Source organism: Mesorhizobium sp. M0659, from assembly GCF_040320605.1.
Taxonomy (GTDB): Bacteria; Pseudomonadota; Alphaproteobacteria; order Rhizobiales; family Rhizobiaceae; genus Mesorhizobium.
This window is the reverse complement of record NZ_JAMYPY010000003.1, coordinates 1-185,000: the sequence shown is the minus strand read 5'-3', so window position 1 is coordinate 185,000 and position 185,000 is coordinate 1. Positions and strand designations below refer to the sequence as shown.

Genomic DNA, 185,000 nt, shown 5'->3' with positions numbered 1-185,000 from the left:
ATCGATAATAGGTAACTTATCCTGAATACATAGGGATAAAGTGGCGAACGCGGGGAACTGAAACATCTAAGTACCCGTAGGAAAGGACATCAACCGAGACTCCGGAAGTAGTGGCGAGCGAACCCGGACCAGGCCAGTGGCGATTGAGAGACAAGCGGAACCTTCTGGAAAGTAGGGCCATAGTGGGTGACAGCCCCGTACGCGTAATGCAATCAATCGTCCTCGAGTAAGGCGGGACACGTGAAATCCTGTCTGAAATTGGGAGGACCACCTTCCAAGCCTAAGTACTCGTGCATGACCGATAGCGAACTAGTACCGTGAGGGAAAGGTGAAAAGCACCCCGACAAGGGGAGTGAAAGAGTACCTGAAACCGATTGCCTACAAACAGTGGGAGCCCGCAAGGGTCACCACGTACCTTTTGTATAATGGGTCAGCGACTTAGTGTGACGAGCAAGCTTAAACCGCTAGGTGTAGGCGCAGCGAAAGCGAGTCTGAACAGGGCGTTCAGTTCGTCGCATTAGACCCGAAACCGAGTGATCTAGCCATGAGCAGGTTGAAGGTAAGGTAACACTTACTGGAGGACCGAACCCATAACTGTTGCAATAGTTCGGGATGACTTGTGGCTAGGGGTGAAAGGCCAATCAAACTCGGAAATAGCTGGTTCTCCGCGAAATCTATTTAGGTAGAGCGTCGACCGAATACCCCAGGGGGTAGAGCACTGGATGGGCTAGGGGTCCTCACCGGATTACCAAACCTAACCAAACTCCGAATACCTGGGAGTACTAGTCGGCAGACACACGGCGGGTGCTAACGTCCGTCGTGAAAAGGGAAACAACCCTGACCTACAGCTAAGGTCCCCAAGTTATGGCTAAGTGGGAAAGGATGTGAGGATCCCAAAACAACCAGGATGTTGGCTTAGAAGCAGCCATCATTTAAAGAAAGCGTAACAGCTCACTGGTCTAAATAAGGGTCTTTGCGCCGAAAATGTAACGGGGCTAAAGCCATACACCGAAGCTTAGGGTTTGGTCCGCAAGGGCCAAGCGGTAGCGGAGCGTTCTGTAAGCTGACGAAGCCGTACCCGTGAGGGGTGGTGGAGGTATCAGAAGTGCGAATGCTGACATGAGTAACGTAAGGGGAGTGAGAGACTCCCCCGCCGAAAGACCAAGGGTTCCTGCTTAAAGCTAATCTGAGCAGGGTTAGCCGGCCCCTAAGACGAGGCGGAAACGCGTAGTCGATGGGAACCACGTTAATATTCGTGGGCTTGGAGGTAGTGACGGATCGCACAAGTTGTCCAATCTTATCGGATTGAACGGGCAGCGGAGCGGTTCCAGGAAATAGCTCCTCCTTATAAACCGTACCCGAAACCGACACTGGTGGTCAGGTAGAGTATACCAAGGCGCTTGAGAGAACTATGCTGAAGGAACTCGGCAAATTGCACGCGTAACTTCGGAAGAAGCGTGACCCTTTTCTACGCAAGTAGAGGAGGGTGGCACAGACCAGGGGGTAGCGACTGTTTATCAAAAACACAGGGCTCTGCGAAGTCGCAAGACGACGTATAGGGTCTGACGCCTGCCCGGTGCTGGAAGGTTAAGAGGAGGGGTGCAAGCTCTGAATCGAAGCCCCAGTAAACGGCGGCCGTAACTATAACGGTCCTAAGGTAGCGAAATTCCTTGTCGGGTAAGTTCCGACCTGCACGAATGGCGTAACGACTTCCCCGCTGTCTCCAGCATAGACTCAGTGAAATTGAATTCCCCGTGAAGATGCGGGGTTCCTGCGGTTAGACGGAAAGACCCCGTGCACCTTTACTATAGCTTTACATTGGCATTCGTAGTGGCATGTGTAGGATAGGTGGTAGGCTTTGAAACCTGGGCGCCAGCTCAGGTGGAGCCACCCTTGAAATACCACCCTTATTACTATGGATGTCTAACCGCGGCCCGTTATCCGGGTCCGGGACAATGTATGGTGGGTAGTTTGACTGGGGCGGTCGCCTCCTAAAGAGTAACGGAGGCGCGCGATGGTGGGCTCAGAACGGTCGGAAATCGTTCGCTGAGTGCAATGGCATAAGCCTGCCTGACTGCGAGACTGACAAGTCGAGCAGAGACGAAAGTCGGTCATAGTGATCCGGTGGTCCCGCGTGGAAGGGCCATCGCTCAACGGATAAAAGGTACGCCGGGGATAACAGGCTGATGACCCCCAAGAGTCCATATCGACGGGGTTGTTTGGCACCTCGATGTCGACTCATCGCATCCTGGGGCTGGAGCAGGTCCCAAGGGTATGGCTGTTCGCCATTTAAAGCGGTACGTGAGTTGGGTTCAGAACGTCGTGAGACAGTTCGGTCCCTATCTGCCGTGGGTGTAGGAATATTGAAAGGATCTGTCCCTAGTACGAGAGGACCGGGATGGACGGATCTCTGGTGGACCTGTTGTGGCGCCAGCCGCATAGCAGGGTAGCTATATCCGGACGGGATAACCGCTGAAGGCATCTAAGCGGGAAACCCACCTTAAAACGAGTATTCCCTGAGAACCGTGGAAGACGACCACGTTGATAGGCCGGGTGTGGAAGAGCGGCAACGCTTGAAGCTTACCGGTACTAATAGTTCGATCGGCTTGATCGTTCTCATTCCTTATGCTCATCGTGAAACACGATGATCTGACCAGCGCTCACGCATGAGCGGCCCTTACAGGGCCTATGCTCCGCGAGGGCGCCGGAAAACCGGCGACGCGCAGTCGCGCTTGCGGGCTTACGCCCGTAAGCAAAACACAAACGTCGCCTTGGCACGAAAAAAGCAGCTTCTCGATATAACGTGCGTTTTGCCGACCTGGTGGTTATGGCGGAGCGGCTGCACCCGATCCCATTCCGAACTCGGCCGTGAAACGCTCCAGCGCTGATGGTACTTCGTCTCAAGACGCGGGAGAGTAGGTCGCTGCCAGGTCTGCAAAACGCACGTTGAACTCTCATCCGCAAACCGGATGAAACTGAAATCTTCTCTCTACGAAAAGGCCCGCCAAGGGATCACGGGCCGCGCAAGCGGCCCTTTCATTTGGTCAGCCATATACCTATCTGTAAGCCATCCTGTTCATAGGCCCAGGCTTACGTCCAGATAAGCAAGCAAACGCTTGCTTCAGATCCGGAGCAGGCAAGAGCTTGCCCTGGAGAGTCCGGAGCAAGCAAGAGCTTGCCCTGGAGGTGACGCGGGGTGGAGCAGCCCGGTAGCTCGTCAGGCTCATAACCTGAAGGTCACAGGTTCAAATCCTGTCCCCGCAACCAACAAAAAAAGCCCGCTTCACGCGGGCTTTTTGCGTTCGGACCGTGATCGATGGCCACGACCGGCTATTCAACGATTGAGGAGGGCAGCAAGGCTGGCGTGCTCGACTTTATTGACAGGTCCGCGAACCGGGGGGGGATGCCGCCTCGGCGCATTTCGGCGAGAGCTACACGTCGAGCATTGGGAGTTCGCCAGCCCGTCATGGCAAGCGATCTGCACGACAACAGCATGATTCGAGCGGCGGAGAGATCGTCGTGCGAAGGCGCGAACCGTTGATTTAAACAACCCGCGCCTTGCCGAAGCTTTTCGTCGCGGGCCGCTTCAGCCAACTCGCCGCAACGACGCCTGGAAGACCAGCGAGGTCCAGCTGTTGCTCGAGGCGAGATGGCAATAGAGCAGCGCAAGCGCGCCGGATTTCCTGAGATCGAGAAACGCCTCGTCGCTCAATTTGTTGAAGGCCGGCTCGTCGATCACCTGAAAGTCGGTGAGGTTGAGGGTCTCGCCGCCCTCCAGCGTCACCTTGCTCTGCCGCGGCGCGAACAGGCCGTGCGCGTCGATCTTGTCGATCATGGCGCGAGTCGCATTGAAGTCGGTCTGGAACTGGCTGCAGAAGGCGAGCGCCTGCTTCGAGGCCTCGGCCGGCTCGTTGCCGTCGAAGAAGGGCGCGATCTCGTCGCTGTCCTTGGATGAGGGCATCTGCTCGACGACGCGTTCGCTGGCGCGGTCGATGCACAACGTCAGGCGGCCGGTCGTTTTCGATTCATCGGCGAGGATGAAGGGGTACCGGCGGACATAGGCGGGAATGTAATGCGGCTCCGCCCATTTGCCGTCGGCGCCGACGAACAGGTTCTGGTCCTGGCGCAGGCCGGTGATGATGACAGGCGCCTTGGCGTCGCCGATGAAAACGATGGGGTAAGAGCGCATCGCCGCGGGCATTTCCGAGGCGACGACGGGGATGGCGTGCGCGGTGCGGGCAAAGGAGAAATCGGCACGCGCCGTAAGGCCGAGTGAGCCGTGCCGCAGCGGATTGAGCGCCTCGGGCTTTTTGTAGAACAGCGGCAGCGCATTGGCGGGCGTGCTTTCCGCCCCGTCCGTTTTCGCATCAGTCATCCCTGGCATTCTCCTCCTATGCGCTCCCGGTTTAGGCCAGCGGCGGCGAGGGCGCAACGCACTGACGACTGATCTACCCCGACATTAGCGGGATAAATCTACCTCGTTGTTCGATCGTGCTCTTTTCTACTTCTGGAGATCGAGCTCTATAGACAGCATGCCATCAAGCAGCGACATTGGCTGACGGGACAGACTCTCAAACACAAAACGTCTGAAGACAGACGAACCAGGGCAGGCGCATGGCATCGCTTTCGGATTTCGAGCAGGGGCAGAGCTTTTCCGTCGAAGCCGGCGGTCAGACGCTCACGCTGGAACTGAGCGCGGTGCAGCCCATTGCCAACAGCCCGCGCGACGGCGGTGGCTTCACGCTGCTGTTCAGGGGGCCGCGCGACGCGGCGCTGCCGCAAGCTATCTATCGGTTCAACGGCAAAAGCGGCGCCCATGAGATCTTCATCGTGCCGATCGCTGCCGATGCGGCGGGGCGACTTTACGAGGCGGTATTCAACTGATTTTTCGCGGTCCGATCGGCCAGGGGACGATCCGGTCATCAGGGTGATTGCCAGCGCGGCGGCTCGACATATGATCGACTATATCGAGATTGCGGACGTATTTGACGGAGCGGCGTGTAGCGCACTGTGCGCCGAATTCCGGGCGGCCGTGGGCCGTCCGGCCGGCCTGCTGGGGCGTGCCGACCAGAAGACGGCATGGATCCGCAAGACCGCGCGCGCCGAGGTTTCGCAGGCCACTGAAGCGCGAGTGAGTGCCCTGTTGGCGCAGCAGAAGGCGGCTCTCGAGCGGCATTTCGGGCGGCTGCTCGGCCAGGTCGAGGAACCTCAGTTCCTTCACTATCGGGAAGGCGATTTCTTTGTGCCGCATCAGGATGGCAACACGCCGCTCATTCACGACGAGTCGCGGTTCCGAAAGATCTCGGTGGTGATCTTTCTCAACCGTCAATCGGACAACCCTTCGCCAGAAAGCTATGCAGGCGGCTCGCTGGTCCTGCATGGGCCTTACAGCGGCCCGGACCTGCGCGTTGCCATGCCCGCATTGCCGGGCTCTCTCGTCGCCTTTCGTTCGGAAACGACGCATGAAGTCACCCCGGTCACGTGCAACGAACGTTTCACCATCGTATCCTGGTATCGCGGCGCGTGACGACCAACACGGCCCTTACGGCGAACGGATCATCAGGTCGTAGACGCCTTTGTCCTCGGCAACAGTGAAGCCGAGGCGTTTGTAGAGCCGCCGCGCTGGATTGTTCTTCTCGACATGGATCGAGACCGACTTGCCGGCGGCGGCGGCCTCATCGATGAGATCGGCGAGCAACGCACCGCCAGACCCCTTGCCGCGATGCGCCGGCAGGAAGGCGATATCTATGATGCAATGCTCGCTCGCCGAGCGCTCGATATACAGGCGACCGATATCTTGCCTTGCCTGCTCGATCACCAGCCAGTCGGCGTTGGGATAGTATTTCTGGTAATGCGCGTGCTGCGCTTGAAACTGCATGTCGAGGAACGCCGTTTTCTGCGCGTCGCTCCACGGCGTGACGGCAAGTTCTTCGGCGCGGGTCGAGGCGTAGAGCGCCGACAGGAACGGCAGATCGGCGTCCGCCATCGGGCGGAACGTCAGATCAATCCGCGCCGCGCGCACCCAGCAAAATATAACAGGCCCGTTGTCCACAGTCGGAAGCTGGATCATGGAGTGGCGCTTACGGACGCGCCGGATAGACGCCTTGCATGGCAATGATGAACGTCATCGCCAGATAGGGAGGCAGGTTGTTGTGAGGCAACGTACTGCCCGTTATGCTCAGTGCCTGGGGGTCCATCTGGACCAGATTTTGCGAAGTGTTGTTCTGATACAGCGTTCCGCCCCCCGACTTCCCCAGAACAACCGCATCGGTAAGAGTTCCCTGGGCGCCACTCTCGGTGGATATCGCGACAAAATGATTATGTTGCGGCATTTCCGTTTGCAGAAGGGTGACGGACGTTTCGCCACCCGTCTCGCCGAGAAACCGCTTCGACAAGCCATTGCCCTGTCCTTGCCCCATGGGCGCGGAGCCAGCCATATTCGGCAACGCGAAGGTCGACTTGCCGTCGCCGCCGTAAACTGTGCCCAGGAGCGAAAACAGCGCCGTATTCTGCGAGATTGGCAGGAGCTGGCCATCGCAGGTCGCCCACCCCGTCGGGGCGAAATCTCCGGCAAAAATTCGAATTTCGGCGACGAACGGATTGGTCATGGCAAGTCTCTAGCTTTGCTGGGGGAAGATGCCAAATAGCGAGATGATGAAACTGACGGCGAGGAACGGCACCATATTGTCGTGAGGCTGGCTGCCGCCGGCCGGCGAAATGGCTCCGGCGGCCATGTTGCCATCAGGTGCGATACCCACATAGGGCGTCAGCAGGCTCGATGTCGCCAGGACACCGCCGGACGGACCCGGATTCTTGGCGATATTCGACGAACCGGTCCAGGTATGGGAATGGTTCGGCATTTGTTGGGTTGAAACAGTGACGGATTCGACCCCGCCCAGTTCTCCGATGATATAGGTCTGGCTGACCAGCGGGCCCTTGCCAGCATGGACGGGGATGCGGGATGCGAGGTTGGGCAGGGCGAATGTTTCCTCCCCGTCGCCGCCATAGGTCGTACCGATCAGATTGAACAAGGTTTCGTTCTCGGAGATCGGCATCAGCTGGCCTTGGCAGAACGCCCAGCCATTCGGAGGGAAATTGCCACCGAACATCCTGATCTCGCCGACAAAAGGTTGGCTCATCGAAGCGTCCTCTTAATTTCGCGACGGGAATATGCCTTGCAGGGCAATGATGACATTCAAGACGAGATAGGGCGATCTGTTCTCATGCGGCTGGCCGCCACCGACGAAAGTGATGTTTTCCTTCGCCATAGCCACCGCGCTGCCAGGCGGCTGATAGATCGGGCTGGCGTTCGCCCCCAACAGCGCGCCGGATGGATTGTTGACGTTGCCGGCAGTGTTCGATGCGTTGACGAAATGGTTGTGTGTCGGCATTTCGCCGAGCGTGAGCGTGTGAAACTCTTCGCCGCCCTGGCCGCCGACAATTGCACCGATAGGGCCGCCCGTATGAACCGCCGCACGTCCCCTCATATCCGGAAGGGCAAAATTTGTCTGGCCGTTGCCGCCGTACCTGGTGCCTAGAAGTGAGAACAATGGCTGGTTCTGGTTAAGCGGCAACAACTGGCCGTTACAAAATGCCCAGCCGCGCGGTGCATAGTTCCAGGAAATGATCTTGACTTCACCTAAATAAGGCTCACTCATCCCCGTTCCCTCCGTTGCCGCTTACTGTCTGAATTCTTGTATTATGCCTAAGTAAGACAGCAAGTCGATATCAGATTCATAAAATATATTTCCTAGGACGAAATCCAAGGTTGCTGACTACGGTGTCGCGGCAGGCAGCAGTGGCAGCGGCTGGTTGAAGAACGTCCGGGTGTCCGTCAGTGCCGTTGCCCCGCCATTGACGGTTTCGATACCGGCCTCGCTCGCCTGCGGTACGTTGATCGTGCCGTCGGCGCCGCCGAGGCCGTCCGCGAGGAAGCGGATGGCATTGGCGTTGTTGACGTTGGTGATGGTGTTGGCATGAACGTCGGCATTGATGATAGCGCCGGCAAATGTGGCGGTGACCGTGATGCCGCGGCTGTCGGCATTGTCGCGAATGGTGTTGTTGGTGACCGTCGCGTGCACGGTGCCCGGCTGCACGAGCTGCGTGATCGAGACGCTGTCGCCACCGCCTATGCCGTTGACGCCGATGCTCTGAATAATGTTGTTGTCGATCAGCACCTTGGCGACGCCGAGGCTTTCATGCCCAACCCTGATGCCGTTGCCGGTTCGCGATCCCGAGGTTGCTACGCCTTGCGTACCGATGACGTTGTTGGCGATTGTGCCGTCAAGCGTCCGTGCGAGGTCGCCGCTGCTGAACAGGTTGATGGCCGTCGAGTCGCTGTTGGTGACGGTGTTGTTCCGGACGGTGAAATTCAGATTGCCGCCCGTGCCGGCGCCGGAATTGCTGCTCTGGGTGAGGTTGATGCCGTTGTTCAGATTGTTGAATAGATTTCCCGTGGTCTCGCCGATGTGAGCATTGACGGTGCCGTCATTGGCAATGACGAACAGACCGGTTCCAGGGATGACTCCCGGTCCGGGATAGGCGTTGTTGCCGGTGAAGGTTGCGCCGTCGACGGTCAGCGTCATCGTCGGCGCGCCGGCGACACCGGCGCCGTCCGCCTCGAAGATGAAGTCGCTGCCGGCATTGTTTGAGGCGCCGTTGTTCGAGAACGTGCCGCCGCTCACCACCAGGTTCGCCAACGTGCCGCCGGAATTGATGACCTGCACGTTATGGGTGAATGAGTTGGAGACCGTGAGGTTGGTGAACGTGGTGACGTGCGAGGCGTTGCCGGTAAGTTCGTTGAACAGGATTCCGGACTCGGTGTTGGCATCGGCATTGCTGTTCAGGGTCAGACCGTTGAGCACCACACCGTTGACGCGCAGGCCCTTTATGCCGTTGCCCGCATTGTCGCTGATAATCATGTTGCTCAGGCTGACATCCTGAGTGTCGGTCAGGCTGACGCCATCGCCGGTCGAGTTCTGGATCGTGCCGCCGCTGCCCCCCGTCGCGCCGGTGCCGGTCACCACCAGATTGCCGCTGGTGCCGGTGTTGTTGAGCACGATGCCGTTGGCTGCACCATTGGACGCAATGCTCCTGAACGTCACGTCGCCGGCGCCGATCGTCGTGTTGGCGACATTAAGGGCCGTGCCCGTGCCGGACACGATGGTGTTGCCGGTGCCCTGCACCGTCATCGTGCCGCCGGTGGTGGCTGCCGGACCGGGGCCGGTGGCGCTGAAACCGGCGCCGCTGGTCGTGGCGATGACCAGCCCGCCATTGGTGAAGTTGATCGTCGCGCCGGCATTGTCGCTCAGGCTGACGCCAGCCGCCGTGGTCGAGGTGATCGATTTCGACGCGCCGGAGAAGGTGATGATGCCGGCGACATTGTCGTCCAGCAGGATGCCGATCTGGCCCGCCGCATTATGCGTGATGTTGCCCGACAGGGTGATGTTGCCGGCGGTCAGGGCGCGATCCTGGATGTTGACCGCCTGGCCGGTGCTGCCGCTGGTGATCGCGCCGGCATAGGTGAAGGCCGCCGTGCCGCCGCTGTTGGCGGTGCCTAGGCCATCGCCGATACGGATCACGGCGCTTGTTCCGCCCACCAGCGCGCCGGTGCCGAGGTCGATCGCTCCCGAACCGGTGACGGTATCGAGGATGACGGCGCTGGTGCCGCCGGCGCCTTTGTTCGTGGAAGCGAAGGTCACGCCGCCCGCCGCGATGGCAACGCTGTCAAGGTTGACCGCGACGCCGCTGCCGGTCGAAATCGTGTTGCCCGAGCCGATAACGGTCACGGTGCCAGTACCGTTGCTCGTGGCGTTGAAGCCGGTGCCGGAGGTGGTGGTGATGGCTAGGCCGCCGCCGGTGAAGTTGACCGCGGTGTTGGTGTTCGCCGTCAGGTCGACGGCATTGTTGGCTCCGGTGGTCAGTATCTTGCTGGCGCCGGAGAAGTTGATCGTGCCGCCGGTGTTGGCGTTGACGAGGATGCCGTTGGCCACGCCGCCGGTGGCGCTGAGAGTGCCCGACAATGTCGTGGTGCCGGCGGTGCGGGTGGAGATGCTGACGACGTTTCCGGCCGTGGTCTTGGTGACCGAGCCGGCATAGCTGACATTGGCCGAGCCGCCGGTGACCAGGAAGGCCGCGCCGGTCGCGCCGCCGAGCGCACCGGAGCCCAGGCTGACAGTGCCGGCGCCGGTGACATTGGTCAGCGACACGTTGTTGGTGCCGCCGGTCGAATTGGTCGAGGTGAAATTGATGCCGGTGGTGGTGGCGATGCCGTTGAGGTTGACCGCCTGCGCGGAAGTGGAGCTCACCGTGCCGGTCGTCACATTGACCGTGCCGCCATTGCTGGCGCTGAATCCGGTGGTGCCGTTGGTGACGATGTCGAGGCTTGCGAAGCTGACGGTCGAGGCCGTGGCGCCGTTGTTGATTGCGACTGCGGTGCCGGTCATCGGCGTCGTGGTGCCGAGATCGACCGTACCGGTGAAGCTCACCGTATTGGCCGCCGTCGCGCCGGAAATGCTGATGCCGCTCGCAGCGCCGTTGGCGATCACCGAGCCGGCGAAGGTGAAGCTGCCGCCAGCGCGGGTCGAGATCGTGGCCGCCGCGCCCGACGTGCTGATGATGGAGCTGGCGCCGTCGAAGCTGATCACCGCGTTGCCGCCGGTCACCGAAAGGCCGCTGCCGCCCGATATGTCGACATTGATACCGGCAATCGTGCCGCCAGCGCCCGACGCGCCGCCGAAGGCGATGCCGGTGCCGGTCGCCGCCGTGGTGATGTTGACGTTGGTCAGCGTCGTCGTGCCGGTGGTGTTGTCGAGCCTGAAGGCAATGCCGGTGGCGCCGGTGCTGGTGACGTTGGTGATGGTGCTGTTGGACGCGTTCAGCCACACATCGCTGGCGTTGCCGGAGAAGGTAACGTTGTTGATCGTCGTGCTGTTTGACGGCGTGATCTCGATACCCTGCGTGGCAAAATTGCTGATAGTCATGTTGCTGATGACGGTATTCGCAGCGCCCGCGCCATTGTCCTTGATGCCGCGCGCGGCACCCGCCGGGCTGCCATTCAGGATGAAGCCGTCGATGATGTTGCCGCCGGCGCCGAGCGTGATGACATTGTTGCCGGCACTCGTGGTCAGCGTCGCGGCGCCATTGGGCGTCTGGTCGATGATCGAGATGTTGTTGCTGGCGAGCTGGATGGTGGAGGGCACCGTCAGCGCCAGGTTGATGTTGCCGTTGCCGAAGCCGCGCAGCTGCTCGCCGATGGCGAGCGCCAGCGTGTCGTTGCCATTGCTGCCTGCCGCGGTGATGACGCCGCCATCGTTGACGAGGACGAGAATGTCCGTCGAGACTGCTGCTGCTTCGGCGGTGGCCAGCGTCGCGAGATTGTTCTGGTCGCGACCGCTGCCGTCACCGGTCGCGGACGCGCCGACGAAATAGACTTTGCCGACTCCGAAGCCCAGGCCGGGAGCCGACTGGAAGTTCACATCCTGGAAATTGTAGGTGCCGGCAACCGGCGCACTGGATGCGTCGATGCCTACATTGGCGCCGATGGTCGAGAGCTGGTCGGTCGCCGATTCGCCGTCGCCATAGGTGAAAGCGAGGTTGGTGGCGCTGTTGAGGAACACGCCGGTGTTGACCCCGGCTATGCTCGAACTGGCGCCGCCGACCACGGCATCACCGAGGCGCACCGTCTGGCCGCCGATGGCGCCGCGCAGGTCGACGCCTATCGAGGTGCCGGCGGCGGCATTGGTGACATCGAAGTCATTGGCCGTCAGCGCCGCATTGATGGTGGCACCGTTGAGGTCGAAGGCCACGCCCGTGGTGCTGTTCAGGCCGATGTCGAGATCGTTGAAGGACAGCGCCGCGCCAAGCGTGCCGGAAACATCGACACCACGCGTGGTGATGCCTTGCAGGTTGACCGTGCCGAGAATGATGGCGCCGCCGCCGGACGAGGCGATATTGGTCAGCGAGATGCCGGTTGCGGCGGCAGTGGCCGAAACACTGTCGAAATTCATGCCCGCAGCGCCAATCGCAACGCCATTGAGGTTCAACGCGGTGCCGCCGGCCGTCGTGGTGATGCTGTTGTCGCTGAGGAGCGCGCCGACGCTGACCGTGCCACCGCCGCTGGCGTTGAAGCCCGTGCCGGAGGTGGTGGTAATCACCAGGCCACCCGTATCGAAGTTGATCGTCGCGCCGGTGTTGGTCGTCAAGTCGACCGCCGTATTGGCGCCAGTGGTCAGCGTCTTCGTGCCACCGCTGAGAGTGATGGTCCCGCCGGAGTTGCCGTGGACATAAATACCATTGTCGAAACCGCCGGTGGCGCTGAGCGCGCCGGACAGTGTGACCGTGCCGCCGGTGACGCCGGAGATGTCGACGATCTTGCCGGTGGTGGTCTTGGTGACCGTGCCGCCATAGCTGACGGTCGCAGCACTGCCATTGAGCAGGAATGCGACGCCCGAAGCGCCGCTCAATGCGCCGGATCCGAGGCTGACTGTTCCGGTGACATTGGCCAGGCCAACATTGTTGGTGCCGCCGCCCGACGAGGTCGAGTCGAGCGCGATGGTGGCGGCGACGCCGGAGAGGCTGATGGCCTGGCCGCTGGTCGAATTTACCGTCTGGGCTGCAGCGGAAGCGGTGATGCCCATCGTGCCGCCGGTCCCGACAATGCCGGTGCCGCTGGTGGTATCGATGGTCAGGCCGTTGAGGAAGTTCACCGTGCCGGCGCTTTGCGAGAAGCCGACGCCGCTGCTCGTGTCGATGTTGGCGAGGCCGGCGATGTTGAGGTTGCCGCTGACCCAGTTGATGCCGCCGCCGGTCGTCGCGACGTTGTTCACCGTCACCGTGTTGAAGGTGAACGTGCCGGTGTTGGCGCCGGTGACGTCGATGCCGAAGCTGCCGGTGCCGGTGATGCTGGTTGCGCCGGAGACATTCACCGCCCCGGTGACGCCGTTGAGGATGATGCCGCTGGTGGCGCCGCTCGAGGTGATGCTGTCGAAATTGACGCCGCCGGCGCCGAGTGTGCCTTGCAGCGACAGCGCGGTCTGGCCCGTGGCGTTGATCGTCGTGGAACCGGCATTGGCGACGGTGAGGCCATTCAGTCCCGAAAGGCTGAGGCCGGTGGCCAACGATGTCGTGATGTCGAGGCCGCCATTGAAGTTGACCGCAGCTGCCGCGCTGCCGCCCGAAATCGAAACGCCGTTGCCGCCGGTGATCGTCACCTGGTCGGTGAAGGTCACCGCGCCGCCGGTGCGGTTGGCGATATTGATGCCGCCACCGGTCAGCGTTCCCGGAGTGGCGCTGTTGGGCAGGATGCCGCGCGACACCGAAATGGTGCCGGTGCCGCCGTTGACGTCGAGCAGCGTGCCGGCAACGTTGATGTTGTTGTTGATGATCGACAGATTGCCGTTGAGGCCGGCGACCTGGATGGCCGTCTGACCAGCGGCGACGTTGCTGATCGTCACGCCTTCGATGGTGATGCCGCTGGCATTGCTGAAGCCGACCGCGCTCTGATCGATGAGGAAGGCGGCACCGGTCGCGCTGCTGAAGTCGAAAGCGGTGTGGCGCACGGCGTTGTCGCCGAGCAATTGCATCAGGTTGGCCGTCCCGCTGACCACGGCCTCGTCGCCGGTGATGTTGCCGCCGGTGGCGCCGAGATTGCCCTGGACGTTGGCCGGCTGGATCGTGCCGGTCGAAACCACATTGCTGTTGCCGAAGCCGGTGATCGTCTGGCCGGAATCGAGCGTGAAGGCGGTGGCGCCGAGATTGATCGTGCCGACGAAGGCGAAGTTCTGCGTGCCGGTCAGCGCATCGGCGGCGGCGAGCGAAATGGTGTTGACGCCCATGCTGAGATTGCCGGTCGTGCCGGCGGCGATGAAGCCGCCCGACTGCGAGACCAGCGTGATCGAACCGGGCGCGGTGGCGAGGTTGGCGCTGCCGGTGAAGAACACGTCGTCGAAATCGTAGTTGCCGAGCGTCGGATCGAGACCGACCGCGTTGACGGTGAAGCCGCCGGCGGCGGCGATGATGAAGGATTCCAGCCCGTCGGTCGAATCGCCGTCGCCGAAGGTGAAGTTGGCATTGGCGGAGGTCGCCGTGGTCTGGCCGGACGACAATTCGACGCCGATGCCGACATTGTCGATCTTCGAGCCCTGCAGGAAGGTGATGACCTTGTTGCCGGTGGTCGACGACAGGTCGATGCCGCGCGAGGTCAGGTCGCCCAGGCCGGTGATCGTCGTCAGGCCGAAATCGGCCGTCGTCGAGGAGCCGCTGAAGTCGATGCCGGTCTGGTTGGCGCCGACATCGTCGATGGTGGTCGTGCCGAAGCTGACATCGTTGTTGGTGCCGGCGAAGTTGATGCCGGCAGTGCCGCTCGTGGTGCCCAGCGTGACCTGGGTCGTGCCGAAGGTCACCGGGCCGGCATTGCCGACAATGTTGATGCCGATGCCGCCGGCGCCCGTCACGGTCACCGCCCCGAAGGTTGCCGATGCGGTGCTCGCGACACCGGAGACGGACAGGCCGGTGCCCAAGGCATTGGTGATCGATAGCGGGGTGGTAACATTCAACGTTGCGGTGCCGATCAGGCCACCGACCACCGCGCCGCCGCCACCGCTCGCCGACAGGGTCGGGCCGGTGAAGCTGAACGCACCGCCTGCCGGGGGCAATGTCGAGCCGATTGCGAACAGATTTCCGGTGCCGGTCGACGTGACGCTGCCGCTGAACTGGGCCGAGCCGCCGATGGTGCCGTCGATCTTGACCGCCGTGCCTGGTGCTGTTGCCGAGCTGGAGATGTTGGCCGAGACCGTGATCGCGGCGCTGCCGCCAAAAACCACGACGCCGTTGCCGGTGCCGGAACCGGTGATGGTGCCGCCGATGTTGATCGTGCCGGTGTTGTTGGTCAGGCTGACGTCGTCGCCCGAAACCAGCGTCGTCACCAGATTGTTGACATTGACCGTCGCGGCGCTGCCTTGCACCACGAAGCCGGGGCCACCGCCAACAACCGTGTCGATCGTCGTCGTGCCATTGAAGGTAACGGCGTTGGCCACGTTGGTGAGGCGGATGGCGTCGCCATTGACGCGATTGATGTCGACAGCGCCGAAGGTGACGCTGCCGCCGCTGGTGTTTTCGATGAGGATGCCGGTCTGCACGGCGCCGCCTGAGCCGTCGACGGTGACGCTGTCGAAAATGACGCCGCCTGCGCCGATGGTCAAACCGCCGGCGCCACCGAGATGGATGCCGTTTTCGACAGGGCCGAGCCCAGATGCGGTCGTGTTGGTGCCGGTGACGGTGAGCGTGCCGCCATTGATGGCGCTGAAGGCAAGGCCGCCATCGGTGGTGAGGTCGAGCCCGCCGGTGAAATTGATCGTGCCGCCGGCATTGCCGGTCAGGTCGATGGCGTTGGCCGCGCCGGTGCTGGCGGTGATTTGGCCGGCGAAGGTGGCGGAGCCGCCGGTCATGCCGCTGATCATGACCGCGCTCGCGGCACTCGTCTGATTGATGGTGCCGTTGTAGGTGAGGTTAGGCGTTGCTCCAAGAATGCTGAGCGCCGTGCCCGTCGTGCCGGCGATCGAACTCGCATTGTCGAAGGTCAGCGTGCCCGTGGAACCGCCCGTGACGCTGACGCCGATACCGGCGCCGGTGATATCCAAATTGTTGAAGGTGCCGGTGCCGCCGAAGTTGCTGGCCAGCAGGCCGGTGCCGCTGACGCCGCCCATCGTCGTGTTGGTGATGTTGATCGCACCCGTTGCGCCGGTCAGGTCGATGCCGGTTACGGCGCTGCTGATCGTCACCCCGGTGATGGTGGCCGCGTTTACATTCGATCCGTTGATCGCCGAGCCCGAACCCGCATTGCTGACGCTGAGGTCGGCGACGCGGTTGCCGTTGGCGAGATCGATGGTGCTGCCGGCCGAGTTGTTGAGGGTGGCGGCGCCATTGCCGAACGGATCGACCTGGGTGCCCGAAGTAACCACCTCGGCGCCGGTGACGTTGGCCGGCGGCCCGCCGAGAGCGACGGTGTTGCCGTTGGCGAAGGAGACGATCTGCTGGCCGTCGGCAAGCGTGAAGCCGTCGGCATCGGTGTTGATGGTTCCAGCGCCGCTGTTGACAAGGACGAAGATGGTGTTGGCGTCGGTCGTCAGACCGTCGGCGGCGTCGGCGTTGATAAGGTCGCCAACGCTCGCGCCGGAGCCGGTTCCGGTGTTTGCTGCGCCGACGAAGATGACGTTGGCGGTGTCGAACAGCTGCGGGCCGACCAAATGGGTGGCGTTGAAAGCATAGGTGCCGTTGCCGGCCAGCAGGCCGCGCATGTCGAGCGAGGCGGTGGTCCCCGTGATCGATGCGCCGCCGGCGGCACCGAACGAGAAGGTGGTGTTGGCGCTGGTCCCGGGCGCGCCGTGCGTGCCCATCTGGACGCCGGTGCCGGCGGAAATGACGCCGGTGCCGATCGTCACCGAGCCGCCGGTGGTGCCGGAAAGGTCGATGCCGGTCGAAGTGCCGGCGCCGGTGATGTCGAGCGAGGTGGCGGTGAAGGTCGACTGGCTGCCCGACAGGTCGAGCCCGGTCTTGCCGGTCGGCAGGCCGGTGATGTCGATGTTGGCGAAGCTGATCGTGCCGTTCGTACCGGAAATGTCGATCGCGTTTTGGCCCGGCTGGTCGATCGCGACATCGCCGAAAGTGATGGCACCGGAATTGGCAGCCAGTATGATACCAGAGCCAGAAGGAGCGGTGACCGTGACATTGCCGCCAAAGCCTACCGTTGCCGAGCTATTCTGGATGACAATGCCGTTTGCGACGTTCGAAATCGTCGTCGAGCCGGAGATATCGAAGCTGCCGGTGACGTTCGTGAGGCCGACACCGGTCCCGCCACTAATCTGGTTGAGGCTGGTCAGCGTGACATCGAGCCCAATCTGGGATGCGCTGAACCCGTTGCCGCCATTGCCGGAGATCGTTCCGCCAGTGGTCGTCAGCTTGCCGGCGCCCGTCGATGTGGCGTCGACGCCACTGCCGCCATTGACCTTGGCGTCAAGCGTCTCGAAGCCATAGGTACCGTTGCCGTTAATCAACAGGCCGTCGGTGCCGTTGTTCGACAGCGTCGTCGTGCCGTTGAACGAATAGGTTCCGTCGCCCTGGATCGACAAGCCGGCGCCGCCATTGTTGGTCGAGCTGAGGTTGGTGGCGGCAACGGTATTGGTGCCGTCGAACAGCAAGCCGTTCAGGTCGGCGCCGCTGACGGCTAGGCCCGTCATTGTGACATTGGTGACGGCGCTGCCGTGAACCGCGTTGCCGCCACCGGTATTGGACAGGTTGAAGTCGAGCAGCGAGGTATTGTTGGCGAGCGTCACCGTGTCGCCGGCACCGCTATTGGTCAGCGTGGCTGCGCCGCCGGCGTCGGAGACGGTGCTGCTGTGCACGACATTATCGCCCGTCACATTGATCGGGATGCCGCCGAGCGAGAACGTGCGGCCATTGCCGAACGAAGCCAGCGTCTGGCCGGCGCTCAGCGAGAAGCCGTCCGCATCGTCTATGTCCGTGCCGCGATTGACCAGCACGAAGATCGCGGTGCCGTCGGTATTGGCATCGGCCGTCGCGACCGTCGCCAGGTCGAGCAGCGAGGATCCGGTGCCCGAACCGGTCGCGGTCGCGCCGACGAAAATCACATTCTGCTGGTCGAACAGCTGCGGGCCGCTGAAGGTCGTCGAGCCGAAAGCATAGAGCCCGAGCGTCTGGTTGAGCCCCCGCGCGTCGAGCGAGGCGGTGATGCCGGCAATCGAGCCGCCGCCGAAACTGAATTGGGCATTGGCCGAATTGGCCAGCGAGCCGGAAATGCCGAAGCGCACGCCGGTATCGACATTGGCGATCGCGCCGCCATCGGTGATGACGATCGTCGCCCCGCCCGCGCTCGGCGAAGACAGATCGATGCCGATCGAGCCGGCGGCGCCTGTGCCAGTGATGTTGAGCGACTGCGCCCTGAAATTGGTCTGGCTGCCGGAGAAATCGAGGCCGACGCCGGAGCCGAGGCCAGCAATGACGATGTTGCCGGCAATTATCGATGTGTTGGCGCCCGCAAACACCATGCCGTCCGAGCCGGGATTGGTGATGTTGATGTCGCCGAAACGGATCGCCGCCGGCGATTCCGTGATCGCGATGGCGGGTCCGGTCGTGTTCGAGATCGTCGTCGCGCCGTTGACGGTGAAGTTGCCCGAGACATGATCGAGGACGACGCCCGATGCGCCGCCGGTCTGGGTGATCGAATCGAGCACGATATGGGCGGTGATCGGATCGATGAAGACACCGACGCCGTCGTCGCCGAGCGCCTTGTTGCCCGACACCTGGCCGCCGGTGATGGTGATCGAGCCGGCGACCCCGGTGCCCTTCACGGCAGTGCCGGCATCGTTGTTGTCGAGCGCGTTGAGGGTGGCGAAAGTGTAGGTGCCGTGGCCGGTTATATCCAGGCCGTCGTCGCCATTGCCCTGCAGCAGCGTCGTGCCGGTGAAATTGTAGGTGCCGTCGCCTTCTATGTGCAGGCCGTCGAGGCCGTTGCCCGTCGCGGTGAAATTCGAGCCGTTGACGCCGCTCGAGGTGCCGGTGAAGTCGGCGCCGTGGCCGGCCGTGCCGGTGACGGTGACATTGGTCAGCGTGGCGCCGGTAACGTTGTTGCCGAAGATGCCGTCCTTGCCGCCTGTGATGATGATGCCGCTCAGCGTGTTGCCGTTGGCGAGCGTCAGCACGTTGTTGGCGGGGTTGGTGCCTTGGATGGTGCCGTTCGAGCCGCCCAAATTGTAGGTGCCGATGCTGCCGTCGACGAGCCGCGCCTGGACGCTCCCGCCACCGCCGATGACGGTCTGTCCGTTGGCGAGCTTCACGCCGGCTGTCGTAATGTTGCCCTTGCCGCCCAGTGCGACGACAACGCCGTTAGCGCCGGCGCCGGCGACTGCATTGTCGAGCGTGGTCGGGTCGCCGATCGTGCCGAGGCCGAGCGCGTCGTTATCGCCATCGGCGAAGAAGAACTGGCCGAGTGCCGTGTTGGTGGCGGCATTGATCGCCACCCGCGTCGACGTGCCGGTGACTTTGTCCTGGCTCTCGATGCGAACGCCGATGTCGCCGCGCACGCGCTCGTTGACGCGTTTGCGCAGGCCGGGGCTGACCGGATAGACCGGCTCGGCGCCGTCATCGGCCGAAGACGAGCCCTTGTCGAAAGCGTTGAGCGGCACCGTCAGCCGGATGCTGCCGGCGAACTGGGTGTCATCGCGGTTGTCGTTGCGCACCTCGCCGGTGAAGGTCAGCGACGTGCCTTTGCCGACGACGTCGCCGATCGAATATTCCAGGCCGGCCTTGCCGCCGGTGATGCTGCCGTCGTCGCCGTCGGGATCGCCGAAATGATAGGCGCCGACATCGAAACGCAGTGAATGGTTCTCGGGCAGGTTGAGCGGCACCTGAACGCCGACCTCGCTCTCGATGCCCCAGGCCGCGTAATCGCGGTGGGCGATGGCCGATATCTGCTCGATCAGCTGATGACCGACCAGCGACAGGCTCGACTCTTGCCCGGCCGTGCTGCGGTCGCCACTGATCGGCAGATAGACGATTACGTGCGCATCGTATTTTGAGGTGATGGCCTCGAGGCCGAGCGTCGAGGCGACGAACTGGTGACTGTCGTGGTTCTGGATGTTGAGATAGGCGTAGCCGCCGATCATCAGATCCGGATTGACGATGCGGCGAACGCCGAGGCCGACGTCCTGGCCGAAGCCGTCGTCGAAATCGTATTTCGAGCGCACATCGAGAAAGAGAACGGATTCGAGATTCTGCTTCAGCGGCAGGAAACCCTCGATCGCCGTGGTGCCGCCATTGTTGTTGGCGCCGATGATGGCGCGGACCTGCGGCTGCCACAGTCCGCTGTCGCCGGCATGGGCGGCTATGCCGGAAAGGGCAAGTGCCAGAGTGGACAGCGCAGTCGTCTTCCAGAGATGTCTGGAAAAACCTGACCGGCGATACTTGGTATTCGCCCGGAACCTTCTTCCGTGCGTCGCCATGTCATTGATCTGCCGAGTTTTCTCGGTCGTCTCCATCCCTTGCGAACCCCGAGGAGTACACGCTCAGTCGATAATACTATCCGAATCCCAGTGTATAGCGAGCATCGATTGTTTGCTTTACACATCCAAGATTTCAAAGTTGTTTATTGTGGTAATCCAGCAACAGTAATTTAGCCGGCGCTCATGTACCGTATTGGCTTCCCCGCCAGGCTCGGCTGTTGTATCAACGCGCTCGGCGAAACCCTGACACGACGAGGATCGGGTGGCTTCATTGCTGAGAACCGTTTGTGGGCGGGCCGCCTGGGTCGGCGCGCTATGGCTGGTCGTGTCGGCAGGGTCGGCGCTTGCCGAAGAGCCGAAGTCAACCAAATCTGCCGAGACAAAGCCTGCAGAAGGCAATCCGTGGGCGCTAAACTGCGGATCAACCGGAACCGAGCTTCAATGCCAGGTTTCGCAAAACCTTACCGAGGCCAAGACGGGGCAGCGCGTTCTTACCGTTACGGTTCGCCGTGACAATGGCAATGGCAACCTCGCGATGCTGCTAGCCTTGCCGCACGGGCTGTTCCTGCCTTCCGGCGCCTCGTACCAGATCGACCAGGGGCAGAAGACGACCATTGCCATCCAGACCAGCGACCAGAACGGCGCCTATGCCGCGACCCCTTTGTCGGCGGACCTCGTCAAGGCGATGAAATCGGGAACCAACCTGAACATCGGCATGGAGTCGGTGACGCGCAAGCCGGTGACCATTCCGGTCTCGCTTGCCGGATTCACTGCCGCGATCGACAAGCTTCAAGCGTTGAAATAGCCGGCCTATCTCGGCAGATGCGTAAGCATCAGCTTACGTTGTGGACTGGCCGGGCTCACACGTGCTTGCGGCCGCCTGTCTCGCGGAACCAGCTGTCGGGGTAGGGGTACCACCAGTCCTGGATCGCCGGTCTGTGGTCGATGATGACCATCTTGGAGCGTCGGAAGGCGTCGAGTCCCTGGCGTCCCAGCTCGCGGCCAAGGCCTGATGCCTTCCAGCCGCCGAAGGGCAGGGCGTCATTGTCGATCAGCGGGTTGTTGACCCAGACCATGCCGGCCTCGAGCCGCTCGGCCGCTTCATGCGCCTCGGCGAGGTCGGTGGTGAACACCGAGGCGCCAAGCCCGAACGGGCTGTCATTGGCAAGCCGGATCGCTTCGTCGAAATCCTTTACGCGGCAGATGGCGGCGACCGGCCCGAAACACTCTTCGCGCACGATCGCCATATCGGGTGTAACCCCGGTCAGGATCGTAGGCTCGTAGAACCAGCCAGTGTTGTGCGCCGGCGGAATGCGCCCGCCGGCAACGGCTATAGCGCCGTTGCTGATGGCATCATCGACCAGCCGCATCACTTTCGCTCGCGCGGCCTCGCTGACCAGCGGGCCGATCTCGGTCTTGTCCATGCCATTGCCGATGCGCAGCGCCCGCGTCTTCTCGGCGAACAGCTCGACGAAGCGATCGTGAACCGAATCGACGACGAAGAAGCGCTCGGCCGAAGTGCACACCTGGCCGGTGAGGTGGAAGGCTGCGGTGACGCTGCCGGCAGCGGCCACCTCCAGCGGAGCGTACTCGCTGACAATCAGCGGATCGCTGCCGCCGGCTTCGATGACGCAAGGCTTCATGCGCTCGGCGCAGGCGACTGCCACGGCCTTGCTGGCGGCGACCGAGCCGGTGAAGGCGACAGCGTGGGTGCGCTCGGAGGCGATCAGCGCCTGCGCGGTGGCGGCCGTGCCAGGCAGGCAGGCGACCAGCCCTTCCGGCAGTGAACGGAACACCGTCATGTAGTCCAGCGTCGACAGCGTCGTCGCTTCGGCCGGCTTGATGACGCAGCCGTTGCCGGCGGCAAGCGAGGCCGCGACGGTCCAGCACATCAGCAGGATCGGGAAGTTGTAAGGCATGATGTGCACGGAGACGCCATACGGCTCGTAGCGCGCATACTGGAACGACCCGGCCTGCGTCGTACCGGCGATCTTGCCGGCGTCGTCGCGCGCCATCTCGGCATAGTAGCGGAAGATCGGCGCGCAATTCGCGATCTCGCCGATCGCTTCGGGATAGGGCTTGCCCATCTCGCGCACCATCAGCTCTGCGCAGCGCGTGAAGTCCGCCGCCTCGATGGCGTTGGCGACCGCATGCAGATGCTTTGCCCGGCTCTTGGCATCGAGTTTCTTCCAGGCGGCTTGTGCCGTGGTTGCGGCACACAGCACCGCATCGACCTCACCGTCCGTTGCGGCGGAGATCGAGCCGACGGTCTCCAGCGTCGCCGGATCGATCACCGGTTTTGCAGTGCCGGTCATCGGCCGGTAGTCCGGATTGACGAAGAAAGCCGGCCGTTCAGCGGAGAATTGCATGGTCGTCCTTTCAGGTCCGCTCAGCGGATCATGTAGACCTTCTTGATGGTCTCATGGACGGTGCAGACGCCTTTCCAGTCCTGCGGGAAGAACGCCGCCGTGTCCGGCTCGATCTCGATGACCTCGCCCGATTCGTGCACATAGGTGCAGCGGCCCTCGAGGAAGTGGCAGAACTCGTCGCGGGTGACATGGCAGTGCCATTTGCCGGGTGTGCAGACCCACAGGCCGCATTCGGAACGGCCCTCCGGCCCCTTGTAGAGCAGCTTGCCCGAGGTGTGGGATTGCCCCTCGATCATGGTCGGGATGACGCCCCAGTCGACGAGGTCGGTGATGGCAAGCGGGGATTGCATGATTGGCGTGGTCATGGCGATTTCCTTGAAAAAGTGCTCAGCGGCACATGAAGGCCTTGGTCAGTGTTTGCGTGATGGTGGAGGTGCCGGCCCAGCCGGCGGGGAAGAACACCAGCGTGCCGGCCCCGACCGGGGTCTCTTCGCCATCGTCGTGGACATAAGTCCCGCGACCCGACAGGAAATGGCAGAACTCGTCGGCGACAAAGGTGACTTTTCGCAAGCCGGGCGTGCACGACCACAGGCCGCATTCGCTCGATCCGTCCGGGTTCTGCGACAGGATTTGCCCGAGGCGCGCGGCGAGCCGGCAAGCGTGTTGCAGCCCGCGCCCCAATGCTCCAGTTCCACGGTCGAGGCTTTTGGCCAGTGCGGTGTCGGCATGTCCTGAAGCTCCACCACGCGGCGATGTCAGGCCAGCATGTAGACGTTGCGCATGGTCTCATGCACGGTGCATTCGCCTGTCCAGCCGGCAGGGAACATGACCACGGTCCCGGCTGCGACTTCTACCACCTCCCCGGCATCCGACCGGTACGTCGCGCGGCCGGCGACGAAATGGCACAATTCGTCGCGCGGAATCGAGAGCCGCCAGCGGCCGGGCGTGCAGACCCAGATGCCGGATTCCGGCTGGTTGTTGGGTCCTTTGTGGACAAGCCTGCCGGTCGAGTGCGACGCGCCGTCCAGCGCGTCGGACTGGGCGCCCCAGTCGACGAGGTCGGTGCGGGTGGAGGCTTGGTAGAGATGCGGGGCGGAGGAGGTCACAGCAGCGCCTCCAGCAGCCCGGCTGCCTTCTCAGGCCCGTTCTGGGCCTGCATCTGCGCCGAGGTCTTCGCCAGCCTGATCTTCATCTTGGGGTCAGTCAGGCAGGCTTCGATCCTGCTGATCAGCTGGGCGTCGCTCCAGTCGTAGCGCGGCATGCCGAAGCCGTGGCCGGTTTCCTGGACGCGGGTGGCGTTGTCGTGGCCGTCCCAGACATAGGGCATGATGATGGCCGGCTTGCCGAAATAGAGGCACTCTGTGAACGAGTTGTTGCCGCCATGGTGGATTACGGCATCGACCTGCGGGATGACTGAAGGCTGCGGAAACCAGCTCTCGACGATGACGTTGTCCGGCACATCCGTGTACTGGTCCTTGTAGCCGCCGACATTGACCAGCGCGCGGTAACGGGTCTTGCCCAGTGTTGCGATTATGCGCTTCAACAAATCGACATCGCCGGCGCCGAGGCTGCCGAAGGAGACATAGAGCAGCGGCCCGTCATTGTTCTCGGCGAAGGTCGGCACGGCGTATGGCTTTTCCTGCCGCACGCAGCCTTCGAGATACTGGAATTTCGTCGTATCAAGCGGATGGCGGCGTTTGAACTTTGCCGCTTCGGGATAGAGCAGCAGATTGAGATAGGGCGAGGTCTCGAAGAACTGACCGACCGGGTATGGCGCTTCATTGTTTGCGGTGAGGAAGGCGTTGAAGTCGTCGTGGATGGGCTTGATCACCGCATTGAAATGATCGCGATAGCGCTGGTGGCCCACATGGTCGTTCTCGCCGCAACCGGAGAGATGCGGCGGGATGTCCTCATCCTCGATCTCGTTTTCCGAGCAGGAGATGACGCGCACCCAAGGCTTGCCGAACTGTTTGATGGCCGGAAACAGGATGACATTGTCGACGCAAATGACATCAGGCTTGATGGCGGCCAGGACTCGCGGCAAATCCTTCTGCGCCCATTTGGCGCTGTCGACGATCGCGGTCCAGCAATCCTTCACGTAATTGTCGACCTGATCGTAGGGCGATTTGCGGAAGTTCGGGATGTGGCCGTTGATGAAGTCTTCCCAGAATTTCGCCATCTGCTCGGGCGGCATCGGCTCCGACAGGTTCACCGGATGCGCTTCGAAGCCGTAACCCTTGTAGACATCGACAAAGCCGGGGTCGGACAGGAACACTGCCTTATGGCCGCGCGCCTCGACCGCTTGCGCGATGCCGACCGAATTGAGCGCCGGGCCGTAGGCCGCTTCGGGAAAAAACGCGATCGTCTTCTGCGCCATCAAGCTCTCCTATTCCTGAAAAATTCTGACATCGGCGGCGTCCCAGCCGAGTTCGACCTGATCGCCCGACGAGACCGGCCGGCGGTCGGCGGCATCGGCGGTGACGCGCACCAGAAATGGTTTTGGCGACAGAGGCGTGCGGATATGCAACTGCAGGTCCAGCCCGTGATAGGCCAGCGCCTCGACCATGCCGGCGGTGCGGTTGGCGGTCTCGGGTGACGGGAACAGCCGGATGCGTTCGGGTCGCACCGAGGCCACGGCGGAAGCGCCGGGTGAAAGCGCGGCGGGAACCTTGCCGGCAATGCGCGCGCCGTTCGCGGCGATCACGCCATCCGCAGACACCTTGCCCGGTACGAAATTCATCACGCCGATGAAGTCGGCGACGAAACGGTCGGCGGGATGCTCGTAGATCGCATGCGGCGCGTCGCATTGCAGCAACTGGCCGTCCTTGAGCACCGCCATGCGGTCGGCCATGACGAGTGACTCTTCCTGGTCGTGGGTGACGATGACGAAGGTGATGCCGACTTCGTGCTGCAGGCGCTTCAGCTCCAACTGCATGGCGCCGCGCAGTTTCCTGTCGAGCGCCCCGAGCGGTTCGTCGAGCAGCAGCAACCGAGGCCGTTTGACCAGCGCGCGGGCGAGCGCGACGCGCTGCTTCTGGCCACCCGACAATTGCTCAGGCTTACGGTCGGCGAAGGGGACAAGCTCGGTGGTGGCCAGAATGGCCTCGACGCGGGAACGGATTTCAGCTTTCGGCAAGCGCTCCATCTCCAACCCGTAGGAGACATTGGCGCGCACGCTCATATGCGGGAACAGCGCGTAGGACTGGAACATCAGATTGACCGGCCGCTTGTTGGGCGGGGTCCGGGCGATGTCCTTGCCATCGAGCAGTATGCGGCCGTCGGTTGGCGTCTCGAAGCCGGCCAGCATGCGCAGCAGCGTGGTCTTGCCGCAGCCGGAGGGTCCAAGCAGCGCGAAGAACTCGTTTTCGCGGATGTCGAGCGAGATGCCGTCGACGGCGGTGACCCGGCCGAACTTCTTCGAAACGTTATCAATGGCCAGCAGCGTGCGCGGTTCGCTCATTGGCCGATGATCCCACGGTTGAGCCGCTGCGACAGGGTCAGCGCGGTGATGGATACCGCCATGACGATGGTCGCCAGCGCGTTGATCTCCGGCGTGATGCCGAAGCGGATCATGGCGTAGATCTGCATCGGCAGCGTCGTCGAGGCGCGGCCGGCACCGGCGGTGAAGAAGGCGATGATGAACTCGTCGACCGAGAGCGTGAAGGCAAGCAGAGCGCCGGCAATCACTGCCGGCGCGATGACCGGCAATGTCACACGCCGGAAGGTGGTCAGAGCCGAGGCGCCGAGGTCGGCGGAGGCCTCGACGATCGACCAGTCGAAACTCTTTAGCCTTGCGCGCACCACCGAGCAGACGAAGGCGAGGTTGAAGACGACATGGGCGAGGATGATGGTGTGCAGGCCCATGGTCAGGTTTAGCATGGAGAAGAACGACAGCAGAGCGATCGCCAGGACGATGTCGGGGATGATCATCGGTGCGAAGATCAGCGCCTCGAGACCCCTGCCGTATTGCCGGCGCATCTCGATGCCGATGGCCAGCAGCGTGCCGAGCAGCGTGGCGATGGCCGTGGAGACCAACGCCACGATCAGCGTGTTGAGCGCAGCGGAAAGGATTGCGGAATTGCCGGCCAGCGAGGCATACCATTTCAGCGAAAAGCCCGACCATGCCGTCGGCAATCCGCCTTCGTTGAAGGACAGCGCCACCAGCACGGCGATCGGGATGTAGAGGAAGGCGAAGACGAGGGTGAGGATCGTCCGCATGCCGAGCGTACGGGTGAAGGAATGGGTCATCGCCGGCCTCCGACAATTGGAGGGCAAGCGAACGACCAGAGTCCTTCTCCCTGTTCGCGGGTAGAAGCTACCGGCAGGCAGACGGGGGGCAGCGTTGAGCGTCGCAAAGGTTGACGCCGCCCCTCATCCGCCCCTTCGGGGCACCTTCTCCCGGTGAACGGGGAGAAGGCAAGAATTGCGCGGCGCTCAGCCATAGGCGTCACCCCTTGCCTCAGCCGCACGCCCCGCGGCGCGGTCGGCGGCGAGCGCCTGCGCCATCAGCACCAGAAGCATGATGGCGATCAGCGCCATCGCCAATGCCGCGCCAAACGGCCAGTCATTGGCGGTCAGGAACTGGTCGTAGACGAGGTTGCCGATCATCTGGAAGCGGCCGCCGCCAAGCAGCGCCGGGGTGACGAAATTGCCGATCGACAGCACAAAGACGAAGACAGCACCCGCAGCGATGCCGGGCACGGTCAGCGGCAGGATGACACGTCGGAAGGTGGTGGCAGCGGAGGCGCCGAGATCGCGTGAGGCCTCGGCCAGTTCCGGGTTGAGGCGTGACAGCGGCGCGTAGCAGGCGAGGATGACGAAGGGCAGATAGTTGTAGACGAGGCCTGCGATGACCGAGCCTTCGGTATAGAGCATCGAGGGCGGTTCGCCGGTGTAGCCGAACCAGCGCAAGAGCTGGGTGATCAGGCCTTCGCGGTTCAGCAGCACGATCCAGGCATAGGTGCGGATCAGGTAGTTGGACCAGAACGGCAGCACGGCGAAAAACAGGAACACCGGCTGCCACCGGCGCGGGGCGGCCGCGATCGCATAGGCGGCGGCATAGCCGATCACCACCGCGATCAGGGTCGCGGTGCCGGCGATACGCGCCGATTTGAGTAAGATGCCGGCATAGAGCGGGTCGAACACCAACCCGAAATTTTCCAGCGTCAAAGTGTAGTCGATGCCGCCATAGACGCCGCGCCGGAAGAAGGCGAGCGCCAGCACCAGGGCGCATGGGATAACCATCAGCGCGGTCAGCCAGACCAGCGCCGGGGCCATCAGCAGAGAGGAACGAAGTCGGGTCTGGGACAATTTCTCGGGTACCGCTCAGGGCCGGCGGCAGAAGTGCTGCCGGCCGTGAAGTCTGCGCCGCTTACTGCGCGGCCTTGATCTCGCTGACGATCTTGGAATAGTCGCGCTGGGCTTCGCCGACGTCACGCAACTGCTCGAACTTGACGAGATCGGCCACCGGCATCGCCATGTTGGGGAATTTGGCCAGGAAGTCGGCCGGCAGGCTTTCCATCGCCGGCTTGTTCGGCACCTTGTAGTCGATGTTCTGCGCCGCCCAGGCGTGGTTCTTGGCGTCGAGCATGAAGTTGATGAACTTGAAGGCGTCGTCCTTGTGCTCGGACGCCTTCATCACCACCATCGTGTCGACCCACAGGTCCGAACCTTCTTTAGGGATGACGTATTTGATCTCCGGCTTGTCGGCGATGCCGTAATTGCACCAGCCGTCCCAGGCCTGCACCATCAGCGCCTCGCCGGAAACCAGCTTGGAATAGAAGGTGGTGTCGTCATAGGCGAGCAGGGTCTTCTTGGCGGAGATCAGGAGGTCCTTGACCTCGGCCATCTTGGCCGGGTCGGTCTCGTTGACCGAATAGCCCTTGTCGAGCTGCCCGGCGGCCAGCAGCCAGCGATCGGTCGCCAGCATGGTGGTCTTGCCCTTCATCTCGTCGGAAGGGGCGAGCAGGTCGCTCCAGCTCGTGGGCGCCGTCTTGACAAGGTCAGAGCGGTAGCAGAGGCCCGTCGTGCCCCAGGTGTAAGGCACGGAGAAAGCGTTGCCGGCATCGTGCGGCAGCTTGGTCGCTTCGGGATAGAGGTTGGCGAGGTTGGGGATCTTGGCATGGTCGATCGGCTCGGTCAGGCCAAGCTTGTTTAATACTTCGGCGAAGGGCGAGGAGACGAAGACCACGTCATAGCCCTTGCCGCCGGCGGCAATCAGCTTGCCCATGATCTCTTCATTGGTGGCGTGCACCACCACTTCGCCGGCAATGCCGGTGGCGGTCTTGAAAGCGGCCATGGCGTCGGGTGCCATGTACCCATCCCAGTTCGAAATAACGAGGTCGGCTGCGGCGGCCGGCCCCGAGAGCGTCAGGGCGAGACCGAGAGCGATTGAGGATGTATTGAGCGCACGGCGCCGCAGGCTGGTAGCGGTCATGGCAGTCTCCCATTCGGTTTGATCGTCGAAATCATTTGCCGGACCAAGGCCGGCGACGCGCGCGCCTGCCTCGATCCTGTTCCCTCGGTCTTTTCTCGCCGATTGTGCCGACAGTACTATTGCAGAAAAAAGTACGTCAATCCATAATCTGTCAACCGACGGAGGAATTTGGCCGATTGTCCCTGTTCCGGCGATCAGCCAGACCAATGCGCCACATTCGCATTCGAGAAAAGTCATGCAAGCCGTAGCCAGACGACCTCGCACCAACCATCTCGATCTGGCGCAGCGCATCCTGGATGTGGCGCGGCAGCGTGGCTTCGAGCCTGGCGCCCGCCTGCCCGAACAGCAGATCGCCTCGCTGTGCAATGTCTCGCGCACGCCCGTACGCGCCGCACTCGGCCTGCTCGCGGAACGGGGCGTGGTGCGCTGGGAGGCCGACAGCGGTTATCATCTGACGGTCGACCTCGCCGCCCAGCCCGCCGTTGCCGCCGAACTACCTAGTGCGGAGGAAGACGAGCTCGCCGAAGCCATCCTGCGCGACCGCTCGGCGCGACGGTTGGACCAGACGGTGACCATCGCGGGGCTGATGCGACGCTACGACGCTGATCGCAAGACGGTACTAAAAGCACTTAACAAACTGACCGACGAGAATCTTCTGGATCGTGCGCCTGGGCAATCCTGGTTGTTTCGCCGCGCGCCGGACGATCCGGAGGCGCAAGGCGAAAGCTACGAGTTCCGCCTGGTGCTGGAGCCGGCGGCCATCCTGACGCCAGGCTTTCGGCTGGACGGGGCGCGGGCAGCAATGTTGCGGCAAGGCATGGAAGCGCTTGCAGCGCTGCCGGACGAGACATTCGACACGCGCGAGTTCCAGCGGCTGGACATGGATTTTCATGGCATGATCGCCGAGGGCTGCGCCAACCGTTTTGTGTCGGATGCATTGGCCGATCATCTCCGCCTGCGCCGGCTGCCGGGCATCTATTCCGGCGTCAACGTGTTTCGGCTGCGGCAATCGTTGCGCGAACACTCGGGCATACTCGACTATCTTGAAAGCCGGCAGTATGAGGTGGCTGCCGATCTGCTTCGCATCCACCTGCGGCTCTCCCGCAGCCAGCGACCGCAAGCAGCCAGCCGCGGAGCTCCCGCACTGTTCGGCATGATCAGCCGGCCGGATTGAAGAGGAATAATTGACGCGTAAAGCCAGCCCGACCATCGCGCTGTTTCCCGAAGCCAGTTTCGGCGCCGCGTTGAATTGCGTCGGTATCGCACAGGCATTGCGCGCACGGGGCGCTCGCCCCGTCTTCATCTGCCATGCCGGCTTCTCCGGCGTCTTTACCGACTATGGCTTCCAGGAATACCATCTGCCGACGGATGAGCCGCTGAGCGACAGCGAGCGGCAGAGCTATTGGCAGGCCTTCGTGCGCCGGCACCTGCCGCATTTCCGGCTGAGCCCGATCGACCAGCTCGAGACCTATGTCGCGCCGACCTGGCAAGCGATCGTCGACACCGCCGTCAACGCCGAGGCGCCGCTGCGCCAATTGCTGGCGCGGCTGAAGCCGGATGTGGTGGTGCTCGACAACGTCATCATGTTCCCGGCGATCGCCGCCGCCGGCTGCCCGTGGGTGCGCGTCGTCTCCTGTGCCGAGACGGAACTGCCGGATGCCGAGGTGCCGCCCTATCTCTCGGGGATGGGTGCCGACGACCCGCAACGTGCGGCGTTCGAAGCGCGCTATCTCGCGGCCTCCGCACCCGCGCATGAGCGCTTCAACCGTTTTCGCGCGGATGCCGGCCTGGCGCCGTTGCCCAAGGGCCTGTTCCTCGAGACATCACCCGACCTCAATCTGCTGCTGACGCCAGCGATCGTACGGCGTGAGCGGGCCGAGCCGCTCGACCCCAAACGCTTCGTTTATCTCGAAGGCTGCGTGCGCTCGGAAGGGCCGTTCGAGGTGCCGGTGTTTCCGCGCAATGGCGGGCCGCTGGTCTATGTCAGCTTCGGCAGTCTCGGCGCGATGGATGTCGGGCTGATCGAACGCATGCTCGCCGTCTTCGACCGGCTGCCGGCGCGCTTCATCGTCAATGCCGGCGGCCTGCGCGACGCCTATCGCGCGGTGCCGGACAATGTCTATCTCGACGCCTGGTTTCCGCAGCCTTCGGTGGTGGCGAAGTCGGACCTGTTCATCCACCATGGCGGCAACAACAGCTTTTGCGAGGCGCTGCGCTTCGGCGTGCCGTCGCTGATCATGCCCTATTGCTGGGACGGTCACGACAATGCGCAACGCGCGGGAGAGACAGGTGTCGGCGACCATATCGGCCGCGACGCCTGGACGGAAGGGGGATTGGAGAGAGCCATTCTCGGCCTGCTGGCCGACGATGCGATGCGCGCCCGCCTCAGGGACAATGCTGCCAAGATGGCGCTGACCCCTGGAACGGATGTGGCCGCGCAAGCCATACTCTCTCTCATAGGTACGTGAACCAAAATGCAGGACAAAAATACCAACACCGCTCTCTTCACCGGCAACGATCCCAAGGCCTGGCTCGCCCAGCACGGCATCACGGAGGTCGAGTGCCTGGTGCCCGACATGAATGGCGTGCTGCGCGGCAAGGCGCTGCCGACGGTGAAATTCCTCAAGGCGCTGGAAGACCGCGCACTCTACCTGCCGAGCAGCGCTTTCCTGGTCAGCATCGATGGCCGCTACTCCGGTTCCATCGACGAAGGCTTTGCCTATCAAGACCCGGATATGCGCATGGTGCCTGATATGTCGACGCTGTGCCTGGCGCCGGGCGGTGGCGTCGGCAAAGCCTATGTCTTCGCCGACGCCTTCCACATGCAAGGCAAGCCCTGGATGGCCTCGCCACGACATGTGCTGCGCGCCGTGCTCGATCTCTACCGGAAGCGCGGTTGGCGCGCGGTGGTGGCGCCGGAAATCGAATTCTATCTGACCGCGCCCAATCCGAATCCCGACCAGCCGCTGACGGCACCGGTTGGCGCCAATGGCCGCGCCGAGGGCTCGCAGCATCCCTATGACATGGTGGCGCTGGAAGAATTCGAGCCGGTGATAAGGCGCGTCTATGATTATGCCGCAGCCGCCGGCCTGCCGCTCGACACGCTGATCCATGAGTCCGGCACCGCGCAGCTGGAGATCAATCTCTTGCACGGCGACGCGGTGCCGCTCGCCGACCAGGTGCTGCTGTTCAAGCGGCTGACTCGCCAGGCGGCGCAGCAGAGCGGCATGCACGCGACCTTCATGGCCAAGCCGATCGCGGCGCAGGCGGGAAGCTCGATGCATCTGCACATGTCTGTCGTCGATGAAACGACAGGCGCCGCGCTGTTTGCCGACAGAGATGATGCAGACACCGAAATGTTCGGCCATTTCATCGGCGGCCTGCAGAGATATGTGCCCGAGATCATGCCGCTGTTCGCACCCAACGTGAACTCGTTCCGCCGCATCCGGCCGAACCACAGCGCACCGGCCAACATCGAATGGTCGCATGACAACCGCTCTTGCGGCCTGCGCGTGCCGGCAGGTGGCCGCGCCGCCCGGCGGGTAGAGAACCGCTTGCCGGGAGCGGATTGCAATCCCTATCTGGCGATCGCCGGTTCGCTGCTTGCCGGCTATCTCGGCGTCGAGCAGAAGCTGGCGCGCTCGGCTGAGGCCTCGGGCAATGCCTACAGGATCAAAAGCACGCTGCCGAAAACGATGGAGGAGGCGCTTGATCGTTTCATTGCTTGCGAGCCGGTGCGGGCATTGCTCGGCGAGGATTTTTTCCAGACCTATCTGCGCGTCAAGAGCGTCGAACTCGACCTGTTCCAGAGCGTGGTGACGAGCTGGGAACGCGACCATTTGCTGCTGAAGGTGTGATCATGGCCTCCGGCTCAACAGGTTTCAATTCGAGCCTCGATATCGGCAATTCCTATTATGTCGCCACCGCCAATCCGGCGCCGGACCATCCGGCGCTGGTGGGAGATGTCGGCGCCGATCTGGTGGTGGTCGGCGGCGGCTGCACCGGCCTGTCGGCCGCCCTTCATGCCGCCGAGCGCGGCCTGAAGGTGGTGCTGCTCGAAGGCGGCAAGATCGGCTGGGGCGCGTCGGGCCGCAATGGCGGCCAGATGATCCCTGGCCTGCGCAAAGGCGCCAAGGGGTTGGTCAAGCTTTACGGCCCCGAGCGGGCGAAGGCGCTGTTCGACCTCGCCTTCGAGGCGCGGGGCCTGGTGCTCGACATCATCGAGCGCCACGCCATCGATTGCGATCTGCGGCTGACCGGCCATCTCGTCGGTGCCGTTAATGGCTCCGACCTCAGGGATCTCGAAGACGAGGCCAAATGCCTCGAGAGCGTGATGAAGTTCCGCGACGTCGAGATCCTGTCGGCGGCGCAGGCACGCGGCAAGGTGGACACGCCCTATCATGGCGCGATGTATGAGCCGCTTGGCGGCCATATGCATCCGCTGAACTACACGCTCGGCCTTGCCCGTGCCGCCGTGGCGGCCGGTGTCGTCATCCATGAAAATTCCGTCGCGGTAAAGCTGGAGCGCGAGCCTTCGATCCGGGTCTCGACGGCGCAGGGGTCGGTAAGGGCCAAACATGTCGTGCTGGCCGGCGACGCGTTGCTGCATGGGCTGGAGCCGCGCGTCAACAGCCGCATCATGCCGGTCGGCAACTACATCGTCGCCACCGAACCGCTGGAGGGCAAACACAATGTCATCCCGGCCAATGTCGCGGTGTCCGACACGCGCTTCGTCGTCAACTACTACCGCATGTCGGCGGACGGTCGGCTGCTGTTCGGCGGCGGCGAGCGCTACACGCCATCGCCGCCGGCCGACATCGCCGGCTTCGTGCGGCCGCACATGGAGGCCACCTTCCCGCAACTGAAGGGCTGCCGCATCGATCATGCCTGGGGCGGTCTGGTGTCGGTGACCACGTCGCGGCTGCCGCATGTCGGGCACTATGGCGAGGTCTATTTCGCGCATGGCTATTCCGGCAAGGGCGTCATCCTGTCAACGCTGTCGGGCAAGCTCTTGGCCGAAGCGATTACGGGCGACGCCTCGCGGCTGGACCTGTTCTCGACGCTGACGCCGATGCCGTTCCCGGGCGGTACAGCGCTGCGGGGCCCGCTCTATGTGCTGGGGATGTTGTGGTACGCCATGCGCGACCGCATCAAGCATTGAAGGCTGCGGCCGGCGGGCGCGAAATCATTGGAGGCGATTGCATGCGTGATTTTCAGTTCCCCGGCCGCTCGCCAGTTCGCGCGACAGAAGCGATGGCGGCGACATCGCATCCGCTGGCGACGCTGGCCGCCATCGACATGCTGCGCTCCGGCGGCAATGCCATGGATGCCGCTGTCTGCGCTGCGGCGGTGCAAGGCGTCGTCGAGCCGCAATCGACCGGCATCGGCGGCGACTGTTTTGTGCTCTACAGTCCCAAAGGCGAGGGCGATGTTCTCGCTTTCAACGGCTCGGGGCGTTCGCCCGCTGCGGCAACCGCCGAATGGTATCTGGAGCGGGGGCATAGCGAACTGCCTGCGGCCGGACCGCATGCCGTCACCATACCAGGCGCCATCGATGCATGGTGCCGGCTACTCGAGGACCACGGAAAAAAGGGCATCGACGCCGCGCTGGCGCCAGCCATTCGCTATGCCGAACAAGGCTGTGTCGTTTATGATCGCGTCGCCTTCGACTGGGCCGACGAGGTCGCCCTGCTCTCAGCCGATGAACACGCCGCGCGCATATTCCTGCCCGAGGGAAGGGCGCCGCAAGCCGGCGATGTGCATCGGCAGCCGCACTTGGCGGACACCTTGCGCATCATCGCCAACGGAGGCCGTGCAGGGTTTTATGAAGGTGAGGTCGCGGACGATCTGGTGGAACGTCTTCGCGCGCTGGGCGGGCTGCATGCATTGGAGGATTTCGCCGAGACCCAAGGCGACTACGTTACGTCGGTGAATACGTCCTATCGCGGCTACGATATCCATCAGATGCCACCGAACAATCAGGGCATGACGGCGCTGATCATGCTGAATGTGCTTTCGGGCTTCAGCCTTGGTTCGTTGGAGCCGAACAGTGCCCAGCGGCTGCATCTCGAGATCGAAGCCGGCCGGCTTGCCTACCAGGACCGCGATACTTTCATCGGCGACCAGGATTTCGTCCAGGTCCCCGTCGAACAACTGCTGTCGGCAGCCCATGCGGAGCGGCTGCGCGCCGCCATCGATCCGGCCCTCGCCATGACGCATCTGCCGCGGCTTGAGCTGTCGCGCAGCGACACCGTCTATATCTCCGTGGTCGACCGCGACCGCAATTCGGTCAGCTTCATCAACTCGACCTTCGGTTCCTTCGGCAGCGGCGTCGTCGGTCCCAAGACAGGCGTCGTGCTGCAGAATCGCGGCAGCAGTTTTCGCCTCACGGAAGGCCATCCAAATCGTATCGCGCCGCGAAAGCGACCGATGCACACCATCATGCCTGGCATGGCGACGCGAGGGGGTAAGGTGGTGATGCCGTTCGGGGTGATGGGCGGCGGCTACCAGCCGTTCGGCCATGTCCATCTGCTGACCAACATGATCGATTTCGGGATGGACCCGCAGCAGGCACTGGATGCGCCACGGGTGTTCTACAAGGACAATGCCGTGCTGGCCGAGCGCGGGATTCCGGCTGAGGCGATCGCCGGCCTGCGTCAGCGCGGCCATCAGGTTTCGATCGCCGAGGAGCCGCATGGCGGCGGCCAGTTGGTGCTGATCGATTGGGAAAAGGGCACGCTCACCGGTGCCTCCGATCCGCGCAAGGACGGTTGTGCGCTGGGCTACTGATCTGCGTTGCTGGAATGCGCATTCAGAACCAGATCAGCCAGACAAGCTGCAGGATTACCAGTGCAATGGCGTCCCAGAAGATGAGTTCGCCCATCGAGAACCAGCGCCGCGACCGGTTGAAGCTGTAGAACAGCCACCCGACCAAGGCTGCGGCGGCCAGCGGCACCAAAGCGAGCAGCGTGCTCACGGCAGTCGCGCTCCCGACACCGCATCGAATGTGTGCAGCGCCGCCGGCGGAAAGTGTAGATAAAGCGGCTGGCCGGGATCGAAAGCGCGATCGACATTCACGGTCCTGACGATCAGCGCGTTGGCCTCGCTCGTGGCGAAGATCAGCACGTCCGGCTCGACCGGTTCGACGACGTCGACGGCAAACAGGATGGCATAGCCGGCAGTCGCGTCGACAAGCTGGATCTGCTCGGGGCGAATGCCGAGCACGATGGGACCATCAGGCTTTCCCGGAAGCGGGCAAGTGAAACCGCTGGCGTGGAAGACGCCGGCGCGGACATCGCCATCGAACGTGTTCATCGCTGGACGGCCGATGAATTCAGCGATGAAGCGATTGGCAGGCCGCCGATAAATCTCGCGCGGGTCGTCGTACTGGATCAGTGCGCCTTCGCGCAACACCGCGACCCTGGTCGCCAGCGTCATCGCCTCTTCCTGGTCGTGTGTGACGAAGACGAAGGTCTTTTTCAGCTCGCGATGCAGACGCTTCAGCTCGGTGCGCATGTGGAGCCGCAACAAGGCGTCGAGATTGGACAGCGGCTCATCCATCAGACAGAGGCTAGGTTGCCAGACCAGGGCGCGGGCCACGGCGACGCGCTGCGCCTGGCCGCCCGACAATTGCGAAGGGCGGCGGTCGAGGTAACGGGTGATTTCGAGCAGCTCGGCCATGGCGCGGACGCAGCGGTCGAGCTCGGCAGCCGGCATCTTTCGGATGCGCAAGGGATAGGCGATGTTCTCGTAGACGCTCTTATGGCTGTAGAGCGCATAGTTCTGGAACACCATGCCCATGCCGCGCAGGCGCGGCGGCAGGTCGGTGACATCGCGACCCTCGACCATGATGCGCCCGGCGGTCGGCCGCTCCAGCCCGGCGAGCAGCCGGCAGGCTGTCGTCTTGCCCGAGCCGGAGGGCCCGAGCAGCACGAGGAATTCACCGGGCTCGAAAGCAAGGTCGAGCGCCTGCAGCGCCACCGTCCCATCGGGGAAAGCCTTGGTGACGCCGTCGAAAACAATTGCCATGCGAGATCCCTTCAACCCTTGACCGCGCCGAAGGTGAGGCCGCGGACGAGCTGTTTCTGGACAAGGAAAGTGAAAAGCACGATCGGCAGCGTCGCCACGATGGCGACCGCCGCGACTTGGCCCCATAGCGTGCCATGCGGCGTCACCAGCCCCGGTATGCCGACGGTCAGCGGCCGCCCGTCGAAGGCGACGAGGATGAAGGCGTAGAGGAACTCGTTCCATGACAGGATGAAGCAGAGCACGGCCGTCGCGCCGATGCCGGGCGCGGCCAGCGGCGCGACGACGAAGAAGAAGGCGCCGAGCCGCGAGCGGCCGTCCATCATCGCGGCCTCGTCGATCTCCCTGGGGATTTCGGCGAAGAAGCCGCGCATCATCCAGACGACGAGCGACAGGTTGAAGGAGGTGTGGGCGATCACAACGGCGTAGATGGTGTCGATCAGGCCCAGCGAGGTGAAGAACAGGAACAGCGGCACGGCGATTGAGATCGGCGGCGCCATGCGCGTGGTCAGGAAGAAGAAGAACAGGTCTTCCTTGCCGGGAAAATCCGAGCGGGCAAAGCCATAGGCCGCTGGCGCGCCGATGACGATGCAAAGTATGGTCGACGACACCGAGATCAGCACCGAATTGATCGCCAGCGGCCAGTATTCCTTGTCGATGAAGACCGCCGGATAGTTGGAGAACGTCGGCGTAAAAGCCCATTTTGGCACCGAGGACAACAGGTCGACGCGGTTCTTGAACGAGGCCAGCACCATCCAGACGTAGGGCGTCAAGGCCACCACGACAGCGACCAGCAGCACGGCCCAGGCAAAACTGCTCCAGGCGCGGTTGGTGGATTGATCGATCATCGCAGCGCCCTCAAAACGACGCCGCCTGCTTGCGGCTCGACCAGTAGACGGCCTTGTAAAAGACGGAGCACAGGATCAGCACGACGAGATAGATCATGAAGGCGACCGCGGCGCCGTAGCCGAGGTCCCAGTTGCGGAAGTTGACGCGGTAGGCGTAGATCGACACCAGTTCGGTCAGCGTTCCCGGACCGCCGCCGGTCATCAGGAAAACCTTGTCGAACTCCTTGAACGCGTCGATGCCGCGCAGCAATAGCACCAGCGCGATGACGGGCCGCAGCAGCGGCAGCATGACATCGCAAAAGATCTGAAACGGTTTTGCGCCATCCATCATCGCCGCCTCGAACGGCGCGCGCGGCAGGCTCATCATCCCGGCGAGCATGATCAGGGTGACGAAAGGCGTCCACTGCCAGACATCGATGGCGACGATGGTCGGAAACACCAGGTCGGGTGCCGAAAGCACCGCCGAATTCTGCGCAAGCAGGCCGACCTTGCGCATGTAGAAGGTGAGCATGCCGAAATCGCCCTGCAACAGCAGCCGCCAGATCAGCCCGACGGCGACCGGCGCGATCATCATCGGGATGAGCAGGAGTGTGGTGAGAAGCCGCTGGCTGGCGACGAAGCGGAAGATCAGGAAGGCCAGCGCAAAGCCGAGCAGGAATTCCAGGCCGACGGCGATGATGACGAATTTCAGCGTCAGCAGGAACGATGCCCAGAAGAATGGGTCGTTGCGCATCAGCTTGCGGAAATTGTCGAAACCGACGAAGGCGCCCGCATGGCTGGCGTCGGCGAAGCTGAGGTCGGTCAGCGCGGTGTAGACCATGTAGTAGAACGGGCCGACCAGGAAGACGACGACGAGCAGCGTCGCCGGCAGCATCAAGAGCGGCCCCACCCCACGGTCGAGAAGCGGCATTCCGCGCGGCGATGGAGTGCGGTTCGTCACGGGCGTTTCCTGCGGACAAGAACGGCTACCCGCTTGTGCGGGTAGCCTCTGCGCGACATCTCAAGGCCTATCGTGCCGGATAGGTCATGGGTGCGCAAGAACCGAGCAGTGTCGAGATGTCGGTGGCGGCGGTGTCGAGGGCGGCCTGCGCCTCCTTTTCGCCGGCGAGGTAGGATGACAGTTCGCGCACCAGTATGTCGGTCATCTCGGCCGATTGCGGCAGCGTCGCCTTCGGCACCGCATGCTCGTTGGCCTCCATCGACGCCTTGGCGTAGGGCAGTTTCTGCACCTCCGCCGAGGCATAGACATCGGGCCGGCCCGAGGCGCCGCCATTGAGATGCTGCTCGAGCTGGCGGTCATAGCCCATCATCCACTGGACGAAGAGGAAGGCGGCCTGCTGGTTCTTCGAATAGACCGGGATCAGATAGGTCCAGCCCTCGACCTGGCCGATCTTGCCGCCGTCGCCTTGCGGCACGAGATCGAAGCCAACCTTGCCGACCACGGTGGAGGCCGTGGTGTCGACCGATACGGCATAGGTTGCGTCGTTCCACATGATCAGCTCGGTGACCTTGGCTTGCTGCATCAGCGCCATGACATCATCCCAGAAATAGTTGAGGCTGTCCGGCGGCGAGAATTGCAGCAGGCTCTTGTAATATTCGAGCGAGGCGACGGCCTTGGGGCTGTTGACGATGACCGGGCCGCAGGCCGAGCCGCTCTTCACGTCGAGCACGTCGCCGCCGAAGGAATAAAGGAAGTTGAGCCACTCATACCACAGCGCCTCGTGGCGCTTGCCCTGCAGGGCGGTGCCGTAAAAGCCCTGGTCGGGGCGATAGAACCATTCGGCGATATCGCGATATTGCTTCCAGTCCTTGGCGGGAGCGAGGTCGTAGCCATACTTGGCCTTGAAGCCTGCCTGCTCCTTGGGATCGGCGAGCAGGTCCGAGCGATACCACATGAACATGTTGAGCACTGTGAAGGGGAAGCCGTACTCCTTGCCGTCATACCAGGAGATTTCGTGCCAGGCGGTCTGGTAGAGCTGCTTCTCCGGCTCGAAGCTCGGATCGCGCAAAGCCGGGTCGGCCATCATCTTGGCGATTTCGACCAGATGGTTGTTGGTGGCGAACTTGCCGAGTTCGCGATGCGGCTGGATGATGACGTCGTAGCGGCCGCGGTGCGAGTTGAGATCGAGCTGCACCTTGTTGACGGCTTCCGAGTGCTCGTACATCTCGACTTCGACATGGATGCCGGTCTGTTTTTCAAACTCCGGCGCCATCTTCTTCAGCGCTTCGAGCGGCGGCAGCGCCTCGCCGACCATGCGGATGGTCTGGCCGCTATAGGGTTTCGACGCCTCTTTCAGATCCCACGCGGCCGCTTGTGTCACTTGCCACGTCAGGGGCCACACAAATACGGCTGCGACGAGCAGTCTGGACGCAGTACGTCTCAGCGGCTTGAGCATTCTTCCCTCTCCCTAGAAGTCGTGCCTGGCGGGCTGGCGCCCGTTCTGTCATAAAATGTGTGGTACTGCAAATCAAAATGTGGCACCTTGCAACAAATGGTTGGGAGGTGTTAACAGACCGGCAGCAAACCGGCTTTCCCGACCAGGCGAGGGACCTTTCGGATGGACTTCATCTTCATGCTGACGCGCCACGATCGCACGGTCGAGGACTGTCTCGACCTGGTCGATTTGATTGAGCCGGTCGGCCTGAAGCATGTCGGCTTCAAGGATATTGGCGTCGCGCCGGATGTGCTGCGCAAGCTCGCTGTCGCCATTGGCCGGACAGGCGCCACCACTTACATGGAAGTTGTCTCGACGACGGCTGAGGCCTGCCTTAATTCCGCGCGCATCGCCAGGGATCTCGGCATCCAGCGCCTGCTCGGTGGTACCCAGGTCGACGAGATCATGGCGTTGCTGGAGGGGAGCGGCACCGAATACTATCCTTTTCCCGGGCGGCCGGTCGGCCATCCGACCAAGCTCGGCGGTTCGGCCGAGGATGTCGAGGCCGACTGCCGCGCCTTCGCCGAGAAGGGTTGTGCGGGATGCGACATCCTCGCCTATCGCGCCACCGAGGCCGACCCGGCCGAACTGGTGCGCGCAGCCCGGCGCGGGCTTGGTCCGTCGCGGCATCTGATCGTCGCCGGCGCTGTGGCATCAGCCGATCGGATCAAGGCAATCAAGCTGGCCGGCGCCAACGCTTTTACCATTGGCACAGCGGTTTTCGATGGCTCCTATTCGCCGACGAAAGGTTCTATCCTCTCGCAACTGCGGGATGTCCTCGCGGATTGCGAGCGCGTCTAATGCCAGTCATCGGCATCGATCTCGGCACACAAAGCCTGAAGGCGATCGTTGTCGATGACGAATTGCGGCTGCGTGGCGAGGCCGCTGTGTTGTACCAGCCGGCCTTCCCGGCGCCCGGCTGGGCCGAACAGAATCCGGCGCTGTGGCTGGCGGCGCTCAAGCCGGCCATTGCCGGCGCGCTCGACAAGGCTGGGCTTGCGCCGTCCGACATCAAGGGCATTGCCATTGCCGGCCAGCTCGACGGCTGCGTCGCGGTCGATGGCAATGGTGAGGCGCTGGCTCCGTGCATCATCTGGATGGACCGGCGGGCGGCAGGAGAGATCGCCGGCATCGATCCGGACTTCATCCGTGAGCGCACCGGTCTCGTTCTGGACGCCACTCATATGGCGGCGAAAATCCGCTGGGCCGCGCGCAACCTGCCCGAAGCGCGCCGGGTGGCGCTCTGGCATCAACCGGTATCGTTCGTGGTCGCGGCGCTGTGCGGTCGTGCCGTCATCGATCACGCGCTGGCCTCGACGACCATGCTCTATGGGCTGAAGGAGCACAACTATGCCGGCGATCTGCTGGCGGCCTTCGACATCGATGCAGATAAATTGCCCGGCATCGACGATGCATCTGAGATCGCCGGCGCCTTGACCCACGCCGGCGCCGAGCTCACCGGTCTGCCTGTGGGCACGCCGCTGGCGGTCGGCACCGGCGATGATTTTTCGGCCGCCATAGGCGCCGGGGTTGTCGTGCGCGGTGTCGTCGCCTGCAATCTCGGCACGGCCGAAGTGGTCGGCGCGGTGTCCGGCACGCTTCGCCTCGACCCCGGCGGCCTGGTCGAGACCCATGGCTTTCTCGGCAACGGCTATTTCATCTCCAATCCCGGATGGCTCTCGGGCGGCGCGGTGACGTGGTTTCTAACAACCTTCGGCGTCGATTCGCCGGCGGCGATGTCGGAACTGGCGGCGACGGTGGTTGCCGGCAGCGACGATTTGCTGTTCCTGCCGGCCTTGTCCGGTGCCATGGCGCCGCGCTGGATCGCCGAAGCGCGTGCCGCTTTCTACGGCCTGACATCCTTCCACGGCAAAGCGGCCTGCGCTCGCGCAGTGCTGGAAGGCTGCGCCTTCGCCATGCGCGACGTTGTCGACCGGCTGGACGAGCTCGGCATAACAACCGGGCGCATCCGGCTCTCAGGCGGTGGCGCGCGCAGCCGGGTGTGGGGGCAAATCCGGGCCGATGTCAGCGGCAGGCCGGTCGAGATCGCGGATGCGGCCGATGCCTCGCCGATCGGTGCGGCAATCCTTGCCGCCGCGGCCGTCGGCCTTACCTCCTCAGTGCAGCAGGCGGCTGAAAGGCTGGCCGGCCACGTCGAGACGATCGACCCTGATCCTTCCGCCAAGGCCGCCTACGACAGAAGTTACCGCCGGTATCGCACCTTGTTCGATGCCCTGACCCCGCTTCATGCTGACTGACCGGACTGCATCCTATGTCCAGACAAATGCTCGATCGCCTTATTGCCGGCACGCTGCCTGACCCGGACAGCCAGGGAATGCTGTCGGTGCCGCTGAAGACCATCGTCATAGGGCGCGGTCTCGGCGACGAGGCCGATGCGCTGGTCAAGCCGCTGCCGCTCGGCCGCAAGCTCGCCGTGGTCATGGATCCCGACACAGGGCTGGCGCTGGGTGAGAGGGTGTCGATCGCACTGCGTGGCAGCAGCGATGTCGACAAGATCATCCTGCCGCGCCATCCGCATCCGGACATGGACGCGGTGCGATCGGTGATCGCACGCACGAAAGACGCCAGCGGCCTAGTCGCGGTCGGATCTGGCTCGATCAACGACATCACCAAATATGCTGCCCATCTCACCCAAAAACCTTATGCGGTGTTCGGCACCGCGCCATCGATGAACGGCTACACCTCGGTGTCGGCGGCAATCACCGAGGACGGCCTCAAGAAATCGCTGACGGCCAGCCTGCCGGTCGGCGTCTTCCTCGATCTCGATGTCATGGCGCGGGCGCCGCACCGGCTGATCGCTGCCGGCTTCGGCGATTCGATGGCGCGGCCGACCGCGCAGACCGATTGGCTGATGGCGCATCTGTTGCTCGGCACGCCCTACAGGCAGGCGCCGTTCATGCTTCTGGCCGAGGACGAGAAGGCGCTCATCGCCAATGCCGGCGAACTCGGGACCGGCGACCTTGAGGCGATGGAAGTGCTGGTGCGCACGCTGGTCATGTCCGGTCTCGGCATGACGCTGTGCGGCGGCTCTTATCCGGCCAGCCAGGGCGAACATCTGATCGCCCACTATATCGACATGCGGGGCCAGGGATTGCCTGAGGCGCATCACGGCGAACACATAGCGGTGACGACGTTGACGATGGCGCGGCTGCAGGAGCGCGTGCTGGCACTGCCGGAGCTGCAGCTCGCGCCGTCCGCGGATACGCCAGAACGCTTCATCGAGATCTTCGGCGAAACGCTCGGACGTTCCTGCTGGGCGGCATTCAAGCCCAAGCTGCTGGACCGCGAACGGGCAAACGCCATCAACACCATGCTGGCCAAGCAATGGCGCTCGCATCGTGAAAGGCTGGTGCGGGTGGCACGCCCGGCGCGCGAGATCGCGGCAGCACTGCGCGCCGCCGGCGCGCCGACCACGCCGCAGGAGGTTGCCATACCGGCTGGCTTCTACGACGAGGCGGTCGCCAATGCCCGGCTGATCCGCGACAGGTTCACCATGCTCGACGTCGCGGCTGCCTCGCTCGAAACGGTTGCGGCGGGAGCCTGAGCGGGTGCTGCGTCCGCTTGCCGACTTCACCGCGCTGGACCGGCGCAACATCGCCGTCGTTCTGACCGATATCGACGACACCTTGACCGACAAGGGACGGCTGCCGGCAAAAGCCTATGCGGCGCTCGAGCGGCTGAAGCAGGCCGGCTTTCTTGTCGCGCCGGTGACCGGCCGCCCTGCCGGCTGGTGCGACCTGATCGCGCGGCAATGGCCGGTCGATGGCGTGATCGGCGAGAACGGCGCTTTCTATTTCCGCTATGACGGCACTGCCAAGCGCATCGTTCGTCACTATGCCAGGAGTGCCGGGGAAAGGCAGGCTGACGCGGCGCGCCTGCGCGAGATCGAACGCGCCGTGCTCGCGGAAATTCCGGGTGCGGCGGTCGCCGCTGACCAGGCCTATCGCGAAGCCGATTTGGCGATCGATTTTCGCGAGGATGTCGCGCCGCTGCCCAAATCTGAAGTGCTGAAGATCGTCGCTATCTTTCAGCGCTATGGAGCGGCGGCGAAAATCTCGTCCATCCATGTCAATGGCTGGTTCGGCAAATACGACAAACTGTCAACAAGCCGGCTATTCTTGCGCGACTGTTTTGGTATAGACATAGACCACGACAAGGACAGCATTGTCTTCGTCGGCGATAGTCCAAACGATGCGCCAATGTTCGGCTTCTTCCCCAACAGCGTCGGTGTCGCTAATGTGCTGGACTTCGCCGGCGAACTTCCGGCATCTCCTGCCTTCGTCACAAGCGGGCGCGGCGCGCAAGGGTTTGCCGAGCTTGCCGACGCACTGATTGCTGCAAAGGGAATGGAATAATCATGGATCAGGGCCGACTGACGAAGAAGGAGCGGCACGCGCTTATCCTTTCGGAAGTGCGCCGGTCGGCGTCCATCCGCATCTCCAAACTTGCACGGCGCATCGGCGTCGCCGGCGAGACCATCCGCCGCGATCTCATCGAACTCGGCGATGCCGGGCTGATCAACCGCACCTATGGCGGTGCGACGATCTCGCTGGTGACATCAGAGCCGGTGATTTCGGAGCGCGGCCTGACCCTGGTCGAGGAGCGCGCCCGCATCGGCCGCGGCGCAGCGGGCCTGGTCCAGAAGGGCCAGATCGTGATGATCGATGGCGGTTCGACCACTTATGAGGTGGCGCGCAACCTTTCGCAGCTGAAGCGCGACCTGACCATCATCACCAATTCCACCGGCGTGGCCTCGGTGGCCGGCGCCAATCCGACCTTCCGCGTGCTGCTTTGCCCCGGGACCTATGACAGCCGCGAAGGCAGCGTGCTTGGCGAAGACACCGTCGAGTTCCTGCGCCGCTACAATGCCGACGTCGCCATTATCGGGGCATCGGGGATAAGCGCCGATGGTCCGAGCGACATGATCTCGGGCGCCGCAGCCGTTAAACGCGCAATGATATCGCGTTCACTGTCGACGGTGCTGGTGGTGACCCACGACAAGTTTGGCCGCAGCAGTCTGGAACGCATCTGCGGGCTCGATGACATTGCCGATATCGTCACCGACAGCGAACCGAAGGCCGACCTGCGCACTGCTGCCGAACAGGCGGGCACGGAGCTGCATGTGTTTGCCGCCGACTGATCAGCATTGGCTATCCGGCGGCATCCCTGTTGGTCAGCGCGATGTGGCAGCAGCCGGGGCCGTGGCCCGGCGTCCAGGTGACATTGTCGAAGCGCACGCCCGTTGCCTCGAACAGACCACGGTCGAAAGCGCCGGCGATGCGGCAGAGCGTGGCGAGTTTTTCATCACCGACACCGGCCTCGACCCAGGCGTCCTTCAGCGGACAACGCTTCACCTTGAAGGCGATGTGGTCCGGCCCGCGCTCGACATCGGTCGGATACATCAGGCCGCCATCCGGGCTGACGGCCAAAAATGCCTCGCCGATGGCCGGCGCGTCGTTAGGTCCGAAACGGGCGAAGGCGGCCGCCGCCACCTCCTTGCCGCGCTGCTCGATGGTGCGGATCATGATCGCCTCGGCCTTTTCCGCGCCGAGTTCGCCGGTCAGCTCGTCGAGAAACAGACGGTAGAGATCGGCGCGGTTGCGGAAGGCGGAATCGAGTTCGCGCGAGAGTTTTTCGGCTCTGGCTTCTGGTTCGGTCATGGTACTTGCCTGCTGCTTCTGTCCAATCTTGGCGCCGCCGCAACCAGCGCCTTGCCGATTGCCGATTGCGGCGCGTCGACTACGTTGCGGGGGTCGCCGCTCTCGGCGATCCGCCCGGCGTTGAGAAGAACGACGCGGTGGGCGATGGCCCGTACGACGCCGAGATCATGCGAAATGAAGAGATAGGCGATCCGTTCCCTGGCTTGCAGGTCGAGCAGCAACTCAAGGATCTGTCCGCGGACCGAAACGTCGAGCGCCGACACCGCCTCGTCGAGCACGATCAGCGACGGTTTGGTCGCGATGGCTCGGGCGATGGCGACGCGCTGGCGCTGGCCGCCGGAGATTTCGTGAATGGCGCGCGGGGCGAGATCGGCTGCCAGCCCGACGCGATCCAGCAAGGCAGCAATGCGGGCCGGCCTCTCGGCGCGGGAAGCGATGGCATGGATGCGCAAGGGATCGTCAAGCACGCGAGCCACCGTGGCGCGCGGGTTGAACGCGGCGAGCGGATCCTGGAACACCATTTGCAGGCGCGCGCGCTTGGTGCGCAGGGCCGCACCCTTCAAGAGCAGAAAGTCATCGCCTTCGAATTGGACGGTGCCGGCGTCGGGCTCGATCAACCTAAGCACCAGCCGCGCGATCGTCGACTTGCCGCTGCCGGAGGGCCCGGCCAGCGCCAGCGTCTCGCCGGGTTCGATGGCGAAGGAGACACCGTCGACGGCCGCGATGGCCTTGCCGCCACGACGGTATCGCTTGGTAAGACCGGAGACGGTGAGCAAGTTCATGCCGGCGCCCGTCGTAGCAGCGGATCGGCGTCGAGGCCGAGATGGGCGTTGAGCAGCGTTCGCGTATAGGCATGGCGCGGGGCGTTTATGATTTGCTCCGTCGGGCCGAGTTCGATCAGTTCGGCGTTCCGGAATACAGCGATACGCTCTGCGAGTTCGGCGGCCAGCGCGATGTCGTGGCTGATGAACAGCAGCGTCATGCCGTCCTCCGCCACCAGTTGCCGAATGAGGCTGACGATTTCGGCTTGCACAATGGTGTCCAGCGCGCTGGTCGCCTCATCGGCGATCAGCAGTTTCGGACCGGCTGCAATGGCCGCGGCAACAGCAACGCGCTGCTTCTGGCCGCCGGAGAGCTGGTGCGGGAAAGCACGCATGGCGGTTTGTGGGTCGGGCAGCCGGACACGTTGGAGCAGGGTTTTGGCTTTGGCGTAAGCTTGTGGCCAGTCGAGGCCGAGGTGGGTGCGGGCGACTTCGGCGATCTGTTTGCCGACGGTCATGACGGGGTCGAGGCTGGCGGAGGGGTCCTGGAAGACGAAACCAATGTCGCGACCGGGAAGGGGGAGCGTGCTGGGCTCGGTTAATTTGAGAGGTCGGCGTTCCGTCACACCCCCCTCTGTCCTGCCGGACATCTCCCCCGCAAGGGGGGAGATTGCTCTCTCATCTCCGCCTTCGCCAACCACGAACGTTGCAGAAGGGAAGCCGTCGGCAAAGCTGCTGATCTCCCCCCTTGCGGGGGAGATGTCCGGCAGGACAGAGGGGGGTGGGAAGGATCGCGGCGCCTGAAATTGCCACTTGACATGCCCTTCAATCTTGGCGCTCGCCGGCAGCAGTCCAGCCACCGCCAGCGCCAGCGTGCTCTTGCCCGAACCGCTTTCGCCAATGATCGCCAGCCGCTCGCCGGCAATAACATCCAGGCTGACCCCCTTCAGCGCCGTCACCTCGCTGCCATCTCGCCGATAGCGCACTGACAGATCGCGTATCTCAGCCAGTGCGGTCACGACAGGCTCCTCCGCACCGCCGTCGTTTCGACCACGCCTTCGCCGGTGAGATAGACGCCAAGCACGGTCAGCACCAAGGCGATGCCCGGAACGATCGACAGAAAGGGCGCGGTGCGCAGCACAGTGCGGCCCTCGGCGATCATGCCGCCCCAAGTGACGCGATTGGGGTCGCCGAGACCAAGGAAGGACAGCGCCGCCTCGGTGAGGATCGCGGCGGCCACGATCACCGAGGACAAGGCCAGCACCGGCGGCAACGCGTTGGGCAACACCTCGCGAAAAGCGATCTCAAGCGGATGCATGCCGATGACGCGAGCGCCGGCGACGTAATCGCGCTCGCGGATCGACAGCACTTCGGCGCGCGCTACACGCGCCGGTCCGGTCCAGGCGCCAAGCGCTATTGCCGTGACGACGACGCCGAGCGACGGCCCGACGACGCTGACGAAGGCCAGCGCCAGGAGAAAACTCGGCACGGTCTGGAAGGCATCGGTGATGCGCATCAGCCCCTCGTCCACAAGGCCGCCGGCAAAGCCGGCCAGCGTGCCGACGACCGCGCCGATGAAGAGTGCCGCCGCTGCCGCCGCCAGGCCGACCGCCAGCGAGGTGCGGGCGCCGTGGAACAGTTCGGCCAGCACGTCACGGCCGAGCCGGTCGGTGCCGAGCGGCAGCGACCAGTCCTGGAAGGGCGGCAGCAGTGCTGGTCCGGCAATGGCCTGCGGGTCGCCGGGGAAGAGCAGCGACGCAAACAGCGCCATGGCGAACAGAAGCGCCAGGATGATCGCGCCGGCGACCGCTTCCGGCCGGCGCAGGAACCGCGGCAGCGCGCTCACGCGCTGGCCTCGCCGGCGCCGACGCGCGGGTCGAGGAAGGCGTAGGCGATGTCGACTGCAAGGTTGATGGCAATGACGAGGACGGCGCTGGTGAGGATGATGCCGAGCAGCAGCGGCGTGTCGCGCGAAGCGACCGCTTCCTGCGCCAGCCGGCCGAGCCCGGGCACGGCAAAGACGCTTTCGATGACGACGCTGCCGCCCAGCATCTGCGCCGATTGCAGGCCGAGCATGGTGACCAGCGGCAAGAGCGCGTTGCGGGCGACATGGGCGAGCACGATGCGGCGGCGTGACAGCCCCCTGGCGCGGGCGGCGAGTACAAAATCCTGCCGCCACGCCTCGGCCATGCCGGCGCGCATCATGCGCAGATAGAGCGCGAGATAGATGAAGCCGAGCGCGGAAACCGGCAGGACGAGGTGGACGGCGATGTCGGTGGCGCGGTCAAAACCGGTCTTGTCCGAGGCCAGGCTCTCGATGCCGCCGATCGGCAGCCAGCGCAGGTCAACGGCAAAGACGACGATCAGCACCAGGCCAAGCCAGAAACCCGGCACGGCATAAAGCGCCAGCGAGCCGATCGACAGGAAGCGGTCGCGAAAGCTGCCGGGTCTGGCGCCGGCGTAGATGCCGAGCGCCGAGCCCAAACCGAAGGAGAGCGCGGTGGCGGTCACCATCAGGAGCAGTGTCGTCGGCAGGCGTTCCAGGATGACATCGCGAGTTGGCCGCGAGAAGGTAACGGACTGGCCGAGGTCGAAATGCAGCAGCGCCCAGAGATAGTTCGCGAGCCGTGTCAGCTCGGACTGGTCGAGGCCCCAGCGATGACGCAGCAATTCGATCATGCCGGCGTCGCCGCCGGTCGAGACGATGTAGGCGTCGACCGCGTCACCGGGGGCGGCTTCCAGGAGGAGGAATGTGCCGATGATGACGATCAGCAGCACGAAGATGCTGCCGGCGAGGCGACGGCGGGTGAGGGTGAGGGCGCGGGTCATGGGGGACGCATGGCGGCGCGCCAGTCGGGAGAGGTGCGGTGTCTAGGCACCCCCCTCTGTCCTGCCGGACATCTCCCCCGCAAGGGGGGAGATTGGATGTCGCCTCTGCCTTCGCCAATCTTCGATGCCGAATGTACGCGACAGCGAAGCTGCTGATCTCCCCCCTTGCGGGGGAGATGTCCGGCAGGACAGAGGGGGGTGTGACGAAACGAGGCCCTACGCCATGCCTTCACACCAATTTCTTTGCGAACTTTCATCCGCGCAAATGTGTCACGATTCCAGATAGGTGTCCGCCCAGTTCGACACCGCCCATCGCGGGTTGTTGGCGATGTTGCCCACGGTATCGCGCGCGACGCTGATGAAGCTCCATTCGGCGACGTTGATCAGCGGCAGGTCCGCCGCGACCTGTTTCTGGAATTCCTTGTAGAGGTCGGTGCGCGCTGACGTATCCAGCGTCTCCGAAGCCTTGGCGATCAGCGCGTCGAGCGCGGCGTTCTTGTAGCCGCCCTGGTTGGAGAACGGCACGCCGTCGGGAATGCCGCTCTGGACCAGGATGGTGGTCGAGATCGCCGGGTCGCCGCGGAACACCGGCGGGCCGACGGCGAGGTCGAAGGCGTGGTCGGTGTAGACGGCCTTGATGTGCGCGGCCGAGTCGTTGTTGACGATCACGGCGTCGATGCCGATTGCCGCCAGCGCCTGGCGCAGATAGTCGCCGAACTGCTTGGTCTCGTTGAAATAGGGTGCCGGCAGGAGTTTCAGCGCAAAACGCTTGCCGTCATCGGCGCGCTTGTACCCCGCGTCGTCGAGCAAGGTGTTGGCCTTGGCGACGTCGAATGGATAGATCGGCACGTCGGCAGTGTAGAATTGCGGATCGTTCTTCGGCACCGGGCCGGTGGCGGTGGCGGCATAGCCGAGGAACACCGTCTTGACGACGAAGTCCTTGTCGATGGCATGCGCGATCGCCTGGCGGACCTTCACGTCGGCCAGTTCCTTGCGGCGATGGTTGATCTCGACGACGAGCTGATAGGTCAGCCCCTCATAGCCCTTGGAGATCACCTTCAGGCCCGGCACCTTGGAGATGCGGTCGAGGTCGGCCAGCGGCACGGCGGAGAAGGCGGCGAGCTGGATCTCTTCCGCCTCGAGCGCCGCTGCAGCCGACGTGCGGTCGGGTAGCACCTGGTAGATGATCTCGTCGAGATACGGCTCGTCCTTGGCCCAGTAATCCGCATTCCTGGTCAGCTTGTAATACTGGCCGGCCTTGTATTCGCCGAACTTGAACGGCCCGGTGCCGATGGGTGCATTGTTGGCCGGGTTTTCCTCGATCTTGCCGACCTCGTAGATGTGCTTCGGAACCACGCTTGACAGCGCCGGCAAGGCGTTGCGGATCAGCTGGAACGGCGTCGGCTTGGCGAATTTGAACACGGCGGTCAGATCGTCAGGGGTGTCGACGCTGGCCAGATCCTTGAACACGGTGCGGCCGAGATTTTGCAGCGGTTTCCAGATCTGCAGCGCCGAGAAGGCGACGTCGGCCGAGGTGAACGGCTTGCCGTCATGCCATTTGACGCCCTCGCGTAGTTTGAACGTCACCGACAGGCCGTCGGCCGCGCCCTCCCAGCTGAGTGCCAGCCGCGGCTGGAGCCCGTCCTTGCCGTCGAAGGAGGCCTCGGCCAGCGTTTCGACGATCTTGCTGGAGATGAAGAAGACGCCGTTGGAGGCGACGATCGCAGGATTGAGATTGCGCGGTTCGGAATCGGCGGCGAGCACCAGCCGCCCGCCCTTCTTCGGCGTCTGCGCCCAGCTGAATGTGGGCATGGCGGTGGAGGCCAGCAGCAAAGCTGAGCCGCCTAGCAGCGTGCGTCTGGAAATATCCGACATGATCAAACTCCGTCCTCTCCGCGACCAGATGGGCGCACCCCTCGGAGCTGGCGGCACCCGCCAGCATCCTCACGGCGATTATGGCCCTTGCCAAGGGTTTCGCCAGAGACGGAATTGGCGCATCCTTGCTTGGCTTTGAAATTTTCGTCCGCTGGACCAGTTTAGAGGTAGCCCTTTCATTCTGATATTCTGGTAGGACCAGATTGCCTAAATGTGCAGCAATGACGACTTGGTGACAGCCTGCCGAACCATCTAACCTGTTTCTGGCTAGACCAGAGTGGACGAAATGGTGCAGATTTGATCGAAGCCAAGGGATTGGACGCAGTACGGCCGGCGATCCCACTGATATCAGGGAGAGAAAGATGAACATTGCCCCGGGCAAGAGCGCCGTCAGCAATATCCCGTTCGACCAGGCGAGGGTCGACCGGCTGATGGAAGAGGCCGGCATCGATGTTCTGCTCGCGACGTCCAAGCACAACACGCAGTATCTGCTCGGCGGCTACAAGTTCATCTTCTTTGCCGCCATGGATGCGATCGGCCATAGCCGTTACCTCCCCGTCGTCGTCTATGAAAAGGGTGGGCCCGATCATGCCGCCTATATCGGCAACCGCATGGAAGGCGCCGAGCATCAGAACAACCCGTTCTGGACGCCGACGCTGCATGCCGCCTGCTGGGGCACGCTCGATGCTGCCAATCTTGCGGTCGAGCACATCAGCAAGATCGGCAAGGCCGGCGCCCGCATCGGCATCGAGCCGGCCTTCCTGCCGTCGGACGCCTATGCGCTGATCCGCAGGGCGTTACCGGATGCCAGGCTGATCGACGCGACCGGCATGCTGGAGAGCATGCGCGCCATCAAGACGGACGCCGAGCTGGAAAAGCTGCGTATTGCCTCCGAGCTGATCACGGATTCCATGCTGGCGACCATCCAGTGGGCGCATGAAGGCACGACCAAGGCGGAGATCATCGAGCATCTGCGGCGCGAAGAAACCAATCGCGGCGCGCATTTCGAATATTGCCTGCTGACGTTGGGCGCCAGCCACAACCGCGCGGCGTCACCGCAGGCTTGGAAAAAGGGCGACGTGCTGTCGATCGATTCCGGCGGCAATTATCACGGCTATATTGGCGACCTCTGCCGCATGGGCATTCTGGGCGAACCGGATGCCGAACTGGAAGATCTGTTGGCCGAGGTCGAGACGGTGCAGCAGGCGGCGTTCTCGAAGGTGAGGGCAGGCACCGTCGGCGGCGATATGATTTCGCATGCCGAGGGCGTGCTGAAGGCCTCCGAGGTCGCGCCCTACACGGATTTCTTCGCCCACGGCATGGGGCTGATCACGCATGAGGCTCCGTTCCTGATGACCAACCATCCGGTGACCTATGAAGGCACCTATGCCGCCAAGCCGCTGGAGACAAACATGGTGCTGTCGGTGGAGACGACCATGCTTCACCCCACGCGGGGGTTCATCAAGTTGGAGGACACGTTGGCGGTGACGGATACGGGATATGTGATGTTTGGGGATCGGGCGCGGGGCTGGAATAGAGGTGGGGCTTTATAGAACGAAGGCCGGCGCCGCCCCTCATCCGCCTGCCGGCACCTTCTCCCCGTAGAACGGGGAGAAGAAGGCAGCTCGGGCGATTGGCGAAATCGCCGATGAAAGCATCTTTCTCCCCGTCACTATACGGGGAGAAATGTCCGGCAAGACAATGAGGGGCGGCGCTACCCCTGGACGAAATCAACATTTCCCCGCCGGGATCAACCTGAAATCCGGCAACTCCCGCAGCACCAGTTCGGGTCCGGCCGGCGAATAGACCACGAAGAGCTGCATCGGCCCATCGCCCGTGTTCAGTGTCGAATGGAAACGGCTTTCCGGCACATAGATGGTGCAGCCGGGGCCGACCTTGGCGACGACCGGATTGCCGTTCTCGTCCTCGACCATCTGCTCGCCATTGCCTGAGATGACGAAGATGATTTCTTCCGCGCCGGGGTGGTTGTGGCGGGTGTGGCCCTTGCCTGAGGGCAGGTCGACGACGCCGCCGGAAAAGCGCTCAGCGCCATTCACTTCAGGCGCGACCGTCAGCGACAGCTTGCCCCAGTCAAAGCCGAAGGCGCTCACGTCCTTCGGGCATACGAATACCTTGCTCTTGTCGGTCATGATCTCATCCCTTCTTTTTCTTCTGGTCGTGCAGCGTGACGGCCTTGAAATCCGCCGTCTGCCTGGCGATCGCGGCTTCAGCCGGCAGCCGTTCCATCGAACTCGCGCCATAAAAGCCATGCAGGCCCTTGCAGCGGTCGAGAATGTATCTCGCGTCGTCCGGCATCGAGATCGGCCCGCCATGGCAAAGCAGGATGACATCCTTGCGCACCGAGCGCGCCGCGTTGGCGATGACGTCGATCTCGACCACGCAGTCGTCGAGCGACTTGGCCGACGTGGCTCCGATCGAGCCGCCGGTCGTCACCCCCATATGGGCAACGACGATGTCGGCGCCGGCTTTTGTCATGGCGCGCGCCTCGTCGGGGTTGAAGACATAGGGCGTGGTCAGAAGATCGAGCTTGTGCGCCTCGGCGATCATGTCGACCTCCAGCCCGAAGCCCATGCCGGTTTCCTCAAAACTCTGGCGCATGCTGCCATCGAACAGGCCGATGGTCGGGAAATTCTGCACGCCGGAAAAGCCCATCGTCTTCAGCTCGGCAAGCAGCAACGGCATGATGACGAAGGGATCGGTGCCGTTGACACCGGCCAGCACCGGCGTCTTCTTGACCACCGGCAGTACCTCGTATGCCATTTCCTTGACGATCTCGTTGGCGTTGCCATAGGCGAGCAGGCCCGCAGCCGAGCCGCGCCCGGCCATGCGATAGCGGCCGGAATTGTAGATGATGATGAGGTCGATGCCGCCGGCTTCCTCGGCCTTGGCCGACAGGCCAGTGCCGGCGCCGCCCCCAACGATGGGCACGCCGTCGGCGATCATCGCCTTGAACTTCTTCAATATGTCCTTGCGCGGTATTGCGGGCATTTGTTGGCTCTCACTATCTGGCGATGTCGAGGAAGGCCGCGGTTGCGGCTTTGGCAAATTCCGGATCGTTGATGTGCAACGGCAGGCGTGAGACCCGGCGCGCGGCGTTCGGCTTGATGGTGCGCTCGACGGCATCGAACAGCACGGCGTCGGCTTCGGGGTCGAAGAAGGCGCCGCCCTCGATGTCGAGTGCCGAGACGCCTTTTTCGGGGATCAGGAAATGCACAGGGCCCTCGCAGCGAGCGAGCCTGGTGCCGATCCACTCGCCTATACCGCGGCATTCGTCCACCGTGGTGCGCATAAGCGTGACGTTGGGATTGTGCTCGTAAAACAGCCGGCCCCTAAACTTCTCGGGAATGGTCGGCGGCGCCCAGAAATTGACCATGTCCAGCGCGCCGACCGAGCCTACATAGGGCAGCTTGGTGCGGGCGATAGCGCCGAAGCGGTCTTCCGTCGCCGGCAGCACGCCGCCGAACAACAGGTCGCAGACTTCCGTCGTGGTGATGTCGATGACGCCGGCGAGCAGGCCCGAGTCTGCGAGCTTCTCCATCGAGCGGCCGCCGGTTCCGGTGGCGTGGAAGACCATGCAGTCATAGTTGGCGCGCAACTGGTCGGCGATGGCGGTCACGCAAGGCGTGGTGACGCCGAACATGGTGAGCCCGAGTGCCGGCTTGCCGGTGGCAGTCGGCGCCGGCTTGGCAGCCATGCCGGCGATCGCTTGCGCCGCGTTGTGCAGCACGACGCGTGACAGCCGGTTCAGTCCCGCCATATCGGTGACCGATGGCATCATGATGATGTCGGAGACGTCGACATAGGGCGCGGTGTCGCCGGAGGCGAGCGTCGAGACCATGATCTTGGGCAGCCCAAGCGGCAGCGCGCGCATGCCGGCAGTGATGATCGACGTGCCGCCGCCGCCGCCAATACCGATCACGCCTGATATGTCGTCGCGCGACCAAATGAAACTGGTGAAGGCGGCGCCCATCCCGGCCACTGCCGTGCCGCGATCATCGATGCCGAGCACGCCACTGGCTCCATCCGGATGATGCGCCGCGACCTCGCTGGCCGGGATATCGACCGGCACGGTGGCGCCGCGCGTTCCGATGTCGACGCGGGCAACCGAACTGCCGGTGACCGCAATAGCATCGGCCAGGAAGGCAAGTTCCTCGCCCTTGGTGTCGGCTGTGCCCACCACGTAGATGCGTTTCATCGCGTTTCTCCCGTCACCGCCGACCCGGCGCTGGACCGCCTGCCGCTCTTTTGCTTGGTCTTCCGAAAGCAAAGCCCATTGCATTTTTTTGAGACGCGCGTATCGTATTGACATGGAAGTCTCACGTCAACAAGCCGCTGGGAGCGACGACGCCAACGAGGCTGCCGAACGCGGCCCACGTGCCCGCACAAAACGGCTGATGCTGAAGACGGCGACGCGGCTGATGCAGGCGGGCGTCACCCCGTCGGTCAGCGAAGTCGCGGAGGCGGCGCAAGTGTCGCGCGCCACCGCCTATCGCTATTTCCCCAGCCAGGCAGCCCTGGTGCAGGCGGTGGTCGACGAGGGGCTTGGGCCGATCCTGACCTGGCAATCGACGTCCACCGATGCCGGGCGCCGCGTTGCCGAATTGTTCGATACCGCCATGCCGCGCATCGAAGCTTTCGAGGCAACTTTCAAGGCAGCGCTGAAACTGTCGCTCGACCAATGGGCGCAGCGGCAGGCGGGCACGCTGGGCGGCGAGCCGCAATTCACGCGCGGACATCGCGTCCAGCTGCTGAAGGATGCCATCGCACCGCTCAAAGGCCGGCTGCCGCCGCGCGAGTTCAAGCGCCTGGCGCAGGCGCTGTCGATGATGTTCGGCGTCGAAGTGCTGATCGTGCTGAAGGATATATGGGGGCTCGATAGCCGCGGCATGCGGTCGGTCGCGCAATGGGCGGCGGGCGCCCTTGTGCGCGCCGCGGTGGCGGAATCGACGGCTGAAATCGATGCGGCCCCGACAGCGGCATTGGCGAAATAGCGCCAATCTGGTTCGACCAGATTTGGATGCCCACTATTGATGTTAACCGGGATGGCAGTGCCGAAACAAGGCTCTCCTATATCAACGAGTAGGAAAATTCAGGGAAAACAGTCGGATACATGAAAAATCCGGTTATACAAGGTCCGGTGGTGATCCAAGAAAGAGCTTGACGGCTATCCAAAATTGGTAATACCAGATCAGGACAGAAAAAGCGGATCAAAAGTGAGAGCTGCGATCCATTTTCCGGCAAAGCGAGGAGGCTTGGAACCGGAAAGGTGCGATCTCGGGAGGAACTACCAGGGCCGGCTTCACCGCCGGCTCTCATGACAAGGTAGAATGCGCACAAGGGAGGAAATCATTATGCGCAAGACAATGACCAGCCTGCTTGCTGGTATCGGCTTAGTACTTGCCTGCGGAACGTCCGTCTACGCGCAGGACAAGGAGCTCACCATCTTTTGGGCGGAATGGGATCCGGCCAACTACCTGCAGGAACTCGGCAACGAGTACGAGAAGGAAACCGGCGTCAAGATCACGGTGGAAACCACGCCCTGGTCCGACTTCCAGACCAAGGCTTTCACCGAGTTCAACGCCCATGGCGACGCCTATGATATGGTCGTCGGCGACTCGCAATGGCTCGGCGCCGGCTCGACCGGCGGCCACTATGTCGACCTGACCGACTTCTTCAACAAGCACAAGCTTGGCGAAGTGATGGCGCCGGCAACGGTGAAATATTACGCCGAGTATCCGGGCGGCAGCAGCAAGTACTGGGCGATCCCGCTCGAAGGCGACGCTGTCGGCTGGTCCTATCGCAAGGACTGGTTCGAGGACCCGAAGGAAAAGGAAGCCTTCAAGGCCAAATACGGCTACGATCTCGACGTGCCGAAGGATTTCAAGGCGCTGCGCGACATCGCGGAGTTCTTCTATCGGCCGGATCAGAAGCGATACGGCATCGCCATCTACACCGACAATTCCTATGACGCGATGGCGATGGGCTTCGAAAACGCGCTGTTCTCCTTCGGCGGCGAACTGGGTGACTACAAGACCTACAAGGTCGACGGTTTCATCAACTCCGACAAGGCAATCGCCGCACTCGACGCCTACAAGGAACTCTACACGTTCACGCCTCCGGGCTGGGCCAAGTCGTTCTTCGTCGAGGACAACCAGGCGATCACCGAAAACCTGGCCGCGATGAGCATGAACTACTTCGCGTTCTTCCCCTCGCTGATCAACGAGGCGTCGAACCCGAACGCCAAGAACACCGGCTTCTTCGCCAATCCTCCAGGCCCGAACGGCGATCAGTTCGCCGCACTCGGCGGTCAGGGCATCTCCATCGTCTCCTACTCCAAGAAGCAGGAAGAGGCGACGAAGTTCCTTGAATGGTTCATCAAGGACGAGACCCAGAAGAAGTGGGCGGCGCTCGGCGGCTACACCTGCAGCGCCGCCGTGCTCAAGTCGGACGAATTCCAGAACGCCACGCCGTACAACAAGGCCTTCTACGAGACCATGTTCAAGGTGAAGGACTTCTGGGCGGTGCCGGAATATGCCGAGCTGCTGCAGCAGCTCAACCAGCGCGTCTATCCCTACATGATCGGCGGCGAAGGCACCGCCAAGGAAACGCTGGACGCGCTCGCAGGCGACTGGAACGCGACGTTCAAGAAATACGGCCGCGGCCAATAAGCAGCTTTTCTCGCGGAGGAGGCATCCGTGCCTCCTCCGTTCTTTTTTTCCGAAACGGGAGCAGGGTCTTGGCGACCACGATGATCACCACGCTGGACACTTCCTCGCGGGCCGCTGCACGCGGCTTGAGCGACATGTCGATCCGCAACCTCTTCATAATCCCGACGATCCTGTTCCTGATCGTCTTCAATATTTTCCCACTGATCTATTCGCTGGGCTATTCCTTCACCGATTTCCGCGCGTCGACCAACGCGCCGGCGAATTTCGTCGGGCTGCAGAATTATCGCGATCTGCTCAACGATCCCTATGTCTGGTCCAACTTCGCCATCACCGCGAAGTACGTCATCATCTCGGTCGCGGGTCAGCTGCTCGTCGGCTTCGGCGTGGCCATGCTGCTCAACCGGGATATTCCCCTCAAGGGTCTCATCACAACGCTGCTGCTGCTGCCGATGATGCTGTCGATGGCCGTCGTCGGTCTGTTCTGGAAACTGCTCTATGATCCGTCATGGGGGGTCATCAACTATGCGCTTGGCCTCGGCAATTTCGAGTGGCTGGCCGATCCCAAGATGGCGCTCTATGCGGTTGCGCTGACCGACATCTGGATGTGGTCGCCCTTCGTCATGCTGTTGTCGCTGGCCGGCCTTTCGGCGGTGCCGAAGCATCTCTACGAAGCAGCGGCGATCGACCGCGCCGGACCGTTCTACACCTTCTTCCGCATCACGCTGCCGCTGGTCGCGCCGATCCTGATGATCGCGGTCATCTTCCGCACCATGGAAGCGTTCAAGACCTTCGACCTCGCCTATATCCTGACCAGCCAGCCGACGGCCGAGCTGATCTCTATCCGGCTGTACAAGATGGCGTTCCAGGAATGGCAGACCGGGCGCTCCTGCGCGCTCGCCTACATCGTGCTGATCATGGTGCTGGCCATCACCAACATCTACGTCAAGTACCTCAACAAGGTGAAGGAGCGCTGAGATGGCCGCCGTCCGCACTTCTTCCGAAATAGGCTTCAATCGCGTCGCCATCGTCGCCGTCCTTTTGGTGACGATCATCTTCCTGGCGCCGATCTACTGGATCGCCTCGACGGCGTTCAAGCCGCGCAATCTTGCCACGACCATCCCGCCGACGGTGGTGTTCCAGCCCGAGATATCGCCGTTCGTCAAGCTGTTCACCAAGCGCTCGCAGATGCGCAACCCGCCGTCCCCGGAAGAGTATGCGGCGGCACCCTGGTGGGAACGTGTCGTGTTTGACGGCGGTGAAAAGATCGTGCGCGACGGCAAGGGCCAGGTGCAATGGTCCGGCTATCCGAGCCGCTTCATGAACTCGCTGATCATCGCCATCACCTCGACGGTGCTGGCTGTCGGCATGGGTACCTTCACCGCCTACGGCTTCTCGCGCTTCAAGGTGAAGGGGGAGGCGGATCTGCTCTTCTTCATCCTGTCGACGCGCATGCTGCCGCCGGTGGTGGTCGCGATCCCGATGTTCCTGATGTACCGGGCCGTCGGCCTCAACGATTCCCATATCGGGCTGATCATCCTTTATACCGCCTTCAACCTGTCCTTTTCGGTGTGGCTGATGAAGGGGTTCATGGACGAGATCCCGAAGGAGTATGAAGAGGCAGCGCTGGTCGACGGCTACACCCGCATGGAAGCCTTCTTCAAGATCGTGCTGCCGGAGGCCGCCACCGGCATCGCCGCGACCGCGGTTTTCTGCTTCATCACGGCGTGGAACGAGTATGCCTTCGCGCTGATCATGACCAACCGCCGCGCCCAGACGGCGCCGCCCTTCATCCCCAGCCAGGTCGGCGCCGGCCTGCCCGACTGGACGGTGATCGCCGCCGGAACCTTCCTGTTCCTGCTGCCGGTCGCAATCTTCACCTTCCTGCTCCGCAACCATTTGCTGCGCGGCATGTCCTTCGGAGCGATCCGCAAATGAGCTTTCGAGCCATCAACCAGAAATATCTCGAACCGGGGTCTCAGGTGCTGATGGTCCTCGGCATCATCGCGCTTTGCCAGCCGTGGAACCTGCTGCTGCACAGCTATGGCGTGACCATCATCCTGATCGGCTTGATCGGCTTCAACATCACCTCGAAGATCGCGCCGGCGGAGAAGGCCGGTACCGGCCAGGTGCGCAATCCGGGAGCAGAGCATTGACCCAGATTGAGCTTCGCGGCGTCCAGAAATTCTTCGGTGCGGTCCAGGTCATCAAGGACCTCAACCTCAAGATCGACGACAACGAGTTCATCGTGCTGCTCGGTCAGTCGGGTTGCGGCAAGACGACGACATTGAGGGCGGTTGCCGGGCTGGAGACGATCGACGGCGGTGACATCCTCATCGACGGCAAGCCGGTGCAACACCTCAAGGCCGCCGACCGCGACATCGCCATGGTGTTCCAGTCGTTCTCGCTCTACCCGCATATGAGCGTCTATGAGAACATTGCTTTTCCCTTGCGCGCGACGCGCAAGAGCAAGGCCGAGATCGATAGCGAGGTGCGCTCGGTCGCCAAGACGCTGCAGATCACGGAACTGCTGGCCAAGAAGCCGTCGGCGCTGTCGGGCGGCGACATGCAGCGTGTGGCCATCGGCCGGGCTCTGGTGCGGCGGCCGAAGGCGATGCTGATGGACGAGCCGATCGGCGCCCTCGACGCCAAGCTGCGCGAAGAGATGCGGGCCGAGATCAAGCGGCTGCACATCAAACAGGGCTCGACCACCATCTATGTCACGCACGACCAGATCGAGGCGATGAGCCTCGCCGACCGCATCGTGATCATGCATGAGGGCGTGCTGCAGCAGGTCGGTTCGCCCGACGAGGTCTATTCGCATCCGGCCAATCTGTTCGTGGCGCAGTTCGTCGGCAGCCCGGTGATGAACGTCGCCGATGCGGCGATCGCCGAGACCGCATCGGCGGCCTCGGTCACCGTCGGTGGCGCTGCCGCCGGCTTCGAATTTCCGCGCACGCTTTTGTCCAAGCTCAACGGCCATGCCGGCGGCCAGCTGGCGCTCGGCATCCGGCCCGAAGGCGTGCTGGTGCGCCATGAAGCGGCGGAGGGTTTCTTGCCGGTCGAGACACAGATCGTCGAGCCGCTCGGCTCGTTCGACATTGTCGATCTCAAGGTCGGCTCCAAGATGCTGCGCGCGCGCACCAAGAGCGGCTTCGTCGGCGGCCCGGGCGAAAAGGTCTTCGCCAGGATCGATCCGACGCAAGCACATTTCTTCGACACGGCAAGCGGCAAGTCGCTTGAGGTGAGGCTCTGATGGCTCATATCCAGCTCAAGAATATTTCCAAGAGCTTCGGCAACCACACCGCACTGGCCGGGCTCGATCTCGAGATCGCCGATGGCGAGTTCTTCGTGCTGCTCGGCGAGACCGGCGCCGGCAAGACGACGACGCTGCGCATGATCGCGGGTCTGGAAAAGCCGACCGAGGGTCAGGTGTTCATCGACGGCGTCGACGTCGCCGACTGGGGTGCGGCCGAGCGCGACGTGGCGCTCGTGCTGCAGCAATATTCGCTCTATCCGCGCTATACGGTCCGCGAAAATCTCGAATTTCCCCTGAAGCCGAAGATACGTCGGCTGCCGGATGCCGAGATCAAGGACCGTGTTGCGCGGGCGGCCAAGACACTGCGGATCGAGCATCTGCTCGACCGCAAGACTGACCGCCTTTCAGGCGGCGAAATGCAGCGCGTCTCGATCGGGCGCGCCATCGTGCGCAAGCCGCGCGTGTTCCTGATGGACGAACCGCTGTCGGCGCTCGACGCCAAACTGCGCGAGGCGCTGCGCACGGAACTGAAGAACCTGCAGATCCAGCTTGGCGCCACCTTCCTGTTCGTCACCCACGACCAGATCGAGGCGATGTCGATGGGCGACAAGGTGGGCGTGCTCAACCATGGCCGCATCATCCAGACCGGCACGCCGCACGAGATCTATAACAATCCGCGCGATACCTATGTGGCCAGCTTCGTCGGCTCGCCGCCGATGAACCTGATCGATGGCAAGCTGGTCAACGGCCGCGCGGTGATGGCGCCGCTGAATTTCGAACTGCCTTTCTCTGGGGGTGCCAAGGCGGGCGGTGCGACCGACGGTCGCCCGCTCGTCTTCGGTATTCGACCTGAGGATGTGTATCTTGAAAGCGGTGCGCCGGTCGAGGCACGCGTCCACGATGTCGAGAACCATGGCGTGGAAAAGATCCTGACTCTGCGGGTCGGCGACACGACGCTGCGCGCCACGGTGCCGGCCAGAACCGATGTCCAGATCGAGCAGCCGGTGCGCTTTGCCTGGAATCAGGACAAGGTGGTGCTGTTCGACAAGGGCAGCGGCGTGAGCTTGCGGCACGCCAGCTAATTTAGACTACATCCACTCCCAGCTTGCGCAGCGGCCCATCACGGTTTTCGGGCCGCTGTCTTGGTGATGGCTGCAACGAAGCACTTGAGGCTTTCCTCGACATAGGTGGCCACCTCGATCGTCGGGTCAAAACTCCACCACAGCAGTGAGCCCTGCCAATGCGATGCCATCAGCAGGCCGATGTCGCGCGGGGTGTCGGGCGTTCCGGCGAAGCAAGCCGCAAGGGCCTCGCTCAGGAACGCTTTCCAGGCGGCGCCCCGCGCCCTGAGCACGGGGTCGCGCAGATCCTCGCGCAGCACGAGCAGGCCTTCGGCATAGGCTTCGATGCCGCCATAGCCCTGCGATAGTCCCACCAGAAGCTCGATGGCGCCTGCCGGGGTTTTGGCAACCGTGGCCGTCAGCATCCTGGTCTTGTCGTCGAGACCGCCCCAGGCACAGAGCAAGGTGCGCTGCTTCAGCTGCGCCTTGTTTCCAAAGCGCTGCACCAGTGTCGCGCCCGAGAGGCCGCAGGCCTTTGCCAGCCGCTCAAAGGTGAGCGCCTCGGGGCCTTGATCGTGAATCAATCTCAGCGCGGCTTCCAGCACCTGCTCGTCGGATTGCGTTTTTGGTCGAGTCATCTTGACATCCAGATATAACCGAATGATCATTTATATCTGATGTGAGCGGCGAAGGCCAGCTGGATTAATCATTGTTTCGTTTGGGAGCGTACCATGACATTGCAGGGAAAAGTCGCTTTGGTCGCCGGCGCCACGCGTGGCGCAGGGCGGGGAATCGCGGTTGAGCTCGGTGCCGCCGGCGCCACCGTCTATGTCACGGGGCGCACCACACGCAGCCAGCAATCCGACTATGCCCGGCCCGAAACCATCGAGGAGACGGCGGAGCTGGTTTCTTCGCATGGGCGGCAAGGGCATTGCCGTGCAAGTCGATCATATGGTGACTGATGATGTGCGCAGTCTGGTCGAGCGCATCCGGGCCGAACAGGGTCGGCTCGACATTCTGGTCAACGATGTCTGGGGCGGCGAAAAGCTGTTCGAGTGGAATAAGCCGGTCTGGGACCACAATCTGGAAAACGGCCTGCGCCTGTTGCGGCTCGGCATCGACACGCATCTGATCACCGCGCATCATGCGCTGCCGCTGATGATCGAGCGGCCGGGCGGGCTGCTGGTCGAGGTCACTGACGGCACCGCCGAGTACAATGCCGATCACTATCGGCTGTCGCCATTCTACGATCTCGCCAAGGTCGCGGTGAACCGCATGGCATGGGCACACGCCAAAGATCTTGCTGCGCATGGCGCCACCTCGGTGTCGCTGACGCCCGGCTGGCTTCGTTCCGAAATGATGCTGGAGGCGTTTGGCGTCACTGAAGACAATTGGCGCGACGCCACCGCCAACGTGCCGCATTTCGTCATTTCCGAATCGCCGCGCTTTGTCGGCCGCGCGGTTGCGTCGCTTGCGGCGGATCCGGATCGTGCGCGCTGGAACGGCCAGTCGCTGTCCAGCGGTGGGTTGGCGCAGATTTATGGTTTTACCGATCTCGACGGCTCACGCCCGGACGCCTGGCGCTATGTTCCGGAGGTACAGGACGCCGGCAAACCTGCCGATGCCGCGGGTTACCGGTAAGCTTAGACCGAGCGGCCATCGAAGTCGAAAATCGACAGACCGGCAGCATCAATATCCGCAACGCAGTTAAGGTTGACGTAGGCGCTGCGTTCGTTGCCCTGACTGACATCCTCGGCGAAGGGATGGATGCCGCAGGTCCGGCAGAAGCGATGCGCCAATACGTGATTGTTGAACGTATAGGTGCCGAGATCATCGCCCCATGCGAGCACCTTCAGGCTGTCATGCGGGATGGCGCATAACAGCACGCCCTTGCGCCTGCACATCGAACAATTGCACCGCACGGCGCCGGTCAGTTCGGCTTTGAATTCGAACGCTACCTTGCCGCAGTGGCAGCTGCCTTTGTACAGCATCAGTCTCTTCCTATCGCTTGCAGGTGCAAAGGCACGCTGTCCGGGTTATTCCTTCCGCCGACCTAGCGGGCCATATGCCTTAAAGACGCTCCACCTTGACGGAATCCGACATCGACATGCAATCAATCCGCGATCGTCTCGAGATCATCCTGTCACGTCTTGCCAATTGCGCGGCAGGCGAGAAGGTGTTCACCAAACTCTATGCCGAGGCGGCGCGCGCAGCGGCCGAGGCCACCGATGCGCGCAAGAAGGCCGGCGTATCGCTCGGGCCGCTCGACGGCGCCATCATCTCGATCAAGGATCTGTTCGATGTCGCCGGTGAATCGACCACGGCCGGTTCGCTGATGTTGAGGGACACCGCGCCCCGTCGGCACGACGCTGCGGTCGTCAACCGTCTGCGCCAGGCCGGCGCCGTCATCATCGGCAAGACCAACATGACCGAATTCGCCTTCACCGCCATCGGCGACAACATGCACTACGGCACACCGGGCAATGCCGCCGACACCAGCCGCATTCCGGGCGGTTCGTCGTCGGGCGCCGCCGTGTCCGTTGGCGAGGGGACGAGCGACATTTCCATCGGCTCCGACACCGGCGGTTCGGTGCGCATCCCGGCATCGCTGAACGGCGTCGTCGGTTTCAAGCCGACGGCGCGGCGCGTGCCGCTGACTGGTGCCTATCCCCTTTCTGCGACGCTGGATTCGATCGGGCCGCTGGCGCTGAGTGTTGCTGCGTGTGCCCTGGCTGACGCCGCGATGACGGGCGAGCAGATGCCGCAACTGCACCTGCCGTTAGCGCTTGCCGGGCTTCGTGTCGGCATTCCGCGCGGCCTGCTTTTCGAAGACACGGAAACGGAGATTGCCGCCGCGTTCGATCGCAGCCTTGCCGGGATCGAGCAGGCAGGCGCGTGGCTCACGGACATTTCGATCGACGACCTCATTGCCGATCTGCGCCTGGCCACCAAACGCGGCTCGATCGCGGCCATGGAAGGTGCTGAAATCCATGCCGACTGGCTGGCGACGGGCGCATCGGTGCCGGTCGATCCCCATGTCAGCGGGCCGCTGTCGCGGGCGGCGGCCATACCGACGCCGGTTTATATCAGGGCAATGCGTCGTCGCGCGGCACTGTGCATAGCCATGGACGAGCGGTTGGGTTCGGTCGATGTGCTGGCTCTGCCGACCACGCCGGTGACAGCGCCGACTATCGTTTCGATGGCCGAGGATACGGCTCTGCGTGAACGCACGGAAGGTCTGCTGCTGCGCAACACCCAGGTCGCCAACCAGTTCGACCTCTGCGCGATCTCACTGCCGATGCCCGGCATGACGCTGCCGGCCGGGCTGATGCTGGTGGCGCGCAATGGCCATGACCACCATTTGCTGCGCATCGCGGCTGAAGTCGAAGGGCTGCTTGGTCGGTGATAGTCAGCGCGACGAGCAGTGCTTGCGTTCGCTGTCCTTGGCGGTGCGCAGGATGCCCGTCGCGACCAATGTTGGCACGTCGTGCTGCTTGCCGTTGAAGCTGTGTGGCCGGTTCTCGATTGTTCCTGTGACAACGAGCTTGCCGGCATAGAGCTTGTCGGAAAGGTCAAGCGCCTTGTCCTGCTGCGGCAAGCCGTCGATGTCGACCCACACACCCTTGACGACCTTTCCGGTGGCGAGGTCGAGCGCGCTGGTAGAAGGGCAGGGCGCCATCACGCAGCGCAGGCCGTTGTCGCAAGGCACGTAGCTGCTTTCGGCCTGAGCCTCGGGTGGCGGCACGCTTGTACCGGCAATCAGAAGAAGAACTCTCACGACGCTCTTGACCATGTCGGCGAAGGTCGACGGCAAATCCGCGAAAATTGAGGCGGCTCGCAGAAACGTCAGTCGGCAGGAAACCGTCTGCGGTAATGCTCGACCACGTCGGGATTGCGCAGATTGACAGGCAGCCGGTTGGCCAGCACCAGCAAGGTCTCGCCGGCAGCACCCACCCCCATGCGCATCATCGATTGCTCGGTGATCCCCGCCATATGCGGGGTGACGATGACATTGTCGAAACCGAAATAGGGATGGTTTGCCGGCAGCGGCTGCGTGGCAAAGACGTCGAGTGCGGCGCCGCCGATGCGGTCCTTGCGCAAGGCCTCGATCAGCGCCTCGTCATCGATCACCGGTCCGCGCGAAATGTTGACCAAAAGCGCGTGCGGCTTCATGCGGGCAATGCGTTCGCGGCTGATCAGGCCGCGCGTTTCCGGCGTCAGCGGGCAGCAGAGCACGATGATGTCGCTCTGTTCGATCAGCGCATCGATCGACAGGAAGCCGATCCTGTCGGGTGCCGGCTGCATGCTGCGGGTCGTCGCCACGACGTCGAGGCCAAAGCCGTGCGCGGCGATATGGGCGACCGCCTGACCGATGGCGCCGAAGCCGATGATGCCGATGGTCTTGCCGGCAAGCTCGCTGGCATGGCTGGCGTGGTCGCGGCCGGCATTCCAGCCCTTGGCGCGCAAGTCGCGGTCGACCGAACGGAAGCGCCGAAGCAGGGCAAGGGCCGCGAACATCACATATTCAGCGACCGAACGCGCATTGACCGCCGGCACGTTGGCGACCAGCACGCCGGCCGCGGCCGCGGCCTCCATGGGCACCATGTCGAGCCCGGCGCCGTGGCGGACCGCGGCTCTGAGTTTCGTGGCGTTTTCGAACAGCGACGGCGGCAGCGGTGCGCGAACGATGATGACGTCGGCATGCTTCGCCTCGGCGGTCAGCGTTGCCGCATCGAGCGCTGAGGCGACGACGAGTTCACCGGCGCCCGCCAGCATTGCGGAGGCACGCGGATGCAGCGTGTGCGTCGACAGGATTCTGGGCATGGGGCTCTCGTGTTTGTCGCAAGGGAAAGCGCTGCGCGCTTTCCCGGGAAAACCGTTTCACACTTTTCCTGGAATTGCTCTAGGCTTTCTCAAATGCCAGGCTTTGCGCTTGCGCCTCGCGGCCCTCGATGATCCCCTTCCAGTAGCTTTCCGCGCCTTGCAGGTGGGCGCTCATCAGCGCCTGGGCGAGATTGCCGTCGCGACGCAGCAGCGCCTCGTAGATCTGGATATGCTCGGCATGCGAGCGCACTGAGCGCTCGGGATCGTTGAAGTAGATCGGCAGCCGCTGCTCGCCCATCAGGTAATAGACGCTGCAGATATTGTGGAAGACGCCGTTCTTGGTCGCCCGCACGATTTCGAGGTGGAATTCGCGGTCTTCCTTGGCGAGGCCTTCGCCGGCGGCGATGCACTCCTCCGAGGCTTTCAGGATCTCCCGCAGGCGTTCGAAATTCTCTTCAGTGGCGCGGGAACAGGCAAGTTCGGCGGCCTTTATCTCGTGGATCTTGCGCAGTTCGACGGTCTCGTAGATTTGCACCGGGTCGAGCGGCAGGCCGGCACGGGCAAACAGCGCCAGCGCCTCGACACTGGCCTGCCTGGTGTCGACATAGATGCCGGATTTGGCGCGGCGCTCGACGATGCGCATGGCCTCCAGAATGGCCAGCGCCTCGCGGATCTGGCCGCGACTGACGACGAAATGCTCCGCCAGTTCGCGCTCCGAAGGCGTGCGGCCGGTCTCCTTGTCCGAATGGGCGAAGAGATAGGCGGCGAGCTCGGCGAGAAGGTTCTTTTCTTTCATCGTCAACCGCGTTGCGCGTGCGCCTCCAGGAACCGCTCCGAAATGGTGAATCCCAGACCCGGCTTTTCAGGGATCGCTATCATACCGTCCCTTGCTTCGACAGTCTCTTCGATAAGATCGTGGATCATCGGGTTGGCGCCGAGCGAATATTCGACGGTAAAACTGGCAGGCGAGGCCGCACAAACATGCAGGCCGGCGAAGAAGCATGGCGCGCCGGCCCACAGATGCGGGGCAAAGCGCAGATTGAAGGCACTGGCGATGGTGCCGATCTTCATCGCCTCGCTGATACCGCCGCAAAAGGCCGGATCCGGCTGGAAGATGTCGGCGGATTTCAGCACCGCGAGATCGCGGAAGGCGTAGCGCGTCGCTTCGCTTTCGCCGGTGGCGATCGGGATCGAACCCGAGGCGCGCACCTCGGCCATACCAGCCTTGTCGTCGGCGATAACAGGCTCCTCGAACCAGGCGAGGTCGAGATCGCTGGCCAGGCTGATGAAGCGCTTGGCCTCGGCCACCGTATAGGTGCCGTGCGCGTCGACCATCAACTCGACGTCAGGACCGAGCGCCTGCCGTGCGGCGCGGACGCGGGCGGCGGAAATGTGCGGGGCGCCGTCCATGGCGCCGACGCGCATCTTCAGCGCCTTGAAGCCGCCTTTGGCGATGTAGGATTTGAGCTGCTCGCCGATAGCGTCGGCGGCAGCCCAGCCGCCGGAGGCGTAGGCCGGCATGCGGTCGAGCTTGCGGCCGCCGATGAGCCGCCACACCGGCTGTCCCAACGACTTGCCCAGAATATCCCAGAGCGCGATATCGACGGCGCTGATTGCCGCAATGCTCATGCCGCGCCGCGCCAGCTGCGGCATGGCATGGCCGGCGCGCGCGGCACTGTCATGGCGCACGCCGTTGTAGAGCATCTCCCAGATCATGCCGATGTCGGCGGGGTCGCGGCCGATCAGCTGCGGCCCGACCTCGTGATTCAGCATGTAGACCAGCGCACCATAGCTGCCGGCGCTGCCGGCGGCGTTCTTGCCCTCGCCCCAGCCGATCAGCCCGTCGTCAGTCTCAATGCGCAGGATGGCGGCGTCGAACGTCGTCACCTGGCCAAAGTCGCTGCGATGCTGCTTCGCGGCCTCAATCGGCACGCGGACCCACCACGCCTGGACCGTTTTGATGCGCATCCCGATCGGCTACTTGATTAGCGGCAGCAGCGTTTCGGCCGTGATGCGCATCTGGTCGGTGTAGAATTTCTCCGTCAGCACGCTGGAGCCGTGATCCTGGATGAACTTCAGCTGTTCGGGAGAAATGTCGACCGGATTGCGCTCGACCATGTCGGGATAGGGCGCGGCGGGTGTGCGGTCGACTGGCGCGACAAATTCGTTCGTCAGCGCGCCGTCATAGCCGACTTCCTTCAGCGTCTGCACGATCCGTGGCCAATCAATCTGGCCAAGGCCGGCGGCAAAGCGGTTGTTGTCGGCGACGTGGAAGTCGAACAGCCGTTTGCCGACCTGACGGATCGCGTCATGGACGTTAAATTCTTCCATATGGATGTGATAGGCGTCGAGGCAGACGCCGCATTCGGGGCTGACCGCATCGGCCAGGGCCAACGCCTGCGCGCCGCGGTTGAACAGATAGGTCTCGAAGCGGTTGAGCGGCTCGACCGCGATCTTGACGCCGACCTTCTTGGCATGGGTGAAGCATTCGCGGGTGGCGTCGACCACCCACTTCCATTCCTCTTCCTCGGTGCCGTCCGGTACCACTTTGCCGACGGTCGCGGGCACCAGCGTTATGATCTCGCCATCAAGTTCGCTGACCATGGTCAGCACGTCCTTGACGTACTGCACCGAGCGTTCGCGCTGGCCCTGGTCCCTGGCGGCAAGGTTGCGTTCGCCCAGCATCAGCGTCACCGACCCCCAGCAGCGGATGCCGTATTCTTTCAGCAGCGCGCGGGTCTCCTTGGTCTTGTATTGCTCGGGCTCGCCGGAAATCTCGATCGACTCGTAGCCGAATTTCTTGATGCGCTTCAGCGTCACCTCCAACGGTTCCGCGCGCATCCAGTTGTGCGTCGAAAGATGCATGGTCTATCCTTCCCAGAATTCGTCTGTGCCAGTTCGCCTGCGACGCGCCCCACAAGGCGCGTCGCGTGTTTCCTCCCCAAGGCGCTCCAGCGTTTTTGCGCAACTGGTTCGACCAATTGGGCCCTAATGGAGGTCTACAGCAATTTTTGTCGCGCGGCAAGAACCGCCGCCATGCGATATCGACATCTGTGTACCGTATTGATTATGCTGGTATATATCGCCAAAAATGGAATGCCCTGGCAGCTTTGCGCGTGAGTCAAATGGCTTGACCCATTTTCGGTATTTGGTAATACCAGAATGCCGATACGAGAATGCACATCACGAGAGACCAAAGAGGCTGGCCCTGCTTTCATCAGACGCTATGCCTGGTCCTTGGAAAAATGAATTGGGAGGATGCCGATGCCGTCGACAATGAAGGGTCCGGGGCTGTTTCTGGCGCAGTTCGCGGGGGATACCGCGCCGTTCAATTCGCTGGCCTCGATCACCAAATGGGCGGCCGGTCTCGGTTACAAGGGCGTGCAGATCCCGACCTGGGATGCACGCCTGTTCGACCTCAAGAAGGCGGCATCTTCCAAGACCTATTGCGACGAGGTGAAAGGCATCTGCGCGGATGCCGGCGTCGAGATCACCGAACTGTCGACGCATCTTCAAGGGCAGCTGGTGGCGGTGCACCCGGCCTATGATGCCCAGTTCGACGGCTTTGCACCGCCTGCGGTGCACAACAACCCCAAGGCCAGGCAGAAATGGGCGGTCGAACAGATGGAGTTCGGCGCCAAGGCCTCGAAGAATCTTGGCCTGAAAGCCTCGGTGACGTTTTCCGGCGCCCTAGCTTTCCCGTACCTCTATCCCTGGCCACAGCGGCCGGCCGGGCTGATCGAGGAGGCCTTCGCCGAGCTCGGCACACGCTGGAAGCCGATCCTGGACGTCTATGACGAAAACGGCGTCGATGTCGGCTACGAGATCCATCCTGGCGAGGACATCTTCGACGGCGCAACCTTCGAGATGTTCCTAGATGCGGTTGGCGGTCACAAGCGCTGCAACATCAACTACGACCCGTCGCATTTCCTTTTGCAGCAGCTCGACTATCTCGAATTCATCGACATCTATCACGAGCGGATAAAGGCCTTCCATGCCAAGGATGCCGAGTTCAATCCGACGGGGCGGCAAGGCGTCTATTCCGGCTATCAGAGCTGGACCAATCGCGCGGGGCGATTCCGTTCGCTTGGCGACGGGCAGGTCGATTTCGGCGGCATCTTCTCCAAGCTTACCCAGTATGGCTACGATTCCTGGGCGGTGCTGGAGTGGGAGTGTTGCCTCAAGCATCCGGAGGACGGCGCGGCCGAAGGCGCGCCCTTCATCCAGCACCACATTATCCGGGTGACGGAAAAGGCCTTTGATGATTTCGCCGGCGGCACCACCGACAAGAAGATGCTGCGCGCCATGATGGGTATTTGACACAAGCAGGAGAAAGACATGGTCGGCGCATCGAAGTCGGAAGCGGGGGGCGGCCCGATCCGCTATGGTATGGTCGGCGGCGGCCAAGGCGCCTTCATCGGCGCGGTGCACCGGATCGCGGCGCGCATGGACAATGACTTCGTGCTGGTGGCCGGCGCCCTGTCGGCCAATCCCGAGCGCGCCAAGGCTTCCGCCGCCGAACTCGGTCTCGACCCGGCGCGCAGCTACGCCTCCTATGCCGAGATGGCCAAGGCCGAGGCCAAGCGCCCGGACGGCATCGAGGCGGTGGCGATCGTCACCCCCAACAATGTGCACGTGCCGGCGGCCAAGGTCTTCCTCGAGGCGGGCATCCACGTCATCTGCGACAAGCCGCTGGCGACGACTTTGGCCGAGGCCAAGAAGCTCGCGGCCGTGGTTGAAAAGACCGGCAAGGTGTTCGTGCTGACGCACAATTACACTGCCTATCCGATGATCCGGCAGGCGCGCGAGATGGTGGCCAAGGGGCAGCTTGGCGACATCCGCATCGTTCAGTCCGAGTACCCGCAGGACTGGCTGACCGAGGATCTTGCCGCCACCGGCCAGAAGCAGGCGGCGTGGCGCTCCGACCCCAAGCAGGCGGGCGCGGGCGGCGCGCTCGGCGACATCGGCACCCATGCCTACAATCTGGCGCGCTTCGTCTCGGGTCTGGAGCTCGATTCCCTGTCGGCCGATCTCGACGCTTTCGTGCCGGGGCGACTGCTCGACGACAATGTCAATGTCATGCTGCGCTTCAAGCCGGTCGGCAAGGTGCATCCGGCCAAGGGCATGATCTGGGCAAGCCAGGTGGCGCCCGGCCACGAGAACGGGCTGAAGCTGCGCATCTATGGCTCGAAAGGCGGGCTGGAATGGGTGCAGGCCGATCCGAACTATCTCTGGTACACGCCGTTCGGCCAGCCCAAGCAGCTGCTCACCCGCAACGGCGCCGGCGCGCTGCCAGTTGCGGGACGCGTCAGCCGCGTTCCGTCTGGCCATCCGGAAGGCTATCTCGAAGGCTTCGCCAACATCTACCAGGAGGCGGCGCGGGCGATCCGCGCGGCACGCAAGAAGGGCGGCAAGCCGGGCAAGGACGTGGTGTTCCCGACCATCCAGGACGGCGTCGAAGGTATGGCGTTCATCGGGGCCTGCGTGAAGTCATCGAAGAAGAACGGGGCGTGGACGAAACTTTAGGGAGCGCCGGCGCCAAGTCTCTTCTCCCTTCGGGGAGAAGGTGGCCGCGAAGCGGCCGAATGAGGGCGCATGGTGCGAGGTGCGAAAGAAACCAGCGCGCGCCGTCAAATGGGGAGGGGCTGTCGATGAAAATCGGCATGTGCATGTTTTTGTGGACGACTTCCGTGTCTAAGAAACACGAGCCGTTGCTGCGCGACATCAAGGCGACCGGCTTCGACGGCGTCGAGATACCGATCTTCTCAGGCACGCCAGAGGACTACAAGAAGCTTGGCGATTTGCTCGACCGCATCGGGTTGGAGCGCACGGCTGTTACGGCGATGGGCGACCCGGCGATGAATCTGATTTCGCCGGATGCCGCGACCCGCAAGGCCGGCATCGGCTACATGAAATGGGCGATCGATTGCGCCCAGGCGCTCGGCGCGAGTACGCTGAGCGGGCCGCTGCATTCGACGCTCGGCGCCTTCTCCGGCAGCGGGCCGACCGCTGCCGAGAAGAAGCGCTCGATCGCCTCGCAGCGCGCCATTGGCGATCATGCCGGCAAGCGGAACGTTACCATCGGGTTGGAGGCGCTCAACCGTTTCGAGTGCTATCTGCTGAACACCATGGCCGATCTGTCCGAGCACGTCGATGCCATCGACCGGCCGCACATCAAGGCGATGTACGACACCTTCCACGCCAATATCGAGGAAGCCGACCCGATCGGCGCCTATACGAAGCACCGCAGGAATGTCGTGCACATCCACATTTCAGAGAACGATCGCGGCGTGCCGGGACGCGGGAACATTCCGTGGAAAGAGACTTTCGCGGCCATCCGCAAGAGCGGCTATGACGACTGGCTGACGATCGAGGCGTTTGGCAGGTCGCTGAAGGATCTGGCGGCGGCGACCAAGGTGTGGCGGGATTTTTCCGAGACGCCGGAGGCAGTTTATCGCGAGGGATACAGGCATATCAGGGATGGGTGGAAGCGGGCGGCTTAGCCGCTCACTTCCTCATCCACGGGCGGAGCGGGAGCGCAGCGCACGCGGAGACCCGAGGACCCATGCCGCGACTGTCGCGCGCCGCAGCGGTGCAGGTAGGAGATGCGAATGGACGCCTCTTTTTGCACCGCTGGATTCTAGCGCAGACGTCACCGAATGAATCCTCGGGTCTGCGCCGCGTCGCTTCGCTCCTTGCTCTGCCCATGGATGAGGAAGCGACGGGCCTTTTCGCAAATCGCCGAGGTATGCGATCTGCCTTAACTCGGCACTTATCGCTCCACCAAATTTTTCGGATGTCTTACCCCACCTCGATCACAGCCTTGATCAACCCCGATTTCTCATGCGCCCAGCGGGCGAGATCATCCGGCGTGCCGGCCAGCGTGGTGCGGTGGGTGACGAGTTTTGCCAGAGGCACGGCGCCGTTGCGTATCGAGGCGGCGACGTGGTCGAAATCGACTTTCAGCGCGTTGCGGCTGCCGATCAATGTCATTTCGCGCTTGTGGAATTCCGGATCGGAAAAGACGATGTCGTCCTTGACGACGCTGACCAGCACGAGCGTGCCACCATGCGCGACATGGGCGAAGGCCGACTGCACCGAGGCGGTGTTGCCGGTGGCGTCGAAGACGACGTCGAACCCTTCGCCGCCGGTTGCGTCGCGCACCAGTTCGGCTGCCGCTTTTTGTGAACCGTCGAGCGTGGCGAAGCCGAGTTCGCCTTTTGCAAAATCCAGCCGCTCCGTGCTCATGTCGAGCAGGCTGACATCGAGCCCGGCGATGCGCGCAAACAGCGCTGCGCCAAGGCCGATCGGCCCGGCGCCGATGACCAACGTGCGGGCGCCTGGTTCGGCGCGGGCACGCCGCACGGCATGCGCGCCGATGGCGAGGAATTCCACGGCCGCCGCATCGGCCAGCGACAAGCCGTTTGCTGGATAGAGATTCCGTGCCGGCACCAGGATCTGCTCGGCCATGGCGCCGTCGCGATGCACGCCAAGCACTTCGATCCTGACGCAGCAATTCGGCTTGCCGTGCCGGCAGGCGATGCATTTTCCGCAAGCGAGATAGGGATTGATGATGACGGGCTCGCCCACGGCAAGGTCGACATCTTCCCCGGTCTCGACGACGGTGCCCGACACTTCATGGCCCATGATGCGGGGATAGGCAAGGAACGGGTGCTTGCCTTCGAAGATGTGGTAGTCGGTGCCGCAGATGCCGACATGGCTGACGGCGACCAGCGCCCAGCCGGCAAGCGGCGCTCCTGGCGCCGGCCGGTCTTCCAGGACAAGCTCGCCGGGCGAGCGGCAGACAACAGCTTTCATTCGGCAATTCCAGTGTTCAAAAAGGCGCCGGTCCGTTGTTGAGCGGACCGACACGGAAGGTCAGGGAGGATTACTTGCCGCGACGGCGCAGGCCGTCGAAATAGACGATGATGATGATCAACGCGCCGGTGATGATGCGCTGCCAGAACGAGTTGACGTTGAGCAGATTGGCGCCGTTGTTGATGGTGGCCAGGATGAAGGCGCCGAGCAGCGGGCCATGCACCGAGCCGACGGCGCCGAACAGCGAAGTGCCGCCGATCACCGATGAGGCGATCGCCTGCAACTCCCAACCTTCCGCCTGGGTAGGGTTGCCGATGCCGATGCGCGCCGCCAGCAGCACGCCGACGAAGGCCGCGCACAGGCCCGACAGCGTGTAGGCCATGTAGATGGTGCGCTGGACATTGACGCCCGAGAGGCGCGAGGCCTCGGCATTGGATCCCACGGAGAAGAGATAGCGGCCCCAGCGGCTGTGGTGCAGGAAGATGTAGGCCGGGATGCCGACCAGGATCACCATCCAGAACAGATTGGGGATGCCGACAAAGGAACTGCGCGAGAACGCGGTGAAGCTGTCGCTGTTGATGTTGATCGAGTTGCCGTTGGTCATCAACAGGCCGATGCCGCGCAACGAGGTCAGCGTCGCCAGCGTGATGATGAAGGGCGGCAGGCCCATCTTGACGATGCCGAAGCCATGGAACAGGCCGATGGCAACGCCGACCAGCAGCGTCACCAGAATGGCGACCCAGATCGGGAAGCCGGCATTGATCATCATGGCGACAATGACGGTGGCGAAGCCGACCACGGCGCCGACCGAGAGGTCGATGCCGCCGGTGATGATGACGAAGGTCTGGCCGACCGCCATGATGGCGATCATCGAGCCCTGCCGCAAAAGATTGGCGATGTTGTTGGAGGAGGCGAAGCTCGGCGTCGCCACCGACAGCACGATCCAGAGCAGAACCAGCAACGCCAGAAGCGTCAGCCCGAACAGGACGTTGTAGTTCCGTTTCGGTTTTTCGATCGCGACGGTTTCGATGCTCATGGTTTCTCCCGTTTCTTGTTTTGTCAGCCGATCGCCTGCGTCAGCACGTCTTCGTGGCTAGCGGCGCGAAAGCCATGGCTGGCGACCAGTTTGCCGCGCCGGAACACGTGCAGCGTATCGGCGAGCTCGTAAACCTCGGGCAGATAGGACGAGATCAGGATGATGCCGGCGCCCTTGGACAACAGTTCCCCGAACAGGCGGTAGATCTCGGCCTTGGTGCCGACATCGACGCCGACCGTAGGCTCGTCGAAGATGAACAGCTTAGCGCCGTGCGCCAGCCATTTGCCGATAACGATCTTCTGCTGGTTGCCGCCGGACAGGCTGGAGGCCAGGGCGCCGCGTGTTGGCGTTTTGATGCGGAGGCCGGCGATCTGGCGATCGGCTTCAGCCTTTTCCTTCGTGTTCGAAATCAGCAGGTTGTTGGAGATGCGCTTGTAGATCGGCAGGTTGAGGTTGAGGCCGACCGGCAGGTTCAGGCACAGGCCCTGGTCGCGGCGGCTTTCCGGCGCCAGCGCCATGCCGAGCTTGATCGCGTCGTGCTCGGAATTGATGTGGACCGGCTTGCCTTGCCAAAGGACCTGTCCGGCCGACTTCTTGTGGCGGCCATAGAGCGTGGTGACGAACTCGCTCCGCCCGGCGCCGATCAGGCCATAGAGCCCGACGATCTCGCCGGCGCGCACCGACATCGAGACGTCTTCGAAGCCCTTGCCCGACAGGTTTCTGGTCTCGACGATCACGGCACCGGGGGTGAAATGCTCCTTGTGGTAGACTTGCTCGATCGAGCGGTTGATCATCATCTTGACCAGCTCGGCGTCATTGGTCTCGGCAATGTTGCGGGTGCCGACCAGCGTGCCGTCGCGCAGCACCGAGACGCGATCGGCGAGTTCGAACACCTCTTCCATGCGATGGCTGATGTAGATGATGGTGACGCCTTCGCCCTTGAGCCTGCGGATCAGCGTGAACAGCTGGTCAGCTTCCTTGCGGGTGAGATAGGCGGTCGGCTCGTCGAAAATCAGGAACTTGGTGCCGCGCACGGTGGCGCGGGCGGCGGCGATCAGCTGCTGCTGGCCAATGGTGAGGTCACCCAGCATGACATGCGCCGGCAGGTCGAAGCCGAGACCGTCGATGATCTTCTGCGCTTCCTTGACCATGGCGCGCTGCTGCAGGATGCCGAAGCGCGAATTCTCCTCGCCGAGGAACATGTTGGCGGCGACAGTGAGATGGCGGCAGAGCACGACCTCCTGATGCACGGCGTTGATGCCGAGCGCCATCGCCTCGTGCGGGGTTGCCAGCGCTGCCGGCTTGCCCTCCCAGACGACATCGCCGGAGGTGCGCGGCATAACGCCGGTCAGAAGCTTGATCAGGGTGGATTTGCCGGCGCCGTTCTCGCCGACGATGGCGTGGATCTCACCTGCCTTGAAGGCAAGGTGAACGGGCTTCAGCGCATGCGTGCCGGGATAGCGCTTTTCCAGCCCGTGCAGTTCGAGGATCGTCCTGCCGGGCGCAAGCGTTGGGGCCGGGTGCAGTTCCTGCGCCGTGGGCGTCATGACAATCCTCCCAGATTGGCCTTACGGTTGGCACGTCGCGATGCAGTCAAGCCGCATCGTCGAGGTGATTCAAGCCGGTGGATATTCAAGCTTGCATCCGGTGTTTCCGGGGCGCGAGGCCCCGGAAAGGATTTTTGGTTGACGGGCTCAGAGCTTCGGGTTGAGCAGGGCGTCGATCTTGGGATCTTTCATGTTTGCCTTGGTCACTAGGTTGGCGCCGGTGTCGACATTGGCCTCGACCTTCTCGCCCTTCGAGGCGGCGAGCGCGGTCTTGATGCCGTCATAGCCCATCCGGTACGGATCCTGGACGACGAGCGCGGAAATGACGCCGTCATTGAGGAACTTGATCAGCTTCTCGTCGCTGTCGAAGCCGACCAGCGCCAGCTTACCGCCAAGGTTGTTCTCGGCGACAGCCTGACCGACGCCCTGCGCCATGATCAGGTTGGACGCGAAGATGCCCTTGAGGTTCGGGTTGGCGGTGATCAGGTCGGTGGCGATGTTGAGACCGGTCGTTGCTTGGCCGTCGGCATATTTGTCCGCGACGAGCTTGAGCCCCGGATATTTCGCGGCCAGCTGCTCGGTGAAGCCCTGCTTGCGCTGCTCCAGCGAACCGGCGCCCGGCGCGTTGGTGATCAGGGCGACGTCGCCCTCGATCTTGCCGCCATTGGCTTCGCCGATGGCTGCTGCAAGACCGTCAGCGGCGACGCGTCCGCCCTGCACATTGTCGGTGGTCAGGAACGAGGTGAACGCCTTGGAGTCGGCGCCGGAGTCGATGCCGATGACCTTGACCTTGCTGGCCGCTTCATCGATCGGCTTGCCAAGCGCCTTGAATTCGGTCGGCGCGATGACGATCGCGGCCGGGTTGCCGGCGACGGCATTCTCGAGGATCGAGACCTGGCCGTTGACGTCGGTTTCAGCCTGGGCGCCGAGTTCGGGTACGTTGACGCCGAGATCCTTGCCGGCCTTGCGGGCGCCGGCCAGGACGATCTGCCAGTAGAAGGACGTGGTGTCCTTGACGATGATCGGAATGGTCACGTCCGCCGCCGAAGCCGGCGCCGTGTGCAGCGTGCCTGCAAACATCGAGGCGGCAGCAAGTGCCACCAGTGAACGGCGGTTGAGAATGCTGGTCACGAATTTCATTAGGAATCCTCCCTAGATCGCCCGGTGAAGGTTGCGGAAGCTCCATTTGGATAGGCGCGGCCCAAACAGAACTTTATCAATAAAAAACAGTTGCCGCTTTTTGATAGTGCATCGGTCCGGCCGACGCAAGCGGTGTTTCATATCGGCCTGCGCATGGCTCGGCGGGGAAACCTCCCTGCCGATCCTCAGTGCCACGTCCAGACGCTCCCGATCCTCCTTGATCATCATGGAATATTAATTCCACCGTAGAGTCAATATGGAATATTCATTCCTTCTTGAGAGCCGTGATCGTGGCGTTTCGTCAGCCGAGCTCCTGAACGATGGTGTAGGGAGCGTAGCGGGCGAATTCCGCTTGCGGCACCTGGACGTTGAACAGGTCGAGGTTGCGCGTCAGGTTGGCGGGCTTGGCCGTTCCGGTCAGCACGCTGGCCACGACAGGCTCCTGCAGCGGAAACTGCAATGCAGCCGCCGCCAGCGGATATCCGCCCTCATCAGCGATTTTCTCCATCGCCCCAACACGCTCGAGTATGTCCTGCGTCGCCGGCAGATAATCGAAATGCGCGCCGTGCACCGGCCCGGTCGCCAGGATGCCGGAGTTGAAAACGCCGCCGATGATGAGCGAAGTCTGTCGCTCACGACACAGCGGCAGCAACTCGGCTTCAGCCGAGCGGTCGAGCAGCGAATAGCGGCTGGCCAGCAGGATGCAGTCGAGCGGCGCTTCGCGCAGCACGTCGAGGCAGATCTGCACCTCGTTGACGCCGAGCCCATAGGCGGAAATCACGCCGGACGTTTTAAGCTCTTCCAGCGCCTTCAAGCCGCCGTCGATCAGCTGGCGAAAGTGCAGCTTCGTCTTCTCGACGCCATGTGTGTAGGTGCCGATGTCGTGCACAAACAGGATGTCTATCCGGTTCAGCCCGAGCCGGGCATAGGAGAACTCGACCGAGCGCATGATGCCGTCATAGGAGTAGTCGTAGTCGAGCGCGAAGGGCAGCGGGTCGACATAGGAATGATCGGGAACCTGGTCTTCCGGCACCGGGCGGAACAACCGTCCGACCTTGGTCGACAGCACATAGGAATCCCGCGGCTTGTAGCGCAGGAAATCGCCGGTCCGCCGTTCCGACAGGCCGAAGCCATAGAAGGGCGCGGTGTCGAAATAGCGCAGGCCGGCATCCCAGGCTGTCTGCAGCGTCTCCATCGCCGCTTCGCGCGGACAGGCCCGGTAGAGCCCGCCGATCGCCGCCCCGCCGAAGCTTATCTCAGTGACCTCGAGCGCAGTCGTGCCGATGCGGCGTTTGTCCATCCAAAGCCTCCCCTTGTGAGCCGTCGTTGCAGCCCGCTTTTTTCGTCGGTGGTTAGAGCGTCGCGCCGAGGTGCCACGGCACGAACTCGTTGTCGCCGTAGCCGAACGCCTCGCTCTTGGTCTTGCGGCCCGATGCCGTCTCGACGATGAGTTCGAAGAGTTCCCGGCCCATGCCGGCGATGGTCTTCTCACCCGAAGCGATGACACCGCAATTGACGTCCATGTCCTCTTCCATCTGGTGGTACATGGTCGAGTTGGTGGCGACCTTGATCGACGGCGTCGGCCGGCAGCCGAAGCAGGAGCCGCGGCCGGTGGTGAAGACGATGATGTTGGCGCCGCCCGCCACCTGACCGGTCGCCGAGACCGGGTCGTAACCGGGCGTGTCCATGAACACCAGGCCACTGCCGGTGACCTTTTCGGCATAACCGAAGACGCCGTTGAGCGGAGTCTGGCCGCCCTTGGCGACGGCGCCCAGCGACTTTTCCAGAATGGTGGTCAGGCCGCCGCGTTTGTTGCCGGGCGAGGGGTTGTTGTCGATCGAAGCGCCGTGCTTGGCGACGTGGTCTTCCCACCATTTGACAAAACCGTCGAGCTTCTTGGCGATCTCCGGCGTTGCCGCGCGATAGGCGAGCAGATGTTCGGCGCCATAGATCTCCGTCGTCTCCGACAGGATGCCGATGCCGCCGACGCCGGCCAGGATGTCGACCGCCGCTCCCAGCGCGGGATTGGCGGTGATGCCCGACATGCCGTCGGAACCGCCGCATTGCAGGCCGACGACGATCTCCGAGACCGGGATCGGCTCGCGCTGATACTGGCCGACTTCCTCGGCGATTTCGGCGAGCACGCCCATCGCCTTTGCGACCGATTTGCGCGAACCGCCGGCGTCCTGGATATTGAAATGGCGTTTTCCCGCCGCCGCACCCTTCTGGCCGTAAAGGGTGAGCTGGTTGACCTCGCAGCCGAGGCCGACCATCAGCGCGCCACCGAAATTCGGGTGGCGGGTGTAGCCGGCGAGCGTGCGGTGCAGCACCATCATGCCGTCGCCGGTGCCGCTCATGCCGCAGCCCTGGCCATGGACGATCGGGACGAAGCCGTCGATCCCCGGATATTTCGGCAACAGCACGCGGTTGGCCTCGTCGGCAATGGCGTGGCAGACGGTGGCCGAGCAATTGACGCTGGCGATGATGCCGATGAAGTTGCGCGTGCCTGCACGGCCATCGGCGCGACGATAGCCCATGAATGTCCGGGCGCGGTCAGCTTCGGTGGCGTGCTCCGCTTCGCTCGGCGGCACCACCGGCAGGCGGCCGGATTCAAAAACCAGATTGTGCGAATGGACGTGGTCGCCGGGCGCGATGTCCTGGGTGGCGCGGCCGATGGCCTGGGCATACTTGACCACCGCCTCGCCGGCGGCGATAGGCTTGATCGCCACCTTGTGGCCGGGCTCGATCAAGGCCGTGGCGACGGCGCCGCCGGGCAGAGGGGTGCCGATCTCGATGCGGCCATTGGCGACCGCGACATTGTCGGCGGGGGACAGAAGAATGCTGTTCGAGGCGTTCACGGGCAGTTTCCTGGGTCTGTTCCTGGGGATGCGCGGATTGACACGCGTCTGTTTACATATAATGTCTTTTATCGTGAAAAAACATTTGTGCGTCAATTGTTTTTTCAGGAGGAGACCATGCGTCCGATGGACGCTTGGCTTGTGGGGAGCGGCGTCTGACACGCAGAGCGTTTTGCCTTGCCGGGTGAGCGCCAGGACATATGTGATATCGCGCTTCAAGCCAGCCACAGCAAGCGCCGGCGCGCAACGGGGCAGGGATGTCGAAGAGCAACAACGTCTACAAGGACGCTTACAATAGGGGTCTGCGGCTGCTCGATGAGACGCAGAGCCTGCCGTCGGAGCCGGAGCTGGGCACTTTGCTTGGCGTCAGCCGTACCACCGTGCGCACCATTCTGGCGCGCATGGAAGAGACCGGGCTGATCGCGTGGAACAAACGCAGCAAGACAGTGCTCAGGACGCCGAAGCCGGATGATTTCTTCCCCGAGGAGGAGACAGACACACTGGCCCAGATCATCGAGCGGTCGTTTATGCGCAGGTTGCTGGCCGGCGGTGCAGAGGCCGGCATGCAGATCAACGAGCTCGAACTGGCGCGCGAGATCGGCGTCGGCACCACCAGCGTGCGCGAGTTCCTGATCCGCTTCTCCCGCTTCGGCCTGATCGAGAAGCGGCGCAACAGCCACTGGGTGCTGAAAGGATTTACCCGTGCCTTTGCGCTCGAACTCACTGAAATCCGCGAGATGTTCGAGATACGCTCGGCGGCGGCCTTTGCCGCCTTGCCTGGGGATAGTCCGGTCTGGGCGGATCTCGACCGGCTGGAAGACGAGCACCGGCTTCTGGCAAGCGAAATCGCCACCCGCTTCAACGAATTCTCGGAGCTCGACGAGCGCTTCCACCGGCTGATCCACCGGGCGTCGCACAATCGCTTCATCGTCGACTTCTACGACGTCATCGCCATGATCTTTCACTACCACTACCAGTGGAACAAGGCGCAGGAGCGCGAGCGCAACGAAGTCGCGGTGAGCGAGCATCTCGCCTATATCACATCGCTCAAATCGCGCGATCTCGGCAAGGTCGACGCCGCCTGCCGCAAGCATCTGAAGTCGGCGCGCCACACGCTGTTGACGTCGATTCCGGAAATCGGCGGCCGCCCGGCTTCCTGACTGCGACGTCCGAAGGGAGGTTATGCGCACAAGGTCCTATGCATGCCCTTATCCCAAAACCGCTGCGCACTTTTGGCGACAAGCATCGAACGCGCCGCGTTGCCGCAGCTATGGTTTGGCGATTTTCCGCCGGCATGCCGCGTGCTAGATATCCAAGCGTTGCTGCGTGAAGAGGCAGGTCTTTGAACTTCCGGCGTAAGAGATGGAGCATGACGGCCGCCTTTGTCGCGGCCTGTGTGCTGCTGCTCCAGTCGACGCTCGGCGTGTTTGCTTTCGGCATTGCGCCGGACGCCTCGCAACTCGACGCTTTCGGCAACGTCATCTGTACACATGAGGGGGCGGTCCAGTTTCCCGGCGGGGATCCGCACCAGCCGCACATGCCGGCGTGCTGCATGCTCGGCTGCAGCACGGCCTCCGTCGCCCATGCGCCGCCGGCAGGCGTCGGCGTGGCGCCGGTGAGCCTGTCTTTTGAAACAGTCGCGTTTCTCCCGCCGGCAGTCAGGCATCACGACGTCACGCGTGAGCGCTCTCCGGCCAATCCGCGCGCCCCGCCGCTTGCCGGCTGAAAAGCCGCCGCTCGCTTGGCGTAACCCGCGCGGGCGATAATCATCCAATGATAAACACGTTCGCAGCCTAACAACGGTGCGACTTCATATTCATGGAGGCTACCCATGTCCCGTTTTCGTCATGCCGGCGCGTTGCGCTGCAGCACCCCTATCTTCACCACTATCGAGCAGCGTCTCGGCAGCGCCCTCTTTGCCTTTGCACTGTTGTTCGCCGGCGCCCATTCCGTCCTTGCGCATGAGTTCAAGGCCGGTGACATCGAGATCGAGCATCCCTGGTCCCGTGCCACGCCAGCCGGCGCCAAGGTCGCCGGCGGCTATTTCACCATCGTCAACAAGGGCAGCGCGCCGGACCGGCTGCTGTCGATTGCCTCCGACATTTCGGGCAAGGCCGAACTGCATGAAATGGGAGTCAAAGACGGCGTCATGACCATGCGCCCGGTCAGTGGCGGCCTGGACATTCCGGCGGGCGGCAAGATCACGCTGGGTCCCGGCGCCTACCACGTGATGTTCATGGATTTGAAGCAGCCCCCTAAAGAAGGCCAGATGTTTGCCGCTACGCTGACTTTCGAGAGGGCCGGAACCGTGACCGTCGAGTTTGCCGTGCAAGCCATAGGCAGCGCGCCACCCCTGGAAGACAACGACTGACCAATTATTGCCAATCAATTTTTTCGAGAGGGACCCATCATGAACAAGCATCTTTTGCCGGCCGCTGCATTCCTCGTCCTGGGGACAAGTGCCGCCTTAGCCCATATCACGCTCGAAACAAAGGAGGCTGCGGTCGGTTCGACCTACAAGGCCGTGCTGCGCGTGCCGCATGGCTGCGAAGGCAAGGCGAGATTGCCGTGCGCGTGCAGATCCCGGAAGGGGTGATCGGGGTGAAGCCGATGCCCAAGCCCGGCTGGACGCTGCAGGTCAAGAAAGGCAAGTACGAGAAATCCTACCAGCTCTATGGCGAGGCGGTGACCTCGGGCGTCAAGGAAGTCGACTGGAGCGGCGGCAGCCTGCCGGATGAATTTTATGACGAGTTCGTCTTCCGCGGCACGTTGGCCGCCGATCTGCCGGCCGGGCAAAAACTCTATTTTCCGGTGGTGCAGGAATGCGATGGCGCCACCACGCGTTGGATAGAGATTCCGGCGGCTGGTCAGGAGGAGGATGCGCTGGAAGATCCGGCGCCCGGCCTCAACCTGCTGCCGAAGAAATGATGCATTGGCGGCGCGCTGCTTCGAAGCGGCGCGCCACTGTTTTGGTGGATGGCATGAACGTGGCCTGTTTTCAGCGGATAGAACGGACAGCCGGCAGGTGCTTCGGCCTGCTGGCCGCGATCCTGCTGCTTGCCGTCCTTGCCACGCCAAACCAGGCCTTTGCCCATGCGGCGCTGATCAAGGCCGAGCCTGCCGACGGCGCGGTTCTGGAGCGAGCGCCGACGCAATTTTCGCTGACCTTCAGCGAGCCTGTGTCGCCGCTGGTGCTGACCTTGGTGCGGCCCGACGGTACGCCTGTCGCTTTGACCTCGTTTCGGTTGAGCGACCAAACGGTTGAGATCGACAATCCACAAAAGCTCGGGCCGGGCACCCATGTCTTGAGCTGGCGGGTGATTTCCGCCGATGGCCATCCGGTCGGCGGCTCGGTGCTGTTTTCCGTTGGCGCGCCAAGTGCGGCGCCGGCGGTGGGGGAAGCTGTCGACATAGATTTGCGGTCAGCGATCTGGACCGGCAAGGTTCTTCTCTACATCGGGCTTTTCCTCGGCATTGGCGGCGCCTTCGCGCTGACATGGCTGGCGCAAGGCCAGCGCTCAGGCCAGCGCTTCGTCATTGCCGCCATCCTGTGCGGGCTGGTCGCAGCACCCCTGTCGCTCGGGTTCGAGGGGCTGGACGCGCTGGGCGCGCCACTCGCCCGGCTGGCGCAACCGGTGGTCTGGCGGACGGCGCTTGGCACCAGCTTCGGCTGGACGGTGCTGATTTCGCTGGCGGCGCTCGGGCTTGGCCTGCTGTCGTTGGTCGGATCGCGTGCTGGCGCCAGGCCGTTGGCGCTCTCCGGGCTGGCCGGTGTGGGTGCAGCCCTTGCCGCCAGCGGCCATGCCAGTGCAGCCGAACCGCAATGGCTGACGCGGCCTATGGTGTTCCTGCATGGCGCCGGCATCGCTTTCTGGGCTGGAGCATTGCTGCCGCTCGGCCTGGCGTTGAGCAGCCAATCGGTGGAAGCCGGGGCGTTCCTGCGGCGGTTTTCGCGCGCGATCATGCCCGTGGTGGTAGTGCTTGCCGCCGCCGGTGTGGTGCTCGCCATCATCCAGGTGCAGACACCGGCGGCACTGGTCAACACCGCCTATGGCCGGCTGCTGCTGATCAAGCTGGCGCTGCTGGTGTTTCTGTTCACGCTGGCGGCGGTCAATCGATGGCGGCTCACCGCCTTGGCCGAGGCCGGAGCGACGGAAGTGCGGCGACGGCTTAGCCGCTCGATCTCAGTCGAAATGCTGATCGTGCTCCTGATCTTCGGCGTTGCCGCCGGCTGGCGCTTCACGCCGCCGCCACGGGCCCTGGCAATCGCCGCGGCACAACCGACGTCGACCCATATCCACACTATGAAGGCGATGGCCGACATCGACATCACGCCCGGCCATACCGGGGAGGTCACCGCCTCCATCGTCATCATGGATGGCGATTTCGGCCCGCTCGACGCCAAGGAAGTGACGCTGGTGCTGTCCAAGCCCGATTCGGGGATCGAGCCGATCAAGCGTCCGGCGACCAAGCCAGGCGACGGCACCTGGCGCGTCGATAATCTCGTCATTCCGATTCCAGGCCGCTGGACGGCGCGGCTCGATATTCTGGTTTCGGATTTCGAAGTGGTAAAGATCGAAGCGCCGATCGATATCCGCGCCGAGTGATATTCAGCCCGCCTGCGAAGGGCGCTCAGCCGAGTTCCTGGGCTAACCCGATGAGATGCCCTTCCGGCCCGCGGATGTAGCAGAGCCGATACACGTCCTGGTAACGGACGACTTCACCGGCCAGCTGCGCGCCACGCTTGCGGAGCCTTTCAAGCGTGTCGTCGATGTCGTCCACGGTAAACATGACGCGCAGGTAGCCCAGGGCATTGACCGGGGCGTTGCGGTGATCGGCGACGACCGTCGGCGTGAGGAAGCGGGAGAGCTCGAGCCGGCTATGGCCATCCGGTGTGCGCATCATGGCAATCTCGACGTGCTGATCGCCGAGCCCGGTGACACGTCCGGCCCACTCGCCTTCGATCGTCGCCCGCCCTTCCAGTTCGAGGCCGAGCTCGCGAAAGAAGGCAATCGTCTCGTCGAGGTCATCGACGACGATCCCGACATTGTCCATCCGTTTGACTGCCATAAGTTCAACCTAACGTCATATGTTCGATCGGCAAGGCGTCGCCTGGTCACCAACTGACCCTTCCTGACTCGGTCTGACACAACGCAGACGCAACACAATTCGGCGAGGCGGTTGACGTGGCGCGAAAGGCCCGTCAATCATCTCGCCGAAAAATGGGCATCCCGAAAAACGCGGCCTCAACAAAATCCGAAAGCAGGGAAGAAACGATGGAAAAAGCCGAAATAGGCCTGATCGGCCTTGGCACAATGGGCTCCAACCTCGCGCTCAACATTGCCGAGCACGGGCACCGCATCGCCGTCTTCAACCGCACCAAGGCGCGCACCGATGCCTTCCTCGAAGGCGCCGGTTCGCTCAGGGACATGGTAGTGCCCTGCTACAGCCTGGAGGAACTGGCAGCTGCGATCAAGCCGCCGCGCCCGATCATCATCATGGTGCTGGCCGGCAAGCCGGTCGACGAACAGATCGAAGCGCTGCGCGGCGTGTTGTCTGACAACGATATCGTCATCGATGCCGGCAACGCCAATTTCCGCGATACGATGCGGCGCTTTTCGGAACTGTCGGGCTCAGGTCTCACCTTCATAGGCATGGGCGTATCCGGCGGCGAGGAAGGCGCGCGCCATGGACCGTCGATCATGGTCGGCGGCACCGAAGACTCCTGGAAGCGCGTCGAACGCGTGCTGACCGCGATCTCGGCTAAGTACAAGGATGAACCGTGCGCTGCCTGGCTTGGCACAGACGGCGCCGGGCATTTCGTGAAAACCATCCACAACGGCATCGAATATGCCGACATGCAGATGATCGCCGAGATCTACGGCATCCTGCGTGACGGTCTCGGCATGGGGCCGAAGGAGATCGGCAAGGTCTTCGAGGACTGGAACAAGGGCCGGCTCGATTCGTATCTGATCGAGATCACCGCCAAGGTGCTGGCCGCCGACGATGCAAAGACCGGCAAGCCGGTGGTCGACATCATCCTCGACCGTGCCGGCCAGAAGGGCACCGGCAAATGGTCTGTCATCGAGGCGCAGCAGCTCGGCATTCCGGCGACGGCCATCGAGGCGGCGGTGGCGGCCCGCGTGCTGTCCTCGATCAAGGATGAGCGGCAGGCGGCCGAAAAAGCCTATGGCAATATCGGCGTCATCAAGATCTCCGGCGACAAGGCGGCACTTCTGAAAGACCTGGAGCTGGCGCTGCTCGCCGGCAAGATCGCCGCCTATGCACAAGGTTTCGCGGTGATGAGCGCCGCCTCGAAGGAGTTCAACTGGAACTTGCCGATGCCGACCATCGCCAAGATCTGGCGTGCCGGCTGTATCATCCGCTCGCAGATGCTCGACACCATGGCGGAAGCCTTCGGCTCAGGCGGCGCGTCCACCAACCTTTTGATGGCGCCGGCTTTCACCACCATGATGCAGGAGGCGCATCCGTCGCTCCGGCGCATCGTCGCAAGAGCGTCGGAGGCCGGTTCGCCCGTGCCGGCGCTGGCGTCGGCGCTTGCCTATTTCGACAGCTACCGCCAGGGCCGCGGCACCTCGAACCTGATCCAGGCGCAGCGCGATTTCTTCGGCGCGCATGGTTTCGAGCGCATCGGCGAGCAGGGGGCTTTCCATGGCCCATGGGGCAGCGGCGCTGCCGGCTAGGGTCAGGTGAGGCGGCCTCTCAGGTCGTGCCAGTCAGCCCTGATACGCGACGACGTCGCCTGGCTTGACCACAGTCTGCAAAGAGCCAGGTGCCGCGCCGCCTATCCAGCCCAGCACGGCGCGGGCAAGCTCGGTGCCGGCGAGGCGGAAGTCTTCGTTGACGATCAGCAACTCCCGGCGGAACAGATGCAGCAGTTCCGACGATTGCTTGGACACGACATCGACGTCGCGGCCGAGTTTCAGGCCGGCATCCTCGATGCCGGCGACGATGGCCAGCGTTGCTGCGGCGGCGCTGCTGACGAAACCGTCCGGCCTGACGTCGCGGCGCATCAACTGCGCGGTCCGCGTCCTGATCTGATCGATCGACTGGTCGATCGAAACAGCGTTGAACGGCACTTCGCTGGCGTCGACCTCGCTCAGTGCGTCGGCAAAGCCATTGACCGTGTGGTCGTAATAGGTGAGCCCGACCGGCGGCGCTACCAGCGCCAGCCGGCGCCGGCCGACGCTGGCCAGATGGCGCACCGCTTCGGCGGCGAAGGCGTAATTGTCGAAGTCGTGATAGGGGTGGACAAGCCCCATATCGGTGCGGCCATGCGTGGCAAAGGGTATGCCACGCTCCAGCATGTAGCGGGCGCGCGGATCGTTGGGCTGCGTGCGTGAGATGATGACGCCATCGGCCGAGCCGGACTCGACCAGATACTTTACCGGGTCCAGCGGATCCTGCGAGCGCGAGTAGGGCGTGACGATCAGGTGATAGGGTGTGTCGGCAATGACCTCCGAGACGCCGTAGATGATGTCCGAGACAAAGCTCATGATCTCGCGCTCGGTATTGAGCACGAGGCTGATAACATTGGTCTTGCCAGTCCGCAGGCGCACGCCGGCGCGGTTCGGCCGGTAGCCGATCTGCCTGGCGACGAGTTGAACCCGCCGCCTGGTCTCGGCGCCGATCTCGGGTGCATCCTTGAGCGCGCGCGAGACGGTGGTGACGCCGAGCCCGGTCATGAAGGCAAGCGTTTTCAGCGTCGGCCGCTCATGCGCCGACGCCTCGTCGTCCTTCTCCGTCTGGTCCCTGTCCATTCGTCCCGCCCCGTCAGGCGCATAGCAGCCGCCGGACCAGCCGACAATCGCTTCGATGACGATGTGGCACGGTTCTTCGCCGTCAGGCCTCAATATACTGAAACGTTACAGATTTCCAACATCGCAGCGCGTGGGTCTCTCAAGCCATGGTTTTGGCAGGGTTTTGGCGGCCAGAAACGTTGCGCGACAATCAGGTTCGAGACGGTTTTCTTGCGCTGCAGCATGATTTTGCAGCGCAGCACCCGGTTTTGCGCGGAGTTTGCCGGTTTGCACGCAACGAATTTGTTCGCGCCTCGAAAAAACATTCGAGCGCGTTTATCTCAGGGGTTGCACGCTCCGCATAATTGCCGTATCGAAAATCTGTAACGTTTCAGATTCTGGGAGGAACCGAAATGCGCTATAGACTTTTGACCGCTGCCCTTGCCGCGACGGCCGCGCTTCAGCTTGCCGGCCCGGCGGCCGCCACCGACCTGGAAGTCACCCATTGGTGGACGTCGGGCGGCGAGGCGGCGGCGGTTGCGGAATTCGCGAAGGCTTTTGACGCGACCGGCAATCACTGGGTCGACGGCGCCATTGCCGGATCCGGCGGCACGGCACGGCCGATCATGATCAGCCGCATCACCGGCGGCGATCCGATGGGCGCCACCCAGTTCAATCACGGCCGGCAGGCCGAAGAACTGGTGCAGGCCGGCCTGATGCGCGACCTCACCGATGTCGCCACCAAGGGCAAGTGGACGGAAATCGTGCGGCCGAAGAGCCTGCTCGACAGTTGCACCATAGACGGCAAGATCTACTGCGTGCCGGTCAATATCCACTCCTGGCAGTGGTTGTGGCTGTCGAACGAAGCCTTCGAGAAGGCCGGCGTGCCGCTGCCGAAGGACTGGAATGAATTCGTGGCGGCAGCGCCCGCCCTGGAAAAGGCGGGCATCATCCCGCTCGCTGTCGGCGGACAAGCCTGGCAATCTTCCGGCGCCTTCGATGTGCTGCTGGCGGCGGTCGGCGGCACCGATGCATTCCTCAAGGTCTACAAGGACAAGGACGCCAAGTTCGCCGCTGGGCCCGAGATCGCCAAGGTCTTCAAGGCCGCCGACGATGCCCGCAAGATGGCGAAGAACACCAATGTGCAGGACTGGAACCAGGCGACCAATCTGGTCATCACCGGCAAGGCCGGCGGCCAGATCATGGGTGACTGGGCGCAAGGCGAGTTCCAGGTTGCCGGCAAGGTCGCCGGCAAGGACTATGCCTGCCTGCCGGGCCTCGGTCTGAACGAAGTTATCGCCACCGGCGGCGACGCCTTCTATTTCCCGCTGCTCAAGGATGCCGACAAGTCCAAGGCGCAGGAGGTGTTGGCAGAGACGCTGCTCGACCCTAAGACTCAGGTCGCCTTCAATCTCAAGAAGGGCTCGCTGCCGGTGCGCGGTGACGTCGATCTCAATGCGGCGAACGACTGCATGAAGAAGGGTCTGGCCATCCTCGCCAAGGGCGCCGTCATCCCGTGGACGGACCAACTGCTTTCGCAGGATACCCAGAAGCAGAAGGAAGATCTCTTCGCCGAATTCTTCGCCAAGCCGGACCTGACCATCGAAGACGCGCAGAAGCGCTTCGCCGACCTCATCGCTTCGGCAGACTGACGTTGGAGGCAATACACCTCGCTCCCGGCCTTGCGAAAGCAGGGCCGGGATCGCACCGCCCTTACCCAGCCGGCTGACGAGATGAGCAAGAGCGAACGCCCCAACCCGCTGTTCCGCAACATCAATGCGAAGGTCGCCTCGATCCCGATGATCCTCACCGCGTCGGTGGTTTTCGTCGGCGGCACCGTCTGGACGGTGTTCTATTCCTTTACCAATTCGAAGCTGCTGCCACGGCTGAATTTCGCCGGGCTCGACCAGTATTACCGGCTTTGGGCGACGCCGCGCTGGCTGATCTCGATCGAGAACCTTTTGATCTACGGCGCGATCTCGCTGGTGTTCTCACTGGTCATCGGCTTCCTGCTTGCAGCGCTTCTCGACCAGAAGATCCGTTTCGAGGACACGTTCCGCACCATCTTCCTCTATCCGTTCGCGCTTTCCTTCATCGTCACCGGCCTGGTCTGGCAGTGGCTGCTCAATCCGGATTTCGGCATCCAGCATGTGGTGCGGGACCTCGGCTGGACGAGCTTCAACTTCGACCCGCTCTACAATTCCAGCATCGTCATCTACGGCATTTCGATTGCGGCGCTGTGGCAAGGCACCGGGCTCATCATGTGCTTGATGCTGGCCGGCCTGCGCGGCATCGACGAGGACATCTGGAAGGCGGCGCGGGTAGACGGGATCCCGATGTGGAAGACCTATCTGTTCATCGTCATCCCGATGATGCGGCCGGTTTTCATCACCACGCTGGTCATCATCGCGTCGGGCATCGTCAAGGTCTACGACCTCGTTGTCGCCCAGACCAGCGGCGGCCCCGGAATCGCCTCCGAAGTGCCGGCCAAATATGTCTATGACTACATGTTCTTCGCACAGAATCTTGGCCAGGGCTTTGCCGCCTCGACCATGATGCTGCTCTCGGTGGTGATCGTCGTCGTGCCGTGGGCCTACCTTGAATTTGGAGGCAGGAAGCGTGGCTGACCCGGCCGTCCCTTTGCCCGCCAGCGCGGGTGCCGCCGAGCGCGAAGCCTCCGGGCCGCGCGGGCCGAAGCCGCGGCATGTCTTCTCGCGCCGCAATATCTACCTCTATGGCACGCTGATCGTTGTGGCGGTCTACTATCTGCTGCCGCTCTACGTGATGGTCGTAACCTCGCTCAAGGGCATGCCCGAGATACGGATGGGCAATATCTTCTCGCCGCCGCTCGAAATCACGTTCGAACCGTGGGTGAAGGCGTGGGCGACCGCCTGCACCGGCCTCAATTGCGACGGGCTTTCGCGCGGCTTCTGGAATTCGGTGCGCATCACTGTGCCGTCAGTGCTGCTGTCGATCGCGATCGCCTCGGTGAACGGCTATGCGCTGGCCAACTGGCGCTTCAAGGGCGCCGACACATTCTTCGTCATCCTGATCGTCGGCGCCTTCATCCCCTATCAGGTGATGATCTATCCGATCGTCATCATCCTGCGCGAGATCGGCCTCTACGGCAGCCTCAGCGGCCTGGTGATCGTCCATTCCATCTTCGGCATGCCGATCCTCACGCTTTTGTTCCGCAACTATTTTGCCTCGATGCCGGAAGAGCTGTTCAGGGCGGCACGGGTCGACGGCGCCGGCTTCTGGGGCATCTTCCTGCGGATCATGGCGCCGATGTCGCTGCCGATCTTCGTCGTCGCCATCATCCTGCAGGTGACCGGCATATGGAACGACTTCCTGTTCGGCGTCGTCTACACCCGCCCCGACACCTATCCGATGACGGTGCAGCTCAACAACATCGTCAATTCGGTGCAAGGCGTGAAGGAGTACAACGTCAACATGGCCGCCACCATCCTGACCGGGCTCGTGCCGCTCATCGTCTACTTCATTTCCGGCAAGCTTTTCGTGCGCGGCATCGCCGCCGGTGCGGTGAAAGGGTGATGGCGATGACGGCAGCCAACGGCACCAGCGTTTCGATCCAGGACCTGTCCCTGAATTTCGGCTCGGTATCGGTGCTGCAGACCCTCAATCTCGAGGTCGCAGAGGGCGAGTTCATCGTGCTGCTCGGTCCCTCGGGCTGCGGCAAGTCGACCTTGCTCAACTGCATCGCCGGGCTGCTCGATATTTCCGAAGGCCGCATCTTCATCAAGGGCAAGAACGTCACCTGGGAAGAGCCCAAGGATCGCGGCATCGGCATGGTATTCCAGTCCTATGCACTTTATCCGCAAATGACGGTGGAGAAGAACCTGTCGTTCGGCCTGCGCGTTGCCGGCGTGCCCAGGGACGAGATCGCCAAGCGCATCGCCCGCGCCGCCGAGATCCTGCAGATCGAGCCGCTTTTGCAGCGCAAGCCCGCGGCCTTGTCCGGCGGCCAACGCCAGCGCGTGGCGATCGGGCGGGCGCTGGTGCGCGACGTCGACGTCTTCCTGTTCGACGAGCCACTATCCAATCTCGACGCCAAGCTGCGCTCGGAACTGCGCGTCGAAATCAAGCTTCTGCATCGCAAGCTGCAGAACACCATGATCTACGTCACCCACGACCAGATCGAGGCGATGACGCTGGCCGACCGTATCGCGGTCATGCGCGGCGGCGTCATCCAGCAGCTTGACGCGCCGCAGACGATCTATAACCGGCCGGTCAACCGGTTTGTCGCCGGCTTCCTCGGCTCGCCGGCGATGAATTTCCTCGAAGGGGAGCTGGAGGCCAGTGCTGCTCCAGTGTTCAGGACCGACCGTGTTTCGGTGCCGCTCGATCGCTATACCTTTGACGGCACGGAGCGCCCGGCCGGCGCTTGCGTGCTGGGCATCCGGCCTGAACATATCGCTTTCGGTGACGCGGCTAAGTCGATGCCGTTTTCCGCCGGCGGTTCGGTCGAGATCGTGGAGCCGATGGGTTCCGACACGCTGGTGTGGACGAAGCTTGCCGGCCGCAACCTCTCCTTCCGCGTCGAGGCGGAACGGACGCTGCGCAGCGGCGATCCGATCCAGTTCGGTTTCGATCCGGCGCGCGCCTCGCTGTTCGACGCTGCGACCGGCAATCGCCTGTGACCCTCTAGAATCATCCGCAAACCATCCTCCCAAGAACGATCCCCCTAAAACGATCTCGCGAAAACGATCCCCCGAAAACATCCCCAAGCCTTAACCACCCAAGAAACGGACAGAGACGATGAACTGGTCATTCCAACTCTACAGCGCCCGCAATTTCCAGCCGTGGGACGGCATCCTGAAAATGCTTGGTAAGCTCGGCTACAAGGAAGTCGAAGGTTTCGGCGGCGTCTATGACGACCCCAAGGCGTTCCGCGCCGAACTCGACAAGAACGGGCTTTCGATGCCGACCGGACATTTCTCGATCGATGCGCTGGAGAATGATTTCGACGGCGTACGCAAAACAGCCGACGCACTCGGCATCACGCTCGTCATCTGTCCCTATCTGCTGGCCGAGCAGCGGCCGGCCGACGCTGCCGGCTGGCGCGGCTTTGGCGAGCGTCTGGCCAAGGTCGGCGAGACCGCAAAAAAAGCCGGCTACGGCTTTGCCTGGCACAACCATGATTTCGAGTTCAAGACACTCGCCGACGGCTCGGTGCCGCAGGATCACATCCTGTCGGCTGCGCCCGACATCGGCTGGGAGATGGACGTCGCCTGGGTAATCCGCGGCGGCGTTGATCCGCTGCCGTGGATCGAAAAGCACGGCAAGCGCATCAGCGCCGTCCATGTCAAGGACATGGCCAAGTCAGGCGAAGGCCTTGACGAGGACGGCTGGGCGGATGTCGGCCACGGCACCATCGACTGGGCCGGCCTGATCAAGACACTTCAGGCGAAGAGCGCGGCCAAATATTACGTCATGGAACAGGACAACCCCAACGACATCGAGCGCTTCGCCAGCCGCTCGCTCGCATCCGTCAAGGCTTACTAGGAACAATCATCATGGCAAAGAAACTGGGTATCGGCGTCATCGGCTGCGGCAACATCTCGAAAGCGTATTTCTCGCTGGCGCCTCTGTTTCGCGGCATCGAGATGCGCGCCTGCGCCGACATCAACATGGACGCGGCCAAGGCACGGGCGAAGGAGTTCAAGCTGCGCGCCGAGACCGTCGAAGAACTGCTCAAGGATGACGAGATCGACATCATCGTCAACCTCACCATCCCGGCGGTGCACTACGGGGTGTCGAAGCAGATCCTCGATGCCGGCAAGCACGTCTATTCGGAAAAGCCGTTCGTGCTGTCGGTCAAGGAAGGCCTCGACCTCAAGAGCCGGGCCGAGAAGAAAGGGCTGCGCATCGGCTCGGCCCCGGACACGTTCCTGGGCGGCGCGCACCAGCTGGTGCGCAACCTCATCGACACCGGCGCGCTCGGCAAGATCACCAGCGGCACCTGTCATGTGATGGGCCACGGCATGGAGCACTGGCACCCCAATCCCGATTTCTTCTTCCAGCCCGGCGCCGGGCCGGTGCTCGACATCGGGCCCTACTACATCACCAACCTGATCCAGCTGATCGGGCCGGTGAAGCAGGTGGCGGCCTTCGCGACAACGCCTGCCAAGGAGCGCACGATCTCGTCGAAACCGCGCGCGGGCGAGAAAATCCCGGTCAACACGCCGACAACGATCCACGGCCTGCTGGAGTTCGAGAACGGCGCCGTGATCACGCTCAACACCAGCTGGGACGTCTGGGCGCATGGTCACGCGCCGATGGAACTCTATGGTGAGACGGGCACGGTGTTCGTGCCGGATCCGAATTTCTTCGGTGGCGACGTGCGCATAACCAAGGCGGCAAAACCGGTGAAGAAACTGCCGAAATGGCAGCATCCGTTCGGCGTGCCCAACGAAATGCACGGCCAGGGCATGATGGCCAACTACCGCACCGCAGGCCTTGCCGACATGGCGCTGGCGATCGCCGAGGGCCGGCCGCATCGTTGCTCGATGGAGCTCGCGCTGCATGCCGTCGACGTCATGACCGGCCTGTTGCGGTCGGGCGAGACCGGCAAGTTCGTCGCCATGCAGACCAGCTGCGAGCGGCCGGCTGCACTCGGCGTCAAGGACGCAAAAGAACTGTTGGCGAAGCAGAAATGAGGTAGAAGGGTGTCGGCGCGCGCGCGCCGACACCCATACAATCCAGGATCTGTACCCATGCGCTGGCAGCCGGCTGAACACCGCTATGAGAAAATGCTCTACAACAGATGTGGGCGATCCGGCCTGAAACTGCCGGCGATCTCGCTCGGCCTGTGGCACAATTTCGGCAACGACACGCCGCACAAGACCAAGCAGGCGATCGCGCGCAAGGCCTTCGATCTCGGCATCACCCATTTCGATCTCGCCAACAATTACGGTCCGCCGCCGGGCTCGGCCGAGATCGCCTTCGGCGAGATATTGCGCACCGACTTCGCCAGCTATCGCGACGAGCTGATCATCTCGACCAAGGCCGGCTATGAGATGTGGGCAGGGCCTTACGGCGAATGGGGCAGCCGCAAATATGTGCTGGCGAGCCTCGACCAGAGCCTGAAGCGGATGGGGCTCGACTATGTCGACATCTTCTATTCGCACCGCTTCGATCCGGATACGCCGCTTGAGGAAACGATGGGCGCGCTCGACCATGCGGTGCGTTCCGGCAAGGCGCTCTATGCCGGCATCTCGTCCTACAATTCGCAGCGCACGCGCGAGGCGGCCGACATATTGAAGCAGCTCGGTACGCCCTGCATCATCCATCAGCCGAGCTATTCGATGCTCAACCGCTGGGTCGAAGAGGACGGACTGCTCGATACGCTGGAAGGGCTCGGTGTCGGATCGATCGTGTTCTCGCCGCTGGCGCAAGGCATGCTGACCGACAAATATCTCGGCGGCATCCCCGAGGGTAGCCGCGCCAGCCAAGGCAAGTCGCTGCGGCCCGCCTTCATCAACGAAAAGACCATCGCTAACATCCAGGCGCTGAACGCGATCGCCGGCAAGCGTGGCCAGACGCTGGCGCAGATGGCGCTGGCCTGGGTGCTGCGCAAGGGCCGGGTCACCTCGGCGCTGATCGGCGCCAGCCGGCCCGAACAGGTCGAGGACTGCGTCGGCGCGCTCAAGGTGCTCGAGTTCAGCGATGCCGAGCTCGCCGAAATCGACACTTACGCACGCGAGTCCGACATCAATCTGTGGGCGGCGTCGGCCGAGCGCAAAGGCCCGCCGCGGAAGTAAGCGGAACAGCCGGCACCGGACATGAATCAAAACGGCGGGAAAGATCCCGCCGTTTTGCGTTTATCAAGCTTCGGGCCCGTTCAGGGCTTCTTGGCCGTGCCGAGACCGGCCTTGGGCGCCGCCGCGGCTGCCGGAGCCGGGGTCTTCATCTTGGCTTCGATCCAACCCGTATAGTTGGCCAATCGCGTGTAGATGCCATAGGCATTCTTGTGGCCGCAAGCGGCGGTGCCGTCGGACGGACCTTCGCCCCAGGAGACGACGCCGACCTGGACCGGACCGTTGGCGCCGGTCATGAACAGCGGACCGCCGCTGTCGCCGTTGCAGGCGTCGCGTTCGCCGCTGTCGGTGCCGGCGCAAATCATGTTCTTGGTCAGCGGATCCGACATATCGGCGGCGATCGCATTGGCGGCGGCATCGATGCCCTTTTCCGAATAACGCATCCGATGCGAGAGATCGCCAAGTGCCGCCTTCAAGTCATGCGCATAGATCGACTTGATGCCGCTGTTGCAGGCAGCGCTCGGCTCGAGATCGAGATCGGCCACCATCAGCGCGGTCGGGAAGGTGCCGTCCTGCATCTTGCCCCAGCCGATGACCGTGGTCTTGCCGCTGTCTGGCGTCGGCTCATTGGTGATCTTGATGACCGGCGCATCGGCGGGCTCCGCCAGCCGGAGCAGGCCGAGATCATTGTCCAGCGTCTGTTCGCTGTAGCCCTCGTTGACGATGACCTCGACCACCTTGTAGCGCTTGCCTTCGGTAAGATCGGTGGCGCCGGTCAGCACGGTCACCGTGTCGGGCGAAATCGGCCGGCCCTTGTCGTTGAGGCAGTGCGCCGCCGTCAGCACCCATTGCGGCGCGATCAGGCTGCCGCCGCAGAATTGCGCGTTTGGCTGCGAGGCCGGGCTGGGGTCCAGCCGGGCGCTGGTCAGCAGCGCCACCTGGAACGGATAGGCCCCTTTGTCGGCTTCCTTGCCGCCATAGACGCGGTCGGCCCCGTCGGGATTCTCGGCCTTGGCCTTGTCCCGGGATTCGGCGACGCGCTGCATCGGCGAGACCGCCGCTTCCGGCCTGGCGGCGTCGTCGGCTGCATAGAGCGCGTTGACGGCGGGGAAAGCGGCCGCGATGCCCAACAGCGATGCAGCGGCAAGCGGCCTGAACCGATGGATAATGTTCACCTTGAAACCCTCCTGAGATGAAAAATGCCGAGCCATGCCGCCATGACGCATAACCAACAGAAGCGGTACCGGTACCTCGATCGCCTTCTGCCAGAACGAACGACATCCGCGCGGTCATAAAACCGAAATACGACTTTTGCTAATCGTGCCCCATCGGGCAGAGCCCACCCAAACCCTATAGCCCCCCACGGGCTACGTGGAAGCGATTTGTCATTGCCAATGTTGGATTATTTTAGGCAGTATATCGACGCGGGTGCGTTTGGCGGAGGGCTTTAACGAGGCCGCCCGGACCGATGATCCGATACGGCGGGTAACCAAACTAATTTTTTAACTCCACCACGATCTCGACAATATTTCTGTATTTTGCTCCACTCCTTGCTGACTTTTGGGAGAGTCTCACCATGACGAAACTGACAAGCACTATCATTGCGTCCGCACTGCTATCCACCGCACTGTGGACGATGCCTGCCTTCGCCGCCGATCCCGGCTCAGCGAATGCCGGCAATGGCGAAAGCATGCGCGATCTCGGAACGGGCGACTACCAGCCCGGCCGTGCAAAGCCGATCGCGCCGCCGAAACTGACCGAAGATGAAGCCAGCCGGGCAGCGCCGCTGACCGACGAGGGCGCGGCGGTCAAATCCTATGGCATCGTCGGACGTTCCGCCGATGGCAAGGACATCAAGATCGATGCAGGCGAGACGCTGAAGGACCTTGTCATCAAGGAATTGAACGCGCCCGCCAACACACCGAACGCCGACAAGACCGGATTGACGGGCGGCGACGAAGCCGGCCGCCAGGTGTTCGGGGCCGACGATCGCGAGCAGATCAAGAACACCAAGACCTACCCGTTCACCGCGATCGGGTATATCGAAGGCAAAGCCAAGAGCGGTTATGGCAGCTGCTCGGGAACCCTGATCGGTCCGCGCACGGTGCTCACCGCCGCGCATTGCCTCTACAGCAATGAAGACAAGGCTTGGCTCGACGACGTCATCTTCGTGCCGTCGCTCAACGGCAACACCGCCGACGATGCACCGTTTGGCGCTTTCAGCTACGAGAGCGTCTATATCCTGCAGGGCTTCATCGACAATTATCAGGGTTACTACGGCTCGGTCATTCCGTGGGACCTCGGCATCATTACGCTGAAGCAGGATGTCGGCACCAATCTCGGCTGGCTGGGTTATGCCAACTATGAGAACCTCGGCGATTTCACCGCAAACATCGTTGGCTATCCCGGCGACAAGCCGATGGGAACGATGTGGAAGGCGACCTGCGAAGTGAAAGCCGAAAACGTCGGCGCGGAGTATTTCCAGTACGACTGCGACACCTATCCGGGGTCGAGCGGCAGCTCGGTCTACGCCTACGACAATGGCGCCAAGCAGCGCGTCGTCACCGGCGTGAACGTGGCCGAAAGCCCCAACGCCAACACTGCGGTGCGCCTGAACGCTGCCAACGTGGCGTGGATCAACAGCCTGTACAAATAAGGCCCGATCTTTCGCCGGCAAACAGCGGCGATAACCAGCACTACCAAACCGGCGGCGGGACGTTCCCGCCGCCGGTTTTTTTGTATCGAAACACCTCTCTTGCACTGTGTTACAGCGGTGCTTACGCTAGGCGATCCAAGGGGTTGGGTAAGATGGCGCGGGCAAGAATGATCTTCGGAGTCAAAGCGATGGCGGCTGCATCCATGCTGGCCGCACTGACATGCTTTTCCGCTATGGCCGATCAAGGCGGTGCCACACCCGATGGCGCCTGGGCCGAGCGGGTGCAAATCCTCTATAAAAGCGAAACACGTTCGGTGCTGCGCAAGAATGTACGGGTCTGGGATTCCCACCCGGAATTGGGTCTTGATTTCACCTGGGAGCCGGCGTCCGGCGTGTCGCCGGACCGCACCGTCGCAGCCGACGGCACCGTCAACGGCAAGGGCAGGCTGGTCTGGCGCGTACGCGGCTCGGCGAGCTACGACCCCAAGACGATCTATTCCAGCTATTTCGGCGAGATCAGGAATGGCCGCCCCGATGGACAAGGCCGGCTGGAGCTGCGTTCAGGCGAGATTCTCGACGGCCGTTGGGTCGCCGGCCAGCTCGACGGCCATGCGATCCATGTCGATGCCGACGGCAATCGCTATGAAGGGCAATTCAGGGCCGGTGTGCCGAATGGCGAGGGCAGGCTGGAGACGAAGACAGGCAAGATATTCGTCGGCTCTTTTGCCGATGGGCTGAAGGACGGCAAGGGCCGCACCCGGTTGCCCGGCGGCACCGTCTACTGGTCGCAATGGGCGATGGGCAAGGAGATCGGCGGTGCGCGCCCCGATGTGCTGGCCGATGCCAGAGTGGGCGGGTTGCTCAAGGCGCAGACCGGCGGCGGTTCCGCCGACAAGGTCGAGATCGGCATTGCCGTCGACCAGCGCATGACGCAGCAGGCCGACATGCAGTACCAGCATCTCGTGCGCGACGAAGACATCGCGATCTATCCGGTGTCGGACCAGTACAATGATGCCTGGAACGGCACCGGAGAGATTCGTACCGGCAATGTCTATGAAGGCATGGACTGGGAGACGGCGCCGGCCTTCGCCGAAGTCGACCTCAAGACCACCGACCGGTCGAGGGTCAAGATCGACAGCCTGGAAATGAAGGTGGCCGCGAGCGAGGCCTACCGCAAGCCGATGCTGTCGATCAGCGAGCATTATGGCTGCGTCGGCTTCCGCCCCGACTTCTCGATCGTCAACAATGGCTGGGGCGACGTGAAAGACATGAAGATGTCGATCCAGTTCACCAGGACCGACGAGGAGGACAACGCGACCGGCGAGCCGAGCCGCACGTTCACGAAGGACATCGGCACTTTCGGCGACGGCGTCGACGTCTCGATCAAGAACGTGCTGATTGAAGCCGGCGTCGACACAACCACGCTCGAGACCGAGCGCTTCACCTGCCCGTCAAGGGACAGCCTGGATGTCTGCCGCGCCCAGGTGGCCAACAAGGTCAAGTTCGGCGACGTTGCCGATTACATCAGCGGCAGCGTCGAGAAAATGAGCGTGACCGGGATTGGCAAGCTCGATTATTCCTGGGCGGACGATCAGGGCGCTGTCTACCAGCAGAGCGAGCCGTTTCGCGTCATCGTCTCGCTGGTCAGCATCGAGGTCCCAGAATCGCTCGCCGAATGCGGCGATGGCGGCGGCGCGTCGCCCGAAGCGCTACGCTACCAGAACATCGAATTTCCGATCGGCAAGACCGATTACAGCATCCCCATGCCGGTGCGCGGCAACAAGAATCTCAGCGCCTACACGGCACGGCTGAAAATGTGGTCGTCAATGTCGTCGATCCATCGCTTCAGCATCGCCGCCCATTTCGCCGATGGCAGCACACGGGAGAGCAAGCCGGCCACGTTCTTCTATTTCAGGCCGAAGCAGTCGCTGTTTGAAACCAGCACCAAGCCGGCGGTCTGCTATCTGCCGGAAGATCTGCAAGGCTGTTGAGGTCCTGTCACGTCCTTTCGGGAATCGCGTTATTTCGAGCCCATCTCGAAATAATTGGGCAGCGGGATCAGCCTGGCAAAGATCGTGCCCTGGCTGAACACCCTGAGTTCCAGCATCGACCCAGACGATCGTTCGGCCTTCTGGTCGAACAGGAAATTGCCGAGCGAATAGATCTCCGCAACATCGCCGCCGCCGAGCGGAAGGATCGCCTCGCTCGATACATGCGGATGGCCGCCGACGATTGCCGTGACACCGCGCAGCCGCATCTGGTCGGCAAGCATCTCCTCGCGCGGCGACGGCTCCGTCTTGTACTCGCGGCCCCAATGGACGAAGGCAATCACCGGCCGCTCGGCATTGTCGTGCAGCAGCCGGTCGAGCAAAGCAGGCGTCAGAAGGTCGGTGTTCCTGGAGCCGTTGGTATCGATGTCGGTCAGCCCGACCAGGTCGAGATCGGCAAGCGCCAGCGTCTCGCCCTGCCCGAAATGGGCGATGCCGGCCGCATCGTGTGCGGCCAGCGTCTCGGCATAGCCTGACGGGCCGAGGTCGTAGGCGTGATTGTTGGCGAGGCTGACAGCGGCGACATGCAATTTCTTGAGCATGTCGATGGCGAGGTCTGCGGGCATGGCCAGCGTCATGTCGTCGATCGCCTCAGGGACGTTGGGCAGGATCACGCCTTCGAGATTGACGATCAGCGGCCGCGAGCGGGTCAGGGCCAGCACGCTTTCGACGATCTTCTCGGCAACACCGTCGCGGACCAGGATCTTCTTCATGGCGCGGGCGAAATTCACGTCGCCCGCGAAATAGTAGAGCTTGTCGTCGGGACGGGCAGGATTGTTGAAGCCGGGGCCGAAGGCGCCGAACAGCGCCACGACATAGCTGGTGGTGCGCTCGACATAGTCGCTTGAATGCGCCTGCGAGTTCTCGTTGGCGACGACCAGCGGCGCAGCACCGAACAGTTCGCGCTGCAGCCTGGTCTGGATATAGAGCGCACCGACCGAATCGGCGTGATCCGGCTGGCGCAGCGCCGCGATGCCGTCGAGCGACCCGGCGGCGAGCATGTTCAGCGTCTGCTGGTCGAAACGCCTGGCTTCGTGCTGCGGCAGATAGTGGGAGAAATCGGTGGATTCGACGATCAGCGTGTCCTTGTCGACGATCGCTTTCAGCGCCTGCGCCAGCCGGTCCCAGTCGGCTCGCTTGGCTTTGACCGACATCGCCACCGGCACGATTTCAGCTTCGGGGAAATAGTGATGCAGGAAAGGCAGCATCGCCTGCACGCCATGCTCCCTGGCGAACAGGCAGGAGTCTTCGACCATGTCGCGGTTCGCTTCCAGAAGGTGCACGGCTTCCGTGTCGGCCTGGACTGGACCGAGCACTGTTTCAAAACCGCGCGGCGTCGTGGCGAAGAGTTTCTGCGTCTCGTGGAAATGGTCCGGCGACAGGATGACGATGCGCTTGTAGCGGAAGCCGGACGCGGCGTGGAAACCGAGTGCGACGAGATCTGCGACGAGCAGGTGGTGGGGGACTGTGATGCCGGTGAGGCGTTGGTTGGACGGCTCGATTCTGGCGACGGCGGCGATGGCGTCGGTGAAGAGTGTGGGGTCGGAGTAGAAGGACGGGAAGTTTGTGTCGCCGGGCGGGCAGGTGATGGGGGCGGCAGACGCTTGAAGCACTGAGAGGATAAGCAAGGCGGTGGCAAAGACCAGAATGCTGGTCCGTGCCCAGGCACCCCCCGCTGTCCTGCCGGACATCTCCCCCGCAAGGGGGGAGATTGGATGTCGCCTCGACTTTCGCCAATCATCAACCTTGAAAATAGATCTCCAGCAATGAAGAGACTGATCTCCCCCCTTGCGGGGGAGATGGCCGGCAGGCCAGAGGTGGGTGCCTGGGTGCCGACCTCTCACGGCTCAGCCAGCACAATGTTCTCCACGCCGCCGACATAGTAGAACGGCTTCTGCTTGGACGCGGTCAGCCGCAGCACTTCGCGCGAAATGTAGTCGGCGAGGCCGAACAGCGTCACGCCGCCGTCGGAGGTCTTGGCCCGGCCGCGCAGGCCTTCGAGGATCGAATAGGTGAAGACGCCATGGCCGAGCTCGGGCAGTTCGGCGGCGGTGTTGTTGGCAGCGGTGGCCGAGAAGACGACGATGCGTGCGTCCTGCGCGTCTTTTTCCAGGCGCGGGTTGAAGGCGTTGGCGGCGTGGCAGGTGTCGAGCAGCATGAAGCGCATGCCCTTGGCCCGCTCAACCGATTTCTGGATGTCGCCCCAGTCGACCAGCGAGGAGCGCTTCCAGCGGTCGGGATCCTGTTTGCGGCCGTCCGTGGGGATGAAATAATAGTCTTCGTCGATGTTGATGCCGTGACCGGCGACGAAAATGATGGTGGTGTCGTTCTCGCCGGGTTTGTCGAGGAAATCGGCGAGCTGGTCGTCGATGGTGTCGGAATCCGGTTCCAGGATGGTGTCGGCGCTGGCGACCTTGAACACGTCCTTGCCGGTATCGGGCGCCTCATCCAGCGCTTCGCGGTTGACCAGAACCAGCGTCTCCATCGCCGAAAACAAGGGCGCGGATTTCTGCGAGATCACCTTGAGGAATTCGGTGGCGTCATCGACGGGATAGCGCAGATCGCAGGCGTGGCCGGCGCATGCATCGGTGAGGAAAGGATATTTGTCGACGCCGATCACGGCGACGTAGAGCTTGCCCTTGTTGGCTGGATTTTCGGTTTTCCTGGCAAGCGCTGTGACACTGCGCTCGGTCAGATAGCCGAACTCGTTGGTGCCGGTGATGCGAATGGTATTTTCGCCATTCTCGACCGGCACTTCGACGATGGTGCTCTTGCCACCATCGATTGACCGTGCGGTGACATCGCCGACATTGCGGCTGTTCGACAGGATCGAAAATCCGGCGACATCGGCGCCGGCTTCCTGCGCGCCCGAAATCTCGACGGCGACATAGCCCTCGCGGACGTTGCTCTGGTCGGCGGCAAGCTTGATGCCGAATTCCGGCGGTTTGCGCTCGAGCAGCTTTTCCAGCTGGCGGTCGACGCCGGGGCGCATTTCCTGGACCGCCTGTTCGGCGCTGCGCAGGATGATGGCCCGGCGCACCATTTCCGGGCTCCAGAGATATTTCTTCAGCTGGCCGGCGCTGATGAAACGCCCTTCGTGGCCGCGGCCCTGATTGACGTGCCAGCCGATCAACTTGTCGCCATCGGCGGAGGAATAATAGTAGCCCTGCGGCATCCAGGCGATCCATTCGGAGCCGGCGAAGAACATCGACACTATCAGTTTGTGTGTCTTCAAATTCCACAGCCGCACGGTCTGGTCAGCGCTGCCGGTGACCAACAGCCCTTCCTTCTCGGCGGCAACCATGGCGTTGATCTCGCCGGTGTGGCCGGTGAATTCACCCGATACCTCGGCGGTCGCGGTTTTGTATTCCAACAGCGTGCCGTCGCTGCCGCCGGTGATCAGGCCAAGCCCATTGCCGATCAGCGTGTAAGCCGAATGGACGAAGCCATTGGTGGCGGAATTCTCGATGCTGTGCATCACCTTTCCGCCGCTCGCGATTTCGAGCACGGCATTCTCCAGGCCGTCCTTGCCGCCGGGGGCAGCACGGAGCGACCACTCACCCTCTGCGAGTGCCGCGCGGGCATAGGCGCCCTGTTCCGCAAACGCCACCGGGTCCTCGAAGAACCGCTCGGCCGTCGGTAGCGCCAGCACCTTGTCCAGCGTGCCCTGCAGCTCGGGACAGGACACGCGTTCAGGGCAGGGGTTGGTGTTGCCCCAAGCGATGGAGCTGCTCGCCGCATCGATCCCGATCGCCGTCACCGGTTCGCCGACCCCTTGCAGCAGCGCCTTGCGCTCGCCGGTCATGGGGTTCCAGACCTGGATGGCGTTGCGGGTGCCGCCGGCTGTCGCCACCAGCGAGCCGTCGGCATTGCCGGCGCCAGCAAAGACCGTGCCGTCATGGCCGTTATAATCGAGCAGTTGCTCGCCGCTGTCGGTATTCCAGACCGCCGAGCGATGCTTGTCGGCGCAGCGATAGCTGCATGACGCAACAAGCCGCGAACCCGTGGCGAAGCTCAGAGCGCCGATCTGGAAATCCTGCTTCGGCATGGCGCGGACGAATTTGCCGGTGCTGGCCTGCCAGAGCTGGACGTCGCCGTCCTTGCTGCCGGTGGCGAACAGGCTGCCATCCAATGACACGGCGAGTGCGGCGACGCCGACATCGCGCAGCGGTTCGGCCTCGGCGGGTAAAGCGATTTCCTCTGACTTGGCGATGTCCCAGAGCCTTATGCCGTTGTCGGTGGTCGTCGCCACCAGCCGGGTTCCCGCAGCGGCGAAGGCGAGCTTTTCCACACGCCAGGAATCGGCATCGAGTTTTTCCGTCAGCGTCCAGCCCGACGCGGATTTGTCGTCCGCCCGCCAGAGGTAGACGAAACCATCGCCACCGCCGGCGGCGAGCGTGTTTCCGTCGGGTGAAAAGGCGACATCATAGATGGCATAGTCGGCGGCCTTGAGCACGGTTTTGATCTTGCCGGTGGTGAAATCGAACAGCCTGACATCGCCATAAGGGGGCTTGTCGCCGATGCCGGCGCCGAAATAACCGCCGGCGGCGATCGTCTTGCCATCCGGCGACACGGCAATCGCAAAGACCTTGCCGTCATTGCCATTGCCAAGATAACCGCGGATGGTGCGGAGCGTCACCCCGCTCTGCCAGTCCCAGATGCGGATGGTCTTGTCGTCAGATGCGGAGACCAGTTCCTCGCCGTCCGGCGTGAAGGCAAGGTCGGTGACCCTGGCGCTGTGGCCGCCGGTGTTGAGATCGAGGTGGAAATCGAGGTCCTCGGCACCGGCGGTTGACGTTAACGCCAGAAGACCGACCAGGATTAGCCACCGGATAGCACGCAAGGGATGGGAGCTGCCCGGCACCTTGTTGCGCCGCTATTTGGAGTCGGCGGGCGGCGGCGACCCGTGACGCACATAATTCTCGATCGCCTGGGCATAATTGGCGGAACCGGCCTTGCGTTCTTTTTCGATGTAGCCGGCAAAATAGCTCCAGAACGACACCGCATAGTCGCGGAAATAGGCATCGGCGACATCGCGCGAACAGAGCTTGCCCTCGACGCAGATCGAGAGACGATTGAGGAAATAGACGATGCGATCGAAATTGTCGTTGAAGTCGGCGATCGGCATGGTGCCGCCGCCGGCAGTCATCGCCTCGATCCCGATGCGTTGCCGAAACACTTGTTCCTCGGTTGGCGACGGCGTGGCGCTGAGCAGATTGTCGTATTTGGCGTTGAGTGCCGACAGGCGCTCCTTGAGCGCGCGTTGCGCCTGCTGAAAGTCCTTGCTTTCCCAAAGCTCGACCAGCGACATCGTCTGCTCGACGCGCTTCTGTTCCTGGTTTGCGAGAAACTGGAAGACCGAGAAGCCCAAGGTGAAGACGATCGCCAGGCGCACGGCGAGACCCGACCAGGCGTAGATCAGCATGCGCCAGTCGCGGTCGGTGAACGGGTTGGCTTCCTTCTTGATCTCGTGACTGCTCGGCCACGGAAAGCCTTCGGTGGTTTCGGGCAAGGTCGCCGGCTTCTTGGCCGGTGCCGGCGCCGATGTGGCCGGCGATTTTTGCGTTGCAGCGCCCCCCGGCTTTTTCATCCGCAGCTGTCCAGTTGGATGATGGCGGTGGGATCGAGCACGATGCCGGGTGTCTCCAGCTTCTTTTTCAGGCAATCGAGCTGCGTGCGCGAAATCATGAACTGCACGTCCGGTTCGGCAGCCGCCTTGCTGGGTGACGGCAAGGGCTCGACCACGCCGCGCGAGGCGCAGCTGGAGAGATCGACGACAACGGCCGTGTTGCCGGTCTTGGCGATCTGGTCGTACTGGTCGAGAAAGCAGGTGGCGAGCTCGGAATTGGTGACGATCTGCTTGGCGCACAGGCCGCAATTCTCGTCCGCCGAGGCGCTGGCAACCAGCAACAGGCTGCCGGCAAGGCCGACCGTCGCTGCACGCCAGGAGAGCACGGGGATAGTCACTGATGTCCTCATCTGTTGCATCCAGCCGCGGCGCATAGAAGTGTCGCGAGCCGGGAATGTTCCTATATCACGCCGGCAAGAGCCGGCGAAGCGATGTCAGGTCAGGCGCGGGGCACCGTCTCCATCGGGAAGATCATCACCGCGCCTTTGGGACCGCTCTTGTCGGCAAGCCGCATCACGGAGCGCGTTGCCGGCGCCATGCCGATGTCGGCCAGCATGTCGGAAAAACCAGGCGTTCCCGATGCGGCACGCGTCACGGCGCGCACGCCTTCCTGGGCAAGAAAGCTCAGATCCTCTTTCTCGCTCTGCGGCGGCGCCTCGGTCAGCACGGCAATCATGCGCTCCATGCCGAAGCTGGTGTCGGTGAAGGCGAGCAGCCCTTCCTTCAGGCCCTGATCGGCCTGCTCGTTGATCGGCGCCAGCCGCTCGGCGACGATATGGGTGATCGAATAGTCGCTGCCGATGTAGAGCACGTTGATGTCGACGAACTCGTCGGACCCGTTCTTGGCCGCAATGTGTACCTGATCGCCCGGCGAAACGCGCGGCACCGTCGAGGATTCGATCGGCTCCAGCACATCGCTGTCCTGGCGCTTGATCAGGAACTGGACGCTGACCTCGTCCGGCCGGTAGTCGGACGCCGCGGCGAGCCGCGACAGGCCGGTGGCGCGGAAGATCGTGGTCAGGGTCTTGGCTGTGTTTTCCGCAAGCTTGTCGCGGCCATCCTGATCGATGACGATGCGTGGCGGCTTGCTGCCGTCCTTCAGGCTGATGTCGCCGGACGCCGGCAGGAACCACAGCGCCGGTTCGTCGCTGGCGTTGGCGGCAGCGCCGTCCATGGATTTTTCGCGCAGCACCGCAAGCCGCAGATCGGCGCTCTTGCCGGGCTCGACCAGCGCGATGTGGAAGCCGGACTTCGGCTTCGCCACCAATTCGTCCAGAACCGAATTGACCAGCTCGGTTTCTTTTTCGAGCCCTGCGGTCGGCGCCGGCTTTGCCACCAGCAGCTTGTAGTCGACCGCGAGTTCGGCAACGCGCGCATAGGCGCCGGCGGGCACCGCCGTCGGCGCAAGCGCCGGCTTGCCGTCGAATTCGACCGGTGCGAGCTGGCTTTCGAGGTTTTTTGCCGATTTCACTTCGAGATAGCCGACGGCGTCGGAGAGCTTCGACAGCGCCGAAGGCAAAATGGCGAGCTTGCTGCCGGGGGTCAGACCCTGCAGCAGCCCGGCGCCGATCGCGACATCGCCGTCCTTGACGGCAATCGGCCATTGCATGACGGCGTCGGTTTTGTCGGTGCCGAACACGCGGGCGTCCAGTTCGCCCTCGAACAGGGGCGTCGGCCTTGTGCGGCCGTCGGCCGAATATTGCTGCAGCACGGCCTGGCCGAGCTGGCGATAGGTGACGTTGGGGTTCTCGGCCAATTTCGACAGGATGGTGAAGGTGAACAGGCCGAAGCGCGGCGCGTCGGGCGTGCCCTTGGGCAGCGGCATTTCCGGTGTCGTCTCGACCGTTTGCGCGGCATAGAAGGCGACCAGCTTGCCCCTGGCGATCGGCTCTGCGCCGGTCGGCGTCAGGTTGAAGGCCGGCTTGCGGCCGCCATTCTCGTCGAAACCGCGCGATGCGCTTGCCGAGATGTCGTCATAGGCCTTCACCGCCGCTGCTCTCGCCGCGTCGTCGCCGCCGACGAGGTCGGCGAACTCGACCTTGCGCTCCAGTTCGTCATCGACTTCCGCGGCGCGCGTCGCGGTGCCGGAATGGCAGCAGTCGAACACCACCCAGACAAAGGCGCCCTTGTCGCGGATGGCGTCGAGTGCGGCGCCGACCTCGTTGTCGACCAGCGCGTTCGGCACGCCCTCTTCGCGGTTGATCCATTTGTCGATATCGGACGGCAGGAAAATCTCGTCGAGGCCGTCGGTCTCGTCGCCGGCCTTGGCCTGCGGCTGCTGGGCGCCGTGGCCCGACAGATGCAGATAGACGAAATCGTCGCGTTGCACCTTGCCGGCGAGGTCGGCAAGGGCGGCCTTGATCGCCGCATGCGTCGGCGGGCCGTTGGCGCCTTCGACGTCCTTGGCGAGCAGGATCACGTTCTCGGCCGAGAACTTCACCGGATCGGGCGTGTTCTTCAGGAGATAGTCGCGCACCAGGCCGGCATCGTTCTTCGGCCCGATCAGCCAGTTCTTCTGCGGCAGGTTCGGATAGTCGGTGCAGGCAACCAGCAGCGCGTGATAGGTGCGCGAGGCGGCGAGAGCGCGGAACGAAACCGTACCGGCAGCCACAAGCGCCGACGTGCCGACGAGCAGCGTCCGTCGTGTCAGTTTGATCATAATTGCTTCCCCAAGCCCGATCGAATTTGCAAGTGCGGCACCTTTCGTCGCGAATTTTGTCAGTATTTTGAATGTGGTCGGTGCCGTCAATCGGCGGTGGTGGTCATGGTGTCGATGGCGATAACGGAAACAGTGGCAAAAAGCCTGCTTCATCGCTATCTCAAGGGGATTGAGACCGTCGCATGGCAGAAATGATTTGCGAGCGGCGCTGGATCAAACAGATAGAACATGATGTCGTCCGAGAACCGCTTCACACTTTTCGGCATCATGCTCTAAACGATCGGAAAACGGGATCATGGCGGCAAGGGATGTGCTGACGAAGAATCAGCTGAGCGTGCTCGAGAAGCTCGAGGCCGCCAGTGGACCGCTCAGCGCCTATACGCTTCTCGACCAGCTGCGCGAGCGCGGTTTCCGCGCGCCGCTGCAGGTCTATAGGGCGCTCGACAGCCTGGTGAAGTCAGGCTTCGTGCACCGGCTGGAAAGCCTCAACTCCTTCGTCGCCTGCGCCGAACCGCACGACCATACGCATTCGATGACAGCCTTCGCTATCTGCGACACATGCGGGCAGGTGATGGAGATGTCCGACCATGACGTCGACCATCGGCTGGACGAATGGGTGCGCTCGACCGGGTTTGCTGCGAAGAAGGCGGTGATCGAGTTTCGAGGGACGTGTGCCAAGTGCCTGGCTGAGGCTGCCTAACGTTTCGACGCTGGCGGGACAGCACCCCCCTCTGTCCTGCCGGACATCTCCCCCGCAAGGGGGGAGATTGGCAGTTCAAGCGCTGCGCCCATTGCAGCAACGTCGGAGATTGGCGAAAGCGGAAGTGGCGGCTGATCTCCCCCCTTGCGGGGGAGATGCCCGGCAGGGCAGAGGGGGGTGTGAAGGATCGCGGCGTATCCGGCGCTAATGCGCCTCGTCCCAGTTGTTCGCTGCGCGGGCATCGACATGCAGCGGCACCGACATCGAGATGGCCGGCATCGGCGCGTTCTCCATCACCCTGCGCACCACGGGGATCGTCGCCTCGACTTCCGCTTCAACCGTCTCGAAGATCAATTCGTCATGCACCTGCAAGAGCATGCGGGCGGACAGGCCGGCCTTTTCCAGCGCCTCGTCCATATGCACCATGGCGCGGCGGATGATATCGGCAGCGGTGCCTTGCAGCCTGGCGTTGATCGAGGCGCGCTCGTTGAAGGCACGGATCGACGGGTTTGACGACCGGATCTCAGGATAGTGGATGCGGCGGCCGAAGATGGTTTCGACGAAGCCATGCTCGCGGGCATAGGCTTTTGTTGCCTCGATATAGTCGCGGATGCCGGGGAAACGCTCGAAGTATTTCTTGATGTAGGCGCCGGCCTCCTCGCGCGGGATCGACAGCTGGTTGGCCAGCCCAAAGGCCGAGATGCCGTAGATGATGCCGAAATTGATTGCCTTGGCGCGGCGGCGCACTTCGGAAGGCATGCCTTCGACCGGCACGTTGAACATTTCCGAGGCGGTGATGGCGTGGATGTCGGCGCCATCGGCGAAGGCCTGCTTCAGTTGCGGGATCTCGGCGACGTGGGCAAGCACGCGCAGTTCGATCTGGCTGTAGTCGGCCGAGACCAGTTTCTGGCCCTTGTCGGCGATGAAGGCCGTCCTGATCTTGCGTCCCTCCGCGGTGCGCACCGGGATGTTCTGCAGATTGGGATCGGATGAGGAAAGCCGGCCCGTCGTCGTCGCGGCCAGCGCATAGGAGGTGTGGACGCGCCTGGTGTCGGGATGGATGAAGCCCGGCAGCGCGTCGGTGTAGGTCGATTTCAGCTTGGTCAGCTGGCGCCAGTCGACGATCTTGCGCGGCAGTTCGTGGCCTTCGGCGGCGAGATCCTCCAGAAGCTGCGCGGAAGTCGACCATTGCCCGGTCTTGGTCTTGGAGCCGCCGGGCAGGCCCATGCGGCCGAACAGGATGTCGCCCAGCTGCTTTGGCGACCCGATGTTGATGCGCTCGCCGACAAGGCCGTAGATTTCCTCTTCCAGGCGTGCGGCGCCTTGCGCCAGCTCGCCGGAGAGCCGCGACAGGATCTGGCGGTCGACCGAGATGCCGCGCTGCTCCATCCGCGCCAGCACCGGCACCAGCGGCCGCTCCAGCCGCTCATAGACCGAGACCAGGCCCTTGGCGGCAAGTCGGGGCTTCAGCACCTGCCACAGCCGCAGCGCCACGTCGGCATGGCCGGCGGCGTAGGCGGTCGCCCGGTCGATGTCGACCTGGTCGAAGCCGACCGAGCTTCTGCCGGAACCGGCGAGATCCTTGAGCGGCGTCGTGGCATGGCCGAGCCATTTGTCGGCGAGCGAGGACAAAGTGTGGTGGCCGGTGCCGGCGTCGAGCACATAGGAAATCAACATCGTGTCGTCGAAGGGTGCGATATCGATGCCGTGGCGGCTCATGACGACGATGTCGTATTTGGCGTCCTGGGCGATCTTGAGCACCGATTTGTCTTCCAGCAGCGGCTTCAGCAGCGCCAGCGCCTCGCGGACCGGAATCTGGTTCTCCAGCGTGCCGCCGCCGAGCAGGTCGCCGGCGCCGCTCTTGTGGGCGAGCGGCACATAGGCGGCGCGGCCGGGGCCGATCGCCAGAGAGAAACCGATGAGGTCGGCCAGCATCGGATCGGAAGACGTGGTTTCGGTGTCGAAGGCGACGATGCCGGTCTCCTTGGCTTGGGCCAGCCAGGTCTTGAGCGTCGCCGTGTCGCGGATGGCGACATAGGCGGCGGGATCGATTTTGGCCGCAGCGGCCGTTTCCAGGCGAAGTGCGGCAAGCAGCGAAGGGGCGTCGCCGGCTCTGGCGGTTTCGGTTTTGGCTTCATCCTGTGTTGCCGCAGGCGCCGCTATGCCGGAACCGACATCGGGGCCGTGCGCGGTGTCGGCGCGCTCGACGGTGACGGCGACAGCCTGCACATCGCCGGCTTCGGTGCTGGTCGCCTCGGCCACACGGCGGGTCAGCGAGGTGAATTCCATGGTTTTGAGAAAGCCGATAAGCTTCGGCCCATCCGGCGCATGCAGCACGAAATCATCGAGCCCGTCGGTCACCGGCACGTCGTTCTTCAGCGTCACCAGCTGGCGCGATATGCGCGCCTTGTCGGCATTGGCGATGATCGATTCGCGCCTCTTGTCCTGCTTGATCTCGCTGGCCCGGGCGAGCAGCCCGTCAAGGTCGCCGAACTGTTCCAGAAGCTGCGCCGCCGTTTTCGGCCCGATGCCGGGTACGCCCGGCACATTGTCGACGGAGTCGCCGGTCAGCGCCTGCAGGTCGATCATCTTTTCCGGCGGCACGCCCCATTTCTCGATGACTTCGGGGATGCCGATCTGGCGGTCCTTCATCGGGTCGTACATGCCGACCGTGGGTCCGACCAGCTGCATCAGATCCTTGTCGGAGGAGATGATAGTGGTGTCGCCGCCGGCCTCGCACGCCAGCCTGGCATAAGTGGCGATGAGGTCGTCGGCCTCGTAGCCTTCGATCTCGATGCAAGGCAGGTTGAAGGCCACGGTTGCCTGGCGGATCAGACCGAATTGCGGGATCAGGTCTTCGGGCGGTGCGTTGCGGTTGGCCTTGTATTCCGGGTAAAGATCATTGCGGAAGGTTTTCGACGAATAATCGAAAATGACCGCTAAATGCGTCGGCACGATGCCTACATCGGTGTTGCGGGCGTCCTGCATCAGCTTCCACAACATGTTGCAGAAGCCGGAGACCGCGCCGACCGGCAGCCCATCGGATTTGCGGGTCAGCGGCGGCAGCGCATGATAGGCGCGAAAGATGTAGCCGGAGCCGTCGATAAGGAAGAGATGGTCGCCTTTTTTCATGCCGGCAGGGATAGCGCGCCGGGACGGCGCGGTCCATGGCAAAGGCGGGCTTCCAACAGGTGTTGCGGCGACATGCTGACAGAGCCTGCCTGCCGATAGGCCCTGCTGCTGTTTGCCTCGGCGCTCACGGCTATGTTACAAAAGTGTAATTTTTGTGCCCTTGAAACGCCACGATCCGAGACACAAATAAAGGTCATCGGCAGTTTTCGCCGAGTCCGGAGCAAGGCCCGTCCCCCGCCTATCCCGGACAATTGCGGCAGCCTATCCCCCCTCTCCGGGCTGCCGCATCGTTTCGAGTAAAAGACCGCCGTGGTTCCCCTCCACCACGGCGGTTCTTTTTTGCCTTCTGACAAGTGTTTACGGTCCGTGGTCCAACGATCGCGGGCTTTTCGTTTTGATGCGCTGCCTTTACGGTCCGGCACCGAAAAGAAAGGCCCGCAGTAATGTCCACTATTTCCTCCGTCCTAGACCGTCTCGATAAAAATCTCGACCATAGCCTGGAGCGCCTGTTCGGCCTGCTTCGCATCAAGTCGATCTCGACCGATTCCGACTATGCCGCCGACTGCCGCAAGGCCGCCGAATGGCTGGTGGCGGACCTCAAGCTGATCGGCTTCGACGCTTCGGTGCGCGACACGCCGGGACACCCGATGGTGGTTGCGCACCATGAAGGCCCCGCCGGCTCGCCGCATGTGCTGTTTTACGGCCATTACGACGTGCAGCCGGTCGATCCGATCGAGCTTTGGGAGAACGACCCGTTTGCGCCGGCGGTCAAGGAGATCGAGCCCGGTCACAAGGTAATCACCGGCCGTGGCTCGGCCGACGACAAGGGGCAGCTGATGACCTTCGTCGAGGCCTGCCGCGCCTGGAAGCAGGTGCATGGCAATCTGCCCTGCCGCATCACCATCCTGTTCGAGGGCGAGGAGGAGTCCGGTTCGCCGTCGCTCAAGCCGTTCCTCGAGGCCAATGCCGATGAGCTCAAGGCCGATTTCGCGCTGGTCTGCGACACCGGCATGTGGGACCGCGAGACGCCGTCGATCTGCGTTTCGCTGCGCGGAATGGTCGGCGAGGAGGTCACCGTCAAGGCCGCCGATCGCGACCTGCATTCGGGCCTCTATGGCGGCGCCGCCGCCAACCCGATCCGCATCCTGGCGAAAATCCTCGCCGACATCCATGACGAGAACGGCCACATCACCATTCCCGGCTTCTATGACGGGGTCGAGGAAACGCCGTCGCAGATCCTGAAATCATGGGAAACTCTGGGCGAGACCGCCGAAACCTTCCTCGGACCGATCGGCCTCTCGATCCCGTCGGGCGAAAAAGGCCGCTCGGTGATGGAACTGACCTGGGCGCGGCCGACGGCCGAGTTCAACGGCATCATCGGCGGCTATACCGGCAAGGGGTTCAAGACAGTGATCGCGGCGGAAGCGTCGTCGAAAATCTCCTTCCGCCTCGTCCACAAGCAGGACCCCGAGAAGATCCGCGCCGCTTTCCGGAAATTCGTCGAGGCGCGCATTCCCGGGGACTGTTCGGTCGAATTCCACCCGCATGGCGGCGGGCCGGCAATTCAGCTTTCCTACGACTCGCCATTCCTGACCAAGGCCAAGACTGCGCTGTCGGATGAATGGCCGAAGCCCGCTGTGACCACGGGCGGTGGTGGTTCCATTCCGGTGGTCGGCGACTTTCAGACCTATCTCGGCATGGAATCGCTGCTGGTCGGGTTCGGGCTCGACGACGACCGCATCCACTCGCCCAACGAGAAATACGAGCTGACCTCCTTCCACAAGGGCCAGCGCTCCTGGGCGCGCATTCTCGATGCGCTGACGCGCTGAGGAGGCTGGGAAGTTTTCTTGTTGATTTTTCAGCGGATCGCGGCGAGGACGAGTTACGCCGCGATCCGGAGACAACCATGGCCGACATCCGCTTCCACAAGAACGATCTGCCCGACCTCGCCCACTACAATGTCGACGCGGTGGCCATCGATACCGAGACGCTGGGCTTGAACCCGCACCGCGACCGGCTGTGCGTGGTGCAGATTTCGCCCGGCGATGGCTCCGCCGACGTGATCCAGATCGCGCCCGGCCAGAAGAAAGCGCCGAACCTCGTCAGCCTGCTGCGCAACCGCGGCATATCGAAACTGTTCCACTACGGCCGTTTCGACCTCGCCGTGCTCTACAACGCCTTCGGCGTCATGCCGGAGCCGGTGTTCTGCACCAAGATCGCCTCGCGGCTGACCCGCACCTATACCGACCGGCACGGCTTGAAGGACATCTGCTTCGAACTGCTTGGCGTCGGCCTGTCGAAGGCGCAGCAGTCGTCGGACTGGGCGGCCGAGACCCTGTCGCCCGAACAGCTCGAATATGCCGCTTCCGACGTTCTCTATCTGCACCGTCTGCGCGAGGTCCTGGCTGGACGCCTGGCGCGGGACGGGCGCACCAAGGAAGCCGACGCCTGCTTCTGCTTCCTGCCGACGCGTGCCAAGCTCGATTTGATGGGTTGGGACGAAGAGGATATTTTTGCCCACAGCTGATGGCCTTCAGATAACGCTTCCGGCAGCCTTGCAACCAGACACGCGTCGTGGCGTTCTGTCGACTCAATGAGGGGGATGACGTGGCAGACCGCAAACCGATAGCGACCGCCCCGACGGATGGATCCAAGGTCACTGTTCTGTGGAAGGACGGCGCCGGCGTCGTCAGCGAATCCGTCGGGCAATATCGCGACGGCGCCTGGTGGGTCTACACCGACAGCGATACCCAGAAAAAGGTCGACCCGACCAGCTGGCGGCCAGTCTCCAGCGACGATGACGACGATCAATGAGCGCCGCTAGCGGGTGCAACTGCTTTCGCATAGCCTGAAGTCGTTGATATCGAGGCCGATTCGGGGCCTTCCGCTCCGTAGCCTCTCTTCCTGGAGGAACGCGTCATGGGCATCGAAAGCCTTCTCATCTTCATCATAATCGGCGCCATTGCCGGCTGGCTCGCCGGCCTCATCGTCTCGGGCTTCGGCTTCGGCCTCATCGGCAACATCATCGTCGGCATTATCGGCGCCCTGATCGCCGGCTGGCTATTTCCAAGGCTCGGTTTCGCTATCGGCGGCGGCATTCTGGCTGCCATCATCAACGCCACGATCGGCGCCGTCATCCTGCTGGTGCTGGTCAAGGTTCTGAAGCGAGCTTGACGCTCTAAGTTTCATTCAACGCAATTCCTCAGGAGAAAGCCTGTGCTTTCCTGGAATTGCTGCCAAAGGAGCGCGCCGTGAAACAGAACACTCTCTATCTCCTTGTCGGCGCGCTCGTTGTCGTGGTCATCGCGCTCGGTGCATATGTCTATCACGAACAGACCAAGCCCAAGGGCGTCGAACTGAAGATCGACGACAAGGGCATTTCGATCCAGCAGAATTGAAATATTCGGGGTAGCCAGGGCCTCTGCCTTTTGCGGCAGACAGGCCGCGAGGATGCGGCTTTCGGACCCAGTTGGCGACAGCGGATTTTAGAAATTCTTAAGGAATTTCAGAAGGGTGCATAAACCCTGCTTTAACGCGCCCTTAAACCGCCGCATCTACCCTCCAACCCGAGCGCCATTGACACCGGGAAGACAGCGCAACGCATGGCGAACCGCAGAGACAGTCGCATCGAACCCAGCTTCGAGGGATCGCCAAAGGCGAAATCCGCGGCCGGTTTTTCGGTGAACGAGGAGGATCGGGTCGTGCCGGCCAATCGCAAATCATCTTCGGCGCGCAAAACCTCCAAGGCAAAATCATCGTCACGCGGCAAGCGCGGCAAACCCCGGCGCGGGCTGTTCGGCGTGATGGCGCGGATGTTCTACTGGTGCTTCGTGCTCTGCATCTGGGGCGGCATCGCCGTGGCCGGCATTGTCGTCTATTATGGCGCCAAGATGCCGGCGGCCACCACCTGGTCGATCCCCGACCGCGCGCCCAACATCAAGATCGTCTCGGTCGACGGGCAACTGCTTGCCAACCGCGGCATGAGTGGCGGGGAGGCGGTCGGCCTGCACGAAATGTCGCCCTACATTCCGGAAGCCGTCATCGCCATCGAGGATCGCCGCTTTTATTCGCATTTCGGCATCGACCCGATCGGCCTATCGCGCGCCATGGTGACCAACGTTCTGGGCCGGCGTTTCTCGCAGGGCGGCTCGACGCTGACCCAGCAGCTGGCCAAGAACCTGTTCCTGAAGCCCGACCGCACGCTGGAGCGCAAGGTGCAGGAAGTGCTGCTGTCGCTCTGGCTGGAGCACAAGCATACCAAGGACCAGATCCTCGAAATGTACCTCAACCGGGTTTATTTCGGCTCCGGCGCCTATGGCGTCGAGGCGGCCTCGCGTCGCTATTTCGGCAAGAGCGCGCGCGATGTCACTCTGTCGGAGGCGGCCCTTCTCGCCGGCCTCTTGAAGGCGCCGTCGCGACTGTCGCCGGCGCGGGATCCGAAGGCGGCGGAGGAGCGCTCGCAACTGGTGCTGGCCGCCATGCGCGACGAAGGCAAGATCAGCGCCAAGGAACTGGCCTCGGCGATGAGCGCGCCGGCAACGCGCGCGCCATCCTATTGGACCGGCTCGGAAAACTATGTCGCCGACACCATCATGGAAGAATTGCCCGATTTGATTGGTGACGTGCGCAGCGACATCGTCGTCGACACCACCGTCGACCTCAACCTGCAGAAGCTCGCCGAACAGTCGATCCGCCGGCTGATCGACGAGAGCGGCAAGAAGCTCAATGTCAGCCAAGGCGCGCTGGTCTCGATCGACAATTCCGGCGCCGTGCGCGCCATGGTCGGCGGCTACGACTATTCGACCAGCCAGTTCGACCGCGCCTCCGAAGCACGCCGCCAGCCGGGCTCGGCGTTCAAGCCGTTCGTCTATATGGCCGCGCTGGAAGCCGGCCGCACGCCCGACAGCGTGCGCAACGACGCACCGATCAAGATCGGCAAGTGGACACCGGACAATTACGGCGGCAAGTATTTCGGCAAGGTGACGTTGGCGACCGCTTTGGCGAAGTCGCTGAATTCCGTCGCGGCGCAGCTGACCATGGAGGTCGGCCCCGACGCGGTGGTCGAGGCGGCGCACCGCATGGGCATCCAATCCGATCTGATCGCCAACACCTCGATCGCGCTCGGCACTTCGGAAGTGACGCCGCTGGAGCTGACATCGGCCTATGTGCCGTTCGCCAATGGCGGCTACAAGCCCGACATCCATTTCATCCGCCGCATCACCACGACCGAAGGCAAGGTGCTCTATGACGACAATGGCGGCAGCGCGCCGCGCGTCGTCAAGCAGAACATTGTCGGCATGATGAACTCGATGATGACCGGCACGGTCGAGATCGGCACGGCCAGGAAGGCGGCCTTCGCCTGGCCGTCGGCCGGCAAGACCGGAACCAGCCAGAATTCGCGCGACGCCTGGTTCGTCGGCTACACCGCAAACCTCACCACCGGCGTGTGGTTCGGCAATGATGACGGCACGCCGATGAAGAAGGTCACCGGTGGCGCGCTGCCGGCACAGGCCTGGCACGAGTTCATGGTGGCCGCGCATGAAGGTGTGCCGGTCCGGCCGCTGCCCGGCACCTGGAAGTCGACGCCGCCCGACACCATCGTGCCCGACGATATTCCGTCAGTCGATAACAATCAGGCGGCGCCGTTGCCTGCCGTGGCCGTCAGCCGTTCGGAGCCTGCTGCCGCGCCGGCACCTGCTGCTGTACCGGCACAAGCACCGGTCCGCCGTCCGGCCGAAACGGTCGATGCCGACGGTTTCAACATGCCGGGCGACGGCGGCACCACGGCCTCGATCAAGCACCCGGTACCGCCGGGCAGCGTCGGCGGCCCGGCCAAGAAGCGGAAAACCTCAATCCTGGATATTCTCGGCGGCGGCTGAGCGGCTCGTCATTCTGGCTTCAAACCAATGGCTAGCTGCAATCCGTTCCTCATATGAGAGCTGCGGTGACAATTCGGCCTCTCGCCACCTCTGCGGCATTCGGCTACATCTCCGGCCGGAGTGACAGACATGGCTGAGACCGACACCAGAAAAACCATCGTGCTGACCGGAGCCAGCCGCGGCATCGGCCATGCCACGGTCAAGCGCTTTTCGCGTGAGGGCTGGCGGGTCATCACCTGTTCGCGCCAGGCTTTTGCCGAGGATTGCCCGTGGCCAGCCGGCCCAGAGGACCACATCAAGGTCGATCTCGCCGACCAGGAGGATGTCGGCATCGCCGTCTCGGAGATCCGTCACCGGCTGGAAGCGCATGGCGGGCAATTGCACGCGCTGGTCAACAATGCCGGCATTTCGCCGAAGCTCAAGGACGGCAACAGCCGCATGGATTCGATCGACACGCCGATGCATGTCTGGCGCGATGTGTTCCAGGTGAATTTCTTCGCGCCGATCATGCTCGCGCGTGGTCTCTTCAAGGAGCTTGCGGCAGCAAAAGGTTCGATCGTCAACGTCACCTCGATCGCCGGCACGCGCGTGCATCCTTTCGCCGGCACCGCCTATGCGACCTCGAAGGCGGCACTCGGCTCGCTGACGCGCGAGATGGCGCATGATTTCGGCCCGCACGGCATCCGCGTCAATGCGATTGCGCCGGGCGAGATCGACACCGCGATCCTGTCGCCTGGCACCGACAAGATCGTCGAGACGATCCCACTCAGGCGCCTTGGCGCCACCTCGGAAGTCGCCGACATCATCTTCTTCCTGTGCTCGCAGCAGGCGTCCTATGTGACGGGCTCGGAAATCCACATCAATGGCGGCCAGCACGTCTGAGCACTGACAGACTGCTCATTCAGCGATGGTGAGAACAGCCTTGCCGCCGAAGCTGCGCTGTCGCAGGGCGTCCAGAGCCCGGGCGATGTCTGTCCACGGCACGGTCATGGACACACGGGTTTCCAGCCGGCCAGCCGCGACCAGAGCGAGCAGCGAGGCGATGTCCGCGCCAATGGCTGGACCGGATGTGTAGCAGGCGAAAGTCTGAAGCCTCGCTCCCTCATGGCCCGGAACGAACTGTCTGAAGCCAACCGGCGTGAGTTCGCCGCTGCTCGAACCGAACATGACGATGGTGCCGCCGGGGGCGACGCGTTCGATGGCATGGGCGAGGCTTTGGCCGCCGACCGACTCGGTGATCAGAGAGAATGGCCCTTCGGCCAGTTCGATCGACTCGACGACCTCGTGAGCACCAAGACCGCGGAGATCCTCGGCGTGCCGGGCGGCGGCGATTGCAGTCACCTCGGCGCCTTGCTCGCGGGCGATCTGGATCTGGAAACGGCCGACCGCGCCGCTGGCGCCGGTGATCAACACCTGCTGTCCCGCGAGGTCGCCGCCATGGCGCAAGACCCTTAGGGCCGTCGTGCCCGCCACGGGAAGCGTGGCGGCGGAAACGAAGCTGACCTCATCCGGGATGACGGCGAAGCGGTCGGTCGGAACGGCGACCCGTTGCGCCCAGCCGGCCTCGTCGACCAAAGCCACAACCCGGGCGCCGACGGCAGGCCCGGAGCCATCGGCTGCCGCCCGTTCGACAATCCCTGCGATGTCCTGGCCGGGTATCCAGCCTTTTGGGCGTATGGTGAGCAGGCGCAGTTCGCCGCGGTTCAACGAGGTTGCGTGGACGCAGACAAGCGCTTCGTTGGCGAGGGGTTGAGGTTCGTTGGCCTCGGCAAACGTCAGTCCGGTGGGGCTGTCGGGAGAGATGACGAGGGCGCGCATGGGAAGCCTTCCTGCCGGTTTGTGAAATGCCAGCCGCGAACCAGAGCCTATCGACATCCCGGATCAAAGAATTTAGCTATCATAGCGAATGGTCGCTAAAAGCCGTCAATCATGAGACAGCCTCTCCGCTACCCCTGGGTCAATTTCGACGTCGATGATGTGATCGCTCCTGCAATTGCGGTTCGCGTCGATGTCACCGAAACCAAAGCGGAAGTGGCGACCCATTGGCACCGCAAGGGCCAACTCGTCTTCGCGCTCGGCGGTGGCGTCACATGCCGCGTCCCGAGCGGCCTGTGGATGGTGCCGCCACATTGCGGGGTGTGGATTCCCGGCGGCATGGAACACAGCAATATCGCGACCGCCAATGCGCGGATTTTCTTCGTCTATATCGAGCCGGGAGCCGCCGATCTGCCGGACCGGTGCTGCACGCTGTCGATCTCGCCGCTGCTGCGCGAACTGATCGTCGAGCTGGCCGATTGCGTGGAGGAGGATGAGGCGAGGGACGGGCTCCTGACCACGATCCTGCTCTCCGAACTGCCGCGCATGCCTGTCCAGCAACTGCATCTGCCGATCTCCGCCGAGCCGCGCTTACGGCGGATCGCGGAAGCATTGGCGCAGGACCCTGCCGACCGCAGCACGCTTGCAGAGTGGGCCAGTCGCGTCGCGCTCTCAGAAAGCATGTCTCGCCCGTCTTGTGGTGAAGCAGACCGGACTGAGCTTCGGCCGCTGGCGCCAGCAATTGCATCTGATCGTCGCCATAAGGGAGCTGGCCTCGGGTGCCAGCGTGCAGCAGGTTTCAGGCGATCTTGGCTATGGCTCCGTCACCGCCTTCATCACCATGTTCAAGAAGGCGCTTGGCAAGCCGCCGGCAAAGTATCTCGCCAGCGTCGCGCACAATGGCGGCTCCGCCTTCGTTGGATGATCGATGCGCCTGTGGCAAGCCTCAGGCCGGGGAGGGCTCAATGGCTTCGGGGCGCGGCATCGGCTTTTGCTCCAGCACTTCTTGCACGATGCCGCGGGCGATCTCGCGTTCGCCCATGATGACGGTGTCGGCGCCGAGGCCTTTGAGATGCTCGACCTCGGCATCGGAATGGGCCCTCGCTATGACGTTGATGCCGGGATTCGCGGCGCGTGCCCTGAGCACGATCTGCCCGGCCTCGAACGCGTTGGGGATGGCAAGGATCAAGCGTTTGGCCCCCTGCGGATTGGCGACGGCAAACACGCCCCCATTGGCCGCATTGCCGGAGACGATTTCGACGCCGTCGTCTCTGAGCCTCGCCAGCGTCTTGTCGGCGTCCTCGATGACCAGGAAGGGCAGCGATGCCTGTTTCAGCGCCGCGCCGACCAGGCTGCCGACGCGGCCGTAGCCGATCAGGATGGTGTGGCCCGAAAGCGTTGTGCGTGGCGGTGGGCCATTCTCTTTTGCCGCGGCGGCCACCGAGGCCACTTGTCCGGGCTGCGTCGCCGGGCCGACCGGCTTGGCCTCTTCCGGTGGTGCTGCCTTGGCGGCGCGCGCGTCCAGCCATGGCTTCATCCAGTCGAGGGCGAGGAACATCAGCGGATTGACCAGGATCGACAGGATGGCGCCTGCCAGGATCAGGTCGCGTCCCTGTTGCGGCAACAGCTTCAGCCCGACGCCGAGCTCCGCCAGGATGAAGGAAAACTCGCCGATCTGCGCGAGGCTGGCCGAGATCATCAAGGCGGTTCCCAGCGGATAGCGGAAGGCGATGACGATAACGAAGGCGGCCAGCGACTTGCCGATGACGATGATGGCCAGCGTCGCCAGGATCGGCCAGCCATTGCTCATCAGGCTGAACGGATCGAACAGCATGCCGACCGAGACGAAGAACAGCACCGAGAAGGCGTCGCGCAGCGGCAGTGATTCCTCCGCCGCGCGGTGGCTGAGCTCGGATTCGCTCATGATCATGCCGGCGAAGAAGGCACCGAGCGCCAGCGAGACGCCGAACAGTTTGGCGGCGCCGAAGGCGACGCCGAGCGCGATCGCCAGCACCGCCAGCCGGAACAGTTCGCGCGAGCCGGTATGGGCGACGTAATGCAGGATCCACGGAATGACGCGGCGGCCAACCACCAGCATGACGATGACGAAGGCGGCGACCTTGGCCAGCGTGAGGCCGACGACGCCCCAGATGCCGTAGCTGGCCGGCAGCGACAAAAGGCTCGCATGGTCATCGACCTGCGGCTGGCCGCCGAGCACGCCGGCCAACGCCGGCAAAAGCACCAGCGCCAGCACCATGGCGAGGTCCTCGACGATCAGCCAGCCGACGGCGATGCGGCCGCGCTCGGTCTCGATCAGCCGTCGCTCCTGCAACGCGCGCAACAGCACCACTGTGGACGCGACGGAAAGCGCCAGGCCGAAGACGAGGCCTGCGCCCATCGACCAGCCGAGCATCCATGCGAGGCCGGCGCCGAGCGCGGTGGCAAAGCTGATCTGGACAATGGCGCCGGGTACGGCGATGGCGCGGACGGAGAGAAGGTCCTTCAGCGAGAAATGCAGGCCGACGCCGAACATGAGCAGGATGACGCCGATTTCGGCCAACTCATTGGCAAGACCGGCATCGGCGACGAAACCCGGCGTGTTCGGTCCGACCAGTACGCCGGCGACGAGGTAGCCGACCAGCGGCGGGATGCGAAAACGGTTGGCGAGCGCCCCAAAGATGAATGCCAGCCCCAGACCGGCGACGATGGTGGCGATAAGGGGCGTGTCATGCGGCATTGTCGATGGAGCGCCTTTCGGGAAATGTCGGGTGTGCGCCGCCCGAAGCCGCCGCCTTTTTCAATATGGTGGAGGGGGTGCGGGCGACGCAACCCGCAAGACGTAAATTGGTGGCCAGAGGCACCGAAAACGAAAGGCGCGCGCAGCAAAACCGCTGCGCGCGCCAATACCGAATGATCGATGCGTCACGCCGCCTGCAGCATGGCCTCGATATCGATCAGCGGGCGGTTGGTCAGGGTCTTTGGGATCTCCGCCTGCACCTTGTCCGTGACTTCCTTGTGCAGTTTCTTGCGCATGGTGCCGAGCACCAGCGGTGGCGCGACCAGCACGATGTCGTCGAAGATGCCGTGATGGGCGAGCTTGTAGAGCCGGTCCGCGATCTCTTCGGCAAAGCGTTCCTTGCCCTGCCGGTGCCAGTCGGTTTCCTCAACTGCGCTGCGATGTACGGAGGGGCCGTCATTGTAGCGGCCGGGACTGTCGCTGCCTTGTTCGCGCGTTGCCGGATTGTCCTGGTTCATCTCCTGGAAGAGCTGCAGGTGCGGATAGAGATTGTCGCCCTCGTTCTTCAGGAACAGCGCTTTCTCGCCATCGGCCACCATGACCAGAAGGCCATGTTTCAGGTTGATCTTGCTCATTTGCGGGCTCCTGTTTGAAGGTTCAAATCCAGCCGACGATTGTCTGTTACGGCAGGGGCAGAACGCGTGGCGAAGCGGGAACGTTCCACTTCGTTCGCCGAGATCGCACGCAGCCATATCGAGCCCGATCTATCGTCCATCGGAGCAATGTCCGAGGTGACGGCTTTAATCTACTAAATTGGTAGAATTTAGAAAAAACAATTTTGCAGCTTGGCCGACTGCCGGATAAAAGAGCCGCAGAACAAGGCCTGCGGCAGCAGCTTGAATCCGCCTGGTATGCGGATGTGGAATATTTTTCTCTTGGCCCTTTGGCTTGCGGAAAAGCGATTGCCTCCCGCAAGGGGATGCGCGAGTGGGTTCCTTCAGCTTTTTCGCGTCCGCGCCTAAAACTGCCGAATTGTTCCGGAATCTGTTCGTCATGCCGCACGCCAATCCCAAGCTCACCGCGTTCCCGGTCTTCATGCGGGTCGAAGGCGAAGCCGTGGCCATCGTCGGCGGCGGAGGCGAAGCATTGGCCAAGGCGCGGCTGCTTGATCAGTCAAGCGCGACACTGCGCATCATCGCGGATGTTGCCGACGCCGAATTGCTGAGCTTCATCGCCACGACCGGCGCCATCCGTATCGACGCCCCCTACGACGCCGCGCATCTCGAAGGCGCGATCCTGGTGTTTGCCGCCAGCGGCGACGAGACGCTCGACCGCCGCGTCGCCGACGATGCGCGCCGCCTTGGCATTCCGGTCAATGCCGTCGACCGGCCGGAGCTGTGCGATTTCTTCACCCCGGCGCTGGTCAACCGCGCCCCGGTCGCCATCGCCATCGGCACGGAAGGCGCCGGTCCGGTGCTGGCGCAGATGCTGCGCAGCCGCATCGACCGCATGCTGTCGCCGTCGCTCGGGCCGCTGGCAGCGCTTGCCGCCTCGTTCCGGGGTGCCGCCGAAAAGCTGCTGCCGAAAGGCAACGCCCGCCGCCAGTTCTGGAGCAGTTTTTTCCAGGGTGCACCGGCGCGCGCCGTCGAAGCCGGCGAGCTTTCGCAGGCGAATGACGCCGCCGCCGATCTGTTGCTGTCGAAGGCTCCGGCTTCGGGCCATATCGCCCTGGTCGGCGCCGGGCCAGGTGCTGAGGATCTTCTGACGCTGCGCGCGCATCGGCTTTTGATGGAAGCCGACGTCATCGTCTATGACGCGCTGGTGCCGGAGGCGATCGTCGCCATGGGCCGCCGCGACGCCGAGCGGCTGCCGGTCGGAAAACGCAAGGGATGCCACACCAAGAGCCAGGCCGAGATCAATGCGCTGCTGGTCGAGCTTGGCAGGCAGGGCAAGCGCGTCGTGCGGCTGAAGTCGGGCGACCCGCTGGTGTTCGGCCGCGCCGGCGAGGAGATGGCCGCACTGCGCGATGCCGGCATCGCCTATGATGTTGTCCCCGGCGTCACCGCCGCCTTTGCCGCCGCCGCCGACTTCGAGCTGCCGCTGACGCTGCGCGGCGTCTCCTCGTCGATGGTGTTCACCACCGGCCATGATCTGAAGGGCAATTCGCTGCCGGACTGGGCCAAGCTTGCCATTTCCGGCGCCACCGTTGCCGTCTATATGGGCCGCTCGGTCGCCGCCGAAGTCGCCGGACGGCTGATCGAGGCCGGCCTGTCGCCGGACACGGCGGTTGCCGTGGTCGAGAATGCCAGCTTGCAGAACCGCCGCCGTTTCCACGGCACGCTGGCCGATTTGCCGTCGCTGGAAGAGCGCGCCGACCTGGCCGGTCCTGTGATGACCATCATCGGCGACGCGGTTGCCGGCGCCAACTTTGAACGTTCCGAGCCGCTTGCGGCACATAACTATGAGGGCGCCGCCAACGCGGCCGACGCAGAGGTCGAGCCATGAAGATACTGACCGCAAACCGCCTCTCCGACGGCATCGTCGTCTGGTACGCCGATGGCGGTTGGGCCGAGACGGTCGACCATGCCGACCTTGCCCATGACCAAGCGGCAGAGGACAGGCTGGAAGCAATCGGCGCCAAGGCCAACGCCAACAATCAGGTTGTCGACGTCAATCTGATCGACGCTGAAGTCGTCAATGGCGTCGTCGTGCCGGTGCGGCTGCGCGAAAAGATCCGCGCCGCCGGCCCGACCATCCGGGAAGATCTGGGCAAGCAGGCTGCGCGGGCAGCTTAACAAAATACGGGCGGACGCGCCCTGAAAGACGAAACATGTACCGCTACGATGAGTTCGACCACGATTTTGTCCAGGCCCGCGTCGCCGAGTTCAGCGACCAGGTCGAACGCCGGCTGTCCGGCGAGATCACCGAGGATCAGTTCCGGCCGCTGCGGCTGATGAACGGCGTCTACCTGCAGCTGCACGCCTACATGCTGCGCATCGCGGTGCCCTATGGCACGCTGAACAGCGCGCAACTGCGCATGCTCGGCCACATCGCGCGCAAATACGACAAGGGCTACGGCCACTTCACCACGCGCCAGAACATCCAGTTCAACTGGCCGGCGCTGTCCGACATTCCGGCGATCCTGGCCGATCTCGCCAGCGTCGAGATGCATGCCATCCAGACCAGCGGCAATTGCATCCGCAACGTCACCGCCGATCACTTTGCCGGCGCCGCCGCCGACGAGGTCGCTGATCCGCGCCCCTATGCCGAGATCCTGCGGCAATGGTCGTCTGTGCATCCGGAATTCTCGTTCCTGCCGCGCAAGTTCAAGATCGCGGTGACCGGGGCCGAGCGCGACCGCGCCGCCATCCAGACGCATGATATCGGTCTGCATCTGAAGAAGAACGCCGCCGGCGAGCTCGGCTTTGCCGTCTATGTCGGTGGCGGCCAGGGCCGCACGCCGATGGTGGCGCGCAAGATCCGCGACTTCCTGCCGGAAGCCGACCTGCTGTCCTACTGCACGGCGATCCTGCGCGTGTACAACCTCTATGGCCGCCGCGACAACAAGTACAAGGCGCGCATCAAGATCCTCGTCCACGAGACCGGCGTCGAGGAAATCACCCGCCAGGTCGAGGCCGAATGGCAGGAGCTGAAGGACGCCGAGCTGAAGCTGCCGGAAGCCGACATCCGTGCCATCGACGCCTATTTCGCGCCGCCGGCACTGACCGCCCGGCCGGAAGGCGACGCGGCGATCAAGCTGGCGCGGCTGGATTCCAAAAGCTTCTCGGATTGGCTCGACCAGAATGTCGTGACGCATCGCCATCCCGACTATGCCGCGGTGACGATTTCGCTGAAAGGTATCGGCGAAGTGCCGGGCGATGCCACCGACAGCCAGATGGAAGCGGTCGCCGACATCGCCGAGAAATACGCGTTCGACGAACTGCGCGTCAGCCATGAGCAGAACCTGATCCTGCCGCATGTGGCGCGCGCCGATTTGAAAGCGGTCTACGACGCTTTGGTCGACATTGGCCTCGCGACGGCCAATTCCAACCTGATCAGCGATATCATCGCGTGCCCTGGCCTCGATTATTGCGCGCTGGCGACAGCGCGCTCGATCCCGATCGCGCAGGAGATTTCGCTTCGCTTCGCCTCGCTGGAGCGGCAGCGCGAGATCGGCGAATTGAAGCTGAAGATTTCCGGCTGCATCAATGCCTGCGGACATCACCATGTCGGCCATATCGGTATCCTCGGCGTCGAGAAGAAAGGCTCCGAACTCTACCAGGTGACGCTTGGCGGATCGGCCGACGAGAACACCTCGGTTGGCGAAATCATCGGCCGCGGCTTCTCTTCGGAAGAGATCACGGACGCCATCGAGCAGATCGTCGACACCTATCTCGGCCTTCGGCTCGGTCCCAGTGAACGTTTTATCGACGCCTACCGCCGTGTCGGTCCCGCGCCGTTCAAGGAGGCGCTCTATGCTGGCGAAACCAAGGCCGCTTGACCGCATCGTCGACGTCGACGACAGCATCGCCGCCAAAGCGGCGGGCTTCGACGCGCTGTATGGACATCTGAGCCCGCTCGACATCATCGAACGCGCGGCGAGCGAATTGTTTCGTGACGAGATCGCCGCCGTGTCGTCCTTCGGCGCGGATTCCGCCGTCCTGCTGCATATGATCGCCAAGGTCGACCGCACGCTGCCGGTCATCTTCCTGGACACCGGCAAGCATTTCGAAGAGACGCTGGGCTATCGCGATGCGCTGGTCGCCGATTTCGGGCTGACCAACATCAGGGTGATCAAGCCCGAAGACGCGGCGCTCGAGCGGGTCGATCCGACCGGCAATCTGCACCAGAGCAACACCGATGCCTGCTGCGACGTGCGCAAGGTCGAGCCGCTGGCGCGCGGCGTCGCCCCCTTCCGGGCCTGGCTGACCGGCCGCAAGCGCTTCCAGGCGGCGACGCGAGCCGCGCTGCCGGTGTTCGAGGCGGTCGGCCCGCGCGTACGCGTCAATCCGCTGGCGCACTGGACGACATCCGACCAGGCTGACTACATGCGCGCGCATGCGCTGCGCGAAAATCCGCTGGTTGCGTACGGCTATCTGTCGATCGGCTGCTTCCCATGCACGCAGCCGGTGCAGCCGGGCGAGGATGCGCGAAGCGGACGCTGGGCCGGTCATGCCAAGACCGAGTGCGGCATCCATCTGTCGGGACTGGAAGTGTCGCTGACCGACGCATCCCTTTAAGCTATGGTGATATTCAGGTGAGGCTGGCCTGCGACGGCGGCTTCCGCTCGGAGGCCGCCGGTTTCGTGTGGACCGGCTTTCGCGGACTTTCGATTTTTAGGGCTTTAGGAATTTTCTATGACTGAACAGACCACAGCGGAGACCCGCCTCTGGAGCCCGACGGGTTTTCGCGAGGACGAGTGGACACATGCCGAAAGTGCGGATGCACTGACGGGCAATGGCCGCTTCATCCTGCCGTTGCAGGCATTTCTCGGCCTCAATGCCGAAGTGCGGCGCTCGGCCAAGGAGCGGCTGGGCGTCGCATTGCTGCCGGGCGACCAGCTGGAGAAGATTGTGGATCTGCTCGACCAGCTGTCGCTGGTGGCGCTGGCCTTCCCGGCCTTCAGCGACGGCCGCTCGTTTTCCAAGGGCGAATTGCTGCGCAGCCGCTACCATTTCGAGGGCGCGGTCCGCGCCACGGGCCAGGTGCTCGTCGACCAGCTGCCGCATATGCTGCGCCTCGGCTTCGACGAGTTCGAAATCTCCAACCCGGTTCTGCTGAAGCGCCTCGAAGAAGGCCGCACAGGCGGGCTGGGCCTTTACTATCAGCCGACCGAAGCGTCGGAGCCGAAGGGGCCGAAATACTCCTGGCGGCGCGTTCGCAACAGCTGACGCGACGGTAATTCCGCCTGTCTTTACAAAGACTGTGATCGGGCCTTCTCCTGGCTGTCCGGACGGAAATATCCGCCGGGCGCGAGGGAGGAATCGGCGCTCATCGGCGGCAACACCAATGCACCGTCCATCATGATCGCCGAAAAGGCGCCTGACATGATCAGGGCTGCAAGGTCTGGATGCGCGAGGAGCGCAAGGCTGCCTGAGCCGGTTTTTGGGAGATGCCGCCGCGCCTTCGGTGCGGCGGTTTTTTCTTTGTCTTACGGAATTCCCAAGCGAAAGCCCGGAAAACCGCCTCACACTTTGCTGGAATTGCTTTTAGGCCAAGGCCCGCGCTTCGCGAAACGAGATCAGCTTGCGGCGGTTCTCGTCCCACAACGCCAGCTTGACGCAGCGCAGGCTGTCGAGGAGCGTGACGCGGCCGATGCCGCGCAGTTCGGGATAGTCGCGCAGCACTTCCTGCAGCCGGTAGCCCGGCACCTTGGCCGAGAGATGGTGCACGTGATGGACGCCGATATTGCCGGTGAACCAGTTCAGCACCGGCGGCAAATCATAATAGGACGAGCCGTGCAGGGCGGCACGCTGGAATTCCCACTCTTCGTCCTTCGCCCATTCCGTCTCCTCGAACTGGTGCTGGACGTAGAACAGCCAGATGCCGGCCGATCCGGCCAGGATCACGATCGGCAAATGGACGATCAGGAAAGCGCCGGGGCCGACCAGCCAGATAAGCAGCGCTGCCGCGACCGCGATGCCGAGATTGGTGGTCATCGACGACACCCAGGGCGTCAGGCCGCCGCGCATCATGCCGACGGGCAGCCTCTGCTCAAAGATGAACAGCCAGATCGGGCCAAGGCCGAACATCACCAGGGGATGGCGGTAGAGACGATAGGCAAGGCGTCCCCGCCAAGACAGCTGCCGGTATTCAGCAACCGTCAACGTCCTGATATCGCCCATGCCGCGCTCGTCAAGATTGCCGGCGCTGGCGTGATGGGTGGCGTGCGCGCGCCGCCAGCAATCGTAAGGGGTCAGCGTCAGCACGCCGAGCGCGCGGCCGATCCAGTCGTCGGCAGTGCGGTTGGCGAAGAAGGAGCCGTGGCCGCAATCGTGCTGGATCATGAAGATCCGCACCAGAAAACCGGCGGCGGGAAGGATCAGGATCAAGCCCCACCAGTGGCCATAGGAATAGGCTGCCGAAGACAGCGCCCACAGCGTAACGAAAGGAATAAGGGTGATGGCGAGTTCAAGAGTGCTGCGTCGCCGGTCGGGCTTCTTGTAGCGCGCCAGGATCTTCAACCAGGCGCGCTTGCTGTTGGCGGCCGTCTCGGGGGAAATCATGTTCATCAGGAAGCATAGGCGGGGCGTCCCGCTGCCGCAAGGAAAAGCTCACGCAAAATTACTGCGCGTAATTGTCGCGCGATAGCATCGCTATTGACGGCGTCGGCCGCCGGCCATGCTGGCTTCTATGCCGTCCAGCCGGTCGAGCAGGTCCCGGAAACGGGCGGGAATGTCGGCCTCGGTGCGGAAGGCCGGCAAGGTGCGCAAGAAGCGCGTCGTCGCCTCGGTGCCGAACTGGCGCCTGATGTCGGCGGCGAGCTCTTCGCTTCTGTTGCCAGTATTGCGGTCCATTGTCTCAAATCCTGTGTCGGTTTCAAAACTCCTCCAAGCTTTGAATGGTTCCCCATAGCGGGGTATTGGCAAGCAAAGGCTGCCGTTACGGTAAAGTTTGAATTAATTTTGAACGTCTTTGCGTCCCGCACCAAGTCCGACGGGCAGCCCGCAACATTGCCTGCTGTTGGGCGTCCTCCTGGGCTTCCCCCTTGATTTTTGGCCGCCAAACCTCGATATCGGGCGCAAATCCAAACCATTCGAATGACGGGAAATGGCGATGAGCGACCAGACAAAAGACGAACGCGCGCCCGAGGATATCGAAACGGCCGAGGCCGAGCGCACGCACGGCGGCATCGACGGCGACTATGAAGCGCTGGTGCGGCTGCTGAAGGAAAACGAGGAGCTGAAGGACCGCGCGCTGCGCGTCGCGGCCGAGATGGAGAATCTGCGCCGCCGCACCGCCCGCGACGTGCATGATGCGCGCGCCTATGCGGTGGCCAATTTCGCCCGCGACATGCTGTCGGTGTCGGACAATCTGCGCCGCGCGCTCGATGCTATCCCCGCCGAGGCGAAAGCGGCCGGAGATGCCGGCTTCAAGGCGCTGATCGACGGCGTCGAGATCACCGAGCGCGCCATGCTGTCGACGCTGGAACGGCATGGGGTGAAGAAGCTTGAGCCGGAAGGTGAGAAGTTCGACCCGAATTTCCACCAGGCGATGTTCGAAGTGCCCAATCCAGATGTGCCGGCCAACACCGTCGTCCAGGTCGTGCAGCCGGGCTATTCGATCGGCGAGCGCGTGCTGCGGCCGGCCATGGTCGGGGTCGCCAAGGGCGGCCCCAAGATCGCGGCCACCGAAGCGCCGGTCGAGCCGGGGCCGGTGAACGAGCAGGCCGAGAAGGATGCGTGAGTAGGGAATAGCCAGTAGGGAATAGGGAATAGGGAATAGGGAATAGGGAATAGGCAGGCGTATCAATCGCGCGGCTTCGTGTTATTCATACTTTCCCTAATTCCCAATCCCTACTACCTCATGTCCCTGACACCCATCGACCTCCTCGACTATGCCGGCGTCGCCGTCTTTGCCGCGACCGGGGCGTTGGCGGCTTCGCGCAAGCAGCTCGACATTATCGGCTTCCTGTTTCTGGCCAGCGTCACCGGCATTGGCGGCGGCACGCTTCGCGACGTCATCCTCAACCTGCCCGTCTTTTGGGTCGCCAACTCCGGCTATGTCTTGGTTTGCGCGGCGGTTGCGGTGCTGGTCTTCTTCATCGCTCACCGCGTCGAATCCCGCTGGAAATGGCTGCTCTGGCTCGACGCCATCGGATTGGCGGCCTTTTCCGTAATGGGCGCGGCCAAGGGGCTGGCCATCACCGGCTCGCCGGTCGTCTCCGTTGTTATGGGCGTGCTGACAGCTACGTTCGGCGGCATCCTGCGCGATCTGCTGGCCGGCGAGCCATCGGTGCTGCTCAGGCCCGAAATCTACGTCACCGCCGCACTCGCGGGCGCCGGCCTCTACACACTTGGCGATCTTGCCGGCCTGCCACCGCTCGCCTCGGATGTCGCCGGCTTCGTCGCGGCTTTCCTGGTGCGCGGCGGCGCGCTGAAATTCGGCTGGACCTTTCCGTCCTACAAGAGCCGCCCGGGACGGCGACCGGAGGATATTCCGTAGGGAGAGGGATTAGGGAATAGGGAATAGTCGGTAGTCAGCAATTCGCGGCAGCCTTCACTACTGCCTACTGCCTACTGCCTACTGCCTCACGCCGCAAAGCGCTGCGCTTCCCCGCCATAATAGTTGACGTAGCGGGCGCCGATTTCCTTGACCGGCATCACCACGAACACATCGACCGTGGAGAACTCACGGTCGATGACGCAGCCGTCGCCGATGCGGGCGCCGACGCGCAGATAGCCCTTGACCAACGGCGGCATGGCCGCGATCGCCGCCTTGGCGTTGACCGCCTCGATCGGCATCAGGTCCATCGAGCAATAGCGCCCGGAGACCGCCCGCACATCCCAGGCGGAGTTGGTCCGGCAGTGATGGGCAAGGTAGGTGAGCGCCTCGGCATGCGCAGCCGGCACCGTGCCAGGGAACGAGGCACAACCGGTCATCACGCCGATCTCATAGTGGTTGATGTAGGCCCAGATGCCTTGCCACAGCGCCTCGATGGTGCGCTTCGAGCGGTATTCCGGCAGCACGCAGGAGCGGCCGAGCTCAAGGAAGCGCTGGCCGGGATGGCGGGCGATCAGCTTGGTCAGTTCGAACTCGCCTTCGGAATAGAAGCCGCCGGCGGTCGCCGCAATCTCTTGCCGCAGCAGGCGGTAAGTGCCGACGATGCGGCGATGCTCGGGGCCGGAGATCGAGGTGTCAAGCACCAGCAGATGGTCGCACAGCGGGTCGAAGCGGTCGGCGTCGCGCCGGTCCTGCGCCTGGAACAGGTCCTTCCTGGCGCCAAGCTCGTCATAAAACACCCGGTAGCGCACTTCCTGCGCGGCGGCGATCTCGGCCTCATTGCGGGCAAGCCGCACTTCGAGATTGCCGATACGGCCCAGCGGTGCGCCTGTTGCGACGGCATCGGCGTTCCGCGCGGCGAGCAAAGCGCCGCCTGCGCTGGGCCGAGTGTCACATTCCGGCATAACTGTATGCACGAGTGATTCTCCTTCGAGCCATCCCTCTTGGCACGGGGATACGGTGTAGGTGCAACAGGATTGTGACAGTACCGTGATACGGCGCGACGGGCAATACTTCGTCGGCTGGCGAAAACCCTCATTCGGCTACCTACGTGACGCGAGGATTGCACAGCGTCGCGTCGCGCTGGGACGATTCACGCGACGCGCTTCAAGTCTTTGTTTTGTGCATGTCGTCTTCTCAAAACCGGGGCCACTTTTGAGCGACATGAATTCAGGCGGCCACCTGGCCCTCGACGGCATGGACCAGCGCGTCGGGATCGAGCGGCTTGGTGACAAAGCCGCTGGCGCCATGGGCGAGCACGGTGTGGCGGGTCTTTTCCTGGCTGTCGGCCGAAAGCACCATGATCGGAACCGGCGGCACAGCCATTTCCTCCTCGTGGCGGCGGATGGCGGCGATCGCGTCCAGCCCGTCCATGACCGGCATGTGCAAATCCATCAGCACCACATCGAAGCGATTTTTCAGCCCGGCTTCGGTCACCGCCTCGACCGCGGCCTTGCCATTGCCGACCACTTTCACGCGATGTCCCGCCTTCAAAAGCGTGGCGCGAGCAAGCATGGCGTTGATGTCGTTGTCTTCGGCGATCAGCACCGACAAACCTTGCTGGCGCCCGCCATGGGCACGAAGCGAGGACGCGCCGGTCTTTTCCGGCTTGGGCGGCGGCAAGGCAGAGGCATGACTGGTCAGCAGCACGCGCAGCAGGGTTTCGCCGCGCACCGGCCTCGCCAGGAAGGTGGCGTAGCCGTTGGTGCGGAATTCGCCAAGCATGCCGCGGTCGGTCGGCGCGATCAGCGTGATCGTCTCGCAATCGGCAAAGCCACTCTGGCGCAGGCGCTTGAGCAGTCTGCCGTCGCCGTCCTCCAGGGCCGCGTCGATCAACAGCACATCGCAATGTTCGGCGAAGGGCGTCGCCTGGGAAGCGGTTGCGGCGACCTCGACGGCGCCGCCATGGGCGCGGATGGTGCGGGCGATGGCGTCGGCCTCGACGGCGTTCTTCGACACGATCACGGCGCGCCGGCCGGCCAGGATGTTCTGCCGGTTCTGCGGTGCTTCGGTTGCTCCTGCGGCCGGGATCCCGAAGACGAATTCCGATCCCTCGCCAAGCCGGCTCGACACCGAAATGGCACCGCCCATGGCGGCGACCAGGCGCCTCGATATGGCCAGACCGAGGCCGGCGCCGCCATGGGTGCGGGTCGAGGTGCCGTCGGACTGTTCGAACTCCTCGAAGATGCGCTCCATGTCGTCTTCGCGCAGGCCGGGGCCGGTGTCGGTAACGGTGAAGCAGATGCGGTCGCTGGTATCGGTGCGGGCGCGCGCAATCGAGACCAGCACGCCGCCGGTGTCGGTGAACTTGATCGCATTGCCGATCAGGTTGAGCAGCACCTGCCTGACCCTGCCGGGATCGGCCATGATCATCTGCGGCACGTCGGGCTCGACATGACAGCCGAGGCCGATTTTCTTGGCGAAGGCTTTCGCTGCCATCAGTTCGACGATGTTGTCGGCGATTTCGCGCAGCGATGTCGGCTGCGGCTCCGGGTCGAAACGGCCGGCCTCTATCTTGGAATAGTCGAGCAAATCCTCGATGAGCGCCAAAAGGGCGCTGGCCGAGGTCGAGACAGCGCCGACATAGGTGCGCTGCTCGGGCGACAGATTGGTGTCAGCCAGAAGCTTGGCCATGCCCATGATGCCGTTCATCGGCGTGCGGATCTCATGGCTGACGGTGGCGAGGAAGCGCGACTTGGCCTGGCTGGCATATTCGGCGCGCTCGCGCGCGGTGATCAGCGAGGATTCGGCGCGTTTGCGCGCGGTGATGTCGCGGGCAATCGCCCGGTGCGAGACGGCGCCGCTATCCTTGTCGCGTACCGACAGTTCGATCCATGAGAACCAGCGCGGACCGTTCGGGGTGCGTATGGAGACGTCGGTGGAACTCAGGCATTCATGATCGGAAAAGGCGGCGTCGGGGACGATGCCGACATCAATGCCGTGTTCGGCGAGGGTCCTGCCGGCAAGGTCGCGTTGGTCGGTTCCGACGAGGCTGGCGAAAACCTTGTTGGCGTAGACGATGTGGCCATCGCGGTCGCGGTGGACGACGAGATCGCCGAGCGCATCGATCAGCCCGCGAAAACGCTCCTCGCTCTCCTGCATCTCCCACATACGGTCGGCCAGCGTCTCGATTTCGGCGCGGCTACGGGCCGCGGTTTCGTCGAGCAAGGCCGCCGCGCGGCGGACGGTGCGGCGGCTGCGCAGGTGCATGGCGACGCCGGCAAGGCCTGTCGCCAGCAGGCCGAGGGTGATGAAGATCGGCGCACCGGTGAGGTGGGAGAGGCCCGCCAGCACGACACTGGCGACCACCGTCAGGAACGGCAGGCCCTCGGACGTGGCGCGCGGCAAATCCGGCGCCCGAGGCGGCGGCGCAACACGCTGCCGCTTCGCCGTCGCCGGACTCGGCCCGTCGACGCTTTCGGCACGGCTCTTCTCTTTCCTGGCGGACTCCGCGATCATGCGGAACTCCTTGCAGATAGAGATTATGGAAAAGCGCGGCGGATCGTTCGAATTTTAGCGGTCATGCATTTTTGGCGGTTTTCCGCATCGCCTGATCTTTTCCGAAACCTGATTCCCTTTCGGGATCATGCTTCGGGAGCCTCACATATCGACAACCACGCGGCCCCTGATCTTGCCCTCGACGATGTCATGGGCGGCGGTGATGATGCCGTCGAAGCCGATGGTCGTCGACAGGCCGGCGAGCTTCTTGAGATCAAGATCGCTGCCGATGCGGCGCCAGGCTTCCAGCCGCACAGCCTTTGGCGCCATCACTGAATCGATGCCGAGCAGCGAGACGCCGCGCAGGATGAACGGGGCGACGCTCGACGGCAGATCCATGCCACCCGCCAGGCCGCAGGCGGCGACCGCGCCGCCATAGGCGGTCATCGACAGCACATTGGCCAGCGTGTGGCTGCCGACGGCATCGATGCCGCCGGCCCAGCGCTCCTTGGCCAGCGGCTTGGCCGGCTGGGAGAGTTCCTCGCGCGAAATCACTTCGGCGGCACCGAGGTCGATCAGATAGGAGCTTTCGGCGCTGCGGCCGGTCGAGGCAATGACGTGGTAGCCGAGGCTGGACAGGAGCGAGACCGCGACCGAACCGACGCCGCCGGCGGCACCCGTCACCACCACCGGGCCGCGATCGGGCAGGATGCCGTGCCGCTCCAGCGCCATGACGCACAGCATCGCCGTATAGCCGGCGGTGCCGACCGCCATCGCATCGTGGGCGCTGATGCCGTCGGGCAACGGCACCAGCCAGTCGCCGTTGACGCGGGCGCGCCCGGCATAGGCGCCGAAATGCGTTTCGCCGACACCCCAGCCGTTGAGGATCACCTGATCACCCTTGCGCCAGTCGGCATGCGAGGAAGAAATCACCGTGCCGGCGAAATCGATGCCCGGCACCAGCGGCCAGCGGCGGATCACCGGCGCCTTGCCTGTGATGGCCAGCCCGTCCTTGTAGTTGACGGTCGTCGCCTTGACCGCGACGGTGACATCACCTTCCATCAAATCGGCTTCGCTGAAATCGACGATCTCGACCGACTGCTTCTTTTCGGCGTCGCGCGAAACGAGGATGGCTTTGAAGGTTTCAGGCATCTCTTCTCCTCGGCTTCGCAAAGGCTGGCGGTCGGCATTGGCTGGCTCTGGCCGAACTGTGCGGCGACCGTCCGGCGAGGTCAATTGGTCAAAAGAGTCGGGCCGTCAGGCTTCTGGGCCTTGCGGCTTGGCCTCGCGCCGCCAGCCGATGAATTCGTCGAAGACGACCAGCGCCGCGCCGACCGAAATGAAGGCATCGGCGAGGTTGAAGACGGCGAAGGACCATACCGGCGTGTGGAACAATATATAGTCGATGACGTGGCCGTAGACGGCGCGGTCGATCAGATTGCCGATCGCGCCACCGATGATCAGGGCAAAGCCGATGCGGGCCAGCACATGGCCGGATGGCGTACGCGTTGCCAGATAAAGCACGAAGGCGACGACGACGACCGCGATGACGACCAGGCCGGTGTCGCCGAAGGACGAGAACATCGAGAAGGCGATGCCGGTATTGTAGGTGCGAAACAGCGCCAGGAATGGCACCAGGTCGAGCTTTTCCTGGAAGACGAGGCCGGTCTCGATCAGATGCTTTATCCACTGGTCGAGCGCGATTGCCACCATCACCAGCAGCGCATAGGGAGACCATGATTTCACGATGTGGCGTCCTCGGGGGCAAGTTTCAGCGCGCCGCGCCGGATCTCGAACAGCATGATTCCGGTGGCGACCGCCAAATTGAGTGAATCGGCGCGGCCGGCCTGCGGAATCCGCAGCAGCCGGTCGCAGCTTTCCGCCAGATTGTCGGGCAGGCCCTGCTGCTCATTGCCCATCATCAAGAGCACCGGTCCTCGGGAGAAATCGACCGAGCGGTAGTCGACCGCACCCTTCAGATGGGTGCCGACCACCAGGCCCGAGAAGCTGTTTCGCCAAGCCAGAAATGCTTCCGGCGTCGCCTTGGTCACCGGCACGGCGAAGATCGAGCCCATGGTGGCGCGCACGGTCTCGACCGAAAAAGGATCGGTAGTCTCGCCGACCAGGATGACGCCCTTGGCGCCGACGGCATCGACGGTGCGGATGACGGTGCCGAGATTGCCGGGATCGCGCACCCGGTCGAGCGCCACCCAGACATCGCCGTCGTGAGCGCGGATGTCTCTTAACGGCAGCAGTTTCTGCCGGAAGACGCCGACCACCATTTGCGGATTGTCGCGGCGGGTTATGGCGACCAGCACTTTTTCGGACACTTCGAGCACGGTGCCGCCGGCGGCAACCGTGCGCGCCGCCACCTTTTCGACCGCCGCATTGCCGCGTCCGGCCTTGGCGAAGACCAGCGTCCTGATCGACCAGCCGAGGTCGAGGGCGTCGATGACCAGCTTCAGCCCTTCGGCCATGAAGGCGTTCTGCTGGTCGCGGAATTTCTTCTGGGCGAGCGCCTTGATGTCCTTGATCAGCGGATTGGCAAGGCTGGTGACTTCCTTGACCTGCCCGGGCGCGCCGGCGTGCCGCTCATTCATTCGGGACTCCCGGGCATTCAGGTCTCCGGGGCATTCAGGCTACCCAGCGCGAAAACAGCGATGTCGACAGCGCCCGCCCGGCGGACTGCTCGCGGATGATCAGTTCGCCTGATTCAACCGTGCCGCCCATGCCGGCAAAAGTGTCGCGCATCAAGGCATGGATGGCGAAGAAGGAGGCGCGGATGGAATAGGCGGTCAGCACCACGGTGAGCGGTTTCGGCGTCAGGATCGCGCGGCAAAGATCGGTCAGGCCGGGCAGGTCCTCGAACAACTGCCAGACCTCGCCCTTGGGGCCGCGGCCATAGGCGGGCGGGTCGAACAGGATGATGTCGTAGCGGCTGCCGCGGCGCTCTTCGCGCTCGGCGAATTTCACTGCATCGTCAACGATCCAGCGGATCGGCTTGCTGCCGAGACCAGCCATTTCCTGGTTTTCGCGCGCCCAGCCGACCGCCTTCTTGGAGGCATCGACATGGGTGACCTCGGCGCCGGCGCGGGCGGCTACGAGAGACGCGAGCCCGGTATAGCCGAACAGGTTCAGCACCTTGACCGGGCGCTTGGCCGCCGCGATCAGGCTGGCCATATGGTCCCAGTGCGAAGCCTGCTCGGGGAAGACGCCGACATGGCGAAACGAGGTGAAGCGGCCGAGATAGTCGATGCCGTCATGCTTCATCGGCCAGGTCTCGCCCAGCGGTACCTTCGGGAACCGCCAGCGGCCGATGCCTTCCTCGTCGGTGTCGCCGGTGAAGATGGCGTCGGCGCGGTCCCAGTCCCTGGCCGGTAAGGCCTTTTGCCAGATCGCCTGTCCCTCGGGCCGCACGATGCGGTAGGGGCCGTATTGTTCGAGCTTTTCGCCGGCGCCGCTGTCGAGCAGTGCATAATCCTGATTGGGCGCCACTTCGAGGATCACCGGCAGGCGCTCAGTGGGCAGGATGCCTTCGCGACGCGCCAGGATACGGGGGGCGGGCTTCGGATCAGACCGGTCGTCCGGTTTTGTTTCGTGGCGTGGCTGTCTGGCTTCGGGTCGGACTGGTACGGTCTCCGGCTGCGGCCGCGCATGTTCGGTCCTGCCCTTTGCGGGCGGACGGTTGTCGCGGCGTTTGTCGCGAAAAGACTTCAAGCAGGAGCGTCTCCGGAGGCGGCAGGCCGCTTTTGGCATAGGGTCACCGGCTGCGCAAACAAAATGGTCCAGCGTCGAATGTCTGAGGTGGTGGACCTCGCTGAGGAAACAGGCAAATCTCGAATCATGTCCCGTTCCGAACGCCTGCTCGACCTGATCCAGATCCTGCGCCGGCATCGCCGGCCGGTGAGCGGTCGCACGCTTGCCGGCGAGATGGACGTTTCGATCCGAACGCTCTACCGCGACATTGCCACGCTGCAGGGGCAAGGCGCGCCGATCGAGGGCGAGGCTGGGCTGGGCTATGTGCTGAAACCCGGCTTCATGCTGCCGCCACTGATGTTCACCGACGAGGAGATCGAGGCCATCGTTCTGGGATCGCGTTGGGTTGCCAGACAACCGGACAAGCGGCTGTCGGCCGCCGCCACCGACGCGCTGGCCAAGATCGCCGCTGTGCTGCCGGATGATCTGCGCGAGGACCTCGATGCGACCGCGCTTTTGGTCGGGCCGCACGGCGATGCTGTCGAAAGCATCGACCTTGGCCTGGTGCGCCAGGCGATCCGCAACGAGAGAAAACTCGGCTTTCTTTACCGCGATGCCGGCGGCGCCGCCTCCGAGCGCTTGATCTGGCCATTCGCGCTCGGCTTTTTCGACAAGGTGCGGGTGGTGGTGGCCTGGTGCGAGACGCGGCAGGATTTCAGACATTTTCGCGCCGACCGGATGTCGGGGCTCAACACCACGTATCCGCTATCCGGTCGTCGGCAGGCGCTGCTGAAGGAATGGCGCGCGACGCTGGACGCACCGAAGCGCCAGCCCGGCGCTTAATGCTCCTTTCTACGCCTCGCAAGCCGCTGCTGCCACAATCTGGGCAGTGGGTCAGTTTGAAATTAAATTTCAAACTGACCCACTGCCAGAATCTGACAGTGGGGTCACCTATGCTCCTCCAATCGAAACCCTGCAGAGCAGACATGAACACCCCCAATTTCGTCATCCATTATGTCGACAGCCCGGAGCGGAGCGGCGCCTTCTACGGTGCGCTGCTGGGACGCCAGCCGGTGGAGACGTCGCCGACCTTCGTGCTGTTCGTGCTCGACAATGGCTTCAAGCTCGGCCTGTGGTCGCGCCACACCGTGGAGCCGGCGGCCGCAGCCGCGGGCGGCGGTGCGGAGCTCGTCTTCGCGTTGGACCGGCCTGATGCGGTGGACGCCGCTTACACGGACTGGGCAGGACGCGGCTTGACCATTCTGCAGACGCCGACCGACATGGACTTCGGCCGCACCTTCGTTGCGCTCGATCCCGACGAGCACCGGCTGCGCGTCTACTGGCTGAAGGACGGAGAACAGGCCAATGGGGAACAGGCCAATGGAGAACAGAAATGAGTGCCCACTGGATCGCGGTCGCTTCCGCCGAGCATGTCCGGCGCGGCCGCGAGGCCGGCTTCATGCAGGTCAACCACGGCAAGGCGGCACCTTTGCGCCGCATCAAGCCCGGCGACGGCATCATCTACTACTCGCCGACCACAATTCTGCGCGAGAAGGACGGCCTGCAGGCTTTCACGGCAATCGGCACCGTGCGCGAAGGCGAGCCTTACCAGGGCGACATGGGCGGTGGCTTCACGCCGTTCCGCAGGGATGTCGAATGGGCCAAGGCCGAGGAGGCGCCGATCAAGCCGCTGCTCGAGCAGCTCGACTTCACCGCGGGCAAATCGAACTGGGGTTATCAACTGCGCTTTGGCCTGTTCGAAATTACGGCGCATGATTTCGCGCTGATCGCCGAGGCGATGGGCGCTGCCATGAAGGCAGGCTGAAGCATCCAGCCGCCGGATCGGCAAGGCACCGTGACAAGGCTGCTGACACCAAGTTGTCAGCAGCCTTGTGCGACAAGCGATTGTCTTCAGATAGTGTCGCGCTTGCCCCAGGAGAATAAGATGGACTTCGTCTCGATCCGCATCATTACCGATCAGATCAAGCCCTTGGTGGCATTCTACGACACGATCACCGGGCTTACCGCAACCTGGTTCACAGACGATTTCCCCGAACTGGCAACGCCGTCCTGCACACTGGCGATCGGCAGCACCCGCACGCTGGCCCTGTTCGGAACTGATGTGGCGCAGCCGGCCGCCAATCGCTCAGCGATCATCGAGTTTCGCGTCGCCGATGTTGATGCTGAGTACAGCAGGCTGGCGAAAATTATCGGCGATTTCGTACAGACGCCGACGACGATGCCATGGGGTAACCGGTCGCTGCTGCTGCGCGATCCCGATGGCAATCTGGTGAACTTCTTCACCCCGGTCAGCGCGGAAGCGATCAGGAAGTTCGATCGCAGAACCGGCGCAGACGCTACTGCTTGAGCGCGTTGTAGACGGCAATGCCGGCGGCAAGGTCCTCAAGCGCGGCGCCGACCGACTTGAACAGCGTGACCTCAGTGGGGCTCTGCCGGCCCTGTTTTTCCCCGCGCGCCAGCTCATGCAGATCGGCGACGATGGCTTCCGGCTTCAGCACGCCGGAGGCGAGCGGCTGGACGATGTCGCCGGCTTCCTTGGTGGCGCCGGCGCGGGTGTCGACATAGACGCGGGCGCGCGCGATCGCGTCGTCGTCGCTCTCGCGCATGGTCGGCGTGAAGCCTCCGACCAGATCGACATGCGCGCCCGGCTTGAGCAGCGCACCCTTGACCAGCGGCGTCGTCGTGATCGTCGCCGATGAGACGATGTCGGCCTCGGCGAGTTCGGCGTCGAGATTGCTTGCGGCCTCGGCGTTGAAACCGTCCGCGCGCAAATCGGCCGCGACCTTTTCGGCATTGGTGGGCGTGCGGTTCCAGATGCGGATGGTCTTGATCGGCCGCACCGCGGAGTGCGCCTTGGCGAGGAACGGCGACAGCGCGCCGGCGCCGACCACCAGAAGCCGCGATGCGTCCTCGCAGGCGAGATAGGAGGCCGCCAGCGCCGAGGCGCAAGCGGTGCGCCACTGTGTCAGCCGTTGGCCGTCGATCAGCGCTTCGGGCTCGCCGGTGGCGCCGTTGAGCAGGAGGTAGAGCCCCATCACCGCCGGTTTGCCGATGGCGTTGTTGTCGGGCGATACGGTGACGATCTTGACGCCGATATGACCCCCGACCGATGTGCCGGCCGCATGGAAGTCGGTCCACGCCGGCATCAAAAGCAGCGTGGATGTGGCACCGTCGGGCCGCTCGACCCCGTGATGATGGCGGACGGGTTGCACAGCACCCTCGCGGAAGGCCGCGCGCAATGTCTCGACCAGCCCGGGAAAGGTCAGCGCCTGGTCGACAGCGTCGGCCGAAATGGTCAGCATGCAAAACTCCGCGAAGATAAAAGCGCCGGCTTCAGGCCGTTGGCTTCGGCAGCGCCGGCCCGGCGGCCGCGCCCTGCTGCACGGCGGGTATACGGCTGACCGCCTGGCGCAAATTCTCGGCCTCGACCCCGCGCTGGCGCGCCAGCTTGCGGTAGCGGCCCTGCTTGACCCAGGTCGCCAGGCTGCCGACGACCATGCCGATGGCGAGCGCCACGAACAGGAAGATGAACAGCGGCAAGGTCAGCGTCAGTTTCGGATTGCCGGGGTTGAACGGGTCGAGCGTGAAGGCGACCAGCTCGCGGTTGGCGACGGCCAGCGCAATCAAGATGACGGCGAGCGGCACGAAGACCACGATAAGTATGAAGCGGTTCAACATAGAGATTCCCTGGAGAAGGCAGGCCTTGATAAGGTCGGCGCGTGATCCGCGCCTACTTGCCGCCATTCAGCCTTTCACGCAATTCCTTTCCGGTCTTGAAGAACGGCACCCACTTCTCCTCGACCTCGACGGATTCGCCGGTGCGCGGGTTGCGGCCGGTGCGGGCAGGGCGATTCTTCACCGAAAAAGCGCCGAAGCCGCGCAACTCGACCCGATTGCCTTCCGCTAGGGCATCGGTGATCTCGTCGAAGATCGCTCCCACGATGTTTTCGACGTCGCGCAGGAAAAGATGCGGGTTGCGCGTGGCAATGATCTGCACAAGCTCGGATTTGATCATCAGAAAGGTCCCCGTGAAAGCGCTGCGGTCAAATTATCAGGATGATTTTATTTGCTTTTTGCTCGCCCCAACCGGCAGATCAAGGGTGCCAGACGGAAACGAGACCGTCAAGAAACAAGCGATCCGCGCCAATTTCGTGAAGCACGTCGCTGCCGGCCTCCGACAGGCCGAGCGCGCTGCCGACGCTGCGCGCTATTGCTTTCGAGAACAGGAAGCCGCCACGCCGCTCGGTGTCCTTCCATTCCACCACCTTGAGCTTGGCGTCGACACCCTTGGTCGCCAGCCAGTCGATCGCCACGCTCTCGCCGCCGACAGCGTCGATCAGACCGTTGGCAAGGCCCTGGCGGCCGGTGAAGATCGAGCCGTCGGCAAGGGCCAGTGCCTGATCGCGGGTCATTTTGCGGCGCTCGGCGACGATGCCGACGAACCAGTCATAGCTGTCGAGGATGAGCTTGCGGACCATGGCTCGCTCGTCTTCATTGGTCGGCTTGAAGGGCGAGGGCGATGCCTTCAGCGGCGAGGATTTCACTTCCTCGAGCTTGATGCCGACCTTGTCCATCAGACCGCTGACATCGGGATACTGGATGAGCACACCGATCGAGCCGACGATCGACGTCTTGCGGGCAACGATATGGTCGCTGGCACTGGCGATCATGTAGCCGGCCGATGCGGCCAGCGTGCCGACCTCGGCCACCACCGGCTTGTCGGCGGCAAGCTTGCGCACCTCCTCGTAGATCGATTCGCCGCCGACCGTGGTGCCGCCGGGCGAATCGATCGCCAGGATGACGCCCTTGACCTGCGAGGATGTGCGGATGGTTTCCAGCCGCTTGATCAGTTCCTCGTCCTCGGTGATGGTGCCTTCGATCCTGACCTTGGCGATGTGGTCGACGGAAGAACCGCCGAGGTCGCCCCCATAGAACCAGCTTGCAAGCGCAATCACCCCAAGGGCCACGATGGCAATGGCGGCGCCGCGCCAGAAGGTCAGCTTGCGCCGCAAGCGGCGGCGGTCGATCAGGTCGTCGGCTCTCAGTGCCATGGTCTGCCTCACAGTCGGTGGGAAGCGATGCTTTTAAAGCAAGCGTCCGCGCCCGGCTACCTCTTCCTCAAGAGCCTGCGACGAAGCGACCTTCACGACGGAGGCATTTCAGGAAAAAATGACGCGGCGCGTTCGTTTCTGCTATGAAGTGACGAAATTGTGTCGCCTGAGTTCCGTCTGTAAAACAGCGGCCGTCACATTTTTGCGGTTTTCCTCCGCTTGTGCTTGCTTGCGGGGGCCGGCAACCCACCTATAGCAGGTGTTTTGGCGGACAAGGGTTTATTAGAAGTCAGTCATGCTTGCGCGATCGAACGAACCGACCAATGCCGATGCGGCCTTGGCGCCCACGGCGCCAGCGGGCACGCGCGGCGACGCCTTCGACCGCGCCCAGCGCCACTCGCGCCGCGTGCGCGTGCTTAAGTTTGCCGTGCCGGTGCTTGCCGCCGGGATCGCGGTTGCGTTTCCGGTCTATTCCTATCTGGCGGCGCCGATCAACATTTCGATACAGGCAGACGGCACCGCTTTCGCGGATGGCAAGCTGGTGATGGCCAATCCGAAGCTCAACGGCTTCACCAAGGACAAGCTGCCCTATTCGCTGACGGCCTTGCGCGCCATCCAGGATGTCGGCAAGCAGGACATCATCGAACTCGAAGGCATCCATGCCAAATTGCCGCTGACGGCCGACAATGTGGCGACCGTCGACGCCAAGCGCGGGATCTACAACAGAAACGCCAACACGATGGACATGACCAGCGACGTTACCGTCACCACCACCGACGGCGTCGCTGCCATCTTCAAATCGGTCTTCCTCGATATGGGCAAAGGCTCTATGAAGACAGGTGATGCGGTCGATGTCAGCCGTAACGGCTCGCGGATCACCGCGGGTTCAATGTCGGTCGAAGACAATGGCAAGGTGATCGTTTTCGAGAACAAGGTAAGCGTTCACATCGATCCGGCCACTATGAAGGCGGCAGAGGCAAAGAGCGGAGAAACGAATGCGTCCCAGTAATTCGGCACGGCTTGTCGCCGCAGCTTCGGCCTTGCTGTTGCTGGGTATGGCGCCGTCCTGGGCTCAGTCCAGCGCCAGCAGCCAGTCCGGGCTCAAACTCTCGGGCGACCAGCCGATCCAGATCGAGAGCGACAAACTTGAGGTCCGCCAGGCCGACAGCATGGCGCTGTTCAGCGGCAACGTCACCGTCACGCAAGGGCCAACGCTGCTCAAGGCCGGCAGCATGGAGGTCTACTACGTCAAGGATCCCAACGCCGCCAAAGGTGCTGCCGCCGGCGCTTCGGCGATGACCGGTTCGGCCAATATCGACCATCTGGTGGTCAAGAACAAAGTCTACATCAAGTCGAATGACCAGATCGCCACCGGCGACAACGCCACGTTCGACATGAAGACGCAGGTGCTTGTTCTGTCGGGCAAGGAGGTCGTCTTGTCCCAAGGACCCAACGTCCTCAAGGGCTGCAAGCTCACCGTGCAGATGAAAAGCGGCCTTGCTCAGGTCGATGGCTGCGGCGGGCGCGTCATCATGTCGATGACGCCGCCACCGAAATCCGAGGCCCCGAAGCCCAAATGACTGGCGTGTCTTCGCTGCTGACCCGCCTTCCGGGACGGGCGGCCAGTAAACTTGCAGCACCGGCCACAGTCACCGTTGATTCCTCGAAGTTCAAGGGCACCCTGATCGCCAAGGGTCTGACCAAGAGCTACAAGGGCCGCAAGGTGGTCAGCGGTGTCACCATCGGCGTGCGCGCCGGCGAGGCTGTCGGGCTGCTCGGGCCGAACGGCGCCGGCAAGACCACCTGTTTCTACATGGTCACCGGCTTGGTGCCGGTCGATGAGGGCACGATCGAGATCGACGGTTTCGACGTCACCTCGATGCCGATGTACCGCCGCGCCCGCCTCGGCATCGGCTATTTGCCGCAGGAAGCCTCGATCTTCCGCGGCCTGAATGTCGAGCAGAACATCCGCGCCGTGCTCGAAGTGGTTGAGAAGGACCGCAAGGTGCGCGAGCGCAATCTCGACGAACTGCTCGAGGAATTTCACATCAGCCATCTGCGGAAGTCGCCGTCCATGTCGCTGTCGGGTGGCGAGCGGCGGCGTCTTGAGATCGCCCGAGCTTTGGCGACGCGCCCGGCCTACATGCTGCTCGACGAGCCGTTCGCCGGCATCGACCCGATTGCCGTCGCCGACATCCAGCAGCTGGTTCGTCATCTAACGGCGCGCGGCATCGGCGTGCTGATTACCGACCACAATGTGCGCGAAACGCTCGGCCTCATCGACCGCGCCTACATCATCCATGCCGGCCAGGTGCTGACTCATGGCCGTGCCGACGAGGTGGTGGCGAACCCCGATGTGCGCCGGCTCTACCTCGGCGAAGGTTTCACGCTCTGAGCGTGAAATTTGTTTCCTGACGTGATTTTTGCCGCCCCGCCGGGCTTTTTTCTCCGATTTTGCGTGAGATAATGCTTCGGTAGGGGCCTTTTGCCATCGTTCGCCTTGACAAGCAAAAGCCGGGCCAGTTTCTATGGAAGGTCGGAAAAATTCATTTTCCGGCAGCTTCTGATGTGTAGGCTTCCGGGTGCAGAAGGGCGTTTGAAACCGAACCATGGCGTTGGCGGCGAAACTACAGCTACGACAATCCCAGTCGCTGGTGATGACGCCGCAGCTGATGCAGTCGATCAGGCTGTTGCAGCTCACCCATGTCGAGCTCGACCACTTCATCGACGACGAGATCGAGCGCAATCCGCTGCTGGAGCGCGCCGAGCCCCAGGATGACGCCGCAAGCGACCAGGTGCAGAAGGGCGATGCCGCTCCTGAGCCTGCCGCCGATGGCGACTGGTTCGAAAACGAGACGGCGTGGAGCGCCGAAGCGATCTCCGACAAGCTCGACAGCTCGCTGGAAAATCTGTTCCCCGACGATCCCGGCACCAGCGAGCGGCTCGGCCCGGACCTGACGGCGCAGTGGAAGTCGGCCACCGGCAATAGTTCGTCCGGTTCTTCCGAAGGCTTCGACGTCGGCGACATGGCAGCCGCGGCGATCACGCTGCGCCAGCATGTTGGCGAGCAGATCGCGCTTGCCTTTGCCGATCCGGCCGCAAGGCTGATCGCAGCCGAACTGGCCGACGGCCTGGACGAGGCCGGCTACCTGCGCGCCGATCCCGCCGAGATCGCCAAACGGCTCGGCGCCGATCAGGCGATGGTGGCCAATGTGCTGGCAGCCTGCCACACATTCGAGCCGGTCGGCCTGTTTGCGCGCGACCTTGCCGAATGCCTGTCGCTGCAGCTTGCCATGCGCGATCGTCTCGATCCGGCGATGAAGACGCTGATCGGCAACCTAGAACTGTTGGCGCGGCGCGATTTCCAGACGCTGAAGCGGCTTTGCGGGGTCGACGAGGAGGATCTCCTCGACATGCTGGCCGAAATCCGCGCGCTCGACCCGCGCCCGGGCATGGCGTTTTCGGGCGGCGCCAGCGACGCCATCGTCGCCGATGTCGAAGTCCGCGCCGCCAATGACGGCAGCTGGACGGTCGAGCTCAATGCCGAGACGCTGCCGCGCGTGCTTGTCGATCACATCTATTTCGCCCAGGTCTCGCCGCATGCGAAGAATCAGGCGGAGAAGGATTTCCTGGCCGAGTGCCTGCAGAATGCCAACTGGCTGACGCGCAGTCTCGACCAGCGGGCAAAGACGATCCTGAAAGTGGCGTCGGAAATCGTGCGCCAGCAGGACGCTTTTCTCGTCCATGGCGTGCGTCAGCTCAGGCCGCTCAACCTGCGCACGGTGGCCGATGCCATCGGCATGCATGAATCGACCGTCAGCCGGGTGACGGCCAACAAATACATGCTGACGCCGCGTGGCGTGTTCGAGCTGCGTTATTTCTTCACGGCTTCGATCGCGGCGTCGGGCGGCGGTGATGCGCATTCCTCGGAAGCGGTGCGCGACCGCATCAAGCAGCTGATCGACGAGGAAAAGCCCGCCGATGTGCTGTCCGATGACGCAATCGTCGATATGTTGAAGGAAAGCGGCGTCGATATTGCCCGGCGCACGGTGGCCAAGTACCGGGAGGGTATGAATATTCCCTCGTCGGTGCAGCGGCGGCGTGAAAAGCGCGCTCTGGCGAGCGCGGGGCGCTAGGTCTGCTTGCCCGGCAAGGCTTTTGCTATGGCTGGATTCCACAACTTTCCGACCTTAAAGCGCATCGCGCTGAAACGGATTCATACGACGCGCTTTAAGTCTTTGTTTTCATGCATGTCGTTGTCCCAGAACCGCAGCGCACTTCTGGGCGACATGCATTAATTGACAAGCTGCAATGAAGTGTCTAGAAGCCCGCCCGCATGAGACGGGCTCGCGGCCCGCATGCGGATGGTCCGTCACGATGAAGGCCACGGGACGGCCAAGAAGGCGGATTGTGATCAACCGGAAAGTTCGGATCTAAAATCGGCGCGAGTTGACGCCGCAAAGCTTGTGCGCACGGATCACGAGTATAAACTCTGGCCAGTTTGAAGCCTGAGCAAGGAAGGTCAGTTTTCAGATGAAATTGCGCATATCGGGTAAACACATGGATATCGGCGATGCGTTGCGTACGCGCATTACCGATCGTGTCGGCGAGGCGATTGGAAAATATTTCGATCGCGGTTTTTCAGGGCACGTCACGGTCATCAAATCGGGGTCGCGTTACTCGGCCGATTGCATGATCAGGCTGGATTCCGGCGCTTCGCTGCAGGCAACCGGCGATTCCCAGGATCCGACACTTGCCTTCGAGGCGGCCGCGGACCGCCTCGAAACCAGGCTGCGGCGCTACAAACGCCGTCTGAAATCGCACAATTCAGGCAATGGAAATGGCGAAATCACCGACATCGCCTATACGGTGATGGCGCCGCTGACTGATGACGATGAGGACATTCCGGAGGACTACGCCCCGGCCATCGTCGCCGAATCAACCATGACGCTGCAGACCATGTCGGTCGCGTCGGCGGTCATCGAACTCGACACCAAGGACAGCCCGGTTTTCGTCTTCCGCAACGCCGGAAACGACCACCTCAACATCGTCTATCGGCGGCCGGACGGAAATATCGGCTGGATCGACCCGTCGACGACCAAAGTCGCACAGGCGTGACGACAACGACAATGGTCGCACAGGTGACGACAATGGTCGCACAGAGATGATAGCCAGCCGCGCGAGGGGCGAGGACTGGTGACGGCAGGCGAATAAGGGATTTCAAATATGGATCTGAGCGATCTTCTCAACGTTCCGGCGATCTTGCCGGCGTTGAAGGCGAACTCCAAAAAGCAGCTTCTGCAGTTGCTGTCCGAGAGAGCGGCGGCGATTTCCGGCATTCCGGAGCGCGAAGTGTTCGACACTATCCTGCAGCGCGAACGGCTGGGCTCCACCGGCGTCGGCAACGGCATCGCCATTCCGCACGGCAAGCTCGCCGGGGTGAAGCGCATCGCCGGCGTCTTTGCCCGGCTGGAGACGCCGGTCGATTTCGAGGCCTTGGATGACCAGCCGGTCGATCTGGTGTTCTTGCTGCTGGCCCCGGAAGGCGCCGGCGCCGATCACCTCAAGGCACTGTCGCGCATCGCCAGGGTTTTGCGCGACGCCGACACGGTGGCCAAGATCAGAGGCACGCGCGACGCGGTCGCCATCCACGCACTGCTTTCGGACACGCAGGCCTCGCACGCCGCCTGAAGTTCTTCGGATTTAAGTCTTCCAGGGGCCGCCGAAGGCGGCCCTCTCCATTTCAACCGCCAGCAGTCGCCTTAGTGAATGGCGACAGTGGTCAGGTCGTTTTCCATGGCGCCGGCCAAAGCCCGGTCTTTCGCATCCGAAAGCAGGATCGGCTGGCCGTTGGCGGCAAACAGGGCCCACAGGACCATACCAGGCGCTATTTCGCCGAGATTGGGGAAGCGGCCGAGCAATTCGTCGCTCGAGACCTTGCGCAGATAAGCGACCGAGCCTTCGCCGAGATGGGCGAATTCGCCGCTGGTCATGATGATGGTTTCGTCAGTTCTGGTCATTTCAAGCCTCCTTGGCGCGAGGACGCCGCTCAAGGCCATCCCGCATGAGAGCCATCGGTAAAGATCAGCCTTTCACCGATATATTTATTTTCCGTACCAGCCGTTCGGTATCCGGCCGATCGAGATCGATCGACAAAAGGCCGTTCTTCAGTTCCGCTGCGATCACCCGCATGCCGTCGGCCAGCACGAAACAGCGCTGGAACTGGCGCGCGGCGATGCCGCGGTGGAGGAATTCGCGCTCGGTGTCGTCGGTTTGACGGCCGCGCACGACCAACTGGTTTTCCTCCGTGGTGACATCGAGATCGCTTTCGGCGAAACCCGCGACAGCCAGCGTAATGCGCAGCCTTTCGGCCTTGCCGTCAGCACCGCTGAGGCGCTCGATGTTGTAGGGAGGATAACTGTCACCGGATTTCGCCAGTCGTTCCAGGGTCTTTTCCATGGCATCGAAACCAAGAAGAAGCGGGCTGGAGAAGGGCGTCATTCGGCTCATGTTACACTGTCCTCTTTGGAGCGACATAAACTGGAAAAACCCGGATGGCATTTTTCCCGATGGTCTTGATATGGTCCGCGCCGCGGCCAAGTTCAAGCCGCCGAACACCCCCGCCAAAAAGACTCCCCCGCATAAGGAAATGAAATGCCCCAGACCCGCAAGATCATCATCGACACGGATCCCGGCCAGGACGATGCCGTCGCCATATTGCTGGCGCTCGGCAGCGCCGAGCTGGAGATCGTCGGCATCTCTGCTGTTGCCGGCAACGTGCCGCTGAAATTGACCGAAAAGAACGCCAGGAAAATCTGCGAACTGGCCGGCCGGCCCGACATCAAGGTCTATGCAGGCGCCATCCGCCCGTTGGCGCGCGAACTGGTCACCGCCGAGGAAGTGCATGGCAAGACCGGCCTCAACGGCCCGCAACTGCCCGATCCGAAGATGAAGCTGCAGGGCCAGTATGCGGTCGACTTCATCGTCGAGACGCTGATGAAGGAAGAGGCCGGCACGATCACGCTGTGCGCGCTCGGCCCGCTCACCAATGTCGCGCTGGCGCTGATCCGTGAACCGAAGATCGCGCCGCGCATCAAGGAAATCGTACTGATGGGCGGCGGTTTCTTCGAAGGCGGCAATGTCACGCCGACCGCAGAATTCAACATCTATGTCGATCCGCAAGCCGCCGACCTGGTGTTCAAATCCGGCATTCCGATCGTCATGATGCCGCTCGACGTCACCCACAAGGCGCTGACCACGGCCAAGCGCACGCAGGCCATCCGCCAGCTCGGCACCCGGGTCGGCACCGCGACGGCCGAGATGCTGGAGTTCTTCGAGCGCTTCGACGAGGAGAAATACGGCACCGATGGCGGCCCGCTGCACGACCCCTGCGTCATCGCCTATCTGTTGAAGCCGGAGCTGTTCAAGGGCCGCAACTGCAACGTCACCGTCGAAACCACCTCCGAACTCACCATGGGCATGACCGTGATCGACTGGTGGGGCGTGACCAAGCGGCCGAAGAACGCCATGGTGATGCGCGACATCGACCATGACGCCTTTTTCGCGCTGCTGGTGGAGCGGTTGGCTCGGCTTTAGCTCTGTCTTTCCTTTCTCCCCATTGTGGGTTCCGAAGGGACGGGGCGAGACAAGTGGCTCGCCCCCGGGCGGTGTCGCCGAAGGCGACGGATGTGGGGTGTTCCAGGGAACGCCCACGTCTCACTCCGCTGGAACACCCCTCATCCGTCTCGGCGCTATCGCGCCGATCCACCTTCTCCCACAGGGGAGAAGGAAGGCGCCGCCGCCGTTCACTTTGCAAATCGATAGAAGACCATTCCATTCTCGCGCGTGACGCGCTCCAATCTTGCCGGCGCGCCGATCAGATGCGGGAGGTCGTCTTCGACCAGAATGGACGAACCGGTTTCGAGTGCAACCAGATAAAGCGTGCGGCCGTTGTCTGAATGGGTACTTTTGACCGTTGCGTCGATTAGCTCGACCGAGGATGGGGCTCGCATCATTCGTCCATTTGTAGAGAGCCGAAGGAACCATCACCGCAAACAGGACGACGATCAGGACCACGCCGGGCGCGTCCCTTTTTATGCCAGCGTAAGTCCATGACATCGACGTGAATCCCCCCACGCCGATTCATGTGGTGGCGTGAAGACTGACTTTCAATCAGCCTTCACGTACCGGCTCCGTTGGGAACGACCGTTGGCGGTCGTCACTTCGCCTTGGAAAACGCCAGCCACAGGCCGCCGCCGACCAGAAAGCTGCCGCTGATCCTGGACATCAGCTTGATGCGGCTGGCCGAGAGCAGGCGGCCGGCGCGGCTGGCGGCGAGCGCGTAGGTCGAGTCCGAGACGGCGGCAAAGATCATGGCGGTAAGGCCCATGACGACGATCTGCAGGGTGTAATTGCCCTGCGGGGCGATGAATTGCGGGAAGAAGGCGCCGAAGAACACCAGGGTCTTGGGGTTGCTCAGCGCCACGAGCAGGCCCTGCAGGAAGAAGCCGCCGCGCGGCTTTCTCGCGGTGCCGTCGGCATTCAGCGCGCCCTTGGAACGGAACATCTGCACCCCCATCCAGATCAGATAGGCGGCGCCGATCAGGCGTACCCATTCGAACCAGTGGCCCATGCCCGATATCAGCGTGTTGAGGCCGATGCCGACAATGGCGATCATCACGGCGAGCCCAGCCTGCGTGCCGGCGACATTGGCAAGGCCGGCGCGGTAGCCATGGCGGATGCTGTTGGCGATGATCAGCGTGACAGTCGGACCGGGCACCAGGATGATGACGATGCAGGCAAGGACATAGGCGGCGTAGAGTTCCAGCGACATGGGGATTTCCTCGAGGATGCGCTTAGGCGGCTGGCTGCAATCAATGCATGGCGGCGGGGCTGGTGCAAGCCGGTCGCAGACCGTGCCGCCCCTCGCGTCAGGACGCCCCCACCTGCCAAGGCAGGGTCGCCTCATAGGCCGCTCCGGCCCTGAGCACGGCGAGGTCGCCGCGCGGCCGGCCGATCAGCTGCATGCCCAAGGGGCGGCCTTTGTCGTCGAAGCCGACGGGCACGTTGAGCGCCGGACAGCCGCCGAGCGTGGCGAAGGCCGAAACCTGCATCCAGCGATGGTAGCTGTCCATCGTCCGTCCGGCGACCTCACTTGGCCAATGCGTGCCGACTTCGAAAGGAAAGACCTGCGCCGTCGGCAGCGCGATGAGATCGAAGTGCTCGAACAGCGACAGCAGCGTCCGGTGCCAGGAGGTGCGGATGACCGAGGCCGCGCGGATCTGCGGCGCCGTCAGCCGCATGGCGTTCTCCACCTCCCAGACGGCTTCCGGCTTCAGCAGGGCGCGCTTGTGCGGGTCGTCATAATGGACTTTCAGCGCCGAGCCGCTGCTCGCCTGCCGCAGCGTCACGAAGGCTTGCCACAGTGCCTCGAAATCGAAATCCGGCAGCAAGGGCTCGGTCAGGAAGGATGCCTCCGCGAAGCGGCCGAGTGCGGCCTCGCACAGATCGAGGATGCCAGGCTCTACCGGCAGGTGACCGCCGAGATCACCGAGCCAGCCGACGCGGCCGCCGCTTGCCGGCGTTGCCAGCCCTTCGAGGAATGAACCAGGCTTTTCCCAGGACAAGGGCGCATGCGGATGGTAGCCCGCCTGCACGTCGAGCAGCAGCGCCATGTCGCTGATGCTGCGGCCCATCGGCCCGTCTATGCCCATCTGAGCATGAAAGACTTCCAGGTCCGGCCCTCCGGGGACAAGGCCCTGCGACGGGCGCAGGCCATAGACATTGTTCCACGCCGCCGGATTGCGCAGCGAGCCGCCGAAATCGCTGCCGTCGGCGACCGGGACCATGTCGAGCGCAAGGGCGACCGCAGCGCCGCCGCTCGACCCGCCTGCGGTGAGCGCCGGATCGAAGGCGTTCAGCGTCGGGCCGAACACGTTGTTATAGGTGTTGGATCCCAGCCCGAATTCGGGAACATTGGTCTTGCCGATGATGATGGCGCCGGCCTTGCGGATGCGCTCGACGAAGAAATCATCCTCCTGCGGCACGAAATCGGCGAAGATCGGCGAGCCGAAACTGGTCCTCAAGCCTCGCGTCATGGCGAGGTCCTTTATCGCCACCGGCAGGCCAAACAGCGAGCCGGCCGGCCCGCCTTGCGCCAGATCGGCGTCCGCCGCGTCGGCCTCGCGCAAGATGTCGGAGCGCTCGCGCAACGAGACGATGGCGTTGACCAGCGGGTTTACCGCGTCGATGCGGTCGAGGAATGCCGCCACCACCTCGCGCACGGACAGGCGGCGCAGCCGGATCGCCTCGGCCAGGTCGACAGCGGACATCCGGCAGATGTCGCCGGCGGGGGGCACGGCGTGCTTCGTTGCGGGGCGCAGGGCTGTCATCCGGCGTTGTTGCGCAGGGCGGTGTCGACATCCGCCGCCAGCGGGATGGCCGGCTGGGCGCCGGGCTTCAGGCAGGCGAGCGAGCCGGCGGCTGCGGCGCGGGTGAGAGCCTGCTCCAGCGGCAGGTTGGACGCCAGCCCGGCAGCGAGATAACCGCAAAAAGTATCGCCGGCTCCGACCGTGTCGACCGGCGTGATTTTCAGCGCCGGCACGGTCAGGAAATCCTCCGGGGTCGCCGCCAGCACGCCGTCGCCGCCGAGCGTGACGACGATGGTGCGGCCGGTCTTGCCGGCGAAGTCGCGCATGCGCGCCGGGCGGTCGCGGCCTTTCAGCGACAGCGCCTCGCCGTAAAGGTCGAATTCGGTTTCGTTGGCGACGGCGTAGTCGGCCTTGCCGAGCAACGCTGCCGCCTCGCTACGGAACGGCGCGGTGTTGAGCACGGTGACGGCGCCGGCGGCGCGTGCGGCGTCAAGCGCTGCATCGACGGTCTGCAGCGGGATCTCGTGCTGCAGCAGGACGACGTCGCCCTTCGCAAGGAAAGCCTTGGCGAGATCGCCGGGCAGCACCGAATCATTGGCGCCCGGCACGACGGCGATGACATTCTCGCCATCGGCGCCGACGAGGATCAGCGCCGTGCCGGTGGAGGCGAAGCTCTGGCCGACGCCGGAGAGATCGACCTTGCCGGCCACGAGCAAAGCGAGGGCTTCGGTTGCGAAATTGTCCTTGCCGACGGCGCCGACCATGCGCACCTTGGCGCCGGCGCGCGCCGCAGCCAGCGCCTGGTTGGCGCCCTTGCCGCCGGGCGCGGTGGCGAAGCCGGAGCCGCGGACCGTCTCGCCCGGCGAAGGCAGGCGGTCGACATTGGCGATAAGGTCGAGGTTGATCGAGCCGACAACGATGATCAAGAAAGCCTCCTGCGGAATGCGCGGGAAGCTAACCTGTAAGCCGGCGGCTTGCCAGAGCGTGCGGATGTTTTGCGCCGGGAGCTCGCAAAAAGAACAACACCGGCGAAGGGATTTCGCCGGTGTTGTTTGATGCGGGCAGCTTCAGGACGCGGTCTGGCCCGCTTCCCAACCGAGGATGGCGCGTTTGCGGGTCAGGCCCCAGTGGTAGCCGGTGAGTGCGCCGGACTTGCCCAGCGCCCGATGGCAAGGGACGACGAAGGACAATGGGTTGGCGCCGACCGCCGCCCCCACCGCCCGGCTGGCGTTTGCCGCGCCGATCCTGGAGGCGATCGAGGAATAAGTGCAGGCCTTGCCCATCGGGATCCTGAGCAGCGCGTCCCAGACGCGCAGCTGGAAGTCGGAGCCGATCATCACCACGCGCAGCGGCTGGTCGGCGCGCCACAATGTCGGATCGAAGATGCGCGCCGCATAGGGCTGGGTGGCGCTCATGTCCTCGACATAGGTGGCGTTCGGCCAGCGGCCCGACATGTCGGCGAAAGCCGCCCGCTCGCCGCCCGGATCGTTGAAGGCGAGCCCCGCAAGGCCACGGTCGGTGACCATGATCAGGGCGATGCCGAAGGGCGAGATGTGGTAGCCGTAGCGGATGGTCAGGCCAGCGCCGCGCGTCTTGTAGTCGCCCGGCGACATCGCTTCATGGGTGACGAACAAATCGTGCAGCCGGCCGGGGCCGGACATGCCGAGTTCGAACGATGTTTCGAGGAGCGGCATGCCGGAATCGAGCAGTTTGCGGGCATGGTCGAGGGTGACCGCCTGCAGGAAGGCTTTTGGCGATAGGCCGGCCCAGCGGGTGAACAGCTTTTGCAGGCCCGTGGGTGTCTCGCCGACATCAGCGGCCAAGGCTTCCAGCGAGGGCTGGTCGCGATAGTCGAGGCTGATCTTCTCGATGGCGCGGCGCACGACCTCGTAGTCGCTGCCCTTGGGGGTGATGTCGTGCTGCAGGATCGCTGTCGGTTTCATCTGCGTATTCGTGGTCATCTGGGCGTTCATGGCAATATCTCCTTGACCGCGAATATCGGTCTTTCCGCCCCTTGCAACCACCCGAAACTTGCCTTGTTGCCGCCTGTTCCCAGATAAATACCGGATTGCGCCCCGGGAGATGCCAATGGCCGGCGAAAGGGTGAATCTGAGCGGAGCAAGGGAGACCTTGCTGATGACGCTTTATGGCAAGGCACTGGAAAGCCGGCTGCCGCATTCGCTGCTCGGGGATCGCTTCGCCGACGAGGCCGTGCGCAAGATCGACTATGATTTCTCGCGCCTCAAGGTCGACACCAATCTCGGCATCGGCCTGGCGATCCGGGCCAAGACGTATGATGTCCGCGTTCAGGACTTCATCGCCAGAAATCCCGGCGCCATCGTGCTGCATCTCGGCTGCGGGCTCGATACGCGCATTTTCCGTGTCGATCCACCCGAAGGCGTGGAGTGGTTCGATGTCGATTTTCCGGATGTCATCGCGCTCCGGCGCAAGCTTTACCCGTCCCGGGACCACTACCACCTCGTCGGCTCTTCGGTAACCGACCCAGACTGGCTGGCAGAAGTGCCGCGCAATCGTCCGGCCGTCGTGGTGATGGAGGGGTTGACGCCTTATCTCCCGGTAGAGGAGGGGCCACGGCTGCTGTCACGCCTTGTCGCGCATCTTGCCGGCGGCGAGCTGATGTTCGACGCCTACAGCCACTTCGGCCTGAAGATGCTGCGCCTCAATCCGACCATCAGGGCGACGGGCGCCGAGGTTCACTGGGCGATCGACGACCTACAGGAACTGGAGCGTGCCGTTCCGAAGCTGCGCTTTGTCGACGATATCTCGGCCTACAGCGCGGAACGCACAGCGCACATGAGCTGGTCCGCAAAACTGTTCATCGGGCTCTGGAGACACATTCCCGCATTGCGCAAGGTCGGCAGGATTTTACGCTACCGGTTCTGACGCGCCGGCTCTAATGCGTCCTGGCTTTTGTCAGAGCACGTGAAAATGCAGTGGCAAAACTCTCGCGGGAGTCAGGGTCTAGGAATGACCCGATCGGCACATTCTGTCCTTGTGCTTCCACCGTCATCCTGGTGATGCCGATCTCGGCATGGCGAGCGACGGAAAAGCGCGCCCAGAACGGGTTGAAGCTATGCGCTTCCGACCGGCCCGAGGGCGCCGTCTTGCGGATGTCGAGGCTGGTGCGCGACACCGACACTTCCTCGCGGGCACGGGCGGCACGATAGTTGGCGCGGAAGGCGATGTAGACGGCGATGACGTCGAGGCCGAAGAAGCCGAACACCGGCCAAGCGCCGCGCGACAGGAAAAACGCCCCGGTCACCACCCAGCCGAACAGCAGCGCGCCCATCAGCACGGCAAAGCCGGTGCGGCCCAGCGAGCGGTGCGGTGTCAGCAGCGCCTGGAAGAATGGCTCGTCGGCCTGAAACGAGGCGTTTGTGTCGCTCATCCCAGGATATTATAGGAGGGAAATGGCCAGCCCCAAGTCCAAAAATCTTTCCCTATCCAAAAGTGAACTGCCGCCCGGGCGGCGCGACGGCTCGAATGCCAAGCCGCGACCGCGGCCGGCGCGGCTCCGTTCGCTCTACAGCGCCGCCGAGGTGCATGAGATCTTCCGGCGGTTTTCGGTGCAGCGGCCCGAGCCGAAGGGCGAGCTCGAGCACGTCAACGCCTTCACGCTGCTGGTGGCCGTGGTGCTGTCGGCGCAGGCGACCGATGCCGGCGTCAACAAGGCGACGCGGGCGTTGTTCAAGGTCGCCGACACACCTGAAAAGATGCTGGCGCTGGGCGGAGCCAGGGTCGGCGAGTACATCCGCACCATCGGACTCTGGCGCAACAAGGCCAAGAATGTCGTGGCGCTCTCGGAGGCGCTGATACGCGATTACGGCGGCGAGGTGCCCAGCGAGCGCGATGAGTTGGTCAAGCTGCCGGGGGTCGGGCGCAAGACCGCCAATGTCGTGCTCAACATGGCGTTCGGCCAGCACACGATGGCGGTCGACACCCATATTTTCCGCATCGGCAACCGCCTCGGCCTGGCGCCAGGCAAGACGCCGGAGCAGGTCGAGCAAGGGCTGCTGCGGATCATTCCGGACGAGTATATGCGCCATGCGCATCACTGGCTGATCCTGCATGGCCGCTATGTCTGCAAGGCGCGCAAACCCGATTGCCCGGCCTGCGTCATCGCCGATCTCTGCAAGGCCGAAGTGAAGACGACCGATGTGCCGGCGCCGCTGGTGGAAATCGCGGCGCCCGGCGTCCCGACAACTAGCTTTCCTCCACGAACACCTCTTCGCGCTTCTTCTTGACCGACGGCAGGAAGACGACGACGAGCACGGCCAGTGCGACGAGCAGCAGGCCGGCGCTGATCGGCCGCGTCACGAAGGTCGAGGGGTCGCCGCGCGACAGGATCATGGCGCGGCGCAGGTTTTCCTCGAGCAGCGGGCCGAGCACGAAGCCGAGCAGCAGGGGTGCGGGTTCGCAACGCAGCTTGGTCAGGATGTAGCCGAGCAGGCCGAAGAATGCGACCGCGTAGAGATCGAAGGCGTTGGTGTTGACGCTGTAAACGCCGATCGAGCAGAACGCCATGATGATCGGGAAGAGCACATAATAGGGGATCGTCAGCAGCTTCACCCATAGCCCGATCAGCGGCAGGTTCAGCACGATCAGCATCAGATTGCCGATCCACATCGAGGCGATGATGCCCCAGAACAGCGCCGGCTGCTCGATCGCGACATTGGGGCCGGGCACGATGCCCTGGATTATCATGGCGCCGATCATCAGCGCCATGACCGGATTGGCCGGAATGCCCAGCGTCAGCATCGGAATGAAGGAGGTCTGGGCGCCGGCATTGTTGGCCGATTCCGGTCCGGCGACGCCGGCGATGGCGCCCTTGCCGAACTCCTCCGGGTGTTTCGACACGCGCTTTTCGACCGTGTAGGAGGCAAAGGCGGCAAGCACCGCGCCGCCGCCGGGCAGGATGCCGAGCGCCGAACCGATGATCGTGCCGCGCACGATGGGTGCTGCCATCGCCTTGAAGTCGTCGCGGGTCGGCATCAGGCCGGAGACTTTTTTGATCATCACCGAGCGCTCGTGCTCGTTTTCGAGATTGCGCAGGATCTCGGCGACGCCGAAGACGCCGACCGCCACCGCCACGAAGTTCAGCCCGTCGGCATATTCGCGGATGCCGAGCGTGAAGCGCGGCGTGCCGGTGTAGATGTCGGTGCCGACAATGCCGAGCAGCAGGCCGAGCACGACCATCGCCAGCGCCTTGACGATCGAGCCATGGGCGAGAGCGATGGACGAGACGAGGCCGACGATCATCAGCGAAAAATATTCGGCCGCGCCGAATTGCAGGGCTATTGCCGTCAGCGGCGGGGCAAAGACGGCGACCAGGAAGGTCGACACCGTGCCGGCGAAGAACGAGCCGATCGCGGCGATCGCCAGAGCCGCCCCGGCGCGACCGTTCCTGGCCATCTGGTAGCCGTCGATGGCGGTCACGGCCGAGGAGGATTCGCCGGGCATGTTGATGAGAATGGCGGTGGTCGAACCGCCATACTGGGCGCCGTAGTAGATGCCGGCCAGCATGATGAGGGACGAGACCGGGTCGCCGATCTGGAAGGTGATCGGCAGCAGCATGGCGATGGTTGCGGTGGCGCCGATGCCGGGCAGGACGCCGATCAGCGTGCCGAGCAGAACGCCGATGAGGCAAAAACCCAGATTGGCCGGCGTGGTGGCCGTCGAAAAGCCGAGTTCGAGGTTCCTGAGGAGGTCCATCTCAGCGCCTCACAATGGCAGCCATTGGGGCAACCAGGGGCCGAAGCGCTGGAATGGCAGCCCGAGCGCGTAGCTGAAGACCAGCACCGAAAACAGCGTCAGGCCGGCCGACAGCAGAAGTGCCGTCAGCGGCTTCATGCGGGCGCTGGCAAAAGAGGCGATCAGCGCCGTCAGGAAGATCGACGGGACGAAGCCGAGGCCGCGCACGGTCATGCCGAAAAAGATCGGCGCCGGCAGGATGAACAGCATGCCGCGCCACGCAATGGGGCCGATCGGCTCGCCCTCGACGCGCACCGCCTGGACGAGGATGATGGCGCCGAGCACGATCAGCACGATCGCCAGCACCAGCGGGAAATAGCCCGGTCCCATGCGGAAGGCGGTGCCGATTTCGAGGCCGAGCGATTGTATCGCGAAAAAGGCGCCGAAAAAGATGAACAGCGCGGCGCACAGGCCGTTTGCCCTGTCGATGGCGAAAGGTTTCATGGCGGTCCTCCCCAGACCCTTGCAACGGGCTTGCCGTTGCAAATGTGAAAACGGACGTCGAAGCGAAAACGGGGCGCCGGCAGCGCCCCGTTCAAGCCTCAGTCGGCGTATTGGCCGGCGGCTTCGATGATCGGCTTCCAGCGCATGATCTCGCCTTCCAGCTTGGCCTTCAGCGCTGCCGGCGTCGCGTCGGCCTCGGACGACGGCTTGGTGCCGAGTTCGGCGAAGCGGGCGATGACGTTGGGGTCCTTCAGCGCGACCTGGAGCGATTTCGACAGTCGGCCGGTGATCTCGGCCGGCGTGCCCTTCGGCGCATAGAGGCCGTGCCAGATGCCGACCTGCACCGCGGGCAGGCCGGCTTCGATGGTCGTCGGCACGTCCTTCAGCACGTCGAGGCGCTCCGGCGTGGTGACGGCATAGGCCTTGATCGTGCCGCCCTGGATCTGCTTGGTGGTGTTGGTGGTCTGGTCGCACATAATGTCGACCTGGCCGCCGAGAAGGTCGGTCATGGCCGGACCGGTGCCCTTGTAGGGCACGGTGACCAGCGGCGTGCCGATGGCGCTCATGAACAGCATGCCGCACAGATGCGAGGCAGCGCCGATGCCGGCATTGGCGACGGTGATGGTGTCCTTGTTGGTCTTGGCGTATTCGACCAGCCCTTTCAGGTCGGCCGGCTCCAGGTCCTTGCGGGCGACGATGGCCATCGGCACCTCGGTGACGAGGCCGACATACTCGAAGGCGTTCAGCGTGTCGTAGGCGAGTTTTCTGTAGAGGGTCGCGCTGGTCGCCATGCCGATGTGATGGAGGAGCAGCGTGTAGCCATCCGGGTCGGCGTTGGCGACGCGGCCGGCGCCCAGCGTGCCGCCGGCGCCGCCGACATTTTCGACGATGATCTGCTGGCCGAGATCCTTCGACATGGCTTCGGCGACGAGCCGCGTAACCGTGTCGGTCGGACCGCCGGCCGCAAACGGCACGACGACGGTGATGGTGCGCTCGGGATAGGTCTGTGCGCTGGCGGTGAACGAATAAAGCGTGACGGCCGCGGCGGCGGCCAGGGCGGCTACAATTTTCCTCATCGTAATTCTCCTCCCAGGATATCAATCTCCGATCGCTGTGCAGGTCAGGCAGCGAGGGTGCAACAAAGGCAAGCTAACAGATTGTCGCCTGACGCAAACTGCAAAATACAGTCGTGCGCAACCATGGCGATCAGTGGGGAGTATGCCCGGAGGAGATGGGTTTGGTGTTGGCGTTGCTTCAATAACCGTAGCCGCGCGCCATCGCCGCCGCGAAGATCGGGATCAGCAGGAAGATGAAGGCTTCGGCGCGCACATAGGTCTTCACCGAGGCGAGTTCCGCAACCGGCACCTGAAAGCCGGGATTTGCACTGGCTTGCCGGTTCCAGGAGATGAAGCGGATGGTCGGGATGATCGACAGCAGGCCAACGATGCCGAATGCCGCCATCTTGGCCCAGAACACCCAGTTGTAGACGTAGAATTCCCAGCCCTTCAGGCCGTAGATGACGCGGCAGATGCCGATGATGATGATCAGCATGGCGATGATGCCATAATGGCGGTCGATGCCGGCAAGCCGCTTGAGCGTGGCGGCGGAGAGGTCGCCGCGGATCAGGACAAATTCGGCGCCGATGATGCCGGCCAGCGACAACACCAGCAGATGATGGAAAATGGCAAGCACGAGATCGGTGGTGTCCATGGCGTTCTCCTCCCATTGGCGGTATCGAGACCGGCCCTTGCCGGACCGGTTGCGAAAGGTAGCATCGTTCGGCAGAATTCCCAGAGGCGGACCTGGGTTGGACCATCGGCGTCGCCATCCTGACAGCTGGGGTTTTCTGAAATGACCGGACTGAAGCGCGCCCTGAACCCGATGCCGGACGACATCCGCATCGCCCTGACCGAAAAAGGACTGACAGCGGCCTACGAGGCGCGGCCGGACTACCAGAAGAACGATTATCTCGGCTGGGTCGCCCGCGCCAAACGCAGCGACACCAGGCAGAAGCGGCTCGACCAGATGCTGGACGAATTGCGGCGCGGTGGGCTCTACATGAAGATGGTCTGGCACGGCTGAAAGTAAGCCGACGCTGTTCGCTTCGACCGCCTGGTCGCGCCGGGCCGTTCGGAAGCTTCCCTGGCTGAATGATGATCCGGCTTGGCCCTTGTCCGGGCGCGCTGGTTTGCTAAGCGCTGACCGTCAACGGAGGCAGAGTTTCATGGGCAGTCCAAAAACAGCCGGCGTCCCGGTTCTCGAAACGGAACGGACCATCATGCGGGCGCACCGGATCGAAGATTTCGACGACTATGCCGTCATGTGGGCCGACCCCGTCACCACCCGTTTCATAGGCGGCAAGCCGCGGACGCGGGAGGAAAGCTGGATGCGGTTCCTGCGGCATGCCGGCCTGTGGTCGCTGCTCGGCTACGGCTTCTGGGCGGTCGAGGACAAGGCCAGCGGTCGCTTCATCGGCGAAGCCGGATTCCACGACCTGAAGCGCGACATCGAGCCGTCGCTCGAGGGCATTCCGGAAGCCGGCTGGGCGCTGGCGCCGCAAGCGCATGGCAAGGGTCTTGCCAGCGAAGTCGTCAGAAGGGCCCTGGCCTGGGGCGACGAAACCTTTGCCGGCGCGAGAACCGTCTGCATCATCGATCCGGAAAACACCGGCTCGTTGAACGTTGCGGCAAAGTGCGGCTACACCAAGGTCCTGGAAACCACCTATCACGACGGGCTGACGATCCTGCTCGAACGGCGGGTGTGAAGCGCTTCATCGACGCAATTTCCACGTTCTGCCAGGGTTGGCTATTCTAATCTAGCTACGCAATTCCTGTGGGAAAACCGCTCACACTTTTCCTGGAATTGCTCTTTGGGGGAGCCGACCATGCGTGCGATCAATGCGATATTTCTGAAGCTTTTCTGGGCGGGGCTGCTGCTCCTGGCGGCCGTGCAACTGGCGGGCGCCGATGCGACGGTGCCGACCGCCGACATCGAGGGCGGTGCCGACAATCATCTGGCCAAGCGCTACGAGGGGTCGTTCATCGTCTCCTACGAAAAATTCGCCTATACCGATTTTACAGTGCCGCTGTCGCCGCTGAAGCCGAGCGCCGATCCGGATGCCCGTGACACGATGAACAACCGTGTGTTCGCGCCGGACAAGAAGGCTGAGGTCGAAGGCGCGCTGACCCGCATCGCCTATGTGCTGCCGGCCGAGCGCTCCCCGCTCGAAGTGCTGCGCAACTACCAGGATGTGATCGCGGCCGCCGGCGGCGAAGTCCTGTTCGAATGCAAGAAGGAAGAGTGCGGCGGCGCCGCCGACCGGTCGTCGAGCGGTGGCGGCGGCGACATGAGCCTGATGATGTATTTCTTCCATGAAAGCGACGTCAAGGATGCGGCCTTTTCCAATGGCGCCTGTGCGGTAACCACCGGTATCAACGACCAGCGCTTCTTCGCTGCCAAGGTGCCGCAGGATGGCGGCGACGCCTATGTCACTGTATTCGCTGATCGACGACCTCTACTGCAAGGAACTCAACGGCCGCACCATCGCCGTCGTTCAGGTGCTGGAGCCCAAGGCGCGCGACAAGAAGATGGTGGTGGTCGAAGCGGCCAAGATGGCGGATTCGCTGTCGGCCACCGGCTCCATCTCGCTCTACGGCATCTTCTTCGACACCGACAAGGCCGACATCAAGCCGGAATCGGAACCGACGCTGAAGGAGATCTCGACGCTTCTGACCAACGAGCCCGGTATGGCGGTGATCGTCGTCGGTCATACCGACAACCAGGGCGCCTTCGACTACAATATCGATCTGTCGTCGCGGCGGGCGCAGTCGGTGAAGGCGGCGCTGGTCTCGAAATACGGCATCGATGGCGGCCGGCTGACCGCCGCCGGCGCCGGCATGATGGCGCCCGTCGCCAGCAATGACGGCGAAACCGGCCGCGCCAAGAACCGCCGTGTGGTGCTGGTCAAGGCGAACTGAGGCCGATCACGGTTTCAGCGCCGGCTAGGCGCGCTGCCTGCTCCAGCATCGAGGCATCCTCGCCGAAGGCGCGGGTGGCGCGAGCGGCGGCCTCCAGCAGGTCCGGTGTCATGCGGCGCAGGAACGCCGTGTCGACGCGTGTCGACGGGCCGGCGAGCGTCAAGGCGCCGAGCAGAACGCGGCCCGGTCCGAACACCGGCACCGAGACGCCCGCCGTCTCAGGGTCGCGGTCGCCGATCGACAGATAGTGGCAGGCGTTGCGGATGGTCTCGTATGGTTCGCCCGGCTGGCCTGAAAACGCTGCCAGCACGCGGCCGCCAGAGCCGGTGAGCAACGGCAGCAGGTCGCCTTCCCGGATCGTGTAGCGGATAGGATGCTTGGATTCGACGCGGTAGAGACAGGTGCGGGCGTCGCCCGAGCGGACATAGAACGCCACGCTTTCCCAACTGCGTTCGGCAAGATCACGCATGATCGGCAGCAGGATGTCGACCGCCACGACCGAGCGCTGGTAAAGCGCGCCAAGCCGAAAGGTGGCGGGTCCGATGCGGTAGCGGCCATCGTCGAGCCGCTCCAGCAACTGCCCGCGCAGCAATGAGTTCGCCAGCCTCAAAATGGTGCTTTTGTAGAGCCCGGTGCGCGCCGCGATCTCGGCCAGGCTGAGCGAGCGGTCGGCGGTCGCGAACGCGTCGAGAATGGCGATCGCGCGGTCGAGCGCGGCAACACCATCGGCCGGCAACGGCTGGGATCGCGCTTCGGTCATCTCACGAACAGTTTCATTCCAGTTTACCTGCTCGGACAAAGGCCAGCCGAAGCGATTGTGCCGCACATCCATGGTTCTGTCTAGTAGAACAGCGTTCCTGTTGACAGAACATACCGAAATCGGCATGAATTTTTGCCGAGCGGGTCTGTTTTCAGGCTACGTTTCTGGCAGGCACCGGAGGAGGTGTCGTGATTTGGAGGAATCCCATGCTGAACAGACGCAGATTTTTGATGAGCACCGCGGCCGCAGGCGCTGCCGGATTCGTTGCAACGCATTTGACGCCCGCCCTCGCTCAGGATGCACCGCAGATCCAGATCTTCGTGCCGGCCGCGCCCGGCGGCGGCTGGGACCAGACGGGGCGCACCATCGACCAGGTGCTGCGCAGTGAAAAACTGATCTCCGGCTCGCAGATCACCAATGTCGGCGGCGCCGGCGGCACGGTCGGCCTGCCGCAGTTCATCAGCCAGTGGAAGGGCAAGGGCAATTCGCTGATGGTGGCCGGCATGGTCATGGTCGGCGCCATCATCGCCAACAAATCGGCCAACAACCTCTCCGAAGTGACGCCCATCGCTCGCCTCACCGGCGAGTTCGAGGCGCTGGTGGTGCCGGCGGATTCGCCGTTCAAGACGGCCGGCGATTTCGTCGCCGCGCTCAAAGCGGATCCGACCAAGGTTCCGGTGGCCGGCGGCTCGGCCGGTGGCTCCGACCACATCCTGTTCGGGCTGATCGCCAAGACGGTCGGCGTTCCGGCAACCAACCTCTCCTATGTGCCTTTCGCCGGCGGTGGCGAGGCGCTGTCGGCGCTGCTCGGCAACCAGGTGGCGGCCGGCATTTCCGGCTTCGGCGAGTTCTCCGAGCAGGTCAAGGCGGGCGCGCTTCGGCTGTTGGCGATCTCCGCCGACAAGCGCCAGGACGGCATCGACGCACCGACGATGAAGGAAGCCGGCATCGACGTCGAACTGTTCAACTGGCGCGGCGTATTCGCACCGCCAGGCGTCTCCGACGCCGACAAGGCGGCGATGGTCACGATGATCGAGACCATGGCCAAGAGCGATGCCTGGGCAGCCGAATGCAAGAACCGCAACTGGACCCCCATCCTTCTGACCGGCGACGATTATGCGAAATTCCTCGTCGACGACACCGCCCGCATCACCGCGATCCTCAAGGATCTCGGCCTCGCCTGATGTCTTCAGGGGCGGCCACGGCCGCCCCTTCCGACATTAGCCTGCGGCATGGACATATCATGCGCTGGGAGTGAAACTGCGGATGCGGCCGGCGGGAGGATGCCGGCCATCTCGGGAGGACATCGATGAGCACCAGCGACCAGCAGCCGGCGCCCCCGCGCCTTGCCATGCCCGAATTGTTGATCGGCATCGGGCTTCTCGCCTGTGCCGCGGCCGTGGCGTGGCAGACCCTGGCGATCCCGGTTTCGCCGCTCTATTCCAAGGTCGGGCCGACCGTCTTTCCCTACATCACCATGACCGGCATGATCGTGCTTTCGCTGCTGCTCATCGTCGCCGCGCTGCGCGGCGGCTGGCAGCCGCAGGAAGAAAAGGAGACGCCGACCGACTGGAAGGCGATGGGCATCGTCGTTGCCGGCCTGGTCGCCAATCTGGTGCTGATCCAGCCGCTCGGCTTCACCGCCGCCTCGGTCATCATGTTCGTGCTCGTCTGTTATGGCTTCGGCAGCAAGCACACGCTGCGCGATGCGCTGACCGGCCTGATCCTGGCGCTTGCCGCCTATTTCGGCTTTGCCAGGGCGCTCGGCGTCAACATTGGCGCCGGCTTCATCGAAAACCAGCTGAACACGGTGATCGACGCGATCATCGCCACTGTGAGGGGCTGACGCCATGGAGACGCTCGGCCATCTCGCCCACGGATTTTCCGTCGCTTTCTCGCCGATGAACCTGCTGTGGTGCCTGGTCGGCACCACGCTCGGCACCGCCATCGGCGTGCTGCCCGGTCTCGGGCCGGCGCTGACCATCGCGCTTCTGTTGCCGATCACCTACCAGGTGGCGCCGGAGGCTTCCTTCATCCTGTTCGCCGGCATCTATTACGGCGCCATGTATGGCGGCTCGACGACCTCGATCCTGCTCAACACGCCGGGCGAAAGCGCCACCATCGTCACCGCGCTGGAAGGCAACAGGATGGCCCGCTCGGGTCGCGGCGGCGCGGCACTGGCGACCTCGGCGATCGGCTCCTTCGTCGCCGGCACCATCGGCACGATGGGCGTCGCCTTCCTGGCGCCGGTGGTGGTGAAGTTCGCGCTCGCCTTTGGTCCGGCCGAATATTTCTCGCTGATGGTGCTCGCCTTCATCACGGTTTCGGCGGTGCTCGGCTCGTCCTCCGTGCGCGGCCTCACCAGCCTGTTCATCGGCTTCGTCATCGGCATGATCGGCGTCGACCTGCAGACGGGACAGCCGCGCTTCACCTTCGGCATGAACGAACTGCTCGATGGCGTCGATGTCATCATTGCCGCGGTCGGCCTGTTTGCCGTCGGCGAGACGCTCTACATGGCCTCGCGCCGCTATGCCGGCAAGGACGAGATCGTGCCGCTCAAAGGATCGCTCTACATGACAGCGGCCGAATGGGGACGATCGTGGAAGCCATGGCTGCGCGGCGCTTTTATCGGCTTCCCGATCGGCGCCATGCCTGCCGGCGGCGCCGAGATCCCGACCTTCCTGTCCTATGCCATCGAAAAGAAGCTGTCGAAGCACAAGGAGGAGTTCGGCACGGTCGGCGCCATCGAGGGCGTTGCCGGACCGGAAGCCGCCAACAATGCGTCTGCCGCCGGCGTGCTGGTGCCGATGCTCACCCTTGGCCTGCCGACCTCGGCGACCGCCGCAATCATGCTGTCGGCCTTCCAGAGCTACGGCATCAATCCGGGACCGCTGCTGTTGACGACGCAGGCCGATCTGGTCTGGGGCCTGATCGCCAGCCTGTTCATCGCCAACGTCATCCTGGTCGTCCTCAACCTGCCGCTGATCGGGCTGTGGGTACGGCTGTTGAAAATCCCGGCGCCGCAGCTCTATGCCGGCATCCTGGTGTTCGCCACCGTCGGCACCTACGGCATCTCGCAATCGCCGATCGACCTCGTCATCCTCTATCTCCTGGGGGCCGCCGGCTTCCTGATGCGGCGCTTCGATTTCCCGACAGCGCCGGTCATCATCGGCATGATCCTGGGGCCGCTCGCCGAAACGCAGTTCCGCCGGGCGATGACGATCTCGAACGGCGACTGGTCGGTGTTCTACACCCACAAGCTGTCGCTGGTGCTGCTGATCCTCGCCTTCATCGGCCTAGCCGGGCCGCATATCTGGGCCTTCATCGAGCACCGGCGCCGTCGCGGACCCGAGCATGTGCCGGGCGATGCCTGAGCAACCTGGAGCATCATGACCGATCTGCTTGCCGGCATCCGCATCCTCGACCTGACCAATGTGCTGGCGGGCCCTTATTGTGCCTATCAGCTGGCGCTGCTCGGCGCCGATGTCATCAAGGTCGAGACGCCGCAAGGCGGCGATCTGGCGCGCCAGCTCGGCGCCTCGCCGGCGCTCAACAAAGCCGGCATGGGCGCGTCGTTCCTGGCGCAGAATGCCGGCAAGCGATCGGTGGTGCTGGATCTCAAAAGCGAAGCCGACCGCGAACGCTTCCTCGATCTCGTCGCCTCGGCCGACGCGCTGGTCGAGAACTTTCGACCGGGCGTGATGGGGCGGCTGGGGCTTGGCTATGAGGCGCTGAAAGCGGTTCGTCCGGGTCTCGTCTATTGCGCCATATCGGGGTTCGGCCAGACCGGGCCGATGCGCGACAATCCGGCCTACGACCAGATCATCCAGGGGCTGTCCGGCATCATGAGCATCACCGGCACGCCGGAGACCGCACCCTTGCGGGTCGGCTATCCCGTCGCCGACACGCTGGGCGGGCTGGTCGGGGCCTTCGCCATCGCCGCGGCGCTGGTCAAGCAGAAGACCTCGGGCGAGGGCGCGTTTCTCGATGTCTCGATGCTCGAATGCACGCTGTCGGCGCTGGGCTGGCCGGTGTCCAACTATCTGACCGCCGGTGTCGAGCCGCAGCCGATGGGCAATGAGAACATGACGGCTGCGCCCTCCGGCGCGTTTCGCACCGGCGACGGCCTGCTCAACATCGCCGCCAACAAGCAGGAGCAGTTCGTCACGCTTTGCCGGCTGATCGGCCAGCCGGAACTGGCCGACGATCCGCGCTTTGCCGAGCGCGAGACGCGCAAGCAGAACCGCGCCTCCTTGAAAGGGCTGATCGAGACAGCGCTTGCGAGCGCCTCGGCGGCTGCCTGGGAAGAAAAGTTCAACCGCGCCGGCGTGCCGGCGGGCCGGGTGCTGACGATCCCCCAAGTGCTTGGCGAGCGCCAGGTGGTCGAGCGCGACATGACCACGCGTTTCCAGGGTCTGCCCGGCATGGCGCAGCCGCTGACCGTGGTGCGCGGCGGCTTCATGGTCGATGGCGCGGCACCCTTGCCGGTCCTGCCGCCGCCTGTGCTGGGCGAGCATATGGACGAGGTTTTTTCCACCCTGCCGCCGCGCGCCAGGAGAAGCGCGTGAGCGAGAGAAAAACCGGCCGCGAACGCGGCGAGGAATGGTGGCAGACCGGCATCATCGAGATGAGCCCCGGCATCATCCGGCTGCGCGGCTATGAAATCCAGGAGCTGATCGGCCGCGTCAGCTTTCCGGCCACGATCTGGCTGATGCTGCGCGGCGAATTGCCGAGCGAGGAGCAGGCGGCGCTGCTCGGCATTGCGCTGGGGGCGGCCGTCGACCACGGGCCGCAGGCGCCGTCGATCGCCATTGCCCGCATGGCCATCACCTGCGGCGTCGGCATCAACAGCGCCATGGCGTCCGCCGTCAACGTGCTGGGTGACGTGCATGGCGGCGCCGGCGAACAGGCGCTGTCCTTCTATGGCGACATTGCCGTGGCACTTGACCAGGGTGTTGCGCTGGACCAAGCCGTAGCCGCACGGCTCGACCGTTTCTTCGCCGAGGAGAAAGGCTATGTGCCGGGATTTGGCCATCGCTTCCACCCGGTCGATCCGCGCGCGCCGCGCCTGATCGCAGTGACGCGCGAGTTTGCCGCGCGCGGCGTCGTCAGCGGACGCTTTGCCGACATCGCCGAGGCCGTCGAATCAGAGGTGGCACGGCGCAAGGGGAAGAAAATACCGCTCAACATCGACGGCGCCACCGCCGTCATCTATGGCGAGCTCGGCTTTCCGCCGCCGTTGACGCGCGGCCTGTTCGTGCTCTCGCGCTCGGTCGGCATCCTGGCGCATGCATGGGAACAGTCGCAGCAAAGCGAGCGCAACAAAGGGCCGCTGCCGCGCGAATGGCTGTGGGCCTATACGGGCACGCCGCTGCGGCCATTTCCCGCTGAGGGGGATGAGGGTCCCGCTGAAGGGGACGAGGGCAAGTGAGGTTGGTCAGGCCGGGTCCGGCACTGCCGGCTGAGGCGGCGCCAGGTTGGCCATCAGCGTCGAGAGATCCGGCTCATCGATGAGCAACGCCGCGTCCTGCGGCTTGAGCCATGCCCGCTGGCGGCTCTTGGCCTCCTGCCAGTTGGCCAGTTCCTCGGACACCTCCAACAGATAGACGACGACGTCGACGCGCACGAAATTGTGCTCCAGCCGTTTCCAGTAGGAATAGCTGCCGGCCGGCGCCTTGCGGGTCTTGCCGAGCACGCCGGCTTCTTCGCGCGCCTCGATGGTGGCGGCCTTGCGCCCGCTCTTTCCTTTCATCGGCCAGCCCTTGGGCACGATAAAGCGCTTCGTCGCTCGCGACGTCACCAGCATCACTTCGAAATTGCCTGAAACGTCCAGGCGAAAGGGAATGGCGGCGACCTGCCGAATGTGTTCGCCTCGCCTTGCCTTGCGTACCGCCTTTTTCTTAGTCGTCGCCATGTGCTGAAATCCGGTGGGCGGGCGCACAGCCGCACGCCGCCTGCAAACCCCTGATATGCCCGCGAGGCAATGAGCATCTTTAGTAAATAAGTCGACTAAGTAAATCGCAGGCGACCGATATCAACGGCAAACACGCACAATCTGGTTGTTGACGATCTGAATCGGACAAGCTTGCCGGACGACGGGCACTTCGGGGCGCGGCTGCGGCACGATCCGACGGTCCTGCTCGCGATATTGCTGCTGCTGTTGCTGGAACTGCTGCCGCTGCAGGCTGTTGCGCAATTGCTGCAGCTGGTTCTGCTGGATCAGCCGGTTGGCGCTGGGATTGACGGACTGAGCCGCAGCAGATTGCATGATTCCGGCGAGCGTTGCCACCGCCAGCATTGCCGACATCAGAACTGTCGATAGGCGAAGCGTCGACATCAGTTCGTTCCCGTACAGATATAACCTCCTCTCTATATAGGGCGTTCGTCTCGATCTGCCATGGGCGGGTCTGCCATGGGCCGATCTGCCACGGGTTGGCGAAATCCCTGAGGAAGCGGCCTGGCCGCACTTGACAGAAAAGATCGATTGACCGCTCTATCGGGCGCGGATCTCGGGCTCAATCGCTGCTGACTCGAGGCACAATCGGGAGCATATTGATGAAAAGCAGGCAAGTATATTTCGCGGCGCTACTGGGCAGCATCTGTATTCTTGGCCCGGTGGCAGTCGCGGCGCAAACCAAGACCGACAAGGCGGCGCCTGCCGCCGCAGCGCCCGCCCCTGCTGCCGGCCCGACATTGCCTGGCGGCGCCTCGGCGCTGTCCGAGACACATGGCGACTGGACGGTCAATTGCCAGGTAACCGGCACGGCCAAGGTTTGCAGCCTGTCGCATCAGCAGTTCAACAAGCAGTCCAACCAGCGCCTGCTGGCGATCGAGCTGTCGAGCAAGAGCGGCGAGGATGCCGCCGGAACGCTGGCGCTGCCGTTCGGCCTGGCGCTCGCCAAAGGAGTCAGCCTGACCATCGACGACCAGAAGCTGGAAGGCAGCTTGCCGTTCAACACCTGCCAGGCCGTCGGCTGCCTGGTGCCGGTGGCGTTCGATGCCAGCGTCACGCCGCTGCTCAAGGCAGCCACCACGCTGAAGATCGACGCCTTCGCGGCCGACACCGGTCAAGCGGTGAGTTTCACCATCCCGCTCAACGGCTTCGGCGGCGCACTGGCACGGACCGCGGAACTCTCGGCGGACTGAGCGGAAAACGTCCGGTCACTCAACCTCGCGCAGCCGGTACCCCACCCCGGTTTCGGTGGTGATGTAGCGCGGCTGGTCGGGCGACTTTTCGATCTTCTGCCGGAGCTGGCGGACATAGACCCTCAGATACTGCACGTCGGTCGAATCGCCCCACACCTGCTTCAGAATGAAATGGTGGGTCAGCACCTTGCCGGCATGCTGCACCATAATGCGCAATATGTCGTACTCCTTGGGGGAGAGCTTTATCTCCTTGCCTTCGACCTTGACGATGCGCTTGACCAGGTCGACGCTGAGATCGCCGGTGTGGAACACCGGCTTTTCGCCCTGCTGCTGGAATTTGTGGCGCAGCGCGACGCGGATGCGGGCGACCAGCTCGTTCATGCCGAACGGCTTGGTGATGTAGTCGTCAGCGCCGAGTTCGAGCGCCGCGACGATGCCGGCTTCGTCGGTGCGGCTGGACAGGATGACCACGGGCACGTCGAGGCCGTCGCCGCGCCATTTGCGCAGGAGGTCGAGGCCGCCCATGCCGGGCAGGCCGAGATCGAGCAGGATCAGATCCGGCTTTTGTGCATCGACGAGTTCGATCGCAGCGTTGGCGTTGGGCGCTTCGCTGACCGCATAACCCTGGCTGCCGAGGCCGACGCGCAGCAGTTTGCGGATCGGCGGCTCGTCATCGACGACCAGTATGCTGACGTTGGAATTTGTCATGCCGGATCACCAGATGCTTGCTCGTCCACACCTGATACGTCCGTATCGGACGATTGTACCAACCTCGGCATGCGGATTGTGAAGACTGCGCCCGGGCGATCGCTGCGGTTCGCCGCCATGATCGTGCCGCCCATCGCCTCGATGAAGCCCCGGCAGATTGACAGGCCGAGCCCGGTGCCGGCCTGGACCTGATCGCGCTTGCGCACCCGGTAGAAGCTGTCGAAGACGCGCTCCAGGTCGGCGGGCGGAATGCCCGGTCCCTCATCCATGATCTGCAGCGCGACGGAGCCATTGTCGGCCCAGCCCTGCAGCCGGATTGTCGATCCCTGTGGCGCGTATTTCGCGGCATTGTCGAGCAGATTGAACAGCATTTGTTCGAACAGCACGGGATCAAGCTTCAGCATCGGCAGGTCGGCCGGAATATCAACCTCGGTCTTGTGCCCGGCAGTGATCTTGCGCGCCCGTTGCAAGGCCGAGCCGACGACATCGCCGACATAGTGGAGAGCAAAATTCGGCTCCATGGCGCCGGATTCAATCTTGGTCATGTCGAGCAGATTGGCAATGAAGCGGTTCAGCCGTTCGGACTCGTCGAGCACGGTGGTCAGCAGCTCGGCCCGATCGTTCTCGGGCAGTGCCGGCGCAAATTCCCTGAGCGTGCCGGCCGCGCCCATGATGGCCGCCAGCGGCGTCTTCAGATCATGCGAGATCGACGTCAGCAGTGCCGAGCGCAAGCGGTCGGCCTCGGCCGCCAGCCTGGCGCGATCGACATCGGCGACCAGCTGGATGCGCTCGATGGCAACCGCCGCCTGGTCGGCCAGCGCGTCGAGCAGGCGCTGTTGCTCGGGCGTCAAGAGCGGCCCCTGCTTGTCATTGTCGAGGCCGACGACGCCGATGGCGGTACGGCCGGTCCGCAAGGGCAGGTAGAGCCGTTTTGCCCCGGGCAGGGTATCGGCGCCACGGCCGGCAGCCCGGTTGTGTTCCCAAGCCCAGCGTGCAGCCGCGATGTCGGCCTCGGCCAGCGTGTCGTCGGGGGGATAACCGGCCTTGACGGTGATCGTGCCTTCTTCCGGCAAAAGCAGCACCACGCGCAGCTTCAGCATCGAGGCGATCTGGAAGGCTGTGGCCCACAAAACGTCGTCGAGCGTGCCGGCGCCGGCGAGCTTCTTTGAAAAGAGGTAGATGTCCTCGGTGGCCCGGGCGCGTGAACGGGCGGCGGCTGCCTGACGCTGCACACGCGCCGTCAGATTGCTGGCGATGACGGCAACGACGAGGAAGACGGCGAAGGCAACGATGCTCTCCGGATCGCGGATCGTCATCGTGTAGCGCGGCTCGAGAAAGAAGAAGTTGAAGGCAATGGCGCTGAGGAAACAGGCGTACAGCGCCGGCCACAGGCCAAAGGTCACTGCCGATGTCAGCACCGCCAGCAGAAGCACGCTGGCAAGGTTGCGAACGTCGAGGAACTGATCGAGGACGGCGCTGACGGCAAGCGCGCCGGCGACATAGACGGTCGAGAAAAGATAAGGCCAGATTTGAAATGGCGTCTGCTCGGCCGCCGCCTTGACCCTCGACGTGGCCTCGTTGTCGCGCTCCGTTCCTGAAATGACATGGACGCTGATATCGCCGGCATTGCGGATCAGATCGTAGGTGAGCGAGCCCTCGATCAGTTCGCGCCAGCGCGAGCGGGTCGGCCTGCCGACGACGATATGGGTGAAATTGTTCACTGTGGCGTGGCGGACGATGTCCTGGGCGACGTTCTGGCCCGGAATGGTCGTCACCTCGGCGCCGAGCTGCTCGGCCAGGCGCAAGAGCGTGGCCAGCCGGTCCTTATCTTCCTCCGACATGGCGGCCGAACGCGGCGTGTCGACATGCAGCGCCGTCCACGGTGCGCGCAGCCGGTCGGCCAGCCGGCGCGCATAGCGGACACGAGACGCTCCGCCCGGACGCGCATCGACGCAGACGAGCACCCTTTCGCCCGCCGCCCAGGGGCCGGGAATGGCGTGCGACTGCATGTGGTTGAGCAACTGCTCGTCGACGCGCTGGGCGGTGCGGCGCAGCGCCAATTCCCGAAGCGCGGTCAGATTGCCCGGCGAGAAATAGTTTTCGACTGCGCGCTGGGCAGTGTTGGGGAAATAGACCTTTCCCTCTTTCAGCCGCTTGATCAGGTCGTCGGGCGTGAGGTCGATGATCTCGATGTCGTCGGCCTGGTCGATGATGGAGTCCGGGACCGTTTCGCGCACCCTGACGCGGGTGATCTGCGCCACGACGTCATTCAGGCTCTCGACATGCTGGATATTGAGCGTGGTGTAGACGTCGATGCCGCGCGCAAGGATTTCCTGGACGTCGAGATAGCGCTTGGGGTGGCGGCTGCCGGGTGCGTTGGTGTGGGCGAGTTCGTCGACGAGCACCAGCGCCGGCCGGCGGGCGAGGATGGCGTCGATGTCCATCTCATTCAGCACGCGGTCCTTGTAGTCGACCTTCTGGCGCGGGATGACCTCGTAGCCTTCGACCAGCGCCAGGGTTTCCTTGCGGCCGTGGGTTTCGACGATGCCGATGACCACGTCGATGCCGTCGGCAAGCATGGCGCGGCCGGCCATCAGCATTTCGTAGGTCTTGCCGACACCGGGTGCAGCACCCAGAAATATCCGCAGGCGGCCGCGCTCTTCCCGTTCCGCATGCTCGAGCAGCGCGTCCGGAGAGGGTCTGGTATAGTTGCTTCTGGCGTCCGGCATCAGGCTCGATCATGAACGGCGCCGAGGATCGTGTCGATCCCTGGCCCCTGGCTTCAGAGATTGTCTCTCACTGCTTGGTATCGTCCAGTGCCAGGTTGAGCGCCAGCACATTGACGACCGGCTCGCCGAGGAAGCCGAGTTCGCGGCCTTCGACATGGCTGTCGACAAGCGCCTTGACCTTGGCTTCGTCGAAGCCCCTGGCCTTGGCCACCCGAGCGATCTGGAAATAGGCGGCGTTCGGGCTGATGGCGGGGTCGAGGCCGCTGCCGGACGTCGTCACCAGATCCATCGGCACCGGCTGGTTCGGGTTCTCCGCCTTCAGCTTTGCAACATCGCCCTTGATGCGGTCGATCAGCTTGGGGTTGGTTGGACCGAGATTGGAGCCGCTGGACGCTGCGGCGTTGTATCCGTCGCCGGCAGCCGAGGGGCGGCCGTGGAAATATGTGTCGTCGGCAAAGCCCTGGCCGATCAGTTCGGAGCCGATGACCGTGCCGTTTTTCTCGATCAAGCTGCCATTGGCCTGGTGCGGAAACAGCGCCTGGGCGATGCCGGTCATGCCCAGGGGATAGATCAGGCCGGTCAAAACGGTGAAAAAGACGATCATGATAACAGCGGGTCTTATCTGAGTGAGCATGGACGTATTTCCTTAAGCGAGGCCAAGGCCGGTGACGATCATGTCGATCGCCTTGATGCCGACGAAGGGAACGATGATGCCGCCGAGGCCGTAGACCAGCAGGTTGCGGCTGAGCAGCGCGCCGGCGCCGATGGCGCGGTATTTGACGCCTTTAAGCGACAGCGGGATCAGAGCGATGATGATCAGCGCGTTGAAGATGATGGCCGACAGGATGGCGCTCTGCGGCGTCGCCAGATGCATGATGTTGAGCGCTTGCAGGGGGCCGATTGTATGTCCCGGCGCAACGTAGAAGACGGCAAACATGGCCGGGATGATGGCGAAGTATTTGGCGACGTCGTTGGCGATCGAGAAGGTCGTCAGCGAGCCGCGCGTCATCAGCAGCGCCTTGCCGATCTCGACGATCTCGATCAGCTTGGTCGGGTCACTATCGAGGTCGATCATGTTGCCGGCCTCGCGGGCGGCAACCGTGCCGGTGTTCATGGCGACGCCGACATCGGCCTGCGCCAAGGCCGGCGCGTCGTTGGTGCCGTCACCGCACATGGCGACCAGCTTGCCCTTGGCCTGTTCGTCGCGGATCAGCTTCAGCTTATCCTCGGGCGTGGCCTGGGCGAGGAAATCGTCGACGCCGGCTTCGGCTGCGATCGCCGCCGCAGTCATCGGATTGTCGCCGGTGATCATCACGGTGCGGATGCCCATTTTGCGCAGTTCGGCAAAGCGCTCGCGGATACCACCCTTGACGATGTCCTTGAGGTGGACGACGCCGAGCAGGCGGCCGTCACGCTCGACGGCCAGCGGCGTGCCGCCCGACTTGGCGATCTCGTCGGCGATCGCCTGGAGATCCTTGACGGTGTCGCTGCCGGGGCGCGTGCCGTGAGTGGCCGATGTCGACTGGCTGACATAGGCGAGAACCGAATCGACGGCGCCCTTGCGCACCGACGAGCCATCGATGTCGACGCCGCTCATCCGGGTCTGCGCGGTGAAGGGCACGAAGCTGGCATGCAAGGTTGCCATGTCACGGGCGCGGATGGCGTATTTCTCCTTGGCCAGCACGACGATCGAGCGTCCCTCAGGCGTCTCGTCGGCGAGCGAGGCGAGCTGCGCGGCATCGGCCAGTTCCTGTTCGGTGACGCCCTTGACCGGCCGAAATTCGGTGGCCTGGCGGTTGCCGAGCGTGATGGTGCCGGTCTTGTCGAGCAAAAGCGTATCGACGTCGCCCGCCGCTTCGACGGCACGGCCGGACATGGCCAGCACGTTGAAGCGCACCAGGCGGTCCATGCCGGCAATGCCGATGGCCGACAGCAGGGCGCCGATGGTGGTCGGGATCAAGGTGACGAACAGCGCGACCAGCACCGTCACCGGGATATAGCCGCCGGAATAGGAGGCAAAGCTCGGGATCGTGGCGGTGGCCAGCACGAAGATCAGCGTCATGCCGACGAGCAGGATGTTGAGCGCGATCTCGTTGGGCGTCTTCTGGCGCGAGGCACCCTCGACCAGCGAGATCATGCGGTCGAGGAAGGTGTGGCCGGAGGCGGCTGATATGCGCACGCGAATCCAGTCGGACAGAACCTGCGTGCCGCCGGTGACCGCCGAACGGTCGCCGCCGGATTCGCGAATGACGGGTGCGGACTCGCCGGTGATTGCCGCCTCGTTGACCGAGGCCACGCCTTCGATCACTTCACCGTCGGACGGGATGATGTCGCCGGCTTCGACCAGCACGATGTCGCCAACCTTCAGGCTGGTGCCGGGCACCAGCTTGAACCTGGAGCGGTCTTCGCCGGCAAGCAGCTTGGCCTGGGTTTCGGTGCGCGCCTTGCGCAGCGAATCGGCCTGCGCCTTGCCGCGGCCTTCGGCGACGGCCTCGGCGAAGTTGGCGAACAGCACGGTGAACCACAGCCAGATGATGATCTGCAGCGTAAAGCCGAAATCGCCGCCGCCGGTGACGAGATCCTTGACGAACAGGACCGTGGTAAGAAGCGAGACGATGCCGACGACGAACATCACCGGGTTCCTGACCAGCGTGCGGGGGTCGAGTTTCCTGAAGGCGCCGCCGATGGCCGGCCACAGGATGCGGGCATCCATGATGACCGCGGATTTGGACTGGCTCATTTGATGGCTCCAGAATCTGAACTGTTGGCCGGCACCGACCGATCGGATGCCGAAAAGAGGGGCGGCGGACCATAGGCCAGCAGCCAGATCACGATCATGACTGCCGCGAGGCCGAGGAAGGTAGATACGCTGGGGAAGGGAGGGGGCGTTTCCTCCCCCTCATTGCCGGCTCGTGGGCCGGCTCGCGGCCGGGCCTTCATGCGTTTCGGGTAGAACCAGGACATGACAAGCCTCAGAATGTCTGGCCGTTGATGGCAGCCAGGTGCTCGACGATCGGTCCGATCGCCAGTGCCGGGAAGAAGGTCAGGCCGACGACGATCAGGATGACGCCGACGAGCAGGCCGACGAACAGCGGGCCGTCGGTCGGGAAGGTGCCGGCGGAAGCCGGAACCGTCTTCTTCGTCGCTAGCGAGCCGGCAATGGCAAGCGCTGGAATGATGACGAAGAAGCGACCCACCCACATGGAGATGCCGAGCGTGATGTTGTACCAGGGCGTGTTGCCGGAAAGGCCGCCAAAGGCCGAGCCGTTGTTGGCCGCCGCCGAAGTGTAGGCATAAAGAACCTCGGAGAAGCCATGCGGACCGCCATTGGCCATCGAGGCGACGGCGCTTGGCAGCACGACCGCTATTGCCGTGAAGACCAGCATGACCAGCGGCAGAGCTAGGACGGCGAGCATTGCCATCTTGACCTCCTTGGCCTCGATCTTCTTGCCGAGATATTCGGGCGTGCGGCCAACCATCAGGCCGGCGACGAACACGGTGATGACGATGAACATGACGATGCCGTAGAAGCCGGCGCCGACGCCGCCGACGATGACTTCGCCGAGCTGCATGTTGAGCATCGGGACCAGGCCGCCAAGTGCTGTGAACGAGTCATGCATGGCGTTCACCGCACCGCAGCTCGCAGCCGTGGTGATGACGGCGAATAGTGCCGAAGCGGCAATGCCGAAGCGGCTCTCCTTGCCTTCCATGTTGGCGCCGTCGACGCCCAGCGCATGGACCAGCGGATTGCCCGCGGCTTCCGCCCAGTAGCAGATAACGACGCCAGCGATGAACAGCACACCCATCGTGGCCAGGATCGCCCAGCCCTGGCGCTGGTTGCCGACCATGCGGCCGAAGACGTTGGTGAGTGCGGCACCCAGCGCGAAGATCGTCACCATCTGGATCATGTTGGAGATGGCGTCGGGGTTTTCGAAAGGATGCGCGGCGTTGGCGTTGAAGAAGCCGCCGCCATTGGTGCCGAGCATCTTGATGGCGACCTGCGAGGCGACCGGCCCAAGGGCGAGCGTCTGCTTGGCGCCTTCGAGCGTGGTGGCGTCGACATAAGGCCCGAGCGTCTGCGGCATGCCGAGCCAGACATAGACAAGGGTGAGCACGATGCTGAGCGGCAGCAGGATGTAGAGCGTGCAGCGGGTCATATCGACCCAGAAATTGCCGATCGATTTGGCCGAGGCGCGGGCGAAGCCGCGGATCAGCGCCACCGCAATGGAAATGCCGACGGCGGCGGACATGAAGTTCTGAACAGTCAGGCCGGCCATCTGCACGAGGTAGGACAACGTGCTTTCGCCGCCGTAATTCTGCCAGTTGGTGTTGGTGACGAAGCTGACGGCAGTGTTGAAGGCGAGATTGGGTTCGACCGATGCCATCCCGGCCGGATTGTAAGGCAGGACGCCCTGCAGGCGTTGCAGAAAGTACAGCACCAGGAAACCGGCAAGGCTGAAGAAGATGATTCCTGCCGCGTAGGTCGTCCAGTGCTGCTCCTCGAGTTCGCTGGTTCCCGAAATGCGGTAGAGGCCGCGCTCAACGGGTCCGAGTATGGGCGAGAGAAAGGTGCGATCGCCATTGAAGACGCGGTACATGTAGCCGCCGAGCGGCTTCACCAGCAAAACGACCATCCCGCAATAAACCAGGATCTGTATCCATCCGTTGAGTGTCATGGGTTTCCGTGCCTTGCTTCAGAAGCGTTCTGGGCGAACGAGGGCGTATGTCAGGTAGACGAGCAGGAACAAGGTCACGCCGCCACCGAGGATGTAATCGACAAGCATGGTGCGATCCTTCCGCTTAAAGAGCGTCGCAAGCTTTGATGTAGGCGAGGGAAAGACCGAAGAACAAAACCTCGATCCCGATGACGACGATGTCCATTTGTGTTGGTCCTTGCTTCTGCTTGTATTTGGCGCCAGCGACTGGCGAGCCAGAAATTCCATGAGAACGGCCCGCCGTAACTCTGGGGTCACGGCGTCCGCAGCGTTTTGCTCGAGATGGAATATGGACCCGATCGCCATAAAGGTTCGAGACGGGGCCGGGAGGAAAGATATAAAATTCCTATAAAGATTTCCGGGAGATGGCTCCGTTCCGGGCCGCTAGAAACCGACGCCATGATATCGCGACCCCTCTTGCGGCGGCTCCGTCTTTCGAAACAATGGGAACGCAAAGTGAGGGAAAAACAGATGCTCGACATGGCACCATCGAAACAGGCGGCGACATGGCTTTGCGCGCTTGCACGGGCGCTGGAAGCTGATGACGCCGAGGCGGCCGCCAACCTGTTCGTCGAGGATTGCTACTGGCGCGATCTGCTGGCTTTCACCTGGAACATCACCACAATGGAAGGCCGCGATGAGATCCGCGACATGCTGCAAGCGACGCTGGCGGAAGCGAAGCCCTCACACTGGACGCTGTCCGGCGAGGCGACCTCGGATGAGGGCACCGTCGAGGCCTGGTTCACGTTCGAAACGGCGGTCGCGCGGGGCGAAGGGATTGTGCGCCTTACGGACGGCCGCTGCCGGACCTTGTTCACGGCGGTGCGTGAGCTCAAGGGGTTCGAGGAACAAAAGGGACCGGCGCGGCCGCTTGGTATCCGTCACAAGGCCGATCCGAAGCGCGAAACCTGGGCGGAGGCGCGGGCGCGCGAGACGCGCGACCTCGGCGCCACCGAGCAGCCCTATTGCCTGGTGATCGGCGGCGGGCAGGGCGGCATCATGCTCGGCGCGCGGCTGAGGCAGCTCGGTGTGCCCACCATCATCATCGAGAAAAATGCGCGCCCCGGCGATTCCTGGCGCAACCGTTATCGCTCGCTCGTGCTCCACGATCCGGTCTGGTACGACCATCTGCCCTACATTCCGTTCCCGGAGAACTGGCCGGTGTTCACGCCCAAGGACAAGATGGGCGACTGGCTGGAGATGTACACCAGGGTGATGGAGCTCAACTACTGGGTCGCCACCAAATGCCTCAGCGCCAGCTATGACGAGGCCGAGAAGGTGTGGACTGTGGTGGTCGACCGCGTCGGCCGGCAGATCACGCTGAAGCCGAAGCACATTGTCTTTGCCACCGGCGCCTATGGCCCGCCACGCCAGATCGCGCTGCCCGGCGCCGAGACCTTCAAGGGCGAACTCCTGCATTCCAGCCAGTATGCAAGCGGCGAGAAATTCCGCGGCAGACGTGTCGCTGTCATCGGCGCGGCAAGCTCGGGGCACGATGTCAGCGTCGACCTCTGGGAGAGCGGCGCAGACGTCACCATGATCCAGCGGTCGCCGACGACAGTGGTGAAATCCGACACTCTGATGGAAGTCGGCTTCGAGATCTTCTCGGAAAAGGCTTTGGCGCGCGGCATCAGCACCGACAAGGCCGACCTGATCGTCGCGTCCACGCCGTTCGCGCTTGTACCCAAGGGCCAGCGGGATCTTTACGAGGTGATCAAGGCACGCGACGCAGACTTCTACGACCAGCTACGCGCCGCCGGCTTCGCCATCGATTTCGGGGAGGACGAGACCGGGCTGTTGATGAAGGCCTACCGCACCGGCTCCGGCTACTACATCGATGTCGGCGCCTGCGAACTGATCATCAATGGCGAGATCAAAGTGAAGAGCGGCGTCGGCATCAGTTCATTGACGCCGACCGGCATCCTGTTCGACGACCGCAGCGAGCTGGCCGTCGATGCGATCGTCGCCTGTACCGGCTACCAGTCGATGAACGAGACCGTGGCGGCCATCGTCTCGCGCGAGGTCGCCGACAAGGTCGGGCCATGCTGGGGCCTCGGCTCCGGCGTCAAGGGCGATCCCGGTCCTTGGCAAGGCGAGCTGCGCAACATGTGGAAGCCGACGGCGCAGGACGCGCTGTGGTTCCACGGCGGCAATCTGGCGCTGTCGCGGTTTTACTCGAAATATGTGGCGCTGCAGATCAAGGCGCGGATGGAAGGGATTGCGACGCCGGTGTTTGGGCATAGGCGCTAAGATAGCTTTGGCATGGACTGAAACTTGCGCTTTCGTGGTGGTTCGCGCCAGCGATATCGCAAGGCATGGAGATTTTGGCGCAGGGCCGCCAAGGAAGGTTGAGTAAAGATGGTCGCGATCAGAGAGGCGACGATCTGGCGGGTTGCGCGCCACAGCAGCGGGCGCCCGTCGCTCAAGGGGGAGAGACACCCAACTCCTGCGAGAGGGTTCGGTCACAAGCGCGATGAGGAAGTGGGCAAGGATCCAAGGCCTTGCGATCCTTGGGTCCTTGGCGGGAGGAGAGCGCAGCCCGGTCAGGCTCTTCAGACGCTTGAAGGCGAGTTCGATGCGCCAGCGCATGCGGTAGAGCTTGAGGACCGTATCGGCGGGAAACTCCTCCCGGTCAAGCGAGGTCACAAGCAG

General features: G+C 63.4%; 167 protein-coding genes, 1 tRNA gene, 2 rRNA genes and 4 pseudogenes (1 of these 174 running past the window's edge). 83 read left to right on the top strand and 91 right to left on the bottom strand.

The window, feature by feature from the left end; genetic code table 11:
- From NKI31_RS06325 to NKI31_RS06315, 3 genes are all read left to right on the top strand, one after another.
- Nucleotides 1-2,614, top strand: a 23S ribosomal RNA gene (locus NKI31_RS06325); it begins 188 nt to the left of the window's first position.
- A gap of 203 nt (nt 2,615-2,817) precedes the next feature.
- Nucleotides 2,818-2,932: ribosomal RNA gene (rrf, locus tag NKI31_RS06320) — 5S ribosomal RNA — on the top strand.
- Between the two features lie 258 nt (nt 2,933-3,190).
- Nucleotides 3,191-3,267 (top strand) — tRNA-Met (locus NKI31_RS06315).
- Nucleotides 3,268-3,586: 319 nt separating this feature from the next.
- On the opposite strand, the gene NKI31_RS06310 is transcribed toward NKI31_RS06315, so the two are convergent.
- Nucleotides 3,587-4,375 carry a SapC family protein gene (locus NKI31_RS06310; protein ID WP_352650869.1) on the bottom strand — a complete coding sequence of 263 codons (789 nt, stop codon included), beginning with the start codon at nt 4,373-4,375 and terminating at the stop codon, nt 3,587-3,589.
- 239 nt (nt 4,376-4,614) lie between these two features.
- Between NKI31_RS06310 and NKI31_RS06305 the strand changes: the two genes are divergently transcribed.
- Complete coding sequence (locus tag NKI31_RS06305) at nt 4,615-4,884, top strand: DUF6916 family protein (RefSeq protein ID WP_023704276.1); 270 nt, start codon at nt 4,615-4,617, stop codon at nt 4,882-4,884.
- Between the two features lie 70 nt (nt 4,885-4,954).
- Nucleotides 4,955-5,527 (top strand): 2OG-Fe(II) oxygenase, encoded by a 573-nt coding sequence (locus NKI31_RS06300; RefSeq protein WP_023707559.1) that lies wholly within the window; start codon nt 4,955-4,957, stop codon nt 5,525-5,527.
- Nucleotides 5,528-5,542: 15 nt separating this feature from the next.
- On the opposite strand, the gene NKI31_RS06295 is transcribed toward NKI31_RS06300, so the two are convergent.
- The 5 genes from NKI31_RS06295 to NKI31_RS06275 form a co-directional block, all read right to left on the bottom strand.
- Complete coding sequence (locus tag NKI31_RS06295; RefSeq protein WP_032995624.1) at nt 5,543-5,986, bottom strand: GNAT family N-acetyltransferase; 444 nt, start codon at nt 5,984-5,986, stop codon at nt 5,543-5,545.
- A 94-nt stretch (nt 5,987-6,080) separates the two neighbouring features.
- Nucleotides 6,081-6,608, bottom strand: a complete 528-nt coding sequence (locus NKI31_RS06290) for a phage tail protein (RefSeq protein WP_352650867.1) — start codon at nt 6,606-6,608, stop codon at nt 6,081-6,083.
- Between the two features lie 9 nt (nt 6,609-6,617).
- Nucleotides 6,618-7,139 carry a phage tail protein gene (locus NKI31_RS06285; protein ID WP_023672956.1) on the bottom strand — a complete coding sequence of 174 codons (522 nt, stop codon included), beginning with the start codon at nt 7,137-7,139 and terminating at the stop codon, nt 6,618-6,620.
- Nucleotides 7,140-7,151: 12 nt separating this feature from the next.
- Complete coding sequence (locus NKI31_RS06280; protein WP_352650864.1) at nt 7,152-7,658, bottom strand: phage tail protein; 507 nt, start codon at nt 7,656-7,658, stop codon at nt 7,152-7,154.
- A gap of 117 nt (nt 7,659-7,775) precedes the next feature.
- Nucleotides 7,776-20,015, bottom strand: coding sequence for a hypothetical protein (locus NKI31_RS06275; RefSeq protein ID WP_352650862.1), 12,240 nt, complete (start codon nt 20,013-20,015; stop codon nt 7,776-7,778).
- 271 nt (nt 20,016-20,286) lie between these two features.
- Here NKI31_RS06275 and NKI31_RS06270 point away from each other — a divergent pair, with 271 nt between their 5' ends.
- Entirely contained in the window at nt 20,287-20,820 is a 534-nt protein-coding gene (locus NKI31_RS06270) for an invasion associated locus B family protein (protein WP_502899100.1), read from the top strand.
- A 55-nt stretch (nt 20,821-20,875) separates the two neighbouring features.
- Here the strand turns inward: NKI31_RS06270 and NKI31_RS06265 are convergent, their stop codons facing one another.
- From NKI31_RS06265 to NKI31_RS06225, 9 genes are all read right to left on the bottom strand, one after another.
- Entirely contained in the window at nt 20,876-22,384 is a 1,509-nt protein-coding gene (locus tag NKI31_RS06265) for an aldehyde dehydrogenase family protein (protein WP_352650859.1), read from the bottom strand.
- A gap of 20 nt (nt 22,385-22,404) precedes the next feature.
- Nucleotides 22,405-22,749 carry a cupin domain-containing protein gene (locus tag NKI31_RS06260; protein ID WP_115139971.1) on the bottom strand — a complete coding sequence of 115 codons (345 nt, stop codon included), beginning with the start codon at nt 22,747-22,749 and terminating at the stop codon, nt 22,405-22,407.
- 22 nt (nt 22,750-22,771) lie between these two features.
- On the bottom strand, nt 22,772-23,065 hold the full coding sequence (locus NKI31_RS06255) for a cupin domain-containing protein (RefSeq protein WP_352650857.1): 294 nt from the start codon (nt 23,063-23,065) through the stop codon (nt 22,772-22,774).
- Between the two features lie 74 nt (nt 23,066-23,139).
- Nucleotides 23,140-23,490, bottom strand: a complete 351-nt coding sequence (locus NKI31_RS06250) for a cupin domain-containing protein (protein WP_023672949.1) — start codon at nt 23,488-23,490, stop codon at nt 23,140-23,142.
- Complete coding sequence (locus NKI31_RS06245; protein WP_352650855.1) at nt 23,487-24,761, bottom strand: glycosyltransferase; 1,275 nt, start codon at nt 24,759-24,761, stop codon at nt 23,487-23,489. Before NKI31_RS06245 ends, NKI31_RS06250 begins: the two co-directional genes overlap by 4 nt.
- A 9-nt stretch (nt 24,762-24,770) precedes the next feature.
- Nucleotides 24,771-25,844: an ABC transporter ATP-binding protein gene (locus tag NKI31_RS06240; RefSeq protein ID WP_352650853.1), complete on the bottom strand. Its 1,074-nt coding sequence runs from the start codon at nt 25,842-25,844 to the stop codon at nt 24,771-24,773.
- Nucleotides 25,841-26,632, bottom strand: coding sequence for an ABC transporter permease (locus tag NKI31_RS06235; RefSeq protein WP_023672946.1), 792 nt, complete (start codon nt 26,630-26,632; stop codon nt 25,841-25,843). Before NKI31_RS06235 ends, NKI31_RS06240 begins: the two co-directional genes overlap by 4 nt.
- Nucleotides 26,633-26,818: 186 nt before the next feature.
- Entirely contained in the window at nt 26,819-27,661 is an 843-nt protein-coding gene (locus NKI31_RS06230) for an ABC transporter permease (RefSeq protein WP_023712268.1), read from the bottom strand.
- A 94-nt stretch (nt 27,662-27,755) separates the two neighbouring features.
- Nucleotides 27,756-28,820: a polyamine ABC transporter substrate-binding protein gene (locus NKI31_RS06225; protein ID WP_023686655.1), complete on the bottom strand. Its 1,065-nt coding sequence runs from the start codon at nt 28,818-28,820 to the stop codon at nt 27,756-27,758.
- A 235-nt stretch (nt 28,821-29,055) separates the two neighbouring features.
- Between NKI31_RS06225 and NKI31_RS06220 the strand changes: the two genes are divergently transcribed.
- From NKI31_RS06220 to ggt, 5 genes are read left to right on the top strand one after another with little or no spacing between them, the layout of a single operon-like run.
- Complete coding sequence (locus tag NKI31_RS06220) at nt 29,056-29,994, top strand: GntR family transcriptional regulator (RefSeq protein ID WP_352650851.1); 939 nt, start codon at nt 29,056-29,058, stop codon at nt 29,992-29,994.
- A 10-nt stretch (nt 29,995-30,004) separates the two neighbouring features.
- Entirely contained in the window at nt 30,005-31,288 is a 1,284-nt protein-coding gene (locus NKI31_RS06215) for a glycosyltransferase (RefSeq protein ID WP_023685713.1), read from the top strand.
- Between the two features lie 6 nt (nt 31,289-31,294).
- Entirely contained in the window at nt 31,295-32,677 is a 1,383-nt protein-coding gene (locus NKI31_RS06210) for a glutamine synthetase family protein (RefSeq protein WP_023685714.1), read from the top strand.
- 2 nt (nt 32,678-32,679) lie between these two features.
- Entirely contained in the window at nt 32,680-33,981 is a 1,302-nt protein-coding gene (locus NKI31_RS06205) for an NAD(P)/FAD-dependent oxidoreductase (protein WP_031201307.1), read from the top strand.
- A 41-nt stretch (nt 33,982-34,022) separates the two neighbouring features.
- A complete protein-coding gene (gene ggt, locus NKI31_RS06200; RefSeq protein WP_352543180.1) occupies nt 34,023-35,609 on the top strand; it encodes a gamma-glutamyltransferase in 1,587 nt (528 codons plus the stop codon).
- A gap of 22 nt (nt 35,610-35,631) precedes the next feature.
- Here the strand turns inward: ggt and NKI31_RS06195 are convergent, their stop codons facing one another.
- The 5 genes from NKI31_RS06195 to NKI31_RS06175 form a co-directional block, all read right to left on the bottom strand.
- Nucleotides 35,632-35,796: a hypothetical protein gene (locus NKI31_RS06195; protein ID WP_023698833.1), complete on the bottom strand. Its 165-nt coding sequence runs from the start codon at nt 35,794-35,796 to the stop codon at nt 35,632-35,634.
- Complete coding sequence (locus NKI31_RS06190) at nt 35,793-36,848, bottom strand: ABC transporter ATP-binding protein (protein ID WP_023707568.1); 1,056 nt, start codon at nt 36,846-36,848, stop codon at nt 35,793-35,795. The genes NKI31_RS06195 and NKI31_RS06190 overlap by 4 nt, the downstream gene beginning before the upstream one ends.
- A gap of 11 nt (nt 36,849-36,859) precedes the next feature.
- Nucleotides 36,860-37,693, bottom strand: a complete 834-nt coding sequence (locus tag NKI31_RS06185; protein ID WP_023751730.1) for a carbohydrate ABC transporter permease — start codon at nt 37,691-37,693, stop codon at nt 36,860-36,862.
- Nucleotides 37,694-37,703: 10 nt separating this feature from the next.
- On the bottom strand, nt 37,704-38,633 hold the full coding sequence (locus NKI31_RS06180; protein WP_155923888.1) for a carbohydrate ABC transporter permease: 930 nt from the start codon (nt 38,631-38,633) through the stop codon (nt 37,704-37,706).
- A 67-nt stretch (nt 38,634-38,700) separates the two neighbouring features.
- Complete coding sequence (locus NKI31_RS06175; RefSeq protein ID WP_023751732.1) at nt 38,701-40,014, bottom strand: ABC transporter substrate-binding protein; 1,314 nt, start codon at nt 40,012-40,014, stop codon at nt 38,701-38,703.
- A gap of 237 nt (nt 40,015-40,251) precedes the next feature.
- Here NKI31_RS06175 and NKI31_RS06170 point away from each other — a divergent pair, with 237 nt between their 5' ends.
- The 5 genes from NKI31_RS06170 to NKI31_RS06150 are packed head-to-tail and all read left to right on the top strand — an operon-like array spanning nt 40,252 to nt 45,289.
- On the top strand, nt 40,252-40,929 hold the full coding sequence (locus tag NKI31_RS06170; protein WP_023712278.1) for a beta/alpha barrel domain-containing protein: 678 nt from the start codon (nt 40,252-40,254) through the stop codon (nt 40,927-40,929).
- Entirely contained in the window at nt 40,929-42,386 is a 1,458-nt protein-coding gene (locus NKI31_RS06165) for a xylulokinase (protein ID WP_352650846.1), read from the top strand. The genes NKI31_RS06170 and NKI31_RS06165 overlap by 1 nt, the downstream gene beginning before the upstream one ends.
- Nucleotides 42,387-42,400: 14 nt before the next feature.
- A complete protein-coding gene (locus NKI31_RS06160; protein ID WP_081726918.1) occupies nt 42,401-43,693 on the top strand; it encodes an iron-containing alcohol dehydrogenase in 1,293 nt (430 codons plus the stop codon).
- A gap of 7 nt (nt 43,694-43,700) precedes the next feature.
- Complete coding sequence (locus NKI31_RS06155; protein ID WP_023692036.1) at nt 43,701-44,504, top strand: HAD-IIB family hydrolase; 804 nt, start codon at nt 43,701-43,703, stop codon at nt 44,502-44,504.
- Nucleotides 44,505-44,506: 2 nt separating this feature from the next.
- Nucleotides 44,507-45,289, top strand: a complete 783-nt coding sequence (locus NKI31_RS06150) for a DeoR/GlpR family DNA-binding transcription regulator (protein ID WP_023686645.1) — start codon at nt 44,507-44,509, stop codon at nt 45,287-45,289.
- 10 nt (nt 45,290-45,299) lie between these two features.
- On the opposite strand, the gene NKI31_RS06145 is transcribed toward NKI31_RS06150, so the two are convergent.
- The 6 genes from NKI31_RS06145 to NKI31_RS06120 all read right to left on the bottom strand — a co-directional run bounded on the left by NKI31_RS06145 (nt 45,300) and on the right by NKI31_RS06120 (nt 51,274).
- Nucleotides 45,300-45,809 carry an L-2-amino-thiazoline-4-carboxylic acid hydrolase gene (locus NKI31_RS06145; protein ID WP_023704257.1) on the bottom strand — a complete coding sequence of 170 codons (510 nt, stop codon included), beginning with the start codon at nt 45,807-45,809 and terminating at the stop codon, nt 45,300-45,302.
- The gene (locus tag NKI31_RS06140) at nt 45,806-46,591 is read right to left on the bottom strand and encodes an ATP-binding cassette domain-containing protein (RefSeq protein WP_023704256.1); all 786 of its coding nucleotides are present in this window, start codon (nt 46,589-46,591) and stop codon (nt 45,806-45,808) included. Before NKI31_RS06140 ends, NKI31_RS06145 begins: the two co-directional genes overlap by 4 nt.
- Nucleotides 46,588-47,589, bottom strand: a complete 1,002-nt coding sequence (locus NKI31_RS06135; protein WP_023804580.1) for an ABC transporter ATP-binding protein — start codon at nt 47,587-47,589, stop codon at nt 46,588-46,590. The genes NKI31_RS06140 and NKI31_RS06135 overlap by 4 nt, the downstream gene beginning before the upstream one ends.
- On the bottom strand, nt 47,586-48,416 hold the full coding sequence (locus tag NKI31_RS06130) for an ABC transporter permease (protein WP_023735154.1): 831 nt from the start codon (nt 48,414-48,416) through the stop codon (nt 47,586-47,588). Before NKI31_RS06130 ends, NKI31_RS06135 begins: the two co-directional genes overlap by 4 nt.
- The gene (locus NKI31_RS06125; protein ID WP_352459788.1) at nt 48,413-49,399 is read right to left on the bottom strand and encodes an ABC transporter permease; all 987 of its coding nucleotides are present in this window, start codon (nt 49,397-49,399) and stop codon (nt 48,413-48,415) included. Before NKI31_RS06125 ends, NKI31_RS06130 begins: the two co-directional genes overlap by 4 nt.
- A gap of 270 nt (nt 49,400-49,669) precedes the next feature.
- Nucleotides 49,670-51,274 carry an ABC transporter substrate-binding protein gene (locus NKI31_RS06120; protein ID WP_502899099.1) on the bottom strand — a complete coding sequence of 535 codons (1,605 nt, stop codon included), beginning with the start codon at nt 51,272-51,274 and terminating at the stop codon, nt 49,670-49,672.
- Between the two features lie 362 nt (nt 51,275-51,636).
- Here NKI31_RS06120 and NKI31_RS06115 point away from each other — a divergent pair, with 362 nt between their 5' ends.
- Entirely contained in the window at nt 51,637-52,827 is a 1,191-nt protein-coding gene (locus NKI31_RS06115) for a M24 family metallopeptidase (protein ID WP_352650839.1), read from the top strand.
- A gap of 177 nt (nt 52,828-53,004) precedes the next feature.
- On the opposite strand, the gene NKI31_RS06110 is transcribed toward NKI31_RS06115, so the two are convergent.
- The 3 genes from NKI31_RS06110 to NKI31_RS06100 are packed head-to-tail and all read right to left on the bottom strand — an operon-like array spanning nt 53,005 to nt 55,490.
- Entirely contained in the window at nt 53,005-53,424 is a 420-nt protein-coding gene (locus NKI31_RS06110) for a cupin domain-containing protein (RefSeq protein WP_352650837.1), read from the bottom strand.
- Nucleotides 53,425-53,428: 4 nt separating this feature from the next.
- On the bottom strand, nt 53,429-54,283 hold the full coding sequence (locus tag NKI31_RS06105) for a phosphoenolpyruvate hydrolase family protein (protein WP_023747007.1): 855 nt from the start codon (nt 54,281-54,283) through the stop codon (nt 53,429-53,431).
- Nucleotides 54,284-54,296: 13 nt separating this feature from the next.
- Nucleotides 54,297-55,490 carry a Tm-1-like ATP-binding domain-containing protein gene (locus NKI31_RS06100; RefSeq protein ID WP_352650834.1) on the bottom strand — a complete coding sequence of 398 codons (1,194 nt, stop codon included), beginning with the start codon at nt 55,488-55,490 and terminating at the stop codon, nt 54,297-54,299.
- A gap of 112 nt (nt 55,491-55,602) precedes the next feature.
- Here NKI31_RS06100 and NKI31_RS06095 point away from each other — a divergent pair, with 112 nt between their 5' ends.
- The 7 genes from NKI31_RS06095 to NKI31_RS06065 all read left to right on the top strand — a co-directional run bounded on the left by NKI31_RS06095 (nt 55,603) and on the right by NKI31_RS06065 (nt 62,301).
- The gene (locus tag NKI31_RS06095; RefSeq protein ID WP_352510251.1) at nt 55,603-56,286 is read left to right on the top strand and encodes a TetR/AcrR family transcriptional regulator; all 684 of its coding nucleotides are present in this window, start codon (nt 55,603-55,605) and stop codon (nt 56,284-56,286) included.
- A gap of 360 nt (nt 56,287-56,646) precedes the next feature.
- Complete coding sequence (locus NKI31_RS06090) at nt 56,647-57,963, top strand: ABC transporter substrate-binding protein (RefSeq protein ID WP_023682996.1); 1,317 nt, start codon at nt 56,647-56,649, stop codon at nt 57,961-57,963.
- Nucleotides 57,964-58,031: 68 nt separating this feature from the next.
- Entirely contained in the window at nt 58,032-58,937 is a 906-nt protein-coding gene (locus tag NKI31_RS06085; RefSeq protein ID WP_023682997.1) for a carbohydrate ABC transporter permease, read from the top strand.
- A gap of 1 nt (nt 58,938) precedes the next feature.
- Nucleotides 58,939-59,898: a carbohydrate ABC transporter permease gene (locus NKI31_RS06080; RefSeq protein WP_023682998.1), complete on the top strand. Its 960-nt coding sequence runs from the start codon at nt 58,939-58,941 to the stop codon at nt 59,896-59,898.
- Nucleotides 59,895-60,116, top strand: coding sequence for a hypothetical protein (locus tag NKI31_RS06075; protein ID WP_023669846.1), 222 nt, complete (start codon nt 59,895-59,897; stop codon nt 60,114-60,116). Before NKI31_RS06080 ends, NKI31_RS06075 begins: the two co-directional genes overlap by 4 nt.
- Nucleotides 60,113-61,216 carry an ABC transporter ATP-binding protein gene (locus NKI31_RS06070; protein WP_023683000.1) on the top strand — a complete coding sequence of 368 codons (1,104 nt, stop codon included), beginning with the start codon at nt 60,113-60,115 and terminating at the stop codon, nt 61,214-61,216. Before NKI31_RS06075 ends, NKI31_RS06070 begins: the two co-directional genes overlap by 4 nt.
- Nucleotides 61,216-62,301, top strand: coding sequence for an ABC transporter ATP-binding protein (locus tag NKI31_RS06065; RefSeq protein ID WP_023683001.1), 1,086 nt, complete (start codon nt 61,216-61,218; stop codon nt 62,299-62,301). The genes NKI31_RS06070 and NKI31_RS06065 overlap by 1 nt, the downstream gene beginning before the upstream one ends.
- A 38-nt stretch (nt 62,302-62,339) precedes the next feature.
- Here the strand turns inward: NKI31_RS06065 and NKI31_RS06060 are convergent, their stop codons facing one another.
- A complete protein-coding gene (locus NKI31_RS06060) occupies nt 62,340-62,918 on the bottom strand; it encodes a TetR/AcrR family transcriptional regulator (RefSeq protein WP_352624931.1) in 579 nt (192 codons plus the stop codon).
- A 93-nt stretch (nt 62,919-63,011) separates the two neighbouring features.
- Between NKI31_RS06060 and NKI31_RS06055 the strand changes: the two are divergent.
- Nucleotides 63,012-63,921 (top strand): annotated as a pseudogene (locus NKI31_RS06055) (SDR family oxidoreductase).
- 2 nt (nt 63,922-63,923) lie between these two features.
- Here the strand turns inward: NKI31_RS06055 and NKI31_RS06050 are convergent.
- Nucleotides 63,924-64,271 carry a GFA family protein gene (locus NKI31_RS06050; RefSeq protein WP_023747011.1) on the bottom strand — a complete coding sequence of 116 codons (348 nt, stop codon included), beginning with the start codon at nt 64,269-64,271 and terminating at the stop codon, nt 63,924-63,926.
- A gap of 116 nt (nt 64,272-64,387) precedes the next feature.
- Here NKI31_RS06050 and NKI31_RS06045 point away from each other — a divergent pair, with 116 nt between their 5' ends.
- Complete coding sequence (locus NKI31_RS06045) at nt 64,388-65,686, top strand: amidase (protein ID WP_352650828.1); 1,299 nt, start codon at nt 64,388-64,390, stop codon at nt 65,684-65,686.
- A 3-nt stretch (nt 65,687-65,689) separates the two neighbouring features.
- Here NKI31_RS06045 and NKI31_RS06040 read toward each other — a convergent pair whose 3' ends face one another.
- The 5 genes from NKI31_RS06040 to NKI31_RS06020 all read right to left on the bottom strand — a co-directional run bounded on the left by NKI31_RS06040 (nt 65,690) and on the right by NKI31_RS06020 (nt 69,969).
- The gene (locus NKI31_RS06040; RefSeq protein WP_352650826.1) at nt 65,690-66,058 is read right to left on the bottom strand and encodes a hypothetical protein; all 369 of its coding nucleotides are present in this window, start codon (nt 66,056-66,058) and stop codon (nt 65,690-65,692) included.
- Nucleotides 66,059-66,126: 68 nt separating this feature from the next.
- Entirely contained in the window at nt 66,127-67,104 is a 978-nt protein-coding gene (locus NKI31_RS06035) for an NAD(P)-dependent oxidoreductase (protein WP_352624926.1), read from the bottom strand.
- Between the two features lie 79 nt (nt 67,105-67,183).
- Nucleotides 67,184-67,900 carry a FadR/GntR family transcriptional regulator gene (locus NKI31_RS06030; RefSeq protein ID WP_352533968.1) on the bottom strand — a complete coding sequence of 239 codons (717 nt, stop codon included), beginning with the start codon at nt 67,898-67,900 and terminating at the stop codon, nt 67,184-67,186.
- Between the two features lie 2 nt (nt 67,901-67,902).
- On the bottom strand, nt 67,903-69,072 hold the full coding sequence (locus tag NKI31_RS06025; protein WP_023683009.1) for a mandelate racemase/muconate lactonizing enzyme family protein: 1,170 nt from the start codon (nt 69,070-69,072) through the stop codon (nt 67,903-67,905).
- A 9-nt stretch (nt 69,073-69,081) separates the two neighbouring features.
- Nucleotides 69,082-69,969 (bottom strand): sugar phosphate isomerase/epimerase family protein, encoded by an 888-nt coding sequence (locus tag NKI31_RS06020; protein WP_023692016.1) that lies wholly within the window; start codon nt 69,967-69,969, stop codon nt 69,082-69,084.
- A gap of 399 nt (nt 69,970-70,368) precedes the next feature.
- Between NKI31_RS06020 and NKI31_RS06015 the strand changes: the two genes are divergently transcribed.
- The 3 genes from NKI31_RS06015 (at nt 70,369) to NKI31_RS06005 (ending at nt 73,607) form a co-directional block, all read left to right on the top strand.
- Complete coding sequence (locus NKI31_RS06015) at nt 70,369-71,424, top strand: sugar phosphate isomerase/epimerase family protein (protein WP_023726430.1); 1,056 nt, start codon at nt 70,369-70,371, stop codon at nt 71,422-71,424.
- 18 nt (nt 71,425-71,442) lie between these two features.
- Nucleotides 71,443-72,630 (top strand): Gfo/Idh/MocA family protein, encoded by a 1,188-nt coding sequence (locus NKI31_RS06010; RefSeq protein WP_352650822.1) that lies wholly within the window; start codon nt 71,443-71,445, stop codon nt 72,628-72,630.
- Nucleotides 72,631-72,755: 125 nt separating this feature from the next.
- Nucleotides 72,756-73,607 (top strand): sugar phosphate isomerase/epimerase family protein, encoded by an 852-nt coding sequence (locus NKI31_RS06005; protein WP_023737513.1) that lies wholly within the window; start codon nt 72,756-72,758, stop codon nt 73,605-73,607.
- A gap of 298 nt (nt 73,608-73,905) precedes the next feature.
- Here NKI31_RS06005 and NKI31_RS06000 read toward each other — a convergent pair whose 3' ends face one another.
- The 7 genes from NKI31_RS06000 to NKI31_RS05970 form a co-directional block, all read right to left on the bottom strand.
- Complete coding sequence (locus tag NKI31_RS06000; protein WP_023831616.1) at nt 73,906-74,922, bottom strand: zinc-binding alcohol dehydrogenase family protein; 1,017 nt, start codon at nt 74,920-74,922, stop codon at nt 73,906-73,908.
- Nucleotides 74,923-74,992: 70 nt separating this feature from the next.
- Nucleotides 74,993-75,958 carry an ABC transporter permease gene (locus tag NKI31_RS05995; protein ID WP_023683015.1) on the bottom strand — a complete coding sequence of 322 codons (966 nt, stop codon included), beginning with the start codon at nt 75,956-75,958 and terminating at the stop codon, nt 74,993-74,995.
- A gap of 23 nt (nt 75,959-75,981) precedes the next feature.
- On the bottom strand, nt 75,982-77,505 hold the full coding sequence (locus tag NKI31_RS05990; RefSeq protein ID WP_352650820.1) for a sugar ABC transporter ATP-binding protein: 1,524 nt from the start codon (nt 77,503-77,505) through the stop codon (nt 75,982-75,984).
- A 147-nt stretch (nt 77,506-77,652) separates the two neighbouring features.
- Nucleotides 77,653-78,645: an ABC transporter substrate-binding protein gene (locus NKI31_RS05985; RefSeq protein ID WP_023835033.1), complete on the bottom strand. Its 993-nt coding sequence runs from the start codon at nt 78,643-78,645 to the stop codon at nt 77,653-77,655.
- Nucleotides 78,646-78,657: 12 nt separating this feature from the next.
- Nucleotides 78,658-78,873 (bottom strand): hypothetical protein, encoded by a 216-nt coding sequence (locus NKI31_RS05980; RefSeq protein WP_023669815.1) that lies wholly within the window; start codon nt 78,871-78,873, stop codon nt 78,658-78,660.
- Nucleotides 78,874-78,946: 73 nt separating this feature from the next.
- The gene (locus tag NKI31_RS05975) at nt 78,947-79,945 is read right to left on the bottom strand and encodes an aldo/keto reductase (RefSeq protein WP_023704237.1); all 999 of its coding nucleotides are present in this window, start codon (nt 79,943-79,945) and stop codon (nt 78,947-78,949) included.
- 52 nt (nt 79,946-79,997) lie between these two features.
- Nucleotides 79,998-81,503 carry a UxaA family hydrolase gene (locus NKI31_RS05970; RefSeq protein ID WP_023728563.1) on the bottom strand — a complete coding sequence of 502 codons (1,506 nt, stop codon included), beginning with the start codon at nt 81,501-81,503 and terminating at the stop codon, nt 79,998-80,000.
- 257 nt (nt 81,504-81,760) lie between these two features.
- Here NKI31_RS05970 and NKI31_RS05965 point away from each other — a divergent pair, with 257 nt between their 5' ends.
- From NKI31_RS05965 to NKI31_RS05945, 5 genes and pseudogenes are all read left to right on the top strand, one after another.
- Nucleotides 81,761-82,663, top strand: a complete 903-nt coding sequence (locus tag NKI31_RS05965; RefSeq protein WP_023819623.1) for a GntR family transcriptional regulator — start codon at nt 81,761-81,763, stop codon at nt 82,661-82,663.
- A gap of 209 nt (nt 82,664-82,872) precedes the next feature.
- Nucleotides 82,873-83,229 carry a DUF2946 family protein gene (locus NKI31_RS05960; RefSeq protein WP_023819624.1) on the top strand — a complete coding sequence of 119 codons (357 nt, stop codon included), beginning with the start codon at nt 82,873-82,875 and terminating at the stop codon, nt 83,227-83,229.
- A 105-nt stretch (nt 83,230-83,334) separates the two neighbouring features.
- Nucleotides 83,335-83,874, top strand: coding sequence for a copper chaperone PCu(A)C (locus NKI31_RS05955; RefSeq protein WP_031193807.1), 540 nt, complete (start codon nt 83,335-83,337; stop codon nt 83,872-83,874).
- A 39-nt stretch (nt 83,875-83,913) separates the two neighbouring features.
- A pseudogene (locus NKI31_RS05950) lies at nt 83,914-84,431 on the top strand (YcnI family copper-binding membrane protein).
- Between the two features lie 53 nt (nt 84,432-84,484).
- On the top strand, nt 84,485-86,110 hold the full coding sequence (locus NKI31_RS05945; RefSeq protein ID WP_352650817.1) for a copper resistance CopC/CopD family protein: 1,626 nt from the start codon (nt 84,485-84,487) through the stop codon (nt 86,108-86,110).
- Nucleotides 86,111-86,135: 25 nt separating this feature from the next.
- Here NKI31_RS05945 and NKI31_RS05940 read toward each other — a convergent pair whose 3' ends face one another.
- The gene (locus tag NKI31_RS05940) at nt 86,136-86,573 is read right to left on the bottom strand and encodes a VOC family protein (RefSeq protein ID WP_023692002.1); all 438 of its coding nucleotides are present in this window, start codon (nt 86,571-86,573) and stop codon (nt 86,136-86,138) included.
- Nucleotides 86,574-86,779: 206 nt separating this feature from the next.
- Here NKI31_RS05940 and gnd point away from each other — a divergent pair, with 206 nt between their 5' ends.
- Nucleotides 86,780-88,207, top strand: coding sequence for an NADP-dependent phosphogluconate dehydrogenase (gene gnd / locus NKI31_RS05935; protein ID WP_352650815.1), 1,428 nt, complete (start codon nt 86,780-86,782; stop codon nt 88,205-88,207).
- Between the two features lie 33 nt (nt 88,208-88,240).
- Here the strand turns inward: gnd and NKI31_RS05930 are convergent, their stop codons facing one another.
- The gene (locus NKI31_RS05930) at nt 88,241-89,284 is read right to left on the bottom strand and encodes a LacI family transcriptional regulator (RefSeq protein ID WP_023683027.1); all 1,044 of its coding nucleotides are present in this window, start codon (nt 89,282-89,284) and stop codon (nt 88,241-88,243) included.
- 392 nt (nt 89,285-89,676) lie between these two features.
- Here NKI31_RS05930 and NKI31_RS05925 point away from each other — a divergent pair, with 392 nt between their 5' ends.
- From NKI31_RS05925 to mgrA, 7 genes are all read left to right on the top strand, one after another.
- Nucleotides 89,677-90,915, top strand: a complete 1,239-nt coding sequence (locus NKI31_RS05925; RefSeq protein ID WP_023683028.1) for an ABC transporter substrate-binding protein — start codon at nt 89,677-89,679, stop codon at nt 90,913-90,915.
- An 81-nt stretch (nt 90,916-90,996) separates the two neighbouring features.
- Nucleotides 90,997-91,890 (top strand): carbohydrate ABC transporter permease, encoded by an 894-nt coding sequence (locus tag NKI31_RS05920; RefSeq protein WP_023683029.1) that lies wholly within the window; start codon nt 90,997-90,999, stop codon nt 91,888-91,890.
- Nucleotides 91,883-92,818, top strand: coding sequence for a carbohydrate ABC transporter permease (locus NKI31_RS05915; protein ID WP_352537075.1), 936 nt, complete (start codon nt 91,883-91,885; stop codon nt 92,816-92,818). The genes NKI31_RS05920 and NKI31_RS05915 overlap by 8 nt, the downstream gene beginning before the upstream one ends.
- 5 nt (nt 92,819-92,823) lie before the next feature.
- The gene (locus NKI31_RS05910; RefSeq protein WP_023744074.1) at nt 92,824-93,924 is read left to right on the top strand and encodes an ABC transporter ATP-binding protein; all 1,101 of its coding nucleotides are present in this window, start codon (nt 92,824-92,826) and stop codon (nt 93,922-93,924) included.
- 118 nt (nt 93,925-94,042) lie between these two features.
- Nucleotides 94,043-94,789, top strand: a complete 747-nt coding sequence (locus NKI31_RS05905) for a sugar phosphate isomerase/epimerase family protein (protein ID WP_023683031.1) — start codon at nt 94,043-94,045, stop codon at nt 94,787-94,789.
- Nucleotides 94,790-94,800: 11 nt separating this feature from the next.
- Nucleotides 94,801-95,943 (top strand): Gfo/Idh/MocA family protein, encoded by a 1,143-nt coding sequence (locus NKI31_RS05900; protein ID WP_023683032.1) that lies wholly within the window; start codon nt 94,801-94,803, stop codon nt 95,941-95,943.
- Nucleotides 95,944-96,000: 57 nt separating this feature from the next.
- Nucleotides 96,001-97,047, top strand: a complete 1,047-nt coding sequence (gene mgrA, locus NKI31_RS05895) for an L-glyceraldehyde 3-phosphate reductase (protein ID WP_023683033.1) — start codon at nt 96,001-96,003, stop codon at nt 97,045-97,047.
- Between the two features lie 80 nt (nt 97,048-97,127).
- Here the strand turns inward: mgrA and NKI31_RS05890 are convergent, their stop codons facing one another.
- Nucleotides 97,128-98,219 (bottom strand): S1 family serine peptidase, encoded by a 1,092-nt coding sequence (locus tag NKI31_RS05890; RefSeq protein ID WP_023713445.1) that lies wholly within the window; start codon nt 98,217-98,219, stop codon nt 97,128-97,130.
- A gap of 401 nt (nt 98,220-98,620) precedes the next feature.
- Between NKI31_RS05890 and NKI31_RS05885 the strand changes: the two genes are divergently transcribed.
- Together NKI31_RS05885 and NKI31_RS05880 are read left to right on the top strand one after the other, a co-directional pair.
- Nucleotides 98,621-99,700: a trypsin-like serine peptidase gene (locus tag NKI31_RS05885; RefSeq protein WP_352650811.1), complete on the top strand. Its 1,080-nt coding sequence runs from the start codon at nt 98,621-98,623 to the stop codon at nt 99,698-99,700.
- Nucleotides 99,701-99,888: 188 nt separating this feature from the next.
- Nucleotides 99,889-101,691: an MORN repeat-containing protein gene (locus NKI31_RS05880; RefSeq protein WP_352650809.1), complete on the top strand. Its 1,803-nt coding sequence runs from the start codon at nt 99,889-99,891 to the stop codon at nt 101,689-101,691.
- Between the two features lie 29 nt (nt 101,692-101,720).
- On the opposite strand, the gene amrB is transcribed toward NKI31_RS05880, so the two are convergent.
- From amrB to NKI31_RS05855, 5 genes are all read right to left on the bottom strand, one after another.
- The gene (gene amrB / locus NKI31_RS05875) at nt 101,721-103,439 is read right to left on the bottom strand and encodes an AmmeMemoRadiSam system protein B (RefSeq protein ID WP_352650807.1); all 1,719 of its coding nucleotides are present in this window, start codon (nt 103,437-103,439) and stop codon (nt 101,721-101,723) included.
- A 149-nt stretch (nt 103,440-103,588) separates the two neighbouring features.
- Nucleotides 103,589-106,612, bottom strand: a complete 3,024-nt coding sequence (locus tag NKI31_RS05870) for a hypothetical protein (protein ID WP_352650805.1) — start codon at nt 106,610-106,612, stop codon at nt 103,589-103,591.
- 12 nt (nt 106,613-106,624) lie between these two features.
- The gene (locus NKI31_RS05865; RefSeq protein WP_023686599.1) at nt 106,625-107,338 is read right to left on the bottom strand and encodes a DUF4760 domain-containing protein; all 714 of its coding nucleotides are present in this window, start codon (nt 107,336-107,338) and stop codon (nt 106,625-106,627) included.
- Nucleotides 107,335-107,727 carry a hypothetical protein gene (locus NKI31_RS05860; protein ID WP_027049727.1) on the bottom strand — a complete coding sequence of 131 codons (393 nt, stop codon included), beginning with the start codon at nt 107,725-107,727 and terminating at the stop codon, nt 107,335-107,337. Before NKI31_RS05860 ends, NKI31_RS05865 begins: the two co-directional genes overlap by 4 nt.
- 89 nt (nt 107,728-107,816) lie before the next feature.
- Nucleotides 107,817-110,036 carry a caspase family protein gene (locus tag NKI31_RS05855; protein ID WP_352650802.1) on the bottom strand — a complete coding sequence of 740 codons (2,220 nt, stop codon included), beginning with the start codon at nt 110,034-110,036 and terminating at the stop codon, nt 107,817-107,819.
- A gap of 295 nt (nt 110,037-110,331) precedes the next feature.
- Here NKI31_RS05855 and NKI31_RS05850 point away from each other — a divergent pair, with 295 nt between their 5' ends.
- Nucleotides 110,332-110,736, top strand: a complete 405-nt coding sequence (locus NKI31_RS05850; protein WP_023669789.1) for a Fur family transcriptional regulator — start codon at nt 110,332-110,334, stop codon at nt 110,734-110,736.
- Between the two features lie 204 nt (nt 110,737-110,940).
- Here the strand turns inward: NKI31_RS05850 and polA are convergent, their stop codons facing one another.
- On the bottom strand, nt 110,941-113,868 hold the full coding sequence (gene polA, locus NKI31_RS05845) for a DNA polymerase I (protein ID WP_352650800.1): 2,928 nt from the start codon (nt 113,866-113,868) through the stop codon (nt 110,941-110,943).
- 443 nt (nt 113,869-114,311) lie between these two features.
- On the opposite strand from polA, the gene NKI31_RS05840 reads away from it, so the two are divergent.
- The 7 genes from NKI31_RS05840 (at nt 114,312) to NKI31_RS05810 (ending at nt 120,629) form a co-directional block, all read left to right on the top strand.
- Complete coding sequence (locus NKI31_RS05840) at nt 114,312-115,697, top strand: M20/M25/M40 family metallo-hydrolase (protein WP_023835013.1); 1,386 nt, start codon at nt 114,312-114,314, stop codon at nt 115,695-115,697.
- 77 nt (nt 115,698-115,774) lie between these two features.
- Nucleotides 115,775-116,395 (top strand): ribonuclease D, encoded by a 621-nt coding sequence (locus NKI31_RS05835; protein ID WP_023835012.1) that lies wholly within the window; start codon nt 115,775-115,777, stop codon nt 116,393-116,395.
- A gap of 80 nt (nt 116,396-116,475) precedes the next feature.
- Nucleotides 116,476-116,682: a hypothetical protein gene (locus NKI31_RS05830; RefSeq protein WP_023683046.1), complete on the top strand. Its 207-nt coding sequence runs from the start codon at nt 116,476-116,478 to the stop codon at nt 116,680-116,682.
- A gap of 105 nt (nt 116,683-116,787) precedes the next feature.
- Nucleotides 116,788-117,042: a GlsB/YeaQ/YmgE family stress response membrane protein gene (locus tag NKI31_RS05825; protein ID WP_023704219.1), complete on the top strand. Its 255-nt coding sequence runs from the start codon at nt 116,788-116,790 to the stop codon at nt 117,040-117,042.
- 77 nt (nt 117,043-117,119) lie between these two features.
- Nucleotides 117,120-117,266 carry a hypothetical protein gene (locus NKI31_RS05820; RefSeq protein WP_023686592.1) on the top strand — a complete coding sequence of 49 codons (147 nt, stop codon included), beginning with the start codon at nt 117,120-117,122 and terminating at the stop codon, nt 117,264-117,266.
- A 204-nt stretch (nt 117,267-117,470) separates the two neighbouring features.
- Complete coding sequence (locus NKI31_RS05815; RefSeq protein ID WP_352650797.1) at nt 117,471-119,747, top strand: transglycosylase domain-containing protein; 2,277 nt, start codon at nt 117,471-117,473, stop codon at nt 119,745-119,747.
- Between the two features lie 129 nt (nt 119,748-119,876).
- Nucleotides 119,877-120,629 carry an SDR family NAD(P)-dependent oxidoreductase gene (locus tag NKI31_RS05810; RefSeq protein ID WP_023669777.1) on the top strand — a complete coding sequence of 251 codons (753 nt, stop codon included), beginning with the start codon at nt 119,877-119,879 and terminating at the stop codon, nt 120,627-120,629.
- A 15-nt stretch (nt 120,630-120,644) separates the two neighbouring features.
- Here the strand turns inward: NKI31_RS05810 and NKI31_RS05805 are convergent, their stop codons facing one another.
- A complete protein-coding gene (locus NKI31_RS05805) occupies nt 120,645-121,565 on the bottom strand; it encodes a zinc-binding dehydrogenase (protein ID WP_352650795.1) in 921 nt (306 codons plus the stop codon).
- 111 nt (nt 121,566-121,676) lie between these two features.
- On the opposite strand from NKI31_RS05805, the pseudogene NKI31_RS05800 reads away from it, so the two are divergent.
- Nucleotides 121,677-122,487: pseudogene (locus NKI31_RS05800) on the top strand (AraC family transcriptional regulator).
- A 21-nt stretch (nt 122,488-122,508) separates the two neighbouring features.
- Here NKI31_RS05800 and NKI31_RS05795 read toward each other — a convergent pair.
- Nucleotides 122,509-124,299 (bottom strand): cation:proton antiporter domain-containing protein, encoded by a 1,791-nt coding sequence (locus NKI31_RS05795; protein ID WP_023747036.1) that lies wholly within the window; start codon nt 124,297-124,299, stop codon nt 122,509-122,511.
- 185 nt (nt 124,300-124,484) lie between these two features.
- Nucleotides 124,485-124,934 carry a baeRF12 domain-containing protein gene (locus NKI31_RS05790; protein WP_023704214.1) on the bottom strand — a complete coding sequence of 150 codons (450 nt, stop codon included), beginning with the start codon at nt 124,932-124,934 and terminating at the stop codon, nt 124,485-124,487.
- Between the two features lie 418 nt (nt 124,935-125,352).
- On the opposite strand from NKI31_RS05790, the gene cysG reads away from it, so the two are divergent.
- The 5 genes from cysG (at nt 125,353) to NKI31_RS05765 (ending at nt 130,190) form a co-directional block, all read left to right on the top strand.
- The gene (cysG, locus tag NKI31_RS05785) at nt 125,353-126,804 is read left to right on the top strand and encodes a siroheme synthase CysG (RefSeq protein WP_352650793.1); all 1,452 of its coding nucleotides are present in this window, start codon (nt 125,353-125,355) and stop codon (nt 126,802-126,804) included.
- Nucleotides 126,801-127,094: a DUF2849 domain-containing protein gene (locus NKI31_RS05780; protein WP_352521584.1), complete on the top strand. Its 294-nt coding sequence runs from the start codon at nt 126,801-126,803 to the stop codon at nt 127,092-127,094. The genes cysG and NKI31_RS05780 overlap by 4 nt, the downstream gene beginning before the upstream one ends.
- Before the next feature lie 35 nt (nt 127,095-127,129).
- Complete coding sequence (locus tag NKI31_RS05775) at nt 127,130-128,800, top strand: nitrite/sulfite reductase (protein WP_023683051.1); 1,671 nt, start codon at nt 127,130-127,132, stop codon at nt 128,798-128,800.
- Nucleotides 128,775-129,539 (top strand): phosphoadenylyl-sulfate reductase, encoded by a 765-nt coding sequence (locus NKI31_RS05770; protein WP_023833677.1) that lies wholly within the window; start codon nt 128,775-128,777, stop codon nt 129,537-129,539. Before NKI31_RS05775 ends, NKI31_RS05770 begins: the two co-directional genes overlap by 26 nt.
- 117 nt (nt 129,540-129,656) lie before the next feature.
- Entirely contained in the window at nt 129,657-130,190 is a 534-nt protein-coding gene (locus NKI31_RS05765) for a DUF934 domain-containing protein (RefSeq protein WP_352650791.1), read from the top strand.
- Nucleotides 130,191-130,508: 318 nt separating this feature from the next.
- Here the strand turns inward: NKI31_RS05765 and NKI31_RS05760 are convergent, their stop codons facing one another.
- Nucleotides 130,509-131,531: a fatty acid desaturase gene (locus NKI31_RS05760; protein WP_023691976.1), complete on the bottom strand. Its 1,023-nt coding sequence runs from the start codon at nt 131,529-131,531 to the stop codon at nt 130,509-130,511.
- An 84-nt stretch (nt 131,532-131,615) separates the two neighbouring features.
- A complete protein-coding gene (locus tag NKI31_RS05755) occupies nt 131,616-131,816 on the bottom strand; it encodes a hypothetical protein (RefSeq protein ID WP_023683054.1) in 201 nt (66 codons plus the stop codon).
- A 259-nt stretch (nt 131,817-132,075) separates the two neighbouring features.
- Here NKI31_RS05755 and grpE point away from each other — a divergent pair, with 259 nt between their 5' ends.
- Nucleotides 132,076-132,705, top strand: coding sequence for a nucleotide exchange factor GrpE (gene grpE, locus NKI31_RS05750; protein ID WP_023683055.1), 630 nt, complete (start codon nt 132,076-132,078; stop codon nt 132,703-132,705).
- 126 nt (nt 132,706-132,831) lie between these two features.
- The gene (locus NKI31_RS05745; protein WP_023744087.1) at nt 132,832-133,464 is read left to right on the top strand and encodes a trimeric intracellular cation channel family protein; all 633 of its coding nucleotides are present in this window, start codon (nt 132,832-132,834) and stop codon (nt 133,462-133,464) included.
- 86 nt (nt 133,465-133,550) lie between these two features.
- Here the strand turns inward: NKI31_RS05745 and olsB are convergent, their stop codons facing one another.
- From olsB to NKI31_RS05715, 6 genes are all read right to left on the bottom strand, one after another.
- Nucleotides 133,551-134,426, bottom strand: coding sequence for a l-ornithine N(alpha)-acyltransferase (gene olsB / locus NKI31_RS05740; RefSeq protein WP_023683057.1), 876 nt, complete (start codon nt 134,424-134,426; stop codon nt 133,551-133,553).
- Nucleotides 134,427-134,691: 265 nt separating this feature from the next.
- Nucleotides 134,692-136,980, bottom strand: a complete 2,289-nt coding sequence (locus tag NKI31_RS05735; protein ID WP_352650788.1) for a response regulator — start codon at nt 136,978-136,980, stop codon at nt 134,692-134,694.
- A gap of 141 nt (nt 136,981-137,121) precedes the next feature.
- Nucleotides 137,122-138,111: an acrylyl-CoA reductase (NADPH) gene (gene acuI, locus NKI31_RS05730; RefSeq protein WP_023683059.1), complete on the bottom strand. Its 990-nt coding sequence runs from the start codon at nt 138,109-138,111 to the stop codon at nt 137,122-137,124.
- Between the two features lie 105 nt (nt 138,112-138,216).
- Complete coding sequence (gene lspA / locus NKI31_RS05725) at nt 138,217-138,705, bottom strand: signal peptidase II (RefSeq protein WP_023683060.1); 489 nt, start codon at nt 138,703-138,705, stop codon at nt 138,217-138,219.
- Entirely contained in the window at nt 138,702-139,559 is an 858-nt protein-coding gene (locus NKI31_RS05720; RefSeq protein ID WP_023683061.1) for a TrmH family RNA methyltransferase, read from the bottom strand. Before NKI31_RS05720 ends, lspA begins: the two co-directional genes overlap by 4 nt.
- A 34-nt stretch (nt 139,560-139,593) precedes the next feature.
- The gene (locus NKI31_RS05715; protein ID WP_023683062.1) at nt 139,594-140,676 is read right to left on the bottom strand and encodes an RsmD family RNA methyltransferase; all 1,083 of its coding nucleotides are present in this window, start codon (nt 140,674-140,676) and stop codon (nt 139,594-139,596) included.
- A gap of 126 nt (nt 140,677-140,802) precedes the next feature.
- Between NKI31_RS05715 and NKI31_RS05710 the strand changes: the two genes are divergently transcribed.
- The 4 genes from NKI31_RS05710 to NKI31_RS05695 all read left to right on the top strand — a co-directional run bounded on the left by NKI31_RS05710 (nt 140,803) and on the right by NKI31_RS05695 (nt 143,023).
- The gene (locus NKI31_RS05710) at nt 140,803-141,498 is read left to right on the top strand and encodes a helix-turn-helix transcriptional regulator (protein ID WP_352650786.1); all 696 of its coding nucleotides are present in this window, start codon (nt 140,803-140,805) and stop codon (nt 141,496-141,498) included.
- A gap of 143 nt (nt 141,499-141,641) precedes the next feature.
- Nucleotides 141,642-142,052 (top strand): VOC family protein, encoded by a 411-nt coding sequence (locus NKI31_RS05705; protein ID WP_352650784.1) that lies wholly within the window; start codon nt 141,642-141,644, stop codon nt 142,050-142,052.
- Nucleotides 142,049-142,480, top strand: coding sequence for an EVE domain-containing protein (locus tag NKI31_RS05700; protein ID WP_023714121.1), 432 nt, complete (start codon nt 142,049-142,051; stop codon nt 142,478-142,480). Before NKI31_RS05705 ends, NKI31_RS05700 begins: the two co-directional genes overlap by 4 nt.
- 120 nt (nt 142,481-142,600) lie before the next feature.
- A complete protein-coding gene (locus NKI31_RS05695) occupies nt 142,601-143,023 on the top strand; it encodes a VOC family protein (protein ID WP_352650782.1) in 423 nt (140 codons plus the stop codon).
- Here the strand turns inward: NKI31_RS05695 and lhpI are convergent.
- The 4 genes from lhpI to sppA all read right to left on the bottom strand — a co-directional run bounded on the left by lhpI (nt 143,013) and on the right by sppA (nt 145,727).
- Nucleotides 143,013-143,978 (bottom strand): bifunctional Delta(1)-pyrroline-2-carboxylate/Delta(1)-piperideine-2-carboxylate reductase, encoded by a 966-nt coding sequence (gene lhpI / locus NKI31_RS05690; protein ID WP_352498296.1) that lies wholly within the window; start codon nt 143,976-143,978, stop codon nt 143,013-143,015. The genes NKI31_RS05695 and lhpI overlap by 11 nt on opposite strands.
- 31 nt (nt 143,979-144,009) lie before the next feature.
- Nucleotides 144,010-144,354 (bottom strand): lipopolysaccharide assembly protein LapA domain-containing protein, encoded by a 345-nt coding sequence (locus NKI31_RS05685; RefSeq protein ID WP_023669750.1) that lies wholly within the window; start codon nt 144,352-144,354, stop codon nt 144,010-144,012.
- A 52-nt stretch (nt 144,355-144,406) separates the two neighbouring features.
- Nucleotides 144,407-144,691, bottom strand: a complete 285-nt coding sequence (locus NKI31_RS05680; RefSeq protein WP_006200394.1) for an integration host factor subunit beta — start codon at nt 144,689-144,691, stop codon at nt 144,407-144,409.
- Nucleotides 144,692-144,770: 79 nt separating this feature from the next.
- On the bottom strand, nt 144,771-145,727 hold the full coding sequence (gene sppA, locus NKI31_RS05675) for a signal peptide peptidase SppA (protein WP_023698204.1): 957 nt from the start codon (nt 145,725-145,727) through the stop codon (nt 144,771-144,773).
- A gap of 295 nt (nt 145,728-146,022) precedes the next feature.
- Between sppA and lptC the strand changes: the two genes are divergently transcribed.
- The 6 genes from lptC (at nt 146,023) to ptsN (ending at nt 151,418) form a co-directional block, all read left to right on the top strand.
- Nucleotides 146,023-146,736, top strand: coding sequence for an LPS export ABC transporter periplasmic protein LptC (lptC, locus tag NKI31_RS05670; RefSeq protein ID WP_023669748.1), 714 nt, complete (start codon nt 146,023-146,025; stop codon nt 146,734-146,736).
- Nucleotides 146,723-147,307: an LptA/OstA family protein gene (locus NKI31_RS05665; protein WP_352650779.1), complete on the top strand. Its 585-nt coding sequence runs from the start codon at nt 146,723-146,725 to the stop codon at nt 147,305-147,307. Before lptC ends, NKI31_RS05665 begins: the two co-directional genes overlap by 14 nt.
- Entirely contained in the window at nt 147,304-148,122 is an 819-nt protein-coding gene (gene lptB, locus NKI31_RS05660; RefSeq protein ID WP_023669746.1) for an LPS export ABC transporter ATP-binding protein, read from the top strand. Before NKI31_RS05665 ends, lptB begins: the two co-directional genes overlap by 4 nt.
- Before the next feature lie 214 nt (nt 148,123-148,336).
- Nucleotides 148,337-149,863 carry an RNA polymerase factor sigma-54 gene (rpoN, locus tag NKI31_RS05655; RefSeq protein WP_023683070.1) on the top strand — a complete coding sequence of 509 codons (1,527 nt, stop codon included), beginning with the start codon at nt 148,337-148,339 and terminating at the stop codon, nt 149,861-149,863.
- Between the two features lie 397 nt (nt 149,864-150,260).
- Nucleotides 150,261-150,845, top strand: coding sequence for a ribosome hibernation-promoting factor, HPF/YfiA family (hpf, locus tag NKI31_RS05650; protein ID WP_023751408.1), 585 nt, complete (start codon nt 150,261-150,263; stop codon nt 150,843-150,845).
- A gap of 108 nt (nt 150,846-150,953) precedes the next feature.
- Complete coding sequence (gene ptsN, locus NKI31_RS05645) at nt 150,954-151,418, top strand: PTS IIA-like nitrogen regulatory protein PtsN (RefSeq protein ID WP_023669743.1); 465 nt, start codon at nt 150,954-150,956, stop codon at nt 151,416-151,418.
- Between the two features lie 71 nt (nt 151,419-151,489).
- Here the strand turns inward: ptsN and NKI31_RS05640 are convergent, their stop codons facing one another.
- Together NKI31_RS05640 and NKI31_RS05635 are read right to left on the bottom strand one after the other, a co-directional pair.
- A complete protein-coding gene (locus NKI31_RS05640) occupies nt 151,490-151,747 on the bottom strand; it encodes a BQ00720 family protein (protein WP_023686566.1) in 258 nt (85 codons plus the stop codon).
- A gap of 64 nt (nt 151,748-151,811) precedes the next feature.
- Nucleotides 151,812-152,237 carry an Hsp20 family protein gene (locus NKI31_RS05635; RefSeq protein WP_352650777.1) on the bottom strand — a complete coding sequence of 142 codons (426 nt, stop codon included), beginning with the start codon at nt 152,235-152,237 and terminating at the stop codon, nt 151,812-151,814.
- 144 nt (nt 152,238-152,381) lie between these two features.
- On the opposite strand from NKI31_RS05635, the gene NKI31_RS05630 reads away from it, so the two are divergent.
- A complete protein-coding gene (locus NKI31_RS05630) occupies nt 152,382-153,323 on the top strand; it encodes a nucleoside hydrolase (RefSeq protein ID WP_023698210.1) in 942 nt (313 codons plus the stop codon).
- Between the two features lie 209 nt (nt 153,324-153,532).
- On the opposite strand, the gene NKI31_RS05625 is transcribed toward NKI31_RS05630, so the two are convergent.
- From NKI31_RS05625 to NKI31_RS05605, 5 genes are all read right to left on the bottom strand, one after another.
- Entirely contained in the window at nt 153,533-153,742 is a 210-nt protein-coding gene (locus tag NKI31_RS05625; RefSeq protein ID WP_352650775.1) for a hypothetical protein, read from the bottom strand.
- Nucleotides 153,743-153,945: 203 nt separating this feature from the next.
- Nucleotides 153,946-154,560, bottom strand: a complete 615-nt coding sequence (locus NKI31_RS05620) for a LysE family translocator (protein WP_023669737.1) — start codon at nt 154,558-154,560, stop codon at nt 153,946-153,948.
- Nucleotides 154,561-154,657: 97 nt separating this feature from the next.
- A complete protein-coding gene (locus NKI31_RS05615; RefSeq protein ID WP_352650773.1) occupies nt 154,658-156,118 on the bottom strand; it encodes an amidase in 1,461 nt (486 codons plus the stop codon).
- Nucleotides 156,115-157,023, bottom strand: coding sequence for a ribokinase (locus NKI31_RS05610; RefSeq protein WP_023726465.1), 909 nt, complete (start codon nt 157,021-157,023; stop codon nt 156,115-156,117). The genes NKI31_RS05615 and NKI31_RS05610 overlap by 4 nt, the downstream gene beginning before the upstream one ends.
- Before the next feature lie 141 nt (nt 157,024-157,164).
- Nucleotides 157,165-158,070 (bottom strand): methylated-DNA--[protein]-cysteine S-methyltransferase, encoded by a 906-nt coding sequence (locus tag NKI31_RS05605; protein ID WP_352650771.1) that lies wholly within the window; start codon nt 158,068-158,070, stop codon nt 157,165-157,167.
- 115 nt (nt 158,071-158,185) lie between these two features.
- Between NKI31_RS05605 and NKI31_RS05600 the strand changes: the two genes are divergently transcribed.
- Nucleotides 158,186-159,001, top strand: a complete 816-nt coding sequence (locus tag NKI31_RS05600; protein ID WP_352510283.1) for a class I SAM-dependent methyltransferase — start codon at nt 158,186-158,188, stop codon at nt 158,999-159,001.
- Nucleotides 159,002-159,011: 10 nt separating this feature from the next.
- Here the strand turns inward: NKI31_RS05600 and NKI31_RS05595 are convergent, their stop codons facing one another.
- Nucleotides 159,012-159,506, bottom strand: coding sequence for a DUF2244 domain-containing protein (locus tag NKI31_RS05595; RefSeq protein WP_352650769.1), 495 nt, complete (start codon nt 159,504-159,506; stop codon nt 159,012-159,014).
- A gap of 22 nt (nt 159,507-159,528) precedes the next feature.
- Between NKI31_RS05595 and nth the strand changes: the two genes are divergently transcribed.
- Complete coding sequence (gene nth, locus NKI31_RS05590; protein WP_023683078.1) at nt 159,529-160,362, top strand: endonuclease III; 834 nt, start codon at nt 159,529-159,531, stop codon at nt 160,360-160,362.
- Here nth and NKI31_RS05585 read toward each other — a convergent pair.
- From NKI31_RS05585 to NKI31_RS05570, 4 genes are all read right to left on the bottom strand, one after another.
- A complete protein-coding gene (locus NKI31_RS05585) occupies nt 160,322-161,830 on the bottom strand; it encodes a tripartite tricarboxylate transporter permease (RefSeq protein ID WP_023683079.1) in 1,509 nt (502 codons plus the stop codon). The genes nth and NKI31_RS05585 overlap by 41 nt on opposite strands.
- 9 nt (nt 161,831-161,839) lie before the next feature.
- Nucleotides 161,840-162,313, bottom strand: a complete 474-nt coding sequence (locus tag NKI31_RS05580) for a tripartite tricarboxylate transporter TctB family protein (RefSeq protein ID WP_352650766.1) — start codon at nt 162,311-162,313, stop codon at nt 161,840-161,842.
- Nucleotides 162,314-162,411: 98 nt separating this feature from the next.
- Complete coding sequence (locus tag NKI31_RS05575; RefSeq protein WP_023683081.1) at nt 162,412-163,389, bottom strand: tripartite tricarboxylate transporter substrate-binding protein; 978 nt, start codon at nt 163,387-163,389, stop codon at nt 162,412-162,414.
- A 178-nt stretch (nt 163,390-163,567) separates the two neighbouring features.
- Nucleotides 163,568-164,023: a DUF2214 family protein gene (locus NKI31_RS05570; protein WP_023735112.1), complete on the bottom strand. Its 456-nt coding sequence runs from the start codon at nt 164,021-164,023 to the stop codon at nt 163,568-163,570.
- A gap of 141 nt (nt 164,024-164,164) precedes the next feature.
- Here NKI31_RS05570 and NKI31_RS05565 point away from each other — a divergent pair, with 141 nt between their 5' ends.
- Both NKI31_RS05565 and NKI31_RS05560 read left to right on the top strand, forming a co-directional pair.
- Nucleotides 164,165-164,395 carry a YdeI/OmpD-associated family protein gene (locus tag NKI31_RS05565; RefSeq protein ID WP_023683083.1) on the top strand — a complete coding sequence of 77 codons (231 nt, stop codon included), beginning with the start codon at nt 164,165-164,167 and terminating at the stop codon, nt 164,393-164,395.
- A gap of 142 nt (nt 164,396-164,537) precedes the next feature.
- Nucleotides 164,538-165,077 carry a GNAT family N-acetyltransferase gene (locus tag NKI31_RS05560; protein WP_023686555.1) on the top strand — a complete coding sequence of 180 codons (540 nt, stop codon included), beginning with the start codon at nt 164,538-164,540 and terminating at the stop codon, nt 165,075-165,077.
- A gap of 81 nt (nt 165,078-165,158) precedes the next feature.
- On the opposite strand, the gene NKI31_RS05555 is transcribed toward NKI31_RS05560, so the two are convergent.
- Nucleotides 165,159-165,686 carry a hypothetical protein gene (locus NKI31_RS05555; protein WP_352650764.1) on the bottom strand — a complete coding sequence of 176 codons (528 nt, stop codon included), beginning with the start codon at nt 165,684-165,686 and terminating at the stop codon, nt 165,159-165,161.
- A 112-nt stretch (nt 165,687-165,798) separates the two neighbouring features.
- Here NKI31_RS05555 and NKI31_RS05550 point away from each other — a divergent pair, with 112 nt between their 5' ends.
- Complete coding sequence (locus tag NKI31_RS05550) at nt 165,799-166,290, top strand: OmpA family protein (RefSeq protein WP_352650762.1); 492 nt, start codon at nt 165,799-165,801, stop codon at nt 166,288-166,290.
- Here NKI31_RS05550 and NKI31_RS05545 read toward each other — a convergent pair.
- Nucleotides 166,277-167,050 carry an IclR family transcriptional regulator gene (locus NKI31_RS05545; RefSeq protein WP_023686553.1) on the bottom strand — a complete coding sequence of 258 codons (774 nt, stop codon included), beginning with the start codon at nt 167,048-167,050 and terminating at the stop codon, nt 166,277-166,279. The genes NKI31_RS05550 and NKI31_RS05545 overlap by 14 nt on opposite strands.
- A gap of 206 nt (nt 167,051-167,256) precedes the next feature.
- Between NKI31_RS05545 and NKI31_RS05540 the strand changes: the two genes are divergently transcribed.
- The 5 genes from NKI31_RS05540 (at nt 167,257) to NKI31_RS05520 (ending at nt 172,481) form a co-directional block, all read left to right on the top strand.
- Nucleotides 167,257-168,234 carry a Bug family tripartite tricarboxylate transporter substrate binding protein gene (locus tag NKI31_RS05540; RefSeq protein WP_023686552.1) on the top strand — a complete coding sequence of 326 codons (978 nt, stop codon included), beginning with the start codon at nt 167,257-167,259 and terminating at the stop codon, nt 168,232-168,234.
- Nucleotides 168,235-168,359: 125 nt separating this feature from the next.
- Entirely contained in the window at nt 168,360-168,896 is a 537-nt protein-coding gene (locus NKI31_RS05535; RefSeq protein ID WP_023700086.1) for a tripartite tricarboxylate transporter TctB family protein, read from the top strand.
- Nucleotides 168,897-168,900: 4 nt separating this feature from the next.
- Nucleotides 168,901-170,424 (top strand): tripartite tricarboxylate transporter permease, encoded by a 1,524-nt coding sequence (locus tag NKI31_RS05530; protein ID WP_023686551.1) that lies wholly within the window; start codon nt 168,901-168,903, stop codon nt 170,422-170,424.
- Between the two features lie 15 nt (nt 170,425-170,439).
- The gene (locus NKI31_RS05525; RefSeq protein ID WP_352650759.1) at nt 170,440-171,618 is read left to right on the top strand and encodes a CaiB/BaiF CoA transferase family protein; all 1,179 of its coding nucleotides are present in this window, start codon (nt 170,440-170,442) and stop codon (nt 171,616-171,618) included.
- Entirely contained in the window at nt 171,615-172,481 is an 867-nt protein-coding gene (locus NKI31_RS05520; protein ID WP_031196006.1) for a citryl-CoA lyase, read from the top strand. The genes NKI31_RS05525 and NKI31_RS05520 overlap by 4 nt, the downstream gene beginning before the upstream one ends.
- Nucleotides 172,482-172,487: 6 nt before the next feature.
- Here the strand turns inward: NKI31_RS05520 and NKI31_RS05515 are convergent, their stop codons facing one another.
- Both NKI31_RS05515 and NKI31_RS05510 read right to left on the bottom strand, forming a co-directional pair.
- Nucleotides 172,488-172,964, bottom strand: coding sequence for an NUDIX hydrolase (locus tag NKI31_RS05515; RefSeq protein ID WP_352650757.1), 477 nt, complete (start codon nt 172,962-172,964; stop codon nt 172,488-172,490).
- Between the two features lie 120 nt (nt 172,965-173,084).
- Complete coding sequence (locus NKI31_RS05510; protein ID WP_023704190.1) at nt 173,085-173,387, bottom strand: hypothetical protein; 303 nt, start codon at nt 173,385-173,387, stop codon at nt 173,085-173,087.
- Nucleotides 173,388-173,605: 218 nt separating this feature from the next.
- Between NKI31_RS05510 and NKI31_RS05505 the strand changes: the two genes are divergently transcribed.
- Nucleotides 173,606-174,196, top strand: coding sequence for an invasion associated locus B family protein (locus NKI31_RS05505; protein ID WP_023669715.1), 591 nt, complete (start codon nt 173,606-173,608; stop codon nt 174,194-174,196).
- A gap of 15 nt (nt 174,197-174,211) precedes the next feature.
- On the opposite strand, the gene NKI31_RS05500 is transcribed toward NKI31_RS05505, so the two are convergent.
- The 7 genes from NKI31_RS05500 to NKI31_RS05470 form a co-directional block, all read right to left on the bottom strand.
- Complete coding sequence (locus NKI31_RS05500) at nt 174,212-174,904, bottom strand: response regulator transcription factor (protein WP_023704189.1); 693 nt, start codon at nt 174,902-174,904, stop codon at nt 174,212-174,214.
- The gene (locus tag NKI31_RS05495) at nt 174,901-177,633 is read right to left on the bottom strand and encodes a DUF4118 domain-containing protein (RefSeq protein WP_352650754.1); all 2,733 of its coding nucleotides are present in this window, start codon (nt 177,631-177,633) and stop codon (nt 174,901-174,903) included. Before NKI31_RS05495 ends, NKI31_RS05500 begins: the two co-directional genes overlap by 4 nt.
- Nucleotides 177,634-177,700: 67 nt before the next feature.
- Nucleotides 177,701-178,267, bottom strand: coding sequence for a potassium-transporting ATPase subunit KdpC (gene kdpC, locus NKI31_RS05490; RefSeq protein ID WP_352650752.1), 567 nt, complete (start codon nt 178,265-178,267; stop codon nt 177,701-177,703).
- A 12-nt stretch (nt 178,268-178,279) separates the two neighbouring features.
- Complete coding sequence (gene kdpB / locus NKI31_RS05485) at nt 178,280-180,373, bottom strand: potassium-transporting ATPase subunit KdpB (protein ID WP_023828336.1); 2,094 nt, start codon at nt 180,371-180,373, stop codon at nt 178,280-178,282.
- Nucleotides 180,370-180,597, bottom strand: a complete 228-nt coding sequence (locus NKI31_RS05480) for a hypothetical protein (RefSeq protein WP_023733576.1) — start codon at nt 180,595-180,597, stop codon at nt 180,370-180,372. Before NKI31_RS05480 ends, kdpB begins: the two co-directional genes overlap by 4 nt.
- Before the next feature lie 8 nt (nt 180,598-180,605).
- A complete protein-coding gene (kdpA, locus tag NKI31_RS05475) occupies nt 180,606-182,309 on the bottom strand; it encodes a potassium-transporting ATPase subunit KdpA (RefSeq protein ID WP_352650749.1) in 1,704 nt (567 codons plus the stop codon).
- 18 nt (nt 182,310-182,327) lie between these two features.
- Nucleotides 182,328-182,417 (bottom strand): K(+)-transporting ATPase subunit F, encoded by a 90-nt coding sequence (locus tag NKI31_RS05470; RefSeq protein WP_023669708.1) that lies wholly within the window; start codon nt 182,415-182,417, stop codon nt 182,328-182,330.
- Between the two features lie 402 nt (nt 182,418-182,819).
- Here NKI31_RS05470 and NKI31_RS31830 point away from each other — a divergent pair, with 402 nt between their 5' ends.
- On the top strand, nt 182,820-184,598 hold the full coding sequence (locus tag NKI31_RS31830) for a flavin-containing monooxygenase (RefSeq protein WP_502899096.1): 1,779 nt from the start codon (nt 182,820-182,822) through the stop codon (nt 184,596-184,598).
- Between the two features lie 282 nt (nt 184,599-184,880).
- On the opposite strand, the pseudogene NKI31_RS31825 reads toward NKI31_RS31830, so the two are convergent.
- Nucleotides 184,881-184,937: pseudogene (locus NKI31_RS31825) on the bottom strand (hypothetical protein); the annotation flags it as partial.
- Nucleotides 184,938-185,000: the final 63 nt, after the last annotated feature.

Bases quoted from the DNA above. Each gene is read 5' to 3' on its own strand.
- NKI31_RS06140 (WP_023704256.1), bottom strand. From the start codon at position 46,591: ATGAACTTGCTCACCGTCTCCGGTCTTACCAAGCGATACCGTCGTGGC.
- NKI31_RS06300 (WP_023707559.1), top strand. From the start codon at position 4,955: ATGATCGACTATATCGAGATTGCGGACGTATTTGACGGAGCGGCGTGT.
- acuI (WP_023683059.1), bottom strand. From the start codon at position 138,111: ATGCCTGAAACCTTCAAAGCCATCCTCGTTTCGCGCGACGCCGAAAAG.
- ggt (WP_352543180.1), top strand. From the start codon at position 34,023: ATGCGTGATTTTCAGTTCCCCGGCCGCTCGCCAGTTCGCGCGACAGAA.
- lptC (WP_023669748.1), top strand. From the start codon at position 146,023: ATGCTTGCGCGATCGAACGAACCGACCAATGCCGATGCGGCCTTGGCG.
- NKI31_RS05470 (WP_023669708.1), bottom strand. From the start codon at position 182,417: ATGCTTGTCGATTACATCCTCGGTGGCGGCGTGACCTTGTTCCTGCTC.
- NKI31_RS05580 (WP_352650766.1), bottom strand. From the start codon at position 162,313: ATGAAACCTTTCGCCATCGACAGGGCAAACGGCCTGTGCGCCGCGCTG.
- NKI31_RS05945 (WP_352650817.1), top strand. From the start codon at position 84,485: ATGAACGTGGCCTGTTTTCAGCGGATAGAACGGACAGCCGGCAGGTGC.
- NKI31_RS05625 (WP_352650775.1), bottom strand. From the start codon at position 153,742: ATGATGCGAGCCCCATCCTCGGTCGAGCTAATCGACGCAACGGTCAAA.
- NKI31_RS05600 (WP_352510283.1), top strand. From the start codon at position 158,186: ATGGCCGGCGAAAGGGTGAATCTGAGCGGAGCAAGGGAGACCTTGCTG.
- NKI31_RS05555 (WP_352650764.1), bottom strand. From the start codon at position 165,686: ATGGAAGAAATACATCATCAGGCTCATGTCGCCGCCGCCACCGCTCGA.
- NKI31_RS05975 (WP_023704237.1), bottom strand. From the start codon at position 79,945: ATGGACAAACGCCGCATCGGCACGACTGCGCTCGAGGTCACTGAGATA.
- kdpC (WP_352650752.1), bottom strand. From the start codon at position 178,267: ATGCTCACTCAGATAAGACCCGCTGTTATCATGATCGTCTTTTTCACC.
- NKI31_RS06010 (WP_352650822.1), top strand. From the start codon at position 71,443: ATGGTCGGCGCATCGAAGTCGGAAGCGGGGGGCGGCCCGATCCGCTAT.
- NKI31_RS05920 (WP_023683029.1), top strand. From the start codon at position 90,997: ATGAGCAAGAGCGAACGCCCCAACCCGCTGTTCCGCAACATCAATGCG.
- sppA (WP_023698204.1), bottom strand. From the start codon at position 145,727: ATGGCACTGAGAGCCGACGACCTGATCGACCGCCGCCGCTTGCGGCGC.
- NKI31_RS06210 (WP_023685714.1), top strand. From the start codon at position 31,295: ATGCAGGACAAAAATACCAACACCGCTCTCTTCACCGGCAACGATCCC.
- NKI31_RS05825 (WP_023704219.1), top strand. From the start codon at position 116,788: ATGGGCATCGAAAGCCTTCTCATCTTCATCATAATCGGCGCCATTGCC.
- NKI31_RS05995 (WP_023683015.1), bottom strand. From the start codon at position 75,958: ATGAGCATCGAAACCGTCGCGATCGAAAAACCGAAACGGAACTACAAC.
- NKI31_RS05755 (WP_023683054.1), bottom strand. From the start codon at position 131,816: ATGGACCGCAATACTGGCAACAGAAGCGAAGAGCTCGCCGCCGACATC.
- amrB (WP_352650807.1), bottom strand. From the start codon at position 103,439: ATGTCCGGCAGGACAGCGGGGGGTGCCTGGGCACGGACCAGCATTCTG.
- NKI31_RS05885 (WP_352650811.1), top strand. From the start codon at position 98,621: ATGACGAAACTGACAAGCACTATCATTGCGTCCGCACTGCTATCCACC.
- NKI31_RS05735 (WP_352650788.1), bottom strand. From the start codon at position 136,980: ATGATCGCGGAGTCCGCCAGGAAAGAGAAGAGCCGTGCCGAAAGCGTC.
- NKI31_RS06030 (WP_352533968.1), bottom strand. From the start codon at position 67,900: ATGAAAGAAAAGAACCTTCTCGCCGAGCTCGCCGCCTATCTCTTCGCC.
- NKI31_RS05705 (WP_352650784.1), top strand. From the start codon at position 141,642: ATGAACACCCCCAATTTCGTCATCCATTATGTCGACAGCCCGGAGCGG.
- NKI31_RS05860 (WP_027049727.1), bottom strand. From the start codon at position 107,727: ATGAGGACATCAGTGACTATCCCCGTGCTCTCCTGGCGTGCAGCGACG.
- NKI31_RS06265 (WP_352650859.1), bottom strand. From the start codon at position 22,384: ATGCAATTCTCCGCTGAACGGCCGGCTTTCTTCGTCAATCCGGACTAC.
- NKI31_RS06220 (WP_352650851.1), top strand. From the start codon at position 29,056: ATGCAAGCCGTAGCCAGACGACCTCGCACCAACCATCTCGATCTGGCG.
- NKI31_RS06170 (WP_023712278.1), top strand. From the start codon at position 40,252: ATGGACTTCATCTTCATGCTGACGCGCCACGATCGCACGGTCGAGGAC.
- NKI31_RS06225 (WP_023686655.1), bottom strand. From the start codon at position 28,820: ATGACCGCTACCAGCCTGCGGCGCCGTGCGCTCAATACATCCTCAATC.
- NKI31_RS06310 (WP_352650869.1), bottom strand. From the start codon at position 4,375: ATGACTGATGCGAAAACGGACGGGGCGGAAAGCACGCCCGCCAATGCG.
- mgrA (WP_023683033.1), top strand. From the start codon at position 96,001: ATGCGCTGGCAGCCGGCTGAACACCGCTATGAGAAAATGCTCTACAAC.
- NKI31_RS05530 (WP_023686551.1), top strand. From the start codon at position 168,901: ATGGAGACGCTCGGCCATCTCGCCCACGGATTTTCCGTCGCTTTCTCG.
- NKI31_RS05990 (WP_352650820.1), bottom strand. From the start codon at position 77,505: ATGACGCCCACGGCGCAGGAACTGCACCCGGCCCCAACGCTTGCGCCC.
- NKI31_RS06090 (WP_023682996.1), top strand. From the start codon at position 56,647: ATGCGCAAGACAATGACCAGCCTGCTTGCTGGTATCGGCTTAGTACTT.
- ptsN (WP_023669743.1), top strand. From the start codon at position 150,954: ATGGATCTGAGCGATCTTCTCAACGTTCCGGCGATCTTGCCGGCGTTG.
- NKI31_RS06160 (WP_081726918.1), top strand. From the start codon at position 42,401: ATGTCCAGACAAATGCTCGATCGCCTTATTGCCGGCACGCTGCCTGAC.
- NKI31_RS05910 (WP_023744074.1), top strand. From the start codon at position 92,824: ATGACGGCAGCCAACGGCACCAGCGTTTCGATCCAGGACCTGTCCCTG.
- NKI31_RS05835 (WP_023835012.1), top strand. From the start codon at position 115,775: ATGGCCGACATCCGCTTCCACAAGAACGATCTGCCCGACCTCGCCCAC.
- NKI31_RS06185 (WP_023751730.1), bottom strand. From the start codon at position 37,693: ATGATCGATCAATCCACCAACCGCGCCTGGAGCAGTTTTGCCTGGGCC.
- NKI31_RS06275 (WP_352650862.1), bottom strand. From the start codon at position 20,015: ATGGCGACGCACGGAAGAAGGTTCCGGGCGAATACCAAGTATCGCCGG.
- NKI31_RS05980 (WP_023669815.1), bottom strand. From the start codon at position 78,873: ATGATGATCAAGGAGGATCGGGAGCGTCTGGACGTGGCACTGAGGATC.
- NKI31_RS06110 (WP_352650837.1), bottom strand. From the start codon at position 53,424: ATGACCGACAAGAGCAAGGTATTCGTATGCCCGAAGGACGTGAGCGCC.
- NKI31_RS05710 (WP_352650786.1), top strand. From the start codon at position 140,803: ATGTCCCGTTCCGAACGCCTGCTCGACCTGATCCAGATCCTGCGCCGG.
- NKI31_RS06005 (WP_023737513.1), top strand. From the start codon at position 72,756: ATGAAAATCGGCATGTGCATGTTTTTGTGGACGACTTCCGTGTCTAAG.
- NKI31_RS06245 (WP_352650855.1), bottom strand. From the start codon at position 24,761: ATGGCGCAGAAGACGATCGCGTTTTTTCCCGAAGCGGCCTACGGCCCG.
- grpE (WP_023683055.1), top strand. From the start codon at position 132,076: ATGAGCGACCAGACAAAAGACGAACGCGCGCCCGAGGATATCGAAACG.
- NKI31_RS05540 (WP_023686552.1), top strand. From the start codon at position 167,257: ATGCTGAACAGACGCAGATTTTTGATGAGCACCGCGGCCGCAGGCGCT.
- NKI31_RS06075 (WP_023669846.1), top strand. From the start codon at position 59,895: ATGAGCTTTCGAGCCATCAACCAGAAATATCTCGAACCGGGGTCTCAG.
- NKI31_RS06080 (WP_023682998.1), top strand. From the start codon at position 58,939: ATGGCCGCCGTCCGCACTTCTTCCGAAATAGGCTTCAATCGCGTCGCC.
- NKI31_RS05700 (WP_023714121.1), top strand. From the start codon at position 142,049: ATGAGTGCCCACTGGATCGCGGTCGCTTCCGCCGAGCATGTCCGGCGC.
- NKI31_RS05685 (WP_023669750.1), bottom strand. From the start codon at position 144,354: ATGTTGAACCGCTTCATACTTATCGTGGTCTTCGTGCCGCTCGCCGTC.
- NKI31_RS05585 (WP_023683079.1), bottom strand. From the start codon at position 161,830: ATGGACCTCCTCAGGAACCTCGAACTCGGCTTTTCGACGGCCACCACG.
- NKI31_RS06100 (WP_352650834.1), bottom strand. From the start codon at position 55,490: ATGAAACGCATCTACGTGGTGGGCACAGCCGACACCAAGGGCGAGGAA.
- NKI31_RS05865 (WP_023686599.1), bottom strand. From the start codon at position 107,338: ATGAAAAAGCCGGGGGGCGCTGCAACGCAAAAATCGCCGGCCACATCG.
- NKI31_RS06015 (WP_023726430.1), top strand. From the start codon at position 70,369: ATGCCGTCGACAATGAAGGGTCCGGGGCTGTTTCTGGCGCAGTTCGCG.
- NKI31_RS06295 (WP_032995624.1), bottom strand. From the start codon at position 5,986: ATGGCGGACGCCGATCTGCCGTTCCTGTCGGCGCTCTACGCCTCGACC.
- NKI31_RS06290 (WP_352650867.1), bottom strand. From the start codon at position 6,608: ATGACCAATCCGTTCGTCGCCGAAATTCGAATTTTTGCCGGAGATTTC.
- NKI31_RS06305 (WP_023704276.1), top strand. From the start codon at position 4,615: ATGGCATCGCTTTCGGATTTCGAGCAGGGGCAGAGCTTTTCCGTCGAA.
- NKI31_RS05695 (WP_352650782.1), top strand. From the start codon at position 142,601: ATGGACTTCGTCTCGATCCGCATCATTACCGATCAGATCAAGCCCTTG.
- NKI31_RS05985 (WP_023835033.1), bottom strand. From the start codon at position 78,645: ATGAAATTCGTGACCAGCATTCTCAACCGCCGTTCACTGGTGGCACTT.
- NKI31_RS05840 (WP_023835013.1), top strand. From the start codon at position 114,312: ATGTCCACTATTTCCTCCGTCCTAGACCGTCTCGATAAAAATCTCGAC.
- NKI31_RS05805 (WP_352650795.1), bottom strand. From the start codon at position 121,565: ATGCGCGCCCTCGTCATCTCTCCCGACAGCCCCACCGGACTGACGTTT.
- kdpA (WP_352650749.1), bottom strand. From the start codon at position 182,309: ATGACACTCAACGGATGGATACAGATCCTGGTTTATTGCGGGATGGTC.
- NKI31_RS06145 (WP_023704257.1), bottom strand. From the start codon at position 45,809: ATGACCGAACCAGAAGCCAGAGCCGAAAAACTCTCGCGCGAACTCGAT.
- NKI31_RS05955 (WP_031193807.1), top strand. From the start codon at position 83,335: ATGTCCCGTTTTCGTCATGCCGGCGCGTTGCGCTGCAGCACCCCTATC.
- olsB (WP_023683057.1), bottom strand. From the start codon at position 134,426: ATGCCGGAATGTGACACTCGGCCCAGCGCAGGCGGCGCTTTGCTCGCC.
- NKI31_RS05855 (WP_352650802.1), bottom strand. From the start codon at position 110,036: ATGATCAAACTGACACGACGGACGCTGCTCGTCGGCACGTCGGCGCTT.
- NKI31_RS05615 (WP_352650773.1), bottom strand. From the start codon at position 156,118: ATGACAGCCCTGCGCCCCGCAACGAAGCACGCCGTGCCCCCCGCCGGC.
- lhpI (WP_352498296.1), bottom strand. From the start codon at position 143,978: ATGCTGACCATTTCGGCCGACGCTGTCGACCAGGCGCTGACCTTTCCC.
- NKI31_RS05850 (WP_023669789.1), top strand. From the start codon at position 110,332: ATGGCGGCAAGGGATGTGCTGACGAAGAATCAGCTGAGCGTGCTCGAG.
- NKI31_RS06280 (WP_352650864.1), bottom strand. From the start codon at position 7,658: ATGAGTGAGCCTTATTTAGGTGAAGTCAAGATCATTTCCTGGAACTAT.
- NKI31_RS06205 (WP_031201307.1), top strand. From the start codon at position 32,680: ATGGCCTCCGGCTCAACAGGTTTCAATTCGAGCCTCGATATCGGCAAT.
- NKI31_RS05550 (WP_352650762.1), top strand. From the start codon at position 165,799: ATGTCACTGTATTCGCTGATCGACGACCTCTACTGCAAGGAACTCAAC.
- NKI31_RS06000 (WP_023831616.1), bottom strand. From the start codon at position 74,922: ATGAAAGCTGTTGTCTGCCGCTCGCCCGGCGAGCTTGTCCTGGAAGAC.
- NKI31_RS06045 (WP_352650828.1), top strand. From the start codon at position 64,388: ATGCAATCAATCCGCGATCGTCTCGAGATCATCCTGTCACGTCTTGCC.
- NKI31_RS05560 (WP_023686555.1), top strand. From the start codon at position 164,538: ATGGGCAGTCCAAAAACAGCCGGCGTCCCGGTTCTCGAAACGGAACGG.
- NKI31_RS05575 (WP_023683081.1), bottom strand. From the start codon at position 163,389: ATGAGGAAAATTGTAGCCGCCCTGGCCGCCGCCGCGGCCGTCACGCTT.
- hpf (WP_023751408.1), top strand. From the start codon at position 150,261: ATGAAATTGCGCATATCGGGTAAACACATGGATATCGGCGATGCGTTG.
- NKI31_RS05815 (WP_352650797.1), top strand. From the start codon at position 117,471: ATGGCGAACCGCAGAGACAGTCGCATCGAACCCAGCTTCGAGGGATCG.
- NKI31_RS05480 (WP_023733576.1), bottom strand. From the start codon at position 180,597: ATGTCCTGGTTCTACCCGAAACGCATGAAGGCCCGGCCGCGAGCCGGC.
- NKI31_RS05810 (WP_023669777.1), top strand. From the start codon at position 119,877: ATGGCTGAGACCGACACCAGAAAAACCATCGTGCTGACCGGAGCCAGC.
- NKI31_RS06050 (WP_023747011.1), bottom strand. From the start codon at position 64,271: ATGCTGTACAAAGGCAGCTGCCACTGCGGCAAGGTAGCGTTCGAATTC.
- polA (WP_352650800.1), bottom strand. From the start codon at position 113,868: ATGAAAAAAGGCGACCATCTCTTCCTTATCGACGGCTCCGGCTACATC.
- NKI31_RS06125 (WP_352459788.1), bottom strand. From the start codon at position 49,399: ATGACCCGCGCCCTCACCCTCACCCGCCGTCGCCTCGCCGGCAGCATC.
- NKI31_RS05720 (WP_023683061.1), bottom strand. From the start codon at position 139,559: ATGAATGAGCGGCACGCCGGCGCGCCCGGGCAGGTCAAGGAAGTCACC.
- NKI31_RS06120 (WP_502899099.1), bottom strand. From the start codon at position 51,274: ATGTCGGATATTTCCAGACGCACGCTGCTAGGCGGCTCAGCTTTGCTG.
- NKI31_RS06035 (WP_352624926.1), bottom strand. From the start codon at position 67,104: ATGCCCAGAATCCTGTCGACGCACACGCTGCATCCGCGTGCCTCCGCA.
- NKI31_RS06230 (WP_023712268.1), bottom strand. From the start codon at position 27,661: ATGGCCCCGGCGCTGGTCTGGCTGACCGCGCTGATGGTTATCCCATGC.
- NKI31_RS05880 (WP_352650809.1), top strand. From the start codon at position 99,889: ATGGCGGCTGCATCCATGCTGGCCGCACTGACATGCTTTTCCGCTATG.
- NKI31_RS05930 (WP_023683027.1), bottom strand. From the start codon at position 89,284: ATGGACAGGGACCAGACGGAGAAGGACGACGAGGCGTCGGCGCATGAG.
- rpoN (WP_023683070.1), top strand. From the start codon at position 148,337: ATGGCGTTGGCGGCGAAACTACAGCTACGACAATCCCAGTCGCTGGTG.
- NKI31_RS05680 (WP_006200394.1), bottom strand. From the start codon at position 144,691: ATGATCAAATCCGAGCTTGTGCAGATCATTGCCACGCGCAACCCGCAT.
- NKI31_RS05900 (WP_023683032.1), top strand. From the start codon at position 94,801: ATGGCAAAGAAACTGGGTATCGGCGTCATCGGCTGCGGCAACATCTCG.
- NKI31_RS05765 (WP_352650791.1), top strand. From the start codon at position 129,657: ATGACTGAACAGACCACAGCGGAGACCCGCCTCTGGAGCCCGACGGGT.
- NKI31_RS05905 (WP_023683031.1), top strand. From the start codon at position 94,043: ATGAACTGGTCATTCCAACTCTACAGCGCCCGCAATTTCCAGCCGTGG.
- NKI31_RS06095 (WP_352510251.1), top strand. From the start codon at position 55,603: ATGGAAGTCTCACGTCAACAAGCCGCTGGGAGCGACGACGCCAACGAG.
- NKI31_RS05775 (WP_023683051.1), top strand. From the start codon at position 127,130: ATGTACCGCTACGATGAGTTCGACCACGATTTTGTCCAGGCCCGCGTC.
- kdpB (WP_023828336.1), bottom strand. From the start codon at position 180,373: ATGAGCCAGTCCAAATCCGCGGTCATCATGGATGCCCGCATCCTGTGG.
- NKI31_RS06065 (WP_023683001.1), top strand. From the start codon at position 61,216: ATGGCTCATATCCAGCTCAAGAATATTTCCAAGAGCTTCGGCAACCAC.
- NKI31_RS31830 (WP_502899096.1), top strand. From the start codon at position 182,820: ATGCTCGACATGGCACCATCGAAACAGGCGGCGACATGGCTTTGCGCG.
- NKI31_RS06285 (WP_023672956.1), bottom strand. From the start codon at position 7,139: ATGAGCCAACCTTTTGTCGGCGAGATCAGGATGTTCGGTGGCAATTTC.
- NKI31_RS06025 (WP_023683009.1), bottom strand. From the start codon at position 69,072: ATGCGCATCAAAACGGTCCAGGCGTGGTGGGTCCGCGTGCCGATTGAG.
- cysG (WP_352650793.1), top strand. From the start codon at position 125,353: ATGCCGCACGCCAATCCCAAGCTCACCGCGTTCCCGGTCTTCATGCGG.
- NKI31_RS05640 (WP_023686566.1), bottom strand. From the start codon at position 151,747: ATGACCAGAACTGACGAAACCATCATCATGACCAGCGGCGAATTCGCC.
- NKI31_RS05495 (WP_352650754.1), bottom strand. From the start codon at position 177,633: ATGCCGGACGCCAGAAGCAACTATACCAGACCCTCTCCGGACGCGCTG.
- NKI31_RS05595 (WP_352650769.1), bottom strand. From the start codon at position 159,506: ATGAGCGACACAAACGCCTCGTTTCAGGCCGACGAGCCATTCTTCCAG.
- NKI31_RS05605 (WP_352650771.1), bottom strand. From the start codon at position 158,070: ATGAACGCCCAGATGACCACGAATACGCAGATGAAACCGACAGCGATC.
- NKI31_RS06165 (WP_352650846.1), top strand. From the start codon at position 40,929: ATGCCAGTCATCGGCATCGATCTCGGCACACAAAGCCTGAAGGCGATC.
- NKI31_RS05635 (WP_352650777.1), bottom strand. From the start codon at position 152,237: ATGAGCCGAATGACGCCCTTCTCCAGCCCGCTTCTTCTTGGTTTCGAT.
- NKI31_RS05790 (WP_023704214.1), bottom strand. From the start codon at position 124,934: ATGAGCAAGATCAACCTGAAACATGGCCTTCTGGTCATGGTGGCCGAT.
- NKI31_RS05515 (WP_352650757.1), bottom strand. From the start codon at position 172,964: ATGGCGACGACTAAGAAAAAGGCGGTACGCAAGGCAAGGCGAGGCGAA.
- NKI31_RS05565 (WP_023683083.1), top strand. From the start codon at position 164,165: ATGACCGGACTGAAGCGCGCCCTGAACCCGATGCCGGACGACATCCGC.
- NKI31_RS06240 (WP_352650853.1), bottom strand. From the start codon at position 25,844: ATGAGCGAACCGCGCACGCTGCTGGCCATTGATAACGTTTCGAAGAAG.
- NKI31_RS06115 (WP_352650839.1), top strand. From the start codon at position 51,637: ATGAACATTGCCCCGGGCAAGAGCGCCGTCAGCAATATCCCGTTCGAC.
- NKI31_RS06260 (WP_115139971.1), bottom strand. From the start codon at position 22,749: ATGACCACGCCAATCATGCAATCCCCGCTTGCCATCACCGACCTCGTC.
- NKI31_RS05795 (WP_023747036.1), bottom strand. From the start codon at position 124,299: ATGCCGCATGACACGCCCCTTATCGCCACCATCGTCGCCGGTCTGGGG.
- NKI31_RS05535 (WP_023700086.1), top strand. From the start codon at position 168,360: ATGAGCACCAGCGACCAGCAGCCGGCGCCCCCGCGCCTTGCCATGCCC.
- NKI31_RS05500 (WP_023704189.1), bottom strand. From the start codon at position 174,904: ATGACAAATTCCAACGTCAGCATACTGGTCGTCGATGACGAGCCGCCG.
- nth (WP_023683078.1), top strand. From the start codon at position 159,529: ATGGCCAGCCCCAAGTCCAAAAATCTTTCCCTATCCAAAAGTGAACTG.
- NKI31_RS05665 (WP_352650779.1), top strand. From the start codon at position 146,723: ATGCGTCCCAGTAATTCGGCACGGCTTGTCGCCGCAGCTTCGGCCTTG.
- NKI31_RS05505 (WP_023669715.1), top strand. From the start codon at position 173,606: ATGAAAAGCAGGCAAGTATATTTCGCGGCGCTACTGGGCAGCATCTGT.
- NKI31_RS06020 (WP_023692016.1), bottom strand. From the start codon at position 69,969: ATGCATCTTTCGACGCACAACTGGATGCGCGCGGAACCGTTGGAGGTG.
- NKI31_RS05525 (WP_352650759.1), top strand. From the start codon at position 170,440: ATGACCGATCTGCTTGCCGGCATCCGCATCCTCGACCTGACCAATGTG.
- NKI31_RS05960 (WP_023819624.1), top strand. From the start codon at position 82,873: ATGACGGCCGCCTTTGTCGCGGCCTGTGTGCTGCTGCTCCAGTCGACG.
- NKI31_RS06105 (WP_023747007.1), bottom strand. From the start codon at position 54,283: ATGCCCGCAATACCGCGCAAGGACATATTGAAGAAGTTCAAGGCGATG.
- NKI31_RS05630 (WP_023698210.1), top strand. From the start codon at position 152,382: ATGCCCCAGACCCGCAAGATCATCATCGACACGGATCCCGGCCAGGAC.
- NKI31_RS05780 (WP_352521584.1), top strand. From the start codon at position 126,801: ATGAAGATACTGACCGCAAACCGCCTCTCCGACGGCATCGTCGTCTGG.
- NKI31_RS05545 (WP_023686553.1), bottom strand. From the start codon at position 167,050: ATGACCGAAGCGCGATCCCAGCCGTTGCCGGCCGATGGTGTTGCCGCG.
- lptB (WP_023669746.1), top strand. From the start codon at position 147,304: ATGACTGGCGTGTCTTCGCTGCTGACCCGCCTTCCGGGACGGGCGGCC.
- NKI31_RS06190 (WP_023707568.1), bottom strand. From the start codon at position 36,848: ATGGCAATTGTTTTCGACGGCGTCACCAAGGCTTTCCCCGATGGGACG.
- NKI31_RS05940 (WP_023692002.1), bottom strand. From the start codon at position 86,573: ATGGCAGTCAAACGGATGGACAATGTCGGGATCGTCGTCGATGACCTC.
- NKI31_RS05620 (WP_023669737.1), bottom strand. From the start codon at position 154,560: ATGTCGCTGGAACTCTACGCCGCCTATGTCCTTGCCTGCATCGTCATC.
- NKI31_RS06150 (WP_023686645.1), top strand. From the start codon at position 44,507: ATGGATCAGGGCCGACTGACGAAGAAGGAGCGGCACGCGCTTATCCTT.
- NKI31_RS05965 (WP_023819623.1), top strand. From the start codon at position 81,761: ATGTCGAAGAGCAACAACGTCTACAAGGACGCTTACAATAGGGGTCTG.
- NKI31_RS06060 (WP_352624931.1), bottom strand. From the start codon at position 62,918: ATGACTCGACCAAAAACGCAATCCGACGAGCAGGTGCTGGAAGCCGCG.
- NKI31_RS05770 (WP_023833677.1), top strand. From the start codon at position 128,775: ATGCTGGCGAAACCAAGGCCGCTTGACCGCATCGTCGACGTCGACGAC.
- NKI31_RS05925 (WP_023683028.1), top strand. From the start codon at position 89,677: ATGCGCTATAGACTTTTGACCGCTGCCCTTGCCGCGACGGCCGCGCTT.
- NKI31_RS05510 (WP_023704190.1), bottom strand. From the start codon at position 173,387: ATGTCGACGCTTCGCCTATCGACAGTTCTGATGTCGGCAATGCTGGCG.
- NKI31_RS05760 (WP_023691976.1), bottom strand. From the start codon at position 131,531: ATGAACATGATTTCCCCCGAGACGGCCGCCAACAGCAAGCGCGCCTGG.
- NKI31_RS05570 (WP_023735112.1), bottom strand. From the start codon at position 164,023: ATGGACACCACCGATCTCGTGCTTGCCATTTTCCATCATCTGCTGGTG.
- NKI31_RS06235 (WP_023672946.1), bottom strand. From the start codon at position 26,632: ATGACCCATTCCTTCACCCGTACGCTCGGCATGCGGACGATCCTCACC.
- gnd (WP_352650815.1), top strand. From the start codon at position 86,780: ATGGAAAAAGCCGAAATAGGCCTGATCGGCCTTGGCACAATGGGCTCC.